Annotated in this window: 182 protein-coding genes and 3 pseudogenes (1 of these 185 only partly in view); 91 read left to right on the top strand and 94 right to left on the bottom strand. The window is 71.6% G+C overall.

The genetic code is table 11. From position 1 onward, the window contains the following. Window positions 1–893: the final stretch of an ATP-binding protein gene (locus ACIBKY_RS37985; protein WP_397104587.1), read on the top strand. 1,969 nt of this gene lie to the left of the window's left edge; 893 of the gene's 2,862 nt are visible here — the last part of the coding sequence; the start codon falls outside the window, past its left edge; its stop codon occupies window positions 891–893. 52 nt (window positions 894–945) lie between these two features. Here the strand turns inward: ACIBKY_RS37985 and ACIBKY_RS37990 are convergent, their stop codons facing one another. Beyond that, window positions 946–1,122 carry a hypothetical protein gene (locus ACIBKY_RS37990; RefSeq protein WP_397104589.1) on the bottom strand — a complete coding sequence of 59 codons (177 nt, stop codon included), beginning with the start codon at window positions 1,120–1,122 and terminating at the stop codon, window positions 946–948. Window positions 1,123–1,228: 106 nt separating this feature from the next. Between ACIBKY_RS37990 and ACIBKY_RS37995 the strand changes: the two genes are divergently transcribed. From ACIBKY_RS37995 to ACIBKY_RS38020, 6 genes are all read left to right on the top strand, one after another. After that, window positions 1,229–1,690 (top strand): MarR family winged helix-turn-helix transcriptional regulator, encoded by a 462-nt coding sequence (locus ACIBKY_RS37995; protein ID WP_397104591.1) that lies wholly within the window; start codon window positions 1,229–1,231, stop codon window positions 1,688–1,690. A 122-nt stretch (window positions 1,691–1,812) separates the two neighbouring features. Beyond that, the gene (locus ACIBKY_RS38000) at window positions 1,813–3,144 is read left to right on the top strand and encodes a flavin monoamine oxidase family protein (protein ID WP_397104593.1); all 1,332 of its coding nucleotides are present in this window, start codon (window positions 1,813–1,815) and stop codon (window positions 3,142–3,144) included. 194 nt (window positions 3,145–3,338) lie between these two features. Continuing rightward, window positions 3,339–5,750, top strand: a complete 2,412-nt coding sequence (locus tag ACIBKY_RS38005; protein ID WP_397104595.1) for an ExeM/NucH family extracellular endonuclease — start codon at window positions 3,339–3,341, stop codon at window positions 5,748–5,750. A 143-nt stretch (window positions 5,751–5,893) separates the two neighbouring features. Beyond that, entirely contained in the window at window positions 5,894–6,634 is a 741-nt protein-coding gene (locus ACIBKY_RS38010; RefSeq protein WP_397104597.1) for a class I SAM-dependent methyltransferase, read from the top strand. A 394-nt stretch (window positions 6,635–7,028) separates the two neighbouring features. After that, entirely contained in the window at window positions 7,029–8,288 is a 1,260-nt protein-coding gene (locus ACIBKY_RS38015) for a pentapeptide repeat-containing protein (protein WP_397104599.1), read from the top strand. A 171-nt stretch (window positions 8,289–8,459) separates the two neighbouring features. Then, window positions 8,460–9,140 carry a formylglycine-generating enzyme family protein gene (locus ACIBKY_RS38020; RefSeq protein WP_397104601.1) on the top strand — a complete coding sequence of 227 codons (681 nt, stop codon included), beginning with the start codon at window positions 8,460–8,462 and terminating at the stop codon, window positions 9,138–9,140. Here ACIBKY_RS38020 and ACIBKY_RS38025 read toward each other — a convergent pair. The 3 genes from ACIBKY_RS38025 to ACIBKY_RS38035 all read right to left on the bottom strand — a co-directional run bounded on the left by ACIBKY_RS38025 (window position 9,118) and on the right by ACIBKY_RS38035 (window position 11,798). After that, on the bottom strand, window positions 9,118–10,212 hold the full coding sequence (locus ACIBKY_RS38025) for a glycoside hydrolase family 26 protein (protein WP_397104603.1): 1,095 nt from the start codon (window positions 10,210–10,212) through the stop codon (window positions 9,118–9,120). The two genes, ACIBKY_RS38020 and ACIBKY_RS38025, sit on opposite strands and share 23 nt — an antisense overlap. Window positions 10,213–10,348: 136 nt before the next feature. After that, on the bottom strand, window positions 10,349–11,089 hold the full coding sequence (locus ACIBKY_RS38030; protein WP_397104605.1) for a GntR family transcriptional regulator: 741 nt from the start codon (window positions 11,087–11,089) through the stop codon (window positions 10,349–10,351). 10 nt (window positions 11,090–11,099) lie between these two features. Continuing rightward, on the bottom strand, window positions 11,100–11,798 hold the full coding sequence (locus ACIBKY_RS38035) for an HAD family hydrolase (protein WP_397104607.1): 699 nt from the start codon (window positions 11,796–11,798) through the stop codon (window positions 11,100–11,102). A gap of 118 nt (window positions 11,799–11,916) precedes the next feature. Between ACIBKY_RS38035 and ACIBKY_RS38040 the strand changes: the two genes are divergently transcribed. Both ACIBKY_RS38040 and ACIBKY_RS38045 read left to right on the top strand, forming a co-directional pair. Next, window positions 11,917–12,162 carry an SCO4226 family nickel-binding protein gene (locus tag ACIBKY_RS38040; protein WP_397104609.1) on the top strand — a complete coding sequence of 82 codons (246 nt, stop codon included), beginning with the start codon at window positions 11,917–11,919 and terminating at the stop codon, window positions 12,160–12,162. Between the two features lie 14 nt (window positions 12,163–12,176). After that, window positions 12,177–12,539: a cupin domain-containing protein gene (locus tag ACIBKY_RS38045; RefSeq protein ID WP_379624162.1), complete on the top strand. Its 363-nt coding sequence runs from the start codon at window positions 12,177–12,179 to the stop codon at window positions 12,537–12,539. A 56-nt stretch (window positions 12,540–12,595) separates the two neighbouring features. Here the strand turns inward: ACIBKY_RS38045 and ACIBKY_RS38050 are convergent, their stop codons facing one another. Then, window positions 12,596–13,234, bottom strand: coding sequence for a TetR/AcrR family transcriptional regulator (locus ACIBKY_RS38050; RefSeq protein ID WP_397104611.1), 639 nt, complete (start codon window positions 13,232–13,234; stop codon window positions 12,596–12,598). 130 nt (window positions 13,235–13,364) lie between these two features. Here ACIBKY_RS38050 and ACIBKY_RS38055 point away from each other — a divergent pair, with 130 nt between their 5' ends. The 3 genes from ACIBKY_RS38055 to ACIBKY_RS38065 are packed head-to-tail and all read left to right on the top strand — an operon-like array spanning window position 13,365 to window position 16,140. After that, on the top strand, window positions 13,365–14,354 hold the full coding sequence (locus ACIBKY_RS38055; RefSeq protein ID WP_397104613.1) for a sugar ABC transporter substrate-binding protein: 990 nt from the start codon (window positions 13,365–13,367) through the stop codon (window positions 14,352–14,354). Beyond that, window positions 14,351–15,385, top strand: coding sequence for an ABC transporter permease (locus ACIBKY_RS38060; protein ID WP_397104615.1), 1,035 nt, complete (start codon window positions 14,351–14,353; stop codon window positions 15,383–15,385). Before ACIBKY_RS38055 ends, ACIBKY_RS38060 begins: the two co-directional genes overlap by 4 nt. Continuing rightward, window positions 15,382–16,140: an ATP-binding cassette domain-containing protein gene (locus tag ACIBKY_RS38065; protein ID WP_397104617.1), complete on the top strand. Its 759-nt coding sequence runs from the start codon at window positions 15,382–15,384 to the stop codon at window positions 16,138–16,140. Before ACIBKY_RS38060 ends, ACIBKY_RS38065 begins: the two co-directional genes overlap by 4 nt. Before the next feature lie 2 nt (window positions 16,141–16,142). On the opposite strand, the gene ACIBKY_RS38070 is transcribed toward ACIBKY_RS38065, so the two are convergent. Both ACIBKY_RS38070 and ACIBKY_RS38075 read right to left on the bottom strand, forming a co-directional pair. Next, window positions 16,143–16,379: a hypothetical protein gene (locus ACIBKY_RS38070; RefSeq protein ID WP_397104619.1), complete on the bottom strand. Its 237-nt coding sequence runs from the start codon at window positions 16,377–16,379 to the stop codon at window positions 16,143–16,145. Between the two features lie 25 nt (window positions 16,380–16,404). After that, the gene (locus tag ACIBKY_RS38075) at window positions 16,405–17,298 is read right to left on the bottom strand and encodes an LLM class flavin-dependent oxidoreductase (RefSeq protein WP_397104621.1); all 894 of its coding nucleotides are present in this window, start codon (window positions 17,296–17,298) and stop codon (window positions 16,405–16,407) included. 50 nt (window positions 17,299–17,348) lie between these two features. On the opposite strand from ACIBKY_RS38075, the gene ACIBKY_RS38080 reads away from it, so the two are divergent. The 6 genes from ACIBKY_RS38080 (at window position 17,349) to ACIBKY_RS38105 (ending at window position 23,279) form a co-directional block, all read left to right on the top strand. Continuing rightward, the gene (locus ACIBKY_RS38080; protein ID WP_397104623.1) at window positions 17,349–17,825 is read left to right on the top strand and encodes a MarR family winged helix-turn-helix transcriptional regulator; all 477 of its coding nucleotides are present in this window, start codon (window positions 17,349–17,351) and stop codon (window positions 17,823–17,825) included. A 107-nt stretch (window positions 17,826–17,932) separates the two neighbouring features. Continuing rightward, on the top strand, window positions 17,933–18,295 hold the full coding sequence (locus tag ACIBKY_RS38085; RefSeq protein WP_397104626.1) for a nuclear transport factor 2 family protein: 363 nt from the start codon (window positions 17,933–17,935) through the stop codon (window positions 18,293–18,295). Window positions 18,296–18,431: 136 nt separating this feature from the next. Then, window positions 18,432–19,739 carry an MFS transporter gene (locus tag ACIBKY_RS38090; protein WP_397104628.1) on the top strand — a complete coding sequence of 436 codons (1,308 nt, stop codon included), beginning with the start codon at window positions 18,432–18,434 and terminating at the stop codon, window positions 19,737–19,739. Continuing rightward, complete coding sequence (locus ACIBKY_RS38095; RefSeq protein WP_397104630.1) at window positions 19,736–20,707, top strand: hypothetical protein; 972 nt, start codon at window positions 19,736–19,738, stop codon at window positions 20,705–20,707. The genes ACIBKY_RS38090 and ACIBKY_RS38095 overlap by 4 nt, the downstream gene beginning before the upstream one ends. Continuing rightward, window positions 20,704–21,729: a DUF917 domain-containing protein gene (locus tag ACIBKY_RS38100; RefSeq protein WP_397104632.1), complete on the top strand. Its 1,026-nt coding sequence runs from the start codon at window positions 20,704–20,706 to the stop codon at window positions 21,727–21,729. Before ACIBKY_RS38095 ends, ACIBKY_RS38100 begins: the two co-directional genes overlap by 4 nt. Window positions 21,730–21,752: 23 nt before the next feature. After that, complete coding sequence (locus ACIBKY_RS38105; protein ID WP_397104634.1) at window positions 21,753–23,279, top strand: PucR family transcriptional regulator; 1,527 nt, start codon at window positions 21,753–21,755, stop codon at window positions 23,277–23,279. Between the two features lies 1 nt (window position 23,280). Here the strand turns inward: ACIBKY_RS38105 and ACIBKY_RS38110 are convergent, their stop codons facing one another. Further along, the gene (locus tag ACIBKY_RS38110; RefSeq protein WP_397104636.1) at window positions 23,281–24,135 is read right to left on the bottom strand and encodes a hypothetical protein; all 855 of its coding nucleotides are present in this window, start codon (window positions 24,133–24,135) and stop codon (window positions 23,281–23,283) included. Between the two features lie 194 nt (window positions 24,136–24,329). On the opposite strand from ACIBKY_RS38110, the gene ACIBKY_RS38115 reads away from it, so the two are divergent. The 5 genes from ACIBKY_RS38115 to ACIBKY_RS38135 all read left to right on the top strand — a co-directional run bounded on the left by ACIBKY_RS38115 (window position 24,330) and on the right by ACIBKY_RS38135 (window position 31,944). Continuing rightward, window positions 24,330–26,585: an ATP-binding protein gene (locus ACIBKY_RS38115; protein WP_397104638.1), complete on the top strand. Its 2,256-nt coding sequence runs from the start codon at window positions 24,330–24,332 to the stop codon at window positions 26,583–26,585. Between the two features lie 16 nt (window positions 26,586–26,601). Beyond that, on the top strand, window positions 26,602–27,021 hold the full coding sequence (locus ACIBKY_RS38120) for a hypothetical protein (protein ID WP_397104640.1): 420 nt from the start codon (window positions 26,602–26,604) through the stop codon (window positions 27,019–27,021). Window positions 27,022–27,109: 88 nt separating this feature from the next. Continuing rightward, window positions 27,110–28,225: an epoxide hydrolase family protein gene (locus ACIBKY_RS38125; protein WP_397104642.1), complete on the top strand. Its 1,116-nt coding sequence runs from the start codon at window positions 27,110–27,112 to the stop codon at window positions 28,223–28,225. A 72-nt stretch (window positions 28,226–28,297) separates the two neighbouring features. Beyond that, window positions 28,298–30,325, top strand: a complete 2,028-nt coding sequence (locus tag ACIBKY_RS38130; protein ID WP_397104644.1) for a hydantoinase/oxoprolinase family protein — start codon at window positions 28,298–28,300, stop codon at window positions 30,323–30,325. Further along, on the top strand, window positions 30,322–31,944 hold the full coding sequence (locus ACIBKY_RS38135; protein WP_397104646.1) for a hydantoinase B/oxoprolinase family protein: 1,623 nt from the start codon (window positions 30,322–30,324) through the stop codon (window positions 31,942–31,944). Before ACIBKY_RS38130 ends, ACIBKY_RS38135 begins: the two co-directional genes overlap by 4 nt. A 10-nt stretch (window positions 31,945–31,954) precedes the next feature. On the opposite strand, the gene ACIBKY_RS38140 is transcribed toward ACIBKY_RS38135, so the two are convergent. Next, on the bottom strand, window positions 31,955–32,542 hold the full coding sequence (locus ACIBKY_RS38140; RefSeq protein WP_397104648.1) for a TetR/AcrR family transcriptional regulator: 588 nt from the start codon (window positions 32,540–32,542) through the stop codon (window positions 31,955–31,957). A gap of 123 nt (window positions 32,543–32,665) precedes the next feature. On the opposite strand from ACIBKY_RS38140, the gene ACIBKY_RS38145 reads away from it, so the two are divergent. Further along, on the top strand, window positions 32,666–33,466 hold the full coding sequence (locus ACIBKY_RS38145; protein WP_397104650.1) for a class I SAM-dependent methyltransferase: 801 nt from the start codon (window positions 32,666–32,668) through the stop codon (window positions 33,464–33,466). Here the strand turns inward: ACIBKY_RS38145 and ACIBKY_RS38150 are convergent. Beyond that, window positions 33,456–34,664 (bottom strand): alpha/beta hydrolase, encoded by a 1,209-nt coding sequence (locus ACIBKY_RS38150; RefSeq protein ID WP_397104652.1) that lies wholly within the window; start codon window positions 34,662–34,664, stop codon window positions 33,456–33,458. The genes ACIBKY_RS38145 and ACIBKY_RS38150 overlap by 11 nt on opposite strands. 165 nt (window positions 34,665–34,829) lie before the next feature. On the opposite strand from ACIBKY_RS38150, the gene ACIBKY_RS38155 reads away from it, so the two are divergent. Both ACIBKY_RS38155 and ACIBKY_RS38160 read left to right on the top strand, forming a co-directional pair. Beyond that, window positions 34,830–35,450, top strand: coding sequence for a YigZ family protein (locus ACIBKY_RS38155; protein WP_397104654.1), 621 nt, complete (start codon window positions 34,830–34,832; stop codon window positions 35,448–35,450). Window positions 35,451–35,551: 101 nt separating this feature from the next. Then, window positions 35,552–36,526 carry a DUF4037 domain-containing protein gene (locus ACIBKY_RS38160; RefSeq protein ID WP_397104656.1) on the top strand — a complete coding sequence of 325 codons (975 nt, stop codon included), beginning with the start codon at window positions 35,552–35,554 and terminating at the stop codon, window positions 36,524–36,526. A gap of 185 nt (window positions 36,527–36,711) precedes the next feature. On the opposite strand, the gene ACIBKY_RS38165 is transcribed toward ACIBKY_RS38160, so the two are convergent. Beyond that, a complete protein-coding gene (locus tag ACIBKY_RS38165) occupies window positions 36,712–37,512 on the bottom strand; it encodes a MerR family transcriptional regulator (RefSeq protein ID WP_397104658.1) in 801 nt (266 codons plus the stop codon). Between the two features lie 161 nt (window positions 37,513–37,673). Between ACIBKY_RS38165 and ACIBKY_RS38170 the strand changes: the two genes are divergently transcribed. The 3 genes from ACIBKY_RS38170 to ACIBKY_RS38180 are packed head-to-tail and all read left to right on the top strand — an operon-like array spanning window position 37,674 to window position 40,017. Further along, on the top strand, window positions 37,674–38,879 hold the full coding sequence (locus tag ACIBKY_RS38170) for an MFS transporter (RefSeq protein WP_397104660.1): 1,206 nt from the start codon (window positions 37,674–37,676) through the stop codon (window positions 38,877–38,879). 51 nt (window positions 38,880–38,930) lie between these two features. After that, window positions 38,931–39,254, top strand: a complete 324-nt coding sequence (locus ACIBKY_RS38175; protein ID WP_397104662.1) for an ArsR/SmtB family transcription factor — start codon at window positions 38,931–38,933, stop codon at window positions 39,252–39,254. Further along, window positions 39,232–40,017: an SRPBCC family protein gene (locus ACIBKY_RS38180; protein WP_397104664.1), complete on the top strand. Its 786-nt coding sequence runs from the start codon at window positions 39,232–39,234 to the stop codon at window positions 40,015–40,017. Before ACIBKY_RS38175 ends, ACIBKY_RS38180 begins: the two co-directional genes overlap by 23 nt. A gap of 276 nt (window positions 40,018–40,293) precedes the next feature. Here the strand turns inward: ACIBKY_RS38180 and ACIBKY_RS38185 are convergent, their stop codons facing one another. After that, the gene (locus ACIBKY_RS38185) at window positions 40,294–41,442 is read right to left on the bottom strand and encodes an MFS transporter (RefSeq protein ID WP_397104666.1); all 1,149 of its coding nucleotides are present in this window, start codon (window positions 41,440–41,442) and stop codon (window positions 40,294–40,296) included. 53 nt (window positions 41,443–41,495) lie between these two features. Between ACIBKY_RS38185 and ACIBKY_RS38190 the strand changes: the two genes are divergently transcribed. After that, on the top strand, window positions 41,496–41,855 hold the full coding sequence (locus tag ACIBKY_RS38190; protein ID WP_397104667.1) for a MerR family transcriptional regulator: 360 nt from the start codon (window positions 41,496–41,498) through the stop codon (window positions 41,853–41,855). 76 nt (window positions 41,856–41,931) lie between these two features. Then, window positions 41,932–43,170 carry a hypothetical protein gene (locus ACIBKY_RS38195; RefSeq protein WP_397104669.1) on the top strand — a complete coding sequence of 413 codons (1,239 nt, stop codon included), beginning with the start codon at window positions 41,932–41,934 and terminating at the stop codon, window positions 43,168–43,170. Here ACIBKY_RS38195 and ACIBKY_RS38200 read toward each other — a convergent pair. Continuing rightward, window positions 43,112–44,635, bottom strand: coding sequence for a PH domain-containing protein (locus ACIBKY_RS38200; protein WP_397104671.1), 1,524 nt, complete (start codon window positions 44,633–44,635; stop codon window positions 43,112–43,114). The two genes, ACIBKY_RS38195 and ACIBKY_RS38200, sit on opposite strands and share 59 nt — an antisense overlap. Next, on the bottom strand, window positions 44,632–45,111 hold the full coding sequence (locus ACIBKY_RS38205; RefSeq protein WP_397104673.1) for a PH domain-containing protein: 480 nt from the start codon (window positions 45,109–45,111) through the stop codon (window positions 44,632–44,634). The genes ACIBKY_RS38200 and ACIBKY_RS38205 overlap by 4 nt, the downstream gene beginning before the upstream one ends. Window positions 45,112–45,257: 146 nt before the next feature. On the opposite strand from ACIBKY_RS38205, the gene ACIBKY_RS38210 reads away from it, so the two are divergent. Continuing rightward, window positions 45,258–45,908, top strand: a complete 651-nt coding sequence (locus tag ACIBKY_RS38210; protein ID WP_397104675.1) for a TetR family transcriptional regulator — start codon at window positions 45,258–45,260, stop codon at window positions 45,906–45,908. Further along, window positions 45,905–46,213 carry a DUF6204 family protein gene (locus ACIBKY_RS38215; protein ID WP_397104677.1) on the top strand — a complete coding sequence of 103 codons (309 nt, stop codon included), beginning with the start codon at window positions 45,905–45,907 and terminating at the stop codon, window positions 46,211–46,213. Before ACIBKY_RS38210 ends, ACIBKY_RS38215 begins: the two co-directional genes overlap by 4 nt. Here ACIBKY_RS38215 and ACIBKY_RS38220 read toward each other — a convergent pair. Continuing rightward, entirely contained in the window at window positions 46,194–46,604 is a 411-nt protein-coding gene (locus ACIBKY_RS38220; RefSeq protein WP_397104679.1) for a hypothetical protein, read from the bottom strand. The genes ACIBKY_RS38215 and ACIBKY_RS38220 overlap by 20 nt on opposite strands. Before the next feature lie 127 nt (window positions 46,605–46,731). On the opposite strand from ACIBKY_RS38220, the gene ACIBKY_RS38225 reads away from it, so the two are divergent. Further along, window positions 46,732–47,520: a helix-turn-helix domain-containing protein gene (locus ACIBKY_RS38225; protein ID WP_397104681.1), complete on the top strand. Its 789-nt coding sequence runs from the start codon at window positions 46,732–46,734 to the stop codon at window positions 47,518–47,520. 157 nt (window positions 47,521–47,677) lie between these two features. Here ACIBKY_RS38225 and ACIBKY_RS38230 read toward each other — a convergent pair whose 3' ends face one another. After that, window positions 47,678–48,760: a tyrosine-type recombinase/integrase gene (locus ACIBKY_RS38230; protein WP_397104683.1), complete on the bottom strand. Its 1,083-nt coding sequence runs from the start codon at window positions 48,758–48,760 to the stop codon at window positions 47,678–47,680. Between the two features lie 123 nt (window positions 48,761–48,883). Here ACIBKY_RS38230 and ACIBKY_RS38235 point away from each other — a divergent pair, with 123 nt between their 5' ends. Then, on the top strand, window positions 48,884–50,023 hold the full coding sequence (locus ACIBKY_RS38235) for a macrolide family glycosyltransferase (protein ID WP_397104922.1): 1,140 nt from the start codon (window positions 48,884–48,886) through the stop codon (window positions 50,021–50,023). Between the two features lie 87 nt (window positions 50,024–50,110). On the opposite strand, the gene ACIBKY_RS38240 is transcribed toward ACIBKY_RS38235, so the two are convergent. The 3 genes from ACIBKY_RS38240 to ACIBKY_RS38250 are packed head-to-tail and all read right to left on the bottom strand — an operon-like array spanning window position 50,111 to window position 53,757. Then, window positions 50,111–50,467: a 5-carboxymethyl-2-hydroxymuconate Delta-isomerase gene (locus ACIBKY_RS38240; RefSeq protein ID WP_397104685.1), complete on the bottom strand. Its 357-nt coding sequence runs from the start codon at window positions 50,465–50,467 to the stop codon at window positions 50,111–50,113. 58 nt (window positions 50,468–50,525) lie between these two features. After that, window positions 50,526–52,055: a helix-turn-helix domain-containing protein gene (locus ACIBKY_RS38245; protein ID WP_397104687.1), complete on the bottom strand. Its 1,530-nt coding sequence runs from the start codon at window positions 52,053–52,055 to the stop codon at window positions 50,526–50,528. Between the two features lie 16 nt (window positions 52,056–52,071). Then, a complete protein-coding gene (locus tag ACIBKY_RS38250) occupies window positions 52,072–53,757 on the bottom strand; it encodes an enoyl-CoA hydratase-related protein (protein WP_397104689.1) in 1,686 nt (561 codons plus the stop codon). 315 nt (window positions 53,758–54,072) lie between these two features. Between ACIBKY_RS38250 and ACIBKY_RS38255 the strand changes: the two genes are divergently transcribed. Next, window positions 54,073–54,537, top strand: a complete 465-nt coding sequence (locus ACIBKY_RS38255) for a hypothetical protein (protein ID WP_397104690.1) — start codon at window positions 54,073–54,075, stop codon at window positions 54,535–54,537. Between the two features lie 101 nt (window positions 54,538–54,638). On the opposite strand, the gene ACIBKY_RS38260 is transcribed toward ACIBKY_RS38255, so the two are convergent. The 3 genes from ACIBKY_RS38260 to ACIBKY_RS38270 all read right to left on the bottom strand — a co-directional run bounded on the left by ACIBKY_RS38260 (window position 54,639) and on the right by ACIBKY_RS38270 (window position 57,322). After that, entirely contained in the window at window positions 54,639–54,878 is a 240-nt protein-coding gene (locus ACIBKY_RS38260; RefSeq protein WP_397104692.1) for a hypothetical protein, read from the bottom strand. Between the two features lie 1,443 nt (window positions 54,879–56,321). Then, window positions 56,322–56,675, bottom strand: coding sequence for a nuclear transport factor 2 family protein (locus tag ACIBKY_RS38265; RefSeq protein WP_397104694.1), 354 nt, complete (start codon window positions 56,673–56,675; stop codon window positions 56,322–56,324). Between the two features lie 29 nt (window positions 56,676–56,704). Then, window positions 56,705–57,322 carry a class I SAM-dependent methyltransferase gene (locus ACIBKY_RS38270; RefSeq protein WP_397104696.1) on the bottom strand — a complete coding sequence of 206 codons (618 nt, stop codon included), beginning with the start codon at window positions 57,320–57,322 and terminating at the stop codon, window positions 56,705–56,707. Between the two features lie 38 nt (window positions 57,323–57,360). Between ACIBKY_RS38270 and ACIBKY_RS38275 the strand changes: the two genes are divergently transcribed. After that, window positions 57,361–57,783, top strand: coding sequence for a MerR family transcriptional regulator (locus ACIBKY_RS38275; protein ID WP_397104698.1), 423 nt, complete (start codon window positions 57,361–57,363; stop codon window positions 57,781–57,783). 57 nt (window positions 57,784–57,840) lie between these two features. Here ACIBKY_RS38275 and ACIBKY_RS38280 read toward each other — a convergent pair whose 3' ends face one another. Further along, window positions 57,841–58,359 carry a YceI family protein gene (locus ACIBKY_RS38280; RefSeq protein WP_397104700.1) on the bottom strand — a complete coding sequence of 173 codons (519 nt, stop codon included), beginning with the start codon at window positions 58,357–58,359 and terminating at the stop codon, window positions 57,841–57,843. Window positions 58,360–58,474: 115 nt separating this feature from the next. Here ACIBKY_RS38280 and sigJ point away from each other — a divergent pair, with 115 nt between their 5' ends. After that, window positions 58,475–59,389, top strand: coding sequence for an RNA polymerase sigma factor SigJ (gene sigJ, locus ACIBKY_RS38285; protein WP_397104702.1), 915 nt, complete (start codon window positions 58,475–58,477; stop codon window positions 59,387–59,389). A 58-nt stretch (window positions 59,390–59,447) separates the two neighbouring features. Here sigJ and ACIBKY_RS38290 read toward each other — a convergent pair whose 3' ends face one another. From ACIBKY_RS38290 to ACIBKY_RS38315, 6 genes are all read right to left on the bottom strand, one after another. Then, the gene (locus ACIBKY_RS38290) at window positions 59,448–59,663 is read right to left on the bottom strand and encodes a hypothetical protein (RefSeq protein WP_397104704.1); all 216 of its coding nucleotides are present in this window, start codon (window positions 59,661–59,663) and stop codon (window positions 59,448–59,450) included. A gap of 127 nt (window positions 59,664–59,790) precedes the next feature. Continuing rightward, on the bottom strand, window positions 59,791–60,093 hold the full coding sequence (locus ACIBKY_RS38295) for a DUF952 domain-containing protein (RefSeq protein WP_397104706.1): 303 nt from the start codon (window positions 60,091–60,093) through the stop codon (window positions 59,791–59,793). Then, window positions 60,090–61,100, bottom strand: coding sequence for an aminotransferase class V-fold PLP-dependent enzyme (locus ACIBKY_RS38300; protein WP_397104708.1), 1,011 nt, complete (start codon window positions 61,098–61,100; stop codon window positions 60,090–60,092). The genes ACIBKY_RS38295 and ACIBKY_RS38300 overlap by 4 nt, the downstream gene beginning before the upstream one ends. Further along, on the bottom strand, window positions 61,097–61,654 hold the full coding sequence (locus ACIBKY_RS38305; RefSeq protein WP_397104710.1) for a GNAT family N-acetyltransferase: 558 nt from the start codon (window positions 61,652–61,654) through the stop codon (window positions 61,097–61,099). The genes ACIBKY_RS38300 and ACIBKY_RS38305 overlap by 4 nt, the downstream gene beginning before the upstream one ends. Window positions 61,655–61,674: 20 nt before the next feature. After that, entirely contained in the window at window positions 61,675–62,208 is a 534-nt protein-coding gene (locus ACIBKY_RS38310) for a TetR/AcrR family transcriptional regulator (RefSeq protein ID WP_397104712.1), read from the bottom strand. Next, window positions 62,205–62,528 carry a DMT family transporter gene (locus ACIBKY_RS38315; protein WP_379626433.1) on the bottom strand — a complete coding sequence of 108 codons (324 nt, stop codon included), beginning with the start codon at window positions 62,526–62,528 and terminating at the stop codon, window positions 62,205–62,207. Before ACIBKY_RS38315 ends, ACIBKY_RS38310 begins: the two co-directional genes overlap by 4 nt. Before the next feature lie 97 nt (window positions 62,529–62,625). On the opposite strand from ACIBKY_RS38315, the gene ACIBKY_RS38320 reads away from it, so the two are divergent. Beyond that, the gene (locus ACIBKY_RS38320) at window positions 62,626–63,582 is read left to right on the top strand and encodes a radical SAM protein (protein WP_397104714.1); all 957 of its coding nucleotides are present in this window, start codon (window positions 62,626–62,628) and stop codon (window positions 63,580–63,582) included. Between the two features lie 13 nt (window positions 63,583–63,595). Here the strand turns inward: ACIBKY_RS38320 and ACIBKY_RS38325 are convergent, their stop codons facing one another. Both ACIBKY_RS38325 and ACIBKY_RS38330 read right to left on the bottom strand, forming a co-directional pair. Further along, complete coding sequence (locus ACIBKY_RS38325; RefSeq protein WP_397104716.1) at window positions 63,596–65,065, bottom strand: AAA family ATPase; 1,470 nt, start codon at window positions 65,063–65,065, stop codon at window positions 63,596–63,598. A gap of 32 nt (window positions 65,066–65,097) precedes the next feature. Next, window positions 65,098–66,021 carry a GNAT family N-acetyltransferase gene (locus tag ACIBKY_RS38330; RefSeq protein ID WP_397104718.1) on the bottom strand — a complete coding sequence of 308 codons (924 nt, stop codon included), beginning with the start codon at window positions 66,019–66,021 and terminating at the stop codon, window positions 65,098–65,100. 76 nt (window positions 66,022–66,097) lie between these two features. Between ACIBKY_RS38330 and ACIBKY_RS38335 the strand changes: the two genes are divergently transcribed. Then, window positions 66,098–66,607 (top strand): Arc family DNA-binding protein, encoded by a 510-nt coding sequence (locus ACIBKY_RS38335; RefSeq protein ID WP_397104720.1) that lies wholly within the window; start codon window positions 66,098–66,100, stop codon window positions 66,605–66,607. A gap of 33 nt (window positions 66,608–66,640) precedes the next feature. Next, window positions 66,641–67,546: a DUF4097 family beta strand repeat-containing protein gene (locus ACIBKY_RS38340; RefSeq protein ID WP_397104722.1), complete on the top strand. Its 906-nt coding sequence runs from the start codon at window positions 66,641–66,643 to the stop codon at window positions 67,544–67,546. Window positions 67,547–67,775: 229 nt separating this feature from the next. On the opposite strand, the gene ACIBKY_RS38345 is transcribed toward ACIBKY_RS38340, so the two are convergent. After that, a complete protein-coding gene (locus tag ACIBKY_RS38345) occupies window positions 67,776–68,996 on the bottom strand; it encodes a vanadium-dependent haloperoxidase (RefSeq protein WP_397104724.1) in 1,221 nt (406 codons plus the stop codon). A 185-nt stretch (window positions 68,997–69,181) separates the two neighbouring features. Between ACIBKY_RS38345 and ACIBKY_RS38350 the strand changes: the two genes are divergently transcribed. Together ACIBKY_RS38350 and ACIBKY_RS38355 are read left to right on the top strand one after the other, a co-directional pair. Continuing rightward, the gene (locus ACIBKY_RS38350; protein ID WP_397104726.1) at window positions 69,182–69,925 is read left to right on the top strand and encodes a phytanoyl-CoA dioxygenase family protein; all 744 of its coding nucleotides are present in this window, start codon (window positions 69,182–69,184) and stop codon (window positions 69,923–69,925) included. 169 nt (window positions 69,926–70,094) lie between these two features. After that, window positions 70,095–75,602: a carboxyl transferase domain-containing protein gene (locus ACIBKY_RS38355; RefSeq protein WP_397104727.1), complete on the top strand. Its 5,508-nt coding sequence runs from the start codon at window positions 70,095–70,097 to the stop codon at window positions 75,600–75,602. A gap of 50 nt (window positions 75,603–75,652) precedes the next feature. Here ACIBKY_RS38355 and ACIBKY_RS38360 read toward each other — a convergent pair whose 3' ends face one another. Both ACIBKY_RS38360 and ACIBKY_RS38365 read right to left on the bottom strand, forming a co-directional pair. Then, window positions 75,653–77,089 (bottom strand): hypothetical protein, encoded by a 1,437-nt coding sequence (locus ACIBKY_RS38360; protein WP_397104729.1) that lies wholly within the window; start codon window positions 77,087–77,089, stop codon window positions 75,653–75,655. Next, a complete protein-coding gene (locus ACIBKY_RS38365; protein ID WP_397104731.1) occupies window positions 77,086–77,994 on the bottom strand; it encodes an ABC transporter ATP-binding protein in 909 nt (302 codons plus the stop codon). Before ACIBKY_RS38365 ends, ACIBKY_RS38360 begins: the two co-directional genes overlap by 4 nt. Window positions 77,995–78,116: 122 nt before the next feature. Here ACIBKY_RS38365 and ACIBKY_RS38370 point away from each other — a divergent pair, with 122 nt between their 5' ends. Next, the gene (locus ACIBKY_RS38370) at window positions 78,117–79,484 is read left to right on the top strand and encodes a sensor histidine kinase (RefSeq protein WP_397104733.1); all 1,368 of its coding nucleotides are present in this window, start codon (window positions 78,117–78,119) and stop codon (window positions 79,482–79,484) included. Continuing rightward, entirely contained in the window at window positions 79,481–80,155 is a 675-nt protein-coding gene (locus ACIBKY_RS38375) for a response regulator (protein ID WP_397104734.1), read from the top strand. The genes ACIBKY_RS38370 and ACIBKY_RS38375 overlap by 4 nt, the downstream gene beginning before the upstream one ends. Before the next feature lie 18 nt (window positions 80,156–80,173). On the opposite strand, the gene ACIBKY_RS38380 is transcribed toward ACIBKY_RS38375, so the two are convergent. After that, on the bottom strand, window positions 80,174–80,689 hold the full coding sequence (locus tag ACIBKY_RS38380; RefSeq protein ID WP_397104735.1) for an XdhC family protein: 516 nt from the start codon (window positions 80,687–80,689) through the stop codon (window positions 80,174–80,176). 27 nt (window positions 80,690–80,716) lie between these two features. Next, a complete protein-coding gene (locus tag ACIBKY_RS38385; protein WP_397104737.1) occupies window positions 80,717–82,315 on the bottom strand; it encodes a serine/threonine protein kinase in 1,599 nt (532 codons plus the stop codon). A gap of 127 nt (window positions 82,316–82,442) precedes the next feature. Here ACIBKY_RS38385 and ACIBKY_RS38390 point away from each other — a divergent pair, with 127 nt between their 5' ends. The 4 genes from ACIBKY_RS38390 to ACIBKY_RS38405 all read left to right on the top strand — a co-directional run bounded on the left by ACIBKY_RS38390 (window position 82,443) and on the right by ACIBKY_RS38405 (window position 84,950). Next, window positions 82,443–82,673, top strand: a complete 231-nt coding sequence (locus ACIBKY_RS38390) for a hypothetical protein (RefSeq protein WP_379622907.1) — start codon at window positions 82,443–82,445, stop codon at window positions 82,671–82,673. Window positions 82,674–82,676: 3 nt separating this feature from the next. Beyond that, a complete protein-coding gene (locus tag ACIBKY_RS38395) occupies window positions 82,677–83,135 on the top strand; it encodes a Clp protease N-terminal domain-containing protein (RefSeq protein WP_397104739.1) in 459 nt (152 codons plus the stop codon). Window positions 83,136–83,238: 103 nt separating this feature from the next. Beyond that, window positions 83,239–84,114, top strand: a complete 876-nt coding sequence (locus tag ACIBKY_RS38400; RefSeq protein ID WP_397104740.1) for an ABC transporter ATP-binding protein — start codon at window positions 83,239–83,241, stop codon at window positions 84,112–84,114. Continuing rightward, on the top strand, window positions 84,111–84,950 hold the full coding sequence (locus ACIBKY_RS38405) for an ABC transporter permease (protein WP_397104742.1): 840 nt from the start codon (window positions 84,111–84,113) through the stop codon (window positions 84,948–84,950). The genes ACIBKY_RS38400 and ACIBKY_RS38405 overlap by 4 nt, the downstream gene beginning before the upstream one ends. 21 nt (window positions 84,951–84,971) lie before the next feature. Here ACIBKY_RS38405 and ACIBKY_RS38410 read toward each other — a convergent pair whose 3' ends face one another. Then, entirely contained in the window at window positions 84,972–85,583 is a 612-nt protein-coding gene (locus tag ACIBKY_RS38410) for a TetR family transcriptional regulator (RefSeq protein WP_397104744.1), read from the bottom strand. A 70-nt stretch (window positions 85,584–85,653) separates the two neighbouring features. Here ACIBKY_RS38410 and ACIBKY_RS38415 point away from each other — a divergent pair, with 70 nt between their 5' ends. Continuing rightward, window positions 85,654–86,829, top strand: a complete 1,176-nt coding sequence (locus tag ACIBKY_RS38415) for a cytochrome P450 (RefSeq protein ID WP_397104746.1) — start codon at window positions 85,654–85,656, stop codon at window positions 86,827–86,829. Window positions 86,830–86,932: 103 nt separating this feature from the next. On the opposite strand, the gene ACIBKY_RS38420 is transcribed toward ACIBKY_RS38415, so the two are convergent. Then, complete coding sequence (locus ACIBKY_RS38420; RefSeq protein ID WP_397104924.1) at window positions 86,933–87,691, bottom strand: GNAT family N-acetyltransferase; 759 nt, start codon at window positions 87,689–87,691, stop codon at window positions 86,933–86,935. A gap of 140 nt (window positions 87,692–87,831) precedes the next feature. Here ACIBKY_RS38420 and ACIBKY_RS38425 point away from each other — a divergent pair, with 140 nt between their 5' ends. Next, entirely contained in the window at window positions 87,832–89,226 is a 1,395-nt protein-coding gene (locus ACIBKY_RS38425; RefSeq protein ID WP_397104747.1) for an MFS transporter, read from the top strand. Between the two features lie 24 nt (window positions 89,227–89,250). Here ACIBKY_RS38425 and ACIBKY_RS38430 read toward each other — a convergent pair whose 3' ends face one another. Genes ACIBKY_RS38430 through ACIBKY_RS38445 form a run of 4 tightly spaced genes read right to left on the bottom strand, consistent with a single transcriptional unit; the run spans window position 89,251 to window position 91,957 of the window. Beyond that, complete coding sequence (locus ACIBKY_RS38430) at window positions 89,251–89,409, bottom strand: hypothetical protein (RefSeq protein ID WP_397104749.1); 159 nt, start codon at window positions 89,407–89,409, stop codon at window positions 89,251–89,253. A 15-nt stretch (window positions 89,410–89,424) separates the two neighbouring features. Continuing rightward, a complete protein-coding gene (locus ACIBKY_RS38435) occupies window positions 89,425–90,132 on the bottom strand; it encodes an ABC transporter ATP-binding protein (protein WP_397104751.1) in 708 nt (235 codons plus the stop codon). Beyond that, on the bottom strand, window positions 90,108–90,929 hold the full coding sequence (locus ACIBKY_RS38440) for an ABC transporter permease (protein ID WP_397104752.1): 822 nt from the start codon (window positions 90,927–90,929) through the stop codon (window positions 90,108–90,110). Before ACIBKY_RS38440 ends, ACIBKY_RS38435 begins: the two co-directional genes overlap by 25 nt. Further along, entirely contained in the window at window positions 90,929–91,957 is a 1,029-nt protein-coding gene (locus tag ACIBKY_RS38445) for an ABC transporter substrate-binding protein (RefSeq protein WP_397104754.1), read from the bottom strand. The genes ACIBKY_RS38440 and ACIBKY_RS38445 overlap by 1 nt, the downstream gene beginning before the upstream one ends. A gap of 219 nt (window positions 91,958–92,176) precedes the next feature. Between ACIBKY_RS38445 and ACIBKY_RS38450 the strand changes: the two genes are divergently transcribed. Then, window positions 92,177–92,677 (top strand): GNAT family N-acetyltransferase, encoded by a 501-nt coding sequence (locus ACIBKY_RS38450; RefSeq protein ID WP_397104756.1) that lies wholly within the window; start codon window positions 92,177–92,179, stop codon window positions 92,675–92,677. A 3-nt stretch (window positions 92,678–92,680) separates the two neighbouring features. Here ACIBKY_RS38450 and ACIBKY_RS38455 read toward each other — a convergent pair whose 3' ends face one another. Together ACIBKY_RS38455 and ACIBKY_RS38460 are read right to left on the bottom strand one after the other, a co-directional pair. Beyond that, window positions 92,681–93,487: a glutamate ABC transporter substrate-binding protein gene (locus ACIBKY_RS38455; protein WP_397104758.1), complete on the bottom strand. Its 807-nt coding sequence runs from the start codon at window positions 93,485–93,487 to the stop codon at window positions 92,681–92,683. An 82-nt stretch (window positions 93,488–93,569) separates the two neighbouring features. Continuing rightward, the gene (locus ACIBKY_RS38460) at window positions 93,570–94,724 is read right to left on the bottom strand and encodes an Ig-like domain-containing protein (protein WP_397104760.1); all 1,155 of its coding nucleotides are present in this window, start codon (window positions 94,722–94,724) and stop codon (window positions 93,570–93,572) included. 205 nt (window positions 94,725–94,929) lie between these two features. On the opposite strand from ACIBKY_RS38460, the gene ACIBKY_RS38465 reads away from it, so the two are divergent. Beyond that, window positions 94,930–96,000: an acyltransferase family protein gene (locus tag ACIBKY_RS38465; RefSeq protein WP_397104762.1), complete on the top strand. Its 1,071-nt coding sequence runs from the start codon at window positions 94,930–94,932 to the stop codon at window positions 95,998–96,000. Here ACIBKY_RS38465 and ACIBKY_RS38470 read toward each other — a convergent pair. Next, a complete protein-coding gene (locus ACIBKY_RS38470; RefSeq protein ID WP_397104764.1) occupies window positions 95,933–98,182 on the bottom strand; it encodes an ATP-dependent RecD-like DNA helicase in 2,250 nt (749 codons plus the stop codon). The two genes, ACIBKY_RS38465 and ACIBKY_RS38470, sit on opposite strands and share 68 nt — an antisense overlap. 305 nt (window positions 98,183–98,487) lie before the next feature. On the opposite strand from ACIBKY_RS38470, the gene ACIBKY_RS38475 reads away from it, so the two are divergent. Next, a complete protein-coding gene (locus ACIBKY_RS38475) occupies window positions 98,488–99,009 on the top strand; it encodes a hypothetical protein (protein ID WP_397104766.1) in 522 nt (173 codons plus the stop codon). Window positions 99,010–99,060: 51 nt separating this feature from the next. Here ACIBKY_RS38475 and ACIBKY_RS38480 read toward each other — a convergent pair whose 3' ends face one another. From ACIBKY_RS38480 to ACIBKY_RS38495, 4 genes are all read right to left on the bottom strand, one after another. Next, window positions 99,061–99,810 carry an exonuclease domain-containing protein gene (locus ACIBKY_RS38480; protein ID WP_397104768.1) on the bottom strand — a complete coding sequence of 250 codons (750 nt, stop codon included), beginning with the start codon at window positions 99,808–99,810 and terminating at the stop codon, window positions 99,061–99,063. Between the two features lie 203 nt (window positions 99,811–100,013). Continuing rightward, window positions 100,014–100,373, bottom strand: coding sequence for a hypothetical protein (locus tag ACIBKY_RS38485; protein WP_397104770.1), 360 nt, complete (start codon window positions 100,371–100,373; stop codon window positions 100,014–100,016). Between the two features lie 276 nt (window positions 100,374–100,649). Next, window positions 100,650–100,919: a hypothetical protein gene (locus tag ACIBKY_RS38490; protein ID WP_397104772.1), complete on the bottom strand. Its 270-nt coding sequence runs from the start codon at window positions 100,917–100,919 to the stop codon at window positions 100,650–100,652. Window positions 100,920–101,050: 131 nt separating this feature from the next. Continuing rightward, on the bottom strand, window positions 101,051–101,290 hold the full coding sequence (locus ACIBKY_RS38495; RefSeq protein ID WP_397104774.1) for a hypothetical protein: 240 nt from the start codon (window positions 101,288–101,290) through the stop codon (window positions 101,051–101,053). 366 nt (window positions 101,291–101,656) lie between these two features. Between ACIBKY_RS38495 and ACIBKY_RS38500 the strand changes: the two genes are divergently transcribed. Next, window positions 101,657–101,815, top strand: a complete 159-nt coding sequence (locus tag ACIBKY_RS38500; RefSeq protein ID WP_397104776.1) for a hypothetical protein — start codon at window positions 101,657–101,659, stop codon at window positions 101,813–101,815. 81 nt (window positions 101,816–101,896) lie between these two features. Here the strand turns inward: ACIBKY_RS38500 and ACIBKY_RS38505 are convergent, their stop codons facing one another. Beyond that, a complete protein-coding gene (locus ACIBKY_RS38505) occupies window positions 101,897–102,193 on the bottom strand; it encodes a hypothetical protein (protein WP_397104778.1) in 297 nt (98 codons plus the stop codon). A 70-nt stretch (window positions 102,194–102,263) separates the two neighbouring features. Further along, window positions 102,264–102,863: a DUF4352 domain-containing protein gene (locus ACIBKY_RS38510; RefSeq protein WP_397104779.1), complete on the bottom strand. Its 600-nt coding sequence runs from the start codon at window positions 102,861–102,863 to the stop codon at window positions 102,264–102,266. A 157-nt stretch (window positions 102,864–103,020) separates the two neighbouring features. Here ACIBKY_RS38510 and ACIBKY_RS38515 point away from each other — a divergent pair, with 157 nt between their 5' ends. Beyond that, a complete protein-coding gene (locus ACIBKY_RS38515) occupies window positions 103,021–103,653 on the top strand; it encodes a hypothetical protein (RefSeq protein ID WP_397104781.1) in 633 nt (210 codons plus the stop codon). A 383-nt stretch (window positions 103,654–104,036) separates the two neighbouring features. On the opposite strand, the gene ACIBKY_RS38520 is transcribed toward ACIBKY_RS38515, so the two are convergent. The 3 genes from ACIBKY_RS38520 to ACIBKY_RS38530 form a co-directional block, all read right to left on the bottom strand. Continuing rightward, window positions 104,037–104,222: a hypothetical protein gene (locus ACIBKY_RS38520; RefSeq protein ID WP_397104783.1), complete on the bottom strand. Its 186-nt coding sequence runs from the start codon at window positions 104,220–104,222 to the stop codon at window positions 104,037–104,039. 235 nt (window positions 104,223–104,457) lie between these two features. Continuing rightward, window positions 104,458–104,748: a hypothetical protein gene (locus ACIBKY_RS38525; RefSeq protein ID WP_397104785.1), complete on the bottom strand. Its 291-nt coding sequence runs from the start codon at window positions 104,746–104,748 to the stop codon at window positions 104,458–104,460. Window positions 104,749–105,519: 771 nt separating this feature from the next. Continuing rightward, entirely contained in the window at window positions 105,520–106,830 is a 1,311-nt protein-coding gene (locus tag ACIBKY_RS38530) for a pentapeptide repeat-containing protein (protein ID WP_397104787.1), read from the bottom strand. 402 nt (window positions 106,831–107,232) lie between these two features. Between ACIBKY_RS38530 and ACIBKY_RS38535 the strand changes: the two genes are divergently transcribed. Beyond that, window positions 107,233–107,385: a hypothetical protein gene (locus ACIBKY_RS38535; RefSeq protein ID WP_397104789.1), complete on the top strand. Its 153-nt coding sequence runs from the start codon at window positions 107,233–107,235 to the stop codon at window positions 107,383–107,385. Window positions 107,386–107,463: 78 nt separating this feature from the next. Here ACIBKY_RS38535 and ACIBKY_RS38540 read toward each other — a convergent pair whose 3' ends face one another. Both ACIBKY_RS38540 and ACIBKY_RS38545 read right to left on the bottom strand, forming a co-directional pair. Continuing rightward, window positions 107,464–108,294, bottom strand: coding sequence for a hypothetical protein (locus ACIBKY_RS38540; RefSeq protein WP_397104791.1), 831 nt, complete (start codon window positions 108,292–108,294; stop codon window positions 107,464–107,466). Between the two features lie 231 nt (window positions 108,295–108,525). Then, window positions 108,526–108,906 (bottom strand): hypothetical protein, encoded by a 381-nt coding sequence (locus ACIBKY_RS38545; RefSeq protein WP_397104793.1) that lies wholly within the window; start codon window positions 108,904–108,906, stop codon window positions 108,526–108,528. A 455-nt stretch (window positions 108,907–109,361) separates the two neighbouring features. Between ACIBKY_RS38545 and ACIBKY_RS38550 the strand changes: the two genes are divergently transcribed. Next, window positions 109,362–109,631 carry a pentapeptide repeat-containing protein gene (locus ACIBKY_RS38550; RefSeq protein ID WP_397104795.1) on the top strand — a complete coding sequence of 90 codons (270 nt, stop codon included), beginning with the start codon at window positions 109,362–109,364 and terminating at the stop codon, window positions 109,629–109,631. A gap of 760 nt (window positions 109,632–110,391) precedes the next feature. Here the strand turns inward: ACIBKY_RS38550 and ACIBKY_RS38555 are convergent. After that, the gene (locus ACIBKY_RS38555; RefSeq protein WP_397104797.1) at window positions 110,392–110,583 is read right to left on the bottom strand and encodes a phage terminase large subunit; all 192 of its coding nucleotides are present in this window, start codon (window positions 110,581–110,583) and stop codon (window positions 110,392–110,394) included. 158 nt (window positions 110,584–110,741) lie between these two features. Next, window positions 110,742–110,885, bottom strand: coding sequence for a hypothetical protein (locus ACIBKY_RS38560; RefSeq protein WP_397104799.1), 144 nt, complete (start codon window positions 110,883–110,885; stop codon window positions 110,742–110,744). Between the two features lie 1,347 nt (window positions 110,886–112,232). On the opposite strand from ACIBKY_RS38560, the gene ACIBKY_RS38565 reads away from it, so the two are divergent. The 4 genes from ACIBKY_RS38565 to bla all read left to right on the top strand — a co-directional run bounded on the left by ACIBKY_RS38565 (window position 112,233) and on the right by bla (window position 114,670). Continuing rightward, entirely contained in the window at window positions 112,233–112,622 is a 390-nt protein-coding gene (locus tag ACIBKY_RS38565; RefSeq protein WP_397104801.1) for a nuclear transport factor 2 family protein, read from the top strand. 357 nt (window positions 112,623–112,979) lie between these two features. Beyond that, window positions 112,980–113,324, top strand: coding sequence for a hypothetical protein (locus tag ACIBKY_RS38570; protein WP_397104803.1), 345 nt, complete (start codon window positions 112,980–112,982; stop codon window positions 113,322–113,324). Between the two features lie 12 nt (window positions 113,325–113,336). Further along, window positions 113,337–113,630 (top strand): hypothetical protein, encoded by a 294-nt coding sequence (locus ACIBKY_RS38575; protein WP_397104805.1) that lies wholly within the window; start codon window positions 113,337–113,339, stop codon window positions 113,628–113,630. 140 nt (window positions 113,631–113,770) lie between these two features. Next, the gene (gene bla / locus ACIBKY_RS38580) at window positions 113,771–114,670 is read left to right on the top strand and encodes a class A beta-lactamase (protein ID WP_397104807.1); all 900 of its coding nucleotides are present in this window, start codon (window positions 113,771–113,773) and stop codon (window positions 114,668–114,670) included. Window positions 114,671–114,674: 4 nt separating this feature from the next. On the opposite strand, the gene ACIBKY_RS38585 is transcribed toward bla, so the two are convergent. Then, on the bottom strand, window positions 114,675–115,826 hold the full coding sequence (locus tag ACIBKY_RS38585; RefSeq protein WP_397104809.1) for an MFS transporter: 1,152 nt from the start codon (window positions 115,824–115,826) through the stop codon (window positions 114,675–114,677). 20 nt (window positions 115,827–115,846) lie between these two features. Here ACIBKY_RS38585 and ACIBKY_RS38590 point away from each other — a divergent pair, with 20 nt between their 5' ends. Further along, window positions 115,847–116,422, top strand: coding sequence for a helix-turn-helix domain-containing protein (locus ACIBKY_RS38590; RefSeq protein ID WP_397104811.1), 576 nt, complete (start codon window positions 115,847–115,849; stop codon window positions 116,420–116,422). A gap of 51 nt (window positions 116,423–116,473) precedes the next feature. Here ACIBKY_RS38590 and ACIBKY_RS38595 read toward each other — a convergent pair whose 3' ends face one another. Then, window positions 116,474–117,721 (bottom strand): FAD-dependent oxidoreductase, encoded by a 1,248-nt coding sequence (locus ACIBKY_RS38595; RefSeq protein ID WP_397104813.1) that lies wholly within the window; start codon window positions 117,719–117,721, stop codon window positions 116,474–116,476. 81 nt (window positions 117,722–117,802) lie between these two features. Between ACIBKY_RS38595 and ACIBKY_RS38600 the strand changes: the two genes are divergently transcribed. Further along, window positions 117,803–118,378 carry a TetR/AcrR family transcriptional regulator C-terminal domain-containing protein gene (locus ACIBKY_RS38600; RefSeq protein WP_397104815.1) on the top strand — a complete coding sequence of 192 codons (576 nt, stop codon included), beginning with the start codon at window positions 117,803–117,805 and terminating at the stop codon, window positions 118,376–118,378. Between the two features lie 22 nt (window positions 118,379–118,400). After that, window positions 118,401–119,312: an alpha/beta hydrolase family esterase gene (locus ACIBKY_RS38605; RefSeq protein WP_397104817.1), complete on the top strand. Its 912-nt coding sequence runs from the start codon at window positions 118,401–118,403 to the stop codon at window positions 119,310–119,312. Here the strand turns inward: ACIBKY_RS38605 and ACIBKY_RS38610 are convergent. After that, on the bottom strand, window positions 119,290–119,598 hold the full coding sequence (locus tag ACIBKY_RS38610) for an ArsR/SmtB family transcription factor (RefSeq protein WP_397104819.1): 309 nt from the start codon (window positions 119,596–119,598) through the stop codon (window positions 119,290–119,292). The genes ACIBKY_RS38605 and ACIBKY_RS38610 overlap by 23 nt on opposite strands. Window positions 119,599–119,663: 65 nt before the next feature. On the opposite strand from ACIBKY_RS38610, the gene ACIBKY_RS38615 reads away from it, so the two are divergent. The 3 genes from ACIBKY_RS38615 (at window position 119,664) to ACIBKY_RS38625 (ending at window position 123,636) form a co-directional block, all read left to right on the top strand. After that, complete coding sequence (locus tag ACIBKY_RS38615) at window positions 119,664–120,659, top strand: zinc-dependent alcohol dehydrogenase family protein (RefSeq protein WP_397104821.1); 996 nt, start codon at window positions 119,664–119,666, stop codon at window positions 120,657–120,659. 148 nt (window positions 120,660–120,807) lie between these two features. Beyond that, window positions 120,808–122,286, top strand: coding sequence for a hypothetical protein (locus ACIBKY_RS38620; RefSeq protein WP_397104822.1), 1,479 nt, complete (start codon window positions 120,808–120,810; stop codon window positions 122,284–122,286). An 18-nt stretch (window positions 122,287–122,304) separates the two neighbouring features. Further along, window positions 122,305–123,636: a serine hydrolase domain-containing protein gene (locus ACIBKY_RS38625; protein ID WP_397104824.1), complete on the top strand. Its 1,332-nt coding sequence runs from the start codon at window positions 122,305–122,307 to the stop codon at window positions 123,634–123,636. A 23-nt stretch (window positions 123,637–123,659) separates the two neighbouring features. Here ACIBKY_RS38625 and argG read toward each other — a convergent pair whose 3' ends face one another. Next, window positions 123,660–125,108: an argininosuccinate synthase gene (gene argG / locus ACIBKY_RS38630; protein WP_397104826.1), complete on the bottom strand. Its 1,449-nt coding sequence runs from the start codon at window positions 125,106–125,108 to the stop codon at window positions 123,660–123,662. A gap of 127 nt (window positions 125,109–125,235) precedes the next feature. Between argG and ACIBKY_RS38635 the strand changes: the two genes are divergently transcribed. Then, window positions 125,236–125,532, top strand: coding sequence for a YciI family protein (locus tag ACIBKY_RS38635; RefSeq protein WP_397104828.1), 297 nt, complete (start codon window positions 125,236–125,238; stop codon window positions 125,530–125,532). Between the two features lie 115 nt (window positions 125,533–125,647). Here the strand turns inward: ACIBKY_RS38635 and ACIBKY_RS38640 are convergent, their stop codons facing one another. The 3 genes from ACIBKY_RS38640 to ACIBKY_RS38650 form a co-directional block, all read right to left on the bottom strand. Continuing rightward, a complete protein-coding gene (locus tag ACIBKY_RS38640) occupies window positions 125,648–125,866 on the bottom strand; it encodes a hypothetical protein (protein WP_397104830.1) in 219 nt (72 codons plus the stop codon). 33 nt (window positions 125,867–125,899) lie between these two features. Then, window positions 125,900–126,850: a BTAD domain-containing putative transcriptional regulator gene (locus ACIBKY_RS38645; RefSeq protein ID WP_397104832.1), complete on the bottom strand. Its 951-nt coding sequence runs from the start codon at window positions 126,848–126,850 to the stop codon at window positions 125,900–125,902. 91 nt (window positions 126,851–126,941) lie between these two features. Then, complete coding sequence (locus ACIBKY_RS38650; RefSeq protein WP_397104834.1) at window positions 126,942–127,541, bottom strand: TetR/AcrR family transcriptional regulator; 600 nt, start codon at window positions 127,539–127,541, stop codon at window positions 126,942–126,944. Window positions 127,542–127,629: 88 nt separating this feature from the next. Here ACIBKY_RS38650 and ACIBKY_RS38655 point away from each other — a divergent pair, with 88 nt between their 5' ends. Next, window positions 127,630–129,120, top strand: a complete 1,491-nt coding sequence (locus ACIBKY_RS38655) for a carboxylesterase/lipase family protein (protein ID WP_397104836.1) — start codon at window positions 127,630–127,632, stop codon at window positions 129,118–129,120. Window positions 129,121–129,229: 109 nt separating this feature from the next. Here the strand turns inward: ACIBKY_RS38655 and ACIBKY_RS38660 are convergent, their stop codons facing one another. Genes ACIBKY_RS38660 through ACIBKY_RS38680 form a run of 5 tightly spaced genes read right to left on the bottom strand, consistent with a single transcriptional unit; the run spans window position 129,230 to window position 132,329 of the window. Then, window positions 129,230–130,375, bottom strand: coding sequence for an RNA polymerase sigma factor (locus ACIBKY_RS38660; protein ID WP_397104838.1), 1,146 nt, complete (start codon window positions 130,373–130,375; stop codon window positions 129,230–129,232). Next, complete coding sequence (locus ACIBKY_RS38665; RefSeq protein WP_397104840.1) at window positions 130,372–130,779, bottom strand: YciI family protein; 408 nt, start codon at window positions 130,777–130,779, stop codon at window positions 130,372–130,374. Before ACIBKY_RS38665 ends, ACIBKY_RS38660 begins: the two co-directional genes overlap by 4 nt. 42 nt (window positions 130,780–130,821) lie before the next feature. Beyond that, window positions 130,822–131,367 (bottom strand): pyridoxamine 5'-phosphate oxidase family protein, encoded by a 546-nt coding sequence (locus tag ACIBKY_RS38670; protein WP_397104842.1) that lies wholly within the window; start codon window positions 131,365–131,367, stop codon window positions 130,822–130,824. A gap of 51 nt (window positions 131,368–131,418) precedes the next feature. Then, the gene (locus ACIBKY_RS38675; protein ID WP_397104844.1) at window positions 131,419–131,859 is read right to left on the bottom strand and encodes a VOC family protein; all 441 of its coding nucleotides are present in this window, start codon (window positions 131,857–131,859) and stop codon (window positions 131,419–131,421) included. Continuing rightward, window positions 131,856–132,329 carry a LysR family transcriptional regulator gene (locus ACIBKY_RS38680; protein ID WP_397104846.1) on the bottom strand — a complete coding sequence of 158 codons (474 nt, stop codon included), beginning with the start codon at window positions 132,327–132,329 and terminating at the stop codon, window positions 131,856–131,858. The genes ACIBKY_RS38675 and ACIBKY_RS38680 overlap by 4 nt, the downstream gene beginning before the upstream one ends. 167 nt (window positions 132,330–132,496) lie before the next feature. Between ACIBKY_RS38680 and ACIBKY_RS38685 the strand changes: the two genes are divergently transcribed. Then, entirely contained in the window at window positions 132,497–133,060 is a 564-nt protein-coding gene (locus tag ACIBKY_RS38685) for a dihydrofolate reductase family protein (protein ID WP_397104848.1), read from the top strand. A gap of 131 nt (window positions 133,061–133,191) precedes the next feature. Here ACIBKY_RS38685 and ACIBKY_RS38690 read toward each other — a convergent pair whose 3' ends face one another. Next, window positions 133,192–134,199 (bottom strand): RNA polymerase subunit sigma-70, encoded by a 1,008-nt coding sequence (locus ACIBKY_RS38690; RefSeq protein ID WP_397104850.1) that lies wholly within the window; start codon window positions 134,197–134,199, stop codon window positions 133,192–133,194. Window positions 134,200–134,397: 198 nt separating this feature from the next. On the opposite strand from ACIBKY_RS38690, the gene ACIBKY_RS38695 reads away from it, so the two are divergent. Next, window positions 134,398–135,141 (top strand): GntR family transcriptional regulator, encoded by a 744-nt coding sequence (locus ACIBKY_RS38695; protein WP_397104852.1) that lies wholly within the window; start codon window positions 134,398–134,400, stop codon window positions 135,139–135,141. A 6-nt stretch (window positions 135,142–135,147) separates the two neighbouring features. Then, entirely contained in the window at window positions 135,148–135,615 is a 468-nt protein-coding gene (locus ACIBKY_RS38700) for an OsmC family protein (protein WP_397104854.1), read from the top strand. Here the strand turns inward: ACIBKY_RS38700 and ACIBKY_RS38705 are convergent. From ACIBKY_RS38705 to ACIBKY_RS38715, 3 genes are read right to left on the bottom strand one after another with little or no spacing between them, the layout of a single operon-like run. Beyond that, complete coding sequence (locus tag ACIBKY_RS38705) at window positions 135,587–136,837, bottom strand: RNA polymerase sigma factor (RefSeq protein ID WP_397104856.1); 1,251 nt, start codon at window positions 136,835–136,837, stop codon at window positions 135,587–135,589. The genes ACIBKY_RS38700 and ACIBKY_RS38705 overlap by 29 nt on opposite strands. Then, window positions 136,828–137,160: a YciI family protein gene (locus ACIBKY_RS38710; protein WP_397104858.1), complete on the bottom strand. Its 333-nt coding sequence runs from the start codon at window positions 137,158–137,160 to the stop codon at window positions 136,828–136,830. Before ACIBKY_RS38710 ends, ACIBKY_RS38705 begins: the two co-directional genes overlap by 10 nt. A 31-nt stretch (window positions 137,161–137,191) precedes the next feature. Then, complete coding sequence (locus ACIBKY_RS38715; RefSeq protein ID WP_397104860.1) at window positions 137,192–137,965, bottom strand: DUF899 family protein; 774 nt, start codon at window positions 137,963–137,965, stop codon at window positions 137,192–137,194. Window positions 137,966–138,460: 495 nt separating this feature from the next. Between ACIBKY_RS38715 and ACIBKY_RS38720 the strand changes: the two genes are divergently transcribed. Then, on the top strand, window positions 138,461–138,679 hold the full coding sequence (locus tag ACIBKY_RS38720; RefSeq protein WP_397104926.1) for a hypothetical protein: 219 nt from the start codon (window positions 138,461–138,463) through the stop codon (window positions 138,677–138,679). A 22-nt stretch (window positions 138,680–138,701) separates the two neighbouring features. On the opposite strand, the gene ACIBKY_RS38725 is transcribed toward ACIBKY_RS38720, so the two are convergent. Both ACIBKY_RS38725 and ACIBKY_RS38730 read right to left on the bottom strand, forming a co-directional pair. Next, the gene (locus ACIBKY_RS38725; protein ID WP_397104862.1) at window positions 138,702–139,349 is read right to left on the bottom strand and encodes a response regulator; all 648 of its coding nucleotides are present in this window, start codon (window positions 139,347–139,349) and stop codon (window positions 138,702–138,704) included. Then, entirely contained in the window at window positions 139,334–140,593 is a 1,260-nt protein-coding gene (locus ACIBKY_RS38730; protein WP_397104864.1) for a sensor histidine kinase, read from the bottom strand. Before ACIBKY_RS38730 ends, ACIBKY_RS38725 begins: the two co-directional genes overlap by 16 nt. A 152-nt stretch (window positions 140,594–140,745) precedes the next feature. On the opposite strand from ACIBKY_RS38730, the gene ACIBKY_RS38735 reads away from it, so the two are divergent. After that, a complete protein-coding gene (locus ACIBKY_RS38735; RefSeq protein WP_397104866.1) occupies window positions 140,746–141,186 on the top strand; it encodes a hypothetical protein in 441 nt (146 codons plus the stop codon). A 271-nt stretch (window positions 141,187–141,457) separates the two neighbouring features. Continuing rightward, window positions 141,458–141,547: pseudogene (locus ACIBKY_RS38740) on the top strand (hypothetical protein); the annotation flags it as partial. A gap of 477 nt (window positions 141,548–142,024) precedes the next feature. Here the strand turns inward: ACIBKY_RS38740 and ACIBKY_RS38745 are convergent. From ACIBKY_RS38745 to ACIBKY_RS38785, 9 genes are all read right to left on the bottom strand, one after another. Further along, window positions 142,025–143,260: a YncE family protein gene (locus tag ACIBKY_RS38745; protein WP_397104868.1), complete on the bottom strand. Its 1,236-nt coding sequence runs from the start codon at window positions 143,258–143,260 to the stop codon at window positions 142,025–142,027. A gap of 245 nt (window positions 143,261–143,505) precedes the next feature. Next, complete coding sequence (locus ACIBKY_RS38750; protein WP_397104870.1) at window positions 143,506–145,236, bottom strand: ABC transporter ATP-binding protein; 1,731 nt, start codon at window positions 145,234–145,236, stop codon at window positions 143,506–143,508. Next, complete coding sequence (locus ACIBKY_RS38755) at window positions 145,233–146,993, bottom strand: ABC transporter transmembrane domain-containing protein (protein WP_397104872.1); 1,761 nt, start codon at window positions 146,991–146,993, stop codon at window positions 145,233–145,235. Before ACIBKY_RS38755 ends, ACIBKY_RS38750 begins: the two co-directional genes overlap by 4 nt. Then, on the bottom strand, window positions 146,990–148,186 hold the full coding sequence (locus tag ACIBKY_RS38760) for an alpha/beta hydrolase (protein ID WP_397104874.1): 1,197 nt from the start codon (window positions 148,184–148,186) through the stop codon (window positions 146,990–146,992). The genes ACIBKY_RS38755 and ACIBKY_RS38760 overlap by 4 nt, the downstream gene beginning before the upstream one ends. Further along, complete coding sequence (locus ACIBKY_RS38765) at window positions 148,179–149,027, bottom strand: ABC transporter ATP-binding protein (protein ID WP_397104928.1); 849 nt, start codon at window positions 149,025–149,027, stop codon at window positions 148,179–148,181. The genes ACIBKY_RS38760 and ACIBKY_RS38765 overlap by 8 nt, the downstream gene beginning before the upstream one ends. 2 nt (window positions 149,028–149,029) lie before the next feature. Further along, window positions 149,030–150,088 (bottom strand): FecCD family ABC transporter permease, encoded by a 1,059-nt coding sequence (locus ACIBKY_RS38770; protein WP_397104876.1) that lies wholly within the window; start codon window positions 150,086–150,088, stop codon window positions 149,030–149,032. After that, the gene (locus tag ACIBKY_RS38775; RefSeq protein WP_397104878.1) at window positions 150,085–151,128 is read right to left on the bottom strand and encodes a FecCD family ABC transporter permease; all 1,044 of its coding nucleotides are present in this window, start codon (window positions 151,126–151,128) and stop codon (window positions 150,085–150,087) included. The genes ACIBKY_RS38770 and ACIBKY_RS38775 overlap by 4 nt, the downstream gene beginning before the upstream one ends. After that, a complete protein-coding gene (locus ACIBKY_RS38780) occupies window positions 151,125–152,114 on the bottom strand; it encodes an ABC transporter substrate-binding protein (protein WP_397104880.1) in 990 nt (329 codons plus the stop codon). Before ACIBKY_RS38780 ends, ACIBKY_RS38775 begins: the two co-directional genes overlap by 4 nt. Window positions 152,115–152,154: 40 nt before the next feature. Continuing rightward, a complete protein-coding gene (locus ACIBKY_RS38785) occupies window positions 152,155–154,020 on the bottom strand; it encodes an SIP domain-containing protein (RefSeq protein WP_397104882.1) in 1,866 nt (621 codons plus the stop codon). Between the two features lie 130 nt (window positions 154,021–154,150). On the opposite strand from ACIBKY_RS38785, the gene ACIBKY_RS38790 reads away from it, so the two are divergent. Both ACIBKY_RS38790 and ACIBKY_RS38795 read left to right on the top strand, forming a co-directional pair. Further along, a complete protein-coding gene (locus ACIBKY_RS38790) occupies window positions 154,151–155,734 on the top strand; it encodes a helix-turn-helix domain-containing protein (RefSeq protein WP_397104929.1) in 1,584 nt (527 codons plus the stop codon). Window positions 155,735–156,192: 458 nt separating this feature from the next. After that, window positions 156,193–158,346: a transglycosylase domain-containing protein gene (locus ACIBKY_RS38795; RefSeq protein WP_397104884.1), complete on the top strand. Its 2,154-nt coding sequence runs from the start codon at window positions 156,193–156,195 to the stop codon at window positions 158,344–158,346. Here ACIBKY_RS38795 and ACIBKY_RS38800 read toward each other — a convergent pair. Beyond that, window positions 158,337–158,756, bottom strand: coding sequence for an SRPBCC family protein (locus tag ACIBKY_RS38800; RefSeq protein ID WP_397104886.1), 420 nt, complete (start codon window positions 158,754–158,756; stop codon window positions 158,337–158,339). The two genes, ACIBKY_RS38795 and ACIBKY_RS38800, sit on opposite strands and share 10 nt — an antisense overlap. 22 nt (window positions 158,757–158,778) lie before the next feature. Here ACIBKY_RS38800 and ACIBKY_RS38805 point away from each other — a divergent pair, with 22 nt between their 5' ends. Beyond that, a complete protein-coding gene (locus tag ACIBKY_RS38805; protein WP_397104888.1) occupies window positions 158,779–159,864 on the top strand; it encodes a sensor histidine kinase in 1,086 nt (361 codons plus the stop codon). Here the strand turns inward: ACIBKY_RS38805 and ACIBKY_RS38810 are convergent. From ACIBKY_RS38810 to ACIBKY_RS38820, 3 genes are read right to left on the bottom strand one after another with little or no spacing between them, the layout of a single operon-like run. Next, window positions 159,845–160,489: a response regulator gene (locus ACIBKY_RS38810; RefSeq protein ID WP_397104890.1), complete on the bottom strand. Its 645-nt coding sequence runs from the start codon at window positions 160,487–160,489 to the stop codon at window positions 159,845–159,847. The genes ACIBKY_RS38805 and ACIBKY_RS38810 overlap by 20 nt on opposite strands. Continuing rightward, window positions 160,480–161,598 (bottom strand): sensor histidine kinase, encoded by a 1,119-nt coding sequence (locus ACIBKY_RS38815; protein WP_397104892.1) that lies wholly within the window; start codon window positions 161,596–161,598, stop codon window positions 160,480–160,482. Before ACIBKY_RS38815 ends, ACIBKY_RS38810 begins: the two co-directional genes overlap by 10 nt. Then, complete coding sequence (locus ACIBKY_RS38820; protein ID WP_397104894.1) at window positions 161,582–162,199, bottom strand: DedA family protein; 618 nt, start codon at window positions 162,197–162,199, stop codon at window positions 161,582–161,584. Before ACIBKY_RS38820 ends, ACIBKY_RS38815 begins: the two co-directional genes overlap by 17 nt. A 101-nt stretch (window positions 162,200–162,300) precedes the next feature. Here ACIBKY_RS38820 and ACIBKY_RS38825 point away from each other — a divergent pair, with 101 nt between their 5' ends. Genes ACIBKY_RS38825 through ACIBKY_RS38840 form a run of 4 tightly spaced genes read left to right on the top strand, consistent with a single transcriptional unit; the run spans window position 162,301 to window position 169,028 of the window. Further along, on the top strand, window positions 162,301–165,009 hold the full coding sequence (locus tag ACIBKY_RS38825) for a DEAD/DEAH box helicase (protein WP_397104896.1): 2,709 nt from the start codon (window positions 162,301–162,303) through the stop codon (window positions 165,007–165,009). Continuing rightward, the gene (locus ACIBKY_RS38830) at window positions 165,006–166,100 is read left to right on the top strand and encodes an SWIM zinc finger family protein (RefSeq protein WP_397104898.1); all 1,095 of its coding nucleotides are present in this window, start codon (window positions 165,006–165,008) and stop codon (window positions 166,098–166,100) included. Before ACIBKY_RS38825 ends, ACIBKY_RS38830 begins: the two co-directional genes overlap by 4 nt. Continuing rightward, the gene (locus ACIBKY_RS38835) at window positions 166,100–168,583 is read left to right on the top strand and encodes a BTAD domain-containing putative transcriptional regulator (RefSeq protein WP_397104900.1); all 2,484 of its coding nucleotides are present in this window, start codon (window positions 166,100–166,102) and stop codon (window positions 168,581–168,583) included. Before ACIBKY_RS38830 ends, ACIBKY_RS38835 begins: the two co-directional genes overlap by 1 nt. A 37-nt stretch (window positions 168,584–168,620) precedes the next feature. Beyond that, complete coding sequence (locus ACIBKY_RS38840; RefSeq protein ID WP_397104902.1) at window positions 168,621–169,028, top strand: SgcJ/EcaC family oxidoreductase; 408 nt, start codon at window positions 168,621–168,623, stop codon at window positions 169,026–169,028. Here the strand turns inward: ACIBKY_RS38840 and ACIBKY_RS38845 are convergent. Next, on the bottom strand, window positions 169,025–169,747 hold the full coding sequence (locus tag ACIBKY_RS38845) for a glyoxalase (RefSeq protein WP_397104931.1): 723 nt from the start codon (window positions 169,745–169,747) through the stop codon (window positions 169,025–169,027). The two genes, ACIBKY_RS38840 and ACIBKY_RS38845, sit on opposite strands and share 4 nt — an antisense overlap. An 82-nt stretch (window positions 169,748–169,829) precedes the next feature. Here ACIBKY_RS38845 and ACIBKY_RS38850 point away from each other — a divergent pair, with 82 nt between their 5' ends. Together ACIBKY_RS38850 and ACIBKY_RS38855 are read left to right on the top strand one after the other, a co-directional pair. After that, window positions 169,830–170,615, top strand: coding sequence for a carbon-nitrogen hydrolase family protein (locus ACIBKY_RS38850; RefSeq protein ID WP_397104904.1), 786 nt, complete (start codon window positions 169,830–169,832; stop codon window positions 170,613–170,615). A 230-nt stretch (window positions 170,616–170,845) separates the two neighbouring features. Beyond that, window positions 170,846–171,331: a MarR family winged helix-turn-helix transcriptional regulator gene (locus ACIBKY_RS38855; RefSeq protein WP_397104906.1), complete on the top strand. Its 486-nt coding sequence runs from the start codon at window positions 170,846–170,848 to the stop codon at window positions 171,329–171,331. Between the two features lie 482 nt (window positions 171,332–171,813). Here the strand turns inward: ACIBKY_RS38855 and ACIBKY_RS38860 are convergent, their stop codons facing one another. Then, window positions 171,814–172,863, bottom strand: coding sequence for a saccharopine dehydrogenase family protein (locus tag ACIBKY_RS38860; protein WP_397104907.1), 1,050 nt, complete (start codon window positions 172,861–172,863; stop codon window positions 171,814–171,816). Window positions 172,864–173,005: 142 nt separating this feature from the next. On the opposite strand from ACIBKY_RS38860, the gene ACIBKY_RS38865 reads away from it, so the two are divergent. Next, the gene (locus ACIBKY_RS38865) at window positions 173,006–173,932 is read left to right on the top strand and encodes an AraC family transcriptional regulator (protein ID WP_397104909.1); all 927 of its coding nucleotides are present in this window, start codon (window positions 173,006–173,008) and stop codon (window positions 173,930–173,932) included. Between the two features lie 204 nt (window positions 173,933–174,136). After that, on the top strand, window positions 174,137–175,000 hold the full coding sequence (locus ACIBKY_RS38870) for a recombinase family protein (RefSeq protein ID WP_397104911.1): 864 nt from the start codon (window positions 174,137–174,139) through the stop codon (window positions 174,998–175,000). Here the strand turns inward: ACIBKY_RS38870 and ACIBKY_RS38875 are convergent. Then, window positions 174,910–175,851: pseudogene (locus ACIBKY_RS38875) on the bottom strand (Tn3 family transposase); the annotation flags it as partial. The gene ACIBKY_RS38870 and the pseudogene ACIBKY_RS38875 overlap by 91 nt on opposite strands. A gap of 248 nt (window positions 175,852–176,099) precedes the next feature. On the opposite strand from ACIBKY_RS38875, the pseudogene ACIBKY_RS38880 reads away from it, so the two are divergent. From ACIBKY_RS38880 to rox, 4 genes and pseudogenes are all read left to right on the top strand, one after another. Then, window positions 176,100–176,159: pseudogene (locus ACIBKY_RS38880) on the top strand (hypothetical protein); the annotation flags it as partial. A gap of 118 nt (window positions 176,160–176,277) precedes the next feature. Then, complete coding sequence (locus ACIBKY_RS38885) at window positions 176,278–176,802, top strand: transposase (protein WP_397104933.1); 525 nt, start codon at window positions 176,278–176,280, stop codon at window positions 176,800–176,802. Next, window positions 176,799–177,227 (top strand): hypothetical protein, encoded by a 429-nt coding sequence (locus ACIBKY_RS38890; protein WP_397104912.1) that lies wholly within the window; start codon window positions 176,799–176,801, stop codon window positions 177,225–177,227. The genes ACIBKY_RS38885 and ACIBKY_RS38890 overlap by 4 nt, the downstream gene beginning before the upstream one ends. A gap of 420 nt (window positions 177,228–177,647) precedes the next feature. Further along, entirely contained in the window at window positions 177,648–179,162 is a 1,515-nt protein-coding gene (gene rox, locus ACIBKY_RS38895) for a rifampin monooxygenase (protein ID WP_397104914.1), read from the top strand. A 198-nt stretch (window positions 179,163–179,360) separates the two neighbouring features. Here the strand turns inward: rox and ACIBKY_RS38900 are convergent, their stop codons facing one another. Next, window positions 179,361–179,741: an ACT domain-containing protein gene (locus ACIBKY_RS38900; protein WP_397104916.1), complete on the bottom strand. Its 381-nt coding sequence runs from the start codon at window positions 179,739–179,741 to the stop codon at window positions 179,361–179,363. Between the two features lie 5 nt (window positions 179,742–179,746). Next, window positions 179,747–179,977 carry a hypothetical protein gene (locus ACIBKY_RS38905; RefSeq protein WP_397104917.1) on the bottom strand — a complete coding sequence of 77 codons (231 nt, stop codon included), beginning with the start codon at window positions 179,975–179,977 and terminating at the stop codon, window positions 179,747–179,749. Between the last annotated feature and the right edge of the window lie 253 nt (window positions 179,978–180,230).

Genomic DNA, 180,230 nt, shown 5'->3' on the forward strand with positions numbered 1-180,230 from the left:
GCTGGGAGGGCCTGGACGAGCGCACGCTGCGGCTGCTGGAGGAGTACCGCGACCTGCTGCCGGTCGCCAGCGAACTGGCGCTGGTGCTGGGCTGGCTGGCGACCGCCCGGGGCGAGTGGGAGCAGGCGGAGAGCTGGCTGGCCGGCACCGGCATCGCCGTACCTCAGGAGTCCATCATCCCCGTCGTGCTCAGCGCGTTCGCCGCGCGCGCCAAGGCGCGCCTGGCCAGGGGCGAGCGGGAGCTGGCCGGCACCGACGTCGAGCGGGGGCTGCACGTCGCGCGGACCAAGGGCGTGTGGGCCTGGACGGGCGAGCTGGTCCCGGTGGCGGCCGACGTCCTGCTGGACGGCGGCCGGGCGGACCAGGTGAGAGCCCTCCTCGGGGAGCTCGGACGCGGGCTCGCCGGACGGCACGCGCCTCTGGCCGCCGCCGCCCTGCGGATGGCCGGCGGGCAGCTCGCCCAAGCCGGCGGCGACCTGGCGGCGGCGCTGGAGCACTTCGAGGAAGCCAGACGGCGCTACGAAGAGCTGCCCGCGCCCTACTACGCCGCCCTCGCCGCGGAACGGCTCCTGCTGTGCCGGTTGGAGTCCGGCGGCGCCGTGGAGGAACTCGCCGGGCCGGGCGACGCCCTCGCCGCCCTGGGCGCCACCTACGACGCCGAGCGGTGCCGCCACCACCTGCGCGCCCACGGGGTCGTCGTGCGCCGCGGGCGGCGGGGCTACGGTGACACGCTCTCGCCCCGCGAGCAGGACGTCGCGCGGCTGCTGGCCACCGGCCGGACCAACCGGGAGATCGCCGGCATGCTGTTCCTGTCGCCGCGTACGGTGGAGACGCATGTCGCCCGCATCCTGCAGAAGCTGGGCAAACACTCCAGGACCGAGTTGCTGCAGTAGGGGACCACACGTGACACTTCCCCGCCCACGCCCGCGGCCCGGAGGCGTCGGCTCAGGCGAAGTGCATGACGATGGCCAGGCCGACGACGTGCATGAGCACCACGGCGACCAGCAGCGAGACGAACACGAACTTGGCCGGGCCGTGCTCGAAGTGCTTGCCCTCCTTGAGGGGAGGCAGCTTGGCCTGCCGCTCGGCGATGCGCTCCTCCAGCGGCTTGCGGTGCAACATGCGGACGTCCCTCCCGGGATCACAATCGATTTGTGCGGCATTGATTGGTAGGCTATGAATTTGTACACCAACTAATCTAGCGGTCGTCACCCGGAGGCGTACACACATGGAGTCTGTGACGGACACAACAGATCTCCTGGCCCTGGACCGCCAGGTCTGCTTCGCCCTGAGCATCGCCTCGCGCAGCGTCATCGGCCTGTACCGCCCGCTGTTGCAGCCCATGGGGCTGACGCATCCGCAGTACCTGGTCATGCTGGCGCTCTGGCAGCACGAGCCGCTGTCGGTCAAGGAACTGGGCGAACTGCTCCGCCTCGACCCGGGCACCCTCTCGCCCCTGCTCAAGCGGCTCCAGGCCCTCGGCCACATCCACCGCGAACGCAACACCAGCGACGAACGCGCCCTGGCCGTGACCCTCACCCCCGCCGGTCGCGCGCTCAGGGCCGAGGCGGAGAAGATCCCCCCGGCCATCGTCGAACGTCTCGGCATGGACCTCGCGGAGCTCCAGCACCTGCACGGGGTCCTCACGCGGGTGATCGCGGCGACCGACCGTGACCCGCGGGGGCCGTAAGGTGTGATCAGTAGGTCGGCGCCATGGCGGTCGGTGGGTGCGCTGACGTGTTCGCCGTGCCGCGAACGCGTCCGCCTCCCGCGACGCGTCCGTGGCAGGGCATGACGCACCCAAGGAGTGCCATGACCGACCACCACACCTCCCATCGCGCCGACATTGTCGTCGCCGGCGCCGGAATGGCCGGGCTGACCTGTGCGAACGCCCTGCTCGGGCAGGGCGCCGACGTCCTCGTGCTGGAAGCGCGCGACCACGTCGGCGGGCGTACGCGCACCGTCAAGGCAGGCGGCGAGAGCGTCGATCTCGGCGGCCAGTTCATCGGCCCCGGCCAGGATCGCGCCTACGCCCTCGCCGGGGAACTGGGCATCGAGGTCTTCGCCACCTACAACACCGGTGACCACCTGATGGAGACGGCAGCCGGGCGCGTACGCCCCTGGCGGGGGACCGTGCCCAGGCTGAGCGTCCCCGAGATGCTGGACCTGGCGCAGGCGATGGCCAGATTCGAGCGGCTCGCCCGCACGATCGACCCGCGTTCCCCCTGGACCGGGTCCGGCGCCGCCGGGCTCGACGGCCAGACGCTGGCCGGTTGGCTGCGCCGTACCTTCTGGACGAAGGGGGGACGCGAGCTGTTCACGGCGGCGAGCAGGCTGATGTGGGCCTGCGAGCCCGGCGAGCTGTCGCTTCTGCACGCGCTGTTCTACGCCAGGGCGGCCGGCGGCCTGAACGCGGTGATGGCCACCGAGGGCGGCGCGCAGCAGGACCGGCTCGCCGGCGGCGCGGGCGAGATGGCGAGGCGGCTGGCCGCGCGGCTCGGCGACCGGGTCCGCCTGGCCGCGCCGGTACACCGGATCGCGCGCGAGGCCACCCACGTCGTGGTCACGACCGGTTCCGGCCAGAGCGTGCGGGCGGATCAGGTGGTGGTGGCGATCCCGCCCACCCTGGCCGGCCGCATCCTGTACGACCCGCCGCTGCCCGCCGCCCGCGACCGGCTGACGCAGCGCCTGCCCATGGGCGGTGCGATCAAGTGCGTGCTGGTGTACGGCGAGCCGTTCTGGCGCGCGGCCGGGCTCAGCGGGCAGGCCCTCAGCCTGCGCGGACCCGTCGACGGCGTCGCCGACAGCAGCCCGAGAACGGCAGGACGCGGCGTCCTGGTCGCCGTGCTGCGGCGACCGGCGCCACAGGCGGCGGTCCTGGAGCAGCTCACCCGCCTGTTCGGCGCCGAGGCGGGGCGGCCGATCGCCCAGGTCCGGCACGACTGGAGCGCCGACCCGTTCACCCGCGGCGGGTACGCGGCGCTCTTCCCCCCGCACACCTGGACCCGCTACGGCCCGGCGGTACGCGAACCCGTGGGCCGCATCCACTGGGCGGGCAGCGAGACCGCGACCCGCTGGTACGGCTACATCGACGGCGCGATCCGCTCCGGTGAGGCCGCCGCCGAGGCCGTGCTGCGGCGGTAGGCGCCCTCACCTGGTCAGCCGGAACCCGGGAAGGAGAACCGGCGGCCGTGCCGACGCGCACGGCCGCCGTTGGGGCGGTCCGCGTGCCGACAACCTCCAGCAGGAGGCCGCCATACTCGGCACATCGTGTCAAAGACACAAACAACGATCTACCTGTAGAAATGCTCAGAATCGCTTTCTACGAGGAGATCCCCATGACCAGACGTGCCAAGGCGGCACTCGTGGCCGCCACACTGGCGGCCGGAGCCATCACCGGGGCCGCCCCGGCAGGAGCGGTGTCGGCCGACGTCGTCATCGCCGAGGTCTACGGCGGCGGTGGCAACTCCGGCGCCACGTGGAGCAACGACTTCATCGAGCTGTACAACCTGGGCTCGGAGGCGGTGAACCTCGGCGGCTGGAGCGTGCAGTACGCCTCGGCCGCGGGCACGACCTGGCAGGTGACCCCGCTGAGCGGCAGCCTGCCCCCCGGCGCACGCCTGCTGGTCCAGGAAGCCGCGGGAACCACCGTCACCGACAAGCCGCTACCGCCCGCCGACGCCACCGGGACCATCCCGATGAGCGCCACCGCGGGCAAGGTCGCCCTGGTCTCCAGCACCACCGCGCTGGTCGGCTCCGACGTGGTCACCGCTCCGGGCGTGATCGACTTCATCGGGTACGGCACGAGCGCCAACGCCTTCGAGGGAGCCCCGGCCCCCGCGCCGTCCAACAGCACCTCCATCAGCCGCGCGGCCACCCCCGTGGACACCGACAACAACGCCGCCGACTTAGCCGCCGGCGCGCCCACGCCCACCAACCTGGCCGGGCAGACCGGCCCCGGCGGCGGCGAGCCCACCCCGACACCGACGCCCACCGCCAACCCCTGCGACACCGCCGCCACGCACCAGGTCGCCGACGTGCAGGGCACGGCCGCCGAGACCCCGGTGGCCGGACAGCAGGTCCGCGTCGAGGGCGTCGTCACCCGTACCTTCACCAGTGCCACCGCGCGCTCGGGCTTCTTCGTCCAGGACGACACGCCCGACGCGAACCCGGCCACCTCCGACGGCCTGTTCGTCTTCGCCCCCTCCTTCGCCTCCACCGCGCTGAGCGCGGGCACGCGGGTCAGGGTCTCCGGCACCGCCACCGAGTTCGGCGGCGCCACCCAGCTGTCCACCGTCACCGCGGTCGACGTCTGCGGCACCGGCACGATCGCCGCCGCCACCCTCACCCTGCCGATCGCCGCCTCCGACACCTTCGAGCGCCTGGAGGGCGTACTGGTGACGGTGCCCGGCAAGCTGACCGTCAGCGAGAACTACTGGCACGCCCGCTACGGCCAGCTGCTGGCGGCCACCGGCGGACGCCTCTACATCCCGACCGACCGCCCCGGCGTCGACCCCGCCGCCGACCTGCGCCGTTCCGTCGTCATCGACGACGGCTCCTCCGGCCAGAACCCCAGCCCCATGCCGCACTACGCCGGCGGCGACCAGCTCGCCCGCTCCGGCGACGGCGTCGGCGGCCTGACCGGCGTGCTCAACCAGGGCGCGTACGGCTCCACGAGCACGAACGTCAAGTACCTCGTGCACCCCACCGGCCCGCTCACCTTCACCCGTGACAACGCCCGCACCCCGGCTCCCGCCAAGGTGGGCGGCGACGTGAGGATCGCCACCTTCAACACCCTGAACTGGTTCACCACCCTGAACGCCGCCGGATACCCCAATCCGCCCTACAACTCCGGCTTCACCCCGCGCGGCGCCAACACCCTCACCGAGCGCGAGCGCCAGCTGGCCAAGGAAGTGGCCACGCTGAAGGCGCTCAACGCCGACATCGTCAGCCTCATGGAGGTCGAGAACCCCAGGCCCGATCTGGCCGGCTCGGGCTTCCACCCCGCCGCCCTGGAAGCGCTGGTCGACGCGCTCAACGCCGAGGTCGGCGCGGGCACGTACAAGCTCATCACCCACCCGGGCCCCGGCACCGACGCCATCGCGGTCGCGATGATCTACAAGCCCGCCGCCGTGAAGCCGGTCGGCTCGCCCACGACCATCTCCGACCCCCGCTTCTTCAACGCCCGCCCACCCCTGGCCCAGACCTTCCGCTCGACCAAGCTCCTGTTGTCGCTGCGCCCGTTCACCGTGATCGCCAACCACTTCAAGTCCAAGAGCTGTGGCGACGCCACCGGTGACAACGCCGACCACGGCCAGGGCTGCTGGAACGCCCAGCGTGTCCTGCAGGCACAGGCCATCATCGAGATGATCAAGAAGCAGAAGCTCGTCAACCCGCTGGTCGTGGGCGACCTCAACGCCTACAGCGAAGAGGACCCGATCCAGACCTTCGCCTCAGCCGGGCTGCGCAGTGTGAGCAAGCGGTTCGTCCCGCAGGCCGGGCGCTACAGCTACGTGTTCGGCGGCGCCTCCGGCGAACTCGACCACGTCCTGACCACGAAGCAGGTGATGCGCCGCATCGCCGGCGCCACCATCTGGCACGCCAACGCCGACGAAGACGTCTACTACGACTACAACACCGAGTTCAGGACGGCGGGCGACCTGTACAGCCCCGGCCCCTACCGCGCCTCGGACCACGACCCCCTGCTGCTCGGCCTCGACCTGTTCGGCCTGGTCGGCGGCAGGCACTAGACCCGGCTGAAGGAGGGCGGGCGCGCCCTCGTGGTCGTTGTCATCCCGGCTGGAAACGCTCCACGTGCTCGCCCGCCTCCTGAGCGACGGCCGGTCACCCGTGTTGTCCCTCACATACGGGTGACCGGGACCGGTGGGCCACAATGGCCCGCATGCCAACCGCACAGCCGTCCCCCTTCAATGACTATGACCGTTTCGCCGAGGCGTACGCGGCCGAGAACGAGGCCGGCCTCCTCAACGCCTACTACGAGCGGCCCGCCATGCTGGAGCTCGCCGGGGACGTGAGCGGCCGGCGGATCCTCGACGCCGGCTGCGGCTCGGGTCCGCTGCTGTCCGCGCTGCGCGACCGAGGCGCCATCGTGACCGGCGTAGACGTGAGCGCCGGGATGCTGGAACTGGCCCGACGGCGGCTGGGCGCCGACGCGGACCTGCGGGTCGCCGACCTGGCCGGCCCGCTGGCCTTTCCCGACGACGCGTTCGACGACGTCATCGCGTCCCTGGTACTGCACTACCTGCAAGACTGGGGACCGACCCTGGCCGAGCTGCGACGCGTGCTGAAGCCTGGGGGCCGGCTGCTCGTCTCGGTCGACCATCCTTTCGCGATCACCCTCATGCGTCGCCTGGCCGGGGACAAGACCAACTATTTCGAGATCCGCAACCGGACCGAAGAGTGGACCATGGGCGGGCGGGCCGCCCAGATGAGCTTCTGGGACCGGCCGCTGCACGCGATGACCGACGCCTTCACCGCGGCCGGCTTCCGCATCAGCGTCATCAGCGAACCGCCACCCGCGCCGGAAGCCCACGACCTGTTCCCCGAGGTGTTCCGCGAGCTCGCCGGTACGAGGTTTCTGGGCTTCCTGTTCTTCGTTCTGGAGGCTGGCTGACGGGCGCGCTCGGCACCCCGCGCCGGCCGAACACCGACTCACGGGAGGCCACCCACCCTGACCAGATGCCGGTCCTCAACTGGCTCCATGGTGTCCCGAGAACATCGGGCGCGGGGGCAGATTCGGTCGCCGCGCTCCTGGTGATGAAGCTCTCGGTCCGTAACGAGCGAGCGAATCGGGAATTCGCCTCGCCCTGCCGGACACGAGAGGGTGCAATGAGGCGATGAGAGGGAGATCTCCCCATGTGCCTCCGCGTGAGGTCCTCGCCGCGGCCGCCGCCGCCCGCGCCCGCCGGATGGCCGCCGCTTTTCCAGCGCCTCCCGCCGAAACACCCTCGACACCGCCTGCCCGGCCGGTCTGGAGGCAGCTTCTCGCGCGGCTTTCGACAGCGGCCGTGTTCGCGGCCTGCGGCGTCGCCGCGCTCCTGCTGCCGGAACCGGACTGGGCGCGCTGGACGCTGGGTGGCATCGCCCTCGCGATCGCGGCCGGGTACGGGATCGCCTTCCTGGTCGGACCGGCCGCCCGCCGCCTGGCCGGGGAGACCACGCCGCTGACCCCGGCGGACCGCTCGCGGATGACCGCCGCCGAACGGGTGGAGGCGCTCAACGCCGCCCGCCATACCCTCATCCAGTCGGCCACCGGATTGGTGGTGATCGGCGGTGTCGTCTTCACCGCGCTGGGCCTGTGGTACACCGCCCGCACCGTCGACACCGCACAGGAGACGACGAGGATCGCTCTCGAAGGCCAGATCACCGACCGCTACACCAAGGCCGTCGAACAGCTCGGCTCGGACAAGCAGGACGTACGGCTCGGCGGCATCTACGCCCTGCAGCGCCTGGCAGCCGACTCCCCGCGCGATACCCACACCATCATCAGCGTGCTGGCCGCCTTCGCCCGCGGGCACGACACCTGTACGCCCGCGGCGAAAGGAGAAGCTTCCCCGAAACCGTGCACCACCAAGGATCTGGATGACATCCCCAAGACGGCTTCCATCACGCCGGGAGCCGACGTCTTCGCCGCCATCGACGGAGCGATCTCACTCGCCCGTGACATCGCTCCTCCAGACCCGGAGGGTGTCTACTCGTGGGTGTCACTCGGCAGGGTGAGTTGCCCCTCCACCGTGCTGAGAAGCCGCGACTGGAGAGGCGCTCAACGGACCATGGTGGACCTGGGCAACGCCGATCTGCGTGGCGCGGATCTGCGGGGAGCCCAGCTGGCGTTCGTCCATCTCGTCGACGCCGACCTGCGCCGCGCGAACCTTGGATACGCGGAGCTGCCGCGGGCGAATCTGAGCAACGCGCGGCTGAACGGCGCGAACCTGACCAGCGCCCACCTGGACCACGCGCAGATGAGCCTCGCGACTCTCACCGGCGCCCAGCTGATCCATGCGAGCTTGGCCGGGGCAGACCTCGCCCATGCCCAGCTGCGCGATGCGAACCTCACGAAGGCAGATCTGAGGGCCGCCAAGCTTCACAAGGCGGACCTGCGCGGAGCGGACCTTTGGACTGCTGACCTCACCCGCGCCGACCTCAGCGACGCGGACCTGACCGGAGCGGATCTGCGAGGCGCGAACCTGAGCGGCGTGAACCTCAGCGGCGTCAAGGGCTTGACCGGCCGGAACCTGGAGGCGCTCCTCCAACGCGCGGCCGGCTGACCGAGTACGCGGATCATTGCCCATCCGCTCGATCCGCGCCGGGTCGATCCCGCCTGCGGGCAGGTCGCGGTACCCGCTCGGCTCACCTGGCCATGAGGTTCGGTGGCGGCCACCCAACCCGGGCTCCCTATGATGTCCTGAAGCAGGGAGGTATAGGGAAGGGGGTGTCGCATGGGTGACGTGGTGCTTCGGGCGATCGCGGCGGGTGAGGTCGTGCTGCGGAACGAGGCCACGCGGGCCGCCTGGACGGTGCGGCTGCCCGCGTTCGAGCTGGCGGTGCATCCGGTGACGCGGGATCTGTACCGGTCCGTCGTCGGCGGGGCGCCGGGGAAGGAGCCGGTGACCGACGTGTCGTGGCGGGACGCGCTGCGCTTTTGCAACCGGCTCTCGGCCGAAGCGGGACTCACGCCCTGCTACGTCATCGGCGACGACCCCGACGCCCTCGACGTGGCCCGCGACGTGGCCGCCGACGGGTACCGGCTGCCGAGCGAGGCGGAGTGGGAGTACGGCTGCCGCGCCGCCACCACCGGCGAGCGTTACGGCGACCTCGACGCCATCGCCTGGCACCGGGGCAACTCCGGCGGCGCCGCCCGCGAGGTGGCCACCAGGCAGCCGAACGCCTGGGGCCTTCACGACACGATCGGCAACGTGTGGGAATGGTGCTGGGACCTGTTCGACCCGGCGGTCTACGGGCCGTACCGCGTGTTCAGGGGTGGTGGCTGGCAGGACACCGCGCGGGGCTGCCGCGCCTCGGCCCGACGCAGGTCGCATCCGTCCCTGCGCATCGACGACCTCGGCTTCCGCCTGGCCCGCGGTCCGGGGCCCGGCCTCAGCCGGGCGTGCGCTGGTTGAGGTAGGGGTCGCGTCCCACCTCGGCGAACGACTCCACCACCCCCGGGCCCTCCAGCCGGAAGTCGCACCCGTCGGGCGACTCGGGGTTCAATACAGCGTTCCATTGCAGCAGCGCCTTGATGTTCGGCATCGCCTTCAGCGCCGCGGGGATGCCGCGGAACCAGTCGGCCTTGGCCGTGGGCCTGCGCGGGTCCACCTCGGTGCCGTACTCGCCGATGATGATCGGCTTGTCGTCGAACCCGTTGGCCTGGAACCAGTCGTAGGTGGGCCTGAGGGTCTCCTCGAAGCTCTTCCACGCCGCCCCGCGGCAGGTCGCGAAGTTGTACGGGTCGTAGCTGACCCAGTCGACGTACTCGTCGCCCGGATACAGGGCCTTCCACTGGTCCTTGTACTCCATGAACCCGGTCACGGCCCACACCCAGATCACGTTGGTGACACCGAGCTTCTGGAAACGATCGTGGATGTGCCGGTAGGCGGCCACGTACTCCTTGGGGGTGCCGCTGGTGGTGCGCCGGTCCATCTCGCCGTCGAAGCCGACCATGACGGGCTTGCCGTACCTCTTGATGCGCTGGGCCTGTTTGTCGATGACGGAGGCGTCCATGGTGCCGGAGGCGATGTCGCGCCACAGCAGCGTGCGCTCCGGGCTGCCCCAGATCTTGGCCTCCCAGCTCAGCAGCAGGATGCGGTCGCGGCCGAGTGCGACCTCGTCCTCGCGCATGAACGTTCCATTGGGGCCGGTGGACATGTCGTGGTAGCTGAACACGATGTCGAGCTTGCGGCCGAGCCGCGACTCCATGTCGCCGACGGCCTGGCCGACGGGGGTGCGGTTGCCCGGCGGGGCGATGTACATGCCCCAGTACGCGCCGCACGGCGGCACCAGCTTGCCGGTGGCGGCGCAGGTGGCGGCGGGGGAGGCGGGTGCGCTCGTGCTCGGAACGGCGGGGGCCGTGCTCGGGGCGGCGGTGGGGGGTGGGGTGGTGCTGCAGCTCGCGGCGAGCAGTACCAGGAGGCTTGCGGAAGCCGTCCATCCGGCTCTCGCGAGGCCGCGCCGTCCCGCGGAAATAGGCGACAAGACCAGCCGCTCCTACTCATCGTAGTAGTTTACTATTCAAGCATAACGCAGGACTTCAACCCCGTGATGACGACTATAGGAGGGCGTCGGCCCGGCCGTACCTGCAGATTTGCTGTGAATCTACGATGATCAACAGTCAGCGCTCGATCAGCGTGACCTCAAGGGAGTAGAGCGAGGCCCGGTAGACGTGCGAGCCGTGCTCGACGGCGCGGCCCTGGTCGTCGTAGGTGGTGCGGACCATCGTCAGCAGCGGCGCGCCCCGCCGCTCGTCGAGGAGCTTGGCCTCGGCCGGGTTGGCCGCCCGGGCTCCTATGCGCTGGTTGGCCACCCGCATGCGGACCCCGGCGCCGCGCAGCAGCTCATACAGGCCGCGGCCCTCCAGGTCGGCGGCGGTGAGCCTGGCCAGGCCGATCGGCAGCCAGTTGTGCAGGACGGCCAGCGGCTCGCCGGAGGCGAAGCGCAGGCGCTCCAGGTAGAGGATCTCGGTGCCGGTCTCGACGCCGAGGATGGGCGCGATCTCCTCGGCGACCGGCCGCGGCTCCAGGGCCAGGACCTGCGTGGCGGGCTCCTGCCCGGACCTGCGCAGGTCGTCGTAGAGGCTGGTGAGCTCGACCGATCGCTTGACCTGTCCGTGCACGACCTGGGTGCCGACGCCGCGCTTGCGCACCAGCAGGCCCTTGTCGACCAGGTACTGGATCGCCTGGCGGATCGTCGGGCGCGACAGGCCGAGCCGGTCGGCGAGCAGAATCTCGTTGTCCAGCCGTGATCCGGGTGCCAGATCCCCGCGCCGGATGGCCTCGGCGATCTGCTCGGCCACCTGGAAATACAGGGGGACGGGGCTGGACCGGTCCAGATCGATCGCCAAGGGTGCGGACATGCTGATCAGATTATCCGAGGTCAGAATGTCCTGACAAATAGCCGGGAAGCTCGCTCAGCGTGGCGATCCTGGCGAACCCCTCCGGAGCCGTCTCCACGCCCAGGCGATCCAGCCACAGCGAGCGCATCCCGGCGGCCGCCGGGCCGGTGACGTCGTTGACGAGGTCGTCGCCGACGAGCAGGACCGCGCCGGGCTCCAGTCCGAGGCGGTCCGCGGCGGCCAGGTAGGAGGCGGGGGCGGGCTTGAAGTGCCCGCCGAGCACGTCGCCGCTCAGCACCGGCCCGAGCTCGCCCAGCCCGATCGCGCGCATCTTGGCGGTCTGGACGGGGCTGCTGCCGTTCGTGAGCACGCCGAGCCGGTAGCCGCCGAGCCGCGCGAGGGCCGCGTGCACGTCGGGGTAGGCGCTCCAGCCCGCGCGATAGTGCCGGGTGAACGCGGCGAACGCCGCGTCGGGATCCTCCGGTACGGCCAGCTCCAGCGCATGGCAGATTCCGAGGATCCGGCGCCGCCGCTGCTCCTGAAGGTCGCACTGCCCGGCATGCCAGGCCGACAGGTGCACGTCCTCCAGTTCCGCCCACACCTTGGCCGCCCGCTCGGGCAGGGGCAGACCGGGCGCGCTGTCGGCGATCCAGGCGGCGATCCCCGCGTCGGCGGCGGCACGATGGTCCATCAGGGTGCCGTCAAGGTCGAAAAGGATGCCTTTGATCACCCGCCCATCCTTCCGTACGCATCCGAACCGCTCTCTAGCGGGCTTCTTTGGCAAACCATGAGGAACCGGTGCCACGGGTCAGACCTACGCTGGGATGGATCCGTAGTCAGGAGGAACCATGAAGTTCATGGACGTCCACCACGGTATGCGGGGCATCACCGCAGATCAGCTGCGCGAAGCCCATGACGCCGACCTGGCCATCCAATCGGAGGAGAAAGTCACCTTCGAGCAGGCCTGGGCGGACCCCGAGTCGGGGCTCGTCTACTGCCTGTCGGACGCGCCGGACGCCGCCGCCGTTCAGCGGATCCATCAGCGCGCGGGCCATCCGGCCGACGAGATCCACCCCGTGCCGCTGACGATCTGAGGGGGCGAAGGAACATGATCGAAGTCAAGAACGTCGACAAGCCCGACGAACGCCGGGACTTCCCGCGCGGCCACCTGGAGGTGTGCAACCTCAGCGGGCTCAGCTTCGGCATCGCGACCATGGAGCCCGGGTGGAGGTGGTCGGAGTCCGTCAAGCCGATCGCCGGCACGGAGCTGTGCGAGGTCCACCACAACGGCTACGTCGTCCAGGGCCGCCTGCGCCTGCGCATGGGCGACGGCACCGAGGCCGAGGTCGGGCCCGGCGACGTGTTCGTCTGCCCGCCCGGTCACGACGCCTGGGTGGTCGGCGACGAGCAGTTCATCGTCTACGACTTCGCGGGCGGCGCCGCGGAGTACGCCAAACGCGAAGGGAGCTAGTCCGGCCATGGCTGCGGCGGGGCGCGGGCCCCGCCGCACGGGCGCGGGAAGGGGCGTCAGTTCTTGGGGACCCAGCGCGCGCGCAGCTCCGGCGGCGTGGGCGGCTCGCCCGGCAGCGTGCGGGCGGCGGAGGGCAGGCGGATGGCGTCGAGCACGAGGGCGAGGTAGCGGCGGCGCAACTCGGCGGTGCGGGCCTCGTCGCCCAGGCGGACCGAGGCCAGCTGCTCGAACAGCAGGGCCACGTCGGAGTTGGTCACGTCCGGGCGCAGCGCGCCGGCCTCGCGGGCGCGGTCGGGTACGGCGTGCGACAGCTCGCCCCCGCGCCCGGCCAGCTCGAACAGCTCGGGGGTGGGCTGGAAGGTGCCGGCCAGCGAGATCGTCAGCGAGTGCGTGTCGGCGTCGACCACCTCCTCCATGAAGCGGGCGAAGGCCTCCCACGGGTCGAGGTCAGGGTCGAGGGCCCGCTCGCCGGCCTCGTTGTAGGCGCGCATGCCGTCGGCGCAGAGTTTCTGCAGCAGCGCGTCCTTGCTGGGGTAGCGCCGATAGAGTGCGCTGATGCCCACACCGGCGCGCTCGGCCACGGCGGCGATCGGAGCGGAGGGGTTGGCGGTGAAGACCTCCTTGGCCGCCTGGAGGATCACCTCGTCGTTGCGCGCGGCCTGCTTCTTGCGGCCGCTCATCGGTGTGCTCGTCATCTCTCCACTGTAACACTGGAACGGAGAATTCCGTTCTATATTGTAGGTCTTAATGTCACGACAAATGGTTGACAGTGGAGCGTGGCAGGACTAGAACCGGGGCAAGCCGTTGGTCTTGGAGGTTGAAGCCATGAAGCGAACCCGGATCGTGGTGGCCGTGCTCGGCGCCCTGGCGCTGGCCGGATGCTCGGGCGGAGGCGGGGCGGGCCAGAGCGCCGCGAGCTCCCCGGCCGCGCAGGCACCGGCGGCCACCGGCGGCGCCGCGGGCACGTACGCGGTGATCACCCACGCCGCCGCCGGCGACAAGTTCTGGGACGTGGTCAAGAAGGGCGCCGAGGCCGCGGGCAAGCAGTACGGCGCGAGCGTCACCTACCAGGGCGACGGCGACGCGGGCAAGCAGTCGCAGCTCATCGACCAGGCGGTCTCGCAGAAGGTCGACGGGATCGTGGTCTCCATGGCCAACCCGGACGCGCTGAAGGAGTCGATCGGCAAGGCGGTGGCCGCGAAGATCCCCGTGGTGACCATCAACTCCGGCGCCGAATCCTCCAAGGCGTTCGGCGCGCTCACCCACGTGGGCCAGTCGGAGGACGTGGCCGGGCGGGGCGCGGGCGAGCAACTGAAGGCGGCAGGGGTCTCGAAGCTGCTGTGCGTGATCCACGAGGCCGGCAACGTCGGCCTGGAGCAGCGGTGCAAGGGCGCCGAGCAGAGCCTGGGCGGCACCGTCGAACGCCTGCAGGTGGATGTCAGCAACCTTGCCGACGTCACCTCCAAGGTGGCGGCCAAGCTGCAGTCCGACACCTCCGTCAACGGCGTGCTCGCGCTCAACCCGGCCGTGGCCGCCGCCGCCCGCGACGCGATCAAGGATGCCGGCTCGCAGGCCAAGCTGGCCACCTTCGACCTGTCGCCCGACGTGATCGCCGCGATCAACGCCGGGGAGGTGCTGTTCGCCGTGGACCAGCAGCAGTATCTGCAGGGCTGGCTGCCGATCACCTTCCTCAAGCTCTACAAGGACAACCTCAACACCGTGGGCGGCGGGCTGCCGGTCAACACCGGTCCCGGCTTCGTCACCAAGGACAACGCGGCGCAGGTCGAGAAGCTGGCCGGCGAAGGCACCCGATGACCGCGGTCAGGCCCGACGAGCGGCTGGCCGACGTCGGCCGGTTGCGGCGGACGCTGATCCGCCCCGAGCTCGGCGCGGTCGTCGGCGCGATCATCGTCTTCGCCTTCTTCGCCGCGCAGTCGCCGGTCTTCCGCTCGCCCGCCGGCATCGCCAACTGGCTCGACCCGGCCGCCACGCTCGGCATCATGGCGGTCGCGATCGCGCTGCTGATGATCGGCGGCGAGTTCGACCTGTCGGCGGGCGTGCTGACCGGCACCACCGGGCTCATCCTGGTCACGCTGGCCACCGAGTACGGCGTGAACGTCTGGCTCGCCATGCTGATCGGTCTCGCGGTGGCGCTCGGGATCGGCTTTCTCAACGGGATCGTCGTCACCCGTACCAAGCTGCCCAGCTTCATCGTGACGCTCGGCTCCTTCCTCATGCTGCAGGGCATCAACCTGGGCGTCACCAAGCTGATCACCGGCACCGTGCAGGTCAGCGGGCTGCGCACGGCCCCGGGCTTCGAGTCGGCGCGAGTGATCTTCGCGGGCACGATCCAGATCGGGCAGGTGCACTTCCGCGTGGCGATCCTGTGGTGGCTGGCGGCGACGGCGCTGGCCACGTGGGTGCTCATGCGGACCCGCGCCGGAAACTGGATCTTCGCCGCGGGCGGCAACGAGCAGGCCGCCCGCGCGGTCGGCGTGCCCGCCGCCCGCACGAAGATCGCGCTGTTCATGACGACGGCGCTCGCCGCGTGGCTGGTCGGCTCGATCATGGCGCTGCGCTACACGTCCGTGCAGGCCAACATCGGCATCGGGCAGGAGTTCATCTACATCATCGCCGCCGTCATCGGCGGCTGCCTGCTCACCGGCGGGTACGGCTCGGCCATCGGGGCCGCGATCGGCGCCGTCATCTTCGGCATGGCCGACAAGGGCATCGTCTTCCTGGGCTGGGACGCCGACTGGTTCAAGTTCTTCCTCGGCGCGATGCTGCTGCTGGCCACCCTCGCCAACCGCCTGGTACGGCGCTACGCGGAAGAGGTGAAGCGGTGATCCTGCAGACCAGGGCGATCGGCAAGGCGTTCGGCTCGGTGCTGGCGCTGCGCGAGGTGTCCATGGGCGTGGCCGCCGGGCAGGTCACCTGCGTGCTCGGCGACAACGGCGCGGGCAAGTCGACGCTCATCAAGATCCTGTCGGGGGTGCACCGGCACGACGCGGGTGAGCTGCTGCTGGACGGCGTGCCGGTCAGCTTCGCCAGCCCGCGCGCGGCGCTGGACCACGGCATCGCCACCGTCTACCAGGACCTGGCGATGATCCCGCTCATGTCGGTGTGGCGCAACTTCTTCCTCGGCTCCGAGCCGCGCAAGAGCTTCGGCCGCTTCGACGTGGCCACGGCCAGACGGGTGGCCCGCGAGGAACTGCGCGCGATGGGCATCGACATCCGCGACGTCGACCAGCCGGTCGGCACGTTGTCGGGCGGCGAGCGGCAGTCGGTGGCGATCGCGCGGGCGGTCCACCTGGGCGCGCGCGTGCTCATCCTCGACGAGCCGACCTCGGCGCTGGGCGTCAAGCAGGCCGGGGTGGTGCTGCGCTACATCGCGCGCGCCCGCGACCGGGGGCTGGGCGTGGTGTTCATCACCCACAACCCCCACCACGCCTACCCGGTGGGCGATCGTTTCCTGCTGCTCAACCGCGGCACCAGCCTCGGCGAGTACGCCAAGGCCGACATCACCCGCGAGCGGCTGACCTCGCTCATGGCCGGCGGCGCGGAGCTGGAGCAACTGGAGCACGAACTGCGCCGGGAGTGAGCTCAGTCCTCGTCGGGCAGATCCCGGTCCAGGCGGGAGGTGGACAGGTCGGAGCCCCACAGCAGTTCGCGGCGGACGGCGCGTTCCGCGTCGCCGGTGTCGTGGACGGGCTGCGGTGGCTCGGGCGCGCTCTCGGCGTCGGCCACGCGGGTGGCGTCGGCGTGGTCGGCCTGTTCCGGCGCCGCGCCCGCCCTGGCGGTCTTCTCCATCCGCCCGGCGGCCTCGTTCACATCGCTCATAGGGGCAACGCTAGGGTGCGGCGGTTCAGCGCCGGGCCAACGGCGTGCCAAGAAGAGCGGGTTCGCGCAGGGCGGGGACGACCTCGCGGGCCAGGCGTTCGACCTGCTCGTCGCGGTCCTCGCCGGAGGGCATCAGGTTGAAGGAGGTGAAGCCGATGCGCTGGAAGCCCCGCAGCGCGTCGATGAGATGGGCGGGTGGGCCGGCCAGCTCGCCCGGCTCGGCGCCGGGCCTGTCCTGGACGCGCAGAGCGAGGTTGTAGGCGCAGGTGATCTCTTCGGGGGCGCGTCCCGCCTCGTGCGCGGCGGTCAGCAGGCGCGTGCGCATCGCGGTGACCTCCCCGGGCCCGGCGAAGCCGTGGGAGGGGATCCAGCCGTCGGCCAGGCGGCCGGTGACGGCCAGCGCGCGGGGGCCGAAGGTGCCGAGCCAGATGGGGATGCGCCGCGCCGGCTTGGGTTCGAGGTCGGCGGCCTCGGTGCGGTGGTGGCGGCCCTCGAAGGTGAAGCGTCGCTCGCTCCACAGGCCGCGGATGATCTGGACGGCCTCGGCCAGCCCGTCGACCTTCTCGCGGGCCGTGGGCACGCGCATGCCGTACGCGCGGAACTCCTCGTCGGAGTAGCCGCCGCCGAGGCCGAGGATGAGCCGGCCACCGGACAGGCGGTCGAAGGTCTCGGCCATCTTGGCGACCATGGCGACGTTGCGGTACGGCACGCCGAGCACCCGGGTGGCGACCTTGATCCGCGTGGTGGCGGCGGCGATCCAGGACAGCATGGTCCAGGTCTCGAAGCTGTCGTGCGTGGTGCAGGGGTGGTCGGCGGAGGAGACGTAGTCGAAGCCGAGTTCCTCGGCGCGGCGGGCCTCGGCGACCGGGTCGGCCCCGGGCGCGGCCGAGGTGGAGATGTTCAGGCCGAAGGTTGACATGACAACAACCGTAGGCCGGGGGTTGGTGACGTGTCAACTACACTGGGGGCATGACAGAGGACGCGCGATGGCTCGACGAGACGGAGGCACGGGCGTGGCTCGGCTACCGGCGGATGTTCCTGCTGCTCAACCGGGAGGTCGCCCGGGACCTGGCGCAGGAGTGCGGCCTGTCGGAGGCCGACTACGACGTGCTGTCCAACCTGTCGGGCGCGCCCGGGGCCAGCATCCGGCTGACCACGCTGGCCGCGCACCTGAAGTGGTCGAAGAGCCGGCTGTCGCACCAGCTGACCCGCATGCAGCAGCGCGGCCTGATCTCCCGGCAGGAGCATCCCTCCGACGGGCGCGGGGCGGTCATCGTCCTGACCGGGGAGGGCCTGCGGACCATCGAGGAGGCCGCCCCCGGCCACGTCGCCTCGGTGCGCCGGCACTTCATCGATCTGCTGACCCCGCGGGAGCTGGCGGCGTTCGGCGACATCGCCTGGACCGTGGTCGACCGGCTGGACGAAGCCGCGCGCGAGACCTCCTGAGTCGCCGATTCCGGTCCATAGAAATCTACAATGTAAAGGCGTCCGCGCGGTGCTTCCGGGTGCTCTAACGTGACAAAGCACGCAAAACTCAACCAAGGAGCTGCATCGTGGCACGCGACGCCGTCTGGGCGGTCATCACCGGCATGTACGAGGCCTACACCCGAGGCGACCGGGACGGCATCGACCGCCGCCTGCACCCGGAGGCCACGATCTTCGACTCCGACCACCCCGGCCTGATCACCACCCGCGAACAGCTGAACAAGGTCCGCGACGCCCGCCCCGACGAGGGCCCGGTCACGCTCACCGCCTACGACGAGGTCGTCGACGTGTGGGGCGAGAGCGCGCTGGCCCGCTACGTGCTGCGCGTCGCCTTCGAGACCGGCGCGCCGCAGATCGTGCGCACCACCTCGGTGCTCCGCCGCGAGGGCGGTGAGTGGCGGATCGTGCACGTGCACGAGAACACGCTCTGACCTGCGCGTATGCTAGAGCTCCAGGGCAGGGTGCACACCGCCGGCCGTACCTGACGTGCGGTGTGCACACCGACGCGGACGGGGGGCGTGCCTAGGGTGCGGCACAACGTCGCGCCCCCCTTCCGAGGAGCACCACATGACCGCTACCTCCGCGCGAACGCTCCCCATCGGGGCGGCGTTCGACCGGATGCCGTTCACCCGCCGGCACGTGCTGATCGCGCTGGCGCTGTTCGTCGCGTTCGTCATCGAGTCGTGGGAGCAGCTCGCGCTGATCTACGTCGCGGGCGATCTGGGCGGCGCCTTCGGCATCGACGAGGCGGGCATCGGCATCGTGCTGTCGGCGGTGGCGTTCGGCATGATCCCCGGCGTGCTCATCTGGGGCCCCGTCGCCGACCGCGTCGGCCGCAAGCCCACCGCCTTCTGGTCGCTGCTGGCCTACGGCGTCATCGCCTTCGCCTCGGCCTTCGCGCCGAACCTGCCCACGCTCATCACGCTGCGGGTGGCCTCCGGCCTGGCGCTGGCCGGCGTCTACACCATCACCTTCCCCTACTTCCTGGAACTGCTGCCCACCCGCCACCGCGGCCGCGCCGCCGTCTACCTGTCGATCGGCTGGCCCATCGGCATCCTGGCCGCCATCGGCGCCTCCCTCGCGTTCGGCGACATGGGCTGGCACGTGGTCATCATCGCCAGCGCGGTGGCCGGGCTGTGGGCGTTCGCGATCCGCGCCTGGGTCCCCGAGTCGCCGTACTGGCTGGCCGCCCGCGGCCGCCAGGACGAGGCGCGAGCGGTGCTGCGCCGGCTGTCCAGCCCCGACGCCGACGCCGAGTTCACCGTCGCGGCGCGCCGCCCCGGCAACCCGCTGGACCTGTTCCGCGGCAGGCTGGCGAAGATCACGGTCATCATGCTGCTGCTGAACTTCGCCTTCAACTGGGGTTACTGGGGCCTGCAGACGTGGCTGCCCACCCTGCTGCAGGAACGTGGCCTCACCCTCGACGCCTCGCTCGGCTTCGCGGCGCTGAGCGCGCTCATGATGATCCCCGGATACGTGAGCGCCTCGCTGCTGACCGGCCGGTTCGGCCGCAAGAAGGTCTTCCTGGTGTACGTCGTGGCCGCCGCGCTGGGCGGGCTGTGGTTCGCGCTGGCCGACAGCACGTGGGAGCTGTACGCGGGCAACTTCGTGCTGGCGTTCTTCAGCCTGGGCGCGTGGGGCGTGTGGAACACCTGGAACGGCGAGTTCTACCCGACCGCGCTGCGCGGAACCGGCTACTCGTGGGCGACCGCCGCCCAGCTGGTCGCCACCACCGCGGCGCCGTCGGCCGTGGGGGCGCTGCTGGCCGGGGCGACCGGGTTCACCACGACCATTCTGATCATCAACGCGTTCATGGTGGTCACGGCGCTGCTGGCCGTACCGCTGCCGGAGACCGAAGGCCGCGAGCTGGAGTGATCGTCGGCGTCGCACCCGGGCGGCCCGCGACCACGGTCGCGGCCGTGCGTGACGGCGCGCTGGTGTTCTCCCGGCAGTTGCCGGCCGCGGCCGGGCCGCCGTTCGGCGGCCTGGCGAAGCTGGCCGGTGGGCTGGGCGCGCGGGCCGTCTGCGTGGCGCTGGACCTGGAGGAGGCCGAGCCGGCGCCGGTGGCGGCGATCCGGGTGGGCGGGCCGTGCCCCGAGGTGCTCGGGCCGCACCCGGCCCATCCCGGCGGGGCGGCGACGATCGTGCGGGGCGGGCACAGCCTGACCGGCCGCCCGCTGGCGCCGCTGGACGTCGAGGCGGTACGGCGCTTCGCCGGTTCGTGCGGGCTGAGCGACTTCGCGGTGACGGCGACCGGCTCGCCCGTGCTGGCCGACCATGAGCTGGCGGTGGCGGAGATCGTGGCGGCCGAGGTGCCCGGGGCGCGGATCACCCTGTCGTATGAGTTCGGGCGGGCGGGGCTGCGTGAGCGTGAGGAGGACGCGATGCTCAACGCCGCCCTGGGACCGGCGGCGGTGCGGGTGGTGCGCGAGGTGGGGCAGGCGCTGGACGGGCTGCCGCTGTATTTCGCCAGGACCGGGTACGGGCTGGTGTCGGCGCATTATTTCCGCCGTTATCCGCTGATCTGCCGGTTCGGGGCGACGGCGAGCCTGGCGCGCGGCCTGGCCGTCCTGGGGGGCGAGGGCGAGGAGGGGGCGGCGCGGGCGTTCGGGGCGGCGCTGGGGCAGCCGGTGGCCGAGGTGGAGCGGATCGTGCAGGCGCGGGGGCGGGCGGAGCTCGATCGGGTTCTGCGCGACGCGCGCGACGAGGCGCTGACCCGGGTGGTGAGCGCGGGGGCGGCTCCCGGGTCGGCGTCCATCGTCTCGCTGACGGTCAACCCGCTGTCGTACCTGCCGCACGGGCTGTACCGGGTGCGGGCCTCGGCCGGGGGAGCGACGCCGTGATCGGGCCCGGGGAACTGGCGCGGTTCGCGGCCGGGTCGCGGTTGTTCGCGACGGGGGCCGCGGAGTCGTCGTACCGGCTGGTGCTGGACTGGGCGGGCTCGGTGATCGGGCGGGGTGTGCCGGTCGTGGCGGCCGGTGCGCTGCCGGGGGAGACCGTGTGCGTGGCGGTCTCGCTGGTGGGCTCGACGACGGCGCTGGGGGAGCAGTTGCCCGCGGGCGATGAGCCGGTGCGGGCGGTGCGGGCCCTGGAGCGGCGGCTGGGCGCGGCGGTGGGCGCGGTGGTGGCGCTGAACCTGGCGGCGGAGAACGCGCTGCTGCCGTTGGTGGCCGCGGCGCTGCTGGGGGTGCCGCTGGTGGACGGCGACGGGACGGGGCGGGTGTTTCCGCTGGTGGAGCAGACGACGTACACGCTGGGCGGGGTGAGCGCGACGCCGCTGGCGCTGGCGGGGGGCGGCGGGGAGCTGGTGGTGCTGGAGACGGCGCCGGACCGGGTGGAGGCGGTGGTGCGTCCTTTGGTGCTGGCGATGGGCGGGTGGGCGGTGGGCGCCTGCTATCCGATGAGCGCGCGGGAACTGGAGGGGGCGATGGTGCCGGGGACCGTGGGGCGGTTGCTGGAGGCGGGGGCGCCGGGGGCGGATCGGGCGGTGGCGGCGCCGTACGGGATGAAGACGTTGTGCCGCGGCGTGATCGCCGCGGTGGAGGGCAGCAGCGGGCACGGCGCGGACCTGGAGCTGCCGTCGCTGCCGTCGAGCATCGTGGTGGAGGAGACGGGCGGGCTGCGGCGGCTGGTGCGGCTGGAGGCGCACAACGAGATCGTGCTGGCGCTGGCCGACGGTGCGCCGGTGGCGATGGCGCCCGACCTGATCTGCCTGGTGTCGGCGGTGGATCAGCTGGTGGTCGACGTGGACAAGGCGGCGCCGGGCATGGAGGTCGAGGTCATGGTGGTGCGGGCGGCTCCGGTGTGGCACACCGAGCGGGGGCAGGAGCTGGGCGGGGTGCGGGCGTTCGGGGTGCCGTTGTGAGGGCGCGGGGGTGGGAGTCGCCGGTGACGGTGGCCGAGCTGGTGGACGCGGGGCCGCTGGCGGGGGCGCACATGTACGGCAGCGGCGCCAATCCGGTGCATCAGGTGCGGATCGTGGACGAGCTGGGCGTGTTCGCCGATGTGGTGCCGCATACCGCGGTCGTCCTGATCGGGGCGGCGGCCTCGGGCGGGTGGGCGGTGGAGATGGCGATGCGGCGGGCGTGGGAGCAGGCGGCGGCGTGCGTGATCGCGCCCTCCAGCGCGCTGAGCTCGGGGTCGGGGGAGGTGCTGGCGGAGCGGCTGGGGGTGACGCTGATCTTCGTGGACGGGGATCCGCTGGTGACGGCGGTGGAGGTGGCTTCCGCGGCCTCGCGTCCCGAGGCGGCGCGCACGCAGCTGGTGGCGCGCTGCGCCACGAGGATCGCCGAGGCGGGGGCCTCGGCGCGGCGGGTGCTGGGGGTGCTGAACGCGGAGCTGCCGGGCACGTCCGTCGCCTTTCTCGACCGGTACGGCACGCGCCTGGCGGGCCGGGCCGCCGGGCTCAGCGAGGGCGGCCCGGGTTCGGGTGCCGGTGGGGAGCGGGTGCTGGTGGACATGGATCTGCCCGACGGGCTGGGGCGGCTGGTGGCCTCCGGGGCGGTGCGCTCGCCGGGCTGGCCGTCGGTGGTGCGGACCGTGCTGGGTCTGGCCGTGGCGGCGCTGAGCGCGTGGGCGGCGGCCGAGCGGCTGGTGGCCGGGCGGGACTTCGCGGTGCAGGAGGCGCTGGCCGAGCGGTTGCTGGCGATGCCGGAGGCATTGCTGGACGGCGTGCCCGGGGACGGTGTGCCCGGGGAGGGCGTGCCCGGGGCGGAGCCGGCGGGTGGCGTGGTGGCGGACGGGGCCGGCGGGGCGGCGGGGGACGTGCGGGAGGCGCTGGGCCGGGCGGCGGCGCTGGGGTGGGCGGTGCGGGGGCCGGTGAGCGGGTTCGTGGTCAGGCCGGTGGGCTGGCAGGCGGAGCCGGCCGAGCACGCGCTGGTCAGGGAGCTGCTGGTGGGGGCGTTGGGGGCGGTGCCGGTGATGCGGCGGGGGGAGGGGTGGGCCGGTTGGGCGGAGCTGGGGCCGGGGGTGCTGGCCGTACGGCTGCGGGAGTGTGCGCGGTTGCTGCTGCGGGCGGTCGCGGCGGGGGCGGGACGGCAGGTGGAGCGGCTCGGCGCGGTCGGGGAGTCGCTGCTGGGGGCCGAGGCCGCGGCGTTCACCGCGCGGGCCGGGGAGGTGGCGCGCGCGGATCGGATGGGTCCCGCGGAGTTGCTGGCGGCGCTGCCCGCGGGGGTGCTGCGGGTGCCTGCCGAGGTGGTGCTGGGGCCGTTGCGGGCGGCCGACAAGGACGGGAGCCTGCTGGCGACGCTGGCCGCGGTCCTGGACGGGGGCGGGGCGCTGCGGGCGGCCGAGCGGCTGGGGGTGCACCGCAACACGGTGACGACCCGGCTGGAGCGGGTGCGGGCGGCGGGCTATGACCTGGAGGACCCGGCGACGCGCCTGGCCCTGCATCTGGCCGTGCACGTCAGCCGGTGATCTACATTGTAAAGGCGCGGAGATGGAACGGCATGCGGTACCAGCGTCCGTCCACCGCGGCCGAGTCGACGAGCACGATGGAGCGCTCCACCAGCCGGGCCACGGCCTCGGCGGCGTCGGCGGCACGGTGGCCGCTCAGGGCGCGTTCGGCCTCCTCCAGCCCGAAGGCGCTGTCGAAGGCGGCCAGGCGCTGCCAGGCCTGCGCGTCGAGAGGCTGGCACTGACGGTGGCTCCAGGCGGCGGCCGCGCGCATGCTGGCGTGCCGGGCCGGGTGCGCGGGGCCGGCGGGCAGGCCGTGGAAGGTGCCGTTGTCGAGCATCTCGGCGAGCTTGCCGGACTCCAGCAGGTGCTCGGCGGCGATCTCGATGGCCAGGGGCAGCCCTTCGAGGCGGGCCAGGACGGCGGGGTCGGCGCGCAGGCCGCCGGAACGTAGGTGGAAGAGGGTGGCGGCGTCGGGCGCCGACAGGGGGCCGGCGACGGTGACGTGCTCGCCGGGGATGCTCAGCACCTCGCGGCCGGTGACCAGCACGCGCAGGTCGGGCAGGGCGCGCAGCAGGCGTTCGACGAGGGCGACGCAGCGGTCGACGACGTGGTCGCAGGTGTCCAGGACGAGCAGGCGGGGCGGCCGGCCCTCCCACGGCAGGCGCTCGCCGCTGAGGATCGTCTCGTGGACGTTGGAGGGGTCGAGGTCGATCAGGCGGGCGGCCGGGTCGAAGCCGGCGGCCACCGCGCGGGCCAGCGCGCTCTTGCCGGCGCCCCCGGCTCCGGTGATGGCCACCAGCCGTTCGCGGCCGAGCAGATGAAGGATCTTGTCCCGGTGTCGATCACGCCCGACGAGGGCGTCGCCCGCACTCACGCCTTCGAGTGTTCTGGATGCGGGGGTGGCGGCGCCTCGGGCGGGCGTACCTATCCGCATACCTAAAATCGGGGCTGGATCTTCTAGGTATACCCCCTTACGAATTGTCATCCGGCGCGTACGCTGAGGCAATCGAGGCGGATCCGGGAGGGTCGATGGCACCGGCGTTGGACTTGCGGCGTGGAGGTCTTCCCGTGCAGGTGACCGGTTTCGTCGGCCGGCCGGCAGAGCTGGCGATGGTGGCCAGGCTGCTGGGGGAGGCCCGGCTGGTGACGCTGGTGGGCCCGGGTGGCGTGGGCAAGACGCGGATCGCGTTACAGGTCGCCCACGAGGCGCGGGAGCGCTTCGCCGACGGGGTCTGCCTGGTGGAGTTGTCGGCGCTGGTGGACGCGGGGCTGCTGGCGCACACGGTGGCGGCGGCGCTGGGGCTGCCCGGGCAGGACGCGCGGCCGGCGCTGGAGCATCTGGTGGACTGCCTGGCGGGGCGGCAGGTGCTGCTGGTGCTGGACACGTGTGAGCATCTGGTCGAGGCGTGCGCGATGCTGGCGGAGGTGCTGCTGCGGGAGGCGCCGGCGGTGACGATCCTGGCCACGACGCGGCAGCCGCTGGACGTGGCCGGTGAGCACACGTTGCCGATCCCGCCGCTGCCGGTGCTCGATCTGGGCTCCGGTCAGGACGCGGTGGCGTTGTTCGCGCAGCGGGCGGCGGCGGTGGTGCCGGGGTTCACGGTGAACGAGGACAACCACGCGTCGGTGGCGGCCTTGTGCCGGCGGCTGGACGGGATTCCGCTGGCGATCGAGCTGGCGACGGTGCGGTTGCGGGCGATCCCGCTGGAGGGGTTGCTGGCGCGGCTGGAGGACCGGTTCAGCCTGCTGACGGCGCGGCGCAGCTCGTTGCCGCGGCATCAGACGCTGCGGACGACGATCACGTGGAGCCATGATCTGTGCGACGGTGACGAGCGGCTGTTGTGGGCGCGGCTGTCGGTGTTCGCGGGGTCGTTCGACCTGGCGGCGGCCGAGGCGGTGTGCCAGGACGAGCAGTTGCCGGTGGGGCGGATCATCGAGCATCTGGTCGGGCTGGTGGACAAGTCGGTGCTGCTGCGGATGGAGGGGCGTCAGGATCGTTACCGGCTGCTGGACACGTTGCGGGAGTTCGGGGCCGAGCAGCTGGTGCTGATGGGGCAGCAGGAGAAGGTGCGGCGGCGGCATCTGGACTATTACCGGTCGCTGGCCGAGCGGTTCTCGCGGCGGGCGTTCACGGGGGATCAGCTGGCGCTGTATCACGAGCTGGACCTGGAGCGGCCGAACGTGCGGGCGGCGCTGGAGTTCGCGCTGGGTCAGGCGGGCGGGGAGCGGGCGGCGTTGCGGTTCGCGGTGTCGCTGTGGCCGTACTGGTTGTGCGGGGCGCGGCTGGCCGAGGGGCGGGTGTGGCTGGAGCGGGCGCTGGGCCGGGTGCCTGCGTGGGTTCCCGAGCGGGCCGAGGGGCTGGGGCATCTGGGGTTCTTCGCGTTGCAGCAGGGGGCGCAGCGGGTGGCGTTGCCGTGGATCGAGGAGTCGCTGGCGATCGCGCAGGAGCTGGACGATGAGCGGCTGCGGGCGCTGGCGATCCAGCATCTGGCGGTGCACCGGCTGCTGAGCGGGCGGCCGGATGAGGGGTTTCCGCTGTTCGACGACGCGTGTGCGCGGCTGACGGCGCTGGGGGACCGTACGGGTCTGGCGATCGCGCTGATGGAGAAGGGGGCGCTGCACGCGCTGTCGGGCGATGGGCAGACGGCGCTGGTGGTGACCGGTGAGGTGCTGGAGCTGCTGGGTGAGGGGTCGGGGGAGTGCTGGTTGCAGGGGTATGTGCTGTTCCTGCGGGCGCTGGCGCGCTGGACGCTGGGTGATCTGGCGGGGTCGGTGCGGGAGGCGCGGCTGGCGGTGCGGATGAAGTACGCGCTGGGTGATCATCTGGCGGTGGCCGACTGCCTGGAGCTGCTGGCGTGGCAGGCGGCCGATCAGGAGCGGATGGTGCGGGCGTGCTGGCTGCTGGGGGCGGCCGATCGGGTGTGGCAGCAGTTCGCGGCGCCGCTGGCGGGTGCGCCGTTGCTGCTGCGCCATCACGATCGGGCGATCGCGCTGGTGTCGAAGAGCCTGGGTTCCGAGCGGTATGCGGCGATCTTCCGGCAGGGGTCGGGGTTGTCGCCGGGGGACGCGGTGGAGCTGGCGGACATGGATGTGGACGCGATCCCGGTGCAGGCGCCGCGGCGGGCGGCGATGGAGCTGTTGTCGCCGCGTGAGCGTGAGGTGGCGGGGCTGGTGGAGGAGGGGCTGACGAACCGGGAGATCGCCGAGCGGCTGGTGATCTCGAAGCGGACGGCGGACGCGCACGTGGAGCACATCCTGGCGAAGCTGGGGGTGTCGTCGCGGGTGGAGATCGCGGAGCTGGTGGCGGCGGGCAGTGGTTCCTGAGGGTGGAGGGGTCGGGATGGATGTGGCGGTGCTGGCGCATGAGGTGATGCCGTACGTGAGTGCGGCGGTCAGCGCGTACGGCGGGGCGGTGCTGGCCAAGACGCAGGAGGCGGCGGCGCAGTCCACGGTGGGGCTGGGGACGAGGATCCTGCGTCGGTTGTTCGGCGGCGCCGATGCCGGGGCGGCGGGCCGGGAGGCGATCGAGGAGCTGGCGGCGCATCCGGGTGACGCCGACTATGTGGCGGCGCTGCGGCTGGCGATCCGCCGGGTGCTGGAGGCCGACCCGGGGCTCGCGGCGCAGATCGCGGCGGAGGTCGCGGCCATGGTGCCGGCGCCGTCGGTGACGGCTTCGGGCGAGCGTGCGGTGGCGGTCGGCGGCGCGAACTCGGGCCTGATCGTCACGGGTGACGACGCGAAGGTGGAATACCCCCGCTGAAGCGGGCGACGGCGGAAAAGTACCGTCTTGCGCCTTCCGAACCGTATGGTGTACGGTACAGCGTACCGAAACTTTGGAGGATTACGCCTTGACCCTCATCCAGCCCTTCACCCTCGCCGTCCCCGCCACCGACCTGGACGATCTGCGCACGCGGCTCGACCTGGCGCGCTGGCCCGACGAGGTGCCCGGCCAGGGCTGGCGGCTCGGAGTCCCGCTGGCCGAGCTGAAGGAGCTCGTCGCGTACTGGCGCAGCGGCTACGACTGGCGCGCGGCCGAGGCCGAGCTCAACGCCCACCCGCAGTTCACCACCGAGATCGACGGCCAGAACGTGCACTTCCTGCACGTGCGCTGCCCGCGCCCCGACGCCCTGCCCCTGCTCATCACCCACGGCTGGCCCAGCTCGCCGGTGGAGTACCTGGACGTCATCGCGCCGCTGGCGCGCGAGTTCCACCTGATCATCCCGTCACTGCCGGGGTACGGCCTGTCCGGCCCGACCCGGGAGATGGGCTGGGGCGCCACCCGCATCGCCGGAGCCTGGCTGGAGCTGATGTCGCGCCTGGGATATGAGCGCTTCGGCGTGCAGGGCGGCGACTGGGGCACGTGGATCTCGCGCGAGATCGGCGTGCTGGCCCCCGAGCGGGTCGCCGGCATGCACGGCAACGGCCTGATCTGCTTCCCGCTCGGCCTGCCGGGCGAGCTGGAGGACCTCACCGCGACCGAGACCGAGCGCATGGCCTTCCGCGAGGCCTACCCGCACGAGCAGTACGGCTACAAGCTCATCCAGTCCACCCGCCCGCAGGCCTTCGCCTACGGCATGGCCGACTCCCCCGTGGCGCTGCTGGCCTGGTTCGCCAGCGTCTACCACGAGTGGAGCGATGGTGGCGTCGATCGCGACCGGCTGCTGACCACGACCATGATCTACTGGCTGACCAACACGGCGGGCTCGGCGGCACGCTCGTTCGTCGAGACGCCCGACACCGAGCAGGACACCACGGTGGAGTGGGAACTGAAGCCCGCCACGGTGCCGACGGCGATCTCGGTCTTCCCGCGCGACATCCTGCGCCCGATCCGCCGCTTCGCCGAGCGCGACAACAACGTCGTGGCGTGGATCGAGCACGAGCGCGGCGGCACCTTCGCCGCCCTGGAACAGCCCCAGGCCTACGTCACCGACGTGCGGGAGTTCTTCACCCAGCTCAGGGCATGACGCCCGGAATCCGGCCGTGTGCTGTGCACCCCGCACAGCGGAGCGGGCCGGACTCCGCATACGGTGCGGGGCATGACGTATCGAGTCGCGATGGACATCGGCGGCACCTTCACCGACGTGGTCTGCTACGACGAACGCGGTGGCGCCGTCGTGGCGGCCAAGGCCCCCTCCACCCCCGCCGACCTGGCCGAGGGCGTGTTCAACGCCCTCGGCCGCGTCGTGGCCGATCCCGCGCGCATCTCCTTCTTCGTCCACGGCACCACCCAGGGTCTCAACGCGCTGCTGGAGCGCAAGGGCGCCCGCGTGCTGCTGCTGACCTCCGGCGGCGCCCGCGACGTGTACCAGATCGCCCGCGGCAACCGCGAGCGCATGTTCGACCTGCGCTACCGCAAGCCGGTCCCGCTGGTGCCGCGCGCCGACATCATGGAGGCCGCGGGCCGGCTGGACTGGCGCGGCGAGGAGCTGACCCCGCTGGACGAGCCCGCGGTACGGCGCGCCGCCCGCCGGGCCCGCGAGGAGGGCTTCGACGCGGTCGCGGTGAGCCTGCTGTTCTCCTACGCCAATCCCGCCCACGAGATCCGGGCGGGCCAGATCCTGCGCGAGGAGCTCGGCCCGGACGTGCTGGTCGTGCTCAGCCACGAGGTGGCGCGCGAGTGGCGCGAGTACGAGCGCACCTCCAGCGCCGTGCTGGAGGCCTACACCGGCCCGGTCGTACGCCGCTACCTGGCCGGCATCCAGGACCGCTTCGCCGGGCGCGGGCTGGGTGTGCCGGTGCACGTCATGCAGTCCTCCGGCGGCCTGGTCAACGCCGGGTACGCGATGCGCCGCCCGCTGCAGACGCTGCTGTCGGGCCCGGTCGGCGGCACGATGGGCGGGGTGGCGGCGGCGCGGCTGCTGGGCGGCGCGAACGCGATCTGCGTGGACATGGGCGGCACCTCCTTCGACGTCTCCCTGGTCGTGGGCGGGCGGCCCGACATCAGCGCCGAGGCCCGCATCGAGGGCTACCCGGTGCTGATGCCGATCGTGAACCTGCACACCATCGGCGCGGGCGGCGGTTCCCTGGCCTACGCCGAGGCGGGGGCGCTGCGGGTGGGCCCGGAGTCGGCGGGAGCCGTACCCGGTCCGGCCTGTTACGGCCGCGGCGGCACCCGGGCCACCGTCACCGACGCCAACCTGGTGCTCGGCCGGGTCGATCCGGCCTGGTTCGCCGGCGGCCTGATGACCCTCGACACCGATGCGGCCGGCAGGGCGATCGCGTCCCTGGCCGGCGAGCTGGGCATGGACCCGCTGCGGCTGGCCGAAGGCGTGTGCGAGGTGGCCAACGCCAAGATGGCCCAGGCGATCCGCACGCTGACAGTCGAGCACGGCGTGGAGCCGAGGGAGTTCACGCTGGTGGCCTTCGGCGGGGCCGGGGCCATGCACGCGGCGTTCATCGCCCGGGAGCTGGGCATCACCGACGTGGTGGTGCCGCGCTTTCCGGGCGCGTTCTCGGCGTGGGGGATGCTGGAGGCCGACGTGCGCCGCGACCTCACCCACCCCTTCTTCCGGCCGCAGGCCGGAGTGGACGGCGGCGAGATGGCCGCACGGCTGCGGGAGCTGGAAGGCCAGGCGCTGGCCGCGCTGGCCGGGCAGGGCGTGCCCGAGGACCGGCGCCGGGTCGAGCACGCGGTCGACATGCGTTACGAGGGCCAGGACTACACGCTGACCATCCCCCTGCGTGACGCCGCGGAGCCGGCCGGGCCGGGGTTTCTCGCGGCGCTGGCCGCGCGGTACGCCGAGGCCCACACCGGGCGCTACGGCCACGCCACGCCGGAGGCGGCGGTGGAGCTGGTCATGCTGCGCAGCACCGGGTTCGGCAGCTTCCCCAAGAGCGTGGCCGCGCCCGAGCCGGCCGGGCGGGCGCGGACGCCGGCCGTACGAGATGTGATCTTCAACGGCGCGGCGCACCGCACGCCGGTGCTGCGCCGCGCGGACCTGGACGGCGAGCTGGCGGGGCCGGCGATCGTGGTCGAGGAGACCGCGACCACGGTCATCCCGCCCGGCTGCCGGGCCACCGTCGACGTCAACGGCTTCCTCCTGATCAAGGTGAGTTCTCTGTGATCAACCCCGTCACCACGGAAATCATCCGCTGCGCCCTGCTTCAGGCGGCGGAGGACATGAACACCACCCTCATCCGCTCCTCCTACACCCCGGTCATCTACGAGGCGAAGGACTGCGCGGTCGCGCTGCTGGACCGTGAGCACCAGGTGCTCGGCCAGTCGTCCGGGCTGCCGATCTTCCTGGGCAACCTGGAGGTGTGCACACGCGAGACCGAGCGCCTGTTCGGGCGGCAGGTGTGGCGGGAGGGCGATGTGTGGGTGCTCAACGACTCCTACATCGGCGGCACCCACCTCAACGACGTCACCGTCTACGGGCCGATCTTCGCCGGTGGCGAGCTGGCCGGGTTCGCCGCCTCGCGGGCGCACTGGCTGGATGTGGGCTCGAAGGACCCCGGCGGCTCCATGGACTCCACCTCGATCTTCCAGGAGGGGCTGCGGCTGGGCCCGGTGAAGATCTACGAGGGCGGGCGGCCGTGCCGTGACCTGCACGAGGTGATCGCCCGCAACGTACGCTTCCCGCACGCGACACTCGGCGACATGCGCGCCCAGGTCGCGTGTGCGATGACCGGTCAGCGGCGGCTGTCGGAGATCGTGGCGCGCTGGGGGGTGGAGACGGTGATGGCCGCGCGCGATGAGATCTTCGCCCAGACCGAGCGGCTGGAACGGCAGGCGATCGCCGCCCTCCCCGACGGCGTCTACACCGCCGGCGGCCACCTGGACAACGACGGCATCACGCTGGAGCGCCCGCTGCCGGTCAACGTCACCGTCACGGTCGAGGGCGAGCGGATCGCGGTCGACCTGACCGACTGCGCCGACCAGGCCACCGGGCCGGTCAACTGCGGCGCGGCCCAGGCGGTGGCGGCGGTGCGGGTGGCCTACAAGCTGCTGGTCAGTGGCGAGGTGCCGCTGAACGGGGGCTCGTTTCGCCCGCTGGAGGTGGTGACGCGGCCGGGCAGCATGCTGGCCGCCCGGTCCCCGGCCGCCTGCCAGTACTACTACTCGCATCTGGGGCTGCTCATCGACCTGGTGGTCAAGGCGCTGGCGCCGGTGCTGCCGCAGCGGGCCGCGGCCGCCTCCTACGGCGACTCGCTCATCGTGCAGTTCACCGGCACCGATCCGCGTACCGGCGCGATGTACGTCTCGCAGGAGGCGACCGTCGGCGGCTGGGGCGCCTGGGAGGGCGGCGACGGCGAGTCGGCGCTGATCAACAACGTCAACGGGTCGCTGCGGGACATGCCGATCGAGGTGCTGGAGACGCTGTTCCCGGTGCGGGTCACCCGCTACGCGATGCGCCCCGGCACCGGGGGCGCGGGGCAGTGGCGGGGCGGCAACGGTGTGGTGCGCGAGTACGAGTTTCTGGGCGACGCCTCGCTGTCGTTGTGGTTCGAGCGGTCGGTGACGCCGGCGTGGGGTCTTGCGGGCGGCGGCGCGGGCGCACCCCCGCGCGTGGTCCTCAATCCGGGTACGGCCGGCGAGCGCGCCATGCTGAAGGTCAACGCCCTGCCGGTGGCGGCCGGTGACGTGCTGCGCTGCGAGTCGGGAGGTGGCGGCGGCTACGGCCCGCCCGAGCGGCGCGCGCCCGGGGCCCTGGCCGAGGACGTCGCCCAGGGCATGACCTGACGGGGGCGGGTCACGTGGTGGCGCCGATCAGGACGGAGGCCACCATGGCGCGCACGGCCTCATCGGCGGGCGGGGTGCCGGTGCGGTCGGCGTAGAGCAGGTGGCCGGCGCCGATGAGGGTGGGCGCGAGCGTGCCGGGGTCGGCGCCGGCGGCGATGCGGCCCAGGTCGCGTTCGGCGGTGAGGTAGGCGGCGAGCATGGCGGTGGCCTCGCTGAGCAGCGGCAGCCCGGCCGGTGTGCTCTGGCGCAGGCGGGCGCGCAGGTCGTCGCGGAAGGTGATGAGGCCGACGATGGCGACGGCGACCGGGCCGAACAGTTCGGTGAGCGCGCCGGAGAGGTTGCCGGCGACGGACGCGGTGCCCGCTTTCGCGCGCAGCGCCGCGGCCTGGGCGTCGAGGCGGGCGATGCGGTCCTGGACCAGGGCGGCCAGGAAGTCGTCGAAGTCGGCGAAGTGACGGTGCAGGACGCCCTTGGCGCAGCCGGCCTCGGTGGTGACGGCGCGGCTGGTCAGCCCGTGCGGGCCGGAGCGCGCCAGGATGCGCTCGGCGGCCTCGAACAGCTGCTCGCGCGCGTCGCGCAGGGCCACTCCCGTGGGCATCGCGGGGTCTCCTCCCGTGGTGGTGCCGCCCGTCGCGCTTGCCCGCCGACAGGCCTGGGGGGCGGGCATCGCCGTGGGCGAACGACATTGCTTGAGTGGGCGAGCGCCCACTAGTGTGGGCGCATGCCCACTATAGCGTCGGGGCGGGAGCCCCATGAGCATCGCGAGATCGCCGAGTCGTTCGGCAACGACGCCGAACGCTACGATCGCGCCCGTCCCCGCTACCCCGAGGCCCTGATCGAGCGCATCGCCGCCGCCGGCCCGGATGTCCTGGACGTCGGCTGCGGCACCGGGATCGCCGCCCGCCAGTTCCAGGCGGCCGGGCGCCGGGTGCTGGGCGTCGAGCCGGATGCCCGCATGGCCGCCACGGCACGGCGGCTCGGCGTGGCGGCCGAGGTGGCCACCTTCGAGCAGTGGCAGGCCGGCGGGCGGATGTTCGACGCGGTCGCCGCCGCCCAGGCCTGGCACTGGATCGACCCGGTCGCCGGCGCCGCCAAGGCCGCCGCGGTGCTGCGGCCGGGAGGCCTGCTGGCCGTGTTCTGGAACGTCGCCCGGCCGCCGGACGAGCTGTCGCGGGCGCTGGCCGACCTGCACGCGCGCCTCGTGCCCGGCTCGCCGTTCGACCCGCGGGCCTGGGCCTCGCGGGCCGAGCCGTACGCGCCGATGATGGCCACGGCCGTGGAGGGCATCGCCGAGGCGGGCGGCTTCGGCGAGCCCGAGCGGTGGCGCCAGGACTGGCAGACGCCGTGCACCCGCGAGCAGTGGCTGGACCAGCTGCCCACCTCCGGCATGTTCACCCGCCTGGCGCCGGAACGGGTGGCCGACCTGCTGGAGGGCGCCGGCGCCGCGGTCGACGCGCTGGGCGGCACGTTCACCATGCGCTACACGAGCGTGGCCGTGCTGGCCACGCGGCTCACGGAGTGAGGAAGCCGCGCAGCAGGCGGACGTAGGCGGCGGGCTGTTCGTGGGCGATGCCGTGCCCGGCGTTGCCGACCTCGACGAGGCGGGCGGCGGGCAGGGTGTCGCGGTAGGCGGCGGCGATGTGCGGGTGGACGTAGTCGCAGCCGCCGCGCAGGATCAGGGCGGGCACCCGCACCTGGCGCAGGCGGGGCCGGGGGTCGGGCACGCGCAGGGTGTCGGCGACGGTGAACTGGTTGGCGTAGAAGCCGGGCGCGTTGCCGTGCACGGGGGCGGGCGGGGCGCCGGGGCAGGTGGTGGCGTCCTTGCCGGTCAGCAGCAGTTCGCGCATCCGGGCGTCGGCCTGGCGGTCGGGAACCAGGGCGTGCGCGGCGGCGGGGGCGTGCTCCAGCAGCAGCGACAGCGCGATCATGCGCGGGTCGCCGAGCAGGTCGTCGCGGCGGCGGGCCCGCTCGGGGGTCAGGCGCTTCCACGGCTCGCCCACCTCCCCCGCGGCCGGCGCCCACAACGCGCCCGGGGAGACGAACACGGCCTTGGCGACCCGGCCCGGGTGGGCGGCCAGGTAGGCGGCGCTCAGCGTGGCGCCCCAGGACCGGCCGACGAGGATCAGCTTCGGCGCGCCGAGCCGGTCTCTGATCGCCTCCAGGTCGGCGACCTGGCGGGCGACGGTGTAGCCGGTGACGTCGGCCAGGCGGCTGGAGCGTCCCGCGCCAAGCTGGTCGTAGGCGTAGACGTCGAAGCCGTCGGCGGCCAGTTCCGCGGCGCCTTCGGGCAGGCCTTCGCCGGCCGTTCCCGGCCCGCCGTGCAGGAACATCACCGGGTACGGCCGGGCCCCGCCCCGGCGGTGGGCGTAGGCGATGCGGGAGCCGGTGGGCAGGTCCCAGTACCGCACGTGCGCCGGATCGGCGGCCGCCGGCGGCACCGGCCAGGGCCGCAGGACCAGCGCCCAGGCCCCGGCCGCCGACAGCGCGGTGACGGCCAGGGCGAACCAGGCCGCCGCCGCCCGGGTCGGCAGGCGCACGACCAGGCGGCCCAGCAGGAACGCGGTGAGCAGGCAGGCCGTGGCGGCGCCCGCGTACAGCAGGGGCAGGGACGCGGTGACGGCGGCCAGGGCCAGGAAGGCGCAGGCGGCGGCCGCGAGCGCCAGGACGGAGGCCAGCAGCGCGGCCAGGACTTTGGCCGCGCGGCGCAGGAAGGTGAGCATGGCGACAAAGATCCTCGTCGCGGGGGTGGCGCGGCATCGGGAGCGACCCCGGCCTTGGCCCTGAGAGCGCGCCCGCCGGCTCCTCCGGCAGGACCCGTGTGGTGCCCGCCGTGCGGCGGGGTGGGAAGCAGCTGATCTACTTTGTAAAGGCGATAGGTTGGGGAAATGGCACAGCCGTACCTCACCCTCACAACCTTCATCGAGCACGAGAACGAGGTACGGCGCTCGCGTTTCATCTGCGCGATCTGTCCCGCGGGGAGTGTGGAGCAGGCGCAGGCGTTCATCGCCGAGCGGCGGCGGCTGCACCCGTCGGCCACGCACAACTGCAGCGCCTATGTGATCGGGCAGAGCGTGCAGAAGGGCGACGACGACGGCGAGCCGGGCGGCACGGCGGGCACGCCGATGGTGCAGGCGCTGGCCGGGCGGGGTTTCAGCGATGTGGTGGCGGTGGTGACGCGCTACTTCGGCGGGGTGCTGCTCGGGGCGGGCGGCCTGGTGCGGGCCTATGGCTCCGCGGTGACCGAGACACTCGACCGGGCCGAGCCGGTGCGGATGGTGCCGGCCCGGCTAATGCGGGTCTCGGTGGCGCACGACCAGGCGGGCAGGGCGGAAAACGATCTGCGTGCTTCGCGGTATGCGGTGCGTGAGGTGGCCTATGGGGCGTCGGTGGTGTTCTCGGTGGCGGTGGGCGCCGATGAGGTGACGGCGTTCGGGGACTGGGTGGCGACGCTGACGGCCGGGCGGGCCCTGGTGGAGGCCGGGCCGGCCATCCACGTTCCGGGCTGAAATATTGGGGTGAGCTTTGGGGGCGGGTCAGGCAGAGTTGACGAATGATGTCCGATTTCGTGCCTGGTCTTGAGTTGTCCCGCGCCTTCTATGGCGAGGTCGTGGCTCCGTTGGTCGGTGCCGTCGCGCACAGTGCCGCGCTGATCGGCCCTGGTTCTGAGGTGCTGGCGTTCGACACCGAGCGTTCGGCCGACCATGACTGGGGGCCGAGGGTGCTGGTGTTCGTCGAGGGCGGGGATGTGGCGGCGGTGCGGGCCGCGGTGGCGGCGGGGCTGCCGGAGCGCTTTGGCGGGTATCCGACGGTGTTCGGGTACCGGGGCCGGTCGGGGCCCGGGGTGCGGGTGTGTGAGCTGGGTGCCTGGCTGGAGGAGGTGCTGGGGTTCGATCCGCGCGGAGGGGTGTCGGTGATGGACTGGTTGTCGGTGCCGTGGCAGCGCCTGGCGGAGGTGACCGGTGGGGAGGTCTTCCATGACGGGCTGGGGGAGCTGGTGCCGGCGCGGGAGGCGTTGAGCTGGTATCCGCGGGATGTGTGGCGGTATGTGCTGGCGTGTCAGTGGATGCGGATCGCGCAGGAGGAGCCGTTTCCCGGGCGGTGCGGTGAGGTGGGGGACGAGCTGGGTTCGGCGGTGGTGGGGGCCGGGCTGGTGCGTGAGGTGATGCGGCTGGCGTTGTTGCTGCGGCGGCGGTATCCGCCGTATGCGAAATGGCTGGGCAGTGCGTTGGCGCGGGTGCCGGGGTCGGCGGAGCTGGGTGAGGCGCTGGCGGTGGCGGTGGGGGCGCGTTCGTGGCGGGAGCGGGAGGCGGGGCTGGCGCGGGCCTACAGCCGGGTGGCGGCGGTGCAGAACCGGATGGCTTTGGCCGAGCCGTTGGATGCGCGGGTGCGGGGGTTTCACGACCGGCCGTTCCTGGTGATCGGCGGGGAGCGGTTCGCGGGGGCGTTGCTCGCGGCGGTGTCGGATCCGCAGGTGGCGGCGTTGCCGGTGGTGGGGTGTGTGGATCAGTTGTCGGATGGGGTGGTGGTGCGTGGTCCGGGGGTGGCGCGGGCGGTGACGGAGGCGGCGTTGCGGGCGGCGTGAGCGTCGCGCCTTTCGCGGCGTCATGTCTTGGGTTTGGGTTCAGGTCTTCGGGCGGGTTTCAGGTGGGGGTTGGGGCGGGGCGCAGGGCGATGAGCAGGTGCCGGCGCCACTGGTCGCGGGGGACGGTGAGCGGGGGCCGGTGACGCTGCGGCAGGTGATGGGGCCGTGGGTGGTGCGGGCGGGGGTCATGGGCTGTCCTCGGTGTCGATGGGGATCATGAGGTGGGTCAGGAGGCGGTCGGGCGGGGTGGTGGCGGGGTCGGAGACGTAGACCTCGCGGATGGGGCCGCTCAGGGGGTGTCCGCGTTCTGCGCACCAGGCCAGGAGGGCGTGGGCGGTGAGGGAGATCTGGTCGTAGGGGCCGGTGTGGGTGGCGGTGGCGAAGGTGCCGCCGGGCAGGAGGGCGCGTTGGAGTCCGGGGGTGGGTGGTGGGGGCTGGCCGGGGGTGAGGGCGAGGGTGGCGGTGATGTCGATGTGGTCGTCGAGGTCGAGAGGGAACAGGGCGGTGAGCTCGGGCGGGCGCCGGCCGGGGGCGGCGGCCAGCAGGCGCGCGATGGCGGTGGAGGTGGCGCGGGGGATGTCGGCGGGGCCGGTGGCGTGTTCGCGGGTGAGCAGGACGGTGCGGGTGGGTTCGGTGGTGAGGTGGACGGGGGCGCCGGGCAGGCCGTCGGTGATGAGGCGTTCGAGGGAGGCGAGGGTGCGGCGGCGGCGGTCGAGTTCGGCTTCGAGGTCGTGGCGTACGTGGTCGAGTGCGGCGGTGGCTCCGGCCAGGACGTCGGCGACGGTGGCCAGGGGGACGTCGAGGGAGCGCAGCAGGCCGATGGTGAGGGCGTGGCGGGCTTGGGCGGGGTGGTAGTAGCGGTAGCCGGTGTCGGGGTCGACGTGGGCGGGGGTGAGCAGGCCGAGTTCGGCGTAGTGCCGGAGTTGTTTGATGCTCAGGCGGCTCAGGCGGGCGAACTGCCCGATCGGCATGAGGTCTGCGTCCACGTGTTCCAGGATGGTCTCTGCGGTGGGGGGAGGGTTCAGCCGGGGGGGCGCTTAGGCTGGGGGTGCCTGAGGATCCTCGTTGAGGCGTCGCCCTGGTGTTGCCGGGGTTGTGGGGATCGGGCCGGTTCGCCGGTCGCGCCTTCCTGATGGAGGGGAGGCGCGTGGTGGTGGGCATCGTTCGCAGCGTGGTCGTCGTGGTGGTGGCCGGGGTCGCGGCCAGTATGGCGCTGGGGGAGTTCATCCCGTTCTTGCCGGTGGTGGGGGTGCGGTTCGGGCTGTCGCTCGCGGCTGTGGGCTGGGTGTCGTCGGGGATCACGCTGGTGGCGGCGCTGGCGTGTGTGCCGCTGGGTGTGGTGGTCGGCCGCCGGCGGCTGGAGCGGGTGTTCGTGGTGGGGCTGGTGGTGCTGGGTGTGTCGGGGGTCGTGGCGGGGTTGGCGGGTGGTGCCGGTGTGCTGGTGGTGGCGCGGGCCGGTCAGGCGGTGGGGTATGCGCTGGTGGTGATCGCCGGGCCGGTGCTGCTGGCGCGGATGCCGGGGGAGGGCGGGCGGCGGGTGGGGCTGGCTTTGTGGGGGTTGTGTGTGCCGGTGGGGCTGGCGGTGGTGGGTGGGGTTGGCGCGGTGGTGGGGCCGTCGGGGTGGCGGGTGGTCGTGGTGGGTGTGGGGGTGCTGGCTTTGGTGCTGGGTTGGGCTGGCCGTGTGCTGCCCGTGGCGGCCGATGTGGGGTGTGTGGCCGGGCGTGCCGTGGGGGGTGGGGGTCTGGCGGGTGCGGGGCCGGGCGTGCGGGGGTGGCGGGTGGTGGGGGTGGCCGTTGGGTTCGGGTTGATCGCGCTGGTCGGGGTGAGTGTGGTCACGGTGCTCGCGTCGTATCTGGCTTTCCGGTACGGCTTGCCCGCCGCGTCGGCGAGCCTGCTGACGGGGCTGGTGGCGGGGGCCAGTGTGCCGGGCAGTGTGGTGGCCGGGGTGGTGCTGCGGGCGGGGGTGCGCCCGGCCTGTCTGCTTGTCGCGGTTGTGCTCATGGTGCCGTTCGCGTGGGCCGTGTTCGGGCAGGGGTCGTGGGTGGTGGCCGTGGCGGGTGCGGCGGCGATGTTGGCGGTCAACGGCCTGGCCGTGTCGGCCGTTTTCGCGGGGCTTCCCGATCTGGGCGGCGGCGGTGCGGGCAGTGCCGCCGGGGCCGCCGGGGCCGCCGGGACGGCGCGGACGGTGGCCGCGGTGACTCAGGCCGGAAGCGTGGGGACTCTGGTGGGCCCGCCGGTCTATCTCTGGATGGCCGGGGCCGCGGGCTGGTTCGCGACGGCCGGGTTGACCGCCGTGGTGGTGTGTGCCGGGGCCGTGTGCGTCATCGCCGCTCTCACTCCGGCGCGGTACTGACCCTCGAACATGCCGCTTGCGTTATATAACTGTCGGAGTATACTCGTGGGCATGTTCGACGTTCTCGCCGAGCCGGTCAGGAGGCAGATCCTCGACCTGCTGCGCGAGCGGCCGCGGCTGGTGGGGGAGCTGGCCGAGCGCACCGGTCTCAGCCAGCCCGGCACCTCCAAGCATCTGCGCGTGCTGCGTGAGGCGGGTCTGGTGGCCGTCCGCAAGGACGCCCAGCGCCGCTGGTATGAGCTGCGCCCGCAGCCCCTGGCCGAGATCGACGCCTGGCTGGCTCCTTACCGAGGACTGTGGACGGCGAGCTTCGACGCGCTCGAAGCCCACCTGGAGACGATGGAGGATCGTGATGCACGACCGCCTGAGCGGTGACGGCGCCCGTACCAGCCTGCACATGGAACGCCGCCTGCCCCACCCGCCCGAACGCGTGTGGCGCGCCCTGACCGAACCCGGGCAGGTGCGGCAGTGGTTCCCGGCGGACATGCGCGTCGAGGGCGAGCGGGTCATCTACGGCTTCGGCCCCGAAGGGCGCGTGCTGGCCTTCGAGCCGCCCCGCCTGTTCGCCCACACCTGGGGTGAGGACGAACTGCGCTGGGAGATCCGCGCCGACGGCGAGGCCAGCGTGCTGACGCTCACCCACACCTTCGGCGACCGGTTCGGCGCGGCCAGCTTCGCCGCCGGCTGGCACACCTGCGTGCGGGCGATGGCCGCCGTCCTGGACGGCCGTCCCGTGGCCGCCGGCCGCGACAGCGCCGCCCTGCACGAGGACTTCATCGCCCTGCTGGGCCTGGACGGCGTGCGCCCGCACCCGCCGGGGCTGCGCTACGAACGCCAGCTCACCCGTCCCGCGGCCCAGACGTGGCGGCATCTGTCCGGCGAGCGTGCCCGCCTGGGGGCGCCGCCCCCGCCCGCGTTCGTTCCCGCGGGGGTGAGCGCGGGCGCGGTCAGCGCGCTGGAGAGCGGCAAGCTTCTGGAGTACGGCACGGCCACCGGCATCGTCGGCTGGGAACTGGCCGAGGGAACCGGTCAGGGCCCCCGTCTCATCGTCACCGACACCGGCGCGGCCGACGCCGCCACCTGGCGCACCCACATCGAACGTCTGGCCAGCGACCTGTCCGACCTCCCTCCCACCTGACGACCCGGGCTGGCCCTGCCGCTTCAGCCGAGCTGCCCACGTGTCGCTGCGGCAGGCGGGTGCTCGCCCGGGTCCGTGGGGTGCCCGTCCAGGTGGTGACCGGGCGCCGTCGCGGCGCCCGGCCCGCGCGAGGTGAGCGGCGATCCCCCCGGCCTGCGCGCGCCGGCGTCGGCGGGTGGGGTGAGGGGCGGCTTGCCGTCACGAAGACAAGGCCCGTAACGAGACGGCATCCGCCCGGGAGCGCGGGCACCTCTGCTTTTCACGAGAGCGTTTCACTCACCGGCGAGCGCGGCCGGGCACCGAGATCGCGGTCAGCGCCGCCGCCACCAGGACCAGCGCGCTCCAGGGCAGCGCCCAGGCCCCCGCCGACTCCAGCAGCAGCCCGCCCGTCAGCGACCCGGCCGCGATGCCGGCGTTGTAGACGGTGGTCTGCAGCGCGGTGGCGACGTCGGCGTTGGGGGCGCCGGTGCGTTCGATGAGGGCGCTTTGCAGCAGCGTCGGCACCCCGCCGAACGCCAGCCCCCACACCGCCGCCGCCACCAGCGTCACCGGGGGCGACGTGCCCGCGGCCCCGAGCCCGGCCATCGCCGCGCCCACTCCCGTGAGCGCGGCCATGAGCGCCGCCCGCGGCCGCCCGTCGATGAACACCCCCGTCAGCCACACCCCCGCCACCGTCGCCGCCCCGAACACCAGCAGCGGCCCGCCCGCCTCCATCGCCGCCCGCCGGGCGAGCGGCGCGAGGTAGGTGTAGACGGACTGGTGGGCGAGCAGCACGACCAGCGTCACCGTCAGCCAGGCCCGCACCCCCGGCAGCGCCGCCACCGTCCGCAGCGGCGGCCGCCGCGCCGCGGCCCGGCCCGGTAGCGGCGGCACCGCCCGCGCCACCCACAGCGCCAGCAGCGCCGCCGCGACGGCCAGCGCCCCGAACGAGGCCCGCCACCCGGCCACCTGCGCCAGCGCGCTGCCGGCTGGCAGCCCCGCGCACAGGGCCACGGTGATCCCCGCTGAGACGATCGCGATGGCCCGCCCGCGCCGCTCGGCCGGCACCAGCCGGGCCGCGTACCCGATGAGCATCGCCCACAGCGTGCCGCCCGCCACCCCGGCCAGCAGTCTCAGCGCGAACGTCAGCGGATACGACGACGACAGCGCGGTCGCGGCGTTCAGCAGCGCGAAGCAGCCCAGGACCGCCAGCAGGACCGGCCGGCGCGGCAGCGAGCGCACCGCCGCGGTGATCGGGATCGCCGACAGGAACGAGGTCAGCGCGTAGCCGGTGACCAGGAAGCCCGCCTGGCCGGGCGATACCGACAGTGCCCGGCTGAGCTGGGGCAGCAGGCCGGCGGGCAGGAGTTCGGTGACGACGGCGGTGAAGGCCGCGCACGACAGCGCCGCCAGGGCTCCCGCCGGGAGCCGGGTGGTGGTCGACATGCGGCTATCGTGAAACCTTCACATCAGTGTGAAGGCAAAGGGTGGGGGCGGGCATGCGGATCGGGGAGCTGTCGCGGCGCACCGGGGTGCCGGCCCGGATGCTGCGCTACTACGAGGAACAAGGCCTGCTGGAACCCGGGCGGGCCGGCAACGGCTACCGCCTGTACGGCGCGACGGCGATCTACCGGGTGCAGCAGATCCGCGGCCTGCTCGACTCCGGCCTCACCACGGAGATCATCCGCCGTATCCTGCCGTTCCTGGACGCCGGCGACATCCACCTGCACCCCCAATGCCTCACCCCGGAGCTGGCCGGCCTCCTGCAGGCCGAGGCCGACCGCATCACCGCCCGCATCGACTGCCTGTCCCGCAACCGCGACGCCCTGCTGCGCTACCTGTCCACCGTCCGCGGCTGATGCCCCCTTCATCCGGTACGGCCGGCGGCGGAAAACCGGTGGAAGCCCCCCGGGCCTGTTGGCTACGGTCGGCCGGATGCGTGTGGTGTGGCTGTGCGGGCCGTCGGGGGTGGGTAAGTCGGCGGCCGGGTTCGAGATCTTCTCCCGGCTGGGCCGCGACGGTGTGCGGGCGGCCTACCTGGACACCGACCAGATCAGCCTGATCCACCCCGCGCCGCCCGGGGGAACCCACGACGCGCGGGCGCGGGCGCTGGCGGCGCTGTGGCCGCTGTTTCGGGCGGCGGGTGCGCGGTGGCTGGTGGTGTCGGGCTACGTCGACACCGCCGATGACCTGCGCCCCTACAGGGCCGCCCTGCCGCCGGGCGTGATCCGGGTACGGCTGCGCGCGGGCGAGCGGGAGCTGCGCCGCCGCTTCCTGGGGCGGGGGTGGCTGAGCGAGCTGGTGGAGGACACGGTGGCCGAGGCGCGCAGGCTGGAGACCTCCGGCGTGGGCGGCGTGGTGGTCGACACCGACGGCCTGAGCATCGCCGAGGTGGCCGATCGCGTGCTGCGCCTGGCCGAAGCCGAGCCCTTGGCCGAAGCCGAGCCCCCGGCTGGTGCAGGGGATCCGGCGACCGCCGTGTCTCCCGACCCGGACCCGGATCCGGTGCCAGCGCACGGCCCACCCCCCGCCGCGGGCCCCGCACGGGACACCGGCGTTCCCGGCCCTGGGCAGAGCTCGAAGGAGCACGCCACGGACGTCGCGGACATCGGCCCGCGGGCCCGGGTGGTGTGGTTGTGCGGGGCCCGCGGGGCCGGAGTCTCCACCGCCGGATACGAGACCTACCGCCGGGTGCTCGCCTCCGGTGTCCGGGCCGCCTACGTCGACCTGCGCCAGATCGGCTTCCTGGGCCCCGCGCCGGGCGGGGAGCCGGCCATCGTGGTGCGGACGCTGGCCGCCTTGTGGCCGGTTCACCGCGCCGCCGGGGCCACGTGCCTGGTCGTCGCGGGGCCGGCCGACGACCGCGCGGCTCTGGCCCGTTACGCCGGGGCGCTGCCGGATGCCGAGGTGACGGTCTGCCGCCTGGACGCCGGGCCCGCCACCCTGGCCGAACGCCTGCGCCTGCGCTCCCTGGGGCGGGGACCGGCGATCCCGGGTGACGATCTGGCCGGCCGTACCCCGCGACAGGTGCGGGCGCTGGCGGGGCGCGCCGCACGCCAGGCGCGGGAGCTGAGGCGGGCGGGCGTGGGGGACGTGCACGTCGACACCGACGGTCTCACCCCGTCACAGGTGGCAGAGAGGGTGCTGAAGGCCGCGTGGCCGGCGGGCGGGTGAGGAAGGGGGTCAGCAGGCCGGGCAGGACGTGCTCGGCGAAGCGCACCCCCTCGCCCATGAACACGTCCTTGACGTGGTAGACGCCGCGCCCGCCCGGTGTGGTGGCGCTGAGCCGGCACAGGGTGGAGCGGCGGTGCCAGGCCCATCGGGTGAACGTCCAGCCGATCACCCCGCCGCGGCGCAGCGCGATGGTGCGGCGTTTGAGGGTGCCGTGGCGGGTGACCAGGTAGCGGCCGGTCAGGCCGTGGCCGAGGTTGCGGTAGGCGTCGCGGGCCAGCAGGAGCCCGCCCGCGCCCGCCGCGAGCGCGCCGATCCAGGCGAGGGTGAGCAGCGGCGGCCACAGCCATGCCCCGAGCAGCGCCAGGACGGCGCCCAGCGCGGCGGCGGCCAGCAGCGCCCAGCGCACCCGCCGTACCAGGGCGAGCCGGGGGTGGGGCAGGAGCCGGACGGTGCGGGCGGGGCTGCCGGCTTCGCGCAGGACGGCGGCGGCGACCCGGTGGGCGTGGGAGATCGGCGCGGGCGGCAGCAGCGCGCTGGCGTTGAAGGCGCGCATCTCCTCTTCCGCGCTGCCCGAGCCGGTGACCACGGCGTAGGTGTAGGCGGCGCCGGCGGTGCGCAGCAGCAGCGGTTCGGCGATCTCGACGCCGTGCAGGCGTTCTTCCTGCAGGGTGGCCGAGCGGGTGACGAACAGGCCGCGGGTGGCGCGCAGGCCGCCGTCGGGTTCGCGGACCAGGCGGAAGTTCCACCACGTCTCGGTGGCCAGGGCGAGTGTGGCGGTGATGCCGGCCAGCAGGAGTCCGAGCGCGGTCAGGGAGCCGACCACCAGCAGGTCGGAGCGGCCGAGCCAGTCGATGAGGCGGGGGATCAGGACGGTGTCGGGTTCGTAGCCGAGCAGGTCCAGGCCCTGGTAGGTGGCGCCGAGCGCGCCGATGCCGAGCGCCGGGGTGGCGATCGACAGCGGCGCCAGCCGCAGCCAGCGCCGCTGCCCGAGCGCGATCGTCTGCTCGCCGCCGGCGCCGTCGCGGCGGATGAGGGCCGCGCGCAGCGCCTGGGCCTGGCCGCGGGGCAGGGCGTTGAGGGTCAGGGCCGCCTGCTGCTCGGAGGAGGTACGGTAGCCGGTCTCGACCTTGACCACGGCCAGGGAGAACACGCGGTGCAGCGGGTTGGCACTCAGCTCGACGCTGCGCACGCGGGCGCGGGGGATGGCGCGGTGGCGGCGCAGCAGGACGCCGGTGCGCATCTCGATGTGCTCGTCCGTCAGCCGGTAGCGGGTCTTGGCCCACAGCAGCGCCTCGTAGGCGATGCCGGTCAGCACCAGCGGGACCGGCGCGCTGAGCCACCAGGGGGCATCGCGCCACCACAGCACCGCCAGCGCGGCCACCATCACGCCGGCGCACCAGGCGGCCGCCACCCAGATGATCCGTACGTCCAGGCGCCGCCAGGGGGGATCGGTGGGCGGGTTCACGCGGCGTCGCCGCCCCGGGCGCGGGCGGCCAGATCTTCGGCCAGCAGCCGCGCGTCCTCGTGGTCGAGGCCGTCGATCGTCAGCGCCCCGGCCGCCGAGGCGGTGGTCACCACCACGCTGGAGAGCCCGAACAGCTGCTGCAGCGGACCGCGCAGCGTGTCCACCGTCTGGATGCGTTCCATCGGCGCGATCCGCCATTGCTGGCGCACCCATCCGGCCCGCGTGAACACCGCCTCCTGCGCCACCTCCCACCGGTGCACCCGCATCCGCCACGGCGGCATCACCAGGATGTAGATCAAGCCGGGCACGGCCACGATGGCGGCCGCCAGCAGCAGCCACCGCCGGGCGGGGGTGATCAGCAGCGCGAGCAGCACCAGCAGCAGCACCGGCGGCAGGACGCTCACCACGGCCTGGGCCAGCCACCAGCCGTGCGCGCGCTCGTCGGGGCTTCGGCTGGGCGCTCGCAGAGGTTCCATGCCGACCACGGTAGGGGGGCGCTCGGCTGTGCGGAATCCGGCTGAGCGCACCGCCCGGGGTGGAGGTAGGTACACCCTCCAGGAGGGGCACCGGCGGAAAATATTGGAGTGCATGGCAAAAAGAGAGTGTGGTTAGATTTCCGCTTGTGAGTGAAGGCCTGCGCGAGCGCAAGAAGCAGCGCACCCGCCGCCACCTGTCGCAGGTGGCCATGGCGTTGTTCGTCGAGCGCGGCTTCGACGCGGTCACCGTCGCCGAGGTCGCCGCGGCGGCCGAGGTGGCGGTCAACACCGTCTACAACTACTTCCCCGCCAAGGAGGACCTCGTCCTGCCGCCGCAGCAGGCCTCCCCGGGCCGCCTGGCCGCGATCGTGGCCGCCCGCCCGCCCGGGGTGAGCGCCGCCCGCGCCGTGCTGGACCACCTGCGCCAGGAGGTACGGCGCCGCGACCGGAGCCTGGGCCTGAGCGAGGGCTTCGGCCCGGTCTTCCTCATGATGCGCGCCGCCCCCACCCTCACCGCCCGGCTGGAGGACCTGGGCCGCCAGATGAACGAGGAACTGGCCGCCCGGCTGGCCGACGAACAACCCGGCGACCGGCCCGCCGCGCGCGTGGTGGCCTGGCAGCTCGGCGCGGTGCACGCGCTCGTCTACACCGAGATCGGCGCCCGCGTCGCCGCCGGCCAGCCGCCCGCCCAGATCGCCGACGCCGTGCTCGGCCTCCTGGACGCGGCCGAGTCCGCGCTCGGGCAGCCACTGCTCGGCTACGCCGTACGAAAGGACGAACCATCATGTTCCGCGTGACCGTGCGAGGCAGCTTCGGCCCCCTCGACGAACAGGCCAAGGCGGCCATCGAGGCCGCGGCCGGACCCGCCTACACCCCGGCGGGGACCTTCACCCACGACGCCACCATGGCCGCCTTCACCTTCCGCTGCCAGGTGGCCGCCAACGACGAGAGCGAACCCGCCGACGGCGAGACCGAAGCCGCCGGCGGCGAAGCCGAAGCCGGGCAGGCGGCCCTGGCGGTGCTGGCCGCCTACGGCCTGCCGCACCGGGTGCTGAACGTCGCCGTCACCGACCTGCGCCAGGTCAAGATCCGGCGCCGGTGAGCGGACGGGCCCGGCGCAGCCCCGCGTACTCCAGCACCGCGTACACGGCCACCACGACCGCGCCCACCAGCACGAACGCCACCCCCAGCGCGGTCAGCTCCAGCAGCGGCGAGACCACCAGGGCGAGCATCGCCACCGCCGAGAGCCCATTGCCGGCCACCGCCATCCCCGCCAGCCGGGCGGGGATGCGCGGATAACCGGCGATCAGCCCGAGCGCGGCCGCCCCGCCCAGCATCGCCACCCCGAACGGCACCGCCCACGCCACCGGCAACCCCAGCGGCCCGCTGAGCGGCCCCGCCAGCGCCAGCATGATGAGCCCGAACACCGCCGTGCTCCACCCGTCGACCCGCAGCACGGTCCGCAGCAGTTCCTGGCCTCGCCCATCCGTCACCGCGCTCCTCCTCATCCCCCGGGGGCCCCGCACGCCGGCGCCCCGCCACCCCCGAGGCTGCCAGCCCGCACGTCATGACCTCAATAACCTCCCAGGTCATGTCCGGGCGCTGGCTATCCTCCCCAGCATGAACGACACACACGCCGGAGCCCTGCTGCGCCAGTGGCGGCGCCGGCGCAAGGTCAGCCAGCTGGAGCTGTCCCTGCTGGCCGAGACCTCCGCCCGCCACCTGTCCTACGTCGAGACCGGCCGCTCACGGCCCAGCCGCGCCATGGTGCTGCGCCTGGCCGAGGCGCTGGAGGTGCCGCTGCGCGAGCGCAACACGCTGCTGCTGGCCGCCGGATACGCGCCCGCCTACCGCGAGAGCCGCCCCGGCGAGGAGGGCATGGCCGCCATCAGCGCCGCGCTGGCGACGATGCTGAGCGCGCACGAGCCGTACCCGGCGGTGGTGGTCGACCGGCTGTGGAACGTCGTGACCGGCAACACGGCCATGGCGGTGCTCATGGACGGCGTCGACCCCGCCCTGACGGCCGCGACGCCGAACGTGTTCCGGCTGACCCTGCACCCGCGCGGCCTGGCCGGGCGCCTGGTCAACTACGGCCAGGTGCGCGCGTTGTTCCTGCGGCGGCTGCGCCGTCAGGCCGACGCCGGCGACGCCGCGCTGCGGGAGCTGTATGAGGAGGTCAGCCGCTACCCGCCCCCCGAAGGCCACCACGACGACGACGCCCGGCAGATGCCGGACGGGCCCATCCAGGTGCCGCTGCGGGTACGCACGCCGCTGGGGGAGCTGTCGATGTTCAGCACCATGGCCACCTTCGGCTCGCCCGCGGACGTGACGTTGTCGGAGCTGGCGATCGAGCTGTTCTACCCGCTGGACGAGGTCACCGACGCCGCCCTGCGCCACCTGGCATCCTGACGCGCGCCCGCGCGGCGCTCGCCGCGCCGGCCCGGAGTCCGCGGACGCCAGCTTCGCGCACAGGGCGGCCGCCGGTGGCCCGGGAAGTTCTTCCCACCACCACCGGCCGCACATCGAAACCCCCTGCGCAGGGCGACCGCGGGCCGAACCCGCCGCCTCAGCCCGCGGACTTGGGGGAGCGCAGCAGCGGATGGGCCCGCATGGCCACCTCCAGCTCACCCGGCAACTCATCGCGGTAACGGCCCAGCGTCGACAGGTCGCTGTGACCCAGCACCCGCCGCACCGCGTCCATGTCCACCGCGTCAGCCAGCAGATGCGTGGCCGTCGTATGGCGCAGCCCATGCGGCGTCACCGACCGGCGCCGCTCCGGATCCACCCGCGCCTGCACCCGGTCGATCACCGCCTGCACATCACCGCGCGCCAGCCGCCGCCCCCGCCACGACAACAGCAACGCCTTCTCCACCGGCGGCCCCGCCCCCCGCTCACCCACCAGATACGCCTCCAGCGCCACCGCCACACCCTCCGGCAACGGCACATCCCGCGTACGCCCGCCCTTGCCGAAGATCCGCCAATAGCGCACCCCGTCATTGGTGTAGAAGTCCTCCACATTGGCCCGCACCAGCTCCGACACCCGCGGACCCACCGCCGCCAGCAACAACACGATCAGCCCATCACGCAGCGGCATGCGCTGATCGCGGCGCCCCTCACCCTCCTGCCCGCCCAGCTCCCGCGCCGCCCCGATCAGCCCCTGCGCCTGCTCACGCGTCAGCGCCCGCCGCTCGGCCCGCAGCCCGCCCCGCTCACGCGCGCTGACCGTCACCGCCGCCATCGGATTGATCTGCACCCACCCGGCCAGCGTCGCATGCTTGAACAACGCCGAGATCGACCGGCGAAACCGCGCCTGCGACGAGGCGCTCTGCAACGACGCGCCCGGCGCCGCCCGCTCCGCCTGCCCGCCCTCCGGTGAGCGCGGCCCATCCGGCTTGCGGGCGCCCTCTGGCGAGCGCCGCCCGTCCGGCTTGCGGGCGAAGGCCAGCAGTACCGCGTCGACGTCCTCGCCGCTCAGATCGTCGAGCACCGCCCCGGCCCCCGCCAGCGCCACCAGCGTCGCCACATCGCGCGCGTAGACCTCCGCCGTGGCCGGCGACAGCGCCCCCGTCACCGTCTTGGCCCGCACCAGCTCCACATAGCGGTCCACCGCCTCCGCCACCGTCAACCGGTTGAGCTCCGCCGGCCGCACCCGCCCACCTCCACCTCTGGACCACGCCACCATGGAAAGATCCACAGCCGACGGTAGCGACCGGCACCGACAAAATCGATCAGCTCTCACCCACGGGGGAACACCACCTTGCCGCACATCGCCATGGTCAGCATCCCGGCACCCGGCCACGTCAACCCCAGCCTGGAGGTCATCCGCGAACTCACCACCCGCGGCCACCACGTCACCTACGCCAACGCCCCCTCCTACCGCGACATCGTCGAAACGGCCGGCGCCACCCACGTCCCCTACACCTCGCTGCTGCCCCAAGGCCCGGCCTGGCCCGACGACACCATCGCCCAGCTCGACCTGTTCCTGCGCGACAACATCTCCATGACCCCGCAACTACGCGCCGCCTACACCGACCGGCGCCCCGACCTGTTCCTCTACGACATCGGCGCCGCCCCCGCCCGCGTCCTTGCCCAACAGTGGAACATCCCCGCCATCCAGCTCTCACCCACCTACGTCGCCTGGGACGGCTACGAAACCGACATGGCCCCCATGATCGACCAGCTGTACGCCACTCCCGAAGGCGCCGACTACCACCGCCGCGCCGGGCAATGGCTGCGCGAGGAGGGCATCACCACCCCGCACGCCGACTTCGTCGGCCGCCCGCCACGCTGCCTCGTCCTCATCCCGCGCGCCCTGCAACCGCACGCCGACCGCGTCGACCCCGGCGTCTACACCTTCATCGGCCCCTGCCTGGGCGAGCGCGGCACCTGGAGCCCACCCGCCGGCGCCGGCAAGATCCTGCTCATCTCCCTCGGCTCCGCCTTCACCGACCAGCCCGCCTTCTACCGCACCTGCCTGCGCGCCTTCGGCGACCTGCCCGGCTGGCACGTCATCATGCAGATCGGCCGCCGCCTGACCGCCGCCGACCTCGGCCCCATCCCCGCCAACGTCGAGATCCACCCCTGGGTCGAACAACTGGCCATCTTGCACCACGCCGCCGCCTTCCTCACCCACGCCGGCATGGGCGGCGCCAGCGAGGGCCTGGCCTGCGGCGTCCCCATGATCGCCGTCCCGCAGGGCGTCGACCAGTTCGCCAACGCCGACCACCTCGCCGCGCTCGGCGTGGCCCGCCGCATCGACACCGCCGCCGCCACCCCCGCCCTCCTGCGCGACGCGCTGCACGAGCTCACCACCGACCCGCGGGTCGCCGCCCGGCTGGCCGCCGTCCGCCACGAACTCACCGTCGAAGGCGGCGCCCGGCACGCCGCCGACCTCATCGAAGCCGCCCTCTAACGCCGCAGCGGGGCTGCTGGCGGGGCCTGCTGGCGTGGCCGTACACCCACCGCGGGGGTACGGCCCCGCCAACAGGCCCCGCAGACCTTACTCCAGGACCACCTTCCGGTAGACCTCCAGCTCCCGCACCTCCACCGTCAGCTGCACCCGCACCCCCGCCACCGGCCGCACATGCCGGCGCAGCAGCTCCACCGCCACCTGACCCAGCCGCCGCCGCACCTCCTCCTCGCGCCCCGGCAAGATCGCGACCTGGGCGTGCACCATCGCCTCGCATGCGTCCCCGTCCGCGATGACCCCGTCCTCGATCCGGTAGAAGCGCGACTTGAACGCCTCCACCCGCCCCCCGACGACCGCCGCGCCTTCCTCGTGCAACGCCAGCGCGAAAGCGCGCCGGTCGAACGCCTCCCGCAACACGGCCGAATACTCCACGGTGACCTGCGGCACCCCGCCCACTCCCTTCCGCCCGGATCCCACCCATGGGGGAGCGCGGGAGCCGCACCTGTCAGATATCGCGGAACGTCTCGATCCGCGCACCCACCGCGTTCAGCCGCTCCGCCAGCTCCTCATACCCCCGATTGATCACATACACATTCCGCAGCACCGACGTACCCTCGGCCGCCAGCATCGCCAGCAGCACCACCACCGCGGGACGCAACGCCGGCGGGCACATCATCTCCGACCCCCGCCACCGCGTCGGCCCCTCCACCAGCACCCGATGCGGATCCAGCAACTTCACCGACGCCCCCAGCCGCGTCAGCTCCGTCAGATAGATCGCCCGATTGTCATACACCCAGTCATGAATGAGCGTCGACCCCTGCGCCACCGCCGCAATAGCCGCAAAAAACGGCACATTGTCGATGTTCAGCCCCGGAAACGGCATCGGATGAATCTTGTCGATGGGGGAGACCAGCTTCGACGGCCGCACCGTCAAATCCACCAGCCGCGTACGCCCGTTCGCCGCCGCATACTCCCCGCCCCGATCATGATCGAGACCCATCTCCTCCAGCACCGCCAGCTCGATCTCCAAAAACTCCACCGGAACCCGCCGAATCGTCAGCTCCGACGACGTCACCACCGCCGCCGCCAGCAGACTCATCGCCTCCACCGGATCCTCACTGGGGGAGTAGTCCACATCCCGATCGATGACCGGCACCCCATGCACCGTCAACGTCGTCGTCCCCACCCCCTCGACCTTGACCCCCAGCTCCTCCAGAAAGAAGCACAGATCCTGCACCATGTAATTCGACGACGCGTTACGGATCACCGTCACCCCGTCATGCCGCGCCGCCGCCATCAGCGCGTTCTCCGTCACCGTGTCCCCACGCTCGGTCAGCACGATCGCCCGCTTCGGCGACACCCCGCCATCCACCTGCGCGTGATAAACCCCGCCCGTCGCCGTAATGTCCAACCCGAAATGCCGCAACGCCGACATGTGCGGCTGCACCGTGCGCGTCCCCAGATCACACCCACCCGCATACGGAATCTGGAACCGCTCCGTCCGATGCATCAACGGCCCCAAAAACATGATCACACTCCGGGTACGGCGCGCCGCCTCCGTATCCATCGCCTCCAGCTCCAACCGGCCGGGCGGCACAATCTCCAGATCACTACCCTCATTGATCCACCGCGCCCGCACCCCGATCGACGCCAGCACCTCCAAAATCCGGTAGACCTCCTCGATCCGCGCCACCTTCCGCAAAATCGTCCGCCCCGCGTTCAGCAACGACGCACACAACAACGCCACACACGCGTTCTTCGACGTCTTCACATCGATGCTGCCCGACAACCGCCGCCCACCGACCACCCGCAAATGCATCGGCCCCGCATACCCCAGCGACACGATCTCACTGTCCAGCGCCTCACCAATCCGAGCGATCATCTCAAGACTGATGTTCTGATTACCCCGCTCAATCCGGTTCACCGCACTCTGACTCGTCGCCAGCGCATCCGCCAGCTGCAGCTGCGTCCAACCACGATGCTGACGCGCATCCCGAATCAACCGCCCGATCCGCGCAAGATAGTCATCCGCCATAGCGCCACAACCTATCTCACATATGAGATGCCGCCGCCCCCCACCCATCCCGATGCACCGCCAAATACCCCGGCGTCGCCTCCGCCCGCACCTTACGCACGAACGCCGAACGCGCCGCCCCGAAACCCCGCCGGTCATCGAACATGTCCCGGCTCATCTCCGCCAGCTCCTCCACCCGATACGCATCCAACGGCTTACGCCGCTCATCCTCGGCACGAGCCGCCACCTTCGCCGCCACCAACGCCTCCCACTCCACCCCTGAGGCCAGCCGCTCCGCGAACTCCAGCACCGACCGCTCGAACTCCAACCGGCCCCCACCCAGCACATGATCAGCCAGCCCCAGCTCCACCGCCTCAGCCGCACCCACCGGCAACGCCCCCTCCGTCAACCGCTCCGCCGCACCCACCCCCACCCGCCGCGCCAGCACATACGTCCAGAACTCACTGCCGAACAACCCCATCGTCCGATAATGCGGATTCAGCACCACGCCCTCCCGCACCAGCACCCGATCCGCACCCAGCGCCATCATCACCCCACCCGCGCCCGCACTACCCCCCACCGACGCCACCACCACCTGCCCACGACACTCGATGATCTCCCGGCACACCGCGTTGATCGCGTTGATGTTCATCCACGCCTCCAGCTCCGGATGCGCCGCCGCCTCGATCACATTCAGATGAATGCCATTCGAAAACGTCTCCCCACCCCGCACCACCAGCACCCGCGTGTCCTGCTCACCCGCATACCGCAACGCCGCCGCCAACCTCCGGCACTGATCGGTCGACATCGCCCCGTTGTAGAAATCGAAACTCACCACCCCCACCCCCGCACTGCGCTCATACGTGATCTCCGTATAACCCGCACGCTCCTCCAGATGACCCACCCGATCACCCAGCACCATCACCGCCGGCAACTTCACCCCATCGGCACGATCCAGCCGCAGATGACCCACCCACACCGTCCCATCACCCGTATGCACCAGCACCGCCCCCTCACGCCGCGCCGCCACCTCACCCGGCCGCCCCACCAGCGCCGGACCCCGATACACGTCGAACACCCGCACCGCCAGCCCGCACAACTCCGCCCGGCCACCCGGCGCCCCATCGGCCGCCCGCACCCGCCGCACGATCGCCTCCGTCGGCTCCGACCACGACACCACCCGATCCGCATGCCGCATCGCCGGACGCAACCGCCCCACCACCTCCGGCCGCCCATAATCCAGCGGCACCGGCACGAACCCCGCCTCACCCGCCTTCCGCGCCACCTCCAGCACCAGCTCCACCGCCGCATCGGCCACCGGCCCGTTGTACAGCGCCGACTTGCGCGGCGCCTCCACCGGCAGCGCGAACATCCGATACCCCCAGATCGGCCCCGCGTCCATCTCCTCCACCGCCTGCAACGCCGTCACCCCCCACTCCGGCTCCGCCTCCGCGATCGCCCAATCCAGCGACGACGGCCCCCGATCCCCGGGCGGACCCGGATGAATGATCACCACCCGGTGCCGCTGAAACAGCAGCCCCGGCACCTTCTCCTTCAAAAACGGACAGATAATCACATCCGGCTTCGCCAGCTCCGCCGCCTCGAGCATCACCCGCTCCGACAGCGCCAGCTCCACGCTCACGTCATGACCGGCACGCCGCAACTCCAGCCACGCACGCTGGGTCAGGCCGTTGAAAGACGAGCAAAGCAGCAGGACGCGCAACGGAACCAGCCTCCGGACGATCGCGATGAAAGACGACACCCCACCAGCAACGGGGGAGAGGACGGGCGGGGGACACCACTCAGATGGCCGCACCCGGGCGGCAGACCTCAGTGGTTTCGGCAGCCCCAAATGACCCGTACATGCCACAAGATGTTGACACGAACCGGCACTTCCCGCTGACAATTCACGCAAAATCACCAACTATCCGGTACGGCGAAGCCAGGGGAGTGGCCCCCACCCTGCGGAAAAGCGCATCAAAAGCCCCCTCCGCCACGATGGGCCCCAGATCTGACCCCCACACGGAAGGTCGATGTCATGCGTCTACGCGTTCCGCTCCTGCTCGCCGCCGTCGCCGCCACGGGCCTGCTCACCGCCCAGCCGGCCGTCGCCACCACGGCGGCGGCGACGGTGCCCTACGCGGCCGATTCCGGCGACTCGTGCAAGCGCGGTTCCACCGAGGGAAGCCTGGAATGGGTCACCGGCCCCGTCATCAGGCCCACGGTCAAGGTGGCGGGAACCCTGTCGGACGAGCGTGAGTTCTCCACCTGCGCGCCCGACGGCATGTACAGCCGGGCCAGCTTCAGCGCCTACCACGGATCGGACAAGGTGGCCGGCGGGCAGGTCAAGGCCGACGACGCCACCGTCCCGGTCGCGCTGACGCTGGCCGACGCCTCGGGTGTGCGGTCGATCGACCGCGTCGTGGTGCAGGTGTGCCGCTACAGCAACAGCCCGGTCGGCATCAGCTATTGCGGGCCCGCGCAGGAGTACAAGGCGCCGTGACGGCCACCTGTCGCGCCCTGTGAAAGTACGTTGGCTATACCGGACAGAATTCACCTTCTGTCCGGTATAGCCTATTTTGTGGTGTTTTGGTGGCGGGCGATTCAGAGGCGGCGGACGAAGCGTGTGGCGGCGCGATGACTCATGCCGGTCTCGCCGCGGACCAGGAAGACCGCCTCCTGCAACTGTCCGAGCGCCTTCATCTCCAGCGCCTGGTCGACCAGGTCGGCGCTGGGGGCGGGGCGGTTGCGGGGGCGACGGGTGAGCCGGGCGGCCAGCACGATGAGCCAGATGGCACCGGCCGTCACGACGCCGGTGAGCGCGATGAGGGCCGTGGTTGACATGGCCTGCGTGCTGCCCGCACCGGACGAGATCATGCGTACGCGCCCGCCGAACTTGTCCGGGGCGCCTGCCGTTGCCGCGCTGCGCGCCGTGCTGTGGGTGCGACTCGGCGTCCGTGGGCGGCTCTGGACGCGGCGCGCGTTCGTGGTGCGGGAGATGCGGTGCGGCAGGATGGCTTGCGTGACGTTCTCCCGGTGTTCTCCTGGGCCGGGCCGATCATCCGCGTTTGCTCGATAATGTACATTATGTCAAGTTAACGTGATCTTGACCCTCCTCTCGGCGCGTCCGCCTTGCCCCAGGTGTTCGGCGCGCCCCAGAGGAACAGGCCGGCTCGGCCGGCGGGACGAGTCAGGCCTCGCCGCTCGTCGAGAAGCAGGGAGCGCCGGCCCGGGCCGGTTCCCGGGGCGGGCGCTCCGTGGTGCCCGTTCCGGCCTGTGGTTCTGGCGTGCGGGGTCACGCTGTCGTGAGGGCCGTGCGCCCCGGGTCGTGTGGCCGGGTCGTGTGGCCGGTACGGGGTGTGGGTGGTCGTGACTCATGGTGTCGGTCCCCCGGTGTGCCGCCGGCGGCCGATCGTGAACGCCGGGGTAATGCGGTGTGGCAGGCGAGTGGGGCTCCGCTCCCCCGCGGGTGGCCGGCTGTCATCTCATTTCTTTGCGTGCCTGCCATATTCCTGTGTGAATTTCCGGAAAGTGATTGGCCGTGAAGCGTTAAAGCGGTTGACCGCAATCCGGATAATCGTGCGATGGCCTGGGTGGCCTGGGGATTCATGCGTTCAACTGTCGAAATTTGCACCATCTCAAGTGTTGGTCGGGAATTGACACGGGTGGGCTTCTGGCGTGATGATCCATCGGTGGGCGAGGCCGTAAAAGATGGCCTTGTTCGGACATTCACGGAAATGTCCTTTGTGTGCTCCGGGCCCGGTGGGGGCGCTGGGGGGTGGTCCCCCGGACTCGGCTGCCGCATGCCCGCGCCGCTCCGGTGCGCGGGCATGCGGCCTTACTCCCTGTGGCCGGTGGGTGGCCTGTCCCCCACTCCGGCGGGCAGGTTGGACGCGCCAGGGCGGCCGCCGGGGTCGGGGGTGGCGGCGGGGTGCCGGATCCGGTGGCGGGGTTGACGAAGAATCTTGACGAGTCGTTGAAATGCCGCCTTGGATGGTTTTGGTGCGCTTACTCTGGATATCTGGTACGCGTCCGGAAGGGGACCCGCATGGGGAACGAAGTGTTGTGCCAGGTGTGTCAGGGGGTGCTGCCGGCGTCGGGTCGTGAGTCGTACACGGCGGCGCGTGGGCGGTTGATCGTGTCGAACGGGTATTGCCAGGGTGGGTGCGCGGAGCGTGCCGAGCCGGCGGTGCGGGCGGTTCGGGTGGGTGCGGCGCCGGGTGCGCCGGCGCCGGTGGCTCCCGGTCCGGCGCCGGTGGGTGCTCCCCCGGTGGCGCGGGTGCGGGGTTAGGTCTCGTGCCAGTAGTCCCTGGTTTCTAGGGCGCGGCCGTCGCTGTCGAAGGTGATGAAGACGCAGCCGGCCAGGGTGTGGTCGCCGTCGGTGACGCGGTATTCGATGGCGGCGTGGTTGCCGTCCACCAGGGGTGGGCCGAAGTGTGCGCGGGGTGCGTGTTCTTCGGTGAAGGATCGGTGGATGTATGTGGCGATCTCTGCTTTTCCGCGGTGGGGTGGGCGGAAGGGCATGGAGGTGTGGACGGCGTCGTCGGCGTAGAGGGTGAGGATGGCGTCGGCGTCGTGGTGGGTCCAGCCGTGCTGCCAGGTGTCGGCGAAGTGGCGGGCGTGGGCGCGGGTGTCGGGCATGGGGTGATGGTAGGGGTGCCGTGTGGGTGTCAGGGGCGGATGGCCAGGACGCATACGGCGGGCGGGGTGAGGTCGAGGGTTTCGGCGCGGGTGTGGGTGTATCCGGCTTCGGTGAGGTGCCGGGTGATGTCGCGGGCGGCTTGGGCCGAGGTCTCGGGGGTGGCGCCGGGGGTGCGGGGCTGGCTGGTGATGGCGATGCGGCCGCCGGGTTTGAGCAGGGTGCGCAGGTGGGTCAGGGTTGCGGTGGGGTTGGGCCACATGCCGAAGGTGTTGATGGTGACGATGGCGTCGAGGGGTTGTCCGGGGGCGGGTGGGTGTTCGGCGGTGGCCTGCCGGAGGGTGACGCGGTGGGCGCGGATGGCGGCGGCGTTGCGGCGGGTGGCGTGGCGGAGCATGACGGCGGAGTGGTCGATGCCGTAGATCGTGCCGTGGGTGGCGTGGCGGGTGAGGTGGGCGATGGCCAGGCCGGGGCCGAAGCCGATTTCGAGGATGTGGTCGGTGGGCCGGACGTCGAGCAGGGAGACGGTCCATTGGTTGCGCCGGCGGTTGGAGGCGCGGTGGGCCATGATCCAGCCGGCGAGGTGTCCCCCGGCGCCGTGGGGACGGTGGAACTGGCCGATGATGGCGGTGATGAGGCGTTGTTTCATGGGGCCAGTCAAGGTCTTCAAGGAGGCTTGAGGTCAAGATGGCTGATCTGAGTATTGGGCAGCTTGCGGCGCGTACCGGGGTGGCGGCTTCGGCGTTGCGTTATTACGAGGAGCTGGGGTTGATTGCGGCGCCGGAGCGGGTTGGGGGGCGGCGATGTTATCCGGAGTCGTTGGTGGAGCTGGTCGGGCGGATTCTGGTGTTGCGGGATGCGGGGTTCTCGTTGCGGGAGACAGGGCGGCTGCTGGAGTTGCGGGCGCCGTCGGATGTGCGGTGGCGGCGGCTGGTGGAGGGCAAGGTCGCCGAGTTGGAGGAGCGGATCGCGCGGGCGCATGAGGCGCGGGAGGCGTTGTTGCATGGGTTGCGGTGCCCGCATGAGGACATGGCGGGGTGTGAGCGGCTGGCGGGGGTGGTGGGGGCGCGGCTGGCGGGTGAGTCGCTGGGGCGGGCGCATGTGCACTGAGGGGTTCACGCGTGCTGAGGGGTTAGGGGCGCTGGGGGGGTTGGGGGCGCTGAGGGGTTAGGGGCGGCGGGTGGCGATGGCGTCGAGTTCGAGGGTCACGTTGGGGCGTACGAGGAGTGTGGTGGCGGCGTTCCAGTTGACGTGCCAGTCGTGGCGGTTGATGGTGAGGGCGGCTTTGACGTGGGGGCCGTCGTCGGTGGGGCGGTAGTGCAGGTCCAGGGTGATGGGCCGGGTGGTGGCGCGGATGGTGAGGTTCGCGGTGAGGGTGAGGCTGGTGGGGGTGCGTTGCCGTACCTCGGTTGCGGTGAGGGTGATGGTGGGGTGGTCGGCCAGGCCCAGGAAGTGGGTGAGCAGGTGCTGGTCGCGCTGGGGGTTGTGGGTGTGGAGGCTGTGGGTGTGGATGGTGAGGTCGATGGTGGAGTTGGTGGGGGTTTCGCCGTCGAGGTAGGCGTGGGCGTCGAAGGAGGTGAAGTGTCCGTGTACGCGGCTGGCCATAGTGTGGCGGGCGGTGAAGCCGATGCGGGTGCGGGCGGGGTCGAGGGTGTAGGCGCCGGTGAGGGCGCTGAGTGTGGTCATGGTCGTTCGACGAGGTGGGCGGGCGGAATGTGAGGTGCCGGTGTGAGCTCACATTTGGTGGTGGTGTTTCGTCGTAGGGGTGACGGCACAGCCATCTGAGGAAGTCGGGGACCCTATGAGCAGCTCCATCGATCCGGGCCTGAGCGCGATCATGAGTGAGCGGCGGCAGTTGATCAATTTGGCGTATCGGCTGCTGGGGTCGCTGGCTGATGCCGAGGATGTGGTGCAGGAGACGTATGTGCGCTGGTATGCGATGTCGCGGGAGCGGCAGGAGGCGATCGAGTCTCCGGGGGCGTGGCTGACGAAGGTGGCCAGCCGTATCTGCCTGGATGTGCTGGGTTCGGCGCGGGTGCGGCGGGAGTCGTACGTGGGTGAGTGGCTTCCGGAGCCGTTGCCCGATCGTACGGATTGGGCGGCGGGGCGGCTGGGTGGCGCGGTGGTGGATCCGGCGGATCGGGTGACGCTGGATGAGTCGCTGAACATGGCGTTTCTCGTGGTGCTGGAGTCGATGACGCCGGCGGAGCGGGTGGCGTTCATCTTGCATGATGTGTTCCGGTATTCCTTCGCCGAGGTGGGTGAGATCGTCGGGCGCAGTGCGGCGGCGTGCCGTCAGCTGGCTTCGTCGGCGCGGCGGCGGGTGCGGGAGGCGCGGGTGCCGCGTGCCGCGGTGGCGCGGCAGGCGGATGTGGTGCGGGAGTTCAAGCGGGCGTGGGAGGCCCAGGACATCGAGGCGCTGGTGGGGTTGCTGGCTCCGGATGCGACGGCGGTGGGTGATGGCGGCGGCGTGGTGAGCGCGGCGTTGCGTCCGGTGGAGGGTGCGTCGGCGATCGCGGGCTACATCGTGGAGATCGCGCGGCTGGTGCCGGGGATGTCGGTGGTGGAGCGCACGGTCAATGGCCAGCCTGGTCTGGTGGCGGTGCACGACGGGGTCACGGTGGTGGTGATGGCGTTCGAGGTCGCCGGTGATCGGATCCAGCGCATCTGGGGTGTGCGCAATCCTCACAAGCTGCGCTCGTGGAGCATGGACTGAGGTGCGGTTTCGCCGTCATCTCCTGCTGCGTTACGCCCTTGCCTGGCGTGAGCCCGGGTCAGTGGTGGAAGGGGATCCGGGCGACGTCGGCGGGTAGTTCGGCGGGTGTGCCGGCGGTCAGGCGGTGCAGGGCGTGGCGGATGTCGGTGGCCAGCAGGGAGATCTCGTCGATGCCGATGCCGATGCCGATGCCGTGCCGGATGAGGATGCGCTGGATGATGGTGTCCTGCCGGTCGGCGGGCAGGGGGTAGGCGGGTACTTGCCAGCCGCGCATGCGGAGCTGGTGGTGTCGGTGGCCTTGTGCGATGCCATGGTGTCCCCCGTGGTGGTCAGGGGGAATCTGCCCGGGGACGGCTCAAGGCAAGGACAAAACCGGACTACAGCCCTGAAAAGGTTTGTTGTTAGGCCGGCCGTACCGCGGAGAAGGGGTGGGTGGCGGTGACGCTGGCGACGGGCAGGGGGCCGTACAGGTGGGGGAAGCCGTTCTCTTCGCGCACGTCCAGGCCGGTGGGGTCGATGTGCAGGACCAGCAGCGGCTCGGTGACGCCGGCGTAGAAGGTGGCGGCGACCTGGTCGAGCTGGGCGTGGTCGTGGCTGCAGTGGATGAAGCCGACTTCCTGCAGGGTTTTGCCGAGGGTGGAGATCTGGTAGCCGCCGGGTCCGGTGGCGTGCCAGTCGGCAGCCAGGGCCAGGTGCAGGATCATGACAGGGCCTCCAGGGCGCGCTCGGCGTCGGCGAGGGTGTTGTAGGCGTGGAAGGACAGGCGGGCGCGGCCGGCGCGGGTGGCGGCGGTGATGCCGGCGGCGGCCAGGCGGGCGGGGTCGGCGCGCAGGGACAGGATGGGGCTGTCGCCCGGGGGCAGGCCGATTCCGGCGCGTACGTGGTCGGCCAGGGCGAGGTTGTGGGCGCCGACGGCGTGTACGCCGAGGGTGGTGAGCAGTTCGAGGGCGGGGGCGGCGCCGACGTGGCAGAACCAGGCCGGTGACAGGTCGAAGGCGCGCGCGTCGTCGGCCACGCGCAGGGGCATGCCGTAGAAGGCGGTGGCGGGGTCGGGGGCGCTGTACCAGTTGGCGGCCAGGGGGCGCATGCGCTCGCGCAGGCGGGGCGAGAGATAGCCGTAGGCGGCGCCGCGCGGGGCCATGAGCCATTTGTAGGCGGCGCAGACCAGGGCGTCGATGCCGTCGAGGGTGATCGGCAGCCATCCGCAGGCCTGGCTGGCGTCGGTGATGACGAGGGTGTCGTGCCGGCGGGCGGCGGTGATGATGTCGGCCAGGGGGGCGCGTTCGCCGGTGGCCGACTGGATGAGGCTGAAGGCGACGGCGGTGGTGGCGGGGGTGATGTGCTCGGCCAGGCGGGCGACGGGAGCGGTCTCGACCTCGGCGGCCACGGCCCAGGGAAAGACGTTGCTGGTGAACTCGATGTCGGGGACCAGGACGCGGGCGCGGCCGGGCAGGGCGGTGGCGATGGTGGAGTTGATCTGGGAGGCGGTGGAGCTGACGGTGATGTCGGCCGGTGGTGCGCCGATGAGGTGGGCGAAGGCGGTGCGGGCGCGGCCGACGCTGGCCTCCCAGGGCTTCCAGTCGCTGCTGCCGTGGCGCCACTGGTCCAGGACGGTCTGCAGTTCGGTGTAGGCCTGGCGGGGCGGCAGGCCGTAGCTGGCGGTGTTGAGCCAGCCGGGGCGGGCGTCCCACAGGGTGTGCCAGGTGGTCATGGGTGGTGCCATTCGCGGGCGAGCATGGCGTAGACGATTTCGCTGGCCCATTGTCCCTTGACGTATTCGTTGTCGAGGAGGTGGGCCTCGCGGCGCATGCCGAGTTTTTCCAGGACGCGGGCGGAGGCGCGGTTGCGGGCGTCGAGGCGGCCGACGATGCGGTGCAGGCCGAGGTCGTCGAAGCCGAGGCCGAGCAGGGGGCGGGTGGCTTCGGCGGCGTAGCCGCGGCCGTGGAACCGGGGGTGCAGCACGTAGCCGATCTCGCCCTGGCGGTGCTGTTTGCTGGTCCAGATCAGCACGCAGTTGCCGACGAGTTCGCCGGTCTCGGTGAGGGTGACGGCCACGTCGATCGCTTCGCCTTCGTCGAGCAGGGCGGTGCGGGCGATCTTCTTGTCCAGGAAGGCGCGGGTGGTGTCGAGGTCGCGTGGTTCCCAGTAGAGGTAGCGGGCCACTTCGGGCAGGGATTCGTAGGCGTGCAGGTCGTGGAGGTCTTCGGGGGTGAAGCCGCGCAGGGTGAGGCGTTCGGTGGTGATCGGGTAGGTGGGTTTGAGCACGGACGAAGTGTAGGCATCGGTCATTCGGGACGCGAGGCGTTTTCCAGCGCGAGCGCCAGCAGGGTGCGCAGGTCCTCCAGGGGGCGTTGTTCGACGACGTGTTCCAGCCACAGGGCGCAGACGGTGGCGTACAGCAGGCGGGCGCGGGGGTGGGCGGGGGGCAGGCCGAGGTGGCCGGCGGTGACGGCCAGGCAGCCGTCGCTCCAGCGGCGGGCGATCGCCTGCAGGGCGGGGTCGCGGCCGGCGTGCACGTACAGTTCCCACAGGCCGAGCTGGTGCGGGCGGTCGGCGTTGGCCAGGTCGTCGGCCAGGCCGGTGAGGCCGTGTGCGCGCAGGTGGCCGAGTTCGCGTTCGACCAGGTGGGTGAAGGCTTCGGCGAGCAGGTCGTCGCGGGAGGCGAAGTAGTAGGTGGTGGCGGCCAGGGGCAGGGCGGCGCGCCGGGCGACGGCGCGGTGGGTCAGGGCGGCGAAGCCGCTCTCGGTGAGCAGGCCGACGGCGGCGTTGAGCAGGGCGGTGCGGCGCTGGGTGGCGCGGGCCTGGGGTTTTTTGGTCAATGGGTTCCCGCGAGGTTGAGGACGACGACGCCGGCGATGATGAGCACGATACCGCCGATCTTGAGCGGGGACAGGCTCTCGCCCATGAACGCGAAGCCGATGAGGGCGATGGCCGCGGTGCCGGCGCCGGACCAGATGGCGTAGGCGGTGCCCATCTCCAGCTGGAGTTGCAGGGCCTTGCCGAGCAGGGCGAAGGAGGTGGCGTAGCCGGCGATGACCAGGATGCTCCAGCCGAGGTGGGTGAAGCCGTTGGCGAGTTTGAGTGCGGAGGTCGCGGCGATCTCGCTGGCGATGGCGAGGGCGAGCAGGAGCCAGGCCATGGGGGTGGTGCCCTTCCAAAAAGTGGTACGTCTGTTCCAGTTTAGATGCGGCGGATCCGCTTGCCAACACAGTCGAATACGTGTTCCACTTGGGCTCGTGGAGTGGGACGCGCTTTCGCTACTCGAGGCCGGCGAGCACAAGCCGCTGATCGAACGGCGTGCGGTGCTGCGCGGCGGCTTCTACGAGACCCAGGCCCGCACCATGATCGAGCGGGTGCCGCCGGTCGCGGGCATCGCTCAGCAGTGGGGCATCTCCCCCTATCGCGGCTGCGCCCATGCCTGCCGCGGCTGCGGCGCCCGCGCCGGGCATCGCCGGCTCGGGCTGGATGCCGGGCGCGACTTCGACACCCGGATCGTGGTCAAGGCCAACGCCGTGGCGCGGCTGCGGGCGGAGCTGGAGCGTTTCGACGGCGCGCCGGTCGCGGTGGGGCTGAGCGGCGACTGCTACCAGGAGGCCGAGCGCACCTACCGGCTGATGCCGGGCGTGGTGGCGGCGCTGCGTGATGCGGGTGTGCCGTTCACCGTCTACACCAAGAGCTCGCTGGTGCTGCGCGATGCCGAGGTGCTGGCGGAGGCCGGCGCGCGGGTGGCGGTCTCGATCGCGTTCGTCGACGAGCGCATCCGGCGGGCGGTCGAGCCGGGCGCGCCCGGGGCGCAGGCCCGCCTGGAGCTGGTGGCGGCGCTGGTGGAGGCCGGGGTGGCGTGCCGGGTGCTGATGGCGCCGGTGCTGCCGCTGCTGAGCGACGCCGCCGACCAGCTGGGCGCGACCGTGCGGCGGATCGCGGCCAGTGGCGCGGGCGGGGTGGAGGCGATCGTGCTGCGCCTGCCGCCGGCCACCCGCGCCTGGTACATGACGTGGCTGCGGCGGGCCCATCCGGCGCTGGCCGAGCGCTACGAGGAGCTCTACGATCCGGCCGGGTTGCCGGCGCCGGGCTACGAGCAACGCATCCTCGGCCAGATCGAGCAGTTGTGCCGCGGCTACCACCTCGACTTCGGCGCCCCCGCTCCCCCTCCCCCGCTCGTGCCCAAGGCGGCGCAGCTCGCCCTGGTGTAAGCCGGGGCCGTGATCAGGGGCCGTGCAGGTGGTGCATGCCGGGGCCGAACATCGGGGCCGGGGTGTCGAACAGGTCTGCGTCCCCGCCCTCGTGCACGCGTTCGCCGGAGCCGAGCAGCGCCCGGGTCAGCGTCTGGCGCTCATCCAGCATCTCCTCCAGCGCCCGGCCGAGGTGCTCGCCGGTGAGCGTGGTGACGGTGCCGGCCCGCCGGAGCGCGATCAGGACCGCCCGGCGCAGCAGTTCCTTGAAGAACGAGGCGGTCGCGCCCTCGGTGCGCTCCACGATCGGCTCCAGGTCGGCCTCCAGCCGCATGTCGCGCGCGTACAGGCGCAGCAGTTCCCGGCGGCCTGCCGCGTCCGGCTTGGGGATGCGCACCGCCAGGTCCACGCGGCCGGGACGGTCGGCCAGCGCGCGCTCCAGCACGTCGGCGCGGTTGGTGGTGAGCACGAAGGTGACGTCGGCGTCGGCGCCCACGCCGTCCATCGCGTCCAGCAGCGCGAACAGCAGCGGGTTGCCGTCCTCGGTGTAGGAGCGGTCGCGGGCGACCAGGTCGACGTCCTCCAGGATGACGATCGCCGGCTGCAGCCGCCTGGCCAGGCCCGCCGCCTGGGTGACGAACCGGATCGCCGAGCCGGTCATCACGATGACGGTGCACTGGCGCATGCGGCCCATCAGGTAGCGGGCGGTGTGGGTCTTGCCGGTGCCGGGCGGGCCGTGCAGCAGCAGGCCGCGTTTGAGGTGCTGGCCGTGCTCGCGCAGCCGTACGGCGTGCTCGCCGATCCCGATGATGTGGCGCTCGATGCTGTCCAGCACGCCCTCGGGCAGGACGACCTGCTCGGCGCTCACCTGGGGGCGGGGCAGGAAGGTGACCAGGTCGTTGCCGCGGTGCTCGCTCCATGCGAACGACAGGATCTGGCCGCGGTAGATGTCGTGGGCGCGCATGTGCCCCTCGATCGCCTCCCGGGTGCGGGTGGCGATCGTGCGGTCGGTGGCCAGCACGACGACGTTGCTCATGGGCGGGCCGTGCTGCTGCGGGCCGCGCAGCCCGATGACGACCGGCAGGCCGTCGGGTGAGCGGGCCAGGATCATGCCGAGCGCGATGACTTCGACCGTCTCGTCCGGGCCGATGGGCGCGGTGGTGTAGTCGACGGCGCCGGGCTCGAAGCGTTCGTAGCCGCGGGCGGCGCTGGCGAGCATGTTGACGAAGTCCTCGTGCTCGCGGCCCTGGCCGGCGATGCCGAACCACTGGGCGTGCGGGGCGTGTTCGGCCAGGTAGGCGTCGATGCCGCGCTGGAGGTTGACGTGCTCCCAGGCGGGGAAGGCGGCGAGCACGTTGGCGATGTGCCGCAGCGGGCTGCCCAGGTGGCCGGTGACGCGGGCGACCAGCTCAGGGGTCGGCTTGGACTGGTTGATCTCGTGATGGGCGTCCCGGAGAAGCTCTTCGAGGGCTCGGGCCAGCTTCGTGGCGTCGCTGAGATCCATGGACATACAGTGGCAGATCACCGCGCGGCGGGTCAGGTGGACAGGTTCAGCCGGATCTCGGTGACCTGGTAGCCGGCGCGCCGGAAGGCGGCCGCCATGGGGGTGTTGCCGAGGTCGGTGGTGGCGGTGATGCGCGGCGCGCCGTTGCCGGCGTGCAGGCGGGTGATCTCGCCGAGGATCTCATCGACGTAGCCGCGCCCGCGCAGCTCCGGCACCACGCCGAGATAGCCCACGTTGACGTGGTACGGCGTGGCCGACGGGATCGCCAGGCCCGCCACCTGCCCGTCGGGGGTGCGGGCCAGGCGCCACCAGTGCCGCTCCCCCGGCGCGTTCAGGTAGAAGTCCATCTCCTCGCGGGCGCCGGCGCGCGCGCCCTTGGCCGCGAGGAGCGCGCGGGTCTGCGCGTCCAGGCTGCCCTCGGCGATGCGCTCGAACACGGCCAGGAACTCCTCGTCGCCGGCTTCGGTGAAGCGCAGCGCTCCGGTGGCGGCGGGCACGCCGACCTCGGGTGTCCAGGCGAACTGCAGCCGTTCGACCTCGCGCTTCAGCCCGGCGGCGTGCGCGGCCGCGCGCCGCCAGCCCACGGCGGCCGCGGTGGCGGGCTCCTCGCGCCAGCCGCCGGCGGCCTTGATGGCGTACTGCACGGGCCCCGGCAGGGACGCCAGCGCCGCGCCGATCAGCCGGGCCGCGATCGCCGTGCGCCCGGGTGCCGCCGGGTCGACGTCCAGGCAGTCGAGCGCGACCGGGTGCGGGGCGGCGGCCGGTCCCCACCACAGCGCCCGGCCCACCATGCGGCCGCCCGCGTCCTCGGCGATCCAGGTCCATTCCGGGCGGTACATGCCCTCGGCCAGGTCGGTGAGGTAGCGCTCGGCGTCGATCCAGCCGACGGGCTCGCGCACGGTCCAGGCGGTGACGCGTTCGAGGTCGGCGGGGGTGGTGGGGCGGTAGGCAATCACGTGGGCAGGTTAGCGCCCCTTTGTCCTGATGCCATTCTGGCTTGCGTTGGCGCCTCATTGGCGCCATAGTGGCGTCATGGATCTCACGTCGTACGCCGACCGGCTCCGCCGGGAGCTGGCCGTCGCCGCGCAGGGCGGCGGCGAGGAGGCGGTCGCGCTGGCCGGGCGGCTCGCCGCGCCCCTGGAGTCCTCCGTGCGGCTCATCTTGCTGGAGGCGTTGTCGGAGGCCGCCGACGAGATCACCCGCGAGCTGGCTCCCGGCTCGGTGGAGGTGCGCCTGCGCCGCGGCGACCCCGCCTTCGTCCTGACGCGCTCGCCCGCCGAGCACGGCTTCGACCGGCCCCCCGAGGAGGAGGCGGAGGCGGAGGCGCCCGTCGCCGCGGGCAAGGACGGCGGCACCGCGCGGATCAACTTCCGCCTGCCCGAGCAGCTCAAAGGCCAGATCGAGGAGGCCGCGCGGCAGGAGGGCCTGTCGGTCAACACCTGGCTCGTGCGCGCCGTCGCCGCCACGTTCGAGTCGGCCGGCCGCCGCGGCCCGCGCCGCTCCGCCGCCGGCGGGCGCCGCTACAGCGGCTGGGTCGGCTGAGCGGTCCACACCGGCATCTTTCAGGAGGTTCCCATGCCGACGTTCGACACACCCGAGCCGATCACGGTCAGGATCGACCTGCCCGGCGGCGAGATCACGATCATCGCCAGCGACCGCACCGACACCGTGCTCGACGTGCGGCCGGGCGACGGCGAGCAGGAGGAAGAGGTGCAGGCCGTCTACGACGGTGCCACCCTGGTGGTCTCCGCCGCGCCGCGCGAGCCGGGCCTGTCCGGCGTGGTACGGCAGGCGGCCGCCACCGCCGGCGGGCAGCCCGGCTGGAGCCTGTCGCGGCTGATGCGCATGCTGGGCGAATGGGGGCAGCCCTCACCCAGCGTGACGATCGAGGTGCCGACCGGCTCACACGTGCAGGGCGAGGCGCCGGCCGGGGAGTTTCGCTGCACCGGGCGGCTGGGCGAGGTCCGGCTGCGTACCGACCACGGCGACATCCGCCTCGACCAGGCCGGCGCGGTCCGCCTGACCACCGACAGCGGCGAGATCACCCTCGAGCGCGCCCACGGCCGCGCCGAGATCACCACCGGCTCCGGCGAGGTCAGGATCCACGAGATCGACGGCAGCGCCGTCATCAGGAACGACGACGGCGAGTGCGCCATCGGCGAGGTCACCGGCGAGCTGCGGCTGAGCGGCGTGCACGGCGACATGCGGGTCGAGCGCGCCCACGGCGGCGTCGAGGCCAAGACGGTGTACGGCAGCGTGCGGATCGGGCAGGTCAGGCGCGGCAGCGTGGTCCTGACGAGCACCGGCGGCGACCTGGAGGTCGGCATCGGCCAGGGCACGGCGGCGCTGCTGGATGTGAGCACGGCCGAGGGGCGGCTGGTCAACACCCTGCAGGCCCGCGAGGGGCCGGAGGGGTTCGAGGAGACGGTCGAGATCCGCGCCCGCAGCCACGAGGGCGACATCACGATCCGCCGCGCCTGACCACCCCGCCTTACGCGCCGGGGCAGAGCACGCGCAGGTGCACCGCGCGGGGGCGACTGCGCGGGGGTGGGCGAGGGGTGGGCGAGGGGTGGGCGTCGCGGGAGCGGAAGCGGCGCCTGTCCCCCGGGCACGGGGAACAGGCGCCGGTAGTGACGGGCCCTGGGGGTGGGGCCCGCCACCGGTCTTCCACCCAGGCCCCCGGCGGTGTGGCCGCCGAGAGCGGTGGCGGCTAGAAGAGCAGGCCGGGCAGGTGCAGCAGGGAGTGCAGCGCCACCCGCCGGCCCAGGTGCGCGCCGGCGTCGTCGGCGTTGCGGGTGTGGATGCCCGACCAGACGCGCGCGTCCAGGTTCTCCTGGGTGAACTGCCGCCAGGAGGTGTAGGTGCGGTCCGCCCCGGGCGCCACCACGCTGGAGGCGGTGATGGGCCGGGCCGGGCGGGGACCGGTCAGCGCGGTGAGGACCTGCTCGGCGGCCCCGGCGTAGGCGGCGTGGCCGCTGACGTAGTCGGGGTGGGGCGGGGTCTCGTGCAGCGGCGTCCAGCCGGTGTGGCCCGCGGCGCGCAGCGCGGTCACCGGCCGCCAGCGCACATGCGCGTACTTGGCGTCGGCGGTGGCGATCTGCGTGTCGACGGAGGCCACGTGGAAGGCGGCCACCAGCCCGGCGCGGGCGGCCAGCGGCCACGACGCCTTCTGCTCCAGCGCCCCCCGCAGCACCTGGGTGAAGATCGGCAGCGGGGTGGTGGCCCAGAACTGCGCCACCGCGGTCTGCTCGGGCGTGCGGGCGGTGGAGTCGGCGGACCCGTAGACGCGGACTTCCTCCATGTCGCGCAGGTAGCGCTCGGAGCCGAGGGGGTCGGGCGTGGGACGGAACTGGCTGCCGCCGGTCAGCAGGAACGGCTTGGCCCGGCGCAGGCCGTACTGGATGCCGGGGGCGTGGGCCGGCGGGGTGGGCTGCCAGATGCCCGGCGCGACCGGCTGCGGGTGGTAGGCGGCATCGACGGAAGCCGGGTCCAGGCCGTCGCCGGCGCGCTCGGCCAGCAGGGCGGCGGTGGCGGCCTTGCCGGCGGCGATCCCGCGCTCCTTGGCCTGCCCGTCGGGGATGCGCGCCAGCGTGCCGGCCAGGACCGCGTCCAGCTGCGGCTTTCCGGGCGGCGCGAAGTCGAGCAGGGCCGCGTGCACGGCCGAGGCCAGCGCGGCCTGCTGGTAGGCGGCCGGGGCCAGCGGCTGACGCACCAGCGCGCGGGTGGCCGCCGTCCAGCCGATCGCCCACACGCGCGAGTTGGTCGCCGCGGCGGAGGCGCCGCCGAGCCTGACGGTCAGGGCGGAGGCGTCGTACCACTCCAGGGCGACGTCGACCGCGCTGGTGGTGCGCGCGGCCGCGGAGGTCGAGGTGAGGGTGATCGGAAGTACGGCCAGCACGAGCACGGCCGCTATGCGGGATAAGCGCGACATCGAGCCGGTGGTCCTCTCTGTGGGATTGCCTGGGCGTAACGCTCGTGCCGCCGCCGATCGGCGGCAACCCCTACCCGTGCGTTGGCCTGCGGCTCTGGGGTGGGGCAGGGGTGAATCGGTGGACCTAAATCGGTGGACTAAATCGGTGGACTAAATCGGTGGACACGGTCGTTAGCGTGGCGGGCATGGATGTCATCGACGTGGAGCGTTTCGCCGCAGACGGTTTCGTCAAAGTGGAGGCGGTCGCCGAGCCGGAGGTGGCCGATGCGGCCCGCCTGCTGCTGTGGCGCCAGATCGGCCTGTCGCCCGACGATCCGGCTTCCTGGCGCGAGCCGGTCGTGTGGGCGATGGACACCACCGGAGAGGGCCCGTGCGGGCAGATCATGCGGAGCCCGCGGCTGCACGCGGCCTACGACGCGGTGGCCGGGCCGGGCGGCTGGCTGCCGCGCGGGGCGCTGGGCATGGTGCCCGTGCGCTTCCCGCGCCTGCCGCCGGCCGACGATCGCGGCTGGCACATCGACTCCAACACCCCGCGTCCCGACGGCAGCTGGGGCGTCAGCGGCCGTTCGCGCACGATGTTGCTGCTGGTGCTGCTGTCGCACGTGGGGCCGGACGACGCGCCGACGCGGGTGCGGGTGGGCTCCCATCGCGACGCCTTCGCGGTGCTGGGCGAGCAGGCGCCGGGCGGGCAGGTGCTGGACGCGATGGTGGCCGGGCCGCTGGTGGATGAGGCCAGTGCGCTCCGGCCGCTGGCGTACGCGACGGGGGCGCCGGGAGATGTGTACCTGCTGCACCCCTACACCGTGCACGCCGCCGACGAGCACCGCGGCACCGAGCCCCGGTTCATGTCGCAGGGGCCCATCATGCTGAAGGAACCGGTCGACGGGCAGGGGGTGAACGTGCTGGCGCGGGCGCTGTCGGCGTCCTGATCGCCGGAGTGCTTTTGTGGGGTCCCCACAACATGGGGGCCTCACCATGCGCGATGCGGACATTGGTATACCCGGCGGTGATCGAGCAGGGTATGGGGACAGGGTGCAGGCGACGCTCCGGGTTTCGGACGTCGCCTTCTGTGCGTTACGTCTTGGGGAGGCTCAGCCGGTGTTCAGTCGTGTGGCCATCGTCAACCGGGGAGAGGCCGCGATGCGGCTCATTCACGCGGTACGGGATCTTTCAGCGGAGACCGGGCAGCGGATCGAGACGGTCGCCCTCTACACCGACGCCGACCGCGGCGCGACCTTCGTGCGGGAGGCCGATCTGGCCGTGCCGCTGGGGCCCGCCTCGGCGCGGCCGTACCTCGACCATGCCGTGCTGGAGCGGGCGCTGGCCGAGTGCGGCGCCGACGCCGCGTGGGTGGGGTGGGGGTTCGTCGCCGAGGATCCGGCCTTCGCCGAGCTGTGCGAGAAGCTCGGCGTCACCTTCATCGGGCCCGGCGCCGAGGCGATGCGCAGGCTCGGCGACAAGATCGGCGCCAAGCTCCTGGCCGAGCAGGTGGGCGTGCCGGTGGCGCCGTGGAGCCGGGGCGAGGTCGCCACGCTGGATGAGGCGCTGGCCGCCGGGCAGGAGATCGGCTACCCGCTGATGCTCAAGGCGAGCGCGGGCGGCGGCGGGCGCGGCATCCGCATGGTCGCCTCCAGCCAGGAGCTGAGCGAGGCCTACGAGCGCACCAGCCAGGAGGCGCTGCGCGCGTTCGGCTCCGGTGTCGTCTTCCTGGAGCGCCTGGTCACCGGTGCCCGGCACGTCGAGGTCCAGGTGATCGCCGACGGTCAGGGCACGGCCTGGGCGCTGGGCGTGCGCGACTGCTCGGTGCAGCGCCGCAACCAGAAGATCATCGAGGAGTCCGCCTCGCCGGTGCTGTCGGCCGCGCAGAGCGCCGAGCTGAAGGCCTCGGCCGAACGGCTGGCGGTGGCCGTCGGCTACCGCGGCGCCTGCACGGTGGAGTTCCTCTACCACCCCGGTGAGAAGCTGTTCGCCTTCCTGGAGGTCAACACCCGGCTGCAGGTCGAGCACCCGATCACCGAGGTCACCACCGGCACCGACCTGGTCCGCCTGCAGCTGCACGTGGCCGCGGGCGGGCGGCTGGAAGGCGGGCAGCCGGCCGAGATCGGGCACGCCGTCGAGGCCCGGCTCAACGCCGAAGACCCCGACCGTGACTTCGCGCCCGCGCCCGGCCGCATCGCCCGCCTGGTGCTGCCGTCGGGGCCCGGCATCCGGGTCGACACCGGCGTCAGCGAGGGCGACACCATCCCCGCCGACTTCGACTCCATGATCGCGAAGGTCATCGCCTACGGCAGTGACCGCGAGCAGGCGCTGGGCCGGCTGCGCCGCGCGATGGCCGACACCACGGTGATCATCGAGGGTGGCGCCACCAACAAGAGCTTCGTCCTGGACCTGCTGGAGCAGCCCGACGTCATCCAGGCCCGCGCCGACACCGGCTGGATCGACCGCGTGCGCGCCGAAGGCGGCCTGGTCAGCCACCGCCACTCCGCCATCGCCCTGGCCGCGGCGGCCATCGAGGCCTACCAGGATGAGGAGGAGGTCAGCCGGCAGCGGCTGCTGTCGACCGCCCACGGCGGCCGTCCCCAGGTCCAGCACGACCCCGGCCGCCCCCTGGACCTCAAACTGCGCGGCGTCGGCTACCGGGTGAGCGTCGCGCGCGTCGGGCACAACCGCTTCCGCGTCGCCGTCTCCGGCGGCGGCCGCCCCCACCCGGCCGACGTCGAGGTCGAGCGCTTCGACGAGCACAGCGGCCAGATCGTCGTCAACGGCCGCCGCTTCCGCCTGGTCTCCTCCACCCACGGCCCCATCCACCTGGTCGAGGTCGACGGCGTCACCCACCGCGTCAGCCGCGACGAGGGCGGCGTCGTGCGCTCGCCCGCGCCCGCGCTGGTCGTGGCCACGCCGCTGGCCGTCGGCGACGAGGTCGAGGCCGGGGCGCCGCTGCTGGTGCTGGAGAGCATGAAGATGGAGACCGTGCTGCGCGCGCCCTTCCGCGCCCGCGTGCGCGAATGCCCGGTCTCGGTCGGCAGCCAGGTCGAGACCGCCGCGCCGCTCATGCGGCTCGAACCGCTGACCGACGACGGCCCCGGCCGGCAGCAGGCCGCCGCCGACGACGACGTCGAGATCGAACTGCCCGCCGAGCCCGCTCCCGCCTCCCCCGCCGAGCGCGTCGAGCGCGGCCTGCAGGACCTGCGCAGCCTGCTGCTCGGCTTCGACGTCGACCCCCACGACGGCCAGCGGGTCCTGTCGGCCTACCTGTCGGCGCGCGCCGAGCTCGGCGGCCGGCTGCTGGAGGGCGAGCTGAACCTGCTCACCCTGTTCGCCGACCTGTGCGAGCTCAGCCGCAACAAGCCGGGCGTCGAACTCGACGCCGAACCCGACAGCGCCGTGCACAGCCCGCGCGAGTTCTTCCACAGCTACCTGCAAAGCCTCGACGCCGAACGCGCCGGCCTCACCGAAAGCTTCCAGGCCAAGCTCGCCACCGTCCTGGCCCACTACGGCATCACCGGCCTGGACCGCACCCCGGAGCTGGAGGCCGCGGTCTTCCGCATCTTCCTGGCCCAGCAGCGCATCAGCACCGACGTCGCCATCGTCTCGGAACTGCTGCGCCAGTGGCTGGGCGGCACGCCCCCGCTGGAGTCGCTGTACGAGCGCGCCGGGCTCGCCCTGGAACACCTGGTCGAAGCCACCCAGGTGCGCTTCCCCACCGTCTCCGACCTGGCCCGCGGCGTGGTCTTCCGCTGGTTCGCCCAGCCGTTGCTGCGCCGCAACCGCGCCAAGGTGTACGCCGCCGTCCGCGACGAGCTGCGCTATCTCGACCACAACCCCGAGGCGCCCGACCGCGCCGAGCGCATCCAGGTCATGGTCGCCAGCGCCGAGCCGCTGGTGCGCCTGATCGGCCAGCGCATGCGCCGCCCGGGACGCGACCACGCCCCGCTGCTGGAAGTCCTGACCCGCCGCTACTACGGCAACCGCGCCCTGTCGCAGGTGGCCCTCAGCCAGGCGGGCGGCAGCCGGTTCGTCACCGCCGAGCACAGCGGCCCCAACGGCCTGGCCCGCGTGGTCACCACCGCCGTCGACATCGCCGCCCTGCCCGCCGCCGTCACCGCGCTGACCGCCTTCACCGAACCGGAGGGCGGCCAGGAGCAGAGCCTGCGGCGCGAGCTGGTCGCCGACCTCTACCTCACCTGGGAGGACCAGCCCGACGCCGAGGCCATGGCGCAGCGGCTCGGCCGCGTCCTGGCCGAACACGCCCGCCCGCACGGCGTGCGCCGCATCACCACCACCGTCGCCGGCACCGGCGGCGCGGTGATGCACCACCACTTCACCTTCCGGCCCGACGGCGCCGGCGGCTTCACCGAGGACCGGCTGATCCGCGGCCTGCACCCGCAGATCGCCCAGCGCCTGCAACTGCAGCGCCTGCGCGCCTTCGACCTGACCCGGCTGCCGTCGGCCGACGAAGAGGTCTACCTGTTCAAGGCCGTGGCCAAGAGCAACCCGGCCGACGAACGGCTCATCGCCATGGGCCAGGTCCGCGACCTGACCCCGCTGCGCGAGGCCGACGGCCGCCTGGTGGCGCTGCCCGCGGTCGAGGACGCCATCACCGCCGGCCTGGACGCCATCCGCAACATCCAGGCCCAGCGCCCCCAGAACAAGCGCTTCGACACCAACCGCATCATGATGTACGTCTGGCCCTCGACGGAGATCTCCACCGACGAGCTCAACATGCTGGTCCAGCGCATCCTGCCCACCACCGCCGGCGCCGGGCTGGAGGAGGTCCAGTTCGTGGCCCGCCAGCGCACCGCCTCCGGCGAACTGGCCGAGGTGTCGGTCCGCATCACGCTGGACGCGGGCCGCGGCGCGCACGTGCACGTCGGCAAGCCCTCCACCGAGCCGCTGCAGCCGCTGGACGACTACCGCCAGAAGGTGTTGCGCGCCGCCCGCCGCGGCACCGTCTACCCCTACGAGCTGACCGGCCTGCTGGCCGGGCCGCGCGGCGGCTTCACCGAGCACGACCTCGACGAGCACGGCGCGCTGGTGCCCGTGCACCGGCCCCCGGGCAAGAACTCCGCCGCGCTCGTGGCGGGCGTGGTCACCACGATCACCGGGCGTCACCCCGAAGGCGTCACCCGCGTGGTCCTGCTCGGCGACCCGACCAAGGCGCTGGGCGCGCTGTCGGAGCCGGAGTGCGCGCGCGTCATCGCCGCCCTCGACCTGGCCGAGCGCATGCGGGTGCCGCTGGAGTGGTTCGCGCTGTCGGCCGGGGCGCGGATCTCGATGACCTCCGGCACCGAGAACATGGACTGGGTCGCGGCCGCGCTCAAACGCATCGTCACCTTCACCCAGGCCGGCGGCGAGATCAACATCGTGGTCGCCGGGATCACCGTCGGGGCGCAGCCGTACTGGAACGCCGAGGCGACGATGCTCATGCACACCAAGGGCATCCTGGTGATGACACCGGACTCGGCGATGGTGCTCACCGGCAAGCAGTCGCTCGACTTCTCCGGCGGCGTCTCGGCCGAGGACAACTTCGGCATCGGCGGCTACGACCGGGTGATGGGGCCCAACGGGCAGGCGCAGTACTGGGCGCCGAACCTGGCCGCCGCCCGCGAGGTGCTCATGGCGCACTACGACCACACCTACGTGGTGCCCGGGGAGAGCGGGCCGCGGCGGGCGTACACGATCGACCCGGCCGGGCGGGACGTGCGCGTCTACCCGCACCAGATCGCCGGCAGCGACTTCACCACGGTCGGCGAGATCTTCTCCGCCGAGCACAACCCCGACCGCAAGAAGCCGTTCGACATCCGCACCGTGATGCGCGCGGTCTCCGACCAGGACCACCCGGTGCTGGAGCGGTGGGCGGGCATGGCCGACGCCGAGACCTCCGCCGTGCAGGACGCCCACATCGGCGGTTTCCCCGTCTGCCTGATCGGCATCGAGTCGCGCTCGGTGCCGCGGCGCGGTTTCCCGCCCACCGACGGCCCCGACACCTACACCGCCGGGACGTTGTTCCCGCGCTCGTCGAAGAAGACCGCGCGGGCGATCAACGCCGCCTCCGGCAACCGGCCGCTGGTGGTGCTGGCCAACCTGTCCGGCTTCGACGGCTCGCCGGAGTCGATGCGCAAGCTGCAACTGGAGTACGGCGCGGAGATCGGCCGGGCGATCGTCAACTTCGACGGCCCGATCGTGTTCTGCGTCATCTCCCGCTACCACGGCGGCGCGTTCGTGGTCTTCTCCAAGGCGCTCAACCCGAACATGACGGTGCTGGCCTTGGAGGGCTCGTTCGCCTCGGTGCTCGGCGGCGCCCCGGCGGCGGCCGTGGTCTTCTCCGGCGAGGTGAACAACCGCACCGCGACCGACCCGCGGGTGACCGAGCTGCAGGCGCGGGTCTCGGCGGCCAGCGGAGCCGAGCGGGCGGCGCTCAACGCCCGGCTCGCCGAGGAGCAGTCCGCGGTGCGGGCGGAAAAGCTCGGCGAGGTCGCCGCGGAGTTCGACCGGGTGCACAGCATCCAGCGGGCGGTCGAGGTGGGGTCGGTGGATGCCATCATCAGCGCCGCCGAGCTGCGCCCGCGCATCATCGCCGCCATCGAGCAGGCCGCGGCGCGCTGACCGCTCAGGCCGCGGCGCGCTGAGCGTTCAGGCCGCGGCGCGCTGAGCGTTCAGGCGTCGCCGCGGCTGAGGCGGCGCCGGCCCAGGCCGAGCGCGAGCGCGGCGTAGGCGGCCAGCACCGCCAGCCCGGCCCAGCCCGGCAGCGGGAAGTAGCCCTCCTGCGGCAGCCCGCTGCTCGGCACGTGCGGGTAGGCGGGAACGCTCTGCTGGACGGCGAAGCCGGCCGCCGGGCTGACGCGCAGCAGCCACTGCCCCACCGGCGGCGGCAGCAGCGAGGTGGTGGCCAGCACGTACGGCAGGACGACGGCGGCGACGGCGAGGATGACGGCCGGGGCGGCCCGGCGCAGCCACGCGCCGAGCCCCACCGCCAGCACCGCCGTCAGCGCCACCTGCGCCGCCGTGCCGGCCAGCACCCCCGCCTCGGTGAGGGCGGAGACCGGCAAGACGCTGGTGCCGTTGGCGCGCAGCAGCGGCACGGCGACCAGCGCGCTCGCGGCCAGCGCCACCAGCGCGCCGGCGAAGGTCACCGTGCCGGCCACCACCGCCTTGGCCGCCAGCATCCGGCCGCGGCGCGGGCCGGCCAGCAGGCTGGCGGCGATGAGGCCGCGCCGGTACTCGGCGGTGACGAACACGGTGGCCACCACGATGACGGCGATGAGCGCCAGCACGACCCCGGTCAGCAGCTGCTGGAGCGTCGCGCCGCCGTGCGGGCCGATGGGGGCGATGTCGCCGCCGCCGCTCACCGTGTACACGCCCGCGGCCTCGCTCACGGCGCCGTGGTCGGAACGTGTCCACGCCCGGTCGGGCGAGGCGCCCTGAAGGGTGGGGTGGTCGAAGACGCCGGTCGCCGTCACCTGGCGGCCCCGGGCGATCACCCCGCCCAGATCGGCTGCCTCCACCGACAGCTCATCGGGAGAGGCGACGAACATCCCCGCCCGCACCCGCGGGCCGAGCGCCGCCGGCCGGACGGTGCCGAGCGTGCGCCACTGGCGGCCGTCGGCGGACTCGGCGGCGCTCACGTCCCGGCCGGTGCGGGTCAGGCGCAGCCACCGGGGTGCCGCGCCGGGGCTGCCGTCGAGGTCCTCGGTGAAGTCGTGCTGCAGGCGCACCCCGTGCCCGGCCGTCACCATTACCGCCGCGTATGACGCCCCCGGCCGCGTGCCGTCCTTGAGCATCAGGCCCGCCTTGGCCCATGGCGCCGACCCGCGCAGCGAGGCCACCCGGACGGTGATGCTGCCGTCGCCGCTCAGCTCCCGGTGGACGAAGGAGAACGTGTCCTGCACCGCCTGCCCGCCCGGCCCGATCGGCGGCACCGGGCAGGCCACCACGGTGTCGTTCATCCCGCAGCCGCTCGTGCTGCCCGCCGCCGTCGCCACCGCCAGCGCGAAGATGGCCAGCAGCCCGGCGGCCAGCCCCGCCGTCCAGGCGCGCACGGTGCGCAGCTTCGTCCATTCCGCCCGCACCATCCGGCCGAACGCCACCCTCACCGGGTCAGCTCCATGTAGGCCTCTTCCAGCGTGGCCCGATGGGCGGCGATCTCGGTGTAGGGCACGGCGGCGCCGTCCAGCACCCGCGCCACCCGCTCGCGCCCGCCAAGCCCATCGAGCCCATCGAGCCCGGAGACGGTGACAGCCTCCTGCCCGCTGACCGCCACCGTCGCGCCCGCCTCCGCCAGCACCGCCATGGCCGTCTCCCGCGCGGGCGTGCGCACGGTGTAACGTCCGTGCGAGGCGTCGGCGACGAGCTCGTCCACGCCCAGGTCGGCCACCACCCGCCCCCGCCCCGCCACGACCAGTTGCCCGGCCGTGTCCTGCACCCGGCTCATCAGGCGGCTCGCGACCAGCACCGCGCGCCCTTCGCCCGCCAGCTCCCGCAGCATCCCGCCCATCCACCCGGCCTCCTGCGGGTCCAGGCCGGTGAACGGCTCGTCCAGCACCAGGATCGGCGGATCGCCCAGCAGCGCCGCCGCCAGCCCGAGCCGCTGACGCGACCCCTGCGACAGGGTGCCGGCCCGCCGCCGGATCGCCGCCCCCAGCCCCACCAGCTCGGCCACCTCATCCACCCGCCGTCTCCCGGCACCCTGCGCATGGGCCAGCCACAGCAGGTGGTCGCGGGCCGTGCGGCCCGGGTGCAGCGCGTCCGCGTCCAGCAGCGCGCCGACGTGCCGCAACGGCTCCCCCAGGCTCCGGTACGGCCGGCCGCCCACCAGCGCCGTGCCCTCCTGCGCGACGTCCAGCCCGAGCACGACACGCAACGTCGTGGACTTGCCCGCGCCGCAGGGGCCGACGAAACCGGTGACGCGCCCCGGCCGGGCGGTGAAGGACATGCCGTCCAGCGCCGCTACCGCGCCGAAGCGTTTGCGCAACCCGTCGACCTCGATACTCGCCTCCATGTGCGGAAGCGTAGGCGGCCCGGCCCGCTGGGTCGTCCCGCGCACGAGCGATCTTCCCGGCCGGGGTGCCTCCCTCGCGGGAGGGATGCAGGGTACTTGGCGGGCAGGCCACAATGGCTAGCGTGAAACAGGGCGATGACCAGCGCCGACAGGGCGAGCTCGGGTGGCGGACACGGGAGCGGGCGCAGCTGGTGGCGGGCGTGGCGCTGGCGGTGCTGGCCGTGGGCGAGGCGCTGCTGCGGGTGCGCGGCCTGTCGGTGGACGGGTGGGGGTCGGTGAGCGACATCACCCCGGCCGGAACCCGCCCGCCCTCCGGCCCGGTCCCGGCCAGCCTGGGCCCAGGCGGTCAGGGACCGGGAGGTTGGGGCTCGGGAGGTTGGGGCTCGGGGGGTTGGGGCTCGGGCGGCGCGGGGCCGTGGTTGTCGGGGCTGGTGCTGCCGCTGCTCGCGCTGGCCACCACTGCGCCGCTCGTGCTGCTGCGCGGCCAGCGGGTGGCGTGCGCGGCACTGGTGAGCGCCTCGGTGGTGCTGTCGCTGCTGGCCTTCCAGACGCTGACCGCCGCCGGGGTCGCGGCGCTGCTGCTGGCCTGTTACCTGGCCGGACGGACCGGGCCCCCGGTGGCGGCCGTGGCGGTGGCGGCGCCGTACCCGGTGATGGAGCTCATCGGCACGGCCGGGACGGCCACCGCCACGCACACGCTCGTGCTGGCCTGCCTGGCGCCCGCGACGGCGCTGGCCGCCATCGCCCGCCGCGCCCGCGCCGAGGCGCGCGAGCACACCGAGGCCCGGCAGGTCATCGCCGACTCGCTGCTGGAGCACACCGCGCGCGGCGAACGCGCCCGCATCGCCCGCGAACTGCACGACGTGGTCGCCCACCACATCTCCATGGTCGCCGTGCAGGCCGAGACCGCCCGCGTCAGCGTCGCCGGAATGCCGCCCGCCGGGGCGCAGCGGCTGTCGGCCATCGGCGACACCGCCCGCGCGGCGCTCACCGAGATGCGGCGGCTGCTCGGGGTGCTGCGCGAGGACGCCGGAGCGGGCGCCGCGGCCCGCCGCCCACAGCCGGGGCTCGGCCTGGGCGAACTCAACGACCTGCTGGACGAGGCCCGCCAGGCCTCCGGCACCGGCATGCGGCTCATCCTGCGGGGCACACCGGCCGCGCTGGATCCGGGGGTGGAGCTGGCGGCGTACCGGATCATTCAGGAGGCCCTCACCAACGCCCGCCGCCACGCGCCCGGCGCCGCCGTCGACGTGCGCCTGGACTACGGCGGCCAGGGCCTGCGCGTGAGCGTGCGCGACAACGGCCCGGGCCCCTCCGGCGGCGACGCCCGCGGCCCTTCCGGCCGCGACGGCCCGGCGGGCGGCGACGGCCACGGGCTGGCGGGCATGCGTGAGCGTGCCGCCGCCGTCGGCGGACGCCTCAGCACCGGAGCCGCCCACGGCGGCGGCTTCCTCATCGAAGCCCACCTGCCGGGAAAGGAGAGGCCATGAGCCAGATCCGCATCGTGGTCGCCGACGACCATCCGGTCGTGCGCACCGGCTACGCGGAGATGCTCGGCACCCAGCCCGGCTTCACCGTCGTCGCCACCGCCGCCGACGGCGCCGAGGCGGTGCGGCTCTGCCGCGAGCACGCGCCGGACGTGGTCCTCATGGACGTGCGCATGCCCGGCATGGACGGCATCGAGGCCACCCGCCGTCTGGCCGCCGCCGGTGCGGGGCCGCGGGTGCTGATCCTGACGACGTTCGACCTCGACGAGTACGTCTACGACGCGCTGCGGGCCGGAGCCAGCGGCTTCCTGCTGAAAGACGTCACCGCCGAGCGCCTGTTCGAGGCGGTACGCGTCATCGCGGCCGGTGACGCCCTGCTGGCCCCGGCGGTCACCCGGCGCCTGATCAGCGAGTTCGCCCAGCTGCGTCCCCAGCAGGACTCCTCGGCGGCGGCCTCGCTGCGCGCGCTGACGCCCCGCGAGACCGAGGTGCTGCGCCTGCTGGCCGAAGGCCTGTCCAACCCGGAGATCGCGCTCCGCCTGACGGTCACCGAGGAAACGATCAAAACCCACGTCAGCCGCATCCTGACCAAGCTCGGCCTGCGCGACCGCACCCAGGCCGTGGTCACCGCCTACGAGAGCGGCCTGGTCATCCCCGGCTCCCGCCCCGGCTAGCCGTTCTCGCGGCCGGCTCTAGAACGTGAACCCGCCCGGCCGGCCGTTGCGGTCGGCGATCAGCCCGGCCAGGGTGGCCACGGCGATCTCCGGCGGGCTCTGGGAGCCGATGTTCAGGCCGATCGGCCGGTGCACGCGGGCGATCTGGGCGTCGTCCACGCCGAGGTCACGCAGCGCCCGTACGTGCGGGCCGGTGTGGCGGGGGCTGCCCATGATGCCGATCCAGCGGGCCGGTGTCGCCAGCAGGTCGCGCAGGAGGGGGCCGATCTCCTCGCGGTGGTGGTCGGTGAGCACGACGTCGGTGCCGGCGTCGAGGTAGGGGCCGGGTTCGCGTTCGGCCGGGTGGCCGGGCAGGGCGCGGGCGGGGTCGGGCTCCAGCAGGACCGTGTGGAAGCCGAGCTCGGCGCCGTAGCGGAGCAGGCATTCGGCCACCGGCGAGGCGAAGACCGCCACCAGGGTGCGCGCCTGCCGATCGGCGGGGGCGTGGCCGTGGGCGGCCTCGCACGCCGGGTCGTGGTCGTGACCGTGCGTCATGACGGCAGTCTGCGGGGTGCGGGCGTGTCATGACAAGCGGCAGGTGACCTCCTGGGCCATCGCGTTCTGGGGCTGTTCGGCGGTGGCGTCGCGGCCGGGGTACTTCCACTGGCACACCGTCGTGGGGGAGATCTTGGCGTTCGAGCCGCCCATGCACCACAGGTTGGCCCAGCCGCCGCCGGCCATGCTGGCGCCCTGGGTCTTGCAGTAGGCGTGGGCGTCGTCGAGGGTGATGGGCGCCTGTGAGGGCGCGGGCGGGTCGCTCGCGGGCGGGGTGGTCTTGGTGGGTTTGGCCGTGGGCTTCTGCGTGGGTTTGCGGGTGGGCGCGGCGCCGGTGGGCTCGACGGGCTCCTGCGTGCGGGGCGCCTTGCGGGTGGCGCTCGGGGTAGCGCGGTGCGGGGAAGCGCCGGGTGTGGGTACGGCCTTGGCCGACTGCGAGCGTTTCGTGGCCCCGGGCGCCGGGGTGCCGTGGTCGGCCGGGGTGGCGCCCACGGGCGTGGAGGGTCCCGGCGTGGAGGGTGCCGGCGTGGGGGATCCGGCGGCCGGGACGGAGGCCTTCGCGGCGGCCGGGGTGGTCAGGGCGGCGTGGTTGCCGGAGGCGCCGGGCGCCAGCACGAAGTAGCCGGTGACCGCGGCGGCCAGCAGGACGGCGCCCGCCGTACCGAGGACAAGGCCGCGGCGCGCCCTCCCGCGCGCGGGCGGGAGGGTCACCGGCGTCGTGGGTGAACCCGCGGCGGCGGGAAGGCCGGGAACGTCCGGGGCGGCGAAGCCGGTGGCGGCGCTGCGGCGGACCGGGACGGTGTCCCACGCGGGCGGCGGCAGCGCCCGCAGGCGCTCGATCACCTGGGCCGCGGTGGGCCGCCGCTCGGGGTCCTTGGCCAGGCACTCCCCCAGCAGCAGGCGCAGCGGGCCGTCCAGCTCGCCGAGGTCGGGCTCGCCCTGCAGGATGAGGTGCAGGATGCCCGGGATGGAGTCGCCGACGAAGGCCCGCTGGCCGGTGGCGGCGTAGACCATGGTCGCGCCCCAGGCGAAGATGTCGGCGGCCGGGCCGATGTCGCCGCCGGCGATCTGCTCGGGCGCCATGTAGGCGGGGCTGCCGATGGGCTGGCTGCTGACCAGCGACTGGCTGAGGTCCAGGGCGCGGGCGATGCCGAAGTCGATGACGACGGGCCCGTCGGGTCCCAGCAGCACGTTGCCGGGTTTGAAGTCGCGGTGGACGACGCCGGCCTCGTGGATGGCGGCCAGCGCGGTCGCGGTGTTGACGGCCAGGCGTTGCAGCGCGGCGGCGCCGCGGGCGCCGTTGTCGCGCACGGAGGTCTGCAGCGACGGCCCCTGCACGTACTCGCTGACGATGTACGGCCGCGCCCCCACGAACCCGGAGTCCAGCACGTGCGCGGTGCAGAAGGGCGCCACCCGCTTGGCGGTCTCCACCTCGCGCAGGAAGCGCTGCTGTTCGCGCAGGTCGGCGATCAGGTGCGGATGCAGGAGCTTGATCGCGACCGGTGCGTCTTCGCCGGTGCGCCCGATGTAGACGGTGCCCTGCCCGCCCGCACCCAGCCGCCCTTCCAGGCGGTAGGGCCCCACCGCCCGGGGGTCCTCGTCCAACAGGGCCAACACCTCGGGCACCGAGCCTCCAGCCAGTAACGTGGGCCAAGATCGTACCAAAGCAGGAGCGATGCCAGTTAAGGGACGAGTCAGAGGCTTTAAGCAACCCAGGTTGCTCAAGGCGGCTTAGTCAACTACAGTTGCTCCCATGTCCGCTGAAGAGATCCCTGCTCCCTCCGACCCCGCCGACGGCCTGGCCGCGGTGGCGGCCCTGCGGCGGCTGGCCGACCAGCTGGAGGACTCCGCCGTCGAGCAGGCGATGCGGGCGGGCTGGAGCTGGCCACAGGTCGCCGAGGCACTCGGAGTGACCCGCCAGGCAGTCCACAAGAAGCACGCCAAGCGGCTCATCGCCGCGGGCGTCCAGCTGAGGAGGCGCTGAGCCGTGACCCCCTTCGACCACTACTTCCACACGATCATGACCCAGGGAGAATACGAAGCCCACCGGGACCACTCGGCCACCGTCGAGGCCCATCACCTGCTGCTGGCCATCGCCGGCCACGAGGGCACCACCGCCCACCGGCTCCTGGCCGAGGTGGGCCTGGACCGCGGCGGCGTGCGCGCGGCGCTGGATCGCGAGTTCGAGCACAGCCTCAACGCCGTCGGCATCTCCGCCGCCGCCTACCACCTGCCCCCGGCCGGCGGGGCGCCCAAGTCCCCCGGCATGGGCGCCTCGGCCAAGCTCGCGCTCGAGCGCGCCTTCACCACCGTCCGCAAGAAGGACCTCGACTCCGCCCACCTGCTCGCGGGCATCCTGCGGGCGCAGGTCGGCACCGTGCCGCGCGCCCTGGCCCTGTCGGGCGTCGACCGCGAGGCCCTGCTGGAGCGCGCCCAGGCCACCTGACCCGGGCCACCCGGCTCCCCCTCCCGTTTCGCCGCATCACGCGGAACGGTCCTGCCGTCATGGGTTAGTAAGCACTCACTCACCTCACAGGAAGAATTCCGCCATGCCCTCCGGCACACCCGTGCTGGACGTCGACGGCCTGCGCATGCGCTACGGCAGCACCGACGTCCTGCACGATGTCACCTTCCAGGCCCGCCACGGCGAGGTCCTGGCCCTGCTCGGCCCCAACGGCGCCGGCAAGACCACCACCATCGAAATCCTCGAAGGCTTCCGCAGCCGCTCGGCCGGCCGCGTCCAGGTCCTCGGCGCCGACCCCGCCGACGGCGGCGAACGCTGGCGCGCCCGCGTCGGCGTGGTCCTGCAGTCCTGGCGCGACCACGGCAAATGGCGCGTACGCGAACTGCTGGCCCACCTCGCCACCCACTACACCGCCTACACCCGGCCCTGGGACCCCGACGAGCTCATCGCGGCGGTCGGCCTCACCCCGCACGCCGGCAAGAAGATCAAAACGCTCTCCGGCGGCCAGCGCCGCAGGCTCGATGTCGCCATCGGCATCGTCGGCCGGCCCGAGCTGCTGTTCCTGGACGAGCCCACCGCGGCCTTCGACCCCGCCGCCCGCCACGACTTCCACGAACTCGTCCGCGGCCTGGCCGGCGACCAGCACACCACGATCCTGCTCACCACCCACGACCTGGCCGAGGCCGAGAAGCTCGCCGACCGCATCGTCATCCTGGACGGCGGCCGCGTCATCGCCGACGGCAGCGCCGCCGAACTGGCCCGCGGCATCGCCGGCCACGACGAGGTCCGCTGGGTGCACGAAGGCCGCCGCCACACGCACAGGAGCGCCGACTCCACCGCCTTCGCGCGCGAGCTGTTCGCCCGCCACGGCGCCGCCGTACAGGAACTGGAGGTGCACCGCGCCTCCCTGGAACAGACCTACCTCGCGCTGGTACGCCACGCGGAACAGGAGAGCCGATGAACGCCGTGGTCCTGCGCGCCGGGTGGCGGCGCGGCGTGATCGAGCTGCGCCAGTCCTTCACCAACGGGCCCGACCTGTTCAGCCACCTGCTGTGGCCGGTGCTGATGCTCGTCGTCATGTACTTCCTGCGCGAGAGCTCCTTCGGCTCCTCCGGCCTGCTGCTGGGCACCCTCGCCCTGCCGAGCGTCCTGGGCATGAACGCCGCGCTCGGCCTGGTCAGCCTCAGCCAGCAGCTCACCTACGAACGCGAGGACGGCACGCTGCTGCGCGCCAAGGCCACCCCGCACGGCATCCAGAGCTACCTGGTGGGCAAGGTCGTCTCGGTCTCCGGCGGCCTGCTGGCCGACCTGGCGATCTTCCTCGTGCCCGGCCTGCTGATCGTCAAGGGCCTGGACCCCGGCGCGGCCTCCTGGCCGGCGCTGCTGGGGGTACTGGCGCTGGGCATGGTGGCCACGCTGCCGATCGGCGCGGTGCTGGGCTCGGTGTTCCCCAGCGCCCGCGGTCAGGGACTGCTGCAGCTGCCGATCCTCGGCATGGTCGCGATCTCCGGCATCTTCTACCCGATCACCACGCTGCCGGAGTGGGTGCAGTGGATCGCCCAGGCCTTCCCCTTCTACTGGCTGGGCCTGGGGATGCGTTCGGCGCTGCTGCCGGACACGGCGGTCATGGTCGAGATCGGCCAGTCCTGGCGGCATCTGGAGACGGCCGGCGTACTGGCCGCCTGGGCGGTGCTCGGCCTGCTGCTGGCTCCGGTGGTGCTGCGCAGGATGGCGCGCGGGGAGTCCGGCTCCAGCGTGGCCGAGCGCCGCGACAAGGCCCTGCAGCGCGCGATGTGACCTGCGAGCGAGCGATGTGACCTACAGCGAGCGCAGGCCGCGCATCGCCAGCTCGGCCGCCCCGTCGCCGGCCTTCAGCCGCTCCTGTTCGGAGTGGCCGAGCTCGTGGCTGACCAGCGAGGCGGCCTGCAGCGCGCCCATGAGGGCGCCTATCGCGGCCGCCGCGGTGACCTGGTCGATCTCCTCGGGGAAGGTCTCGGCGAACGCGGCCGCGATCTTGCGCTGCAGGTCGAGCAGCACCATCAGCGCCCTGGCCTGCACCGAGGGCACGGTCATGACGAGCGTGCGGTAGAGCGCGGCCCACTCCGGCTCGTCGCTGAGCGGGCCGTGGTCGAGGAACCGGGCCACGACCTCTTCGTAGGTGCGCAGCAGCAGGTCGGAAATGGCCTCGTCGGGGCGGCGGCCGGCCAGCACCTCCAGCGTCACCTCGTAGTAGTCGCCCGCGGCGAAGAAGACCACGTCCTCCTTGCTCGGGTAGTGGTTGAAGAACGTCTTGGTGGCCACGTCGGCCGCGGCGGCGATCTGGGCGACCGTGGTCTGCTCGAATCCCCGCTCGGCGAACAGCCGGAAGGCCGCCTCGGCGATGAGCTCCCTGGTCTGCCGCTTCTTGCGCGCGCGGCGCGTCTCCTCCATACGCGAACCTTACACCATCAGCATATTTACATTGGTTGTAACTTTACTTCGAGTGGTGTTACCTGGAGGCATGATGCCTCTGCAACCCCCGGCCGAGCGCCCCTTCGACCCGCCCGACGAACTGGCCCGGCTGCGCGCCGAGTGCCCCGTCAGCCCGATGACCTACCCCGACGGGCACGAGGGCTGGCTGGTCACCAGCCACCAGCTGGTCCGCGCCGTCCTGGCCGACCGGCGCTTCAGCCACCGCGCCGACCTCGTGCACACCCCCATGCCCGGCGCGGGCGCCCGCGCCCCCCTGCAGCCGGCCCCGCCCGGCGCGTTCCTGGCCATGGACCCGCCCGAGCACACCCGCTACCGTCACCTGCTCACCGGCGAGTTCACGGTACGGCGCATGCGGCAGCTGACCGGCAGCATCGAAGCCGTCGTGGCCGATCACCTGGACGCCATGCTGGCCAAGGGCCCGCCCGCCGACCTCGTCGCCGACTTCGCCCAGCCGATCCCCGGCGTGGTGATCTGCGAACTGCTCGGCGTGCCCGACGACGCACGCGAGCGCTTCCGCCACCACATGCCCATCTTCGGCAGCACCCGCGCCAGCCAGGAGGACAAGGCCGCCGCCTTCGCCGCCGCCACCGGCTCCATCGCCGAACTGATCGCCGCCAAACGCGCCCACCCCACCGACGACCTGCTCAGCGGCCTGGTCACCGGCGGCGAACTCAACGACGAAGAACTCGTCACCATCGCCTTCCTGCTCATGGGCGGCGGCTTCGACACCACCGCCAACATGCTCGCCCTGGGCGCCTGGACGCTGATGCGCAACCCCGGCAGCATCGAGAAGCTACGGCGCGAGCCCGGCCCCGCGGTGGAGGAACTGCTGCGCTACCTCAGCATCATCCCCGCCACCGCGCGGGCCGCGCTGGAGGACGTCGAACTCGGTGGCCGGCTCATCCGCGAAGGGCAGACGGTCACCGTCTCCATCCCGGCCGCCAACCGCGACCCCGCGCACTTCCCCGACCCCGACCGCCTCGACCTGGACCGCTCGACCGCCGGGCACCTCGCCTTCGGGCACGGCATCCACCAGTGCCTCGGCCAGCAGCTGGCCCGGGTGGAGATGACCGCCGGGCTGCCGGCGCTGTTCGCCCGCCTGCCCGGGTTGCGGCCGGCCGTACCGGATGAGGAGGTGCCGCTGCGCACGGACATGATGATCTACGGCCTGCACGCGCTGCCGGTCACCTGGGAGGCGGTTTAGCCGATGCGTGTCGTCGCCGGCCGGCAGCGGTGCGTCGGGGCGGGGACACCCCCGTGATCGCGGCCGACCTCCTGTCCCGGCCCGGTTCCCGCCGGAAAAGAGTTCACGGACTGAGGTGGGGCGTGGTCGTCGCCAGCGCGGCGAACCCCAGCCTGGCCAGGATGGGCCGGCTGGTCGGCGCCGCGTCGACCTGCAGGTAGCGGTAACCGCGCGCGGCCGCCAGCCGGGCGCGGTAGGCCACCAGCGCCCGGTACAGGCCCCGCCCGCGCCAGCCCTCGACCGTGCCGCCGCTCCACAGGCTGGCGAAGTCGGTGCCCGGATGCAGCTGCATGCGCGCCGCGCTGACCGGCCGCCCCTCCGCCATCGCCACCACCGCCTCGACCTCCTGCGGCCGCTCGGCCAGCTGGGTCAGCAGCTGGTGACGCACCCGTGAGGAATCCCCGCCGAAAGCCTGCTCGTGCACGGCGGCCATCAGCTCCACCCCGGCCGCGTCACGCACCGGCCGCAGCTCCACCCCGCCCGGCACCTGCTCGCTCAGGCTCAGCTCGCCGATGCGGCCCACCATGAGCGTCTCCGCCTCATCGGCCACGAACCCCGCCGCGGCCAGCCGCCGCGCCAGGTCTGCCGGGCGGTCGTGGCTGTAGAGCTTCCATTCGAAGGTACGGCCCAGCCCGCCGTAGAAGGCGAGCTGCTCGGCGATGACGGCATCGGCCCCGGCCGCGTCCAGGTCGGACCACAGGATGCCGTTCCAGTCCTCGGGCCCGCCCACCTGGCGTACCACCGAGCCGGTCCACTCCACCCGGACGCCCGGGGCGTCGGGCCGCGCCTGCCGGCGCATCTGCAGGTCGAAAAGCGGCAACATCACGCGCCCCACCCTAATGCCCGATTCGGCCGAGATCGCGACGGCGGCGGTCTCCCCCGCCGGTTGAAGGTTGGCCGCCTGCCGGCCCTGCTGGAGGCGGGCCAGGGTTCCGGGGGGCGTTCAACGAAACGCTGGAAGACATGGATCTCGCACATCGGCGGACACTGGCGGCCGTCAGCGCCGCCCAGCTCCTCGTCGTCCTGGACGGCACCATCGTCAACATCGCCCTGCCCACCGCCCAGCAGGCGCTGGGCCTGACCGACGCCAACCGGCAGTGGGCGATCACCGCCTACGCGCTGGCCTTCGGCGGGCTGCTGCTCATCGGCGGCAGGGTCAGCGGCGCGCTCGGGCACCGGCGCGCCTTCGTCATCGGCCTGGCCGGGTTCGCCGCCGCCTCGGCGCTGGGCGGGGCGGCTACCGGCCCCGCCACGCTGTTCGCGGCGCGGGCGCTGCAAGGGGTCTTCGCCGCCCTGCTCGCGCCCGCCGGGCTGTCGCTGCTGACGACCACGTTCACCGAGCCGCGCGAGCGGGGGCGGGCCTTCGGTGCCTTCGCCGCGGTCGGCGCCGCCGGGTCGGCGATCGGCCTGGTGGCCGGCGGGCTGCTGACGGAGTACACGAGCTGGCGCTGGTGCCTGTACATCAACGTGCCGATCGCGCTGCTGGCCGCCGCGGCCATGACCGGGACCGGCCGCGAGAGGCGCCCCGCGGCGCGGGGACGGCTGGACGTGCCGGGCGGGCTGCTGAGCGTGGCGGGGTTCGCCGCCCTGGTCTACGCCTTCAACGAGGCCGAACCGCTCGGCTGGGGCGCGCCGAAGGTGCTCGGGCTGCTGGCGGGCGGGGTCGTGCTGCTGGCGGCGTTCGTCGTGGTGGAGAGGCGGGCGCCCGAGCCGCTGCTGCCGATGCGGGTGCTGCTGGACCGCGCGCGGGCCGGGGCGTTCGTGGCGATCACCCTGATGTTCGTGGCCATGTTCGGCTTCTACCTGTTCATGAGCTACTACACCCAGGCCACGCTCGGCTATACGCCCGTCCAGGCCGGGCTGGCGCTGATCGTCAACGCGGTCGCGGCCCTGGCCGGAGCCTCCCTCATCGCCGGACGGCTGCACGGGCGGGTGCCGCCCGGGGTGCTGATCGTGGCGGGTCTGCTGGCGGCCGCGGCCGGGATGTTCGTGCTGACCCGGCTGGAGGCGGGCTCCACGGGCGTGCTCGCCGGGTACCTGCTGCCCGCGCTCGTGCTCACCGGGCTCGGGCTCGGCTGCGTGCTGCCCCCGACCGCCGCGCTGGCCACGGCGGGGCTGCGCGGGCACGACGTCGGCGCCGCCTCGGCCGCCTACAACGCCGCCCAGCAAGTGGGCGCGGCGCTCGGGGTCGCGCTGCTCAACACCGTGGCCGCCGCGCACGCCGCGGCGGTGCCCGGGTACGTGGCCGCGCTGGGGCTGGCGCTGGCGATCTTGCTGGTGGCCGCCCTGCTCACGGCGCTGCTGCTGCGCCCGCGCCGGGCGCCGAGCCGTCCGGCCCCTGACCTGTCCGGCCCCTGACCCGGACGGCTCGGCTCTGCGGCGCTAGAGCGCGGGCGCGTACCGGCTGGCCGGGCGGGGCAGGCCGTAGTGCTCGCGCAGCGTGGCGCCGCCGTACTCGCTCCTGAACAGCCCGCGCGAGCGCAGCAGGGGCAGGACGTGGTCGGCGAAGACCTCGAAACCGCCGTTGAGGTAGGGCGGCATGACAGGTGCCCTGTCTCAACGGGCCTCGCCCCTCACGCCGAGCGCGCGCAGCAGCTCGGACCTGATCTCGCTGCGGCTCCTGGCGCCGTCCAGGCGCTGCTCGGCGGCGATCCGGCCGTGCGTGAGCACCAGGATCCGGTCGGCCAGGGCGATGGCCTCGTCCACGTCGTGGGTCACCAGCAGGACGGCCGGGCGGTGCTGCTCGTACAGGCGGCGCAGCAGCGCGTGCATCTTCAGCCGGGTCAGCGCGTCCAGCGCGCCGAACGGCTCGTCGGCCAGCAGCAGGCGTGGCTCGCGCACCAGCGAGCGGGCCAGCGCGACCCGCTGCTGCTCGCCGCCGGACAGCTCGCTGGGCCAGGCGCGCTCGCGCCCGCCGAGCCCGACCTCCTCCAGGCCGGCGCGGCCCTTGGCCTCGGCCCCGTCCAGGCCCAGGACCACGTTGTCCAGCACCCGCTGCCAGGGCAGCAGCCGGGCGTCCTGGAAGACGACCGAGACCTGCCCGGGCACCTCCACGCGGCCGCTGCCGGCCACGTCGTGGTCGAGCCCGGCCAGGGCGCGCAGCAGCGTGCTCTTGCCCGAACCGCTGCGGCCGAGCAGCGCCACGAACTGCCCCGCGGGGATCTCCAGGTCGAGGGCGTCCAGGATGACGCGCTCGCCGTAGGAGCGGGTCATCCCCTCGACGCGTACGGCTGCCGCCGTCAGCCGGCCAGTGTCCGCCGCCATGACAGCGCCCTCCTTTCCACCAGGCGCACGGCGGCGTCGGAGAACAGGCCGAGCAGCCCGTACAGGACGATGCCGACGAGGATCACGTCGGTCTGGCCGTAGGTGCGGGCCAGGTCCATCATGTAGCCGATGCCGCTGGTGGAGTTGATCAGTTCGGCGACCACGAGGAACAGCCAGGCGGTGGTGACGGCGAAGCGCATGCCGAGCAGGAAGCCGGGCAGCGCGCCGGGCAGCACGACCTTGCGGATGAACGCCGCCCGGCCGAGCTCCACGGGCTCGGCCAGTTCGACGTAGCGCGCGTCGATGCCGCGCAGCCCGTTGTGGGTGTGGATGTAGATGGGCACGACGACGCCGAGCGCGATGACGGTGATCTTCATGCCTTCGCCGATGCCGAGCCACAGGATGAGCAGCGGCATCAGGGCCAGCGCCGGCACGGCGCGTTTGATCTGGACGGGCCCGTCGATGAGGGCCTCGCCCCAGCGGCTCAGGCCGGAGACGAGGGCGAGCAGGGTGCCGGCGGGGATGCCGAAGGCCAGGCCGAGCCCGACCCGCCGGAGGGAGGACAGGAGGTGGTCCTGCAGCCGGCCGCCGGCGATGAGCTCGCCGGTGGTGGTCACGACGGTCCAGGGGGCCGACAGGAAACGGGGGTCGAGCACGCCGGTGGCCGAGCCTGCCGCCCAGGCGGCCACCAGCAGGAGCGGGCCGTACAGGAAGCCGAGGCGCAGGGGGCGGCCGGGGCGCAGGCTGCGGCGGGCGCGGGCCCGGACGAGGGTGCCGGGCGGGGTGGCGAGGAGCATCAGGCACCGTCCCTGACGGTCTGGAAGCGCAGGTCGTAGAGGTCGGCGGCCTTCAGGGGCCGGTTGCCGGTCTCGGCGGCGAGGATGTCGATGGTCTCCTGGTGGCGGGCGACGGCCTGGCTCCAGTCGGTGGGCAGGTCGGGTTCGCCGGCCAGGTCGACCAGGTACCGGCCGTCATCCGGGGTGAGTCCCTGGTCCTTGACGTAGTAGCCCTCGATCCATTCCTTGGGGTGCTCGTGGACCCAGCGGGAGGCGCGGACCCAGGCCGCGACGTACTCGCGCAGCGCCGCCGCCTTGCCCGGGTCCCGCAGGGTTTCGGCGCGCACATACAGGTGGCTGGGGTCATCGCGCAGCCCGTGGCGGATGGTGGTGGCGCCGTCCTTGCCGAACGTGGCCGTGTAGCGCTTGATGTTGACGCCGCCGATGGGCGCGACGTCGACCTGCCTGGCGGCCAGGGCGTTGGGGTAGACGTCGCCGGTGCTGGGCAGTTCGACGAGGGTGACGTCCTGCTTGGTGAGGCCGGCCTTCTTCAGCACCTTGAGCACCAGCGCGCCCTGTGCCTGGCCGGGGCTGTAGGCGATCTTCTTGCCGCGCAGGTCCGCCAGGGTCTTGACGTGCGCGCCGGGGGCGATGCCGAGCTCGTAGGTGGGATGGGCGAGCGGATCCTTCCTGAACCGCGAGGCGATGATCTTCACGGGGAGCCCGGTCCAGGTGGCGTGGATGGCCGGGATCTCGGCGACCGCCCCCACGTCGAGGGCGCCGGCGCGGAAGGCCTCGGAGGTCTGCGGGCCGCCGCTGAGGTTGGCCCACTCGATCGGGAAGGAGAACGTGCCGATCTCGCCGGACAGCTCCAGCGCGATCTTGGTCGGCGGGTCGCCGACGATCAGCTTGGTCCCCCGGGGCACGGTGGTGGGCAGCGGCGCGTCGGGGGCCAGGGCCTGCTGGGTGCTGCCGTCCGCCTGGCCGCAGGCGGCCAGGAGCACGGACAGGAGGAGTACGGCCGGCAGAGGGCGGGGATGTGCGGGCATGCGGAATCGTCCTTCGACGGAAAAGAGCAGACAGACGGGTTACGGCATGCGGCGGATCGGGTCCGGCGCCAGGACCGGCGACACTGTGTGCTGGCGACGCGGCAGTAGTCGATGTGCGCGCGACGGGTCAGGCCTGGACTCACGATCTTCACGATAGGCGGGCCCGCTCCTAATGGCAATATTTCCTACCTGATTTCTAGGAAATATACGCTGACCTCCATGAAGATCAGGACAGGTACGTCACAGGACGTGGCGGCGGTACTCGGGATGTTCGACAGCGCGGTGGCCTGGCTGGTGGCGCACGGCCGCGCCGGCCAGTGGGGCAGCGAGCCGTTCAGCGCCAACCCCCAGCGCCACGCGCAGGTGCGCGGATGGGCCGAGGGTGAGGGCATGCGGATCGCGGAGGTGGAGGGTGAGCCGGCCGGGTGCGTGGTGGTCGGCGCGGCCAACCCGTATGTGGATCCGGCTCCCGAGCCGGAGCTGTACGTGCAGGCTTTGGTGATCGACCGGCGCTTCTCCGGTCATGGGGTGGGCGGCTCGCTGCTGGACCTGTCGCTGCGTGAGGCCCGCGAGCGGCAGGTGAAGCTGTTGCGCGTGGACTGCTACGCCGGTGACGACGGCCGGTTGATCGCCTACTACGAGCGCTGGGGCTTCACCCGGGAGAAGCCGTTCAGCGTCGGCGCGTGGCCGGGCATGATCTTGCGCCGCGAGGTCGCCTGAGGCTCACTCGCACCCTTCGAACTGCGGCACCGAGGTGGCAAGCCGCAGGCCCGTCGAACCGAAGCGCGCCCGCAGGAGCGTGGCCGCCGCGCCGCTCTGGTACATGGCGGTCAGGGCCCGGTTGACCTCCTCGCACCCTGCCACGTCACCGCGCGCCAGCGCGATGCCGTAGCGCTCCTCGGTGAAGGGCGCGTTCACGATGGTGAACGCGCCCCTGTCGGCGGCGGCGAACCCCGCGAGGATCAGATCCCCGGTGGAGACGGCGTCCACCCGGCCCGCGCGCAGCAGCTCCACGCACGCGCTGTAGGTGGCCGCCGGGACGAGGTCGGCCATCACCCGGCGCCCCTCGACGATGCGCGAGGCGGAGATCGACCCCTTGGCCTGGCACAGCCTGCGCCCGCGCAGGTCACGCACCCCGCGGATGTCCGTGGTCCGCGCGCGCACGAGGATGTCCTGGTGGGAGACGTAGTACGGCCCGGCGAAGGTCACCTCGGCCTTGCGCTGCGGGCTGATGGAGAAGGTGGCGATCACCATGTCCACCTCGCCGGAGTTCAGCTTGTCCTCGCGCCCCTCCGACGTGGTCGGGACGAAGGTGACCTTCTTCCCCAGATGCGCCGCCACATAGGAGGCCACATCCACGTCGAACCCCTCGAACCTCCCGCCCGCGGTCTTGAACCCGAGGCCGGGCTGGTCCGGTTTCACCGCGACGACCAGCTCGTCCTTGTCCAGGATCGACGCAGGGCCGCCCGGCTGCGTGCCGCATCCGGCCACCGCCAGCGCCGCGGCGAGCAGGACGATCTTGCCTCTCATCTCACCGGAGCGTAGGCACCGGCCGTGAACGCCGCGTGAACGCCCGGTGGCGCCTACGGCACCGCTGCGGGTATGGCGGCGATCACGCCTTGCCGCGCAGGGCGCTGCCCTTCTTCCACTGCTTGAACGACATCTGCCAGAAGCCCCAGCCGTTGTTCCACTCCAGCTCGCGGTTGGTGCCGACGATGTCGACGACGTCACCGCGCTGCATGGTGTCGTGGAACCACCTGGCCTGGTCGGGCCGGGAGTTGATGCAGCCGTGGCTGACGTTGCGCACGCCCTGCGCCCAGACGTTGTTCTTGGCGTGGACGTACTCGCCGGAGTTGGAGATGCGCACCGCGTGGTTGATCATCACGTCGTAGTAGCCCGGGTCGCCCTTCTTGCGGCCGGGGGAGATCATGCGCACCGGATTGCCACGCTCCATCGTCAGATGGATGCCCGAGGTGGTCGTGTACTCCCGGGTGGTGGCCATGCCGGCGCTGATGCGCATGGTCTGCTTGCGCTTGCCGTCGACGTAGACGTACATCATCTTCTTGCGGGTGTCGATCTTGCTGATCTGCTTGGCGCCGATCCGCAGCGTGGTCTCGTGGTCCTTGCCGCCGTACAGGCCCTTGCCGCCCTTGATGCCCTCGATGTCGGCGTGGAACTTGATCTTCTGGTGCGCCGGCCAGTACTTGGCGGTGCGGTAGATCACGTAGGTGTCGTCGATCCAGCGCCAGGCGCCCTCGACGGGCTTTTCCGCCTCGACCTTCAGCGCGGCCTCGACGCTCGCCTTGTCCTTGATCGGCTGGTCGAAGCGGACCATGATCGGCGCCCCCACGCCGATCTTCTCGCCCTTGGCGTTGGGCGTGACGTCCACGACCTTGAACACCCGCTCCGGCTTCAGCGTCTTGAACGCGCTGGCGGCCTGCGTGACCCCCGACTTGGCGGTGACGTTGTAGTCGGTGGACGGCTTGAGCGGGCTCTGGGAGACCCAGCGCGTCTTGTCGGCGCTGAACTTGCCCTCGATCTGCTCGGTCCCGGCCTGCACCACGACCTCGTCCAGCACACCGCCGGCCGCCTCGACGACGACCTTCTTGTCCGGGCTGACCTTGGCGCTGCCCTGCTCAGGCGTGATCTTGATGACCGGCGCCTGCGGTGTCGTCGCCGCCTGACCGGGCTTGCCCTGCTGCCCCGGGCCGGCCGGAGCGCCGCCCGAACACGACGCCGTCAACGCGGCGGCCGCCAGCAGCGCCACGCCCGCCGCGGGTCTCCTCCAACCGGGCACAGTACTCACAACGGACCTCTCCCCCATTTACCTAAAACAACTCTCAAAACCTTAATGCTCCTGCATGTATGACGCAGATTCATTCGGGAGAGTTCGGTCACATTTCGATCACTCAGTGACGTCAAGCGCAGGTCAAGAACGGGTCAAGCCCGCTGGTACGACGTACCCTGGCCGGATGCTCTCCCCCGGACCGCAAAGGATTGGCAAACGGCTCGCCTGGCTCGACGCGCTGCGCGGGCTGGCGGCCGTCCTGGTGGTCTACGAACACGCCGTCGCCGGCCTCTCACCCTCCGTGCACGCCGCCAGCGGCGCCTGGTTCGCCGCCGGGTGGTGCGGCGTCATGGTGTTCTTCCTGGCCAGCGGCTACATCGTGCCCGCCTCGCTGGAACGCCGCGGCGAGGTGCGCGCGTTCTGGATCGGCCGCGTCTTCCGCCTCTACCCGCTGTGGGCGCTGTGCATGGCCGGCGCGCTGCTCCTCCTGCCCGTCACCGGCTCCCCGCTGGCCCACCTCAGCATGCTGCAGGACCTGCTCGGCACCCCGAGCGCGGTCAGCGTGCTCTGGACCCTCTCCTACGAGATGGCCTTCTACCTGCTGCTCACCGCCCTGTTCACGCTCGGCGCGCACCGGCGCAGCGCCGAGATCGCGCTGGGGCTGGCCGCCGTCGCGCTGGCCGGCGCGGCGTTGCTGCCCACCGGCGCCCTCACGGGCGCCGCCCTGCCCGCCCTGGCCGTGATCGCCGCGGGCCTGGCCGCCGTCCTGGGCGGCGATGGTCCGGTACGGCAGGCCGGCGCGGCCGTCCTCCTCGTGGCGGTCACCGCCCTGCTGGCCCTCAACGGCCGGTTGCCCGCCTGGCAGAGCCTCATCGTCGTGGCCACGATGTTCTCCGGCACCGCCCTGTACCGGGCCGAGCAAGGACAGATCACCTGGGCACGGGCGTGGATCGTGCTGGCCGTACCGGTGACCGGGGTGCTGCTGTCGCCGGGCACCAACCTCAAGACCGCCTTCGTGGCCGCCTGGGCGATCTTCCTCGCCGGGATGGCGCTGCGCGGGCGGGGCGTGCCGTACGTGCTGAGCTGGCTCGGACTGGTCAGCTACTCGGTCTACCTGCTGCACCCGCTGCTGCTGCGGGTGATGCCGGCGCTGTGGGCGGTGCCGGCCACGTTCGCGCTCAGCGCGCTCACCTGGCGCTGGGTGGAAGCGCCCGCCCAGCGTCTGGGCCGGCGTCTGGTGACAGCCGATGGGTGAGCCCGGTGTGGCGCCGCCCCGCGCCGCGGGTACGCACCGCCTGGGCCAGCGCCCGGCGTGAGCCCACGATGACCACGAGCTTCTTGGCCCGGGTGATGGCGGTGTAGAGCAGGTTGCGCTGCAGCATCATCCACGCGCTGGTCGCCAGCGGCACCACCACGCACGGGTACTCGCTGCCCTGCGAGCGGTGGATGGAGACCGCGTAGGCGTGGGCGAGCTCGTCCAGCTCGTCGAAGGAGTAGTCGACGCTCTCGTCCTCGTCGGTGAGCACGCTCAGCCGGTGCTCATCCGGAGAGATCGCCTCCACGATGCCGACCGTGCCGTTGAACACCCCCGCGGCGCCCTTGTCGTAGTTGTTGCGCAGCTGGGTGACCTTGTCGCCGACGCGGAAGACCCGGCCGCCGTAGCGGCGCTCGGGCAGGTCCTCGCGCGAGGGGGTCAGCGCCTCCTGCAGGACGATGTTGAGCGCGCCCGCGCCTGCGGCGCCCCGGTGCATGGGCGCCAGGACCTGTACGTCACGGCGCGGGTTGAGGCCGAACTTGCGGGGGATGCGCCGGGCCACCACGTCCACGGTGAGCTGGGCGATCTCCTCGGGCTCCTCGCAGGGGAACAGGAAGAAGTCCTTCATGCCCTCCAGGACCGGGTGCCGGCCGGAGTTGACCCGGTGGGCGTTGACGACCACGCCGGACTCGGCGGCCTGGCGGAAGATCTGCGTCAGCCGTACGCGCGGGATCTCCTCCGCGGCCAGCAGGTCCTTGAGCACCTCGCCCGCGCCGACCGAGGGAAGCTGGTCGACGTCGCCGACGAACAGCAGGTGCGCGCCCGGCGCGATCGCCTTGACGAGCTTGTTGGCCAGCAGCAGGTCCAGCATCGAGGCCTCGTCGACCACCACCAGGTCGGCGTCGAGCGGGTTGTCGCGGTCGAAGGTGGCCTCGCCGCCCGGACGCAGTTGCAGCAGCCGGTGCACGGTGGTGGCCTCGTGGCCGGTCAGCTCGGCCAGGCGCTTGGCGGCGCGGCCGGTCGGGGCGGCCAGGATGACGCGGGCGCGCTTGGCCCGCGCCAGCAGCACGATGGAGCGCACGGTGAAGCTCTTGCCGCAGCCCGGCCCGCCGGTCAGTACCGCGACCTTCTCCGTCAGCGCCAGCCGTACCGCCTGACGCTGCTCGGCGGCCAGCTCCGCGCCGGTCTGGCCGTGCAGCCACTGCTCGGCGCGTTCCCAGTCGACGTCGGCGAAGGCCTTGAGCCGGTCGTGGCCGCCCCGCAGCAGCGAGGTCAGGCCGCCGGCCAGGGACAGTTCGGCACGGTGGAAGGGCACCAGGTAGATCGCCGGGACGGTGTTGTCACCGGCCGGGATCTCCTCGCGCACGACCTCCTCGGCGGCCACCGACTCCTCCAGACAGGCGGCGACCAGTTCGGCGGGCACGTCGAGGATCTTGACGGCGTCGCCGACGAGGTTGGGGGCGGGCAGGTAGCAGTGCCCGTCGTCGGCGGCCTGGGACAGGGTGTAGCGCAGACCCGCTTTGACGCGTTCCGGGCTGTCGTGGGGGATGCCGACCGCCTGCGCGATGGTGTCGGCCGTCTTGAACCCGATGCCCCAGACATCATCCGCCAACCGATACGGCTGACTTCTCACCACTTCCACCGATTTATCGCCATATTGCTTGAAGATGCGGACGGCGATCGAGGTGGAGACCCCGACTCCCTGCAGGAAGATCATCACTTCCTTGATGACCTTCTGCTCCTCCCACGCGGCGCCGATCATCTTGGTCCGCTTGGGCCCGAGCCCCGGCACCTCGACCAGCCGTCCGGGCTCGTTCTCGATCACATCCAGCGTGCCGGTGCCGAAGTGCCCGACGATCCGCTCGGCCATCTTGGGCCCGATCCCCTTGATCAGCCCGGACCCCAGATACCGCTGGATCCCCTGGATCGTCGCCGGCAGGACCGTACTGTAGGACCAGACCTCGAACTGCTTGCCGTAGCGCGGATGCGACGTCCACCGCCCGGTCAGCCGCAGCGACTCCCCGACCTGCGCCCCCAGCAGCGGCCCCACCACGGTGAGCAGCTCACTGCCCGACCGCTCGGTCGCCACCCGCGCGATGGTGTAGCCCGTTTCCTCGTTGGCATAGGTCACCCGTTCCAGCACGGCTTCAAGGACGCTGCCGGGCGGACGATCAGGTGCCATGCGGGTATTCTGCCGCAGCCCCAGCCCTCCCCGGCGCGCAGCCGTACCCACTGCCCCATGATCAGCAGGAGGCCGGGCCACTCAGGCTCGCTCCGTACCGCCGCCCGTGCGCCGACTCTGGCCGCCGACACGAGTGCCCATCTCATCCACCGACGGCCCACGGGGGGACGAAGGCGTGCCGGGCTGCTGCTGTTCGGCGTGCGCGGGCTCAAGCCCGAAGCCTTGGTCAGCGCGACGACGTTGTTCGACCTGTTGAAGATCGCGTTCGCGGTGGTGGCCGGGGTGGGCGGGCTGGTGGCCGCCAGATGTGCATCGACGTGTTGTGCGCCTACCTGCGCATGCCGCCCGCACCCGAACCTGACTCCAACGCCGCGGACACCGCCGACGCCCGTACCGCGTGGCGGTCCATGGGCGAGGTACGCGCCACCATCCTGCGTCTGATCACTGTCCATCTGAAGGCCGATGCTCCGATCCCTTGGCACGGCGTCGATCTCGACTTCACCGGAATCGCCTTCGCCACCGACGTCGACTTCAGCTACACGGTGTTCCCCGCTGGCGCCGTCCGCTTTGACCGCGCGGGGTTTCCTGCTGGCAGCGTCCGTTCTGACAGCGCGGTGTTCTCAGGCGGGATGGTCTCGTTCTACGCTGCGGAGTTCTCCGGCGGGACGGTTTCGTTCGACGAGGCGGAATTCACCGGCGCTGAGGTAGATCTCTCCAGGGTCGTCTCGTGGTCTGTGCCTCCGGCAGGTCTCCCCGGCCAAGCCCCCGGCCTCAAACTGCCGCCTTCCGCTGGCCCGCCTCCTGACCCATCGACCTCTGCCCCCTGAGGTTTCCAACCCAGCAGGACAGCTTGTCGGCTGCTTGTTGGGAGCACCGACTTATTGCTGCTTTCTCAACCCGGCTTCGCGGGCAGCGAGATCACCTGCGTGCTGCGCGGTACGGACTGTACTCAGGCCAGGGCCCGTCGAACTCGATGTCCGTGGCGCCCTCTTGGGTTGGAGCGGGCGCTCAGAAGCCGAGGGCGGTCTGCTCGGCAGGCTGGCGACCCGCTCCAGCTCGGCCGCGGAGGCGGCCGAGCCGCGCGGCAACTTCCCAACGAGCGCGGGGAGCAGGAGCGCGGCCGCGACGGCGTCCCACAGGGCGCGGTGGGGGCTGCGCTTGGGTGCGAGGGCGTGCATCTGGTCGGTCAGGCCGTACTGCGTGATCAGCCTGCTGAGGCTCCAGCGCTCCGCTTGCGGGCGCAGGTGGTTGTACAGGCGGGCAGTGTCGATCAGCGCGACGACCTCCGGGTCGGGCAGGTCGCGGTGTAGGAGCCGCCAGTCCACCGCGAGGTTGTGGCCGACGAGGATGCGCTTGTGCACGCGGGTGGTGATGTTGTCGGCGACGTCTTCGAGGGGCGGCGCGGTCAGCAGGATGGTCCCGGTCAGGTCCGGCGAGATCCACGACCGGGGGGCGATCGTCCGGCCGGGGTTGATGGTCGTCTCCCACGCTTGGGCCATGTCCGGCTGGCCGCCGGTCAGCGGGACGACCGCGATCTCCAGGATCTTCTCGCGGTCGCGATCCTGGCCACCGATGCCCTCCAGATCGAGGGCGATCAGGTTGTCGGCGGTGGTCCACGGCGGGCTCATCGGGCTTCTCCTGTGAAGGTTCGGTCGAGCTGACGACCGGCCTGGCCGCCTGAAGGGGACGCGTTGGCGTGTGCTGGACGCCCGGCAAAGGATCCAAGGGGCGGGCCTGCTGCCGGTTGATGTCGCGGGGGCAGCGCTCCAGCCGCTGCCCCCGCGACATGCCGCCCCGGCTGGGCCTGGCCGGTCGGCCGCTGTCAGCCAGGTCAGCAGGCTGGCCGACAGCATCGGGAGGGGCTTACTGGCCGATGGTCGCCGACCATCGGCCACGCCGGAGGGTGATCACCCCGTCCGGGGTGATCGTCACCCGCGCGCCGTGAAAGGGGCAGCTCGCCGTGCCGGAGCCAGAAGTCGCGTACCTGGTCGAGGTAGTCCCACAGCCTTCGCGGGCCCGACTGGTGCACCGTGACCTTTCCGTCGTGATCCTCGGCGCGGGCCCACGAACCGTCCTCGTGGCTCATCACCGCGATACGGACGCCGTCGCGCTGCTCGTAGTGGTGTTCGATGCCGGGGGCGAGGATCGTGAGCATGGTGTTGACGTCCCACGCCTCGAGCACGTCCAGCACCGGGCCGCGTCAGCGGGAGCCCGGCGGGGTCGCGGCCGCCGCGAGGGCGTGCGCATGCCTCTTCCAGTCCATAGGGAAGTATGAGCTGGTGGTCACCGGGCGCCGCCATCTGGACGGAAGAGCAGGGACGGGATGAGCGGCAGGGTGAGCGCGTCGCCCTCGCAGAAGGTTTCGGCGGGCCCGCAGTCGTTGCCGTCTGAGCCCGGGTTGCAGCCGCGCGGCTGGTGGCGGGGCACCTGGGCGAGCAGGTTGCGCCAGGTCTCCCCCGCGAAGATCTCAGCCAGCGAGTTGATGCGGACGTTGCCGGCAGGGGCAGGAACCTGGACAGGACACACATGCGGACGTCACCGTGCCAGGCGCCCACAGGGCGTCGGTGACCCGGTAGAGGTTGGTGTACACCTGCAGCTTCAGGCCGGTGCCGACGACGTGGTCGGCCAGGGTCAGGAAGCCGGGGCGCATGGTCGGCTCGCCGCCGATTATCTGGATGGTCTCGATCCCGGCCGCCGGCGCGGACGTGATGACCTTGCGCCAGCGCTGGCTGGTCATGCTGCCGTGCCCGCTGGTGGGGGGAAGCGCCGGAGTAGCAGTGGGTGCATGCGAGCTGGCAGCGGTTGGTGAGTTCCAGTTCCAGGAACGTCACCGGGTTCAGCGCGGGCACGAGCGGACTGATGACTTGTTCAGTCACGGTGGTGCCCTTCCGTGAGGGGATCTTTCCCAGCGTGGTTCTGTTCGAGGTAGTGGCCGCGGCCGTAGATGGTCAGGTGCGCGAGCTGCTCGGCGAGCAGCGGAGGAACTGGCAGATCAGGGCCCGGAGCAGCGAGGCAGTGGGCATCCACCACGCTGGTGTCCAGGGTGATGGCGGTCAAGTCGTCGTCGGTGAGTGCCCGGGTGGCGAACAGGAGCACCACCTGATCCACGCGGCCGGGGCTGCCGGGGATCCAAGAGGTGAGCAGCAGATCGCGGGCAGGCAGGTCGAGGCCGATCTCTTCGTGGACGCCTCGTGCGGCGGCCTCGCGGGGCTCTCGCCCGGCCGGGGGTGGCCGCCGGGCTGCCGCCACTGGCTGCGGTTGCGTGCGTCGCGCACGATCAGCCAGCGGCCCAGCTGGTGCATCACGAGCAGGAGAGCGGTCGCTGAGAACAGCGACGCCTGATCTCCACGAGCGGTTTGCCGTCCCTACTCGCGCACCTGAGAGGCGGATGACTGGACCTGTGTCCTGGCCCTCTCCATCGAGGATGAGGGTGAGGGGAACGCCGAGGAGCCTGTAAGCCAGGGCGCGCAGGCCTTGATCGAGCTGCGGCGCAGGTTCAAGCGACCGCTGCGGCGGGACAGCAAGCTCAAGGGCGGGCACGCGAAAAGCTGGACCGATGTGAAGTACGACTGGGGCCTCACTGCTCAGCAGGCCGAGATCGACGAACTCGCCGACATGCTCGCCACCTGCTGACTCTGCGAACATGAAGAGAGCCCGTCCCCCGCGTCGAAGGGGTCGGGCTCTCGTCAGCCAGGCGTGCACTCACCGTACGCCTCACTCCGCCGGCGTCGCCAGAGCGGTCTTGGCCGCCTCCAGCACCGCCAGCGACGCTTGGGTCCGGTTCTCGCAGCCGGCCCACCACGGGTGCCGGCTGATCTCGCCCACGATGCGCGGTCTGTCGGACCGCGCCTCCACCAGGTCGGCCTGCCGCTCCGGCTCCGCGTTGGCCTTCAGCGCGAGGACGGCGACAGCGGACGGCAGACTGTCGGCGATCTCGTGACAGCGGGTGTCGGCAGTGAGGAAGTCCCGCTTCAATGCGAGCAGATCTTCGGGTATATGCAGGTCAGTCATGATCTCCCCCAGGTTGTGAGCCCCCTCTGGGTGGATCATACGACCGAACGAATGTGCGACACGAAGAGGCTCAGCCTTCTGAAAGCTTCACCTTGGCCCCCCACGAGAATGCACTCCCGTGCAGTTCGACCGCTTCGAGTTGAGCACCCTCCGGCACGTCGAAGACGATCAGGCCGGTGGCAGTGCCGCCCGGAGGAATCTGCTCGAACATCGGCGCGGTGTTTTCGACGAGGACACTGTCGTACTCCGATCTGCCCGCCAGCAGTTTCTGAGCGCCGACCGCAAACGCCTGAATCCCCGAACCCGTGTTCAGCACCGACAACTTCACGAGGATGAATTCGCCCTTCGGAACCCCGCCTGCCCGCGCGCTCTCGGCGCGGCCGTGTCGGTCGACCTCTTCGACGACGATCCTGAAGTCGCCAACCGTGACCACCTCGCCCATGCTCGCCTGCGCGGCGAAGGGCCCGTACCCGTCCACGACGGCGAAGGCACCGAGAACGCCCAGGGCACCGACGACAGCGCCGATGCACAGCAGGACGACCGCCCGGTATCGATTCCTCGGCTGGACCGTCGGTGACGCGCCGTGGGAGGCATCGTTGTGTGGCGCGGGCGTGTACGGGTTCTGGGGTAAACCAGAGTCGGGGGGCATCTGCCCCAAACGCTCAGACATCAAGGCCTCCAAAACCGCTGTGGACGTTCGCGATTGTAAATCGCGAGCCGTTGGAATCCGCGTGTCTCATCATGGCAACGAGCCTGCCAGCCCGGCCTGACAGTCACAAGGCAGGCAATTCCGGGTACTGCGGGGGCGCTGGGCTCCGAGGATATGAGTGGGCAACGCTGCTGCTGACATGGAGCCGTGCAAAGACACCGGTTTACCCTTGGAGCTTGGTCTCGCACCCCCAGAGATCGGCCACCAAGTCCGCTTGAGGCACGCGTGTCCCGCGCTCTGGCGCATCGCGATTAAGCGAATCGATAGCGCCTATGGATACCGTCTCGCCCACCCGATCAGCGACAGAGGGCAGGTATCCATGGGTTGGATGAAGTCAGCCAAACTAGCCGTTGCCATCACTCTCGCCACAGCGGCGAGCCTCGCGCTCGCCCCTACTGGCGTTCATGCTGACGGATGGGTCTACACGGGAGGTTCGGACCTGCCCGGAGACTCCGACGTTGACGGCAGGAACGCCTTCGCGAAGGTGCAGTCCAGTTCTAACCCCGCCGTCGGCTGGACCGTCTATTTCTACGCCTACGACGAGAAGATGTTCCTTGGGAATGCAACATCCACGACGAAGTACGCATGGCTCCATGTTGATGGCCTCATCGACGAACGCTGGATTGCGATCCCGCCTAATGACAACCTCCGGCCCGACGGCGACTGGCCAGAGGGCCGGAGAGTGGGTATCCGCGCTTGCGCCAAACCGGACCTCGCCTTCTGCGGCCCTCTCTATAAGGGAATCTCGTAGGCATGACGCCTACGTCGCCCAGAAGCAGGCGTAGGTGAACAACGAGAACAAGCCCCTCTGGGAGGGCGGGGGCTTCGCTGCGTCCGGATGCGACATCCTGGGCACGTGCGCCGCTTACGAATCTTGCTCGGGTCAATCTCAGCCACAGTCCTCGTAGCAGGGTGCAGCGCCCAGCAAGACCCTTGCGAACACGCCCGGGGCCGCGCCGCCCGCCACGACAAGCTGTGGAGCTCCCAAGCCGGGGACAGCGACACGCCATTCCGGCTCATGTTCGCCATCCTGGAGAACCGAGAGTGTTTCGCCGCTGACGAGATCGAGCGCGCGGAGCGGATAGCGCCTATGTGGGATCACACACGGCCCCGCCCAGAGGGTTTGCGCACGTCCTACTCCCCCAGCGCGGCCCGGCCGGCCTCGGTGAGCACCAGCAGCCGCCCCACGGCACGCACTCCTTCACCTTCGAGCTCCACCCAGCCGCTGTCGAAGAGCACCGCGAGCGTCGGCTTGGGGATCTCAGCCCGGCGCGGGCTCGTGGCCAGGTAGTAGACCTGCCCGTCCCGGATGCGCTCCAAGACGGCGCGTTGGGCTGGGGTAGGTGTGCGTGGTGCCACAAGCTCACGGTAGCCGTACAACCGGCGTGAACCTAAGGGCTGTTTGAGGCGTCCCAAAACGTAGGGATGAAGGTCCCCGACAGGCGAGGGTCATGTCCGGCCGTCCAGCGCGCAGAGGCAGACGTGGGCAGCGAGCCAGACATGGGCGCCAGACAGAACGCCACTCTGGGACAACCGTTGCCCGCTCCGAGTCGTCTCACATCAGGCGGCACCTGACGCCGGCGAGGTTACCGGTCTGGACGAAGAACAGCGCCGTCTCGCACCGGTAGTCGCCAGCCGCGGGTCCCGCCATGATGTGGACGTCTACGTCGCCGATACCGGACCCGCCGCAGAGCCTCCCACCCAGGTAGTAGCCAGCGCCCGTCGGGTCCGGGGTGCGCGTGCCGTTCGCGCAGTCGTAGACCCCGCCCGCATAGGCGGGGGCGGCCATCAAAGGCACAGCCAGCAGAGCCGCGCCGAGCAGGGTTGCTACGCGTCTGGGGAACATGCCCTGACGATAGGTCTCTCGCCTGCACGCTCCTAGATGCCGCCATCACCATCAGGTATGCATTTCTCACGAATAGCCGGGCCACCGCTGAACGAGACGTAGCCGTACAACGCAGAGAGTCCCACACCCAAAGGTGCGGGGACTCTATCGACCCGGGCGTCAGACGCGGCTGCACATGTACGCGCTGATACCGCCGCCCGCGCTGAATACGATGACGAACCTGCAAAAATAGGTGCCCGCGTCCGGGCCAGCGCCGACGATTCCCTTCAGTGGGCCTGAACAGCCATCGCCGCCCACGCGGAGGCTGCCGTCGTTTGGTCTGCCGTACGACCCCGCTATCGCAGCTGTAGGCCAACGGCGGGAGTGCTTGGGCTGGTGCTGCCAGCGTGGAGGTTGCCAGCAGCGCCGCACCCACGATGGTGGCGAAGCGTTTGATGGTCATGGCCCGGACGGTAGACCGCGAGGCAGGGACGCCCAGAGGCGTCCATCACCCACGACCGTGCATTCCTCATATGAACAAGCCCCGCCCGACCGCAGGCGCTTCACCTTCTGCTCCAGCGTTGCCGTTCGCAGCAGGAGCTGTGTAGGTGCCATGATGGTGGCAACCGGCTGTTCATGGTGGTCTTCGGGCCTCGTGCTGGCTTGGTTTCGGGTAATTCGACGGCCTCCGGGCGCTAGGGGTAGCGCAGCTTTCCGGAGGCCGTCTCACGTACATCCATACCGGTGTCGTCGGCCCACACCGCGGTGGATAGGCGAACAGGAGCCCTCACGTCAAGCGCCCGCGCCGCCGGACTCCGCCAGTTCCTCCTGAGTGGCCAGCCGCAGCGTCTGCCACCCGTCCGCAGCCGGTTCCACTCGCCACGCCGGGGGCGGACTCACATTCCCGAACTGGGGAAGATCCTGCACCATCAGCTCGGCCTCCGGTGCCAATCGAGCACCCGTCAAAGTCGCTCTGTCCGTCCCTACTGTATTCATGAGCACGATATTGCCGCCGAAGGTCACGGCGTCGAAATGGGCGGTGCGAGCGAAGGTCACGTGCGCGAATCTGACGGAATTACTGAAGGTCGCGCGGCGGAACCGGGCGCCATCGGTGAACGTTGCACGATCGAAACCAGCGCGCCAGCTGCAGACTACCTGCTCGAAAATGGCGTCCAGCATGAAGATTACGTCGGCAAATCCGGCCTCGCCGACAAAGGTTGCCTGGTAGAAGTTGGCGTCGTGGGTGAAGGTTGCATCGTCGAACCTGGCGTCGCGGCTGAAGGTCGCTCCGTCGAACTCGGCATTGCCGGTGAAGGTCGCCCCGCGGAACCAGGCATCCCCAGCGAAAATAGCACCACTGAAATGAGCGTCACCGGCAAAAATAGCACCACTGAAATGAGCGTCACCGATGCGGCAGCTATCAAGACTAAAATTGATCAGGGTTGTGCTGGTGAGATCGAGACGAATACCAGGCCAGTGACGGTCGTCGAGGTTCGCCGCGCGGAGATGCCACCGGAAGCGCGTGGCTGGTGTCTCTTCGCGCAGGTGATCGGCCAGGATGCGCTGGGCGGTGAGTCGGACCTGACGTTCTTCGTGGGGGTCGTGCGTAGCTATCGTCGGCTTGGAGACACCGCCGACCGCAGCTCGGGGAACGCCGGGCTCGCGCTCGGGCTTGTCATCACCCGGAAGCTGGTAGGGCATGCGTAAATACGCACAGACCACGTCAACGACGGTCTGACGCAGGGCGGGGGTGTCTTGGGCCAGGCGCTCCAGCGCGTACAGGCCGCCGAGCCGTACTGGGGCCTTGTCGTTGCCGAGCTGCTCGACCGCTTTCGTGTACAGCTCGGTCACCCGGCGTTCGGCGGCGTCGTGAGCAGTGTGCCATGTGGCCACCTCCTGATGGCGTTGCCGCCGTACGGCGAGCAGCAATGTCACCCCCGCACCGACGCCAGCTGCGGCCGCGAGCGCGGTGCGCAGCGCCTCAATCCGGGTGGAGACCTGTTGAGGGATCGGCAGTTGAGGCAGACCTTGGAGCAGCCATTGCGCGGTGCCCCACGCAGCGGCTCCGATGAGGAGCGCGCCGGGCAGGACCCACCACAGCATCGAGCGGGGCGGGCGTAGCTCGGGCGGGCGTGATGGCGGTCCGGGGTAACCGCGGCGACGAATCCTCATACCTCATTGCACTCCGGTCTGCAGTTCCGGCGAGGCTGGGTGCTCAAGTCGTGATCAGGCGGGAATAACGCCAGGTTATCGGCCCCCTGCTTGCCTGCCGCAGTTTCGGTCGACTGCTATTGTCGAACACGTGAACGAGGCTCACTGTCGGAGGATGGCCGCGCAGGCGCGCACTCCGGCCTGCGCCCTCCTGGCCGCCGGCGAGGTGTTCCCGACGTTGCTCGGCTACCACCGGCAGTACGGCGACGCCCTCGTGGAGCTCGCCGACCTGGCCGACCGCAGCACCGGCGCCCAGATGCAGCGGCGCACCCGGGCGCTGACCGCGATGGGCACATGCTGCACGAAGCCCTGCGCATCCGCTACACCGACGGTCTGGCCGCAGACGACGACGAACGCGCCGCGTACGACCGCAGCATCTACGGCCGCTCCGCCCTATGGCACAAGCTCGGCATCACCGGCCTGACCGGCACGCTGCCTTCCAGCTGATTCTCCTGGTATGGGTGAGCGCCGAGCGGCGCGCCGACATCGAGATACTCGCCCAGCGCGGCCTCGGAGTACTCATCCTCACGGCCTGAGGTCCGCCCAGAAGGCATCGTGATCGCTCCATGTGCCCATCGAGACCGTCCCGGTGGGATTGGTGGAGGGAAAACCCCAGCCGCCGTTGCGGGTGAACACGTGCTGCCGCTTGCCGTCGCTCTTGCGGGTAAAGCCGGGGACGTTGCGCATGCAGTTTTTGAGTTTCTGCTGCTCGTCGGCGTTGTTCCACCGGAGGTTCATGTCGCCTGAGATGATCAGCGGCCCCCGGGAGGCCCAGGTGTTCGCCGTGTGCAGCAGTTGCGTGCACTGCGCCTCGTTCGCGACGACCCCGAGGTGGCTACCACACACCGTGAAACTCTTCATATTGCGGCAGCCCATGATGCGCTTCTCGGCCTCGCCCGGGTCCTGATCGCGATAGACCACATACTTCTTGTAGTCGTCCCACGGCTCGGGCAGTTCCTCTGCGGTAAGAATCGCCGTACCGTACTCGCCCCCGCCGCCCGGCCTCTTTCCACCGCACTTGTGGGGGTCGCTACCGTTGAGCGCGGGGAAGAACGTGTCACCCTTCAGATTGAGCCGCTGCTTAAGGCCCTTGAGGTCGTCGCTGCAGACCTCGTTCATGACCACGACAGACGGCCTCGGGTTCAGGCTCGCGAAGACCTGCGACGCCTTTTGGATCGTCTGTGGCGCCCGGGTCGCGTCGCTTCCGGGCTTGTCGTCCCAGCAGGGGGCCATGCCGCTGTTGCAAAGGTTGAGCTGCAGCACACGGACCCCAGGGTGCTGAGGAGCCGCAACCCCGGACAACGGAGCAGCAACCCCGGACAACGCGAGGGTCGCGGCAACCATGAAGTGAATCATGCTCGATAGGCTAGAGTTCGCCCCTTTCGATCCGCTTTCGACACATCACGTGCTGGTGTTCGCGGCGACGACTGGATGCGCAGCGCTCCACGGTAGCCCTACAACGAGCGTGAACTTATGTGTCGTTCAGGGCGTCCCAAACTGTAGGGATGAGAGTCCCGTGAGGCGAGGGTCGTGCCCGGCCGCCCGGCATGCGCAGACCGGCGGCCGGACACCAACACCGCCTCGTCCCTAATAGGGGAAGCAGTGGAATCCGCTCACTCCGCCACCGCTGTACACCATCGTGTTGTAGCAGTAGAAGGAGCCGGCGTAGTAGCCCGAGGTGATCGTGATTGTGCCGTCGCCCGACCCCTGACCGACACATCCAACTGCATGGACGACGTAGCCGTAGCTGTCGGAGATGAAGATGGAGTTGCCGTCGGTGCACCTCCAGTCGCCGGAGGATGAGGCGTTCGCGGCCGGTACGGACACCGCGAAGGCGATGGTGACGAGTGCAGCGGCAGCGAAGGTTCTGACCGCAGTGATCATGTGGAGTCCCATCCGCTCGACTTCGTCCTGCGCGGACGATAAACCGCGCCGCCCTTCCAGCCCAGGGGCGTACATCACCTGCATCCGTGCGTTCCTCATACGAAGAAGCCCCGCTCCCCTCCGCCTAAGCAGAGGGGAGCGGGGCAACGTCAGCAACGACGGCTCTGCGAGGTGATTACGTCGTAATCACCTCGCAGGCACTACCGCTGGTCGAGAGGCAGATCAGGACGGCGGGGTGTGCTTCGTCTTGTAGCCGGACACGTACGTGATCAGGCCCGGCAGACGCGGTACGGCCAGCGTCTCCAGCCAGTCCGGCAGGAACGCGATCAGGTCCAGATCTGCGTTGACGGCCTGCAGAACGGTGAGGCCGGCGAGCAGCCCCAGGTACCTACGCCCTCGAATGTGTTGCCCGTGACTCCGTGCGGGACCATCCCACGGTCATGGACGTCCTGGCGGCGTTCGTGCGTGAACAATCGCACGACGTATGAGTAGATCGGACAGCAGACCGCGAGCTCCTAGCCGCCGACGTCCAAGCAGCTGTGACCGTCCTTGCCCGGTCCGATAGGGAGCATTTGGTCGATCTGTCGGCTGCGGACCTGACCCGCGCGCACCTGCTTGGCGCGAACCTCACTCGCGTGAACCTGGCTGCCGCGGACCTCACCTTCGCGAACCTCACCAGCGCGAATCTCACCCGTGCGAACCTGCGCGGCACGAACTTGCTCGGCGCGATCCTGACCGATGCGGTTGGGCTGCCTGCCCATCTTCGTCCTGCCTCCCCGGCCGAGCCGCCCACCCCGCACAACGACTAAGCCACCACTCTCGCACCCCGGAGGGCCTGGATTAGGTTGCTGGCTTCGTCCACGCCCACGTCAAATCCCACGTGGCGCGTCCACCTCACCGGTGATGGACAGGTCGACCGCGCGCTGCCAGCCCGGCACACCGACCGCGACTTCGGCCCGTACACGCCGTCGACGTCGATGTTCCAGCCGCGCTTGGCCAGCTTGGCCTGCCACGTCCGGACGTCCTCGCCGTCCAGGTACGGCTCCGCCAGCTTGAGTACGCGGCCGGGCCAGCGGGGGACGCCGTCCTTCCACACGATGATCGGCGGCGAGGAGGTTGGAGACGGTGCGGCTGCCGTCTATGACCGCGTTGTCGCCTATGGTCAGGGCGAAGCCGGTCCGGTGCAGCTGGGTGATGAATGACGCCGCCGATAGGTCGACGACGAGCCACTCGGCGGAGACGCCGGACGCGCCGGGCCCGCAGCTGTCGGGGAAGGCGTCGAGCCAGTGCAGGAGCCGGTCGGCGTACTCGTTGTCGGTGAGTTGGCGGCGTTCCTTCTTGGAGTCCCCACCGGCATTCGCCGGCGAGGCAGACGCGGCGCTGCCCTTCGTGGTCAGGGGTGGAGACGCCGACGAGGACCGCGGCGAACGGGTTGACGGTGCCGTAGCCAACGCCAACGCTGACCCAGCGCTCCATGAGCGGCAGCCGGTCGACGACGTGCCGGTCGGGGTCGAACATGTGAAAAATCACGCCTTCGGCCATACATCACTCGCCGAGCACGTAGCGGCACTACCACAACCCGGTGTACTCGGATTTGAGGTTGGCTACGTACGGCGGGTCCAACGACGGGTTGTCGTCGAGGATGGAGTGCCACCAGGCGAGGTCGAGTTCGCCAGCGCGCCGCAGGAAGCGTTTGCGGACCCAGTGGTTGGGAGCGTCGGGGTTCGTCGTGGCGAAGATCTTGCTGCCGGGACGCCGCACCTGGCCAGGAGCTCATCCACGTACGCGCCCGCGCACGTCATGCCGCGCAACCGGGACTCGGCGCATGTCGTTGGCGGAGATGATCTCCACGCGGCGACCCGGGATGTTCGCGGTCGGGGCGCCTCACGTGTACCAGATCTTCTTCGCCAACGACCCCGTCAGGTTGGGTCCATGAGCGGCTCGAACATGTCGCGCGAGATGGTGTCGTCTTGCCCCACGATGACGAGCGAGCCCCCGCGAGGTGCGGTGGCGATGTACATCAGCCACCGCAGCAGGCTCGCGATGGTCTTGCCGGAGCGCACCGCCCCTGTCCAGATTTGGATGTGGCGACGGCTTCGCCCATGGAGCGCAGCTGTTTGTCCGACATCGTGACCAGCGCGGCCGCCGCCAAGCTCATGGCGTCACCTCGACCGCCTCCACCTCGACGTCGGCGTACTCCGCTGTGTGGGAAGGCAGCGCGCCCTGCCGTTCGGCTTGGATCTGCTGGAACAGCGCGCCGAGCAGGGAAATGACGTCGGAGCTTTCGGCGCCGGCCCGTCGAGGTGGTTGACGCGGATGCCCGCGCTCTCGGCGCGGTCGGTCAGGTAGACGTCGAGGGTGTGAGCGGACGCCGGTCTCCAGGAGGAGCCGGATGATCGCCGCGGTGCGCAGTCGCTGCCGCCCCTCGTCGGCGTCGGCGGTCTTACCCGTTTTCGCCTCGACCCGGGTGAGCGCGACCGTTTCGGAGTGGCGGCGGTCACCCGCGGGCGACGCATCCGCTTGAACGCTTTGCCGTCGACGGCGTCCTCGCCGGCGAGGTAGTCGTACCACGACGACACCGCGGACAGGCGGCGGGACATCGTCTTGGCGGGGATCGGGGCTCCGGCTTGGAGTTCGAGCCAGCGTTTGTACACGGCGCCATGTTCCGGCTCGCGTCGGGGTCATGTTCGGCGTAGAAGGTGAACCAGCGTTGGATGTCGCGCCGGTAGGCGTCGCGGGTGTCGGCCGAGTCGTAGCTGAGCAGCCAGATGCGACCATGGTCCACCCCGAACCCAGGCGTGACCTGGGGTTTTCGTGTTCCGTAGACTCAGAGTTACAACGGCACTTGATCGCGCCGTGGGTGGGCGTCAATGTCGCTGCGCCCGAAACATGCGAGGTGACGATGTACCCGAGCCACGACGCACGACTCGCACTCGCCAGGGCCGTCGCTCACGAGGTGGGTCAAGGGTGGCGTGTGGAGACGCACACGGATTACATGGTTGTCCTCTCCCGCGGCTACAGGTCACCGCCGCCGGTCAATCACATATTCCACCTGCTCCTCAGTGTCTTCACCTGCGGCTTCTGGTTGCCGGTTTGGGTGCTCATCTCCATCTTCAGGCCCCGGCCGCCGCAGTATGAGCAGCAGGTCATTAGGGTGGGCGCCTACGGCGTTGTGTACCAGCAGTAGGCTGGCGATCGGACGGCCATGCATTGCGTTCAATACCCATAACGCTCCGCCGTCGGCCCAGATTTGCGCGCTGACCGAGGAAGCCCCATCGTCGGGGTCGGTGAGTAAGTGACCAGGGGTACCCCCTACCCCATGAGGCGGACGGCATGGCTGCGCGACTCTACGAATTCCACCTGTTGTACTGTGTTCGCTTCGCCCGGATTGATCGCTGGAGAGGTTCCTCATGGCCGACCGCACCACCCTCATGGACGAGCTGGCCAAGGCCGAACAGCGCCTGCAGGCGGTACAGCTCGCCGGAGACGTCGAAGAGCTGGACCGGCTGATCGACGAGCGGCTCGTCTTCACCGGGCCGCCGGACAACCGGTACCACCCGGATGCCAAGCAGCTCGATCTCCACAACCACCGCTCACGGACACTGGTCCTGACCAAACTCCTCCAGGAAGACCTCACCGTGCTCGTCGCGGGGGACACCGGCGTCACCTGCTTCCTCGGCACGCTGGAAGGCAGCGTCGCCGGAACGCCGTTCGCCGGACGGATGAGCTACACGCGGACGTGGGTTCACACGAACGAGCACGGGTGGCGCATCCTGGCCGCCCACGCCAGCCCGGCGTAAGCGGGTGCGCGGCACGGACTGACCGGCTCGTGGTGCGACTCGAACCGCACGGCGGCCTTCAGCCGTAACCGCTCCCGCCGTTGTCGCTCCTCGGGCGTATCCGCCCGGCCGCGTCGCATACCCCGACACACACCCGCCACAGCGGACCGTCACGACGCTACGAGTTCAAGCTGTGCACGTGGGGAATCTGCGGGCGGGATGAGATCGCCCGGCATCGTGGCGGGCTCCTGCCTGCCAACTCCTCACCTCCCCGCGCCCAGCGTCCTATGAACGCCCTTCCGTCCCTCAGCGGATCCTCAACAGGTTCTCAACATCGGCCGCCCTACCTTCCCCTCCATCAAAGGAGAGGAAGGCGACATGAGAGTGAAACTGTTCGGATCGCTCGCGGCCACCTCCATCGCCGTGGGACTGCTCGCCAGCGTGCCGGCGCACGCCGCGAGCGTCTCCGGCGCGGGATCCGCCGGTACGCCGGCCGCCGCGGCCGCTTCGGCTCTGGGGACGGCCCCCGCGTGCGTCGCGCGCTACGTCAGCAAGTTCCACCAAACGATCATCCTGCGCAACACGTGCAAGAAGAAGATGTGGGTCAAGGTGATCATCAAGCGCGGCCCCGACAGCCCCTGCTACGGCATGGGCAAGGGCAGCGTCAGGGCCTGGAAGTGGGGCACGCCGCTGTCCGGCTACGACAAGACCGTCACCTGCTGAAAGGGCGAAGTCATGAACAGAAGGTTCCGCATCGGCGCGGCCGCGTTCGTCGCCGTCGCCGCCCTCGGGCTCAGCACGCCCGCGGCGGTCCAGGCCGCCGCTCCGCAGCCCGCGGCCGCCGCCGCCTCCGTCCAGATGGCCCGCTGGGTCACCTACGGGCACTACCCGACGAAGTGGCAGTGCAAGGCCGCCGGGAAGTTCTACACGACCGGCAAGAAGCTCGCCAAGGAATACCGGTGCGTACGGAAGGTCAAGATCGGTCCCTTCAAGACCTACCGTCTTGATCTGCTGATCACCTGGCTCTGATCATGCCGGCGCGCCCATGGACCTGTGGTGATATCTCACTGGATATGGGCGCGCCGACGATACCGCTATTGGACAGGGTGACGCCTTGCCTGTTTGGCTCCTGCCGTTCAGTCAAGCGATCAGCAAGGAAATCACGCCCTATGCGCATCACTCGTATCCCAGCCGGTCTCGCGTTGGCCGCCGCGCTCCTGGCCGGCGGTGTGACGACGGCGCCGGCCGTACAGGCGAAGCAGTCGCCGGAGGCCGGCGCGCGCAAGGAACTGCGCGCGCTGGAGGTGGCCTTCGGTGGCCGTATCGGCGCCTATGCGATCGACACGGGCAGCGGCAGGACGTTCGGTTACCGGGCGGGTGAGAAGTTCCCGCTGCTGTCGACGTTCAAGGCGCCGTTGTGCGGGGCGGCGCTGCACCGGGCGCGCACCGTCGAACCCGGGCTGATGGAGAAGGTGGTGAAGTGGACGAAGGCGGACCTGAAGCCCAACTCCCCCACCACCGAGAAACATGTCGAGGACGGGCTCACGGTCGCCCAGCTGTGCGAGGCGACCATCACGCTGAGCGACAACACCGCCGGCAACATGGTGCTCAAGCAGATCGGCGGCCCGTCCGGCCTGACCCGGTACTTCCGCACGCTGAAGGACCCGATCTCCCGCCTGGACCGCTGGGAGACCGAGCTCAACGACTGGAACCCGAAGGAGCGGCGCGACACCACCACGCCCGCGGCCATCTCGCGCGACATGGTCAAGCTCACCGCGGGCAAGGCGCTGCACCCCAAGGACCGCGAGCGGCTGAACGGCTGGCTGATCGCGAGCAAGACCGGTGACGAGCGCATCCGCGCGGGCCTGCCCAAGTCCTGGCTCATCGGCGACAAGACCGGCACCAACACCGAGATCGGCGCCGGCAACGACATCGCGGTCGCCTGGCCGGGCAAGTCGGGCGCGCCGATCATCATCTCCGTCTACACCAACCGCGACCAGCCCTCGGTCGACAACACGGTGATCGCGAAGACCGCGACCATCCTGGCCCGCGCGCTGGGCAGGATCTGAGCGCTCACGTGCCGGGGTCGCCCGGCAGGAGCGTGGCCAGGGCGGCCGCGCAGAAGAGCGCCGCCAGGATCGCCCACGTCAGCCCGCCGACCACCTGCAGCAGGCCGGTGACCAGGAGCGGGCCGAGCACGTAGCGGCCGAAGGAGCGGCCCATGCCGAACGCCGCGAGGTACTCCGCACGCCGTTCGCCGGGGGCCAGCGCGTACGACAGGGTCCAGGCCGCGGCCACCACCGCGATCTCGCCGAACGTCAGCACCACGATCGCCACCGGAAACCAGGACGCCCAGAACGCCAGGCAGGCGACCGCCAGCGCGACGGCGCCCGCCACCTGGCAGCGCCTGGCCGCCGTGACCGAGGCGGTGAACCGGGCGGAAGGCACCATGAGCGCCACGCCCAGCACCGTGTTGATCGCGTACAGCAGCCCGATCCAGGCCCTCGGCACCTGCCCGTCGGCGATCAGCCACAGCGGGAACCCCAGGTTCAGCACCGGCAGCCACAACTGCAGCAGGGTGTCGATGCCGGCGAAGGCCAGCAGCCGGCGGTCGCGCAGAGCGCGCGACCGCCGGACGGGCGCGGGCGCCGGGGCTGTGGTGCCTCGCCGGCCGATCGTGCGGACCAGCAGCGCGGTCAGCAGGTACGCCGCCGCGTTGACCAGCAACGTCACCTGAAAGGCCGAGCGCCCGGAGGCTCCGGTCAGCAGCCCGCCGAGGGGCCCGCCGACGCTGATCCCGATGTTGGCGATCGTGCGGTAGGCGGCCATGACGCGCCCCCGCCGTTCCTCACCGGCCAGCTCCGCCACGAACGCCTGGGTCAGCGCCGCGATCGCCTGGTCGGCCACGGTCACCGCGCTCACGGCGGCCAGAAACCCCCAGAACTCCCCCACGAGCGCGTACGCGGCGGTGCCGCCGGCCCGCACGAGGTGCAGCGCCACCAGCATGCGGCGTACCCCGACCCGGTCGGCCAGCCGTCCGAGCGGTGTCGCCCCGGCCATGGCCACGCATCCGGCCACCCCCATGCCGAGGCCGACCTGGGCGATGGTCAGGCCGACGAGCTGGGTGAAGTACACGGCGGAGAAGGCCAGGAACAACCCGGCGCCCAGGTAGTCGACCAGCCCCGACACGAGTAACCGGCGAATGGGTGCAGTATAGTGCGCCATAGACGCAATATACTGTGCGCATGGATCCCGTAGAGCCGGTCAGCCGTGCGCTCGCCGCCAACCTCCGCGCTGCCCGGCAGGCCCGCGGATGGCGCCTGGAGGACCTGGCCACACGTTCGGGGGTCAGCCGCGGCATGCTTCAGCAGATCGAGACCGGCCGGACCAATCCGAGCATCGCCACCCTCGCCCGGATCTGTTCCACGCTGGGCGTCTCCATCGGCCGCCTCGTCGAGCCGCCGGAGGAACTGGGCCATGTCGTGCGCGCCGCGGAGGTGGCGATCCGCCCCGCCGGACCCGGCGGGCAGGCGCGGCTGCTCGTCAACGACGGGCGGGCCGAGTTGTGGGACTTCCTCATCGCGCCGGGCCAGGAGCTGCGCTCCCCCGGCCACCCCGAGGGCACCGGCGAGCTCCTGCACGTCAACACGGGTGAGCTGGCGGTGACGGTGGGCGGAGCGGCGTTCTCGCTCGGGCCCGGCGACGCGCTGCGGATGCGCGGGGACCGGCCGCACGTCTACGTCAACCCGGGCGAGGAGCCGGTCCGCTTCACGATGACGGTCATCTACGGCGGCAGGCAGGATCCCCGCTTCGCCGTGTGACGCGTGGCGCCGTCCCCGGACCACGGGCAGGCGCCACCCTGACGCGGGCGGCTAGGCGGCCTGGAGTTGCGGGTAGTCCGGGAGCCGCCAGTCTCCACCGCGGTCCTCCGTGGAGAGGCGTGCCACAAGGTCGGGGACGCGGAGCGCGGTGGCCAGTCCGGTGACGGTGAGGAAGGCGTCGATCGCGCGCTGGGTCATGGGCATGCCCAACCGTAGGAGGCGCGGGTTGACCTGGCCTTGGATCTCCTCGGCGAAGGGTCTCAGGATCGTGTCGTAGTTCGCCAGCGCCGCGGGCAGGTCATCGGGGTGCTGGTTGATCTCTCCGGCCAGGACGTAGGCGCCCACCAGGCCGCCGGAGACGCCCATGCCGCTGTAAGGGGAGGCGCAGTGGGCGGCGTCGCCGGCCAGGACCACGCGGCCCTTGGACCAGGTGCCGATGCGGACCTGGACGACCTCCTGGGAGTAGAAGAACGGGCTGGTTCCCATGCCGTCGATGAAGCGCTCGGTCTGCCATCCGGCGCCGGCGAACCTGCCGGCCCAGAACTCCCGCTGACGCTCGATGGGCTCGCGGTGAATCGCCGAAGCCTCCTCGGAGTCCTCCCTCATCACGAAGTAGACCTGCGTCTCGTTCGGATTGTGGCTGCGGCGCATGATCTGGCGCCCGCCCGGGATCATGTAGGTGTCGCGGATGTTGCCGTCGGAAGCGATGCGCGGGACGAACCAGTAGGCCATGTGGATGCCGACCCGCCAGTACGGGTCGAGTCTCTCGGGCAGGATCGCCCGCCGCAGTCGCGATCCCTGCCCGTCCGCGCCGACCAGGAGATCGAATGCCTCCGATGATCCGTCGGACAAGTGCGCGACGACCTGGTGGTCATCCTGATCGAAGCCGTCCACGCTGATGCCGAAGACGTACCGCACGTCGTCCTTCGTCGCGTCGTTGAGAATGCGCACCAGGTCCCCGCGCATGATCTCGTACTCCGATGTCAGGCTCTGGCGGCCCTTCCCGGAGGTGTTGGCCATGATCGTCGCCCTGGCCTTGCCGTTGGCGTTGACGAACGCGACGCCCGCCTCGTCCACGAGCTTGCTCCGGACGGCGCCCATGAGGCCCATGCGCTCGATCGCCTCGATGCCCTGGCCGCGCAGGTCGACCTGGGCCCCTGTGGCCCGCAGCGCCGGGAAGCGTTCGACGACCGTCACCCGGTGACCACCGCGGGCGAGCCAGTAGGCCAGCGCCTGCCCGGCGATTCCGCCGCCGCAGATGAGGATCTTCAAGGAGCGGGTTCCTGATGCGAGAGCCATGTCGCCAACCTCTTTATCTATCACTGATAGGTTCGTCCATCAGGGAACTCTATCGGTGATAGTTTGTCAACCGTGGTGAAAGTGAATCGACAGACCGTCATCGCCCAGGCGCTGGACCTCCTCGACGAGGTCGGCCTGGACGCCATCAGCACCAGGCAGCTGGCCAGACGCCTGGGCGTGGAGCAGCCGTCGCTCTACTGGCACTTCCGGAACAAGAAGGAACTCCTCGGCGCCATGGCCGAGGCCGCCATGGCGCCCCACGCCGAAGCACCGCTGCCGGCCCCCGGCCAGGACTGGCGGGAATGGTTCCGGGACAACACGCGCAGCTTCCGCCACACCCTGCTCATGCGCCGCGACGGCGCGCGCCTGCACTCCGGATCCAGTCCAGGCCCGGCCGACCTCGACCGGATCGCCCACAAGATGGCCTTCCTGACCGCCTCCGGCCTGCCCGAGAAGGACGCCCAGATGGCGATGATGGCCGCCGGCCGCTTCACCGTCGGCAGCGTCCTGGAAGAACAAGCCGACACCGACCCCGGTACGGCCGACCACCAGGCGGCTTTCGAGGCCGGACTGGCCCTCATCCTCGATGGCCTGGCCCATCGCGCCGAGCACGCCCGGCAACCGGCCGGCACACACGTGGGCGGCGGGGAGCTGTAGCGAACCGTGTGATGATCGGTGGATGGTGAGACGGGTCCTTCGCGCGCTGCCGGCCGTACTCCTGACGGCTGCCTGCACGAGCAGCCCCTCCCCGCCCGCACGCACCGCCAAGGCCGGGTGCTCGCTGAAGCCGGGACGGCACAGCCTGCGCTTCGCCGGCGAGGAGCGCACCTACCTGCTGTCACTGCCCGGCAAAGGCAGGGGCCCCTGGCCGACGGTGCTGAACCTGCACGGCCTCGGCTCCAACGCCGGCCGCCAGGCCGAGAAGAGCCGCCTGCCCAAGGCCGGCGCCGCGCGCGGGTACGCGGTCGTCACCCCGCAGGTGGCCCGCTACCGCATGGCCTGGACGCTGCCCGGCTACTACGGCCCCGACGACACCGGCTTCCTGACCACGCTGCTCGACAAGCTCGTCGCCTCGGGATGCGCGGACAAGGACCGGCAGTTCGCCGCCGGCATGAGCTACGGCGCCGGGATGACCATGGCACTGGTCTGCGCGATGAAGGGCCGGCTGGCCGCCGTCGCGCCGGTGGGCGGGCTCAACATCGTGCCGCCCTGCCAGGAGGCGGCGCCCACCACGATCGTGGCCTTCCACGGCACCGCCGACGGCACCGTCCCCTACCGGGGCGGGCACCCGTTCTCGCGGGCGACCTCGCGGCTGCGGACGCTGGCCAAGCTGGTACGGCTGGCCTCGGTGGAAGGCACCGCCCGCCGGTGGGCCCGCGTCATGGGCTGCGCCGCTCCCGCCACCTCCAAGGTCAGCACCGGCGTACGGCTGCGCACCTGGAAGGACTGCCGCCACCGGACGAGCCTGCGGCTGTACACGATCGGCGGCGCCGGCCACGTGTGGCCACGCCCGGACCACGGCCGGCGCATCGACGCGGCCGGGCTGATCCTGGACGCCTTCGACGCCGTCAGTGTCCGGCGGGGCGGGTGATGAGGGCGTCGATCAGGCCGGGGAAGGCATCGTCCAGGTCGGCCCTGCGCAGGGTGTTCATGCGCGAGGTGCCGACGTAGTACTGCCGGATCAGGCCCGCCTCGCGCAGCACGTTGAAGTGGTGGGTGGCGGTGGACTTGCTGACCGGGATGTCGAACGCGCCGCACTTGATGTCCTGGCCGGAGGCGTCGAGCTGGGTGACGATGCTGCGCCGTACCGGATCGACGAGGGCTTCGAGCACCTGCTGGAGGTCGAAGGTGTCGGGGTGGGGCGGGGTGCGGGCCATGACCCCATAGTACGACAGGCATCGAAGTTTGACACTCATCGTACTTCTGGCCCACAGTGGTGGCCATGACGAGGACGGTGCGTTTCCACGAGATCGGCGGCCCCGAGGTAATGCGGCTGGAGGACGTCGATCCCGGCCGGCCGGGGCCCGGCGAGGTGCTGCTCCGGGTGGGGGCGATCGGGGTCAACCGGGCGGAGGCGTTGTTCCGCGGCGGCCACTACATCGAGCCGGTCAAGGAGCTGCCCGCGCGGCTCGGGGCCGAGGCCGCCGGGGTGATCGAAGAGGTCGGGCCGCAGGTGGCGGGGTTCGCCGCCGGGCAGGCGGTCAGCGTGGTGCCCGCCTTCTCCGCCAACGACTACGGCGTCTACGCCGAGCGGGCGATCGTGCCCGCCGCGGCGCTCGTCCACCGCCCAGCGGACGTGGACGCGATCTCCGGCGCTGCCGTCTGGATGCCCCACGTCACCGCCTACGGAGCCCTGGTCGAGGTGGGCGGCCTGCGGGCCGGGGACACGGTGGTGATCAACGCCGCCTCCAGCAGCGTCGGGCTGGCGGCGATCCACACGGCGCTGCGCGTGGGCGCCGTCCCCGTCGCCGTCACCCGCACCGGAGACAAACGGCGGCGGCTGACCGAGGAGGGCGCGGCCGAGGTGATCGTCTCCGCCGGGCAGGACGTGACCGGGCGCGTGCTGGAGATGACCGCCGGCCGCGGCGCCGAGTACGTCTTCGACGCCGTCGCCGGCCCCGGCGTCACCGACCTGGCCAGAGCCGTCGCCCCCGGCGGCACTCACTTCCTGTACGGCGCGCTGAGCGGCCTGCCCACGCCCTACCCGGGCTTCGACCTGGGCATGCCCGCCCTGAACCTGCGCACGTACACGATGATGGAGACGACCAGGGACCCGCGGCGGCTCGCCAGGGCCGTCGCCTTCGTCCGCGCGGGCCTGCGCGCCGGCGCCTTCCGCCCGATCGTCGACCGCGTCTTCCCGCTGGAGGAGATCGTGGCCGCGCACCGCCACATGGAGTCCGGAACCCGGTTCGGCAAGATCGTGGTGACCACCGGCTGATGGGCCTTCCGGCGCGACGGCCGGGGCGGTATGAACACCTCGGGGAGATTTCTCATCTTCGACGGGGAGAGTCCATGAGCGACGAGGTCGCGTCATCATCGAAGCCGTCGCGCGCCCCGGCCTGTCGGCCGAGCGCGTACGCCAGATCGTGGCCGAGCATCCCGGGATCCTGAGCGAGCTGGAGGTGGCCGAGCCCGGCCGTCTGCTGGTCAGCGGCGCCGAGGCCCTCGGCCACGACCCCGGAGACGACGCGCCCTTCCGCGCGACCGTCTTCGACCCGGTGGGCAACCGCGGCCTGGAGCTCAGCGGCACCCTCGACCGGCTCGACGACACCGAGGTCAGGCCCACCGCCGCCCGCCCCGAGCCCGGCAGGGACGAACTCGCCGCGGCCGCCGCCGTCCTGCGCGCCCACCCGGCCTTCCCCGCGGGCGAGGACGTCGTGGTCTACCGCCCCATGCCGCCCCTGGCCGACCTGGACAATCCCGACGGCACCACCACCCGCCGCCCCGCCCTCGGCCTCTACACCCCGAGCGACCCCACCGGACTTCGCCACCGCATCGTCGCCGTCGACGTCCACGCCGGCACCGTCGACTGGACCCCGGCCGGCATCAACGTGCGGATGCACCACGACTGCGAGGACACCGTCCCGGAGGAGGTCGACGCGCTCGCCGACCGCGGCGGTCCCGACCAGGTGCGGGTGCGCGTGATGCGCGGCGAGAGCGAGCTGTGGAACCTCATCGTCGTACGGCCGCGCGCCTCCTCACCCCAGGACGGAGCCGGATCCGGCGTCGAACTGCGCAACGTCCGCCACAAGGGCCGCCTGCTGCTGCGCCAGGCCCACCTGCCCATCCTCAACGTCGAGTACGAGGAGGGCACGACCTTCCGCGACGGCGTCAGCTTCGAGACCCGCTTCTCGGCCACCGGCAGCGACCCGGTCGGCTGGGGCTGGCGCCTGTGCACCGCCGCGCCGCGCACCATCATCGAGCGTCCCTCCACCGACGCCGGCAACTTTCAGGGCGTCGCCTTCCACCACGACGGCGAGCAACTGCGCATCGTCAGCGAACTGGCCGCCGGCTGGTACCGCTACGCCTCCGACTGGCGCCTGGGCGACGACGGCACCATCCGTCCGCGCTTCGGCTTCGCCGCCACCCGCAACCCGATGACCTGCAAGGTCCACCGCCACCACGCGTACTGGCGCTTCGACTTCGACCTCGACGGCGCCGAGAACGACGTCGTCGAGCAGGTCAACGAGAGCGGCTCGATCATCCCCGAACCGGTGCCGATCATCCGCGAGACCTCCCGCAAACGCCGGCACCCCGCCCTGTACTGGCAGGTACGCGACAAGTCCTCCGGCCGGGGCCTGCAACTGCATCCCGGCCCCTTCGACGGCACCGCCGACGCCTTCGGCATCTCCGACCTGTGGTTCCTGCGCCACCACCCGGGCGAGCTCTACGACGGCGACCCCGACCCCCGCAACCGCGCCATGCTCAACCGCTTCGTCAATGGCGAATCCATCAACGGCGCCAACCTCGTCATCTGGTACGCCGGCCACTACTACCACGACCAGGCCCACCCCCAGCCGCACCAAGGGGAGCTGATCGGCCCCGAACTGATCCCCCTCCCCTGACGGATACGCTGGTCTGCCATGAGTCAGGTTGAACAGACGACGGCGCGGGCCCTGCTGCGCAGGCTCGCCGTCGAGCAGAGTGAGTGCCGGGTCCCGTCGCTCGCGGCGGCGATCGTCCGCGACGGAGAGATGGCCTGGTTCGGCGCCCGCGGGCAGGTCGAGGGTGCCGCGCCGACGGCCGACACCCAGTACCGCCTCGGCTCGATCACCAAGAGCATGGTCGCCGCCCTGGTCATGCGGCTGCGCGACGAGGGCGTGCTGGGCCTGCTCGACCCGGTCGGCGGGCACGTGCCGGGCACGCCGTTCGACGAGGTGACGATCGCGCAGTTGCTCTCGCACACCGGCGGCCTGACGGCCGAACCGCCGACCGACTGGTGGGAGCGCACGCCCGGCCTCACCGCCGAGGACCTGTTCGCCCGGATCGGCCCGGCCGAGGCCAAGCACCGCCCCGGCCGCACCTTCCACTACTCCAACGTCGGCTACGCCCTGCTCGGCCGGCTGATCGCCAAGCACCGCGGCATGACCTGGTACGAGGCGCTGCGCCGGGAGGTGCTGGAGCCGCTCGGCATGACCCGCACCACCCTGCGCCCGGCCGCCCCGCACGCCACCGGCTTCGCCGTCCACCCGTGGGCCGACGTGCTGCTGGAGGAGCCCGAGCACGACCACGGAGCCATGGGACCCGCGGGCCAGCTGTGGTCAACCGCCGCGGACCTGGCCAGATGGGCGGCGTTCCTGGGCGGCCGGTGCGAGGGCGTGCTGTCGCCGGAGACGCTGGCCGAGATGGGCGAGACCGCCGTGGTGGCCGACGGTGACGCGTGGGTGGCCGGGTTCGGACTCGGCCTGCAACTGGCCCGGATCGACGGCCGCCGCCTGAGCGGGCACGGCGGCTCCATGCCCGGCTTCCTGGCCGGCGTGTGGGCCGACGCGAACGCGGGCACCGGCGTGCTGTTCCTGGCCAACACCACCTCCGGCGTGCGCTACCAGCTGCTCAACGAACTGCTGGCCATCCTCGACGAGCACGAGCCGCGCCTGCCCGGGGAGTGGCGGCCGGTCGCCACCGACCCCGCGCTGCTGGCGGTGACCGGGCTGTGGCACTGGGGCCCGACCCCCTTCCACCTGCGGGTGCTGCCCGACGGCAAGCTGTCGCTGAACGCCGTCGCCAACTCCAGCCGCGGCTCGCGCTTCGTCCCCCAGGCCGACGGCACCTGGCTCGGCCTCGACGGCTACTACGCCGGCGAGACCCTGCGGGTGGAGGCCGACCACCTGGACCTCAACACCTTCATCCTGACGCGCGAGCCGTACGAGCAGGGACCGCCGATCCCCGGCGGCGCCGGGGAGTGGCACGCTTGACCGGTCGCGGCTGACCTAGGGCCTCAGTCGGTGCCGATCTCCATGGCGGCGTGGTCGAGCAGCTCGTCGGCGTCGGGACCCTCCGGGCGGGCGGCGATCACGTCGGCGCCGCCCTCGGGCATCGCGCCGATCAGCCCGCTGGCCGCCGTCTGCGTGACGCCGATCAGCGTCGGGTGCGCGCTGCCGACCATGCCGAGCCTGGCGTACTGCTCCAGCTTGGCGCGCGAGTCGGCGATGTCGAGGTTGCGCATGGTCAGCTGGCCGATCCGGTCGACCGGGCCGAACGCGGGCTCCTCGACGCGTTCCATGGACAGCTTGTCCGGGTGGTAGCTGAAGGCCGGGCCCGCGGTGTTGAGGACGGAGTAGTCCTCGCCGCGCCGCAGCCGTAGCGTGACCTCGCCGGTGACGGCGGTGCCCACCCAGCGCTGCAGCGCCTCGCGCAGCATCAGCGCCTGCGGGTCCAGCCAGCGGCCCTCGTACAGCAGCCGGCCCAGCCGGCGGCCGTCGTTGTGGTAGGCGGCGAGGGTGTCCTCGTTGTGGATCGCGTTGACCAGCCGCTCGTAGGCCGCGTGCAGCAGCGCCATGCCGGGCGCCTCGTAGATGCCGCGGCTCTTGGCCTCGATGACCCGGTTCTCGATCTGGTCGGACATGCCCAGGCCGTGCCGTCCGCCGATGGCGTTGGCCTCCAGCACCAGGTCGACCGAGGAAGCGAACTCCTTGCCGTTGATCGACACCGGCCGGCCCTGCTCGAAGCCGATCGTCACGTCCTCGGCGGGGATCTCGACGGTGGCGTCCCAGAAGCGCACGCCCATGATCGGGTCGACGATCTCGATGCCGGTGTCGAGGTGCTCCAGCGACTTCGCCTCGTGGGTGGCGCCCCAGATGTTGGCGTCCGTGGAGTACGCCTTCTCCGTGCTGTCGCGGTACGGCAGAGCGTGCGCGACCAGCCACTCCGACATCTCCTTGCGGCCGCCGAGCTCGTGCACGAAGTCGGCGTCCAGCCAAGGCTTGTAGATGCGCAGGGAGGGGTTGGCGAGCAGGCCGTACCGGTAGAACCGCTCGATGTCGTTGCCCTTGAAGGTGGAGCCGTCGCCCCAGATCTGCACGCCGTCCTCGAGCATGGCGCGCACCAGCAGCGTGCCGGTGACGGCCCGGCCGAGCGGGGTGGTGTTGAAGTAGGTGCGCCCGCCGGAGCGGATGTGGAACGCGCCGCACGCGAGCGCCGCGAGCCCTTCCTCGACCAGCGTCTCCCGGCAGTCGACCAGGCGGGCGATCTCGGCGCCGTAGGCGGTGGCGCGGCCGGGGACCGACGCGATGTCGGGCTCGTCGGCCTGGCCGACGTCAGCGGTGTACGTGCATGGGATTGCACCCTTGTCGCGCATCCACGCGACCGCTACTGAGGTGTCGAGGCCGCCTGAAAAGGCGATCCCGACTCTTTCGCCGACTGGCAGGGAGGTGAGAACCTTGGACACGAGCAAAAATATATACACACCACTGCATGTCCATGCAAGCCTTTCCAGTCTCTGAGACGGGCCGATGTCGAAAAAGTCCCCGGGGCTTCGACTTCAGGATGAAGCCGGCGATCCGAGGGAGCCCTTGATGAAGTACCTGATCCTGATCTACAGCGGCCCGGAGAGCGCGGAGCGGCCGGACCTGGCGGAGGAGGTGACCGAGCTCGGCGAGCTGGTCGCGGGCGGGGTTCTGGCCGACCCGGTGAACACCGTGACCGTGCGCGTGGCGCGCGGGGCCGCGCTGGAGGAGCAGCTGTCCGGCTACCTGGTGGTCGACTGCGACTCGGGGCACCGGGCCGCCGAGATCGCGGCCCGGTTGCCCGGCGCCCGCACCTCCACCGTGGAGGTACGCCCGATCATGGACCTGTCCGGCCAGGAGATGTGACCGGGCACACGCGTCAGGAGAGCTCGTCCGCCAGCTTGCGGAAGTGCGCGCTGGACCGGGGAGCTGACCTCGACCCGGCCCGAGCACGTCTCCGGGGCTCGGGTCACTTCGTCGATCATGCGGGCCACCAGTCGGAGACGTCCGCACCGGAGGCATGCAGCGTCTGGCGGATGAAGTCCTCGATGTCGGCCGCGGTCCGCATGTGGCGGCCCTCCCCGGTACGCAGGTCCTGGACCCATCCCGCCAGGCGGGGAGCGGCGCCGGGGACCTCGCGGACCTCCACGTACACGCGGAGCAGGAACGCGTGCGCGCCTTGCCCGAGGCTTCCCTCCACCGGCGGCCACCCTTCAGGCGACATGCCGCCTTTCTAAGGCAGGGGCGTCACCCGGCCGTCACCGGAAGTCTCCCCGGTGTCACCGGGCGGGCGCGGCGTGAGCGCGCGCAGTTCGTCGGCCGCGCGTCCCAGCACGTCGGCGAGGCCGCGCAGTTCGGTTTCCGCGCGTTCGAGCTGCCCGAGCAGCCGTACGTCGTGCTCCTGTCCCGGTATCCAGGCGGCAGGGGCACCCGAGGCGATGCGGGCCGCGGCGGCCGTCGTCTCCGGCAACGGGTCCACGCCCAGCTCGTCGCGGAGCAGCCGCCTGCAGATCTCGTACTGGCTCAGCGCCTGCGCGCGGCGTCCCGCCGCGGCGTGCATTTCGATCATGGCGCGGTGCACGTCCTCGCGCAGCGGCTCGGCGTCGAGTATGGCCTGGCCGAACGTGAGCGCCGTGTCGAGATCGCCGGTGCCCCGGTACCAGGTGAGGAGCCTGGCCATGGCCCGAAGGTGCAGCTCGCGCAGCCGTTCGCGCTCCAGGACGACCCAGTCGTCGTAGGTGCCTTCGAGCAGGTCGCCGACGTACAGGCCGACCGCGCCCTTCAGCCGCTCGGCGTCGGCCGCCGACACCCGCCCCGGCCCGAGCGCGGGCGTCACCGCGGCCTCGAACCTGGCGACGTCCACGCGGGCGTCGCTGCGGCCGTTGAACGACATCGCCCCCGTGGGCTCGACCAGCAGGTACGTGCCCCGCGCCACGTGGGCGGGCTCGATCACCCTGCGCAGCCGCCAGAGCGCGGTGTTCAGCCGCCGCCTGGCCTCGGCCGTGGACAACCCACCCCAGAACGCCGCGGCCACCACGTCACGCGGCTGAGGTCGCTCCCGCTGGAGCACCAGGTAGGCGAGCAGGCTGGCCGCGACCGGCTGCAGTTGCAGGCGTCCGCCTCTCGTGGTGCCTTCTCCCCGGACGACCGAACGATGGTGCCCCAACAGCTTGATCTCCAGCATTCCTGATCCCCCCTCACCTATTCGGAGGGCCGGCCCGGCCCGTTGATACATCCCTGTTCCCAGGCCGTCCGGTGCCGGGGTGGCGGGCTGCTCACGTGCTCCTGAACAGCCGGTCCAGATGCACGTCGATCGCGGCGAGCGCGTCCTGGGGCTCGATCACGTCGAGTTCGATCAGGGAGGTGAAGCCGGTGAGGGCGAGGAGCAGGTTCGTCTCGGTCGCCGGGTCGTGGCCGGCGTCGATGTGCCCGTCGGCGATCGCCTGGCGGACCAACTGCTCGACGACGGCCCGCCCTTGGACGAGGCCGCGGCGCGCCTGCTCGTGTACGGCCTCGTCGTGCAGCGCCTCCAGGACGTAGGCGGCGCTCATCCGGCTGGTCGCGCGGGCCTCGGCATGCAGGGGGAGCATCTCCGCGAGCGTCAGTCGCAGCACGTCGCGGGGGTGCGGACGGTCACCGAGCTTGTCAAGCCCCTGATGTACGCGCACCGAGGTCTGCTCGGACGCGAAGTCCATGGCGAAGGAGAGCATGGCGGTCCGGGAAGAGAAGTAGTGCTGCAGCTGCCCGAGTGACATGTCCGCCTCCTGCGCCACCACGCGCATCGTCAGCTGTGTGACGCCGCGCTGCTCCACCACCCGCCACAGTGCGCGGGCGATCGCTTCGCGGCGTCCCCGGTGATCCACCTGTTTCGGCATCGCCGGCCCCTTCCTCGTGCCTAAGACTGTACCAATACAGTTGACATAATACACTTGACCCATAATCACTCGAGGAAAGGAATCGTCCATGTCCGAACAGCCGAAGGTACGGACCACGGAAGGCGTGGTGCAGGGGCTCCGGCGGCAGGGGCACGCGGTGTTCCGCGGCATCCCCTACGCCCGGCCCCCGGTCGGAGCGCTCCGCTTCGCCGCCCCCGCACCGCCGCACCGCTGGGACGGGACGAGGCAGGCGGTCGAGTTCGGCCCCGTGGTGCCGCTTTCCCTGCCGATCGACGTGCCCCCGCAGGGCACCGACTGGCTGACGCTCAACATCGGCACTCCGGATCCCGGCGCGGCGGGACTGCCGGTGCTGGTGTGGATCCCCGTGGGCGGCTACCTCTCGGCGGCGTCGAGCGACCCGATGTTCGACCCGGCAGCGCTGGCCGAGGCGGGAGTCGTCGTGGTGACCATCAACTGCCGCGTGGGCGCGGAGGGATTCGCGTTCCTCGACGACGTGCCGCCCAACCGCGGATTCCTCGACCAGATCGCGGCGCTGGAATGGGTGCAGCGCAACATCGCCGCCTTCGGAGGCGACCCCGGCCGGGTCACCGTGGGCGGGGTGTCCGCCGGGGCGGGCTCGGTCGCCGCCCTGCTGACGATGAAGTCCGCGCGCGGACTGTTCCGGCGGGCCATCGCCCATTCGGTGCCGGGGATGCACAGCACCCCCGCGCTGGCACGGCAGGCCACCGCCGCGTTCGCCGACCGGCTCGGCGCGGCGGCCCCCACCGCCGAGGCCCTGCGCGACATCGACCCATGGCACCTGGCCGCCGAGCTCACCGCCTTCAACGCCGGCCTCCACGCGCACCGGGAGAGCTGGGGACGCCTCACGGAGGCCGGCACCGCGCTGTGCCCCGTCGTCGACGGCGAGGTCCTCCCGGAAACGCCCTGGCCCGCGCTGAACGGCGCGCGCGCGAGCGGGACCGAACTGCTCGTCGGCCACGCCCGGGACGAATTCCGGTACTTCAGCGTCATGAGCGGACGGTACGGCACCTTCACCGAGGCGGAAGCCCACGCGGCCCTGGACCTGCTCGCCCCCCAACCGGACGGCGCGCGGGCCTACCGGGCCGCGTTCCCGCAGGCAGGCCCGGAGGAACTGGTGGAGACGGTGTACTCCGACGCCCTCTTCCGCATGCCGTCACAGAAGCTGGCCGAGGCGAACGCCGCCGCCGGCGGCACCTCCTACCTGTTCGAACAGTGCTGGGTCGCCCCCGCCCTCGGCGGCATCCTGGGCGCCTGCCACAGCCTCGAGGTGCCCCTGGCGTTCGGCACGCTGGACAGCCCCGTCGCCACCCAGCTCATCGGCGAGGAGCCCACACCCGAGGCCGTCACTCTCTCCCGCGAACTCCAGGAGGCATGGGTCCGCTTCGTCACCACCGGCGACGCGGGCTGGTCCGCCCACCGGCCCGGCGAGCACCTCACCCGCGTCCTGGACACCGAGTCGAAGACTCTGCCCTACCCCGAACAGGCATCCCGTCAGATCTGGGAAGGCCACTCCCCCGCGCCCTTCGATCTCTCGTAAGGCCCACCCGTGGGTGACGGGAGAGGCACCTCGGAGCCGAAGGAGAACCTCTGGTTCCAGGACAGGCCCGTGGTGTCGAGACCGCTGGTGATCGCCCGGCGCCCGCCGTTCAGCCGCGTAGTCGCGCGTTGAGCCGAGCGGCCTGTCGCGTGAGGTGCTCGCGTTCGGGGATGCTGGGCGCCGACCGGGCGGCGTCGGCGTAGAGCCGCGCCGCGGTCGCCGCGTCACCGTCACGCTCGTGCAGGTACGCCAGGACGGCGGTATGGCGGGGCAGCGCCGGATCGAGCCCCGCCAGGGCGGCCAGGCCGGCTCGCGGGCCGTCGGCCTCCCCGACCGCGACGGCCCGGTTGAGGCGGGCCACCGGACTGCCGGTGAGGCGCACCAGTCCGTCGTACCACTCGACGATCTGCACCCAGTCGGTCTCCCCCGCCGTCCGGGCGTCGGCGTGCAACGCGGCGATGGCGGCCTGGGCCTGGAACTCGCCCAGGCGGTCGCGGGCGAGGGCCGCCTGGAGCACGTCGACTCCCTCGGCGATCAGGCGGGTGTCCCACAGGCAGCGGTCCTGCTCGGCGAGGGGCACGAGCCTGCCGTTGGCGCCGGTCCGTGCCGCTCGCCGGGCGTGGTGCAGCAGCATGAGCGCGAGCAGGCCCGCGACCTCCTCGTGGTGGGTCCTGGCCGCGAGCTGGCGGGTGAGCCGGATCGCCTCGGCGGCGAGGTCGACGTCGCCGGAGTAACCTTCGTTGAAGACCAGGTAGAGCACGCGCAGCACGGTCGCGACGTCACCGGGCTGGTTGAACTTGACGTCGGAGACGGTGCGCTTGGCCCTGCTGATGCGCTGAGCCATGGTCGCCTCCGGCACCAGGTAGGCCTGGGCGATCTGACGCGTGGTCAGGCCGCCGACCGCGCGCAGCGTGAGCGCCACGGCCGAAGCCGGGGTCAGGGACGGGTGCGCGCACAGGAAGTACAGCTGGAGTGTGTCGTCCACCGCCTCTCCCCGGCCGGGCGCGGGCTCGGCCTCGACGCGTACCTCGCGGTGCCGGCGGGAGGCGTCGGCACGGGCGGCGTCGAGGAACTTACGCCAGGCCACGGTAACCAGCCAGCCCTTGGGGTCACGCGGCGGGTCGTCCTGCCACACGCGCACGGCCTCGGCCAGGGCGTCCTGCACGGCGTCCTCGGCCGCCGCGAAGTCGGCTCCGCGACGGACGAGAACACCGATCACCGCGGGCACCAGGTCCCGCAGCAGTGACTCGTTCACTCGGTTACCACGGACGGCTCGCCGTAGGCCGGGCGCACCTCGAGCCACTCGTGGATCGGCTTGCCGCCCGCTCCCGGAGCCGCGGACAGCTCGCCGGCCAGTTCGAGCGCCCGCTCGTAGTTCTCGACGTCGATCACCATCCAACCGGCGATCAGGTCCTTGGTCTCGGCGAACGGTCCGTCGGTGACCGGCGGCCGCCCCTCACCGTCGTAGCGGACGAACGTGCCCTCCGGCGAGAGCGCCTGCTCGCCGACGAACTCGCCGGTGCTCTCAAGCCGTGCGGCGAAGTCACGCATGTACTGCACGTGGGCCGAGACTTCCTCCGGCGTCCACTGCTCCATCGGCACGTCGTTGACCGATGCCGGCGCGCCCCGGTAGTGCTTGAGCAGCAGGTACTTGGCCATCGTGTTTCTCCTTGGTGTGTTCTACGCCCATTGTGGCGGTGTTCACTCCGGGGACGGAGCCGCGGGCGGATTCTCGACATCCCTTCCCGGCATTTCCCGGCGTGTTTCCCGCTGCCGGATCAGCTCCTCGACCGGGCTCGGCAGAGTCGTCTCGAAGTCGATCAACTTCGCCCAGGTCGGCGTCACGACGATCCGGACCATGCCGTCGTGGTAGAGCGAACGCACCTCCGCCTCCCACCCGACCCGTTGCTCGGGCGTCATCTCGTAGGTGCTGGTGGTCTGGAGGTACTCCTCCGGGATGCCGTCGACGTAGTCCAGCTCTGCCCGGCCCCGGATGAGAAGGATCTTGGGCGGGTGCACCTCGGTGTCGATCGTCAGGGCGACCATCGGGTTCTCGCTCAGGGCCCGGAGCTTCGGGGCGTTCTTCGGCGTGCACATGACGATCTCCGAGCCGTTCCAGGCGAAGATGATCGGGACATTACGCGGTGTGCCGTCCTTGGCGACGTAGGCCAGGCGGGTCATGTCGCGAGCCAGGAGCTCCCGGCTGATCGGCCGGTTCAGTACCTCGGTGATCTCGTTCGGTCGCACGGTCTTTCCTCCAGCTGTGGTTCCGGGATTCTGGTCGGCCGCGCCCGGCCGTCAGCCGAGCTCCTCGGCCAGGGCGATCACGATGCCCTCGGGGCCGCGCAGGTAGCAGAGCCGGTAGCTGTCCTCGTACTGGGCCACCTCGCCGACGAGTTCGGCGCCATGGGTACGCAGGCGGGCGAGGACGTCGTCGAGGTCGTCGACCGCGAACATGATGCGGCGGATGCCGAGGGTGTTGGCCGGAGCGTCCCGCGGCACCCCGCCGATCGCCTCCGGCGTGTGGTACTTCGCCAGCTCGATCCGCCCGTGCCCGTCCGGCATCCGCATCATCGCGACGTCGACCCGCTGGTCGTCGAGCCCGACCACACGCGCCGCCCAGGGCCCCTCGATCCGCGCCTTGCCCTCCAGCTCCATACCAAGTTCCGCGAAGAACGCGATCACAACGTCGAGGTCGTCGACGACGATCCCGATGTTGTCCATCCGCTTGATCGTCATGGTGGCTCTCCTTCGTCACGCGGCCGGTCGTGGCCACTGGTGTACCTGGGACGGAGCCACCGCCACATTCTCGACACCCGGAACGAGCCGAATTCTTCGTGATCTGTTTCTGACCGTCCCAGACCCAGGCGCATGCGTGTCACTTCTGTCAGTTGCCATCGCAGACGCAAGAAGGCCGGCGCCCTTATCCGCAGCGTGCCCGACAACCCCTCGCGCATCTCCGACAGGTCCTGGCGCAGGGCCTCGGTGTCGGCCAGGATGCGATGCGCCCACAGCGGCACCCGCTCGCCCTCGGGCGTCAGCCCGGCCAAGCGCCGGCCCCGCCGGACCAGGGGCACGTCCAGCTCGCGTTCCAGCTTCCTGATGGCCGCCGACAACGACGGCTGGGAGACGTGACAGGCCGCCGCGGCCCGCGCGAAATGCCGCTCGCGGGCCAGCGCCACCAGATACTCCAGCTGGCGTAACAGCACGCCGCCTCCGCGCCTCAGTCGTCCATCCCGTCGGGGCAGCTGATCGCCCGCCGGCCTGACGAGGCTTCTCCGGCGGACGTGCGAGACCCGGCCCGAGCGCGCACCGATGAGGTTTCCGCGCCGCGCCCGTCTGTACGTGTGAGATCGACTCACGAGAGGCTGGCACGATGCGGAAACTGATCTTCGGCATGAACCTGAGCCTGGACGGTTACGTCGCCGCGCCCGGCGACGACCTCGGCTGGAGCGTACCGAGCGACGAGCTGTTCCAGTGGTGGTCCGACCGGGTGGGGGCGACCGGCCTGGCGCTGTACGGGCGCAAACTGTGGGAGACGATGAGCTCCCACTGGCCGACCGCCGACCGGCGGCCGGGCGCCACGCCGGCGGAGATCGAGTACGCCCGCCGCTGGCGGGACATGCCGAAGGTGGTGTTCTCCTCGACGACCAGGCCGGTCGACTGGAACACCCGCCTGGTCACCGGCGACGCGGTCACCGAGATCGCCCGGCTCAGGGCCGAGGACGGCGGCCCCATGGACATCGTCGGCGCCACTCTCGCCGCAGCGGCCATGCGGGCCGGGCTGATCGACGGGTACGTGCTGGTCACCCACCCGGTCCTGGTGGGCGGCGGCACGCCGTTCTTCACGGCCCTGGACGGCTGGGTGAACCTGAACCTGGTGGAGACGCGGACGTTCTCCGGCGGCATCGTGCTGACCCGATACGAGACGAGGCGATGAGCACGCGCCAGACGCTCGGCACGTGAGGCCGGGTCGGAAATCTTTCCAGGCTCCCTCACCGCGACCCTCGCCATGAGGGAGCCTTGCCCGGTCTTCCTTCCGTTCCGAGCGAGCTGTCGGGACTTGTCTGATCACAGGATCGGCGGCAGGCCCAGCCACGGTTTGCCGGTGGCGTCGAATCCGGTGAGCTCGGCGATCTTCCCGTCGACGATGTGCAGGACCGCGATGGTGAACAGCCGGTACTCCGGGTCGCCGGGAACGCGGCGGTACAGCGCGGCGGCAGGCATGCGGTTGACCGTCGTGGTGATACAGCGCCAGTCGTCGTAGCCGCGCTGGAAGAGCCCACCGGAGACCCAGCCGTCCACCGCGTCCTTGGCCGTCATGATCACGGTGCCCAGCTCGGGCAGCATCGCGAAGCGCAGGTCGTCGCGCAGCAGGGACATCAGCCCGTCGAGGTCGTTGCGCTCATGGGCGTCGATGTACGACTTCACCACCTCGCGCTCGTCGTCCGACAGCTCGTGGGTGGCGGGTCTCCGCCAGTCGAGGCGGCGGTCGGGTAGCCGCTCGCGTACCGTCACTCGCGCCCGCTGCAGTGCGCTGGTCACCGACGCGACGGTCACCTCAAGGGCGTCGGCGGCCTTCGACGCCGGCCAGCCCAGGACGTCGCGCAGGATGAACACCGCCCGCTGCCGCGGCGGCAGGTACTGGACGGCGACGATGAACGCCAGCTCGATCGTCTCCCGCGCCACCACCGATTCCTGCGGGTCCTCGGGGAGCATCCGGTCGGGGTACGGCTGCAGGTACAGCATCTCGGAGCCGGGGTCCGGCAACTCGGATGGCACGGGTGTGCGGTCGTTGCGCTTCTCCAGGAAGTCGAGGCAGGCGTTCGTCGCGATCCGGTACAGCCAGGTCCGCAGCGTGGCATGGCCCTTGAACGACTCCCGTTTGTTCCACGCTCGCAGGAACGTCTCCTGCGTCATGTCCTGGGCGTCCTCGTAGTTCGCGAGCATCCGGTAGCAGTGCACCTGCAGCTCACGGCGGTGGCGCTCCGTGAGCAGCGCGAACCTCGCCGTGTCGTCCGAGCGGACCGCGGCGATGAACGTGGCCTCGTCGGCGCCCGGCTGTCTGGCGTCGGTCATGGGCATCAATCCTTGCATCGGTGCGAGGGGTTACCCAGAACTGACGACGTGGCGGAGGATTCCTGATCGGTCCTTGCCTCCCGCTGCCCGCGGCGCTGTTCCCCCACCGGCATCTCAGGGTCACTGCCAGTCGAAGGTACGCCCCGCCGGATCCGGCGTTGTATGCAATGTATGCTGTGCATGCAACCAGGAGGTGACATGCAGACCGAGTCCGTGTATCGGCGGCTGCGCGAGCGGATCGTGACCGGCGGGTACGCAGCCGGCGAACGGCTGACCGAGTTGTCGGTCAGCGCTGTGCTGGAGGTCAGCCGGACCCCGGTGCGGGAGGCGTTGCGGCGGTTGGAAGGCGACGGTCTGGTACGCAGCGCCGGGCGCGGTGTCGTCGTGGCGACGCTCAGCGGTGAGGCCCTGGCCCATGCCTATGCCGTCCGGGCTTCGCTGGAGGCGCTCACCGCCGAGACCGCGGCAGCGCGGCAGCGGGCCGGGCGGATCGCCCCCGCCGACCTGGCCGACCTCGGCCGCGACAACACGCTGCTGGCCGAGGTCACCAAGGCGGGCGACTACGACCAGGCGATGCTGCTCAACCGCCGCTTCCACCGCCGGATCGCCGAGCTCGCGGCCAACCCGATCGCGCTGGAGATGCTCGACCGGCTCTGGGACCAGATCGTGGTCTCCACTCGTGCCTCCCTCACTCCCCCGCAGCGCCCCGACGCCGTCGTGGCCGAGCACCGGCTGCTGGTCTGCGCGATCGCGGACGGCGAAGCCGAACTCGCCGGCCGGATCGCCGCCGGCCACGCCCGTGCCACCGCGCTGGCCGCCGACGCGGGCGTACCCGATGCCGGCGCGACCAACAGAGGCGCGACCACCAGAGGCGCGTCCACCAGAGGCGCGACGAGCCAAGCCGCGACCAACCTAGGCGCGACCGTCGAGAAGGGATCGTGACCACCCATGGCCAAGACGCACCAGTACGAGGTCCAGGTGACGTGGACCGGCAACACCGGCAACGGCACCAGCGGCTACCGCGACTACAAGCGCGACCATGACGTCTCCGCGCCGGGCAAGGACGTCATCGCGGGGTCCTCCGACCCGGCCTTCCGTGGCGACCCGGCCCGGTGGAACCCGGAGGAACTGCAGGTGGCGGCGGTGTCGCAGTGTCACATGCTCTGGTTCCTGCACCTGTGCTCGGTCGAGGGGATCGTGGTGACCGGCTACACCGACCGTCCCCACGGCACCATGGTCGAGTCGTCCGACGGCGGCGGGCGGTTCGAGGAGGTTGTGCTACGGCCTGAGGCGACCCTGGCCGACCCCGCCATGGCCGCACGCGCGCTGGAACTCCACGAGCGCGCCCACCAGCTGTGCTTCATCGCCAACTCGGTCAACTTCAAGATCAGCCACTCTCCGGCTTTCCCGGCCTGAGAACTTCGGTCTCCTCCAGCCGCCCCCGCAGGTAGGCGCGGTCGGCGTCGGTCGGGGCCAGAACCAGCGCCTCACGGTACGCCCGCGCCGCCCGCGCGTACGAGCCCTGCCTGCGCAGCAGGTCGGCCCGCGTGGCCGGGAGCAGATGGTAGCCGGCGAGCTCGCCCGCGGCGGCGAGCTCATCGACCAGGACGAGCCCGGCCTCGGGACCGTCGGTCATCGCGACGGCGACAGCGCGGTTGAGCCGGACGACGGGTGCGGGCACCAGCTCCAGCAGGTCATCGTAAAGCCGGACGATCTCCGGCCAGTCGGTCGCCTCGACGCTCGGCGCCGTCGCGTGGCAGGCCGCGATCGCCGCCTGGAGCTGGTACGGGCCAGGGGTGCCGGGCAGCAGCCGTAGCCCCTCAGTGATCTTGGCCCGGTCCCAGAGGGATCGATCCTGGCGCTCCAGCGTGACCAGGACGCCCGTCTCGTCGGCCCTGGCCGGCCGCCGCGCGTCGTGCAGCAGCATCAGCGCGAGCAGGCTCCGCGCCTCCGGCTCGGGCAGCAGCCGTACGAGCAGGCGGGCCAGCCGGATCGCCTCGGCGCTGAGGTCCTGCCGGACGAGGCGGGCGCCGGCGCTGGCCGCGTACCCCTCGTTGAACAGCAGATAGATCACCGCGAGTACCGCCTGCAGGCGGCCGGGCAGCAGGTGCGCGGGCGGGACCCGGTACGGGATGCCCGCTTCGCGGATCTTCTTCTTCGCCCGGGTCAGCCGCTGGTACATGGTCGGCTCCGCCACCAGGAACGCCCGCGCGATCTCCGCCGTCGTCAGCCCGACCAGCGTCCTGAGCGTCAGCGCGACCCGCGCGTCGAACGGCAGCGCCGGATGACAGCAGGTGAAGATCAACCGGAGCATGTCGTCGGGCACCTCGTCCGGCTCGCCCGGTTCCCCGGCGGCGCGGGCCGGCACGGCGGCCTGGCGCATCTTGGCGGCGCCGACGGCTTCGCGCCGGAGCAGGTCCATGGCCCGGTTACGCGCCGTCGTGGTGAGCCAGGCGCCCGGATTGTCCGGAATGCCATCGTGCCGCCACCGGTCGAGAGCCGTCGCGAACGCGTCCGCGGCGCAGTCCTCGGCCAGATCCCAGTCACCGGTCACCCGGATCAGCGTCGCGACGACCTGCCCCCACTCCGCCGCGAACGCCTCGGCCACCGCCGATTCGACCGCATCGGTCACTCCCACACCGGCCGTACCTCGACGGTGCCGAAAGCGGCGAACGGGTGCCCCGCGGCGATCTCGATCGCCTCGTCCAGATGCTCGCACTCGACCACGAGGAACCCGCCGATCAGGTCCTTGGTCTCCGCGTACGGGCCGTCCGAGATCAGCGTCTCACCCTCGCGCACCCGCACCTTCGTGGTGGCCGTCGGTCGCAGGCGGTGCCCGCCACGGTAGACCCCGCGTGCCTCGAGGTCGGCGAACCAGGCCTCGTGCTCCGGCCACGCATGGATCTCCTGCGGCGATTCCGAGTGTTCCTCACCGTGCCAGATCACCAGTGCGTACTTCATCTACAGCACTATGGCACGCCCACCTGCGCGATCAAGGCGCGGTGGTGAGGTCGTCGGAGCGTCCGGCCTCGATGCGCGACCACTGCGAGAGCGGACGTCCGTCGATCCGCCAGAACTGCGTGGGTTCCTCCTCCCGCCACGCCTGCGGCCAGCCGGGAGGCGAGTCCTCGCCCGGGTGCTGGCGTCCGTACACGGTGAGGTCCATGAGCGCGAGGCTGTAGTCCATCGCCTCCACGCCGCGACCCGTCGTCCAATACGTCTCGAAGACGCGGTCGCCGTCGCGCAGATAGCTCACCAGCTGCATCGAGCCGATCTGACGCCCGACGAGCAGCGTGTCGGCGGACGCCTTCGCCGAGTACCACGGCATGTCCCAGCCCATGAAGTCGCGATAACGACGGCTCTCCCGGTACGGGCCCTGGCAGAAGACGGCGTACGTGATGTCGCGCGAGTGCACGTAGGACAGCTCCGAGATCTGGCCGCCGCACCACGTGCAGCCTTCGCACTGCTCGGCGGCCGGACGGCCGTCGCGCCACATGAAGTAGTACGCGAGCAGCTGCCGCCGTCCCTCGAACGTCTCCAGCAGGGTGACCGGCCCTCCGGGTCCGATCAGCTCGGTGGTGGGGTCCACCTCGACCATGGGCAGACGTCGCCGCGCCGCGGCGATCGCGTCGCCTTCGCGCGTATGCGCCTTCTCCCGGGCCCGCAACTCGTCCACCTGGGCCTGGAAGGTGGCCCGGTCGACGGCCTCGGGCATGCCGGGTGCGTTGCGGGCGAGGGCTGTCGCCTCGCTGAGGTTGTCCTTCATGGTCAGTCTCCTCCTTGGGTACGTGGCTTCGCCCACCGACGAATGGGCACCGGGGGATTCGACATCGCCGGGAAAGAATCTTCAGCGCGGGCCGCTTTCCTGCTTCCGTCGCCCTACCCCGATGACGCGCAGGTCATCCGGAAAGCGGCAGCGCCCAGACGCGACATGACGGCCGGCCCGGCACGGCCGGCCGTGGCGAACACCGTCGCGAACACCAGAGCCCAAGCCTGCGAGGCGGGGGTCCCGGTAGCTATCGCGGATAATCCAACGAACCCATCTCTGACCTGCTGTTATTCGCCTTCCTGGGACGGTTGACGATCTTTGCCGCTACGGCTCGTACTGGTTGTAGTGCTTCCGTGGAGGTTGATGGGGTTGGCGACCAGTTCTTCTCTGATGAGCAGATGGAGCGGCTGCGGTCGTATCCGGACATCGGCCGGGAGGAACTGATTCCGGTTCTTCACGCTGACGCGGAAGGATCTGGGCTTCATCGACAACCTGGACCGTGGCGGTGGGCGCGGGCCCGCGGCGCGGTTGGGGCTGGCCGTCCGGCTGTGTACGTTGCCGTGGCTGGGTTTCGTGCCCGATGACATCTGGGCGGTGCCGCGGGCGGCGGGTGGCCCAGAACCAGCCCACCGTGACGGCCCGGATGCCGACGACAGCGAGGGCGGGGGTCGTGGACCGGGGGCCATGTTCGGCGGGCAGGAGGTCAGGTGAACGTGCCAGGCGTCCGATCAAGCTAGGGCTTGTTCAGGTAGGCCAGGACGGCGCGGACGCGGCGGTTGGTGTCTTCGTCGTCGACGATGCCGAGCTTGCCGAACATGGAGGTGGTGTACTTGCTGATGGCGCTGTCGCTGAGGAAGAGGCGGCGGCCGATGGCCTGGTTGGACAGTCCCTCGGCCATGAGAGCCAGAACGGCGTGCTCGCGTTCGGTGAGCCGCTCGAGCCCGCGGCTTGGGGAACTGCTGGACAACAGCTTGGCGATGACGGCCGGGTCCATGGCGGTCCCGCCGTCCGCGACGCGCTCCAGGGCGCCGATGAACTGGTCGGCGTCGAACACGCTGTCCTTCAGCAGGTAGCCGACGCCGCCGGATCCGTCGGCCAGGAGCTCCCGGGCGTACAGCTGCTCCACGTGCTGAGAGAGGATGAGGACCGGTAGCCCAGGCATCTCGGCACGGGCGGCCAGGGCCGCGCGCAGGCCCTCGTCGGACTGGTTCGGCGGCATGCGAACGTCGATGACGGAGACGTCCGGGCGCCATCTCCGTAGCGCCTCCAGCGTCTCGGGGCCCGTGGCCGCTGTGGCCACCACTTCGTGCCCGTACGCCTGGATCAGGCGGACCATCCCCTCGCGCAGGAGGTAGAGGTCTTCGGCTACAACGAGTCGCATGGCAGTGCCATTCTCACACGGGTCGGGCCGCCCGGCGGGCTGCTGATCTCCAGGGTGCCGTCGAAGACCGCGAGGCGGCGGCGCAGACCGGCGAGTCCGCCGTCGGCGCGCACATTGGCCCCGCCCCGCCCATCGTCCTCGACCTCGACGATGAGATCGGCGTCGTCCTGTGCGAGGGAGATCCGCGCCCGGGACGGCTGGGCGTGTTTGACCGCGTTGGTCAGCAGCTCGGCGACGCCGAAGTAGACGGCGGCCTCGATCACGGGGTCCAGGCGCAGGCCGGCGTCGGCGCTGACGGCCACGTCGAGGGGGACGTCCAGGGCCAGGGCGCGGACGGCGTCGACGAGCCCCCGCTCGTTCAGCACCGGCGGGCTGATCCCCTTGACCAGTTCGCGAAGCTCGGCCAGCGAGGCGGCGGCACCGCCCCGTGCTTCCCGCATCAGCGCCTTCGCCTGGTCGGGGTTAGTCTCCATGAGTTTCTCGGCGGTCGCCAACGCGAGTCCGAGTGCGACCAGGCGGGCCTGCGCCCCGTCGTGCAGGTCCCGTTCGATCCGGCGGATCTCGGCGGCCTGCGCGACCGTCGCGTCCGCGCGCTGGGCGGTCAGTTCCTCCACCCGCTCGGTCATCGCCATCGCGCGCGACGGGCGCAGGAAGCGGACGGCGACGGGTACGAGCAGCCGCCAGGCGTACGGGGCTGTGGCGATGGCCACGACCAAGCCGAACACCCCGGCCAGGCGCGCGGTGAGCCCCGGCTGCCCGAGCCCGAGAACCGCCGCGACCACCCCGGCCGACGGAACGGCCGCCACCACGCCCGCGGCGAACGGCACGATCCCGGTGAACCGCACGTCGCGCCAGACGGCGGGATCCTTCCACCGCACCCGCCATTTCTGATCCAGGACGGCGTCACGCCGGCTGCGCTCGTAGGAGAAGCCGTTCCACCAGTACCCGGTGGACATCCGCACCACCGGCCCGGCCTCCCGGTAGCCGGCGGGGATGAAAGTGCCCGTCCACCTCGCCACCAGCGAACGGACCAGCCGGCAGACCGGTCGGGACAGCCCGAGGGTGCCCACGCACACCAGCACGAACGGCCCCAGCCACGACCATGGGTTCCCCGCACCCCACCAGATGGCCCACGCCACGGCCACGGCCCACACGGCCGGGGCCGGCATGGTGACGACCGCCACTACGCACGACCGCACGAACCCCACGCCGATGCGCCTCGCCCAGGTACCCAACTGCCGCATGCCTCTTCCTTCGCCTCTCCATTCGATGCTTCCACTGTGCACCGCGCCGAGCACGCTACTGCCCTGACCGGCCAAGGAGTGGGTCTGGCCCCACCCACCCGTGCGCCTGGACCGATACCGCCTCGACCAACCGCTTCGTAGCGTCGCCAAGCATGGAATCCAACACACACACCACGACCGAGGCCGCACTCCTCAACACCCCCCGCACCCAAGGGGCCTTCGGCACGGCGAAGAACAGCATCAAGGTGTACGGCGCACTCAGCGCCATCGCCCTCTTGGCAATCACCGTGGTATCGAGCAGCGGCCATATGGTGAACACGTTCATGTGGGTCCGGGCGGCCCTGCTGCCGGTGGTGGCCGTGCTGATCTACTGGATGACGATCTCCGCTTCCCGGGGATCTCGACGGGCTTTCGAGCGCGTGAATGCTCTCGCCGTCATCATGCCGATCGCGATCATCGGCGTCGACCTGATCCCGGGGATTTGTCCGCTGTGGTACGCCGTGATGCAGGTCGTCTGCATGCTGCCCCTCATCCGGGTCGCGTTCATCACCCGCGGCTCCGCACTGCGCGCCGCCTTCCCCAAGAGGGGCTGATCGGGCGTCGAGCGCGTTTCTCCAACTTCGGTGACGCCTCTCCACCTTCGGTGGCGCCGGCCCGTCCCACGTGAGACGGCGTCTGCCACGCTCCAGGGCAGGGCGCGGTGCCCTTCTCACACATGACCGGCGGTACTCCCACACCAAAGACGCGCACGACTGCGCGGTTGCGGGATAATCAGCGTTATCTGGCAAGATAGCGATCACCGGGTAGCGCGAGCTGGGCGGCCGTCGCTCGGCGCACACCCGGCGCGCCTACCGCGGCGACCTGATCGCCTTCGCCGCCCACCACGGCGAAGAACTCGGTGAGCTGGCCGCCGCGCCGGTTCGCGCGTTCCTGGCCGAACTCGCCGAGCTGTCGCCGGCCAGCCGCAAGCGCAAGCGCGCCGCCATCGCCTCCTTCGCCAAGTGGGGGGTCCGCCACGACCTCCTGGCCGCCAACCCGATGGACCGCATCGACACCGTCAAGGTGCCCAAGAGGCTTCCCCGCCCGGCCGCGGCCGCCGACGTGGCCAAGGTGCTGGCGGTGATCTGCTCGAGGCGGCCGCGCAAGGATCTACCGCTGGACCGGCTGGACGACAAGGTCGCCGACGCCGAGGTCCCGCGCCGCCCGGTGGCGGCGCGGCCAATCGATCCACTGACGAACGACAAACCGCTGAGGCCCATCCCACGCCTCGTGCACCATCAGCACAGGTCAGAGATGGGATCGTTGGATTTTCCGCGATTGCTACCGGGACCCCAGGCGGGGTCTGCCTCGTTGGCCGGCCCGGGCAGGCACGGCCGGTGGTCAGGCCGCGATGGGTGCCAGGCCGGGCGACAGGCCGGGCCAGGTGGCTTGTCAGGCCGTGGTGGCGTGGTGGAGGGACTGGAGGCCTGGGATGGGGATGGTGGTTTGCCGGGTGCCCTTCGCGTCCAGGACGGTCAGGTGGTCGCCGGCGCCGGCCAGCAGCAGTCCGTTCAGCTTGGCCAGGCCGCGCGCTGGGCCGGCCAGTTGCCAGGTTCCCAGGGGCGCCAGGGTGGCCGGGTCGGCGACCTGTACAGAGGTGCCGGCGGCGAGGTAGAGGCGCTCGTTGTCGGCCAGCGCGTAGGCCTCGCCCGCGTGTCTGGCGCCGAAGGTGATGCGTTTCACCGTGAGGTCTGCCGTGTCTGCCTGAGCTATGCGGCCGCTGGTGGCGTCGTAGACGAAGAGGTTGCGGCCGTCGGGGCCGAGGGTCAGCGTGTGCGCCTCCGGTGGGCCCATGCCGAACGGCTGCGGCAGGTCGAGGCAGTACGCCCACCGCTGGTCCAGCTGGAGAACGTGGACAAAGGCATGCACGCCGGGCGCCGAGTCGCCGCCGGCGATCAGGTCGCGGGTGTGCAGGTGGCCGGGCTGGTGGGTGTAGAGCGTGTAGAGGACGCCCGCGTCCGCGTCCAGCACCGCCTGGCGGCCCTGCCCGCGCATCTCCTCCTCCTTGCCCTCCGGCACGGGCTTCTTGTCGCGCGTGTTGAGGGGTTTCGGGGTGCCCGCGGGCAGGTCGAGCACGCGTACCCGGTAGCGGTCCGGCTTGTCGGGTGGAAGGTATTCCAGCACGTACATGACCTGGTCGTCGGTGGAGAAGGCCTCCGGCTCGACGTTGCCGCCGAGCCGGAGGTCACGCACGCCGTCCGGTCCGGCCAAGGAGATGAGGGTGCTGGTACGCGGGCCGGGCGGCGGGCCGACGGCGACGAGCTCTCCCGAGCGGGAAACCGCCTTGACCCGCGCGCCGGTGACGGGCGTTTCGCGCCGCACCTTGCCGCTCGGGAGGTCGAGCACGCGCAGGTGTCCGCCCTTCAGCTGGTGAAGGCGCTTCCAGCGGGCATCCGGTACGGCCTCGCCGTACTCACGGAGCTGCCTGCCGGTGGCCAGGTCCACCGCGACCAGCCCGGACGCGGTCCTGGCATACAGCGTCCCCGTAAGCCCGACCGGCCGGGCGGGCTGCGGACTCGCGGGCTGGGCGGCCGCGGGTTCCGCCCGGCTCCCGGCACAGGCGGACAGGGCGGGCAGGGTGGCCAGGGCGAGCGCCCCGGCCAGCAGTTCACGTCGCGTCGTCCTCACATCTGCCCTACACCGCCCGGTCACGAAAGGTTCGACGCCTTGTCCCCCGCCGCGAACCCGTGTATCCGTGGCCGCCGGGCAAGGGTTCAGCGCCATGCCTGACTTCGACCAGGGACGAACGGTTGCGCGCCTGCTTCCGCGCTGACCGGGGGGCGAACGGTTGTGCGCCCGCTTCCGCGCTGACCGGGGGCCGCTCTCGCTTGCCCGACCGCCCTCGCCGGGCGGAAGCCTGCGGCACGGTGCCGTCACCGGGCGGCCTCCCAGGCCGACCACAACCCGGCATACACGCCACCGGCGTCGACCAGTTCCGCGTGGGTGCCGGTCTCGATGACCCGGCCGTGCTCCATCACCATGATCCGGTCGCAGGTCGCCGCCTGGGACAGCCGGTGCGCCACGACGACCGCGGTCCTCCCGGCGAGGACGGCGTCGGCGGCGCGGTCGAGCTGGCCGGCGTCGGTGGAGCCGGCCTCGGCCGTCGCCTCGTCGAGGATCACCAGATCGGCGTCGGCGAGCAGCAGTCGGGCGAGGGCGAGCCGCTGCGCCTGCGCGTCGGTGAGCGGATGCCCGCCCACACCCAGCAGGGTGTCCAGCCGGTCGGGCAGAGCGTCGAGGAGCGCCGCGGCGCCGGTGGCCTCCAGCGCCGCGCGCAGGTCGCGGTCGGTCGCGCCGGGCGCGGCGAGGGTGAGGTTGTCGCGCAGGGTGCCCGCGAAGACGTGGACCTCCTGGGTGATCATCGCGGTGCGGGCGGGGCGCGTCACCTTCCCGGTCTCGGGCAGGTGGGTGCCGGCGATGACGCCGGCGAGCGTGGTCTTGCCCGCCCCCGACACGCCGACGACGGCCACGCGCTGACCGGACGGGATGCCGAGGGTGAGGTCGTCGAGCACCCGTGGGTCCTCGCCGTAACGGAACGAGACCCCGTCGAGCCGCACGGCGGTGTTCGTGGCCCGCGCCGGGACGTCCGGCGGGCCGGACGGGATCGTGACGACCCCGATCATGCGGCTCAGCGACGCGAGCGCCGACTGGAGGGTGTCGATGACCAGCAGCAGCCGGTTGACCGGCCCGAGCAGGCGGAGCACGAGCAGCATGGCGGTGGTGGCGCCGCCGACGGTCGACGCGCCGTGGCCGATGAGGACGAAGCCGACGACGAGCACGGCGGCCAGGCTCAGGCACTCCCCGAGGTTGAGCCGGGCGTTGAGCATGCTCAGCACCGTGCGGGCGCGCAGCGACTGCCTCGCCACGCGCCAGGAATCCGCCATCACGGCCCTGTGCCGTTGCTCGGCGAGACCGAAGCCGAGCACGGTGGCGTAGCCGCGCTGGGATTCGAGGATCTGCTGGGCGCGCGCGCTCATCGCCGTGCGCTCGGCGCGGTAGACCCCCGGTCCGACGCGCAGGTACCACCGCACGGCCAGCGCGTAGACCGGCAGCACGACGGCGAAGGCGGCCGCGTAGGGCCATTCCAGTGCCGCGAGCCCGCCCAGCGACACGACGATGGTGAAGGCGGTGACGGTGAGCACCGGGATGACCGCGGGGGCGGCGTCGGCGACCGCGGTGACGTCGTCGCTGGATCGCGAGATCAGGTCTCCGGTTCCGGCGCGCTCGACGAGGTGCTGAGGGAGCGTCATCGCGTGGCCCACGAGCCGCTCGCGCAGCGCGGCGAGGACGGCGTGGTAGACGCGGGTGGCCAGCACGATCGTCAGCGCGGTGCCCGCGGCGCCCACGACCGCCGACAGCGCCATGACGGCCGTGACCGCCAGCACCGTGGCGAGGTCGGCGGTGCCGGTCTGCACGCGGTCGACGAGGAACCCGATCGCCGCGGGAACGATCAGGTCGACGCCGGTGCTGACGATCCCCAGCAGTCCGGTCGCGGCGAGCCGGAGCCGGTACCCGCGGCTGAGCCGCCACACCTCCCGTACCGTCTCACGGCCGTTCGCGACCGGCAGCCCGGGCGGCCCGGCATCGGCGGAGGCGCCGCTCACCGCGTCGTCCTCGCGGGCGCGGGCACGTCGCCGGGCAGCTCGACGACACGGTCACAGGCGGCGAGCAGCGCCGGGGCCGAGGCGATCAGCAGCGTCGAGCGGCCCGCCCGGACACCGCGCAGCCGGCCCGCGATCGTGTGCTCGGTGACCGAGTCGACCGCGGTGGTCGGGTCGTGCAGCACCAGCAGCGGCGCGTCGCTCGCCAGGGCACGGGCGAGCGCGACCCGCTGGCGCTGGCCGCCCGACAGCCGGTTGCCGCCCTCGCCCACCGGGACGTCGAGGGCGGCCGCGAAGTCGTCGCAGGCGGCGGCCCGCACCGCGGCGTCCACCCGCTCGGGCGCGCCCGCGACCACGGCGACGTTGTCGCGGAGCGTGCCACTGAACAGCGAGGCGCGGTGCGGCGCGACCGTGACCCGCGACCGGTACTCGGCCGGGGTCAGCTCCCGCGCCGCGATCCCGTCCAGCCATGCCTGCACCCCTCCTTCGGCCCTCGGGTCCAGCAGCGTCTCGACGAGGCGGGCGGCGGTCCGGTCGCCGGCGCGCACGCCCACGAGCTCGCCGGGCTCGACCCGGATCGTCACGGCGGGCCCGGAGACGCTCGGCACGACCACGTCCAGCTTCGGCGGCGCGGCGGCCTCCAGCGGGGTGGCGTCGCCGGGCCCGGCCGTCGGCGTGGCGCCGTCGCGCAGCACGTCCAGGACGCGCGCGGACGAGGCGCGGGCGCCGGCGAGGTTGGGGATGGACGTGCTCGCGATCGCCTGGATCTGCGGCAGCAGCGCCTGGGTGAGGCCGACGGCGGTGATCAGCTCTCCGATGGAGAGCTGCCCGTTCACCGCGAACCAGCCCGCCAGCCCCATCACCGCGGCGACGAACGTGCCGCTGACCACGCCCGAGCCCACCAGGAACCTCCCCAGCAGGCCCGCGTTGCGCGTGGCGCCGACGAGGGTGTCCTGACTCGCCTGCCGGTACCGGCCGGTCGCCTCGGCCTCCGCGCGCACCCCCTTGATCACCCGGTAGCCGGCGACCAGGTCCGTGGCCTGCCCGACCGTGGAGGCCAGCAGCTCCTGGTAGGTGCGGGTGTCCCGGGAGAGCCGCTCGCTGAGCACGCCCATCGACCAGACCGCGACCGGCGCCCCGACCAGCACCACGGGCCCGAGCAGCCAGTGCGTCGCCAGCAGTGACACCGCGATGAATCCGATGGCCGTGACCCTCGACACCGGGATGATCATCAGGATCACCGCGTTGGACAGGCGCCCGACGTCGTTCGTCATCACCGAGACCACGCTGCCGTCCGGCGCACGGGCGGCGCCGCCGACCGGGTGCAGCACGCCCGTCGACAGGGTGCCGCGGAGCCGGTGCTGGAGTACCTGCACCGCGTAGGCGGTCAGCCGCAGCGAGAGCCTCGCCGCCGACGTCAGCGCCAGGTAGAGGGCCACCAGCACGCCGAGCCACAGGACGAGCTGTCCCGCGTCGCCGGTCGCCAGGGCGCGGTCGATCGCGAGTCCCATCACCACCGGGACCGCGGACTCGCCCACCTGCCACACGATCGCCAGCAGCATCGCGGGAACGCCGACCCGCCGCACCGAGAAGATCACGCGCAGCAGGAACCGGCCCGGGGTGATGCCCGGCCCGGCATCGAACGGCGGGGTATCGAGCGGCTCGGCGGGAGCGAGCAGGAGCACCGGCAGCCGGCGGGTCAGGGGTCCTCGTCCCAGTCCCGCGGGGTCGGCGCCCGGCGGACGCGAGAGGTTCCTCACGCCCGGCTCCGATCCCCGCCGCGGAGCGGGAAGCACCAGAGCAGCGCGTCGGCGAGGATTCCCCGCCACCACGCGTAGTCGTGCCCGCCGGCGAACTCCCGGTAGCGGGTGTCGTAGCCCTTCACGGTGAGGACGTGGTCCAGCCAGCGGCTGTGGGTGTTGGAGGTCTCCAGCTCACCGACGTCGTGGAAGACGCGGATCGGTGCCGTCCGCGCGGCCAGGTAGTCGGCGATCAGCGTCGGGACGGGGACGCGGCGCAGCAGCTCACCCGGCCCGGTGCCCCACCTGAGGTCAGGGTGGTACCCGCACGACGGGGACTGGAGGATGGCGTTGCCGAACGCCGCCGGGTGGTGGAGTGCCGTCCAGCCGGCGCACAGGCCGCCGAAGCTCTCACCGGCCAGGGCGACGTCAACCGGGTCTCGTGAGAGCGGATACCGGTGGCGGAGCCACGGCAGCAGTTCCTGGACGAGCATCTGGGAGAACGCCGGGTTGCAGAGCAGCTCTTCGTCGCGCCGCTGCGCGGGCTGATCGACGAGGACCACCGCGCAGGGCCGGATCAGTCCCGCCCGGACCAGGGCGTCACGCACGCTCGGCGCGCTGTGGTCCGGCGTACCATCCAGGTGGATCACGAAGGGCAGCGCGCTGTCGTCCGAGAACCCTTCCGGGGGCATCGACACCCAGATGCGGCGTTCGTCCCCCAGGAGGCCGCTCGCCAGCACGGCCGTCTCCGCCGCCGGGGCCGGCCGTGCTTCGGCCTCATCCAGCCAGGGCAACGGCGCCGCGTCGGGCAGGACCGCCACCGAGGCGCCGGAGAACCGCGCCACCGAGCACTCCGAGAACCTCGGTGGCGGGTTGAACGGGTCCGGGACCCGTTCGTCCTCGCCCGTCGGGCCACGTCGTGCGTACACGTAGGAGAAGCGCAGGTCGGAGCGCATCCGCAGGGTGAGAACGTGGAACGGCGTGCCCGCGACCTGGGTGAACTCCGGGGCGATCGGGTTGAAGCCGATCCTGGGGCCGATCACCACCGCGAGGGCGACCGTTGTGCCGTCCGCGGGCTCGTCGACGAACGTCACCTCCACCTCGTCCGCGGAGACCCGCTCGATGAGCGGCGCACCCCTGTCCCCGAGATGCCGCCGGAACCGTTGCGGGCTCCACTCACCGGACGCCAGCTTCTCGACATGCCGATCAGCCATTGCGCGAGCTCTCCACGGCGGTCCCGTGGGCGGGTGCGCGCCGGGTTCGTTCGCGGCCGAGCGGCACCACCTGGGGGCTGCCGGCCACCGGATCGGGCAGCACCAGGCAGCGCAGCCCGAACACCTCCTCGACCAGTTCGGCCGTGACGACCTCCTCCGGAGTGCCCTCGGCGACCACGGCGCCGCCCTTCATGGCGATCAGGTGGGTGCCGTAGCGGGCGGCGTGGTTCAGGTCGTGCAGGACGGCGACCAGGGTGTGGCCGACGTGGTGCAGGTCGGTGAACAGCTCCATCAGTTCGATCTGGTGGGTGATGTCCAGGAAGGTGGTCGGTTCGTCGAGCAGCATGATGCCGGTGTGCTGCGCGAGCGCCATCGCCACCCACACGCGCTGGCGCTGCCCGCCCGACAGCTCGTCCACCAGGCGCCCGGACAGGTCGGTGACCGAGGTCTGGTGCATCGCCCTGAGCACGGCCCGCTCGTCGTCCTCGGTCCACTGCCGGATGAACCCCTGGTGAGGGTACCGTCCCCGGGCCACCAGGTCGGCGACGGTGATCCCGTCCGGGGCGATCGAGGTCTGCGGCAGCAGCCCGACCCGCTTGGCCACCTCTTTGGTCTTGTAGGAGTTGATGTCGGCACCGTCGAGGACGACCTGCCCGGCCGACGGCTTCAGCAGCCGGGACAGGCCGCGCAGCAGGGTGGACTTGCCGCACGCGTTCGGGCCGACGATGACGGTGAACGACTCGTCGGGGATCGCCACCGAGAGGTGCTCGGAGATGATCCGCTTGTCGTAGCCGATCGTCGCCGACTCCACACGGAGGCGCGCGGCGCCGGGCGGGGTCAGGTTCACAGGCGTCTCCTGGCTTCGGTGAACAGCAGGTATCCGAGGTAGCCGCCGCCGAGCACGACGGTGATGATGCCGACCGGCAGCGGGGTGGGTGCGACGTGCTGGGCGACATAGTCCGACGCCAGGCACAGCAGCGCGCCGACGAGTGCGGCGGGGGCGAGGGTGATCCCGGCGGTGCGGGCGAGCCGGCGTCCGATCTGCGGTGCGACCAGGGAGATGAACGCGATCGGCCCCGACGCGGCCGCGACCGTCGCCGTCAGCGCCACGCCCACCAGGATCAGGCCGAGGCGTGCGGGCGAGACCCGTACCCCTTGCGAGGCGGCCGCGTCGTCACCCAGCTCCATCTGCCGCATCGGCCGGTTCAACACCCCGGCCAGCAGCAGGAGTACGGCGACGCAGGCGCCGCCGATGACGACCTGGTCCCAGGACACGCCGTTGAGCGACCCGGCGCCCCACGCGGCCGCGGACATCGCCTGGTCCAGGTCGGCCTGGAGGATCAGCCAGGTGTTGAGCGACGCGAGCATCGCCGAGACGCCGATGCCGACGACGATCAGCCGGAACCCCTGCACCCCTCGTCGATAGGCGAGCACGTACACGGCCACGGCGGTGGCCATCCCGCCCAGCAACGCCCCGCCGACCAGCTGCGCGTAGGTGCCGTTGACGACCAGGATCACGATCAGCGCGCCGGAATAGGAGCCTTGGGAAAACCCCATGATGCCGGGGTCGGCGAGCGGGTTGCGCAACAGCGACTGGAAGATCGCCCCGCTCACCCCGAGGGCCGCGCCGAACACCAGCGCCGCGGCCACCCGGGGCAGCCGCCACTCGACCACGATGTCGTGGACGATGCCGGTCTCCCGGCCGGTCAGCGCGGAGAGCACCTGACCCGGGTTCAGGCCGTACGAGCCGGTCATCAGCGCGAGCACCGCCGTACCTGCGACCGCGACCGCGAGCACCGCGCAGACGACGACCGAGCGCCACTGGAGCCGTACGGCGATCCGCCGGTGCCGCAGCACCAGCACCCGCCGTCCGAAGTCCACCCGCGGCATGTGCGTGCTCATAGTCCGCTCGCCTTCTTCCGCCGCACCAGCGCGATGAGAACGGGAGCGCCGACGAAGGCGGTGACGACGCCCACGGGGATCTCGCTGGGTCTCATCACGACGCGGCCGAGGATGTCGGAGACCAGCAGCACGCTCGGGGCGAGCAGGATGCTGTAGGCGAAGATCCAGCGTTGGTGCGGGCCGACGATCCAGCGGGCCACGTGCGGCACCATGAGTCCGACGAACACGATGGGTCCGGCGATCGCGGTGGCGCCACCGGCGAGGAGGGTGAGTGCGATCACCGCGAGCACACGGGTGCGTACCAGCCGGACCCCTTGGGCGACTGCCAGCTCGTCGCCCAGAGCCAGAGCGTTGAGCGCGCCCGACACCGCGAAGGCCAGGATGAGTGCCACCGCGAAGAACGGCAGGATCGGCCATACGACCTCGAGCGGACGGCCCGCGATCGACCCGGCGTTCCAGTACCGCATCGCGTCGAAGGCGTCCGGGTTGGTCAGCTGGAGCGCCTCCCTGGCGCCGCCGAGCACGGCGCTGACGCAGAGCCCGGCGAGCACCATGACCACCGGCGAGGAGCCCTGCCGTGTCGACCCGAGGGTGAGCACCAGGAGCGTGACGATCAGTGCCCCCGCGATCGCGAACCACACGTAGCCCTGGGAGTCGCGGACGCCGAACAGGCCCACGGCGACCGTCACCGCGAAGGACGCGCCGGCGTGGACGCCGAGGATACCCGGATCGGCCAGGGGATTGCGGGTGAGCGCCTGGATCAACGCGCCCGACAAACCGAGTGCGACGCCGACGACCAGACCCACGATCGTGCGCGGCAGCCGGAAGTCGCGGATCGCGAACTGGTCGATGTCGGGCGAGGAGCGGAACAGCGCGTCCCACACCACTGACGGCCCGATCGCCGTCGACCCGATCATGACGCTCAGCACCAGCAGGACCGCCAGCACCACCAGCGCGACGACCAGGCCGAGCAGCCGGCGACGCGGTCCGGGCACCGTCCCGGTGCCCGGACCGTCCTGCCGGAGGGAGAGGGCTGTCACTTCTTGGCTGGGAGGGTCGCCAGGGCGCTGTCGAGCGAGTCGAGGTAGCGGTTGACGGGCCCGTAGGAGTTGTTGCCGGGGCAGAAGACTCCCAGCGCACGGCCGCTGCTCACGGCAGGCAGCGCCTTCCAGGTGTTGGTCTCGATCACCGGCACGAAGGGCTTGGTCGGCTTGCCCTCGGCGTCGACGGGGTAGGTGATCACGTCGTACTTGGACAGCTTACCGATCTGCTCGAACGGCAGGGCCTCGTAGGCCAGAGGGTCCTTGCCCTCGGCCGCCTCGGGGAGGTTCAGGCCGATGTCGTCCCGGGCGATCTCGGAGCAGCCGATGTCCGCGATGTGGAACGTCGCGGGATCGTTCCAGTCTCCGCGGGAGACGTCGACGAACGAGCTGCCGGCGATGATCTTGCCGTAGGTCGCCTGAATCTTGGCGACCTTTTTCGTGAACGCCGCCTTCTGCTGGCTGAGCGCATCCGTGACGTTGCCGGCCTCCGCGATCGCGTCGGCGAAGGCCTTCCACTCGGTGTCGAGCCCCCAGTACACGGTCGGGGCGATCGTCTCGAGCCGCTTGCCGACCTTGTCCCAGTCGTTGGAGTGGAACTGGACCAGGATGAGGTCCGGCTTGAGGGCGGCGAGCTTCTCGACGTCCACCTCACCACCGCTGCTGCCGACGACCTCGGCCGCCTCGTACACCGTCTTCTGTTCCTCCGGCAGCACCTCGAGTTCGGAGCGGGACAGCTCGGTGACGCCCACCGGCTTGCCACCCAGATCGATGAAGGGGAGGTTCGTGTTGCCGATCGTGACGATCCGCTGCGGGCCGACGGGAACCTTGATGGTGCCGTTCTCGGCTTTGACGCTGCGGGTCTCGGCGGCCTTGCGGACGGTGTCGCCGCCGCCACCACCGCCGCAGGCGGTGAGGACGAGCGACGCGCTCATCAGCGCGGTGGCAAGTGCTGCGCCGCGCCTCCTCAGGGGGGTGTTGCTCATGGGCGTTCTCTTCTTTCTCTGCTTCTCGCGGTGGAGGGATTCAGCCGGCGGTGGAACGGAGGAGCTCGTGGACGGTGGTGCCCAGGCCGACGGTGTGCGCCGACCCGCGCGTGAGGCCGGCCCGGGCGATGACGGCGTCCAGCTCCGCCGCGGTGCGCAGGCCCGAGCCGTGGCAGACCAGGCCGATCAGGTCTTCCTCGCCGTCGTGCTCGTCGAGGTCGTCGGTGTCGAAGACGTCCTCGATCAGCAGCACCCGTCCGCCGGGGACGAGGTTCTCCGCCGCCCGGCGTAGTGCGTGAGCGGCGTCGGCGTCGGGCAGCGTCTTGAAGGCGCGGCTGACGAGCACGGCGTCGGCTGCCGGGCTGGGCTCGAAGACGGACTGCTCCAGTACGCTGACCCGCGCGCGTTGCCGCTCGTCGGGAATCGTGGCGGGCAGGTCGCGGCGCAGCCAGTCGGCCTGGGCGGGCAGGGCGCAGATCGTCACGCGCAGGCTCGGGTGGGCGGCGACGTACTCACGGGCATGGGCGCCGGCACCACCGGAGTGGATCACCAGGTGCTCTACTCCGGCGAGCAGGCCGGACGTGGCGATCGGTTCGGCCAGCGCGGGCTGGAACTTCGCCAGGCGCTCCAGGTGGCGGTCCTCGTAGTCCTGCTCGGTTCGCACGTCGGCGAACGTCTGGCCGGTGACCGAGGCGTAGGCGGGCCGGCCGGTGCGTACCGACTCCGTGAGGCCGTGGATCCCGAGCAGCTCGCGGCCGACCACCCCGGCGGAGTGGAGCCGGTCGGCGATGAAGTCGAGGGTGAGGACGTCGCCGACCGGCGTCAGGGCGTAGCGGGAGGGTTCGGTCTCGGTCACCACGTCCAGGGTGTGCAGGTAACGCAGCAGCTTGCCCAGAGCGCGCTCGTCGGCGCCGGTCTTGGCGGCCAGCTCGGTCACGCCGGTCACGCCGCGGGAGACCAGATCGGGAACGCCCAGCTCGACGGCGGTGCGGATCGCGATCGGCGCGACGAGCTCGGTCAGGTCGTGGAGCCTCTGGAACGGGGTGATCGTCCTGTCCGGGTCGGGTACCGCGCCGTCGGTCTCCAGGGCGACGACCGCGGAGCGACGCCAGTAGCCGGTGAAGTCGACGTCGTCCTTGGGCATGCCACGGTCCTCGACCAGGTGCCGGCGGATGTCCCGGACGGCCGTGTGCTCGCCGGCCAGCCACGCGAACGCCTGGCCCGGCCACCACTCCGCACCGCGGACGGCCTCGGTGAGCGGCGACACGGTCCCGGCCGGCACGGCGGAGCGGACCAGCCACGTCACGTCCACCCCGGGCGGCTCGGACAGCTCCTGGCGGTGGGCGTCCTCGGCGATCTCGATGAACACCTGCGCCCGGGCTCCGGGCGGGAGCTCGTTGAGCAGGCGGTCGATCGCGGGGAGCGCGGTGTCGTCGCCCGCCACGAGCCACCAGCCGGCGTCGGCGGGGAACGCCTTGGACGTGCTGGGGCCGCTGAGGTGGATGCGGTCACCCGGCCGGGTGCGGTACGCCCACGTCGTTCCCGCGCCCACCCCGTGCTTGACGAAGTCCACGTCCAGTTCGCCGGCCTCGGAGTCCCACCGGCGGACCGTGTAGGTCCTCGACAGGGGCCGAGGATCCCGGGGCACGATCAGCTTGGCCTCGCTCTGGACCGGGAGGACCGGATCACTCTGCCCCGGGTAGGGGAAGTAGAGCGCCAGGCTGTCGTCGAAGCCCGAGGACGCGAAGGCCGGCCGGGCGAAGCCGTCCGCGGTGGTGAACGCGCGCAACTGTTCGCCGCTCAGCGTGATCCGCCGCATCCCCGGGGTGATGTCGATGATCCGGGCCACCTCGACCTCACGCAGGGTCGGCGGGTGCACGGTGAGCTGCCGCGAGGTCTTGGGCATACGGGAACCGAACTTTCCGATCGTTTCGAGGACGGAAGCCGCGCACCGGCATAGGCAGGGCGTGCACTGGTAAGGTTAGGTAAACCTTACCTACAATGGTGTGCGCAGACTGCCGTCTGGTTAGGACGTGATGGTGCCCTCATCGTTCGCCGCAGGCGCCGGCGACCCACCGCCCATTCCAGGCGCGCGGCTGGGCTCGGCGGACTCGCCCGTCCGGCCGCTGCTGCTCTGGGTCCGCACCGGTACGGCGCACGTGCGCCTCGACGACGGCCCGGCGCTCCACCTTGAAGCCGGCGAAGGCGCCTGGATCCCCGCGGACGGCTGGGCGGAGCGGGCGATCACCACCGAGCCGGGCACCGTCGCCTTCCCGCTGTGCCCCCACGTCGGCGTCGGCGCCCGGGGGTTGTCGGAACTGACGCGGTTCGACGTTCCGAGCGGCTGGCAGACCTGGCTGATCCAGCTGTTCAACCTGCAGGTCACCCCGTTCAGCGGCCTCGGATACTCCCCACAGGCGATCAAGGAGCTCCTCCGGCGATCTGGCCCGCGCTCACCGGCGCCCGTCGAGGCCGGGCGGAATCCGGGCCCGGAGGGATTCGCCTCGCCGGCGATGCCGCGAGCCCGCGGCGCCAGAGCGGTCGCCGAGGAACTGACCGGCGACCCCGCGCTCGACCTCACGGTCGAGCAATGGGCGTCGCGGGTGCTCTCCAGCGCACGCACCCTTCGCCGTGACTTCCTCGCCGACACCGGCCTCACGTTCGAGCAGTGGCGGCTGCTCCGCCGCCTCGGCGCCGCCGTGGAGTTCCTCGCCGCCGGTCACGATGTGGACCAGGTGGCCGCCCGCGTGGGCTTCGCCAGCCGCAACGGCCTCACCCGGGCCTTCAAGGGACGGTTCGGACTGACCCCCCACGAGTTCGGCCGGGAACTCTGTGCCCGGCCCGGCGCCGACGGGCTGACACAAGGGGCGGCGGCACGGCAGACCGACGACCTGGTCCGGATGATGCGCAAGACGGGCACTCCCGCCGCGCCCGACATGCTGCCCGCGGCCAGCACGCCGCCGCACACCAACGACATCCACGTCCTCAGCTGGATCTACCAGGGCAGCGGATACCTGGACATCGGCGACCAACGCTACGAGCGGGAGCGCGGAGTGGCCACCTGGATCCCCGCGGAAGTCGACCATGTCACCGGCCTCCGCGAGAACTCCGTCTCCCTGCCGCTGGGCGACGCGAGCACCGGCGACCTCCAGCTGACGGCGCCGCTCCAGGTACGGTTCTCACCCGCGTGGGACGACTACCTGATGTTCTGCTCGATCAGCGCCCGGTCCGGACTGCGTCCCGACGACCACGACTCCCGCCACATCCTCGGCCTGTTCGCCGAACAGGTCGCCGCGCAGCGAGCGCTGTCGGTGCCGATGCCCACCGATCCGCGCGCGCGTGCCGTCGCGATGGAGTGCCTGCGCCGTATCGGCGAGCCCGGCGGGACGCGTGACGTCGACGTCCCCGCCGACATCCACCGCGCCTTCCGCGACGAGACGGGCATGACACTGGGCCGCTGGCGCTACGCCGCCCGCATGCGCATCGCCCGTGACCTGCTCGCCGGCGGAGCCCCGCCCAGCACCGTCGCCCGCCGCACCGGCTACGCCCACCTGCCCACGTTCAGCGCCGCCTTCTCCCGCTTCCACGGGCTGTCGCCACGCGACTACCAGAACCAGTAGCCACCGTGCCCGCCCCGCGCGGCGACCTCGGAACCACCCCGGGCAGGCGGCCCGACAGCCACCCGGGCAGGCAGCCCTACAGCCACCCGGGCAGGCGGCCTGACACCCAACCCTGGGTGAGCGGCCTGACAGCCGGACAGCCGCCACCGAACCGCGTGCTGGGCAGCCTGACAGCTTGCCCAGAGGTGGGCTCCTTGACAGCCCGCCGGGACCCGGCGGCGGGTGCTGGGTAGTTCGGTGGCGGAGGCCGGCTTGGCGGGCTGGGGTGCCTGCCGGGGTGGGGGTGGGTAACCTCCCGGCATTCGCGTGCCAAGGTTCCATCGAGGCATCGGGAGGGGCCGAAAGACCTGCGACGATAGCCGTTTCATCATCGCCGGATGGCGGATATCGGTCTTGGACATGTCCCTGCCCGATCTGGTCTTATGTGATGCGAAATTTCGGGGAACGGGGGGCACGGGGTGGGGAAGCGGGCTGGTCGGAGCGTCGCGCAGCTGGCGGGGGTGGGGCTGGCGGCCGGGGTCGTCGCGGCGGGGATTGGGGCGCTGCCCGTCGGGGGCGCGGGTATGGCGATCATGGCGGCTACCGGCGAGCTGCAACCGGTCGAGCTCAAGGAGCCGCCGCTGGCGGAGAAGTCCACGCTTCTGGACGCCGCCGGCAAGCCCATCGCCCAGTTCTACGAGGTCTATCGCGAGATCGTCCCCCTGACCGACGTGGCCGAGACGATGAAGACGGCGATCATCGCGATCGAGGACTTCCGCTTCTACGAGCACGGCCCGATCGACTTCCAGGGCATGGCCAGGGCACTGGCCAAGAACCTGTCGGCGGGCGGCGTCAGCGAGGGCGGCTCCACGATCACCCAGCAGTACGTCAAGCAGGTGCTCCTGACCCAGGCCCGGACCAAGGAGGAGAAGGCCAAGGCCCTGGAGACCAGTTACGCCCGCAAACTCAACGAGCTCCGCTACGCCATGTCCGTGGAGCAGAAGTACACCAAAGACCAGATCCTCGAGAAATATCTGAACATCGCGTACTTCGGCGCCGGTGCCAACGGTGTCGAAGCCGCCGCCAAACGCTTCTTCGGCGTCCCGGCGGCCAAGCTCACGCTCGGGCAGGCGGCCACGCTGGCGGGAGCCGTACAGTCGCCCAGCAACACCGACCCCTCGGTCGGCAAGGCCCACCGCGCGCGGCTGCTGGAGCGCAGGAACGTCGTCCTGGACCGGATGGCCGGCCTCGGCAGGATCTCCAAGGAGGACGCGGACGCCGCCAAGGCCAAGAAGCTCGGCTACAAGGGCGTGCCGCTGCCCGGCGGCTGTGAGTCCAGCCCATATGCCTATTTCTGCCTGTACGCGCGCAACGAGATCCTCAACGACCCGTCCTTCGGCAAGACCAGGACCGCGCGCAAGCACTTCCTGGAGCGCGGCGGGCTGACGATCCGCACCACGCTCGACCGCCGCATGCAGGCCGCGGCCGACCGCGCGATCAAGAAGCGGGTGTACGCCACCGACAACCCCGTGGCCGCCGAGGCGCTCGTCCAGCCGGGCACGGGCAAGATCAAGGCGATGGCGGCCAGCCGCGAGTACGGCAGCGGCAAGAACCAGATGTCCTACAACCTGGTGGCCGACGTCGCCCACGGCGGCGGGACCGGCTTCCAGCCCGGCTCGACATACAAGACGTTCACGCTGGTCACGGCACTGCAGCAGGGCATGCGGGTCAACGACGGGATGACCGTCGGAGCCGGTTACCGCGCGCCCGGCTACTCCACGTTCAAGAACTGCAAGGGCGGCAACGTCGGCGACCCCACGCACACCGTCACCAACGACGAGGGCTCCGGCGGGTACAAGACGCTGCAGACCGGGACCTGGGGCTCGGTCAACACGTTCTTCCTGGAGCTGGAGCAGCGGGTCGGGCTCTGCGAGACGGTCAAGACGGCCAAGGCGCTCGGCAGCAAGCGGGCCGACGGCAAGCCGCTGGGCGAGTACCAGACGTTCACGCTCGGGATCAACGAGAGCGACCCGGTGACGGTGGCCGCCTCCTACGCGGCACTGGGCGCGCGGGGCAAATACTGCGCGCCGATGGCCATCACCGCGATCACCGACCGCGACGGCAAGAAGACCACCTACGAGCCGGAATGCCGCCAGGCGATCGACCCCGAGGTGGCCGACGCGACCGCGCACGTGCTGTCGGGGGTGTTCACCAAGGGCACGATGCGCGGTGTGGGCGGCATCGGACGTCCGGCCGCGGGCAAGACGGGGACGACCGACGACTACGCGGCCGCCTGGTTCGCCGGGTTCACCCCTGATCTGGCGGCCGCGGTCAGCATCGGCGATCTGCGCGGCGCGCAGCGCTACAAGCTGACCGGCGTCACGATCGGCGGCCGGTACTACGGCCTGGTGGCCGGAGCCACGATCTCCGGGCCGATCTGGCAGGAGACGATGATGGCGGCGCTCAAGGGGGTGCCCCAGACGCCGTTCACGCCGCTCAACACCGCCCGCTTCGGCGGCGGCGAGCCGCCACCCAGCGAAGAAGAGGCGCCACTCAGCGAAGAAGAGCCGTCGGATGAGGAAGAGCCGTATGACGAGGGACCGCTGCCCGGCGAGGACGAGCCTCAGCGCTGAGCCAGCTCCCCCAGCCTGAGCAGCGACCGCCGGGCCAGGAAAACGGTCGCCGCGTGCACCACCGGCCAGCCCGGCAGCGCCCACCGGGGTACCTCGATCCGCTCGGCCCACACCACCCGGCACCACCGCGGGCCGAGCGGGCGTACCCGGAAGGCGCCTTCCCCGCGCACGATCGCCCCGGTGTGCTCCACCCGCACCCGGTGTGGCGGCTCCCACTCGGTGATCGTCATCGTGTCGAGGAAGCCGAACGGCCTGATCCCGGTGTAAGCCTCGATCATGTCCGGCCCGGCCTGCCGGGCGTCGGTCATGAACATCCACTCGTGGTGGCGGGGCCAGTCGGTGATGAGGGCGAAGACGTCCTCGGCCGGTGCGTCCAGCTCGACGGCCACGGCGGCGTACCTGAGGCTCATCGACCCAGCCTACGGTGGAGGGATGCAAGGAGATCACCCCGGCGCCCGGCAGCCCGGCCTCAAGGGCTTCCTCGGCTTCGGCCTGCTGGGCGTGGGCGTGCTCTGGGACTGTCTGGCCGGGGTCTACCAGCCGGTGTGGCCGGCCTGGGCGGGGCTGGCGCTCACGCTCGGCCTGTACGCGCTGCTGATCCTGGCCCCGCTGCCGGTCGCCGCCGCCCGCTGGGTGGTGGGGGCGATGGCGGCGGTGGTGACGGGCATGGCGCTCGTCTACGCGAACGGCTGGTTTTACTTGTTCCCGTTGCTCGCGCTGGCCTGCGCTCTGGTGCTTCAGGACCGGGCCGTACGGCTCGCGCTCGGCGCACTGGCGGCCTTGACCGCGTTCGCGGTGTGGCGCGGCGGCGAGGGAATCGGGCCGATCATGGGCTTCGCCTGGGGGTCGTTCAGCACGGGCGTGGTGATGGCGGCGTTCCTGCGGCTGCACGTCGTGATCGCCGAACTGAACCGCACCCGGGAACGGCTGGCCGAGGCGGCGGTGGCGGAGGAACGGCTGCGCTTCTCCCGGGATCTGCACGACCTGCTCGGCCACACGCTCTCGGTGATCGTGGTGAAGGCGGAGGCGGTGCGGCGGCTGGCCGTACGCGATCCCGAGCAGGCGGCGCGGCAGGCGTCCGACATCGAGTCGGTGGGCCGGCAGGCGCTGACCGAGGTACGCGAGGCGGTGACCGGCTACCGTGAGGTCAGTCTGGCGGCGGAGCTGGAACGCGTCCGCGAGGCGCTGGAGGCGGCGGGCGTGGAGGTGGTCGTGCGCCGCGACGGCGCGCCGCGCTCCGCGCAGGCCGAGGCGCTGCTGTCGTGGGTGGCCCGCGAGGCGGCCACGAACATCCTGCGCCACAGCACGGCCGCCCACGCGGTCTTCGAGGTGGCCGGCGCCGCGCTCACGGTCCGCGACGACGGCGCGCCCAAGCACGCGGACCGGCCACCGGGCGGCGGCCTGCGCGGCCTGTCAGAACGCCTGGCCAGGGCCGGGGGCAGCGTCGAGGCCGGTCCGCTGCCCGGCGGCGGCTACGAGGTGCGGGCGAGCCTGCCCGTCACGACTGCAGATAGCTGAGTACGGCCAGCACACGCCGGCTGTAGCCGGTGGTGTGGGAGAGGCCGAGCTTGTCGAAGACGGCGTTGACGTGCTTTTCCACCGCGCTCTGCGAGACGTGCAGCGCCTGGGCGATCGAGGCGTTGGTCAGCCCCTGTGCCATGTGCTCCAGCACCTGACGCTCGCGCGCGGTCAGGCGGGAGAGCGGGTCGGTGTGGCTGGTGCGGGCCAGAAGCTGGCGGACCACCTCCGGGTCGAAGGCGGCGCCGCCCTCCCCCACCCGCTCCAGCGCGTCGAGGAAGTCGGCCACCTGCGCGACCCGGTCCTTCAGCAGGTAGCCGACGCCGTCGACGCTGCCGGTCATGAGCTCGGTGGCGTACTTCTTCTCCACGTACTGCGACAGGACCAGCACCTTGACCGATGGCCAGCGGCTCCGGATCTCCAGCGCCGCGCGCAGGCCCTCGTCGGTGTGGGTGGGCGGCATGCGCACGTCCACGACGACGATCTCCGGCTCGTGCGCCTCGACGGCCTCGATGAGCGCCTGCCCGTCGCCGACGGCCGCGGGCACCTCGTGGCCTTCCTCGTGCAGCAGCCGTACGAGGCCTTCGCGCAGCAGCGTGGAGTCCTCGGCCAGGATCACCCGCATGGCAGCTCCGCGGTGATCACGGTGGGCCCGCCGGCCGGGCTGTCCACGAGGAGCCTGCCGTCGATCGCGGCCACGCGCCGCGCGAGCCCGGACAGTCCCCCGCCCGTGGGTACGGCTCCGCCGCACCCGTCGTCTTCGACACGCACGACGACCATTGTCCCGTCCTGCCGGATCTCGACGCTCACCCCGGTGGCCGCGGCGTGCTTGGCGGCGTTCGTCACCGTTTCCGAGACCACGAAGTAGGCGGCGGTCTCCACGGCCATCGGCGGGCGCAGGGCCAGGTCGCAGCGGATGTGCACCGGGACGCTCGAGCGTTCGGCGACGCCGGCCAGCGCGTCGGCCAGGCCGAGGGTGTCCAGCCCGCTGGGGTAGACGCGCCAGGCGACCTCGCGCAGTTCGGCCAGCGCCCGCTGCGCGTCCTCGTGCGCCTGGGCCAGCAGTTCGGTCTTCCCGCCGCGGCGGGCGCGGCCGATGAGCATGGAGAGCGCGACCAGGCGTTGCTGCAGCCCGTCGTGCAGGTCGCGCTCGATCCTGCGCCGCTCGGCGTCGACGGCGGCCACGATGCCCGCCCTGGTCTCGGCGAGCTGCTCGATGCGCCGGATGAGCGCGGCGGTGGGGTCGGGGGCGAGCATTCTGCGGGCCAGGCGGCGCTCGACCACGCGTACGCCCACAAGTCCTGAAATGTCGAGGAAAAGCATGACGATCCCGATGAGGCCGAGGTAGAGCACCAGCGGGATCGTGGGCAGCAGCCCGCTGTACGGCTCGCCACGCAGCCACGCCGAACCCCCGCGGATCCCGGTCGCGATTCCGAGTTCCAGCAGCGACAGCACGAGGCCGCCGAGCAGACCGAGCGGCACCCGCGCCGCCAGATAGGCCATGGCCCGCCCGGCGTCGGCGATCTCGTCCACCGGCACCCGCAGCCGCCGCGCCTCGGCCCGCGCGAGCCACAGCGCCGCCCGGTCCAGCGCGGTGGGCGAGGTGGCCCCGCGCACCGTCCGGAAGGCGCGGACCGGCGCGCCGACGATCAGGAAGACGAGCCCGGCCACCGCGGTGAGGGCGCCGAGCGCGATCTCCCAGAGCAGGCGCAGCGCGTCAGCGACGCGCCCCATGCTTGCCCTTCCGCCGCTCGCTGAGCCGCATGCCGATGAAGATCAGCACGGCGAGCACCGCGAGGCCGAGCACCACCTTGCTCCCGATCCCCACGTACGCCTCGACCAGGTGCCAGCTCTCCCCCAGGTAGTAGCCGGCGAGCACGAAGATGGAGTTCCAGATCGCGCTGCCTGCCAGCGTGAGCAGGGTGAAGGTAGGCAGCGGCATCCGCTCCACACCGGCCGGGACCGAGATGAGACTGCGGAAGATCGGGATCATCCGCCCGAAGAAGACCGTCTTCTTCCCGTGCTTCTGGAACCAGGCCTCAGTCTTCTCGATGTCGGAGATCTTCACCAGCGGCAGCTTGCCCGCCAGGCGCAGCGTGCGTTCGCGGCCCAGCATGGCGCCCACCCAGTACAGCGCCAGTGCCCCCACCACCGAGCCCAGCGTCGTCCACACCAGTGCGTCGATGAGATCCATCTCACCACGGCTGGCGGTGAAACCGGACAGCGGCAGGATCACCTCACTTGGCAGCGGTGGAAAAAGGTTCTCCAGCGCGATCGCGAGGCCCGCCCCTGGCGCGCCCAGGGTCTCCATGAGGTCAACCACCCAGTCCGTCATGTCATGAAGGCTAGGCAAGATCCGGGCAAAGCGAGAATGAGGCCTACTCCCGAATCGTGGTGGGGTAAACCACAGGTCCATGTACCGTACACTGTACGGCTGTGACTTCCTTGGTACGGCATGCCGTCGTCTTCGAGCCCGGCGATCCACCACGAGCAGGGACGATGGCCTTCCTCGTCCCCGACGGCGAGGACGGCGTCACCGTGGCCGAGCAGGATGGCGGCGCGGTGCGTACCCGCCGGGTTCCGGTGCGCAGAATTCCCGTCTCGGAAGCGGTCGCCGTGCTCGCCAGGGCCAGGACCGACCACGAGGCGCACCCGGCCGCCCGCTTCTGGGGCGCCGCGGCGCTGGTGGCGCTCCAGTTGGTGACCAGGGGGCGGATCCTGCCCGGGGTGTCGGCCGGCGACCATGACGCGTGGCGGGCGGGGCCGTTCGACGCCGCCGACGTGGCCAGGATCAGGGAACTGGCCGACGCCATGCCCGCCGCGGCGCGAGCCGTACCGCTGGAGGAAGGTCCTGACGGGCCGGTGCTGCCCGACGCGGAGAGCCACGTGCGGGCCTTCCTCGACGCGGTCGCCGACGCGATGCCGCGCTCGCCCGGCGCGGTGCGCGCGACGGGAACCTCCGCGTTCGCGGCGATGCGCCCGGTGAAGGTGCCGCAGTTGCGCCCGTGGGCGGAGGAGGTCGCCGCGGGTCTCGACTCCGGGGTACGGCTGTCGCTGCGCCTGGAGTGCGACGACCCGGCCGGATCGGAGTTCCGCGCCGTGGTCCAGCTCCACAGCCTGGCCGACCCTTCACTCGTGGTCGACGCGGCCGGCCTGTGGGCCGGCGAGGACCCCGGCTTCGGCGCCCGCGCCAGGATCGAGACGATCATCGCGGTGCGCCGCGCCGCCAAGGCCTGGACCCCACTGGAACGACTGCTGGAGAGCGCCGTCCCCGACGAGCTCGTCCTGACCGACGGCGACGTCGAAGAACTGCTGGCCGGGGCGTCCACCCGGCTGACCGGCGCCGGTGTGGACGTGCACTGGCCCAGGTCGATGGTGCGCGGGCTCAGCGCCCGCGCCGTGCTCGGCGAGAACGAGCAGGCTCCCTCCGACCTGCCGTCCTATCTGGGCGGAGCCCATCTGACCAGCTTCAACTGGCAGCTCGCGCTGGGCGGGCAGCGGCTGACGGCGGCCGAGATGGACCAGCTCGCCGAGGCGCACCGCCCGGTCGTCCGCCTGCGCGACCAATGGGTGCTCATCGACCCCGACGTCGCGCTCAAGGCCCGCCAGCGCGAGCTCAAGCCGCTGAGCGGCATCGACGCCCTGGGCGCCGCGCTGACCGGCACGGTGGAGGTCGACGGCGAGCAGGTCGAGGTCGAGCCGAGCGCCTGGCTGCTGGAGCTGCGCGACCGGCTGGCCGAACCCGAGGAGATCGGCGTGCCGTCCGGGCTGGCCGCGACGCTGCGCGACTACCAGCTACGCGGCCTGCGCTGGCTGGCCAGGATGACCTCGCTGGGCCTGGGCGCGTGCCTGGCCGACGACATGGGCCTGGGCAAGACGATCACGCTGATCGCTCTCCACCTGCACCGGGGCGGCGGTCCCACGCTGGTGGTCTGCCCGGCCTCGTTGCTGGGGAACTGGGAGCGGGAGATCACCCGGTTCGCGCCGGGGGTACAGGTGCGCCGCTATCACGGGACGAATCGCGATTTGTCCGACGAAGGCTTTGTTCTCACGACTTACGGGACGATGCGGTTGGATGCCGAGAAGCTGGCCGCCCATCCGTGGGACCTTCTCGTCGCCGACGAGGCCCAGCACGTCAAGAACCCCGCCTCCGGCACCGCCAAGGCACTGCGCGACATCCCCGCCGCGGCCCGCGTCGCGCTGACCGGCACGCCGGTCGAGAACAACCTGTCCGAGCTGTGGGCGATCCTCGACTGGACCACGCCGGGCCTGCTGGGCTCGCTGGCCCGCTTCCGCGCCCGCTGGGCGAAGCCGGTCGAGTCCGGCGACTCCGTGGCGGCCGAACGGCTGGCCAGGCTGGTCGGGCCGTTCCTGCTGCGGCGCCGTAAGTCCGATCCCGGCATCGCGCCCGAACTGCCACCCAAGACCGAAACCGACCGGCCCGTGCCGCTCACCACCGAGCAGGCCGCGCTCTACGAGGCGGTCGTGCGCGAGATCATGGCGCAGATCGAGTCCGCCGAGGGCATGGCCAGGCGCGGGCTGATCGTCAAGCTCCTGACCGGGCTCAAGCAGATCTGCAACCACCCCGCCCAATACCTGCACGAGGCGGCGCCCCAGCTCACCGGCCGCTCGGGCAAGCTGGAACTCCTCGACGAACTGCTCGACACCATCACCGCCGAGGACGGCGCCGTGCTGGTCTTCACCCAGTACGTGGCCATGGCCAGGCTGCTGGAGAAGCACCTGGCCGGACGGGGCGTCGCCACCCAGCTCCTGCACGGCGGCACCCCGGTGCCCAAACGCGAGGAGATGGTCCGGCGCTTCCAGGACGGCGAGGTCCCGGTCTTCCTGCTGTCACTCAAGGCCGCCGGAACCGGGCTCAACCTCACCCGCGCCGACCACGTCATCCACTTCGACCGCTGGTGGAACCCGGCCGTGGAGGACCAGGCCACCGACCGCGCCTACCGCATCGGCCAGACCCGTCCCGTGCAGGTCCACCGGCTGATCACCGAAGGCACCATCGAGGACCGCATCGCCGAGATGCTCGCCGCCAAGCGCTCGCTGGCCGAGGCCGTGCTGGCCGGCGGCGAGGCCGCCCTCACCGAACTCACCGACGCCGAACTCGCGACCCTGGTGGAGCTGAGATGACCGCCGTCAAGGGATTCCCCGCCTTCCCGCCGCAACGCGCCGGGGCCCGCTTCGCCACCTCCTGGTGGGGCCTGGCATGGGTCAAGGCCATGGAGGACACCTCCCTGGACCACACCCTCCTGCGCAAGGGCCGCGCCTACGCCAAGACCGGGCAGGTCGGGCCCATCGCCGTCTCGCCCGGACGGCTGGCGGCCACGACCGAGGGCGAGTACGACACCGTCGTACGCGTCGCCCAGCTCACCGACGCCGAATGGGAACGCTTCCTCGACCAGGTGGCCGCCCAGTCCGGGCACATCGCCGCGCTCCTGGACGGGGAGGTGCCGCACGCCCTGGTCGAAGCGGCGGAAGACGCCGCCGTCCCGCTGTTGCCGACGGTCGGCGACCTGGAGCCCGAGTGCGACTGCCCCGACTGGGGGCATCCGTGCAAGCACGCGGCCGCCTTGTGCTACCAGACGTCCTGGCTGCTGGACGGGGACCCGTTCATGCTGCTTCTGCTGCGCGGGCGGGGCCGTACCGAACTGCTGGAGGCCCTTCAGCTGCGTGACGCCCCCACACCCGCCCCGACGGGTGTTTCGGCGGCGGCGGCGTTCTCGCTCGGCGTCCCGCCGCTGCCCGCGCCGCCGCCCGCCGCGGTGGAGTACGTCCCGCTGGAGCTGGAGGCGGCCGCGGGCGTGGACGTCGCGGCCCTGAAGGTCCTGGCCGCCTCGGCGTCGGCGCGGGCGCGCGAGCTGCTGTCGGGCGGCAGCCCCGTCGTCCTCACCGAGCGCCAGGACCGCGTACGGCTGGCCGCCGAGCACGACCTGGACATCGGCGACGCGCCCGCGGTCCTCGCCTGGCAGTACGGCGGGCCGGCCGGCCTGGAGGTGCTGGAACACGCCTGGACCCCCGGCAGGCAGGAACTGGCCAGGGCCGAGGCCGCCTGGCAGCGCGAGGAACTGCCGCCCGTGCAGGCCGCCCGCAACCGCTGGACGCTGGGCTCGCTGCAGTTGCGCCTGGGCAAGGACGGCCGCTGGTATCCGTTCACGCTGCGCGAGGGCGAATGGTGGCCCTCCGGAGCACCGGAACGCGACCCCGCGGCGCTCGCCTACTGATGAGCGGCATCCGGATCGGGCTGCTCGGGCCGACAACCCTGTCCGGGACCGCCACCCTGCCGGGACGGCCCCGGACGCTGCTGGCCCGGCTGGCGCTCGACGCCGGTCGCCAGGTGGCCGTCGACGCGCTGACGGAGGCGGTGTGGCCGGGCAGGCTGCCGGAGCATCCCGTGCGGGCGCTGCAGTCGCTGGTGTGGCGGTTGCGCGGCGCGCTGCCGGACACTCTGGAGTCCGGGCAGGGCTGGTACCGGTTGAACGTCGAGGCGTCCTCGGTGGACGCGCACCTGTTCGAGCGGCTCGCCCTCGAAGGCGGCCGGGCGCTGCGGGAGGGCCGGGCGCGTACCTCGGAGAGCCTCCTCGGTGAGGGGCTCGCGCTGTGGCGGGGCGACGCGCTCGCCGACGTGGCCGACTCCCCGTTCGTCGCCGCGGCGGCCCGGCGGCTGCGGGAGGCCCGGCTGACGGCGACGGAGGACTGGATCGAGGCCGGGCTCGTGGCAGGGGCGGAGCCGTCGCGGCTGGTGGCATTACTGGAGGAGCACACGGCCACGTACCCGGTGCGCGAGCGTGCTCACGGGCTGCTGATGCGGGCGCTGCGCGCGGATCAGCGGCCGAGCGAGGCGCTGGCCGCCTACGAGCGCTTCCGCGTACGGCTCGCCGACGAGCTCGGCGCCGACCCCGGCCCCGAGCTGGCGGCGATCCACACGGCGTTGCTGCGGGGCTCGTCCGGCCCCGCGCAGGTGCGGGCGCGCGGCAACCTGCGGGAGCCGCTGACCACGATCGTGGGGCGGGAGGAGGACCGGCGCCGGGTGGGTGAACGGCTGGCGGGCGCCCGGCTGGTCACGCTGGCCGGTCCCGGAGGGGTGGGAAAGTCGCGGCTGGCCGCCGCCGTGGCAGGGGATCTCAGGACGGACTTTCCCGGCGGCGTGTGGTGGGCGGATCTGGGAGCCGTGGCCGGTGACGACGACGTGCCCGCGGCGGTGGCGACCGCCGCCGGGCTGCGCGAGTCACTGCCGCCCGGCCAGGCCCGCGACGTGATCGCGCGCCTGGCCGAGGCGTTCGCCGGCCCGCCCGCGCTGATCGTGCTGGACGGATGTGAGCACGTGGTCGAGGGCGCCGCCGGGCTGGCGGGTGAGCTGCTCGGGCACTGTCCCCGGCTGACGATTCTGGCGACCAGCCGGGAACGGCTCGGCCTGGCCGGGGAGGCGCGGTGGCCGGTGCGTCCCCTGCCCGTTTCCGGGCCGGGCGAGGACGCGGCGGCCGGCCCCGCCGTACGGTTGTTCGCCGAGCGGGCCGCGGAGGCCGACCCCGACTTCACGCTGTCGCCCGGGAACCTGACCGCGGTCGCCGGCATCTGCCGGGACCTGGACGGGCTGCCACTGGCGATCGAACTGGCCGCCGCCCGGTTGCGGTACGCGAGCCTGGAACAGCTGGCAGCCCGCCTGGGCGACCGCTTCGGGGTGCTGGTCGGCGGCAGCCGTACCGGCTCGCCCCGGCACCGCACGCTACGCGCGGTCGTCGACTGGAGCTGGAACCTCCTCGACGAGCCCCAGCGCCGGCACGCGGCCAGGCTCGCGGTGTTCGCCGGGACGTTCTCCGAACAAAGCGCGGCGCGGCTGGGGGTTCCATGGGAGATGCTGAGCGGGCTGGCCGACCGCTCGCTGATCGGCGCGCACGCCGGCCGCTACCGGATGCTCGACACGATCCGCGCCTATGGCCGCGAACGCCTGGACGAGCGCGGCGAGCTGAAGACGGCACAGGACGAGCACGCCGCCTGCTTCCTGGACCTGGCGGAACGCGCCGCCCCGCACATCCGCGGCCCCGGACAGCGCCGGTGGACGGCGGACCTGGCCGCCGACCGGGACAATCTGCTGGTGGCCTTCCACCACGCCCGCGAACACGGCGACGCCGCCACCGCGCTCCGCCTGGCGCTGGCACTGGAGGCGTTCTGGGCCGGCCACGACGACCACGCCCAGACCGCCACGCGCCTGCGCGCCGCCCTGCTGGTGCCGGGCCCGGCGCCCGAGGGCGCGCGAGCGGCCGCCACGGCCTGGTGCCTGTTCCACGCCCACCTGTGCGAACAACCCGCCAGAGCCGCGGACCTCCCCCCGGCTCCGCCCCCGGCCGGCCGGGTGGAGGACACGATCATCCACGCGCTGAGGACCGGCGACCTGTCCGCCCTCGTGCGCGGGCAACCGCATCCCGATCCGTGGATGCGCGGCAGGCTCTCGGTGGTGGAGGCCATGCTGCACGACCGCGCCGGCGACGCCCCCGCGATGCGCCACCACCTGGCCGCGGCGGCGCGAGCCTTCCGCGAGGCCGGAGGCGGCTGGGAGGCGGCCATGGCCCTGGCCTACCTCGCCGCCGAGCACACCGGCGCCGGCGACCACCAGGCGGCCGACGCCGCCCGTACCCAGGCTCTCGCCCTGGCCCACGACCTGAACATCACCGATCAGGTACGGCAGGCGTGGGCGGAAGCCGTTTGAGAGCGATCTGAGAGCGCCACCCGGCAAGGTCGGGTCCATGACGATTGACGACGAGAACGCGATCAAGGACCTCGCACGCCGGCAGCTGGCCGCCTGGGCCGACGGCGACGGTCAGGCCTTCGCCGACACCTTCACCCACGACGCCGACTTCATCGCGGCCAACGGCGAACTGATCCAGACCCGGGAGGCGCTCGCGCTCAGCATGCAGGAGGGCTTCGACGGCTTCATGAAGGGCACCCGGATGTCCGAGGCCCAGCACACCCACATCCGCTTCCCCGCTCCCGGCACCGCCGTCATGATCACGGTCGGCAACTGCGTCCTGCGCGACGGCGCCACCCAGTGCAGGACCGAGGATCTGTCCCAGCAGACCCTCGTGGCCGTGCGGACGGACGAGGGCTGGCTGTTCACCAGCTTCCACAACAGCCGTATTCGACCACACCTCTAATCGCTCAGCCAGGACTCCAGAGAGTCGGCCTCCTGGAGTTCGGCGGCGACGCGGGCCTGCTCCTCCGGCGTCAGCGGGACCGCCTTCAGGTCAATGACCAGGGCGTCGACCCTGTCGCGCTCGTCCAGGGCGATGGCCAGCTCGATCATCGTGGCCAGGGCCAGCGCGCGGTCCACGGCCGGGGCGTCGTCGGCGTGCCGGCGCAGAGCGGAGGTCAGGGCGCGGAACGCGGCACGGTCGTCGTTCTTGAACTCCCGCAGGATGCGCGCGTTGTCGATCGCCTTGGCCAGGCGGGGCAGGTTCTTGTCGCCGCCGTACTCCAGCTCCATGGGCTCGTCGCGCTGGATGAAGATGATCGAGTTGCCCGACGGGTCGATGAGCGTGAAGCGGGTGGCGCCTTTGCGGTAGCGGGTGATGCGCGGCCGTCCCGACGCCAGCACCTTGCCGTAGGCGCCGCGCATCGCGGCGCTGAAATGTGCGTGGTACGGCGCCACCGCGTCGACCATCACGAGGCAGCCGCCGCCGTCCTCGTTGGCCGGGTCCATGCCCTGGGGCGGCCTGCCGAAGTGGAGCTCGACGTTGCTCCACCGCAGTGCCAGGTACAGGTACGGCTTGGTCATCTTGTGGGTGACCTCGAACCCGAGCGCCTGGTAGAACTCCAGCGTCTCGTCGAGGGACACGCACGGCAGGACCGGGACGGTGGTCTCGTTCTGGGGCATCGTTGGAGTCACGTGGCGAGGGTAGAACGGATCACGAAATTTCGCCTATGGACCGTTCCAAAGCGGCAAGTAGGATGCCTGCGTGTCCTATGAGATCTTGACCGTGGCGCTCGCCCAGACCTCCTCGGTACCCGGCGACGTGGCCGCCAATGCCGGTGCCGCCGCCCTCGCGATCAAGGACGCCGCCGCGTCCGGTGCGAGTCTGGTCATGTTTCCCGAGCTCTCTCTTATTGGCTATGACCTGGATCTTCTCCGCGATCCTGGTGCTTGGGTGAGTGAGGACGACCCTCGGCTGGATGTCGTGCGCGGGGCCGTACGGGATGGTGGGCTGACGGCGGTTGCCGGTGCCGCCTACCGGCACCCCGACGGGACGGCGTGGCTCGCGTCGCTGGCGTTCTCTGCCGACGGGCAGGTGCGCGTGCACGGGAAGTGCCATCTGCACGGGCGTGAGCGGGAGCTGTTCCGGGCCGCCGGGCCGGGGGCGCCGCTCGACGTGGACGGGTGGCGGGTCGCACTGGCCATCTGCTACGACGCCGGTGTGCCCGGCCATGCCGAGGACGCGGCCCGGCGGGGTGCGGAGGTTTATGCGGGTTCGGCGCTGTACACCCTGGAGGAGACGCGCCGGATCGATCTGCATTTCGGGGCGCGGGCGATGGACCATCGGATGTTCGCCGTGGTGGCCAATCACGCCGGGAGCGGGCCGGGGTGGGTGTCGTGCGGGGGCAGCGGCGCCTGGCATCCGGACGGAACCCGGCTCACCCAGGCCGCGACCGGTCCCGGGGTGTTCACGGCGGTGCTGTCGCGGGCCGAGATGGCGGGACTGCGGGAGAAGGACGCCCGTGCGGGGTACCCGCGTGCGGCGGGCTGATTACGGCGGTGCCGGTGCCGTTTGCCCCTGGCGGCGAACCCGCGCGCCCGTGCGCGTTGACGGCCCTGGTCGCCATCCGGACTCGCCACCCGCGCGAACTCCTTGCGCGCCCCCTGCCAGACCCGCCTCAGCAGTGCCCTGCACGTTCATGGTCAGCGTGCTTCCGCTAAACCAAAACCGTATGCAACGCTTCGGCTTCCGACTATCGGGCCTCGAATAAACTGCGCGGCATGGACGTGTTCGACGGCATCCTCGCCGCGTGGCAGCGGGAGCGGCCGGATCTGGATCTTTCGCCCATCGGGGTGTTCGGGCGGCTCGCCGGGGTGACGCGGCGGATCGAGGCGGCGGTCGAGGAGGTGTTCGCGCGGCACGGGCTGAGGCAGGGCGAGTTCGACGTGCTGGCGGCGCTTCGGCGATCCGGCCCGCCGTACACGCTGATCCCGTCGGAACTGGCGGCGGTCCTGATGATGTCGCGCGCCGGCATGACGAACCGCCTCGACCGTCTGGAGGCCGCGGGCTTCGTCGAGCGCGCCCTCGACACCGCCGACCGGCGCAGCTTCCGCATCACGCTCACCGAGGAGGGCCGCCGCGTCATCGACGAAACCCTCACCGAACACGCCGCCACCCTGGCCCGCCTGGCCACCACCCTCTCCCCCGAAGACACCGCCACCCTCGACCGCATCACCCGCACCATGCTCACCAACCTGGACCACTGACCCGCCCCGGCCCTCGAGCCGCCACTGCCTCTGACCTGCCGCCCCATGACTACGCCGGGCGACCCGTAGCGGGCCGTGGTGCGACCCCGCGGCGCAAGCTGTAGCGGGCCAAGCAGGTGTGTTGGCCTGCCTACCTGGCCACGCAACGTGCATAGCCGCACAACCGCAGCGTGGCAAGGCAACCTTCTGCCCCGCGCCTCGGGTCGGCCGAGCGGCGATTCAGACCTCAGGCCACCGCCATACAAAAGGCCCGTACTCCCGGGATGTGCCGAACGGGTGCGTCCGGCTCGCAGGATGAGGAGGCGATTCGCCACCTCGACGGCCCTCAGCTCCCGAACATGTCCCCAGCCGCCAGGTAGCTGATCTACAGGTCGTCGGGGGCTAGCCCGAAGAGGGTCGGGAAAGTGCTGGGCCTGATCGGGATACGACGACTGCCCAGACGATCACACACCTTGGCTGATTGTTCCGGAGAAGGCTCATTGTCAGGTTGCCAGCGCGTCCTCGACGATCCACTGGATCCCATGCGGGATGAGAAAGTCGAGGAAGGCGGTCGGGTGGTATGCCTGGGCGGGTGCGAGTACTCCCGGCTTGGCAGGTTCGGCGATGAGAAGGCGGGCGCTTTCGACGGCGATCACCGCGGTAATGCCGTAGGTGTCGGGGCCCCGGACGATGCCGCGGGCGCGGCGGCCGTCGGTACTGGTGGCGTCGAGCACGTAGGTGAAGTGCTGGGTGCGTCGGCTGTCCTCATCGGGTCCTTCCGGCAGGCTTTGGATGATCTCTGGGGTGAGCGGGGTGTTCAGCTGGGCGCCCAACGCCGCCTCGGTCAGCCCCTGGACATGCCGGACGCGGATGTGACGGGGGATGGTCACTACCTCCGACACGGGGAAGGCCATCACCGGGGTCGCCTCCGACTGTCCGGGCAGCGTGATCGCGGTGTGGCGGGCGGGCATGCCGGGGCGCCAGTCGCCGTCGTGGTAGGTCATGCCTCCCGCCTTGATGGCGTCGGTCGTTTCGACCAGCGAACGCAACGAGCCGCGTGACATGCCGCCGCCGACGACCACGTGGGTGGTGACAATCTCTTCGACCGATTCAAGGCGGTCGGCCAGGATGTGGGCCATGAGGTCGACCGGGACGCAGCCGCCGTTGGTGGCGGGTACGACGGTGACCCCGGCGTTCTCCGCCTCCGTGGCGAAGGTGTCGAAGATCTTCTTGACGTAGAGCTGCTCGCCTGAGGTGTCGACGTAGTGACAGCCGGCGGCGATCGCGGCGCGGACCACGGCCTCACCTGAGGAGGTGAAGGGTCCGGCGCAGTTGATGACGCCGGCGCAGTCGTGGAACGCGCGCACCAGCGCCTCATGGTCGCTGGTGTCGGCCACGCGTCGTTCCGCGTCGGGGAGACCGACCGCCGCGGCGGCCTCCTCCAGGCGCGCGAGATCACGTCCGGCCAGGACCGTCTCGATGTCACGTCGTGCCAGTTCGGCGAGCACCAGCTTTCCCTGGTATCCACTCGCGCCATAGACGGCGATCTTCATGTCATCTCCTCACGATGGGAGCTGCGCGGTTGCTTAGCCCACAAGCACGTTAAGGCGCAGATGCAAGACGATTGAATGCGTGATTCACTTTTGAATTTGCGCCATCGTCTTCACAGAGGCCGTCGTTTCTTACACTGGCCGCGTGGATGTTCTGTCTGATGTGGTGAGTGCGGCGCGTACCGGTCGACCCCACTCGGGCCGGGTGACCAGGTCCGCTCCCTTCGCCCTGCGGTCTCCGGCGATGCCGTCCGCCGGGTTCCACATCGTTCTCCAGGGAACGTGCTGGCTTCTCCCAGCGCAGGGTGAGCCGATCGCGCTCGGGCCGGGCGACGTGGCGTTCCTGCCGCGCGGATCCGCACACGGTCTGGCCGACGACCCGTCCACCCCTGTAGGCGAACCGCCCACAACACTCACCGGAGTCCAAGACGGCCACGAGGACCACCCCTCAGCCAACCGGCCGCCCACGGTGGTCATGCTCTGCGGCGCCTACCTCTTGGACGGATCCGGGCCACATCCACTCCTGAACGACCTGCCCGAGGTCATCCACCTGCCGACGCGGGTAGGGCGCCACAGCGAACTCCGCGCCGCGATCGAACTCCTCGGCGTGGAACTGGACAACGACGCCCGCCCAGGCTCCGACACCATCCTGCTCACCCTGCTGGATCTTCTCCTGCTCTACATCCTGCGCGCGTGGTTCGAACAACAGCGCGTCTCCGGCCACTCCGCCACCGGCTGGGCCGCGGCCCTGCACGACCCCGCCGTCGCCGCCGCCCTCCGCGCCATCCACGAAGACCCCAGCCGGCCATGGACCGTCGAGGAGTTGGGCGCGCAGGCCCGTCTGTCCCGCGCCGCCTTCGCCCGGCGGTTCACCCATCTGGTCGGCCAGCCACCGCTCACCTACCTGACATGGTGGCGGATGACCACCGCCGCCCGGCTCCTGCGCGCCTCCGACGCCCCCGTCAACACGATCGCCCAGCAGGTCGGCTACAGCTCGCAGTACACCTTCACCCATGCCTTCAAACGCCAGTACGGGTCACCGCCCGGCAGTTACCGGCACCACGCCGGCTGAAGCGCAACAACCGCGTAGGGATCTTCAAGGTTTGGCGGCCTATGACACGCTGGTTGCTCAAGTTCTGCGCCCCACCTCGCCTCCCCACGGCCAGAGCCCGTGCAGGGCAGGCATGTCGGGATTAGAAGATTTGACGACACCCTCTGATCGAGCTCCGCAAGCCCTTCCGAAAATCGGACATCGGGCGACGAACCGTGACGCCGGATGGCCGATTCCGCACACAAATTGACGACAGGATTTTCCGACAAAAGAATCGGGCTTCAGCCCTTCCCGAGGAGAGCCTGGTGCAGATCGTCTACTCCCGCGTCTCCACCGCGACCCAGTCCCTGGTGCGGCAGCGCTACATCCTCACCGAGGCCGGTCTTCTCGCGCACCGAAGGCGTCGCCGAGGGATTCCGGCCGGCCGACGGCGTCCTCCTCTTCGAGGACCCCGCCACCACCTCCAAGATCCCCGCCCTCGACCGGCCCGCGTTCGGCAAGATCGCCGCCAAGGCGCATCCCGGCGACACCCTTACGGTCTCGGAGCTTTTCCGGCTCTGCCGCGACCTGCTCGACATCCACGCCGTCCGCAACTGGTGCCAAGCCCGCGGCGTTGCCCTGCGCGTCCTGTCCGGACCGCTGTCGAACTCCCACGACCTCGCCGCAGGCGACGCCACCACCGCCGTCATCATCAACGTGATCACCGCAGTCGGCCAGTTCCAACGTGACATCCAGAACGAGCTCACCGTCGAGGGGATCGCCGCCACCGCGGCCGGCCACCCGCGCTGGACGGTGACCGGCGCGAGGACGTACGGGCGGCCTTCGGCGAGGGCGTCTCGATCGCTGCCCTGGCACGGGCTCAGGGGTGAGCCGGGCGGCCGTGCGAACCGCCCTGGACGGCCTGCCTCGGTCATCGGCGTGATCGACGACGGGAAGGGTCAGGCAACCAGGTCGAGGTCAAGACAGCGGCCCATGCCGATATCGATCGTGCCGTACAGGTTGGCGTTGGACCAGAACAACGGCGAAAGCCCTCGCTTGTCGGCGTCGGTCATCTTCTTCTGCCAGCCGGGGTCCTTGAGCACGGACTGAACCAGCAAGGTGTTGATGAAGACCAGCGCCGACTGGAGCAGGTGCAGGCTGAGCATGGAGACCTCCTGGTGCTCCTTGTCGCTACCCGGGATGGTGCCGGCGCTGCCGTAGAACAGGTCGGTATTGGCGGAGTTCCAGTTCTCCACGACCTGCAGGCCCTCGTGGATCTCGCGGCGCAGCTCTGAGGCGGCGACGTACTCGGCGACGAACACGCTCTTGACCGCCTTTCCGAGTTCCTCGATGGCCTTGTAGGTGGGGTGCTTGGGGCCGCCGCGGGTGAAGCGCCGCAGCACCCGCTCGGCCTCGGCCGTACCTAGCCGCAGGGCGGTGGCGTACTTCACCATCTGGTCGTACTGCTGAGCGATGATCTCCCAGTCGATCGGCTTGTCGGCCACCATGCCGGTCAGGCAGGACGGGACCTGGTCATCGGGGTCGGCCTTGACCAGCTTCTGGTGGGCGATCCGCTTCATCCGTGGCAGGGAGTCCGACGCGCACGCGGTGCCGTTGCCCCACCACAGCGGATCCCGCATCCTCAAGGTGGCGTTGACCAGGGTCGCGATCGCCGCTCGCAAGTTGTCGCGGTTGACGAACAGATGCCGGGTGACCCGCAGGGCCGCCTCGGTCTCGCCGTGCCGGCCGCCGTCGGCGACCCGCTTGATCCCCACGTTCGTGCCGAGCGCGTACAGCATCAGCAGCAGGCGTTTGCGGATCACGTCGCGCGGGGTTGCCTCTCTGGTCGCGACCGTGGTGAAGGCGTCGGTGAAGTCGGTGACGAAGTCCGACTCCTTCAGGAAGTCCAGCAGGTCGATGATCCCCCAGTGGGCGGCGATTTCAGCGTGCAGCGCCCTCAGAGGGCAGTTCGTGAGCCGATAGTCCTGATATCACAGTGTGATCGAGTGAATCTGTAGCGTTATGCCTGGCTGGTGGGCGTGGATGTGCTGGGATAGCCAGGTGAATGAGCGCAAGCCGTACGCGAGCGACTTATCGGATGAACGCTGGTCCCTGATCGAGCCGGTGATCACAGCGTGGAAGGCCGCGCACCCCTCGGTCAGCGGCCACCAGGGCAAGTACGAAATGCGCGAGATCGGTCAACGCGATCCTGCACCAGAGCCGGACCGGCTGCCAATGGAACCTGCTGCCCCATGACCTGCCTCCACGCAGCGCGGTCATGTACTACTACACCGCCTGGCGCAGGGACGGCACCGACAAGGCCATTCACGACCTGCTGCGCTTTCAGGTGCGGGAGAACAAAGGGCCGATGAGCCGACCCGAGCCTGATCGTGCTCGACACCCAGAGCGTGCGCGCCGCGAGCGGGGTCCCGGCCTCCACGACCGGCAGGGACGCGGCCAAGAAGGTGTCGGGACGCAAGCGTGGCCTGGCCACCGACGTGCTGGGGCTGGTCATCGCGGTGGTCGTCGCGGCCGCCTCGATCCACGACAACGCCATCGGCAACGCCCTGCTGGACCGCGTCGCCACCGCCACGACGCCCGGCAGCGTCCAGACCGCCCTGGTCGATCAGGGCTTCAAGAACAGCGTGGTCGCCCACGGCGCCACCCACGGCATCGACGTGAAGATCGTCGAGCGTAACCCCGCCGAGGCCGGGTTCATCCCCCAGCCCAAGCGATGGGTGGTGGAGCAGACCTACGGCACGATGTCCCTGCACCGCCGCCTGGTGCGTGACTACGAACACGACCCGGCCAGCTCCCAATCGCGGGTGTACTGGGCGATGACCGACGTGATGACTCGCCGGCTGACCGGCACCTCCATCCCCACCTGGCGCTTCCCGCGGGAGGCCATGTGAGCGCCCCGGATCCCGGCACCTGGCTGCTGGACCGCATCGACACCCACGAGAAGGCGCTGACCAGCCAGATTGAGCAGACCCAGGCCCGGATCGAGGAGCTGACCGGCCGCCTGCGGGAACTCGGCCAGGACCTTGATCATCTGCGGATCACCCGCAAGACCCTGCTCGTCCTGGCCGCCGAGCCCGCTCTGGCGCCCCCACCGCCACCCGTTCCCACGGTCCCTGACCACCCCGCCTACCGGCAGATTCTCGCCATCCTGGCGGACACCGGCCAGCCGGCACGAGCGCGGGACCTGTGGGCCGCTCTGGACCTTCCCCTGGCGCGCAAGAACATCGAGAACACTCGCGCCAAGCTCAAACGCCTGGTCGGCCTGGGCATCCTCGAAGAGACCGAGCCGGGTTCGTTCGCCCAACCGCGTCCATAGCCCGGCCACGGATCCCCACGACCAGCTCTCCTCACGCAACACAAGCGATCAAAGGAACATCAACTCTCGAACCGCCCTCCTACAGGCACCCCAACGAATGTGCCTGATCGCCGGCCCCCAGAGGCCGTGCCGGACCGGGCCGCCTTGGGCGGCAGCCAGGGCTGTATCGCTCACCGGGGACCGGCCGCTCCGGAAGGGGCCCTGCAGGCGCACGGGCCCGGGCTTGCGTGGCCGGGAAAGGGTTGGACGGGACGGTGCTCGGGCTTGTAGCTTGCAGTTGATCGTGACGCCGCCCGAGGAGGTGAGACCCATGAACGCTGTAACGATGTGGGTGCTCCGCCTTGCCGTCACGGTCGGGCGATTGACGTAGGTGTCGCCGGGAGCGCCTCGCCAACAAGGCACTCCCGAAAGGCAACACCAATGCACTCTCAGCAGGTCATCGCCGAGCCGCCCCTCAACGACAGGGTGGGCGAGGTTCCCGGAACTCTCCGGTCGCCGGGCGCCGGGCGCGCGCCACACGTCTACGACGTGATCATCGCCGGATGCGGGCCGACCGGCGCGATGCTGGCCGCCGAACTGCGGCTGCACGACGTGCGGGTACTCGTTCTGGAGAAGGAAACCGAGCCCACGTCGTTCGTGCGCATCGTCAGTCTGCATGTTCGCAGTCTCGAGCTCATGGCGATGCGCGGACTGCTGGATCGCGTGCTCCGGCACGGAAGGCAGCGTCCGGTCGGCGGTATCTTCGCCGCCATCCCCAAACCCGCGCCCAAGGGCCTGGATTCCGCGTACGCCTATCTGCTGGGTATCCCGCAGCCGGTCATCGAGAATCTCCTGGAAGAGCATGCGATCGAACTGGGTGCGCAGATCCGGCGCGGTTGCGTGGTCGCCGGGCTCGCACAGGACGACGAGGGTGTGACCGTCGAACTGGCCGACGGGGAACAACTGCGTTCGCGCTATCTCGTCGGCTGTGACGGCGCCCGCAGTACGGTGCGCAAGCTGCTCGGTGTCGGCTTCCCCGGCGAGCCCTCACGGAACGACACGCTCATGGGCGAGATGAGCGTAGACGTGCCGCACGAGGAGATCGCCGCCAAAGTAGCCGAGATCAGCCAGACTCATCAGCGATTCTGGCTCAGGCCTTTCGGCGAAGGGGTCTACAGCGTCCTCGTTCCCGCCGCGGGGGTCAGCGACCGCGCGGAACCACCCACGCTCGAGGATTTCCGGCAACAGTTGCGCGCCATCGCCGGAACCGATTTCGGCGTGCACTCTCCGCGCTGGCTGTCCCGGTTCGGGGATGCCACTCGGCTGGCCGAGCGCTATCGGGTCGATCGGGTGCTGCTGGCCGGCGATGCGGCGCATATCCATCCGCCCATCGGTGGTCAGGGTCTCAACCTGGGCGTTCAGGACGCGTTCAACCTCGGCTGGAAACTGGCCGCACAGGTACGCGGCCGGGCGCCGGAAGGCTTGCTGGACACCTACCAGGCCGAACGCCATCCGGTCGCCTCGGACGTGCTGGACAACACTCGTGCCCAGATCGAACTGCTGTCCGCCGAACCGGGCGCGCAGGCCGTGCGCAGGCTGTTCACCGAACTCATGGACTTCGACGAGGTGAACCGCCATCTGATCGAGAAGATCACCGCGACCGGCATCCGCTACGACTTCGGCGAGGGCCCCGACCTGCTCGGCCGCCGCCTGCGCGACATCGACGTGAAACAGGGCCACCTCTACGGTCTGCTGCGTCGCGGCCGCGGCCTGCTGCTCGACCGCACCGAACGCCTGACCGTCGGCGGCTGGTCAGACCGGGTCGACTACCTTGCGGATTCCACTGCTGCGTTGGATGTCCCGTGCGTACTGCTCCGCCCCGACGGACACGTCGCCTGGATCGGCGACGACCAGCAGGACCTGGACGACCACCTCACCCGCTGGTTCGGCCACTGATCACGCCTGAGCGACCGCCCGCCGGCATGGCGGAACATGGCCATGCCGGCGGGCGGTATCCCAGCCGCGCTGTCCGGGGCTGCCCCTGACCCTGACCTCTGGCCCCCCCGACCCCGATTCCGGCCATCGGCCCTGGCCTCCAACCGAGCCCCGGCCACGTCCTGGTCCCGATAGCGGTCGAGGTCAGGACGGGTGCGATCAGGTGCCTGTGCCGATCACATGGCCGTGGGCTTCGAGCGCCGCCTTGGCCTCGGGCAGGTCGACGGTGCGTACCAGCAGATAGTCGGTGTCGAACGCGGACAGTGCGAACACCGAAACCCGCACCTCCGCCAGCGGCCCGGTCAGCGACGCCAGGATGCCGACGAGCGAGAAGCCCAGCGCGCCGGCCACCCGCAGCGCGCTGAAACCGCTCTCCACCTTCGCCCCTGGCGGCTCCGCACCGGAGCGGCACACCACCGAGACCTCCTCGGCAGTGACCGTCAGCGCGTAGAGCTCGGCCACCATCGGCGGCGGGGGCGGGGAGGTGGTGGCGGGCAGCCGGCAGACGAAGTACTCGTTCGCGAGCAGGAGCAGTTCCACGTCCTTCACCTTCCTGAGGCGGGCGGCAGGGCGGCCACGACGGGTGAGAGCGCGTCGAGGGCCTCGGCCAGGTAGCCGGTGTCCATGCCGATGTTGATCCTGAACCATCCTTCCCTGTCGAAGAACACGCCGGGCGCGACCAGCACGCTCGTCTTGCGCCGGAACAGGTCGCCGACCTCAACGAACCACAGGGCGCTTCCATAGCGGGGTGCTCTTAGCCCGGGGGAAATTTCCAACGGATTTCGCTGACCTGCGGGTTCACCCGTTCTGCTGGCCGCCGCGGATCCCGGTCGCTACGGTTCGCATGGGTTTGCCCGGTGCGATCCGTAGAGGTGGTGGCCTGTGTCGACGCGGATGTTTTCGGCGGATCAGTTGGAGCTGCTCCGTCGTTCCCTGAGCCTTTTCCATCTTGATCAGCGGCCATCTTCAGCAGTCTGAAGTACGAGGATGGCCTGCACGATCGCGGTAGCTCGATGCGGGCAGCAGCGC

This window comes from Nonomuraea sp. NPDC050394 (assembly GCF_044459065.1).
Classification (GTDB): Bacteria; Actinomycetota; Actinomycetes; order Streptosporangiales; family Streptosporangiaceae; genus Nonomuraea.

Coding starts and splice junctions, on each gene's coding strand:
- ACIBKY_RS37990 (WP_397104589.1), bottom strand. CDS start 1,122: ATGTTGCACCGCAAGCCGCTGGAGGAGCGCATCGCCGAGCGGCAGGCC.
- ACIBKY_RS37995 (WP_397104591.1), top strand. CDS start 1,229: ATGGAGTCTGTGACGGACACAACAGATCTCCTGGCCCTGGACCGCCAG.
- ACIBKY_RS38000 (WP_397104593.1), top strand. CDS start 1,813: ATGACCGACCACCACACCTCCCATCGCGCCGACATTGTCGTCGCCGGC.
- ACIBKY_RS38005 (WP_397104595.1), top strand. CDS start 3,339: ATGACCAGACGTGCCAAGGCGGCACTCGTGGCCGCCACACTGGCGGCC.
- ACIBKY_RS38010 (WP_397104597.1), top strand. CDS start 5,894: ATGGCCCGCATGCCAACCGCACAGCCGTCCCCCTTCAATGACTATGAC.
- ACIBKY_RS38020 (WP_397104601.1), top strand. CDS start 8,460: ATGGGTGACGTGGTGCTTCGGGCGATCGCGGCGGGTGAGGTCGTGCTG.
- ACIBKY_RS38030 (WP_397104605.1), bottom strand. CDS start 11,089: ATGTCCGCACCCTTGGCGATCGATCTGGACCGGTCCAGCCCCGTCCCC.
- ACIBKY_RS38040 (WP_397104609.1), top strand. CDS start 11,917: ATGAAGTTCATGGACGTCCACCACGGTATGCGGGGCATCACCGCAGAT.
- ACIBKY_RS38045 (WP_379624162.1), top strand. CDS start 12,177: ATGATCGAAGTCAAGAACGTCGACAAGCCCGACGAACGCCGGGACTTC.
- ACIBKY_RS38050 (WP_397104611.1), bottom strand. CDS start 13,234: ATGACGAGCACACCGATGAGCGGCCGCAAGAAGCAGGCCGCGCGCAAC.
- ACIBKY_RS38055 (WP_397104613.1), top strand. CDS start 13,365: ATGAAGCGAACCCGGATCGTGGTGGCCGTGCTCGGCGCCCTGGCGCTG.
- ACIBKY_RS38060 (WP_397104615.1), top strand. CDS start 14,351: ATGACCGCGGTCAGGCCCGACGAGCGGCTGGCCGACGTCGGCCGGTTG.
- ACIBKY_RS38070 (WP_397104619.1), bottom strand. CDS start 16,379: ATGAGCGATGTGAACGAGGCCGCCGGGCGGATGGAGAAGACCGCCAGG.
- ACIBKY_RS38075 (WP_397104621.1), bottom strand. CDS start 17,298: ATGTCAACCTTCGGCCTGAACATCTCCACCTCGGCCGCGCCCGGGGCC.
- ACIBKY_RS38080 (WP_397104623.1), top strand. CDS start 17,349: ATGACAGAGGACGCGCGATGGCTCGACGAGACGGAGGCACGGGCGTGG.
- ACIBKY_RS38090 (WP_397104628.1), top strand. CDS start 18,432: ATGACCGCTACCTCCGCGCGAACGCTCCCCATCGGGGCGGCGTTCGAC.
- ACIBKY_RS38120 (WP_397104640.1), top strand. CDS start 26,602: ATGGATGTGGCGGTGCTGGCGCATGAGGTGATGCCGTACGTGAGTGCG.
- ACIBKY_RS38130 (WP_397104644.1), top strand. CDS start 28,298: ATGACGTATCGAGTCGCGATGGACATCGGCGGCACCTTCACCGACGTG.
- ACIBKY_RS38140 (WP_397104648.1), bottom strand. CDS start 32,542: ATGCCCACGGGAGTGGCCCTGCGCGACGCGCGCGAGCAGCTGTTCGAG.
- ACIBKY_RS38145 (WP_397104650.1), top strand. CDS start 32,666: ATGCCCACTATAGCGTCGGGGCGGGAGCCCCATGAGCATCGCGAGATC.
- ACIBKY_RS38150 (WP_397104652.1), bottom strand. CDS start 34,664: ATGCTCACCTTCCTGCGCCGCGCGGCCAAAGTCCTGGCCGCGCTGCTG.
- ACIBKY_RS38155 (WP_397104654.1), top strand. CDS start 34,830: ATGGCACAGCCGTACCTCACCCTCACAACCTTCATCGAGCACGAGAAC.
- ACIBKY_RS38175 (WP_397104662.1), top strand. CDS start 38,931: ATGTTCGACGTTCTCGCCGAGCCGGTCAGGAGGCAGATCCTCGACCTG.
- ACIBKY_RS38180 (WP_397104664.1), top strand. CDS start 39,232: ATGCACGACCGCCTGAGCGGTGACGGCGCCCGTACCAGCCTGCACATG.
- ACIBKY_RS38185 (WP_397104666.1), bottom strand. CDS start 41,442: ATGTCGACCACCACCCGGCTCCCGGCGGGAGCCCTGGCGGCGCTGTCG.
- ACIBKY_RS38190 (WP_397104667.1), top strand. CDS start 41,496: ATGCGGATCGGGGAGCTGTCGCGGCGCACCGGGGTGCCGGCCCGGATG.
- ACIBKY_RS38195 (WP_397104669.1), top strand. CDS start 41,932: ATGCGTGTGGTGTGGCTGTGCGGGCCGTCGGGGGTGGGTAAGTCGGCG.
- ACIBKY_RS38205 (WP_397104673.1), bottom strand. CDS start 45,111: ATGGAACCTCTGCGAGCGCCCAGCCGAAGCCCCGACGAGCGCGCGCAC.
- ACIBKY_RS38225 (WP_397104681.1), top strand. CDS start 46,732: ATGAACGACACACACGCCGGAGCCCTGCTGCGCCAGTGGCGGCGCCGG.
- ACIBKY_RS38235 (WP_397104922.1), top strand. CDS start 48,884: ATGGTCAGCATCCCGGCACCCGGCCACGTCAACCCCAGCCTGGAGGTC.
- ACIBKY_RS38245 (WP_397104687.1), bottom strand. CDS start 52,055: ATGGCGGATGACTATCTTGCGCGGATCGGGCGGTTGATTCGGGATGCG.
- ACIBKY_RS38255 (WP_397104690.1), top strand. CDS start 54,073: ATGCGTCTACGCGTTCCGCTCCTGCTCGCCGCCGTCGCCGCCACGGGC.
- ACIBKY_RS38260 (WP_397104692.1), bottom strand. CDS start 54,878: ATGTCAACCACGGCCCTCATCGCGCTCACCGGCGTCGTGACGGCCGGT.
- ACIBKY_RS38265 (WP_397104694.1), bottom strand. CDS start 56,675: ATGCCCGACACCCGCGCCCACGCCCGCCACTTCGCCGACACCTGGCAG.
- ACIBKY_RS38270 (WP_397104696.1), bottom strand. CDS start 57,322: ATGAAACAACGCCTCATCACCGCCATCATCGGCCAGTTCCACCGTCCC.
- ACIBKY_RS38275 (WP_397104698.1), top strand. CDS start 57,361: ATGGCTGATCTGAGTATTGGGCAGCTTGCGGCGCGTACCGGGGTGGCG.
- ACIBKY_RS38280 (WP_397104700.1), bottom strand. CDS start 58,359: ATGACCACACTCAGCGCCCTCACCGGCGCCTACACCCTCGACCCCGCC.
- sigJ (WP_397104702.1), top strand. CDS start 58,475: ATGAGCAGCTCCATCGATCCGGGCCTGAGCGCGATCATGAGTGAGCGG.
- ACIBKY_RS38290 (WP_397104704.1), bottom strand. CDS start 59,663: ATGCGCGGCTGGCAAGTACCCGCCTACCCCCTGCCCGCCGACCGGCAG.
- ACIBKY_RS38295 (WP_397104706.1), bottom strand. CDS start 60,093: ATGATCCTGCACCTGGCCCTGGCTGCCGACTGGCACGCCACCGGACCC.
- ACIBKY_RS38300 (WP_397104708.1), bottom strand. CDS start 61,100: ATGACCACCTGGCACACCCTGTGGGACGCCCGCCCCGGCTGGCTCAAC.
- ACIBKY_RS38315 (WP_379626433.1), bottom strand. CDS start 62,528: ATGGCCTGGCTCCTGCTCGCCCTCGCCATCGCCAGCGAGATCGCCGCG.
- ACIBKY_RS38325 (WP_397104716.1), bottom strand. CDS start 65,065: ATGGATCTCAGCGACGCCACGAAGCTGGCCCGAGCCCTCGAAGAGCTT.
- ACIBKY_RS38335 (WP_397104720.1), top strand. CDS start 66,098: ATGGATCTCACGTCGTACGCCGACCGGCTCCGCCGGGAGCTGGCCGTC.
- ACIBKY_RS38340 (WP_397104722.1), top strand. CDS start 66,641: ATGCCGACGTTCGACACACCCGAGCCGATCACGGTCAGGATCGACCTG.
- ACIBKY_RS38345 (WP_397104724.1), bottom strand. CDS start 68,996: ATGTCGCGCTTATCCCGCATAGCGGCCGTGCTCGTGCTGGCCGTACTT.
- ACIBKY_RS38350 (WP_397104726.1), top strand. CDS start 69,182: ATGGATGTCATCGACGTGGAGCGTTTCGCCGCAGACGGTTTCGTCAAA.
- ACIBKY_RS38365 (WP_397104731.1), bottom strand. CDS start 77,994: ATGGAGGCGAGTATCGAGGTCGACGGGTTGCGCAAACGCTTCGGCGCG.
- ACIBKY_RS38375 (WP_397104734.1), top strand. CDS start 79,481: ATGAGCCAGATCCGCATCGTGGTCGCCGACGACCATCCGGTCGTGCGC.
- ACIBKY_RS38380 (WP_397104735.1), bottom strand. CDS start 80,689: ATGACGCACGGTCACGACCACGACCCGGCGTGCGAGGCCGCCCACGGC.
- ACIBKY_RS38390 (WP_379622907.1), top strand. CDS start 82,443: ATGTCCGCTGAAGAGATCCCTGCTCCCTCCGACCCCGCCGACGGCCTG.
- ACIBKY_RS38400 (WP_397104740.1), top strand. CDS start 83,239: ATGCCCTCCGGCACACCCGTGCTGGACGTCGACGGCCTGCGCATGCGC.
- ACIBKY_RS38405 (WP_397104742.1), top strand. CDS start 84,111: ATGAACGCCGTGGTCCTGCGCGCCGGGTGGCGGCGCGGCGTGATCGAG.
- ACIBKY_RS38410 (WP_397104744.1), bottom strand. CDS start 85,583: ATGGAGGAGACGCGCCGCGCGCGCAAGAAGCGGCAGACCAGGGAGCTC.
- ACIBKY_RS38415 (WP_397104746.1), top strand. CDS start 85,654: ATGATGCCTCTGCAACCCCCGGCCGAGCGCCCCTTCGACCCGCCCGAC.
- ACIBKY_RS38420 (WP_397104924.1), bottom strand. CDS start 87,691: ATGTTGCCGCTTTTCGACCTGCAGATGCGCCGGCAGGCGCGGCCCGAC.
- ACIBKY_RS38425 (WP_397104747.1), top strand. CDS start 87,832: ATGGATCTCGCACATCGGCGGACACTGGCGGCCGTCAGCGCCGCCCAG.
- ACIBKY_RS38430 (WP_397104749.1), bottom strand. CDS start 89,409: ATGCCGCCCTACCTCAACGGCGGTTTCGAGGTCTTCGCCGACCACGTC.
- ACIBKY_RS38435 (WP_397104751.1), bottom strand. CDS start 90,132: ATGGCGGCGGACACTGGCCGGCTGACGGCGGCAGCCGTACGCGTCGAG.
- ACIBKY_RS38440 (WP_397104752.1), bottom strand. CDS start 90,929: ATGCTCCTCGCCACCCCGCCCGGCACCCTCGTCCGGGCCCGCGCCCGC.
- ACIBKY_RS38445 (WP_397104754.1), bottom strand. CDS start 91,957: ATGCCCGCACATCCCCGCCCTCTGCCGGCCGTACTCCTCCTGTCCGTG.
- ACIBKY_RS38450 (WP_397104756.1), top strand. CDS start 92,177: ATGAAGATCAGGACAGGTACGTCACAGGACGTGGCGGCGGTACTCGGG.
- ACIBKY_RS38455 (WP_397104758.1), bottom strand. CDS start 93,487: ATGAGAGGCAAGATCGTCCTGCTCGCCGCGGCGCTGGCGGTGGCCGGA.
- ACIBKY_RS38465 (WP_397104762.1), top strand. CDS start 94,930: ATGCTCTCCCCCGGACCGCAAAGGATTGGCAAACGGCTCGCCTGGCTC.
- ACIBKY_RS38470 (WP_397104764.1), bottom strand. CDS start 98,182: ATGGCACCTGATCGTCCGCCCGGCAGCGTCCTTGAAGCCGTGCTGGAA.
- ACIBKY_RS38475 (WP_397104766.1), top strand. CDS start 98,488: ATGTGCATCGACGTGTTGTGCGCCTACCTGCGCATGCCGCCCGCACCC.
- ACIBKY_RS38480 (WP_397104768.1), bottom strand. CDS start 99,810: ATGAGCCCGCCGTGGACCACCGCCGACAACCTGATCGCCCTCGATCTG.
- ACIBKY_RS38490 (WP_397104772.1), bottom strand. CDS start 100,919: ATGACCAGCCAGCGCTGGCGCAAGGTCATCACGTCCGCGCCGGCGGCC.
- ACIBKY_RS38505 (WP_397104778.1), bottom strand. CDS start 102,193: ATGACTGACCTGCATATACCCGAAGATCTGCTCGCATTGAAGCGGGAC.
- ACIBKY_RS38510 (WP_397104779.1), bottom strand. CDS start 102,863: ATGTCTGAGCGTTTGGGGCAGATGCCCCCCGACTCTGGTTTACCCCAG.
- ACIBKY_RS38525 (WP_397104785.1), bottom strand. CDS start 104,748: ATGTTCCCCAGACGCGTAGCAACCCTGCTCGGCGCGGCTCTGCTGGCT.
- ACIBKY_RS38530 (WP_397104787.1), bottom strand. CDS start 106,830: ATGCTGTGGTGGGTCCTGCCCGGCGCGCTCCTCATCGGAGCCGCTGCG.
- ACIBKY_RS38535 (WP_397104789.1), top strand. CDS start 107,233: ATGCTGCACGAAGCCCTGCGCATCCGCTACACCGACGGTCTGGCCGCA.
- ACIBKY_RS38540 (WP_397104791.1), bottom strand. CDS start 108,294: ATGATTCACTTCATGGTTGCCGCGACCCTCGCGTTGTCCGGGGTTGCT.
- ACIBKY_RS38545 (WP_397104793.1), bottom strand. CDS start 108,906: ATGCAGGTGATGTACGCCCCTGGGCTGGAAGGGCGGCGCGGTTTATCG.
- ACIBKY_RS38565 (WP_397104801.1), top strand. CDS start 112,233: ATGGCCGACCGCACCACCCTCATGGACGAGCTGGCCAAGGCCGAACAG.
- ACIBKY_RS38570 (WP_397104803.1), top strand. CDS start 112,980: ATGAGAGTGAAACTGTTCGGATCGCTCGCGGCCACCTCCATCGCCGTG.
- ACIBKY_RS38575 (WP_397104805.1), top strand. CDS start 113,337: ATGAACAGAAGGTTCCGCATCGGCGCGGCCGCGTTCGTCGCCGTCGCC.
- bla (WP_397104807.1), top strand. CDS start 113,771: ATGCGCATCACTCGTATCCCAGCCGGTCTCGCGTTGGCCGCCGCGCTC.
- ACIBKY_RS38585 (WP_397104809.1), bottom strand. CDS start 115,826: ATGGCGCACTATACTGCACCCATTCGCCGGTTACTCGTGTCGGGGCTG.
- ACIBKY_RS38590 (WP_397104811.1), top strand. CDS start 115,847: ATGGATCCCGTAGAGCCGGTCAGCCGTGCGCTCGCCGCCAACCTCCGC.
- ACIBKY_RS38595 (WP_397104813.1), bottom strand. CDS start 117,721: ATGGCTCTCGCATCAGGAACCCGCTCCTTGAAGATCCTCATCTGCGGC.
- ACIBKY_RS38605 (WP_397104817.1), top strand. CDS start 118,401: ATGGTGAGACGGGTCCTTCGCGCGCTGCCGGCCGTACTCCTGACGGCT.
- ACIBKY_RS38610 (WP_397104819.1), bottom strand. CDS start 119,598: ATGGCCCGCACCCCGCCCCACCCCGACACCTTCGACCTCCAGCAGGTG.
- ACIBKY_RS38615 (WP_397104821.1), top strand. CDS start 119,664: ATGACGAGGACGGTGCGTTTCCACGAGATCGGCGGCCCCGAGGTAATG.
- ACIBKY_RS38625 (WP_397104824.1), top strand. CDS start 122,305: ATGAGTCAGGTTGAACAGACGACGGCGCGGGCCCTGCTGCGCAGGCTC.
- ACIBKY_RS38635 (WP_397104828.1), top strand. CDS start 125,236: ATGAAGTACCTGATCCTGATCTACAGCGGCCCGGAGAGCGCGGAGCGG.
- ACIBKY_RS38645 (WP_397104832.1), bottom strand. CDS start 126,850: ATGCTGGAGATCAAGCTGTTGGGGCACCATCGTTCGGTCGTCCGGGGA.
- ACIBKY_RS38650 (WP_397104834.1), bottom strand. CDS start 127,541: ATGCCGAAACAGGTGGATCACCGGGGACGCCGCGAAGCGATCGCCCGC.
- ACIBKY_RS38655 (WP_397104836.1), top strand. CDS start 127,630: ATGTCCGAACAGCCGAAGGTACGGACCACGGAAGGCGTGGTGCAGGGG.
- ACIBKY_RS38665 (WP_397104840.1), bottom strand. CDS start 130,779: ATGGCCAAGTACCTGCTGCTCAAGCACTACCGGGGCGCGCCGGCATCG.
- ACIBKY_RS38675 (WP_397104844.1), bottom strand. CDS start 131,859: ATGACGATCAAGCGGATGGACAACATCGGGATCGTCGTCGACGACCTC.
- ACIBKY_RS38685 (WP_397104848.1), top strand. CDS start 132,497: ATGCGGAAACTGATCTTCGGCATGAACCTGAGCCTGGACGGTTACGTC.
- ACIBKY_RS38690 (WP_397104850.1), bottom strand. CDS start 134,199: ATGACCGACGCCAGACAGCCGGGCGCCGACGAGGCCACGTTCATCGCC.
- ACIBKY_RS38695 (WP_397104852.1), top strand. CDS start 134,398: ATGCAGACCGAGTCCGTGTATCGGCGGCTGCGCGAGCGGATCGTGACC.
- ACIBKY_RS38700 (WP_397104854.1), top strand. CDS start 135,148: ATGGCCAAGACGCACCAGTACGAGGTCCAGGTGACGTGGACCGGCAAC.
- ACIBKY_RS38710 (WP_397104858.1), bottom strand. CDS start 137,160: ATGAAGTACGCACTGGTGATCTGGCACGGTGAGGAACACTCGGAATCG.
- ACIBKY_RS38715 (WP_397104860.1), bottom strand. CDS start 137,965: ATGAAGGACAACCTCAGCGAGGCGACAGCCCTCGCCCGCAACGCACCC.
- ACIBKY_RS38725 (WP_397104862.1), bottom strand. CDS start 139,349: ATGCGACTCGTTGTAGCCGAAGACCTCTACCTCCTGCGCGAGGGGATG.
- ACIBKY_RS38730 (WP_397104864.1), bottom strand. CDS start 140,593: ATGCGGCAGTTGGGTACCTGGGCGAGGCGCATCGGCGTGGGGTTCGTG.
- ACIBKY_RS38735 (WP_397104866.1), top strand. CDS start 140,746: ATGGAATCCAACACACACACCACGACCGAGGCCGCACTCCTCAACACC.
- ACIBKY_RS38760 (WP_397104874.1), bottom strand. CDS start 148,186: ATGGCTGATCGGCATGTCGAGAAGCTGGCGTCCGGTGAGTGGAGCCCG.
- ACIBKY_RS38770 (WP_397104876.1), bottom strand. CDS start 150,088: ATGAGCACGCACATGCCGCGGGTGGACTTCGGACGGCGGGTGCTGGTG.
- ACIBKY_RS38780 (WP_397104880.1), bottom strand. CDS start 152,114: ATGAGCAACACCCCCCTGAGGAGGCGCGGCGCAGCACTTGCCACCGCG.
- ACIBKY_RS38785 (WP_397104882.1), bottom strand. CDS start 154,020: ATGCCCAAGACCTCGCGGCAGCTCACCGTGCACCCGCCGACCCTGCGT.
- ACIBKY_RS38790 (WP_397104929.1), top strand. CDS start 154,151: ATGGTGCCCTCATCGTTCGCCGCAGGCGCCGGCGACCCACCGCCCATT.
- ACIBKY_RS38800 (WP_397104886.1), bottom strand. CDS start 158,756: ATGAGCCTCAGGTACGCCGCCGTGGCCGTCGAGCTGGACGCACCGGCC.
- ACIBKY_RS38805 (WP_397104888.1), top strand. CDS start 158,779: ATGCAAGGAGATCACCCCGGCGCCCGGCAGCCCGGCCTCAAGGGCTTC.
- ACIBKY_RS38810 (WP_397104890.1), bottom strand. CDS start 160,489: ATGCGGGTGATCCTGGCCGAGGACTCCACGCTGCTGCGCGAAGGCCTC.
- ACIBKY_RS38815 (WP_397104892.1), bottom strand. CDS start 161,598: ATGGGGCGCGTCGCTGACGCGCTGCGCCTGCTCTGGGAGATCGCGCTC.
- ACIBKY_RS38820 (WP_397104894.1), bottom strand. CDS start 162,199: ATGACGGACTGGGTGGTTGACCTCATGGAGACCCTGGGCGCGCCAGGG.
- ACIBKY_RS38830 (WP_397104898.1), top strand. CDS start 165,006: ATGACCGCCGTCAAGGGATTCCCCGCCTTCCCGCCGCAACGCGCCGGG.
- ACIBKY_RS38835 (WP_397104900.1), top strand. CDS start 166,100: ATGAGCGGCATCCGGATCGGGCTGCTCGGGCCGACAACCCTGTCCGGG.
- ACIBKY_RS38840 (WP_397104902.1), top strand. CDS start 168,621: ATGACGATTGACGACGAGAACGCGATCAAGGACCTCGCACGCCGGCAG.
- ACIBKY_RS38845 (WP_397104931.1), bottom strand. CDS start 169,747: ATGCCCCAGAACGAGACCACCGTCCCGGTCCTGCCGTGCGTGTCCCTC.
- ACIBKY_RS38855 (WP_397104906.1), top strand. CDS start 170,846: ATGGACGTGTTCGACGGCATCCTCGCCGCGTGGCAGCGGGAGCGGCCG.
- ACIBKY_RS38860 (WP_397104907.1), bottom strand. CDS start 172,863: ATGAAGATCGCCGTCTATGGCGCGAGTGGATACCAGGGAAAGCTGGTG.
- ACIBKY_RS38870 (WP_397104911.1), top strand. CDS start 174,137: ATGGCCGATTCCGCACACAAATTGACGACAGGATTTTCCGACAAAAGA.
- rox (WP_397104914.1), top strand. CDS start 177,648: ATGCACTCTCAGCAGGTCATCGCCGAGCCGCCCCTCAACGACAGGGTG.